The organism is Sphaerotilus sp. FB-3 (assembly GCF_023706025.1).
Classification (GTDB): Bacteria; Pseudomonadota; Gammaproteobacteria; order Burkholderiales; family Burkholderiaceae_C; genus Sphaerotilus; species Sphaerotilus sulfidivorans.
The window spans coordinates 64,009-291,904 of the sequence record NZ_BQWE01000016.1 but is presented as its reverse complement, the minus strand read 5'-3'; the positions used below and the strand labels follow the sequence as shown (position 1 = coordinate 291,904).

The following is a 227,896-nucleotide window of genomic DNA, read 5'->3' as shown; positions in this document are numbered from 1 at the left end:
AGGGGGCGCTGTCAGGGCACTGGTCCGTGTGGGTGTCGGGGAACTGGCGCCTGACGTTCACCTTCGTGGGCGAGGATGCCGAACTGGTCGATTACCAGGACTACCACTGACGCAAGGAACCGCCATGGCCCGCATGTTCAACCCGCCCCACCCCGGCCTGACGCTGCGCGATGACGTGATTCCCGCGCTCGGGCTGAACGTCACGCAGGCCGCGCAGCAGCTGGGCGTGAACCGCGTCACCCTGTCGCGGGTGCTGAACGGTCACGCGGCGATTTCGCCCGAGATGGCTTTCCGCATTGAGGCGTGGCTTGGCAAGGAGCGCGGCGGGGATGCGCGGCTGTGGCTGGCTGAACAGCTTGCCTATGACGCCTGGCAGGCAGAGCAACGCCTGAAGTGTGCACCGCTGAACGTGCAGCGCGCGCCGGCTGAGCTGACGGCCTGAGTTGCTGCCGCGGATAGGCCGGCCAGCCGCAAAGCGGGACGCCTTCACCCGCCTGCCGTGGCGCCCCGGTGAAGGGCGCCAAAAGGGACGCACTTGGACGACAAAACAACTCTGCGAATACTGGGGCACTACTCTCCAAGCGCTGCCGCAGACATGCGTAAGCACATGGGTGACCGCGCATTGCTGCAGGACGTGGCAGCAGCCCCCGACAAGCTTCTGATTGAACCGTGCGGCCCCGATCTGGAGCGAATCGATGCGGTGCCGCACTGGAAGCTGGCTCGGTGGTTCGTCGGGCTCGGGCAGGTTCGCGGCGTGACGCCTGAATGGGCGAGTAGCTACGCGGACCGAGTGCCTGGTGAAGCTGGCACCCGGCTGAACCGTGCGTTCAAGATCTACCGAGCCAGCAAGTTGCTGTGGCCGGGCGATTTGGTGCTGGTCGCCGAGTTCATTCGGTGCCTGCCTGAGCTGGGATTGACGATGCACAGCGGCTCTGCCGCCCGTGCTGAGGCTGTGGCGGCCCCTGCGGCACCAGAGGCGCCCGACAGCGCCAGCGCGCCGGCTGCTGGGCTTACTCGGGCTGTGGCGGTGCCCGCTGAGTCCGTGAGGGTGCGCACGCCGACCGTGCGGCAGGCCATCGCTCCATACGTCGCCAAGCTGATGAAGGAGCATCCCGAGTACACCGCAAATGCCCTGTATCGGCGCATGAGGCGCGACGCCGGGGAGGATGGTTCGCCATTCGCCAAGCTGGGGGGCGGCGAACTGTTCTGCGTCGAGGCGAGCAGGCCATGCGGCATTTCCACGGTGGCAAGCGCGCTGACCGAGTACCGCAAGTCCATCAGAAGGCCACACGCGCCACGGTAGAGGCGGTAGAGCGGCCGTAGAGCCGGTAGAACTGGTAGAGGTCGGAATCCCTTCCACCGCAGAAATGCATACGGAAGACGAGAAATGGACCTCGAAACCGCTGCCACTCCGACCGCGAAGAAGACCCTGGGCCGCCGCCCCCGCACCACGCCGCGCACCTTCACGCCGCTGGCGCTGGAAACCCGGACTCACGTCACGACCGCTGACGCTGCGCACCACCTGTGCCTGTCGGAACAGACCCTGCGTGCATGGGCCTGCTTCGAGAATGGCCGCATCCGGCCGTTGCGCATCCCTGGCCGTCTGGGTCTGCTGTGGTCCGTGGCTGAAATCAAAGGTCTGCTGGGGCTGGCATGACTGCCGCCGCAGTCCTGCGTCTCAAGAAGCTGACCGGCGCCGGAATCGTCCTGGCTGCGGCTCGGCACAACCGCCGAGCCATCGCCGCCGAGCTGGGCGCCGCCTCGCACATCAACCCGGCCCGGTGCTGTCTCAACGTGCGCATGGAAGGCCCGGAAACGCCCGAAGGCGTCGCCGAGCTGGCGCAGACCCTCATGGATGCTTCCGGGGTCGGCAAGCTGCGCCGCGACGCTGTGCGAGCTGTGGAGCTGGTGTTCTCGCTGCCGGCTGGCGGTGCAGGCGTTGACCCGGCCGCCTACTTCGCTGCCTGCGTGGCCTGGGCGCGCGAGCAGTTCGGGCCGGTGCTGTCTGCCGATGCTCACCACGACGAGACGACGCCGCACGCGCATGTGCTGTGCCTGCCTCTCAAGGCCGGGCGCATGGTCGGCTCTGACCTCGTGGGCGGCCCGGCGAGGCTGCGCACGCTGCAGACCGCCTTCCATGCCGCCGTTGCGCAAGGCTTCGGCCTGAAGCGTGGTGCCGCGCGCCTGTCCGGTCTGAGCCGCGAGAAGCTGGCCGCCGCCGTCCTGGCGCACATGAAGGCCGCAGCAGACCCGGCGCTGAAGTCGGCCGCATGGCCGGCCATTCGCGACGCCATTGAACGCGACCCGCGACCGTTCGCGGAATCCATAGGGTTCGATGCCAGCCGCACCAGCGAGGCCGCGAAGAGGCCGGCCCGGACGCTTGCCGGCATCATGACCAGCGTCGGCAAGGGGGCAAAGACCCGCGAGGCTGCAGAGCGCCGCGACCGGGCGCTGATGAGGTCAAAGCCTATAGGGTTCGAGGCCGGCGAGTGCCTGCCGGATGGCCCGGAAGGCGGACCGCGAACCCTAGGCTCTGTAGGGTTCGCTCTCGCCGCGGGGGTTCCTGACCGCTCCAACCGCCCGCATGAGGTCATCTCGAGCAGCAGCGCCAGCCCCACCGAAGCGCACGCATCCGGGGGGGTCTCGTGACTGCTGCCGACCTCGCGCAAGCCGTCGTGCATGAGCTGCAGCGCCGCGCCGACCCGGCGACCCGCTCGCCTTCCTGGCCGGGCGTCCTGGCCGCCATCAACACCGACCCGCGCCCGTTCGCTCGCGCTCTTGGCCTGCTGGCCGTGGCGCCGCGTGACCGTCGCATCGCTCACTGAATCGAGGAACCGACATGCCCACCAACGTGACCGCTGACACCCGCCAAGCCTTCGAGCGCCTGCGCAGCCTCTCCGCCGAACTCGATGGTCTTTCTGTCGACTGGCAATACTTCGCCCAGCTTGCCGAGCAGTCCGGGCCGGCACCTGACCGAGCCGGACAGATCGACGCACTGGCCGCCGTGCTGGTCGGCGCCGGACTGCAGCGAGCCGATACCCAGCGTGCGGTCGGCCTGCTGCTGGCGCTGCCGGCGGCAGAAGCTGCGATTGCCAGCGCCAGCCCGCAAGCCTTCGCCGCGCTGCTGCGCGACCTGGCGGCGGATGGCGATGTTGAGGGGCTGGCGCTGGCGCTCACCCTGTCGCCGCACGACGGGCATGCCTATATCGCCCGCCTGCGCGAGCTGGTCGCCGCTGCGGACCCCGCTCAGCCGGCCGACGTCACCGCAGCGCGTGCCGAGCTGGCCCGCATCCTCATGGACTGCCCGAAACCTGGCCGCGTCATCGGTCCGGTGACGGCGGAGGCCATCCTTGACGGCATCGAAGCATGGCGCCGCCTGACGACCGAGACGCCCGAGCAGCGTGCCATCCGCGAGGCGTTCGCCGAGGCCCGGCGCCTCGTGGACACGCTGGGCGAGGAAGACCCGCGCGCCTTCGCCGCCATCATCCGGGCTGTGGAGCTGCAAGACCCTGGGTGCTGCGCTCGGATGCTCGCGCAAGGCGGCGTCACGATGCCGGCCCCGACGCACTGCACGGCCGATGGCGCGCCGCTCTACAGCCTGGAAGCCGTCGCCGACGCGCTGGGCGCCGATGTGGCCGAGCTGGAAGCCATCGCCGAGGGCATGGATGCGGTCGGACTGGACATGCGCCGCACGGTGGCCGGCAGGCTGCACTGACACAGCACCAGCACAGTGGAGAGCATCCCAAACACATGTCAAAGAACTCACAGTGACGAAGATCACGAACGATCCGCCGACGGGTTGCCGCGCCCTGTGCACCGAGAATCGCAGATCTGCAAAACAACAGGTCAAGATTCATGACTCCCAGGGACTTCATCACCAAGTGGTCGGCAGGCGGGCCGGCCTTCAAGCTCAACGAGCGCCAAGGCGCGCAGGCGCACTTCATCGACTTGTGCCGGCTGCTCGGCGTCGAGGAACCCGGCGATGCGGACCGCTACTGCTTCGAGCGCGGCCTGACCAAGACGGGCGCGGCCAAACAGGGCTATGCGGATGTCTGGCTGCGCGGTCACTTCGCCTGGGAATACAAGGCGCCCGGCAAGGATCTTGGCGGCGCGCTGCAGCAGCTGATGATGTACGCGCTGCCCCTGGAGAATCCGCCCCTGCTGGTGGTCAGCGACCGACTGCGCATCGAGGTGCACACGCACTTCACCGGCACGCCCAGCGAGCGCCATGTCTTCCCGATCGAGGATCTGGCGCGCGATGAGGTTCGGGCGCGGCTCAAGCAGCTCTGGAGCGCACCGGAGCGCTTCAAGCCGGGCCGCACCAGCCGCGAGATCACGGAAGAGGCTGCGCAGGCCTTCGCCGGCACCGCCAAGCGCCTGCGCGATGCCGGGATCGAGCCGGCCAAGGTGAGCCACTTCCTGACGCAATGCCTGTTCTGCTTCTTCTCGGAGGATGTGGGGCTGTTGCCCTCGCGGCTGTTCGAGCGCCTGGTGGGCGTGCGCATCGCGCCGGACCGGCTTCGCACGCAGCTTCAGTCGCTGCTGGAAACCATGCGCGACGGCGGCCTGTTCGGCGTCGATGACATCCCGTGGTTCAACGGCGGGCTGTTCAAGGACGTGGAGGTGCCGCCCCTGTCCGTGGAGGATGTCGCCGCGCTGCAGAAGGCCAGCAGCCTGGACTGGAGCGCCATCGACCCGAGCATCTTCGGCACCCTGTTCGAGCGCGGTCTGGACCCCAGCAAGCGCAGCCAGCTCGGCGCCCACTACACCGACCCGGCCACGATCCTGCGGCTGGTCGATCCTGTCGTGAAGCAGCCCCTGCTGTCCGAATGGGGCACGGTGCACGACACCATCGCCGCCGCACTGGCGCGCAGCAAGAAGCACGGCGACAAGGCCTATCGTGATGCCCAGGCGGCCTTCGTCGGCTTCCTGGAGCGCCTGCGCACCTTCCGCGCCCTCGATCCGGCCTGCGGCAGCGGCAACTTCCTGTACCTGACGCTGAAGACGCTGAAGGACGTGGAGCATCAGGTGAACCTGGAGGCCGAAGCGCTGGGGCTGGAGCGCCAGCACGACGTGACCGGCCCTCACAACGTGCTCGGCGTCGAGATCAACGAGTACGCGGCCGAGCTGGCGCGGGTCACGGTCTGGATCGGCGAGCTGCAGTGGCGCATCCAACACGGCTACGCCTTCAACACCAGCCCGGTGCTGCAGACGCTCAACCACATCGAATGCCGGGACGCGCTGATCAACGCGGACGGCAGTGAGGCGACATGGCCGGCGGCCGAGGCCATCATCGGCAACCCGCCCTTCGTCGGCGACAAGAAGATGCGCGCCGAACTGGGCTCCGAGTACACCGAGCGCCTGCGCGAGCGCTACAAGGGCCGCGTGCCCGGCGGTGCCGATCTGGTCTGCTACTGGTTCGAGAAGGCCCGAGCGCTGATCGAGGCAGGCCAGCTGCAGCGCGCCGGCTTCGTGTCCACGAACTCGGTCCGCGGCGGCAAGAACCGCGAGGTGCTCGACCGCATCTGCGAGAGCACCCGCATCTTCGCCGCATGGGCGGATGAGGAATGGGTGAACAACGGAGCGGCCGTGCGGGTGTCGCTGACGGCCTTCGGGAACACCGAAGCGGGCGCGGTGCTGAACGGCCAGCCGGTTACGCACATTGCCCCCGACCTCACCGGCGGTCAGACCGATGACACCTGCGACATCACAGGCGCAACGCCGCTGCCCGAAAACGCCAACACGTCCTACGCCGGCATTCAGAAAACCGGCCCGTTCGACATCGAAGGAGACACGGCGCGGTCATGGCTGAAGCTGCCGAATCCGAACGGGTGCCCCAACAGCGACGTGGTGCGGCCGTGGTTCAACGGCATGGACGTGACCCGTCGCAATCGCGACATGTGGATCGCCGACTTCGGCACCGACATGTCCCATGACGATGCCAGCCTGTACGAACAACCCTTCGCCTACGTCACCGAGCACGTCAAGCCGACCCGTGTTGGCAAGCGCGAGGCACGCACCAACGAGCTGTACTGGCTGTTCCAGTGGTCACGCCCTGTCATGCGCAAGGCCATCTCGACATTGCCGCGCAGCATCGTGACACCCGAGGTGTCCAAGTTCCGCGTCTTTGCATGGCTGCCCGCGGCCGTGATCGCCGACAAGAACCTGACCGTGATCGCCCGCGCTGACGACACCACCTTCGGCGTGCTGCACAGCCGGTTCCATGAGCTGTGGTCGCTTCGGCTGGGCACTTCGCTTGAGGACCGCCCGCGGTACACGCCCACCAGCACGTTCGAGACCTTCCCGTTCCCCACCGGCCTGACGCCCGCCGCCACCGCGCACCAGCGCACCGAAACGCTGGCCGACGGCACGGTGATCCCGGCCGAACTGCCGGCCGAGGTCCGCGGCAAGGCCGAAGCCATCGCGCGCGCCGCCAAGCGACTCAACGACCTGCGCGAGCGCTGGCTGAACCCGCCGGAATGGTGCGACCGGGTGCCGGAGGTGACGCCGCTCGGCCTGGAGCGCTCGCCCTACCCGGATCGCATCGTCGCCAAGCCCGGCCACGAGAAGGAGCTGGCCAAGCGCACGCTCACCAACCTCTACAACGCCCCGCCGGCCTGGCTGAAGAAAGCGCACGCGGACCTGGATGCCGCCGTGGCGGCGGCCTACGGCTGGACGGACGGCGCCACGATGACCGATGACGACATCCTGCGCCGCCTGCTGGCGCTGAACCGGGAGCGGGCGCCGAAGGCGTGACAGCCCAAGCGCGTGCGTGCACGCCATAGACACGCCTCACCACTGTCAAAGCACAGAAATGCCGCATTGGAACTACAATCCGGCCGCCGCTGCACATCAGCGGTCCGGGTTTGGTCGCCCGGAGAAGTAGGCGCAGCAGCCGCGCCCGTCGCGGCTTTTTCACGTCTGTACGGCGTGAAGCTGCGGGCATGGCTCCGTCTATGGCGGGCCGTGTCGGGAGGGGGAAACCCCTGCCGGTACCTACTCCCGGTCGACCAACCCGGCACGGTCTGCCACCCTCTCTTGGTCGGGAGCGTGGCAGGTTCAAGACCTGTCGAGTAGGAGCCGTCATGGCTGACACCCTCATTGCGCCCGCATCGGGCCGCACCGTTCTGCACCTGCCTGCGCACATCGATTCCCGCCCCTTGCCCCCTGTCGCCGACTACTGCCGCGCCTTCGTGCTGCGCCGTGCCCGTGAGCGGGCAGAGCGCAATGCCACCCGCCGTGCGGTCCGCCGCGCCGAGCTGCGGGCCCAGGCCGCCGAGCACGTCGCCAGCCTGGCCACCACGTCACTGCCGTGACCCCCACCCGGCGCTGACCGGGCACACCCCACCGCCGACCGCCCGGCACCGACCGGGCACGCGAGCAGCGCCAGCCATCGGCGCCGCTCGCCCGCGCACGTCTGCACGTCATGCGCCGGGGGACTCTTCACGACTTGTCGCCCCCGGATGCGTCCCGGCTCGGCCTGCGCGTGTACCGCCCGGCCAGAGCGAGGACCACACCAGCCGGGGCGCAGAGGCTTCCAGCCGGGACGCGCGTGGAGGGGTGCCCAGACCCTGAACCCGGCCGCTCGCACGCCTGGAGCCGCGTGCAGACCCCGGATGCGACCGACTGACCGACCGATGGTCACGGCACCGCGAGGGGCACCCGCCCGAACCCAGCGCACCGCCGGGTAAGGGAAGAGGCCCGCCCCTTCGCTCCCTCCCTCTCTCCCTCAGGTCATCCGCCGAAGGCACGGGGACAAGTCTTCTTGCGTGGGACGACACCGGGGCCACCCACACCGGCGCCGGCAGCGTGCCACCTGCTGCACAGGGAAGGTGCAGGGAAGGTCCGGGGTAGGGTCGGCGACATCCAGCGAACAAGGATGCACCTCGACCACCGTGCCAGCGCCGACAGGTGCTTTCTTGCAGGGATGGAAGAAAGTCGAGCTGCCGCTCGTTCTGGCGAGCAGGTGCGGCGCAGACCAGTCCCGGTGCTTGAGCTGTCGCGCCGATGGTGCAATCTGCCCGCGCTGGCTGGCATCAAAGAAAACGCCTTACACCCGCCCTTACATGGAATCCAAAAACGCCAAGGGGTCAGCACGACACCGCGCTAACCCCTTGATTTCATTGGTAGGCCCCCGGGGAGTCGAACCCCGCACCAACGGATTATGAGTCCGCTGCTCTAACCAGGCATGAGCTAGAGGCCCGTGGGAGCGCGATTGTAGTGGCTGCGGCAGCGCTTTGCGGTTTCAGGCGGTGTGCATTACTTCTGGCTCAGCGCCTGCCCGACCATGCGCGCGGTGATGTCGACGATCTGGATCATGCGGTCGTAGGCCATGCGGGTCGGGCCGATGACGCCCAGCGTGCCCACCACCTGGCCGTCGACCTCGTAGGGCGCGGAGACCACCGACAGGTCCTCGATCGGGACCACGCCGCTCTCGCCGCCGATGTAGATGCGCACGCCCTCGGCGCGGCTGGAGCCGTCGAGCAGGCGCATGAGCTGCGTCTTCTGCTCGAACAGGTCGAACATCTTGCGCAGCGAGCCCAGATCGTTGCCGAAGTCGCTGACCTCGAGCAGGTTGCGCTCGCCGGAGACCACCACCTGCGCGGCCTCGTCGCTGGCGGCCTCGCTGCCGGCCTGCACCGCGGCCTGCATCAGCGTGGCGATCTCCACGCGCAGGCGGTCGACCTCGCCCTGCAGCCGCTCGCGCACCTCGTCGATCGTCAGGCCGGCGTAGTGCGCGTTGAGGTAGTTGGAGGCCTCGAGCAGCTGCGACGGGCTGTAGTCCTGCGCGGTGAACAGCACCCGGTTCTGCACGTCGCCGTCGGCTGCGACCAGGATCAGCAGCACCCGGCGCTCGGCCAGACGCAGGAACTCGATGTGGCGGAACACGCCGGCCTTGCGCGGCGCGGTCACCACGCCGACGAAGTGCGACAGGTTGGACAGCAGATGCGCCGCGCTGGCGATGACACGCTGGGGCTGGTCGGGCTGCAGCGGCGCGATCGCGGAATCCTCGAAGGAGAGCTGCGCCGGTCGCACCGTCAGCATGGTGTCGACGAAGACGCGGTAGCCGCGCGCGGTCGGGATGCGCCCGGCCGAGGTGTGCGGGCTGGCGATCAGGCCCAGCTCCTCCAGGTCGGCCATGACATTGCGGATCGTCGCCGGCGACAGCTCCAGCCCGGAGGTCTTCGACAGCGTGCGCGACCCCACCGGCTGGCCATCGGCGATGTAGCGCTCGACCAGCGTCTTCAGCAGCAGCTTCGAACGGTCATCCATCATGGTGAAACCGATTGTAGGGTGGAGGCGCGCGAGGAACGCCGACGTTCATGACGATGGGGGCGCGACGCGGACTGTCAAAGTGCTGTGGTGTAATTTGTGCCCATGATCAGCCGATTCCGTCATGCCGCGCTCATCGGCAAGTACCAGGCCCGGGGCATGCGGCCGCTGCTCGAGGAAATCGCCCACCTGCTGACCCGGCGCGGCCTGGAGGTCTCGGTCGAGATCGAGACCGCGCACAACACCGGCCTGGCCGGCTATCCGGCGCTGACGCCCGACGAACTCGGCCAGACCTGCGACATCGCCATCGTCGTCGGCGGCGACGGCACCATGCTGGGCATCGCGCGCACGCTGGCGCGCTACGGCGTGCCGATGGTCGGCGTCAACCAGGGCCGGCTGGGCTTCATCACCGACATTCCGGTGGCGCAGGTGCTGCACGCGCTCAAGGCCATCGTCGCCGGCGACTACGAGGAAGAGCACCGCGCGATGCTCGAAGGCGGCGTGCTGCGCGACGGCGAGTCGATCTACGAGGCGGTGGCGATGAACGACGTGGTGCTGCGCAGCGGCACCACCTCGATGGTCGAGCTGCGCGTGGAGGTCGACGACCAGTTCGTCGCCAACTTCCGCGCCGACGGCCTGATCATCTCCTCGCCGACCGGATCGACCGCCTATGCGCTGTCGGCCGGCGGCCCGATCCTGCACCCGGGCGTGGCCGGCTGGCTGATCGTGCCGATCGCGCCGCACATGCTCTCCAACCGCCCCATCGTCGTGCCCGACAACGGTCGCATCAGCATCGAGATCGTCTCGGCACGCGAGCCTTCCGTCAATTTCGACATGCAATCGCTGGCCAGCCTGCTCATCGGCGACCGCATCACCGTGCGGCGCTCCGACCACCGCGTGCGCTTCCTGCATCCGCGCGGATGGAACTACTACGCGACGCTGCGTCGCAAGCTGCACTGGAACGAGGGCGCACTGCCCGGCGACGGAGGCCAGTGATGCTGCGCCGGCTGTCCCTGAGCAACTTCGTCATCGTCAGCCGTCTCGACGTCGACTTCGGCCCCGGCTTCGCGGTGCTGACCGGAGAGACGGGCGCAGGCAAGTCCATCCTGATCGACGCGCTGCAGATCGTGCTGGGCGGCCGGGGCGACGCCGGCGTGGTCCGCGAGGGCGAGAGCCGCGCCGAGATCGCCGCCGAGTTCGAGCCGGTGCCGCCGGCGCTGGCCGCCTGGCTCGACGAGGCCGGACTGGCCGCGGCCGACGAGGCCGGTGCGGCGACGCTGCTGCTGCGCCGCACGATCGACGCGCAGGGCAAGAGCCGCGCGTGGATCAACGGCAGCGCCGCCACCGTCGCGCAGCTGCGCGAGACGGCCGAGCATCTGGTCGACATTCACGGCCAGCACGCCTGGCAGAGCCTGACCCGGCCGGCGGCGGTGCGCCAGTGGCTCGACGACCATGCCGAGGTCGACACCGGCCCGATGCTGCTGGCCTGGCAGCGCTGGCGCGAGCAGCTCGCACGGCTGGAGGCCGCCGAGCGCCTGGGCGCCGAGCGCGAACGCGAGCGCGAGCGCCTGGTCTGGCAGATCGGCGAGGTCGAGCGTCTGGCGCCGGGCGCGGACGAATGGCCCGAACTCAACGCCGAGCACCAGCGCCTGGCCCATGCGCAGGCCATCCTGGACGCGGTGCAGCTGTCGGTCGATGCAGTCCATGAGGGCGAAGCGGCGGCCAGCAGCCAGGCCGCACGCGCGCTCGAGGCGCTGGAGACGGTGGCCGGCTACGAGCCGGCGCTGGCCGAGGTCATCGAGGTGCTGGCCGGCGCGCAGGCGCAGCTGGCCGATGCCGCGCGCAGCCTGCAGGCGCTGCTGCGCCGCACCGAACTCGAGCCCGAGCGCCTGGCCGAGCTGGATGCGCGCCTGTCGGCCTGGATCGGGCTGGCGCGGCGCTTCCGCTGCCCGCCGCCGGATCTGGCCGCGCAGCTGGCGCAGTGGCAGGCCGAGCTGGCCGAGCTGGATGCCGCCACCGATCTCGAGACGCTGCAGCGCCAGGCCGAGGCCGCGCGGGCGGCCTTCATCGCGCAGGCGCGCCAGGTCTCGGCGCGCCGGCAGGCGGCCGCGCCCGGCCTGGCCGAGGCGGTGACCGCCGCGATGCAGCAGCTCGGCATGGCCGGCGGACGCTTCGCGATCGCGCTGGAGACGCTGGCCGAGCCGCAGGCGCATGGCCTGGAGTCGATCGAGTTCCTGGTCGCCGGCCACGCCGGCAGCACGCCGCGGCCGCTGGCCAAGGTCGCCTCCGGCGGCGAACTCTCGCGGCTGGCGCTGGCCATCGCCGTCACCACCGGCCGCAGCCGTCAGGCACGCGGCCTGGGCGCAGGCACGCTGATCTTCGACGAGATCGACTCCGGCGTCGGCGGCGCGGTCGGCGACACCGTCGGGCGGCTGATGCGCCAGCTCGGACAGGACTGCCAGGTGCTGGCGGTCACCCATCTGGCCCAGGTCGCCGCCTGCGCCGACACCCATCTGGTGGTCAGCAAGGCGGTCGGCGCGGACGGCCGCACCCGCAGCGAGATCCATCCGGTGGCCGGCGCGCAGCGCGTCGGCGAGATCGCCCGGATGATCGGCGGCCAGTCCGGCTCCGGCGCCGGACTGGCGCACGCCCAGGACATGCTGGCCGCGGCCTTGCTGCCGGCCGCAAAAGACACTGTTCCCTGACAACCCCAGCCCAGAGCCACAGGCCAGAGACATGACCGCAGCCGCACTCGATCCCGATCCCGATCCGCACAGCACGCCCGCCGCGCCCGCCGCCACCGCCGGCACGACACCGCAACCGGTGGTGCTCATCTCGGGCATCTCGGGCTCGGGCAAGTCGGTGGCGATCAATGCGCTGGAGGACGCCGGCTACTTCTGCGTCGACAACCTGCCCCCGGAGCTGCTGCCCGAGCTGATCCGGCTGGAGGGCCGCAACCCGCATCGCCGCCTGGCGATTGCCGCCGACGTGCGCACCGCCAGCTCGCTGCCCAAGCTGCTGCCGATGATCGACACGCTGCGCCGCGAAGGCACGCCGGTGCTGATGATCTTCCTGGACTCGCGCACCGAGACGCTGGTGCGGCGCTTCTCCGAGACGCGCCGTCGCCATCCGCTCTCCAGCGAGGACGACGGCCAGGGCGGCCAGTCGCGCTCGGCGCTGGGCGAGGCGATCGAGCGCGAGCGCGAGATGCTCAGCCCCCTGCGCGAGGCCAGCACCGTGATCGACACCAGCGACCTGCGCCCGACGCAGCTGCGCTCGTGGATCCGCCAGCTCGTCGGCGCGGCGCACTCGTCGCTGACGCTGGTGTTCGAGTCCTTCGCGTTCAAGCACGGCGTGCCGCGCGATGCCGACCTGGTGTTCGACCTGCGCGTGCTGCCCAATCCGCACTATGTGCGCGAGCTGCGGGCGCTCAACGGCCGCGATGCCGGCGTCATCGAGTTCCTGCAGGCCCAGCCCGAGGTGGCCGAGATGCTGGCGCAGATCGAGGGCTTCCTGGCCCGCTGGCTGCCGGCCTACGAGCAGGACCAGCGCAGCTACCTGACGGTGGCGATCGGCTGCACCGGCGGACAGCACCGCTCGGTCTATTCGGTCGAGCAGCTCGCGGCACGCTTTCGCGACCACATCCCGACGCTGGTGCGACACCGCGAGATCGAGGCGAAAGAAGCCGCCCAGCACTGACGCAGCAAGAAAGGCCCATCATGAGCAGCGGCGCCCGCCCCGGACACCCCCTCCTGTCGGAGGACACCGATCCGGCGCCGTCAGCGCCGGGCCTGTTCGCGGACCTGCGGCCGCAGCTGCCGCTGTTTCCGCTCGACACCGTGCTGTTTCCGGGCGGACTGCTGCCGCTGCGGGTGTTCGAGGTGCGCTACCTCGACCTGATCTCCGCCCGCCTGCGCAGCGGCGAGCCCTTCGGCGTGGTCGCGCTGATCCAGGGCGGCGAGGTGCGCCGCGACGGCGAGACGGTGCGCTTCGAGCCCGAGGGCTGCCTGGCCGAGGTGGTCGACTGCGACAGCGAGCAGACCGGCATCCTGCAGGTGCGCTGCCGCGGCACGCGCCGCTTCATGCTGGCCGGCCAGGCCCACCAGGGCAGCGACGGCCTGTGGCGCGCCGATGCGGTGCTGCAGGACGAGGACGCGCCGGCGCCACTTCCCCCTGAGCTGCAGCCCTGCGCCACCGCGCTCGGCCGCGCGATCGCGACGCTGGCGCAGCGCGGCCAGCATCCCTTCTTCATGCCACACCGGCTCGACGATGCCGGCTGGCTGGCCAACCGCTGGAGCGAGATCCTGCCGATCCCGCTGGCGACCCGCCACAAGCTGATGATGCTGCCGGACCCGCTGGCGCGGCTGCGCCTGGTCGACGGCTTCCTGCGCCGTCACGGCATCGTCGGCGGCTGAGTCGGCGGCTGAATCAGCCGGCGCAGCGGCGCGGGCAGTCCGATCGTCTCCAGCTCGTCATGGCGCCACCAGCGTCCGGGCGCCAGCTCCGGCAGCGGTGCCGGCGGCAGCGCCTGCCCCGGCTCGCAGGCCTGCAGCGCAGCGCCCAGCTCGATCCGGCACGGATGCAGCGTCCAGTCCAGATGCGTCAGCACATGCACGAAGGACGGCAGCGCCTGCGCCGGCCCCGCGCCGAGCCGGCCGACCGCTGCCTCAAGCGCGGCCGCGTCGTCGAACATCGGCGGCGTCCACAGCCCGGCCCAGATGCCGCTGTCGGGCCGCTGCTGCAGCCACACCGCCTGCGGCGTGCGCAGCCACAGGCACCAGCTCTCGCGCCGGCCGCGCTTGAGCTTGCGGGTGCGCACCGGGAAGTCCAGCTCCCGGCCCTGCGCGCGCGCCCGGCACGGGGCCTGCCACGGGCACAGCAGGCAGTCGGCGCGGCGCGGCATGCACAGCGTCGCGCCCAGATCCATCAGGCCCTGGGTGTAGGCGGGCATGTCGACCGCATCCTGCGGCAGCAGGCCGGTGGCGAGATCCCACAGCGCGCGCTCCTGCGCGGCCTGCGCCAGATCGCCCTCGAAGGCCAGCACGCGCGAGAGCACCCGGCGCACATTGCCGTCGAGAATCGCCACCCGCTCGCCGAAGCAGAAGGACGAGATGGCCGCCGCGGTCGAGCGGCCGATGCCCGGCAGCTCGGCCAGCGCGGCGGCGCTGCGCGGGAAGTCGCCGCCGTGGCGCTCGACCACCTGCTGCGCGCAGCGGTGCAGGTTGCGCGCGCGGCTGTAGTAGCCCAGCCCGCTCCACAGCGCCAGCACATCGTCCTGCGGCGCCGCGGCCAGCGCGCGCACATCGGGAAACCGCGCCAGGAAACGCGCGTAGTAGCCCAGCACCGTGCCGACCTGGGTCTGCTGCAGCATGATTTCCGACAGCCAGACGCGGTAGGGATCGCGGGTGTTCTGCCACGGCAGCGCATGGCGGCCGTGGCTGCGCTGCCAGTCCACCAGCAGGGAAGACAGCCGCTCAGGCATCGCCGGTCACCACGGCAGGCACGGGCGCCGCAGCCGGGGCCAGCGGCATCGGCCGCGACAGCGGGGAGAAGTCGCTGGGCAGCGCCAGCTCGTGGCGGGTGGCGGCGCGGCGCACCCGGTCGTCGAGCGCCTGCAGCCGCACCTCGGTGGTGGCCAGGCGCTGGTCCTGCGCCGACAGCTCGGCCAGCCGGGTGTCGAGCTGGTCGGCCGCCAGGCGGATGCGCTCGAGCGACTCGCGTCGGCGCTTGAAGGACTTGCGCCGCTCGCGCAGCTGCGCGTCGATCTGGCCCGACACCGTGCGGCTCCACAGCTCGATCTCGCCGGCCGCACCCTCGAAGACCGCACGCAGGCGCGACATCAGCATGCGGCGAAACTGCTCGAGGAAACGCGGCTGCGCCAGCCGCACCGCCTGCGTCAGGCCGAGGTACTGGATGTAGTTGCGCTCGATCAGCGCCAGATCGTCGCGGAAGCGCGCCAGCTCCGGCGCCGGCGGCAGCATCAGGCTGAAGCCGAACTCGGTGTTGAGCCGGTTGCAGGAGGCCGACAGCAGATCGCGCAGATCGCTGCCCTGCTGCTGCGCCGAATCGAGCACCCCGCGCAGCGCGGCGAACAGCTGGGTGTAGGAGCGCCGCGCGCCCAGCTTCAGGAAGGAGTCGCGGATCGAGCCGATCATCGCGTCGACCTGGCGGCGCAGCGCGTCGCCGGCCAGCGGCGCCATCGCGGCCTTGAGCGCGCGGGCATGCACCAGCCGCAGCGCCTGGATCTGGGCGGTGCACTGCTCGAACTCGTTCGTCTCGGCCGTCACCCGCTGCAGCATCAGCCGGACCTTGCCGCTGTTCTTGCCCCGCAGGCCGTCGAGCTCCTGGATCTGCTCGGCGAGCTGGCGGCGCAGGTCGAGCAGACCGCGCAGGATCTGCTCGCGGATCGCGTCGAGCGCCTCGAGCGTCATGCGCTCGAGCACCGTGCGGCGCTCGGGCAGCAGCTGCTGCGCCAGCGCCTGCTCCAGCGCCGGCAGCCGGCTGTCGGCCAGCGCCTGCGCATCGCCCGAGACCCGGCCGGCCAGCGCCTGGCGCGCCGACAGCGGAAAGACCCGCTCCGGCGCGATCTCCAGCGTGCGCGCCACCTGCTCGCACTGCAGGGCGATCTGCGCCTGGCTGTGCTCGGGCGGCGACAGCGGATCGATCAGCGCATCGATCTTGTTCAGCACCACATAGCGGGTCAGCGCCTGCGAGGCCAGATGGTCGCGCCAGATCTCGAGGTCGGAGCGGGTCACGCCGGTGTCCGCCCCCAGCACGAAGACCACCACATGCGCATTGGGCAGCAGCCCGACGGTGAGCTCGGGCTCGGCGCCGATCGCGTTCAGACCCGGCGTGTCGAGCACCACCAGACCGCGCTTGAGCAGCGGATGCGGCACATTGATCAGCGCATGGCGCCACAGCGGGATCTCGACCTGGCCGTCGGGCCGCAGCGGCGGGTTGTCGGCCGGCTGCTCGTCGTCCCAGAAGCCGAGCTGGCGGGCCTCGTCGAGGCTGGCCGCACGCACGCCGCGCACCGCGTCGAGCGCCTGCGCCAGCGCGGCCGGATCACCGGCATCGATCGGCACGCGGCGCCAGAGCTGCGGCTGCGCCCGCAGCTCGGTCAGCGAGGCGCCTTCCAGCCGGGTCTCGATCGGCAGCAGCGCCAGCCCCGGCGCATCCTCCGGCTCCCAGCCCAGCTCGACCGGGCACATCGTGGTGCGCCCCGGCGAGGCCGGCATGATGCGCCGGCCGGCATCGGCGAAGAAGATCGCGTTGATCAGCTCGGACTTGCCGCGCGAGAACTCGGCGACGAAGGCCACCACCAGCTTCTCGCCGGCCAGGCGCTGGCGCAGCGAGTCCAGCAGCGCCCCGGCGTTCTCGTCGAGCAGGCCCTGCTCGCCCAGGAAGCGCGCCAGATCGCGCACCCGCTCCTCCAGCGTCGCGCGCCACTGGCCCAGCGCATCGAGGCTGCGCACGAAGGGCTCGTGCACCGCTTCATGCACCGCTTCGTGCACCGGTTCGTCGGACAAAGGGGAGGCGGTCATGCCGCGGTCATGTTCGCTCATTGCGGTGCGCCTGGACGGACTGGAACAAGGGGTACCGCGCGAGGCGCGGACAGTCAGTCATGGTAGCTCAGGGAATTCGCGGATCCGGCATCCGGAACGCCAAGGGCGTCACGGCCTCACAGCGTCAGGCGCTGGCAGTGCGGACACAGATAGGTCGCGCGCTGGCCCTGCACGATGCGCTGCACCGGCGTGGCGCAGACCCGGCAGGGCTGGCCCTCGCGGCCGTAGACCTGCGCCTGCAGCTGGAAGGCGCCGCCCATGCCGTGCACGTCGCGGAAGTCGCGCAGCGTCGAGCCGCCGGCGGCCAGTGCACGCTGCAGCACGTCGCGGATGGTGCCGACCAGCCGCTCGCAGGCGGCACGGTCGAGCGTGCCGGCGCTCTGGCGCGGATCGATGCCGGCGGCGAACAGCGCCTCCGAGCAGTAGATGTTGCCCACGCCGACGACGATGTCGCCCGCCAGCAGCGCCTGCTTGATCGGCACGCGCCGCCCGCGCAGGCCCTGCTGCAGCACGCTGGCGCTGAAGGCCGGCAGCAGCGGCTCGACGCCGAGCCGCGCCAGCAGCGTGGCCGCCGGCGCCGCGTCGAGCGCGCTCGACCACACCACCGCGCCGAAGCGGCGTGGATCGGTCAGGCGCAGCAGGCCGCGGTCGGTCTCCATCTCGAAATGATCATGCGGCCCGGCCGGCGGCAGCGCGGATGCCGCCCCGAAGCGCAGCGAGCCCGACATGCCCAGATGCAGCAGCAGCCCGCCGCAGGCGCCCAGCGGCAGCCACAGGTACTTGCCGCGCCGCTGCATCGTGCCGACCGTCGCGCCCGCCAGCGCCAGCGGATCGGTGCCCAGCGGCCAGCGCAGAGGCTTGCCCAGACGGACCTCGCGCACCCGAGCGCCCGCGAGGCGATCGACCAGACCGAGACGGGTGACTTCGACTTCAGGCAATTCAGGCATGCGCGGAATTATCGAAGCGTCGCCGGGCCGGCAAACGCCGCGGCCTAGAATGGCCCTGAACATGGAGTCCGCCTCGATGCCCCTGCTGCCTGCGCCGCCCCTCGTCCTTCCGCCGACTCCGGCGCCCGCCAGCCGCGCGGGCCATCGCCTGCGTGCGTCGGCGGCGGCACTGCTGCTGGGCACGCTCGGCCTGACCGGACTGACCTTGCCGGCCCTCGCTCAGGACGCTGCGGCACCCGCAGCGGCAGCCCCCACCGCACCGGCCCCGGTGCGATCCGCGATGGACGGCGTGCTCTTCTACCAGCTGCTGGTCAGCGAGCTGGAACTGCGCGACGGCAACGCCCCGCTGGCCTACCAGGTCATGATGGAGGCGGCCCGGCGCAGCCGCGACGAGGCGCTGTTCCGCCGCGCGGTCGACATCGCGCTGGGCGCACGCGCCGGCGAACAGGCAGCCGCTGCGCTCAAGCAATGGCGCCAGACCCTGCCGCAGTCGCGCCAGGCGGCCGAGATCGAGACGCAGATGCTGGTCGCGCTGGGTCGCCAGACCGAGGCGCGCCGCGCGCTCGAGGCCTTCATCGAGCTGACGCCCGAGCCGGCGCGGCCGGCGGCGATCAGCAGCCTGCCCCGGCTGGTGCTCGGCGGCGAGCAGCCGCAGGCCACCGCCCGCATGCTCGAGGAGACGCTGGCACCGTGGCGCCAGCGCGCCGCCACCGCGGCCAGCGCGCTGAATGCCACCGCCGCCGGCTGGCTGACCGCCGGCGACCGCAGCCGCAGTCTCGAGTTCGTCACGAAGGCGGTGCAGCGTGATCCGGCCGATCCGGGCGCCGCGCTGCTGGCCGTCGAGCTGATGAAGGACCAGCCTCAGGCCGAGGCGCTGGTGCGCGCGCATCTGGCCTCGGCCGCACCCGCCGCCGGCGTGCGCGCTGCCTATGTGCGGCGCCTGTCGACCGACCAGCGCTACGGCGAGGCCCTGAGCGAATCCCGCCGACTGACCCGCGAGACGCCCGACGACGCCGGCGCCTGGCTGCTGCAGGGCGCGCTCGAGCTCGAGAGCGGCGAGCCGCGTGCCGCGCGCGACGCGCTGCTGCGCCATCTGCAGATCACCGAAGCCGCCACTCCGGCGGCTCCGGCCGATGCGGCCGATGCGGCCGAGGACAGCGACGACGATCTGCCCGACCCGATCGCCCAGGCGGCCCGGCGCAACCGCGTCCAGGAGCGTGCCCAGGCCCATCTGATGCTCGCCCAGGCCAGCGAGCAGCTGCGCGACTATGCCGGCGCCCAGGCCTGGCTGGAGCGCCTGGCCGATCAGGACTCGGTCACCGTGCTGACGCGACGCGCCTCGCTGCTGATGCGCCAGGGCCGCATCGCCGAGGCCCGCGCGCTGCTGCAGCGCCTGCCGCAGGGCAGCGCCGAAGAGCAGCGCGCCCGGGTGCTGACCGAGGCGCAGCTGCTGCGCGACGCGCGCCAGTGGCCGGCCGCCCACCAGCTGCTGGCCGAGGCCAGCCAGCGCTTTCCCGAGGACACCGAACTGCTCTACGAGCAGGCCCTGCTGGCCGAGAAGCTCGGTCGTCATGAGGAGATGGAGCAGCTGCTGCGCCGGGTCATGGTGCTCAAGCCGGACCAGCAGCATGCCTTCAACGCACTGGGCTACAGCCTGGCCGAGCGCAACCTGCGCCTGGCAGAGGCCCGCGAGCTGATCGGCCGGGCCCTGGAGATGGCGCCGGGCGATCCCTACATCACCGACAGCCTCGGCTGGGTCGAATTCCGCCTGGGTCGCCGGGAGGAAGCCGAACGCCTGCTGCGCGAGGCCTACCAGCGCCGCCCCGACACCGAGATCGGCGCCCATCTGGGCGAAGTGCTATGGGCGCTGGGGCGCCAGGAGGAAGCTCGCCGCATCTGGCGCGAATCGCTGGCCCGCGACGCCGACAACGAGGTGCTGCAGGAAACGCTGCGCCGGCTGAAGGTGCGGCCGTGAAGCGTCGTCATGCCGCCGCGCTGCTGATGCTGGCAGGCGCCGGACTGCTCGGCGGCTGCGCGACCACGCAGCCGCCCGCGCCCCTGCCCGACGAGGCCGGTCGAGCACGGGTCGGCCGGCTCGCCGTCCAGGTGGCTGGCGACAGCGCGCGCTCGTTCAGCGCCGGCTTCGAGCTCGAGGGTTCGGCCGTGCAGGGCCAGCTGACGCTGTTCAGCCCGATCGGCCTGCCGCTGGGCCGGGCTCAGTGGCGCCCGGGCGAGGTGCAGCTCGACAGCGGCGCACAGACCCAGCGCTTCGACCATCTCGACACGATGATGGAGGCGCTGGTCGGTGAAGCCCTGCCGCTGGCCGCGCTGTTCGACTGGCTCGAAGGCCGCCCCTGGCCGGACGAAGCCAGCAGGCCGCTGGCCGAGACCGACGGACCCGGCTTTCGACAGCTCGGCTGGAAGGTGAGCACCGGCCGGCTGGCCGACGGCCTGCTGGTGGCCGAGCGACGCCTGCCCGAGCCCGCGCTGACCGTGCGGATCCGCCTCGACACGCCATCCTGAGCGAATCGCCCGGTCCACCCCGCCTGCACATTCTTCCCTGCCCATCGCGCGCATGTCCCTGTCCGCCCTGTACGACCTGCCGGCCCCGGCCAAGCTCAATCTCTTCCTGCATGTCATCGGTCGACGCGCCGACGGCTATCACCTGCTGCAGTCGGTGTTCCGGCTGATCGACTGGTGCGACACCCTGCATCTGGAGCGGCGCTCGGATGGCGTCGTCAGCCGCGAGGATCTCGGCCCGGCCCTGCCCGAGGACGATCTGTGCACACGAGCGGCGCGCCTGCTGCAGCAGGCCACCGGCACCCGCGAGGGCGTGCACATCGCGATCGACAAGCAGGTGCCCTGGGGAGCCGGCCTGGGCGGCGGCAGCTCCGATGCGGCCACCGTGCTGCTCGGCCTGAACCGGCTGTGGAATCTGGGGCTGGACCGCCGCGCGCTGCTGGAACTGGGCGTGAAACTGGGGGCCGACGTGCCCTTCTTCATCGGCGGGCGCGACGCCTGGGTCGAGGGCATCGGCGAGATCCTGACGCCGATCGAGCTGCCGCCAGCCAGCTATCTGGTCCTCAAACCCCCGGTGGCGATTCCCACCGCCGCAATTTTTTCGAGCCCCCTCTTGCGCAGGGACACGAAACCCGCCAAAATGGCAGCCTTTCTCGCAAAGCCCGAGTTCGGGAAAAACGATCTGCAAGCCGGCGCCGAAGCGTACAGCAAGCAAGTAGTTGACGGACTAGAAATTCTGAAGCAGAATTTAGGGCTCAGCAGGATGAGCGGATCAGGAAGCGCAGTGTTTGCGCAGTATCCGGAAGTCCTGAGAGAATGCAGTGCGAAGCACGGCGAGCTGACAGAAAAGATTCTTCGGAGTTTGGCGACACCGAATAAATCCTGGATAGCAAGAACGTGCAGAAGTCTGGAAATGCATCCGATGCAGCATTGGGTGAAAGACTGAAAAGCACAGAGTTTTCGGGCGCGTCGACAGACGAGTCCAGTGTAGGGGAGTCGCCAAGTTGGTCAAGGCATCGGATTTTGATTCCGACATGCGAGGGTTCGAGTCCTTCCTCCCCTGCCAAACCATCCACATCAAGCGCCTGCCGGTCACACGGCGAGGCGCTTGTTTCTTGATGGCCTGAAAAGTCCGCGCCCTGCGGGCAGCACGCACATGCTCTCCGACACCCTTCTCTTCACTGGCAACGCCAACCCGGCCCTGGCCCGCGAGATCGCCGCCGATCTGGGCCTCGAACTCGGCAAGGCCGCCGTCGGCCACTTCTCCGACGGCGAAGTCACCGTCGAGATCCAGCAGAACGTCCGCGCCCGCGACGTCTTCATCGTCCAGCCGACCTGCGCGCCGACCAACGAGCATCTGATGGAGCTGCTGCTGATGGTCGATGCGCTCAAGCGCGCTTCGGCCCGTCGCATCACCGCGGTCATTCCCTACTACGGCTATGCCCGCCAGGATCGCCGTCCGCGCTCGACCCGCGTGCCGATCAGCGCCAAGGTCGTCGCCAACATGCTGGAAGCCGCAGGCGTCAACCGCGTGCTGACGATGGATCTGCACGCCGACCAGATCCAGGGCTTCTTCGACATCCCGGTCGACAACATCTACGCCTCGCCGATGCTGCTGAGCGACCTGAAGGGCAAGGACTACGAGAACCTCGTGGTCGTCTCGCCCGACGTCGGTGGCGTGGTGCGCGCGCGGGCCCTGGCCAAGCAGCTCGGCTGCGATCTGGCCATCATCGACAAGCGCCGCCCGAAGGCGAATGTCTCCGAAGTGATGCATGTCATCGGCGACATCGACAAGCGCAACTGCGTGATCATGGACGACATGATCGACACCGCCGGCACGCTGGTGAAGGCGGCCGAGGTCCTGAAGGACCGCGGCGCCCGCAGCGTCTACGCCTACTGCACGCACCCGATCCTGTCGGGTCCGGCGGTCGAGCGCATCGCCGGCTCCAAGCTGGATGAAGTGGTGATCACCAACACCATTCCGCTGCAGGGTCCGGCACGCGAGTGCAAGAAAATCCGCCAGCTGTCGGTGGCCTTCCTGTTTGCCGAGACGATCCGCCGCATCTCGGACGGCGCCTCGGTGACCGATCTTTTCGCGGAACAGAACAACAACTTCTGATCCGTCTCACCCGGGTGACCTGGTCGCGGGCACCCTTCCTTTTTCTGGAGAAATCACATGAAATTCGTCGCATTCTCGCGCGAAGTGCAGGGGACCGGAGCGAGCCGCCGCCTGCGCAATGCCGGCAAGGTTCCGGGCATCGTCTACGGCGTCAAGGAGCCGGCCCAGATCGAGCTGGACCACAACGCGCTGTACCACGCGCTGAAGAAGGAAGCCTTCCACTCGTCCGTGCTCGAGATGGAACTGGGCGGCGAGACCACCAAGGTCGTGCTGCGTGACCTGCAGATGCACCCGTACAAGCCGCTGGTGCTGCATGTCGACTTCCAGCGCGTCGACTCGACCACCCGCATCCACAAGCGCGTGCCGCTGCACTTCATCAACGAAGCCGAATCGCCGGCCGTCAAGCTCGAGAAGTGCACGATCAACCACGTCGTGGCCGAGCTGGACATCGAGTGCCTGGCCGAGCAGCTGCCGGAATTCCTGACGGTCGACCTGAAGGGCATGACCAAGGGCAAGTCGCTGCATGTCGACGATCTGGTGCTCGACCCGAGCATCAAGGTCCGCACGCACGGCCGCAAGAACCCGGTCATCGCCACCCCGGTGGAGATCGTCGAGGAAGTCATCGTCGTCGCTGCCGCTCCGGCCGCCGACAAGGGCAAGAAGGGCAAGGGCAAGAAGTAATTCCTGCCCGGCAACCTGCTGTTGCGCCGACACGAAGCCCCGCCCTGCGGGGCTTTTTTGCGTGGGAAGAAGAACATCATGATCCGACTGCTGGTCGGCCTGGGCAATCCGGGCCCCGAATACGAGGCGACCCGCCACAACGCGGGCTTCTGGTGGATCGACACCGTGGCACGGCGCCTGGGCGCGCATCTGAGCGCCGACAAGGCCTATCACGGTCTGGTCGCGCGGGTGAACCGTCCGACCGGCCCGATCTGGCTGATCGAGCCTCAGACCTACATGAACCTGTCGGGCAAGTCGGTGGCACCGCTCGCGCGCTTCTTCCGCATCGCGCCGGAGGAAATCCTGGTGGTGCACGACGAGCTCGACGTGCTGCCCGGCCAGATGAAGCTCAAGCAGGGCGGCAGCGCCGCCGGCCACAACGGCCTGAAGGACATCCAGGCCCAGCTCGGCTCGCCGGCCTTCTGGCGGCTGCGCCTCGGGATCGGGCATCCGGGCGACCGCGCCGAGGTCGCGGGCTATGTGCTGCGCAAGCCGCCGGCGTCGGAGCGCGAGCTGATCGAGGGCTGCATCGACCGCTCGATGGAGGCGCTCGACCTGTTGCTGGCCGGCGACATGCCCAAGGCCACCGCGCTGCTGCATGCCGGGCCGCAGCGCCCGAAGCCACCGCGCCCGCCCAGGCCGCCAGCGGCGCCGGCCGAAGGCGGCTGAACCGCCCTGCGCTGCAAAGTGCTCAGCGGATTCCGCCGACTTCGGCGGACTTCAGCTGATCGGGGTGCGGGGCAGCGCCTGCAGCTGCAGGCGCTCGTACTTGGCCTGCAGCTGCTCGCGCGTCTCGACATGCTCCGGATCGACCGGAATGCACTCGACCGGGCAGACCTGCACGCATTGCGGCTCGCCGAAGTGGCCGACGCACTCGGTGCAGCGTGCCGGGTCGATGACGTAGAACTCCTCGCCCATCGAGATGGCCTGGTTGGGGCACTCGGGCTCGCAGACGTCGCAGTTGATGCACTCGCTGGTGATGGTCAGCGCCATGATCTGGGTCTCCCGCGGTCCGCTCAGTCGCGCGGACCGGCGGCCACGCGCTGCTGCAGGCGCGCCAGCACCGACGGCGCGACGAACTTCGACACATCGCCGCCGAGCATCGCGATCTCGCGCACGAAGGTGCCGCTGACGAACTGGTACTGGTCGCTCGGCGTCAGGAACAGCGTCTCGACCTCGGGCATGAGCTGGCGGTTCATGCCGGCCATCTGGAACTCGTACTCGAAGTCGCTGACCGCGCGCAGGCCGCGCACCACCACCTTGCCGCCGTTCTCGACGACGAAGTTGCGCAGCAGGCCGCGGAAGGCGACCACCTCGACATTGCCGTAGGGCTGGGCCAGCTCCTGGGCGATCTCCAGGCGCTCCTCGAGCGTGAACATCGTGCGCTTGTGGTGGCCGGCGGCGACCGCCACGATCAGACGGCTGAACAGCCGGCTGGCGCGACGCATCAGGTCCTGGTGACCCAGGGTCATCGGGTCGAAGGTGCCGGGATAGATCGCGGTGAGTTGCTGGATCGCGGGGGTCAAGACGGGCTCCGGAGCGGACGCTTCAGGGGTGCAGTTTCAGAAGATGATAATGCACCATGCCGGCGCGGCCATGACGGTGCAGCGTCAGCCCCAGGGCCGCGCAGGCGGACTCGTCGAAGGGCCGATCGGCCTCCAGATAGATCCAGCCGCCCTCGCCCAGCAGCCGCAGCGCGGCCTGCAGCGCGCGATCGAACAGGTCGGCGCCGAAGGGCGGATCGAGCAGCACCAGATCGAAATGCCCGGCGGACGCCCCCGCCATCCAGGCCAGCGCGTCGGTGCGCCGCACCTCGACCATCGTCGCGCCGAGCCGCACGGCGGCCTGCTGCAGCTGCGCGGCCGCACGCGGCGCCTGCTCCAGCAGCACCACCTCGACCGCGCCGCGCGAGGCCGCCTCGAAGCCGAGCGCGCCGGTGCCGGCGAAGGCATCGAGCACCCGCCAGCCCGAGAGATCCTGGCCGAGCCAGTTGAACAGCGTCTCGCGCACCCGGTCGGGCGTCGGGCGCAGACCGGGCTCGGCCAGCACCGGCAGCCGGGTGCGCTTCCAGCGGCCGCCGATCAGACGGATCTCGCCAGGCGCGCCACTGTCGGCACGGGAAGCACGGGAATGCGGCGAGGCCGGCGCACGGCGGTCGGGATGATTTCTGGACACGGGCGGCATTCTAGTCAGGCGGGCTGCCTACAATCGGACCATCATCCTGCGGCCGTCTGCTGCCCGCCTCGCGCGGCGCCGGCACCGGCCCCGCCCGACTCCCTGCCGGCCCCTCAACCGGCCTCCGCCCGCATGTTCAGTTTCCTCCGTCGCAAGCTCTTCTCGTCGTCTCCGGCTCCGGAACCCGCACCGGAGCTTGCGCAGGACAGCCCGACCGCCGAGTCGCCCGCTGCCCTGCCCTCACCTGCACCGGCATCGGCCAATCTGCCGGCACCTGTCGCCGCGCCCGAGCCCGCACCGGCTCCGGCCGCACGCGGCTCCTGGCTGCAGAAGCTCAAGGCCGGGCTGCAGCGCACCGGCTCCAGCATCGCCCAGGTCTTCACCGGCACGAAGATCGACGACGCGCTCTACGAGGAACTCGAGGCCGCGCTGCTGATGGCCGACGCCGGCGTGGGCGCGACCGAATACCTGCTCGAGGAGCTGAAGAAGCGCGTCAAGGACACACGCTGCACCGATCCGGCCGGCGTGAAGGCGCTGCTGGCCGAGGTGCTGGCCGAGCTGCTCGCGCCGCTGGAAGGCTCGCTGCAGATCGGCGCGACCCAGCCTACCGTGATGATGGTCGCCGGCGTCAACGGCGCGGGCAAGACCACCAGCATCGGCAAGCTCACCCGCCATCTGGCCGAGCAGGACAGCCGGGTGCTGCTGGCCGCGGCCGACACCTTCCGCGCCGCCGCGCGCGAGCAGCTGGCGGTCTGGGCGGACCGCAACCGCGTCGAGATCGTCAGCCAGGAAGGCGGCGATCCGGCGGCGGTCTGCTTCGACGCGGTCTCGGCCGGCAAGGCGCGCGGCTGCGACGTGGTCATCGCCGACACCGCCGGCCGGCTGGCCACGCAGCTGCATCTGATGGACGAGCTGCGCAAGATCCGCCGCACGCTGGGGCGCGCGATGGAGGGCGCGCCGCACGAGGTGCTGCTGGTGGTCGACGGCAACACCGGCCAGAACGCCTTCACCCAGGTCAAGGCCTTCGACGAGGCGATCGGCCTGACCGGCCTGATCATCACCAAGCTCGACGGCACCGCCAAGGGCGGCGTGCTGGCGGCCATCGCGCTGTGGGTGCGCGAGCGCGTCGCGCAGGGCAAGCCGGCGGTGCCGGTCTACTTCATCGGCGTGGGCGAGAAGCTGGAGGATCTGCAGACCTTCAGCGCCCGCGAGTTCGCGCAGGCGCTGCTGAGCTGAGCCGGCAGGCCCGGCCGCCTCAGGCGGCCGGCTGCAGCGGTCCGTCGCGATCCGACATCAGCCGGTCGATCCAGGCCTGCAGATGGCTGGCGATCTCGACCGAGGCGCCGGAGCCGCTCACCGGCTCGACCGGTCCGGCCGGCTGCGTGATGCGGCCATCCAGCCCCAGCAGGGCCGACAAGGCGGCGGCCTCCAGCGGCGACTCGGATGCGGGGCCGTCCGGCATCGCACCCAGCAGCACGCCGCGCGACAGGTCGACCCCGGCCAGCGAGATGCCCAGCTGCGCGGCCGCATCGGCCAGCACATGGCCCTCCTCGACCAGCGTGGCGCTGGCACCGCACAGCAGGCCGAGCTGCTCGGTCAGCGAGCCGATCTCGCAGCACAGCAGCCGCGCCGCATCGATGCGCTCGCGCAGGCCGGCCGGGCGCGGTCCGCTGGAGGGCATCAGCAGCACCGGACCGTCGAGCGTGGCGTCCTGCGCCAGCAGCGCCTGGAGGGCCTCGCGGGTCGGCGCGTCGATCAGCCACAGCTGGCGCATCGAGCCGCCGGCGCCCAGCAGCGCATCGACCAGACGGCGCGCCGCCTCGGCCGGATGACCCAGCAGCGAGACCACCACCAGCATGAAGGACTCGCCTTCGACGCCGTTGACCGACCAGGTCGGTCCGAAATACATCGGCAGGCCGTTGCGCAGACAGGCCCCGGACGGCGCCGGCACCTCCGGCCACAGCCGCGCCAGCGCATCGGCCTCGAGCCGGTCGGGCACGCAGAACAGCCGGTCCGGCTGCAGGCCCTGACGGCGCAGCTGACCCATCGGGGCGGCCTCGCCCGGCACGAACAGCACGTCGGACGCCTGCTCGATCATCGTCGCGTTCCAGGCCTGCGGGCCGGTGGCGCGAATGCCCGCCTCCAGCCGCAGCAGCGGCAGGCCACGCTGGTGCGCGGCCAGGCAGCAGGCGGTCATCGCGTCGCTCGAACCCAGGCTCAGCACCGCCATCGGCTCGAATTCCTCGATGAACTGGCCCAGGCCCTCGACCATGCGCGACAGGCTCTGCTCGATGTCGCCCGGCACCCATTCGAGATCCAGGCCGACCTCGAGCGCGGGCAGCACCCGACCCATGCCCTGCCACGGCCAGACCAGCGGCAGCGGCCCCAGGCTGACCAGCACCATGCGCGGCGCACGTCCGATCTCGGCCATCGCCTCGGCCAGCGCGGCGAACTTCAGCGCGGCGCTGGTGCTGTCGGCCAGGCAGAGCATGACGTCGCGGCTGGCGCGGCGCGCCAGCAGGCCGTCGGCATGGCTGCGTGCGGCGCGGATCGCGGAGGTGAGCGCCTGCAGACGGGCTGCCGGCAGCGCCATGCGGGGCAGCGGCTCGCGCTCGAGCGAGTCGCGTGCGCGCTCGTCCAGCTCGATCGCGGCGGGTGCGGGCGCCTCGGCTGTCGGTGCAGGCTCGGGCATCGGCGCCGGACTCGGAGCCTGTGGCGCGATGAACTGCAGCACCGGTGCCGACGGGGGCGCCACCGGTTCGGCGACCGGGACGGGGGCCGGCGCAGGCACGGCCACCGCCGACGGAGCCGCCAGCGGCTCGACTGGCGCCAGGTCGCCCTCGCCGATCTCGCTGCGCAGCTCGGCGGCGGTGCGCTCGACCAGCTCGGCATCGAGGGTGTCGACGCCGTCGAGGAAGGCCGCCAGCAGCGAGCGGTTGGCCAGGCGGTTCAGGCGCCGCGGCACGCCGCCGGACCAGCGGAACAGGCTGTCGAAGGCGGAGTCGGCGAAGGCCGGACGGCGGCCGTCCCAGCCGACATGGCGCAGCCGGTGCTCGACATAGTCGCGCGCCTCCGCGAGCGTCAGCGGCCCGAGGTGGCAGGACGCGGTCACGCGCTGGCGCAGCTGCTCCATCGTCGGCGACTCGAGCAGGCGGCGCAGCTCCGGCTGGCCGACCAGGAAGCTCTGCAGCAGCGCATGGTTGCCGAGCTGGAAGTTCGACAGCATGCGCAGTTCCTCGACCGCGCGCGGGTCGAGGTTCTGCGCCTCGTCCACGATCAGCAGCGCATGGCGCCCCTGCGCCGCCAGCGCGGTCAGGAAGGCCTCCAGCGTCGCGATCAGGTGGGCCTTGGAGCTGCTGGCCTGCGACGGAATGCCGAAGGCGGTGATGATCGACTGCAGCAGCTCGCCCGACTCCAGCTGGGTGCTGACGATCTGCGCCGGCAGCACCTTCTGGCGGTCCAGCCCGTCGAGCAGCATGCGCACCAGCGTGGTCTTGCCCGCGCCGATCTCGCCGGTGATGACGACGAAGCCCTCGGCCTGCGCGACGCCGTACTGCAGGTAGGCCAGCGCGCGGCCGTGGCCGCGGCTGTTGAAGTAGAACGCCGGATCCGGGTTGAGCTGGAAGGGCGGGCCGCTGAAACCGAAGTGGGATTCGTACATCGTGGAGCTGGCCGTCGTCCGGCCGTCAGAAGCGGTGCAGCACGCCGGCCGACAGGCCGGTCTCGCTGGCGTCGTTGCCGACGAGGGAGGTCGAGCCGTTCTGGTGTCTCAGTGCGCCGGTGACCGTCGTGCGGGGTGACAGGGCATGAGAGAGACCGAGCCGGAGGATGGTTCCGCTGCGGGTACCCAGCGAGGCGTTCGCGCCGATGCCCTCCGCGCGCGCCCGGGTCAGCGTGACCGTGGCGGTGGTGTCCGGATCGAGACGCCGCCCCAGGCTGATCGTCATGCCGCGCTGGATGGAGTCGCTGGCCAGGCCGAGCACGCTGTTGGCATCCTCGGTGGCGCCGCGGTAGTCCTCGAGCTTCGTCTGGTAGATCCGCATCGTCACGGTGTGGCGCACGCCCACCAGCGCGAGCGTCACGTTCAGGCCCTGCTGGATCTGCACCGTGCGCGAGTACAGGTCGACCGGTCCGCCCAGCGAGCTGCTCAGGCCGCGCTTGGCGATCAGGTCCTGCACCGCCGCCTGGCGGGTGGCCTCGTCGAGAATGCGGGTCTGCAGCATCGCATCGATCATCGAGGCGACATCGCCGCCGGCCTGCAACGTGCCCAGCCGCGACGCGAAGGTCGACGCCTGGCGCGTCGCCGCCACCGACAGCGCCATGAAGGGCGAGCGGTGAGTCAGCGCGGCATTCCAGCCGGTGCCGAAGAAGCGCTTCTCGACCAGCGAGTCGAACACGGTGCGCTCCGAGGGTGCCCAGCGCAGCGCCACGCCACGCAGCGTCTCGCTGACCTGGTTGGTGCCGTAGTTGGCCGAATCCGTGCCGCCGGTCAGGCCGAGCGTCAGCACCGGATCGGGTGCATACAGCAGCGACAGCCGGCCGGTCGCCAGCACCAGACCGCTGCCGCCGTCGCGGTAGCGGGTGGCCTGGCGGTTGTATTCGGCCCGCATGCCCGCCGGAAGCGGGCGCTCGTCGAAGCGGACCGTGTCGGTGCGCACATGCGCATCGGCGTCCGCCCCTTGCGCGGCCGCCGTGCCGGTGCCGTTGCCCTGCGACCAGGTGTTGTCGCTGCGCGCGAGCAGCCGCGAGGTCGGCGACAGCTCCCGGTCGATGTAGGGGCTCAGGCGCTGGCGGGTGACGGTGTTGCTGCCGGTGTAGACGGTCGTGCCATCGCCGATCAGGTCGAAGGGCGTCGACGAGGTGGTGTCGGCCCCCAGCTCGGCATCGACGAAGAACAGCCGGTCGACCAGCCGGGTGTTGAGCGTGATCTGACCGCGGGGAAAGATGCGGTCGGTGCCGATCCGGCCGAGATAGGTGACCAGATCGGCCGCGAGGTTGCCGTTCAGGCGGTAGTCCGGACCGGTGCCCAGCAGCTGCAGCTGCGGCGTGACCGTCGTGACGATGCCGTAGGCACGGTCGCTCGACTGCAGCCCGACATTGTTGGTCGCGTTGACCACCGCCTTGACCGCCGGCGCGACGCGCCAGCCGCGCGCCGGCGCGGAGGCGGCCGCCGGCATCGGCGCCGCGCCCGGCCCGGCCAGGCCCTGCAGCGGATCGGGCGTGGTGATCTGGGTGGCCCGCGAGGCAGGAACCGCCCCAGCGCCCCCGGCGGCAGCAGCCGCCGCCGCATCGACCGGCTGGGCCTGCAGCGGCAGGGCCACGCCCAGCAGCGCGGTCGCCAGCAGCGCGACCGGCGCCGGTCGAAGGAGCTTCAGCCGCTCACGAGGCGTAGTAATAGCCATAAGCCTCGCCCGAGTTGCCGCTGGCGCGGTTCAGCACCGAAAGCACCACCGGGCATTGCTCGACCGCGGCATAGGCCTGGGTCACCTGCGCATGGGTGGTCTTGCCGGCCTCGACCACCATCACCACCTGGCCGACCCGCGAGGCCAGCACGCGCGACTCGGTGGTCGGGATCAGCGGCGGCGCATCGAAGACGATGATGCGATCCGGGAAGCGCGAGGCCAGCTCGTCGAGCAGCCGCTCCATCGCCGTGCTGGCCAGCAGCTCGGTCGACTGGGAGTTGGCGGTGCCGGCCGGCAGCAGGGTCAGCTTGGGCACATTGGTGCGCAGCATCACGTCGGCCAGATCGAGCGAGGGCGTCTTCAGCACATCCATCAGGCCGCGCGAAGGCTCGACGCCACAGCGCGCCAGCACCGAGGGGCGCAGCACGTCGGCATCGACCAGCAGCACCGACAGGTCGACCTCCATCGCGATGCTCATCGCGAGGTTGACCGCGAAGAAGGTCTTGCCTTCGCCCGGCATCGCGCTGACCACCTGGATCAGGTTGGCGCGCGAGATCTGCTGCGCCGACTCGCCGCGGGCGTTGGCCAGCAGCGGGCGCTTGATGATGCGCATCTGCTCGGCCAGCTGCGAGCGGGCCTGCGAGGGCACCAGGTAGCCTTCGCGCTCGAGCCGCTCCAGATCCAGGCGGACCTCGCGGGAGCGCCGGCCGGCGGTGGGCAGCATCTCGACCTGGGCACTGCGCACCGTCGGCAGCGTGGCGGCCGACACCGGTGCAGGTGCAGAGGCAGGCGCGGGGACCGGAGCCACCACAGCCGGTGCGACCGGAGCCGCCGGCGGCACCGCAGCCGCGGCAGGCGCCGGCTGCGCCGCCGCCGTGCCCGGGACATCGGGCACCGGCACGTCGTAGCCGGCACGCTTGAGTTCAGCGAGCCGCTTGGCGGCCTGCTCGATCGTGTTCATCTGGGGACTCCTCAGCTCGCGGTGCGTGTCGAGATCCAGGCCATCCAGCCGACATTGGCCAGCAGGAACAGGCCCATCACGCCGGCCAGCTTCATGCGGTCCTGGCGCTGCAGGTCACGATCGCGCGGATCCTCGATCTTGGTCAGGCTGCCGAGCACCGGCCGCTTGGTGAACTCGCGCAGCTCGCGCTCGCTCGAGAAGGTCGGATTGAGCAGCGTCATCGCATAGGCCACCGCCCCACCGGCCAGCAGGGCCAGCAGCATCACGCCAGCGGCCATCTGCAGCTTGCCGGGGAAGACCGGCGAGGGCAGGATGCGCGGCGGCTCGATCAGGCGGAAGTCGGCCATCGACGAGGTCTGGTCGATCTTCACACCCAGCGAGGCGGCCTCGCGGCGCTGCACCAGCTGATCGTAGTTGCGACGCATGATCTCGTAGTCGCGGTTGAGCTGGGCCAGCTCGGCCTCGGCCTGCGGCACCTGGTTGGCCTGCGAACGGATCTCCTCGAGGCGGGCGACCTGGGCCTCGAGCTGGCCGCGCAGCGACGCCACGCTGGCCTCGGCATCCGACAGGTTGTTGCGCAGGCGCTGGTAGACCGGGTTGGTCGCGGCGGCACGGCGCTTCGGATTCTCGGCCTGCAGGCGGGCCAGCTCGTCGCGGCGGCTCTGCTCGAGCTCGCCGATCATGCGGCGGGTGGTGCGCACATCCGGATGGTTGTCGGTGAAGCGACGCTCCATGTCGTCGAGCTGGCGCTTCAGGGTGCGGATGCGCTCGTCGAGGTCCGGCGTCAGCGAGACCGCCGAGGCTGCGCCCATCGGCAGCTGCGGCTCCTCGGACTCCAGATCGCGCCGGATCGCGTCGCGAGAGCGCTCGGCGGCGCTGAGCTGCACCTTCAGGCGGTTGACCTCGTCGGTCATCGACTGGATGCGGCCGAAGAAGTCCTGCGTCTGCGTGGCCGCGACGTTCATGTTCTTCAGCTTGAATTCCTTCAGCCGGTTCTCGGCCTCGGTCAGCTTGGATTCGTAGGAGGTGATCTGCTCGTCGATGAAGCGGCTGGCCTCGGCGGAGTCCTTGCGCTTGGAGTCGACGCCGCTCTCCATGAACAGCGCCACCAGCCCCTCGACCAGACGCCGGGCACGCTCGCCGTCGACATCGCGGTAGCTGATCGCGTAGAGGTTGTTGCCCCCGGTCTGGACCACCTTGATGGTCTTCATCAGGGTCTCGATCTGCGAGTCGACCTGCGAGGGATCGACCTTCTCGAGACCGATCGTGGGGTTGTTGACCAGACGCTCGACGTTCGGGCGCGAGATCAGCGTGCGGCCCAGCATGCGGACCTGCTGGTCGATGTCGGGCTGGAAGGCCAGACCGACCATCATCGGCCGCAGCACCGTCTGGGTGTCGACATAGATGCTGGCGCGGGCCTCGCGGCGCTCGGGCACCACCATGACCACCAGCGCGCCCAGGATGGCCACCAGCCATGCCACGGCCACGGCGGTCCAGCGGTGTCGCCAGACGCTCGCGGCCAGGATCGCAGCCTGTCGGGTGAAATCGTTCATACCGGCTGTCTACCTGTAATCGTCAGTTCTGACCGGTCCGGGCCCCCGCAGCAGGCGGGCGGCGCGACGGACACGGCCACGTGCTTGGCAGGCGTGCTCAGAACCAGCTCTGCGGCACGATGATGATGTCGCCGGGCTTCACATCGACGTTGGCCGAGATGTCGCCGCGCTTGAGCAGGTCCTTCAGGCGGATGCTGTACTGCTTGCCCCCCTCGGCGCCACGCACCAGCACCGCGGCATTGCCGTCGGCGAAATCGGTCAGTCCGCCGGACTGGATCATCACGTCGAGCAGGCTCATGTTCTGGCGGAAGGCGACGCTCTGCGGACGCGCGGCCTCGCCGACGATGCGGATCTGCTCGCTGTAGATGCCCTGGAAGGAGCCGACCACCACCGTGACCACCGGGTCGCGGATGACCTTGCTCAGCTCCTTCTCGATCTCGCGCGACAGGTCGTACGGGTTCTTGCCCGAGGCCTGCAGATCCTCGACCAGCGGCGTCGAGATGCGGCCGTCCGGGCGCACCGTGACCGTCGCCGACAGCTCGGGGTTGCGCCAGACGACGATGTTGAGCGTGTCCAGCGGACCGATCTTGTAGCGGTGATCCGGCGTCTCCGCCGACTTCGGCGCCGGCGGATGGCGACCGATGCTGCCGCAGCCCGACAGGGTGCCGACCGCCATCACCGACGCCAGCAGCAAGGCGGCCGCACGCGACAGACGGCTCGTTTCGATCCTCATGCGAAATCCTCTCTTGATCATTCCAGCACCCTGCGATCTCCGCGCGGCACGCAACCCGATCGTACCGCTGCAGCGCAAGAATTCCTTACAAGTTCATCATCATGAACAGCATTCATGACCCGCGCATTCACGCGCATCGGGCAGATCATGAAAATGATAAAAATGAACACGCCTTGAAGCACGAACAGCGCACGAAAGCATTCCGTGCGCTGTCCTCTGGTCTGGAGCTTCTGTCGTCCCGCAGGCCCTCAGGCCAGGCCCGGCGACTGTGGCATGCACGACATGCTCGATGTGCTCAGTGCGCCCCCTCGCGGAACAGCACCACGCTCACCGTCTCGATCAGCACCTGCAGATCCAGCAGCAGCGAGTTGTTCTTGACGTAGTACAGGTCGAACTGATGCTTCTTGCGGGCGTCCTCGAGCGAGGCGCCGTAGGCATAGCGGACCTGGGCCCAGCCGGTCAGGCCCGGCTTCACCGTGTGGCGCAGGTCGTAGTAGGGAATCTGCTCGCGCAGCTGGGCGACGAAGGACGGGCGCTCCGGACGCGGGCCCACCATGCTCATCTCGCCGCGCAGCACGCTGAAGAGCTGCGGCAGTTCGTCGATGCGGGTCTTACGGATGAAGGCGCCGACGCGGGTGATGCGCGAGTCGTTCTTGGAGGCCCAGCGAGCGACGCCATCCTTCTCGGCATCGGTGCGCATGCTGCGGAATTTGATGCACATGAAGCCCTTGCCGCCCAGGCCGACACGCTCCTGCCTGTAGAGGATCGGGCCAGGACTGTCGAGCTTGATCATCAGCGCGGTCATCAGCATGACCGGCGCGCCCAGGATCAGCAGCACCGAGGAGCTGACGATGTCGAACAGGCGCTTGGTCAGCTCGCGGGCATGGCCCTGGACGAAGCCGTCGCCATAGACCAGCCAGCTAGCCTTCAGGCTGTCGACCGGCACCTCGGCCTTGGTGCGCTCGTAGAAGTAGGCCAGATCCATGATCGGCACGCCGCCGATGCGGCACTCGAGCAGATCGTTCATCGGCACGCCGCCGCCGCGCTGCTCGCGCACCGCCACGATGATCTCGTTGATGCGGTGCTCGCGCACCAGATCGACCAGCTTCTGGCGGGCGTCGAACACATGGGCGGCACCACGCAGCGCGGCGCGGTCGGTCTGTTCGGTGGTCGGGTAGAAGCCGACCACGTCATAGCCGGCCCACTGGCCGCCGGCGCGCAGGTCGGTGCACACCTGACGGGCATCCGGGCCGGTGCCGACGATCAGCACGCGGCGGGTGCCCACGGCCTGGCGGACCACCCACGCCACGCCCCGGTAGAGCATCAGGCCGACCAGCAGGTACACCAGCGAATATCCGACCAGGCTGCCGGCATAACCGTCATAGCTGATGTATTTCAGCGTCAGGTAAGTGATGTAACCCCCGACGAGAAACGCAAAACCGATGCGCACGACCATCGGAACCAGACCGAGATTGCGGTGCCGATAGAGTCCGACGAAGGAATAGAGCAGCGCCATCACCAGCGCAAAGGAAAAGGCGACCAGCAGGATGGTCGGCGTGATGATCTGGGTCAGCGGACTGACGCCGGGCAGCGGACTGGCCAGCGTGGCCGCCGACAGCAGCGCGGCAATGAAGCACAGCAGACCGTCAGCGAACAGCTCGACGAAGTGCGTTCCCGACGATCGGTGCTGGAAAACTCGAAACATTCTGACAGCCCCCTTGGCAAAACACTGGCAATGCGTCTCGCGTCACTTGCGCAGGACTGGAGGCCATCATTGCTGACCCCCTGATTTTCGACCCTGACTCCCTGGCGCCTGATGCACGGGCACCCTCATTCCCCCAAGCAGGGGAGACTGGAGCACGATTGTGTGACGTATTGACGTGAGAGTGAAGACTTGTACCAACTGCGTCAACAGATGCGTACAAATCAGCATGTGTCTTCAGTTTGCAGGAATGCCCCGATATGGCAAAAGAAGTAATTCCGCAAGCCTTGCCCGATACATGTCGTCACGCAAAGATGTGATTTGCGCACTTCAGGCACCCCCTCGGCCGGAGGTCAGCACTTCAGCCCGACATGCAGGGCCACCACCCCGCCGGTCAGGTTGTGCACATCGACATGGCCGAAGCCGGCGGTCTTCATCATCGCCTTCAGCTCGGCCTGGCCGGGATGCATGCGGATCGACTCGGCCAGATAGCGGTAGCTCTCGGCGTCGCCGGCCACCATCTGGCCCAGCCTGGGCAGCACGCTGAAGGAGTACCAGTCATAGACCTTCTCGAGCGGCGCGGCCACCTTGGAGAACTCCAGCACCATCAGCTTGCCGCCCGGCTTGAGCACGCGGCACATCTCGGCCAGCGCCACATCCTTGTGCGTCATGTTGCGCAGGCCGAAGGCAACCGAGACGATGTCGAAGCGCGCCTCGGGAAAGGGCAGCTTCTCGGCATCGCACAGCACCGTCGGCAGGGACAGGCCCTCATCGACCAGGCGGTCGCGGCCACGGCTCAGCATCGCCTCGTTGATGTCGGTGTGCACCACGCAGCCGCTGCGGCCGACCTTGCGCGCAAAGGCGCGGCTCAGGTCGCCGGTGCCTCCGGCGATGTCGAGCACCTGGTGGCCTTCGCGGGCGCCCGACACCGCCAGGGTGTAGGCCTTCCAGAGCCGGTGCATGCCACCCGACATCAGGTCGTTCATCAGGTCGTAGCGGGCCGCGACCGAGTCGAACACGCCGCGCACCATGCGTGCCTTGTTCTGCTCGTCGACGGTCTTGAAGCCGAAGTGGGTATCGCTCATGGGCAGGAAAATGTCGGGGCGGAAATGGAGCAGCTTGCGTGCCCGGCCGGACGCACCGGAAACTCAGTGGCCATGGGAGGCGCAGGCACCGCCCGTGGGCGCACCGCTCTGCATCGGTGCATCGCGGTCGACGCCAGCAGCGTTCAGGCGATCGAGATAGTCCTGCCACAGCGCCTGCTGGCGCATGCCCAGATCGTGCAGCATCTCCCAGGTGTAGAGACCGCTGTCATGGCCGTCGCTGAAGACCGGCTGGATGGCGTAGTGGCCGACCAGCTGCAGGTCGACGATGCCGACCTCGCGCTTGCCGGTCTGCAGCACCTCCTGGCCGGGGCCATGGCCACGCACCTCGGCAGAGGGCGAATAGACGCGCAGCAGCTCGAAGGGCAGACGGAAGAGCTGGCCGTCATCGAAGCCGATCTCCAGCACGCGTGACTGCTGGTGAAGCGTCAGGGCGGTGGGCTGGGGGGCGGCGGTCGGGTGGGTCATCGGGGATTCGTCCGGAAGAAGCCGCGGAGAAGGCGGCGGATCCGGGCGATTATCCGCGACGACGGGCCTGTCCGGCCCACTGGCGTGCCAGCGCAGCCACGCCGCTCACCTTGTCCCATGACAAGGATCAGCGAGGCCTCAGACAAGCACCCGCTCGATGCCGCCGGCGTTGGCCCGCGCCACATAGTCCGGCATCCAGTTCTCGCCCAGGATCTGGCGCGCCATCTCGACGACGATGTAGTCGGCCTCGAGCAGGCCGTTCTGCAGATCGTCGCCATAGCGCGACAGGCCCTGCAGGCAGCTCGGGCAGGAGGTCAGGATCTTCAGATCGCCCTGGGTGCCCTGGGCACGCAGCGTCGACTCCGCCTTGCGGATCTCCTCTTCCTTGCGGAAGCGGATCTGCGTCGAGATGTCGGGCCGGGTCACGCCCAGCGTGCCCGACTCGCCGCAGCAGCGCTCGGACTTGACCACGCCGTCGCCCACCAGCGCCTTGACCGTCTTCATCGGATCCTGCAGCTTCATCGGCGTGTGGCAGGGATCGTGGTACATGAAGTTACCTTTACCCTGCAGCGTGATGCCTTTTTCCAACAGGTACTCGTGGATGTCGATGATGCGGCAGCCGGGGAAGATCTTGTCGAACTGGTAGCCCTGCAACTGGTCGTAGCAGGTGCCGCACGAGACCACCACCGTCTTGATGTCGAGGTAGTTCAGCGTGTTGGCGACCCGGTGGAACAGCACCCGGTTGTCGGTGATCATCTGCTCGGCCTTGTCGAACTGGCCGGAGCCGCGCTGCGGGTAGCCGCAGCACAGGTAGCCCGGCGGCAGCACCGTCTGCACGCCGGCATGCCAGAGCATCGCCTGCGTGGCCAGGCCGACCTGGCTGAACAGCCGCTCGGAGCCGCAGCCGGGGAAGTAGAACACCGCCTCGGTCTCGGCGGTGGTCGCCTTCGGGTCGCGGATGATCGGCACGTAGTCGCGATCCTCGATGTCGAGCAGCGCGCGTGCGGTCTTCTTCGGCAGGCCGCCGGGCATCTTCTTGTTGACGAAGTGGATGATCTGCTCCTTGATCGGAGCGGCACCCACCGTCGCCGGCGGCGCGCTGGTCTGCTTCTTCGAGGCCAGCTTGAGCACGTCATGCGCCAGGCGCTGCGCCTTCATGCCGACCCCCACCATCGCCGAACGGGCGATCTTGATGGTTTCCGGGTTCGTGGCGTTGAGCATCAGCATCGCGGCGGCGTTGCCCGGCCGGAAGCTCTTCTTGCCCATCTTGCGCAGCAGGTTGCGCATGTTCATCGTCACGTCGCCGAAGTCGATCTTGACCGGGCACGGCGTGAAGCACTTGTGGCAGACGGTGCAGTGGTCGGCGACGTCCTCGAACTCCTCCCAGTGCTTGAGGCTGACGCCGCGGCGGGTCTGCTCCTCGTACAGGAAGGCCTCGATCAGCAGCGAGGTGCCCAGGATCTTGTTGCGCGGGCTGTAGAGCAGGTTGGCGCGCGGCACATGCGTGGCGCACACCGGCTTGCACTTGCCGCAGCGCAGGCAGTCCTTGACCGACGCGGCGATGTCGCCGATGTCGCTCTGCTGCATGATCAGCGACTCATGCGTCATCAGGCCGAAGCTGGGCGTGTAGGCCTCGCTGAGGTCGGCGGCGCGGGTGTCGGCGCCCAGGTCGGTGACCCGGTCCTGCGAGCGCAGCAGCTTGCCCTTGTTGAAGCGGCCCTCCGGATCGACCTTCGCCTTGTAGGCGGCGAAGTTGGCCAGCTCGGCGTCGGTCAGGAACTCCAGCTTGGTGATGCCGATGCCGTGCTCGCCGGAGATCACGCCGTCGAGGCTGCGCGCCAGCACCATGATGCGTGCGACCGCCTCATGCGCCGTCTGCAGCATCTCGTAGTTGTCGGAGTTGACCGGGATGTTGGTGTGCACGTTGCCGTCGCCGGCGTGCATGTGCAGCGCCACCCAGACGCGCCCGCGCAGCACCTCCTTGTGGATCTTCCTGCAGGCCTCGATCAGCGGCGCGAAGGCCGCGCCGGCGAAGAGCTGCTGCTGGAAGACCTTCAGGATCTGCGTCTTCCACGACGCGCGCAGCGTGTTGTCCTGGATCTGCTCGAAGAAGCTGCGGCCGGTGTCGGGCTGCACCACATCGAGGCCGTCCCGCCACTGCTGCCACTGCGCGCGCAGCTCGCGCAGCAGCGCCAGTGCGCGCTGCACCCGGTCGCCCAGCAGCTCGGCGCTGGGGATCTCGCTGGCATCGTCGGTCTTGCCCAGCGGCAGGTTGCCGGCCAGGAAGAACTGCTCCAGCCGGTCGAGCAGCGCGATCTTGTTGCGCAGCGACAGCTCGATGTTGATGCGCTCGATGCCCAGCGTGTACTCGCCCATGCGCTCGAGCGGAATCACCACGTCCTCGTTGACCTTGAACGCGTTGGTGTGCTTCGAGATGGCGGCGGTGCGCTTGCGGTCGAGCCAGAACTTCTTGCGCGCATCGGCCGAGATGGCGATGAAGCCCTCGCCCGAGCGACCGTTGGCCAGGCGCACCACCTCGCTGGTGGCGCGCGCGACCGCATCCTCGTCGTCGCCGACGATGTCGCCGATCAGCACCATCTTCGGGGTGCCGCCGCGCTTGCTCTTGGTCGCGTAGCCGACCGCCTTCAGGTAGCGGTCGTCGAGATGCTCGAGGCCGGCCAGGATCGCGCCGCCCGGCTTCTTCATCTCGCCGAACATGAAGTCCTTGATCTCGACGATCGAGGGCACGCAGTCCTTCGGGTTGCCGAAGAACTCCAGGCAGACGGTGCGGGTGTGCGCCGGCATGCGGTGCACCACCCAGCGCGCCGAGGTGATCAGGCCGTCGCAGCCTTCCTTCTGGATGCCGGGCAGGCCGGCGAGGAACTTGTCGGTGACATCCTTGCCCAGGCCTTCCTTGCGGAAGATGCGGCCCGGGATGTCGAGCCGCTCGGTGCGCTCGAGCGTGCGGCCCGAGGCATCGAAGTACTTCAGCTCGAAGCTGGCGACCTCGACATCGTGGATCTTGCCGAGGTTGTGGTTCAGGCGGGTGACCTCCAGCCACTTGGCCTCGGGCGTGACCATGCGCCAGCTGGCCAGGTTGTCCAGCGCCGTGCCCCACAGCACCGCCTTCTTGCCGCCGGCGTTCATCGCGATGTTGCCGCCCACGCACGAGGCCTCGGCCGAGGTCGGATCGACCGCGAAGACATGGCCGCCGCGCTCGGCCGCATCGGCCACGCGCTGCGTGACCACGCCGGCGCCGGTCCAGATCGTCGGCACCTTGTGCGACAGGCCCGGCAGGTCGACGAACTCGACCTCGGTCATCTGCTCGAGCTTCTCGGTGTTGATCACCGCGCTCTTCCAGGTCAGCGGCACGGCGCCGCCGGTGTAGCCGGTGCCGCCCCCGCGCGGGATGATGGTCAGGCCCAGCTCGACGCAGCCGGCCACCAGCGCGGCCATCTCGGCCTCGGTGTCGGGCGTCAGCACGACGAAGGGGTACTCGACGCGCCAGTCGGTGGCGTCGGTGACATGGGCCACGCGGCTCAGGCCGTCGAACTTCAGGTTGTCGGCGCGGGTGTGGCGGCCCAGCACCTTCTTCGTGCGCTGGCGCAGGTCGTGCACCTGGCGGAAACGCTCGGCGAAACGCTCGACCGCGCCGCGCGCCATCGCCATCAGCTCGCCGACCAGCGCGTCGCGGCCTGGGTCGACGCCCGGCGTGCGGCGCTTCTCGACCTCGGCGAGGCGGTGGTGCAAGGCCTCGATGAGGTTCTCGCGCCGCTTCGGGTTGTCGATCAGGTCGTCTTCGAGATAGGGGTTGCGCTGCACCACCCAGATGTCGCCCAGCACCTCGTAGAGCATGCGCGCGGAGCGGCCGGTGCGACGCTCGCCGCGCAGCTGGTCGGCCAGCTCCCAGGCGCGCGGGCCCAGCAGGCGGATGATGATTTCCCGGTCCGAGAAGGAGGTGTAGTTGTACGGAATCTCGCGCAGGCGAGGTTCGGCATGGGCAGGATCGAGGTCCTGGCCGACGGACTGGAGCAGCGGATTGGGAGGGAGCGGTGCGTTCATGGGGCCGCGAAGGCAGCAGCGCGAGGCGCGCGCAGGACCGGCAATCCTACCGCAGCAGCTGTTTTGCCCGCCGCGGCACGTCCTTTCCCGTCCGCAGGCCCCGTGGCCGGCCTGCCACGAAAAGCTGTCTTGACCCCGACATCGCCGCGGCGCAATCTTGGAGGGGGCATCCGCCCGTCCACAGGTAGGCACGCACGAGGGGAGCACGATGAGCAGCCTGCATCACGACCTGACGCCCGACGACGAAGCCGAGCCCGCCACGCCGGCCCGACCCTGGCCCTATCCGCTGTGGTTCGCGCACCGGGGTGCGGGCCGGCACGCCCCGGAGAACACGCTGGCCGCGATGCGCCTGGGCGCCAGCCTGGGCTGGCGTGCCTTCGAGTGCGACGTGCGCCTCAGCGCCGACGGCCTGCCCTTCCTGCTGCACGACGACACGCTCGAGCGCACCACCGACGCGGCCGGCGCCGCCCTCGAGCTGGACTGGGCCGAGCTGTCGCTGCTGGATGCCGGCGGCTGGCACGGACGCATCTTCGCCGGCGAGCCGCTGCCGAGCCTCGACGGCATCGCCGCCTTCATCCTGCGCAACGGCCATGCGCTGAACATCGAGCTCAAGCCCGCGCCGGGTGACGAGGAGCGCACCGGCCGGCTGGTCGCGCAGGCGGTGCGACGCCTGTGGGGCGAGGCGGTCCATGACGAACAGGCCGTGTGGCCGCTGCTGAGTTCCTTCCGACCCGAGGCGCTGGCCGCAGCGCGCGAGGCCGCGCCGGAGCTGCCACGCGCACTGCTGGTCGAGACGCTGTGGCCCGACTGCATCGACATCGCCGAACGCCTGGGCTGCAGTGCGATGGTGCTCGAACAATCGGCGATCACGCCGGAGCTGATCGGACGCCTGCACCGCGACGGCCTGCGCGTGCTGGCCTACACCGTCAACGACCCCGGCCGCGCCGGCGAGCTGATCGAGCTGGGCATCGACGGCCTGATCAGCGACGAGGTCGACCGCTTCGTGCCGGCCGACTGAAGCGCGGCCCGCCTCGCCTGCCGGCCGGCTTTTCGCGCGCCGGCACGACGACTCAAGAGCCTGTCTGACGCCTCCGATATCGGCGAGGCGCACTCCACGTGCGCCTCCGTGATGTCGCGACCGTCGAAAGGCTCCCCATGCCCGCCTCCCAGCCCCCGTCCAGCTCCGCCGCCCCGTCGAGCGCCGTCCGCGACATGCCGCAGCTGAACATCCATTACGTGCCGAGCCGGCTGCCGGCCGGCATCGTCGTCGGGCTGTGGGGCGATGCGGTCATGCGCCAGGACGACGGCGGCGCCCGCACGCTGCAGCTCGGCGACGTGGTCACGAAAGGCGACGTGCTGCTGACGGCACAGAACGGCGTCGTCGAGATCAGTCTCGGCGGCACGGCCGTGGCCACCAATGCCCGTCCCGCGAAGGGCGACGGACTCGACCAGCTGATCGCCAGCCTGGACAACGGCGAGATCGACATCGCGCCCGGCGCCGGCCTGGGCGGCAGCGAGGGCAGCCTGCAACCCGGCGTGGTGGTCGACCGCATCATCGAGGTGGTCACGCCGCAGGAATACCAGTTCGCCTACGAACAGCCCGGCACCCTCGGCGAGATCGAGAACACCGAGATCAGCGCCGCCAGCGCAACGGACGAGCCCGACAGCGAAACGGGCATGCCGGCGGACGACCCCGTGGCCAGCAGCACGGTGTTCGTCGCTTTGGTTGGCCCTGCCTCCGGCTCGGTCACCGAAGGCGAGACGGCCAGGTTCACCGTCTCGCTGAGCCAGCCGGCCGCGACTGACGTCACCGTCCAGCTCACCTACTCCGGCACCGCCACCGACGGCTCGGACTACACCGCCGTCACCTCGGTCACGATTCCTGCGGGTCAGACCCGCACGACCTTCGACCTGAGCACGATCGACGATGCGCTGGCGGAAGGCTCGGAAACCATCACCGTCTCGGTCGGCGAGATCACCGGCGGCGGCTTCGAGGCGATTGCGGCGGATCCGGCCAAAGGCTCGGTCACCACCCTCGTTACCGATGATGTCGGCGGCCCGGGCGGTGGCACGCCGGGCGCCGAGGACACCTGCCTGGTCTCCATCACCGGCCCGGCCTCCGGCTCGGTCACCGAGGGCGAGACCGCCAAGTTCACCGTCTCGCTGAGCCAGCCGGCCGCGACTGACGTCACCATCAAGCTCACCTATTCCGGCACCGCCACGGACGGTTCGGACTACACCGCGGTCACCTCGGTCACCATTCCTGCGGGTCAGACCAGCACGACCTTCGACCTGAGCACGATTGACGACGCACTGGCCGAAGGCTCGGAAACCATCACCATCTCGGTCGGCGAGATTACCGGTGGTGGCTTCGAGGCCATCGCGGCAGATCCGGCCAAGGGTTCGGTCACCACCCTCGTTACCGATGATGTCGGTGGCCCGGGCGGCAGCACGCCGGGCAGCGAGGACACCTGCTTGGTCTCGATAACTGGCCCCGGTACCGTCGTCGAAGGTCAGACCGCGACCGGCTACACCGTCAGCCTGAGCCAGCCGGCCTCCACCGACGTCACCATCAAGCTCACCTACTCCGGTACCGCCACGGACGGTTCGGACTACACCGCCGTCACCTCGCTCACCATTCCGGCCGGACAGAGTTCGGTCGACTTCGACCTGAGCACGATCGACGATGCGCTGGCCGAGGGCTCGGAAACCATCACCATCTCGGTGGGCGAGATCACCGGCGGTGGCTTCGAGGCGATTGCGGCGGATCCGGCCAAGGGTTCGGTCACCACCCTCGTTACCGATGATGTCGGTGGCCCGGGCGGCAGCACGCCGGGCAGCGAGGACACCTGCCTGGTCTCCATCACCGGCCCGGCTTCCGGCTCGGTCACTGAGGGCGAGACCGCCAAGTTCACCGTCTCGCTGAGCCAGCCGGCCGCCACCGACGTCACCATCAAGCTCACCTACTCCGGCACCGCTACCGATGGCTCGGACTACACCGCGGTCACCTCGGTCACCATTCCTGCGGGTCAGACCAGCACGACCTTCGACCTGAGCACGATCGACGACGCGCTGGCCGAAGGCTCGGAAACGATCACCGTCTCGGTCGGCGAAATCACCGGCGGCGGCTTCGAGGCCATCGCGGCGGATCCGGCCAAGGGCTCTGTCACCACCCTCGTTACCGATGATGTCGGAGGTCCGGGCGGCGGCACGCCGGGCGCGGAGGACACCTGTCTGGTCTCGATCACCGGCCCGGCTTCCGGTTCGGTCACCGAGGGCGAGACCGCCAAGTTCACCGTCTCGCTGAGCCAGCCGGCCGCGACTGACGTCACCATCAAGCTCACCTACTCCGGCACCGCCACCGACGGCTCGGACTACACCGCCGTCACCTCGGTCACGATTCCGGCCGGACAGAGTTCGGTCGAATTTGATCTGAGCACGATCGACGATGCGCTGGCCGAGGGCTCGGAAACCATCACCATCTCGGTCGGCGAGATCACCGGCGGTGGCTTCGAGGCGATTGCGGCGGATCCGGACAAGGGCTCGGTCACCACCCTCGTTACCGATGATGTCGGCGGCCCGGGCGGTGGCACGCCGGGCGCGGAGGACACCTGCCTGGTCTCCATCACCGGCCCGGCCTCCGGCTCGGTCACCGAGGGCGAGACCGCCAAGTTCACCGTCTCGCTGAGCCAGCCGGCCGCCACTGACGTCACCATCAAGCTCACCTATTCCGGCACTGCCACCGACGGTTCGGACTACACCGCGGTCACTTCGGTCACCATCCCGGCCGGACAGAGTTCGGTCGACTTCGACCTGAGCACGATCGACGATGCGCTGGCCGAGGGCTCGGAAACCATCACCATCTCGGTCGGCGAGATCACCGGCGGTGGCTTCGAGGCGATTGCGGCGGATCCGGACAAGGGCTCGGTCACTACCCTCGTTACCGATGATGTCGGCGGCCCGGGCGGCGGCACGCCGGGCGCGGAGGACACCTGTCTGGTCTCGATCGCGGGGCCTGCGTCCGTCGTCGAAGGTCAGACCGCGACCGGCTACACCGTCAGCCTCAGCCAGCCGGCCGCCACCGACGTCACCGTCAAGCTCACCTACTCCGGCACCGCTACCGATGGCTCGGACTACACCGCGGTCACTTCGGTCACCATTCCTGCGGGTCAGACCAGCACGACCTTCGACCTGAGCACGATCGACGATGCGCTGGCCGAAGGCTCGGAAACGATCACCGTCTCGGTCGGCGAAATCACCGGCGGCGGCTTCGAGGCCATCGCGGCGGATCCGGCCAAAGGCTCGGTCACCACCCTCGTTACCGATGATGTCGGAGGCCCGGGCGGCGGCACGCCGGGCGGCGAGGACACCTGCCTGGTGTCGATCACCGGCCCGGCTTCCGGCGCGATCACCGAGGGCGAGACCGCAAAGTTCACCGTCTCGCTGAGCCAGCCTGCCGCCACCGACGTCACCGTCAAGCTCACCTACTCCGGCACCGCCACCGACGGCTCGGACTACACCGCCGTCACCTCAGTCACGATCCCTGCGGGTCAGAGCTCGGTCGACTTCGACCTGACGACGATCGACGACGCGCTGGCCGAGGGCTCGGAAACGATCACCGTCTCGGTCGGCGAGATCACCGGCGGCGGCTTCGAGGCGATTGCGGCGGATCCGGCCAAGGGCTCGGTCACCACCCTCGTTACCGATGATGTCGGGGGTCCGGGCGGTGGCACGCCGGGCGGCGAGGACACCTGTCTGGTCTCGATCACCGGTCCCGGCTCGGTCGTCGAAGGCGAGGTGGCGTCAGGCTATGTCGTCACGCTGAGCCAGCCGGTGGTCAAGGATGTCGTCGTCACGCTGAGCTATGCCGGCACGGCGACGGACGGCAGCGATTTTGTGCGGGTGGCCTCGATCACGGTTGCGGCGGGGCAGTCGCAGGCATCGTTCTCGATCTCGACGCTGGACGACGCGCTGGCCGAAGGCGCGGAGCAGTTCACTGTCAGCCTGGCCCGGGTGGAAGCCCCGGGTTTCGAGGCGACGGCCATCGATCCGGCCCGCAGCGCGGTCACGACGACGATCACCGATGACACCGGCCCCGGCGGCAGCACGCCCGGCGCCGAGGACACCTGCCTGGTGTCCCTCAGCGGTCCCGGCGAGGTGATCGAAGGCCAGACCGCCAGCGGCTATACCGTCAGCCTCAGCCAGCCCGCCCAGACCGACGTGACGGTGCGCCTGGTCTACACCGGCACCGCGACCGACGGCGCCGACTTCATTCGCGTGACCAGCGTGACGATCCCGGCCGGCCAGTCCGCAGCCCGCTTCGACCTGCAGACGCTCGACGACGCACTGGCCGAGGGCTCGGAAACCATCACCGTCACGCTCGGCACGATCTCGGGCGGCGGCTTCGAGGCGATTGCGGGCGATCCAGCCCGGGCCTCGGTCACCACGCAGCTTCGCGATGACGCCGGTCCGCACGGTCCGGGCATGCCGGGCGCCGAGGACACCTGTCTGGTCTCGATCGCAGGCCCGGGCACGGTCGTCGAGGGACAGACCGCCAGCGGCTACACCGTCAGCCTGAGCCAGCCGGCCGCCACCGACGTCACCGTCAAGCTCACCTACTCCGGCACCGCCACCGACGGCTCGGACTACACCGCCGTCACTTCGGTCACGATTCCGGCCGGGCAGAGTTCGGTCCAATTTGATCTGAGCACGATCGACGACGCGCTGGCCGAGGGCTCGGAAACCATCACTGTCTCGGTCGGAGACATCGACGGCGGCGGTTTCGAGGCCATCGTCGCCCATCCGCTCGAGCGCAGCGTGACGACGACGCTGCAGGACGATGCCGGCCCGCACGGCCCGGGCACGCCCGGTGCCGAGGACACCTGCCTGGTGTCGATCACCGGTCCCGGCACGGTCGCCGAGGGCGGCACCGCAGCCGGCTACACCGTGACCCTGTCGCAGCCGGCGGTCACCGATGTGGTGATCCGGCTGAACTACGGCGGCAGCGCCAGCGCCGGCAGCGACTATGCGCCGGTCCTGTCGGTGACGATCCCGGCCGGCAGCCGCAGCGCCAGCTTCGACCTGCCCACCCTCGCCGACGGGCGCGCCGAGGGCAGCGAGAGCATCGTCGTCACGCTGGGCAGCATTTCCGGCGGCGGCTTCGAGGTGCTGCGCGGCGACCCGGGCGCCTTCTCGGTCACCACCGTGATCGCCGACGCCAACAACGCACCGGTGCTGCAGGCCGATCAGGCCACCACCCGGGAGGACACCGCCGTCAGCGGCAACCTGCTCGCCAACGACCGCGACCCCGACGGCGACCCGCTCGCCGTCACCCACTTCACCTGGAACGACCAGAGCTTCACGGCCGGCAGCAGCGCGACGATCGCCGGCGTGGGCACGCTGACGGTCGGCAGCGACGGACGGTTCCTGTTCACTCCGGCCCAGGACTACGCCGGCGCGGTGCCGGTGGCCAGCTGCACCGTCAGCGACGGCCGGGGGCAGGTGAGCGTCTCGACGCTCACGCTGTCGATCACGCCGGTCAACGACGCCCCGACGCTGCGCGGCACCACGCTCACCCTCAGCGAGGAAGGTCTGGCCCAGGGCCGGCCGGAAAGCGGCGAAACCACCGCCACCCAGGCCGGCGGCCGGCTGCAGTTCAGCGATGTCGACAGCAGCGCCTTGAGCTTCACGCTGAGCGCGCCGACCGCACTGCTGTCGAGCGGCGGCGTGGCGCTGAGCTGGAGCGGCGACGGCAGCGCGGCACGGCCGCTGGTCGGCAGTGCCGCCGGCCAGGCGGTGATCTCGGCCACCATCGACGCCGAGGGCCGCTACAGCGTGACGCTGCATGCGCCGCTGGACCATCCGGTGCGCGGCCAGGAGGATGCGCTGACGCTGTCGCTGGGCGTGCAGGTCAGCGATGGCCAGAGCAGCAGCAGCGCCAGCATCGACGTGACGGTGCGCGACGACTCGCCCGTGCCGCTGTGCGTGGTGCGCTGCGCCGATCTCAGCCCGGTGCAGACCAATCTGCTGATCACGCTGGATGTGTCCGGCTCGATGAGCACCCGCGACGGCATCGGCGGCCAGACCCGACTGCAGAGCGCGATCGCCTCGATCGAGAAGCTGATCGACAGCTACGCCGACCGGGGCGACGTGATGGTGCGCCTGGTGACCTTCTCCAGCGAGGCCAGCGAGCGCGGGGCCAGCTGGATGACGGTCTCGCAGGCGCGCACGACGCTGGCGGGCCTGAAGGCGGGCGGCAACACCAACTACGACGCCGCGCTCGACAGCGCCCGCGACGCCTTCGACGATCCCGGTCGGCTGGCAGGCGGCGACAACATCGCCTACTTCTTCTCCGACGGCCGCCCGAACGTGCCCAGCGGCGATGTCGGCATCGATGCGGCGGAGCAGAAAGTCTGGGAGCGCTTCGTCGAGGCGAACGACATTCGCTCCTACGCGATCGGCCTGGGCAAGGATGTGCCGGCCGCGGCGCTGGCGCCGATCGCGCATGACGGCGAGGGCCAGGACACGATCGCGCCGCTGCTGGTCACCCGCTTCGACCAGCTCGACGCGGCGCTGGCGCAGACGGTGGCCGATCCGATCCAGGGCGAGCTGGTGGCCGGCGGCATCGACCGGGCCGCCGGTGCCGACGGCGGCCACCTGAGCGCGCTGGTCGTCGACGGCGTGCAGCACCGCTGGGATCCGTCCACCAGCGCCTCCGACACCGTGACGGTGCGCACCGCCAGCGGCGGCGAGTTCACCTTCAACATGGAGACCGGCCGCTACAGCTACCAGCCGCCCGCCGGCGCTTCACGCGACTACCAGGAAAAGATCGGCTTCGTGCTGACGGATGCCGACGGCGACAGCCGCAGCGGCTCGCTGACGCTGGGCATCGATGTCGACGGCAACGGGCGCTGCGACGTGCAGTGCGCGCCCGCCGCGAGCAGCCTGATCCCCGACGCCTCGGGCTGCCTGACCGGCAGCATCCTGAACTGGTCGCTGGCCGATCCGTGCGACAGCAGCAGCACCGGTGGCACCAGCGCAAGCGGCACCTCGTCAGGCACCGGCTCGCTGCACTGCGGCGACCTGCTGTCCTCGACGCTCGACCTGCTGGCGCAGTGGAGCAACAGCAGCAGCAGCAGCGGCAGCACCGGGAGCGGCTGCACCAGCGCACCGGCGCCGGCCTGCGCGCCCGCACCAGCCCCCGCGGACGGCTCGGGCGCCCTGTCGAGCGCCGAGCAGCTGCTGGCGCAGACGCTGATCCGTCAGGCCAGCGACACCAGCAGCCACTGCGGGCCCTGAGCCGACGATCAGCTGCGGTAGTCGGCGTTGATCGTCACATAGTCGTGCGACAGATCGCAGGTCCAGACGGTGGCCTGCGCGTCGCCGCGGTTCAGGCCGACGCGGATGGTGATCTCGGTCTGCTTCATGACGCGCTGGCCGTCTTCCTCACGGTACTCGGGACGGCGACCGCCCTGGTGGACCACATGCACGTCGTCGAGGTGCAGGTCGATCAGGGTCTGGTCGAGATCGTCGATGCCGGCGTAGCCCACCGCCGCCAGGATGCGGCCCAGGTTCGGGTCGCTGGCGAAGAAGGCGGTCTTGACCAGCGGCGAGTGCGCGATCGCGTAGGCGGCCTGCAGGCACTCGGCCTCGGTGCGGCCGCCCTCGATGGTGACGGCGATGAACTTGGTCGCGCCCTCGCCGTCGCGCACGATCGCCTGCGCGAGCTGCTGCGACACCGCCACCACCGCATCGCGCAGCGCCCGGCCTTCGGCCGAATCCAGCGCGGTGATCGTGTCATTGCCGGCCTGGTGGGTGGCGATCAGCACGAACGAGTCGTTGGTGGACGTGTCGCCGTCGATGGTGATGCGGTTGAAGCTGAGGTTGGCCGCCTCGGTCACCAGCGGCTGCAGCAGGGCCGGATCGATCGCCGCGTCGGTGGCAACGAAGCCCAGCATCGTCGCCATGTTCGGGCGGATCATGCCGGCGCCCTTGCTGATGCCGGTGACCGTCACGGTCCTGCCGCCGATCGTGACCTGGCGCGACGCGGCCTTGGGCAGCGTGTCGGTGGTCATGATCGCCTCGGCGGCGACCGCCCAGTGGTCGGCCCGGGCGTCGGCCAGCGCGGCCGGCAGGCCGGCCTGGATGCGGTCGCTCGGCAGCGTCTCCATGATCACGCCGGTCGAGAACGGCAGGATCTCCTCGGGCGCGATCTCCAGCGCCTTGGCCAGCGCCAGGCAGACCGAGCGCGCACGCACCAGACCGTCGTCGCCGGTGCCGGCGTTGGCGTTGCCGGTGTTGATGACGATGGCGCGCTTGGCCGGACCGGCGGCGAGGTGCTCGCGGCAGATCTGCACCGGCGCGGCGCAGAAGCGGTTCTTCGTGAACACGCCGGCGACGCTGGAGCCCGGAGCGAGCGTGATGACGGTCAGGTCACGCCGGTTGGCCTTGCGCACGCCGGCCATGGCGATGCCGAGCTGCACGCCGGCGACCGGGTGCAGATCCTGGGGATTCGGAGCAGAGAGGTTGACGGGCATGGCAGTCGGTCGGTGGGCAGATGAGGAGGAATTCAGGCCACGGCCGGATCGGAATCGGCACGGGCCGGGCGCGCGGGCATTGTAGGCAGCGGATCCGGCACCGGATCGCCGGCCAGGCGCGCCAGCAGATGGTGATCGCACAGCAGGCCGCGGCCGTCGCGCTCGACCTGGCGCATCAGGCCCTCGCGCAGCATGCCCAGGCTCTCGGCGAAGGCCAGCGAACGGGTGTTGCGCACATCGCACCAGACCTCGATGCGGGCCATGCCCTGGCGCCAGGCCCAGTCCATCAGCGTGAGCGCGGCCTCGCGCACCAGGCCCCGGCCGCGCTGGCGGCTGCAGCCGACAAAGCCGATCTGGCAGCGCGGCACGCCGAAGTCGACGCTGTGCAGGTCGACGCAGCCGACATAGGTGCTGGTGTCGTACTCGAAGGCCAGATAGCTCACGCCCTCGCCTTCGGTGAGGATCCACTCGCGGGTGCTCTCGCAGTGGCGGCGCGCGGCCTCCTCGTCCCAGCGCTGGTGGCCCCAGGCGATGTAGTCGAGCTCGGGCATCGAGCGGCGCACGCTGGCGTAGAGCGCCGGAGCATGGCGCGCATGGATCTTCTCGAGCCGCAGGCGGCGCCCCGGCAGGATCTCGGGACTGTGGCGAAAGGTGTCTGGGGTCATCGGCGACGGTCCTGCTGTCGAAAGGTGAAGCACGGGCAGGCGCGCGGTCCGGCAGAAAACGACAAGGGGCCCGCAGGCCCCTGTCTCTTTCATGCCGGTCAGGCCGACCTGCGGGGAATCAGGCGAGCTTGCCGTGGCACTGCTTGAAGCGCTTGCCGCTGCCGCAGGGACACGGATCGTTGCGGCCGACACGCTGCATCAGGTGCTCGGGCAGCGGCTGGGCCGGATCCTGCGACACGCTGCCATCCTCGTTCGGGTGGGTGTAGGTGACATTGCCGACCCGCTCCGCCACCGCCTCGATCGCATCGGCCGCACGGGCCGCCTCGTCCTGGGACTGGATGCGCACCGTCAGCAGCACGCGGCTGACATCCATTTTTACCACATCGAGCAGCTGGCTGAAGAGCTCGAAGGCCTCGCGCTTGTATTCCTGCTTCGGGTTCTTCTGCGCATAGCCGCGCAGGTGAATGCCCTGGCGCAGGTAGTCGAGCGCGGCCAGGTGCTCGCGCCAGTGGCTGTCGATCGACTGCAGCAGCACCATGCGACCGAAGTTGTTGAACTGCTCCTCGCCGACCTGCGCGATCTTGGCGGCATGGGACGCATCGGCGGCGGCGACCACCTTCTCGACGATGTCGGCATCGTCGAGCTCATGGCTGGCCTCGACCAGGGCCTTCAGGCCGATCTCGAGCTGCCACTCCTCGCGCAGCACCTTCTCGAGAGCGTCGATGTCCCACTGCTCCTCGACGCTCTCGGCCGGCACGAAGGTGCGCACCACGTCGGTCAGCGCGCCACGGCGCAGATGGGCGAGCTGCGCGGAGATCTCGGTCTGCTCGAGCAGCTCGTTGCGCTGCTGATAGATCACCTTGCGCTGGTCGTTGGCGACGTCGTCGTACTCGAGCAGCTGCTTGCGCATGTCGAAGTTGCGCGCCTCGACCTTGCGCTGCGCGCTCTCGATCGAGCGGCTGACGATGCCGGCCTCGATCGCCTCGCCCTCGGGCATCTTCAGGCGGTCCATGATCGCCTTGACCCGGTCGCCGGCGAAGATGCGCATCAGCGGATCCTCCAGCGACAGGTAGAAGCGCGAGGAGCCCGGATCGCCCTGGCGGCCGGCACGGCCGCGCAGCTGGTTGTCGATGCGGCGGCTCTCGTGACGCTCGGTGGCGACGATGCGCAGGCCGCCGAGCTTCTTGACCTGCTCGTGCAGCTCCTTCCACTCGACGCGCAGCTGGTCGACGCGGGCGGCCTTGTCGGCCTCCGACAGCGCCGGATCGGCCTCGACCTGCTGGATCAGCTTCTCGATGCTGCCGCCCAGCACGATGTCGGTGCCGCGACCGGCCATGTTGGTGGCGATGGTCACCATCTTCGGCCGGCCGGCCTGGGCGATGATGTCGGCCTCGCGGGCATGCTGCTTGGCGTTGAGCACCTGGTGCGGCAGCCCGGCCTTCTTCAGCAGCTCGGAGACCTGCTCGGAGTTCTCGATCGAGGTCGTGCCCACCAGCACCGGCTGGCCGCGCTCGAAGCAGTCGCGGATGTCGGCGACCACCGCATCGTACTTTTCCTTGTCGGTCTTGTAGACCAGGTCGAGCTCGTCCTTGCGGATCATCGCCCGGTTCGGCGGGATCACCACCGTCTCCAGACCGTAGATCTCCTGGAACTCGTAGGCCTCGGTGTCGGCGGTGCCGGTCATGCCGCCGAGCTTGGCGTACATGCGGAAGTAGTTCTGGAAGGTGATCGAGGCCAGCGTCTGGTTCTCGGCCTGGATCTTCACGCCTTCCTTGGCCTCGACCGCCTGGTGCAGACCGTCGGACCAGCGCCGTCCGCTCATCAGGCGGCCGGTGAACTCGTCGACGATGACCACCTCGCCGTTCTGCACGACATAGTGCTGGTCGCGGTTGAACAGGTGGTGCGCGCGCAGCGAGGCGTAGAGGTGATGCACCAGCGTGATGTTGGCCGCGTCGTAGAGCGAGGCGCCCGGCGCGAACAGCCCGGCCTCGGCCAGCAGCTGCTCGGCCTTCTCGTGGCCGGCCTCGGTCAGGAAGACCTGGTGCGTCTTCTCGTCGGCGGTGAAGTCGCCCGGCTCGATCACGCCCTCGCCGGTGCGCGGATCGGCCTCGCCGATCTGCTTCTTCAGGTGCGGCACGACCGCGTTGATGCGCAGGTACATGTCGGTGCGGTCGTCCGCCTGGCCCGAGATGATCAGCGGCGTGCGCGCCTCGTCGATCAGGATCGAGTCCACCTCGTCGACGATGGCGAAGTTCAGCCCCCGCTGCACGCGGTCGGCCGTCTCGTAGACCATGTTGTCGCGCAGGTAGTCGAAGCCGAACTCGTTGTTCGTGCCGTAGGTGATGTCGGCGGCGTAGGCGGCCTGCTTGGCCTCGCGCGGCATGTTGGGCAGGTTCACGCCCACCGTGAGGCCGAGGTAGTTGTAGAGCCGGCCCATGGTCTCGGCATCGCGCGAGGCCAGGTAGTCGTTGACGGTGACGACATGCACGCCCTTGCCCGACAGCGCGTTCAGGTAGACCGGCAGCGTCGCCATCAGCGTCTTGCCCTCGCCGGTGCGCATCTCGGCGACCTTGCCGTTGTGCAGCGTCATGCCGCCGATGAGCTGCACATCGAAGTGGCGCATCTTCATCAGCCGCTTGCCGCCTTCGCGCACCACCGCGAAGGCCTCGGGCAGCAGGTCGTCGAGCGAGGTGCCGGCGGCCACGCGCTGGCGGAACTCGGCGGTCTTGCCGCGCAGCTCGTCCTCGCTCAGCTTCTCGAACTGGGGCTCGAGCGCGTTGATCCGCTCGACCACACGCCGGTACTGCTTGAGCAGGCGGTCATTGCGGCTGCCGAAAATCTGGGTCAGGAGCTTGGGCAACATGAACGGAATCGTGCGCGACGTGCAGAGGACCCGCGGCGGTTCAGCCCTTGCCGCAGGATCCGGGAACAAGGTGGTTTGAGGTGCGGCCGGGTTAGAGCAGCGCGGCAGGCCAGGCCGGCACACCTGGTCAGGCGTGCCCTCGGACGGATTTCGAGTTTATCACCGGCCTTTTGCAACTCTGCCGGAGCCGGGCAGAGCCTCCCCGGGCCGGGGTGGCAGATCGGCGTCGAGCCGCTCGCCCAGCGCGAGGAAGCGCGCCGGATCCTGCTGCACGCCCTCGAGCAGCACCTCGAAATGCAGATGAGGCCCGGTCGAGCGGCCGGTGCTGCCCACGCGCGCCACCGTCTGGCCGCGGCGCACCAGCTCGCCCGGACGCACCAGGATCTCGCTGCTGTGCGCATAGCGGGTGACCAGACCCTGGCCGTGGTCGATCTTCAGCGCCAGGCCATAGGCGCCGTCATGCTGGGCCTCGATGACCCGACCGCCCGCGGCCGCGCGGATCGGCGTGCCGACCGGTGCAGCGAAGTCCAGCCCGGTGTGCAGCGCGGTGCGGCCGTTGAACGGATCGATGCGGAATCCGAAGCCCGAACCGATGGCGACCTCGACCGGCCGGATGCTGGGCACCAGCATCTGCTCGAGCCGGCGCGACAGCAGCCGGGACTCGGCCAGCACCAGCAGGTCGGACTGGCGATCGGCCTCGAGCTCGATCTGCTGCATCAGCTGCTCCAGCCGGGCGGCGCCGCCGCCGGACGGCGCCGGCACGAAGGGGCCGCCGCCCGGCCCGGAAGCAGCGGGGCTGGCCTGCGAGGTCGCGCGGCCCGCCTCGTCGAGCGCACGCAGCTCCTCGTTCTTCAGGCCGGCCAGTCCGGACACCCGCTCGCCGACCGCCTCGATCTTCAGCAGCTTGGCCTGCAGCTCGCCGAGCTGCAGCGCCATCGCCTCGACGTTCTCGCGCAGGTAGCGCTCGCGGTCGACCGCATCGCGGCCGATCACCGGGCCGACGATCTGGCTGACCACCGGCCAGCCTTCGCGCACCGCCTTCAGGAAGACGAAGTGATAGACGGTGCCCGACAGCAGCAGCAGCGCCAGCAGCAGCGCGCCCAGCATCAGCCACAATTGCAGCGGCCGCAGGTGCAGGGAGCGCGTGCGGGCCAGTCTGCCATGGGTGATCAGGATATCCATCGTCGCTTCGTTCCTCGTGCCGCGCCGGGCGCCTCAGTCTCGGTGCCGGACCCGCTGCCACTGCAGCGGGCGCTGAACCAGTGCGAGCCGCTGCAGCGGCTGCAGCAGCGGCTGGCCCAGTCGGGCGCGCGCATGGAAGCGGTGCGCCCGCTTCTGCCGGCCGCGCTGCTGCGCCATGTGCGCAGCGGCCCGTCCGATGACGAGGGCTGGACGATGCTGGCCGGCAACCCGGCCGTCGCCGCCAAGCTCAGGCAGCTGCAGCCCCGGCTGGAAGCGGCGCTGAAACAGAAGGGTTTCCAGCGTACCGGGATCCGGATCCGGGTTCAATCACCGACGAATCCGTGATCGGGCTCAGGCCTTGCCCTGGTTGGCGACCGCGGCGGCGGCCTTGGCGGCGGCCTCGGCATCGCCCAGGTAGTAGGACTTGATGGGCTTGAGGTCGGCGTCCAGCTCGTAGACCAGCGGAATGCCGTTGGGAATGTTCACGCCGACGATGTCATCGTCGCCGATGTTGTCCAGGTACTTGACCAGCGCGCGGATCGAATTGCCGTGCGCCGCCAGCACGATGCGCTGGCCGGAGCGGATGGCCGGGGCGATCGCCTCGTTCCAGAACGGCAGCACGCGCGCGACCGTGTCCTTCAGGCACTCGGTCAGCGGCACCTGCTCGGGCGCGAGCCGGGCGTAGCGCGGATCCTGGCGCTGGCCGCGCGGATCATCCGACGCCAGCGCCGGCGGCGGGGTGTCGTAGCTGCGGCGCCAGACCAGCACCTGCGCGTCGCCGTACTGCTTGGCCATGTCGGCCTTGTTCAGGCCCTGCAGGCCGCCGTAGTGGCGCTCGTTCAGGCGCCAGTCCTTGACGACCGGCAGCCAGTCGCGGTCCATCGTGTCCAGGCAGTGGTTCAGCGTGTGGATCGCGCGCTTGAGCACCGAGGTGTAGGCCACGTCGAACTCGTAGCCGGCCTCCTTGAGCAGGCGGCCGGCCTGGCGGGCCTGCTCGACGCCAGTGGCGGTCAGCTCGACATCGGTCCAGCCGGTGAAGCGGTTTTCCAGATTCCAGGTCGATTCGCCGTGGCGGATCAGCACAAGCTTGTACATGGCAGTCGGTCGTCGTCGGGTTGCAATCGGCGCGAATTCTATAATCCGCACCCTTGCCAACCCTTGCGCGCGGCCCCGTCCGACGCCGAACTTCCGTGAACTTCCTTCTCGACAACTGGATCTGGCTGCTGACCGCGATCGCCTCGGGCGCCGCGCTGATGCTGCCGAACCTCGGCAAGGGCGGTGGCGCCGATGCCGTCAACCCGAACGGCGCGGTGCAGCTGATCAACCGCGAGAAGGCGGTGGTGATCGACGTGTGCGAGCCGGCCGAGTTCGCGGCAGGACACATCGGCGGCGCGCGCAGCATTCCGCTGGGCCAGCTGGAAGGTGCCAAGGGCCTGCCGACCAACAAGACGCTGCCGCTGGTGCTGGTCTGCGCCTCGGGCATGCGGGCGCGCAAGGCCGCGGCGGTCGCACGCAAGCTCGGCCACGAGCGGGTGCATGTGCTCGAGGGCGGCCTGGCCGCCTGGCGCGAGGCCGGCCTGCCGGTCGAGAAGACCGCCTGAAACACGGCCCGGCCATCCGGGCCGACAATCAGGCCTCTCCGACCCGCAGCCTCACCGCACCACGCCATGAACCCCGTCAGGATGTACACCACCCAGGTCTGCCCCTACTGCATTCGCGCCAAGCAGCTGCTGCAGGCGCGCGGCGTGGCGCAGATCGAGGAGATCCGCATCGATCTCGATCCCGCGCAGCGCATGCAGATGATGGAGATCACCGGCCGGCGCACCGTGCCGCAGATCTTCATCGGCGACACCCATGTCGGCGGCTGCGACGACCTGATCGCGCTCGACCAGCGCGGGGGCCTGCTGCCGCTGCTCGGCAGCTGAACCCGAGCCCCTGAATCAGGGCCGCTGAACCCGGGCGTCGGACCTGAGGGTTCGGCGCCACACCGACCGTGCGCAAGACCGCACGGCAGGCGCACAATCGTGACTTGCGAACACTGGCGAATGTCACGATCCGCCCTCCTCCGGTGAGCTCATCCCACTCGCAGCAGCCCGGCTCCCGCCGCGACCTGGCGCTGCTGACCCTCGGCGCGCTTGGCGTCGTCTATGGCGACATCGGCACCAGCCCGCTCTATGCGCTGAAGGAAGTCTTCCACGCCGGCCATGTGCCGGTCACGCCCGACAACATCCTGGGCGTGCTGTCGCTGATCTTCTGGACGATGACGATCATCGTCTCGCTGAAGTACGTGCTGCTGATCCTGCGCGCGGACAACAACGGCGAAGGCGGCCTGATCGCGATGCTCGCGCTGGCCACCCATGCGGTGCGCGACCGCCCTCGCCTGCACGGCGTGCTGTTGATGCTGGGCATGTTCGGCACCGCGATCTTCTATGGCGACGGCGTCATCACGCCGGCCATCTCGGTGCTGTCGGCGATGGAGGGCCTCGAGGTCGCGGCGCCCAGCCTGCACCCCTTCATCCTGCCGCTGACCCTGCTGGTGCTGACCGGGCTGTTCGCGGTGCAGCGCTTCGGCACCGGCGGCATCGGCCGCGCCTTCGGGCCGATCACGCTGGTGTGGTTCGGCGTGCTGGTGGCGCTGGGCCTGCCGCATGTGATCGAGCACCCGGCGGTGCTGGTGGCGCTGGATCCGCGGCATGCGATCGGCTTCTTCGTCGGCCACCCGCTGGTGGCCTTCATCGGCCTCGGGGCCGTGGTGCTGTGCGTGACCGGCGGCGAGGCGCTCTATGCCGACATGGGCCACTTCGGCAAGCGGCCGATCCGCATCGCCTGGTACGGCGTGGTGATGCCGGCGCTGGTCGTCAACTACTTCGGCCAGGGCGCGATGCTGCTGCGCGATCCGGCGGCGATCGAGAACCCCTTCTTCATGATGGCGCCGGACTGGGCCGCGCTGCCGCTGGTCGGGCTGGCCACCGCGGCCACCGTGATCGCCTCGCAGGCGCTGATCACCGCCGCCTTCTCGGTCACCCGACAGGCGATCCAGCTCGGTCTGCTGCCGCGCATGCGCATCCTGCACACCTCGGTCAAGGACCTGGGCCAGATCTACATCCCTTTCGTGAACTGGGGGCTGTACCTGTTCATCGTGCTGGCGGTGGCGCTGTTCAAGTCGTCCACGAACCTGGCTTCGGCCTATGGCATCGCGGTGACGCTGGACATGACGATCACCACGGTGATGACCTTCTTCGTCATCCGCCACGGCTGGAAGTACCCGCTGCCGCTGTGCGTGGCGGCCACCGGCTTCTTCTTCGTCATCGACATCGCCTTCTTCGCCTCGAACATGCTCAAGCTGTTCGGCGGCGGCTGGTTCCCGCTGGTGATCGGCATCGGCATGTTCACGCTGATGCTGACCTGGCGCCAGGGCCGCGCGCTGATGAGCCACCGGCTGCGCGACGACGCGATCGAGCTGCGCACCTTCCTGGAGGCGATCTTCGTCAGCCCGCCGCTGCGGGTGCAGGGCACCGCGGTCTTCCTGTCGGCCGAGCCGGACATCACGCCCAATGCGCTGATGCACAACCTCAAGCACAACAAGGTGCTGCACGAGCACAACCTGTTCGTGACGGTGCGCCACCACGACATCCCGTGGATCGGCTTCGAGCGGCGCATCACGATGGAGCCGCTCGGCCATGACTGCTGGCAGGTGACGCTGAACTTCGGCTTCAAGAACGAGCCCGACGTGCCCGAGGCGCTCAAGCTGCTGCAGGGCCGCGGCGTGCCGCTCGACCCGATGGACACCAGCTATTTCCTGTCGCGCGACATCGTGATGCCCACGCTGGGCGAGGGCATGTCGCTGTGGCGCGAGAAGCTCTTCGCCAACATGCACCGCAACGCGGCGGCCGCGGCCGACTTCCTCAGCCTGCCGGCGAACCGGGTGGTCGAGCTGGGCTCGAAGGTCGAGATCTGAGCCCGAGCGCCGCGGGCAGCGCCAGCAGCAGCCCCGCGGCCAGCAGGCCGCACAGCAGCCCGGCGGCATGCGCCAGCGGCGCGATGCGGATGTCCCAGCCCGGCGGCTGCACCTGCAGCACCGCCCAGGGCTGCTCGCTCAGCACCTTCAGCACCAGCCCCAGACCGAGTGCGGCGCCCAGCCCGCGCTCGGCGCGCAGCCGCCCGGGCTGGACCAGCAGCGCCACCGCCGCCACCGCCGCGCCGGCATGCAGCACGCCGGAGAGTCCGCCATAGCGCAGCAGCGCCGGCTCGGCCAGCAGCGCCAGATGGGTCAGCGGCCAGGCCAGCGCCCAGGCCAGCGCCGCCTCGCGCGGCAGCCGCGCGACATGGCCCAGCAGCAGCAGCAGCAGCGCGCCGGCCAGATTGGCGCCCAGATGCATCAGGCTGAAATGCACCCAGGCGGCGCTCCAGCAGCGCCAGGGCTCGGCCCAGGCCAGCGCCGGCTGCCAGGTGAGCACCTGCCGCGCCAGCCCCGGCCCGGTGCCGACCAGCAGCGCCGGCAGCACCAGCAGCAGCCCGACCGCGCTCCAGAGCCGGTCACTCAGCCGAAGACCGCCCGCCACAGCGCCAGCCCCGCCTGACGGTGCGCGGCCAGCGCACCGAGTTCGGCGATCTCGGTCTGGGTGCTGGCCTCGTCCAGGCGCGCGCGGTGCTGGGCGCGGCGCAGCTCGCGGTAGGCATCGGCCGCCGCCAGGCCCACGCCGGCCGGCAGCAGCGCGGCCCGCTCGGCCCGCTGCAGCAGCGCGATGTTGCCGACATCGTCCTGCAGCTCGGGATGCGCGGCGCTGTGCGCCAGCACCAGCCACTGCACCGCGAACTCGATGTCCATCATGCCGCCGCGGCCGTGCTTCAGGTCGAAGCGGGTCGGTCGCACCGGATGGGCCTCGCGCACCCGCTCGCGCATGGTGGCGATCTCGCGGCGCAGCGCATCCTGGTCGCGCGGCGCGGTCAGCACCGCGCGGCGCACTTCCTCGAAGCGAGACGCCAGGCTGGCATCGCCCGCGCACCAGCGCGCCCGGGTGATGGCCTGATGCTCCCAGGTCCAGGCGGTGTTGCTGCCGCGTCCCTGCTGGTAGCGCGCGAAGGCCTCGATCGAGGTGACCAGCAGGCCGGAGTTGCCGTTCGGCCGCAGCGCGGTGTCGATCTCGTAGAGCGCGCCGGCGGCGGTGCGCAGCGACAGCCAGGTGATGACCTTGCGCGCGAAGGCCGCATAGACCTCGGGCGCGCGCTCGTCGTCGTCGTCGTAGAGAAAGACGATGTCGAGATCGCTGCCGTAGCCCAGCTCCTTGCCGCCGAGCTTGCCGTAGGCGATGACCGCGAAGCGCGGCTGCTCGCGGTGGCGCTGGCGCAGATGGCGCCAGGCCCAGGACAGCGTCAGGTCGAGCATCGCGTCGGCCAGCGCCGAGAGGTCGTCGGCGACCTGCTCGACGCTGATCTCGCTCTCGACATCGCGCACCAGCGTGCGGAAGGTCTCGGCATGGTGCGCGCGGCGCAGGGTGTCGAGCAGCTCGCCCTCGTCGGCCTCGCCGGAGCGCACCCAGGCCTGGTGGCGGGCCTCCAGATCGCGCGACAGCGCGCCCGGCTCGAAGCGCTCGCCCAGCAGCCGTGCATCGGCCAGCTCGTCGATGACGCCCGGATGCAGCATCAGGTAGCGCATCGGCCAGCGCGCCAGGCCCAGCAGACGCAGCAGCCGGCCCAGCACCTCGCCGCGCTCGGCCAGCAAGGCCAGATAGCTGTCGCGGCGCAGCAGCGGCTCGATCCAGTCGATGAAGCGCAGCAGCGCGGTGTCGCCGATGCCAGGCATGTCGCGGCTGAGGCGGCGCGCGCGCATCAGCAGCTTCGCCAGCCGCGCCCGGCCCTCGTCGCGCAGCAGCGCCACCCGGGGCGAATCGACCAGCAGCTTCAGCCGCGCCGCCAGCTCCGGCGACAGGCCGTCGAGCAGCACCGGGCTGTCGAGCGTCGGCGGCGGGCCGGAGCAGCCGCGGCAGGTGCCGCCGCTGCTGCCCGGCCGGGGCGGCGAACTGCGCCCCTCGTGCAGCAGCGCATCGAACTCGGTGGCCACCAGCTCGCGGTGCGCGCACAGCGCGTCGAGCAGATCGCAGGCCTCGGCGTTGCAGCTCAGCCGCATCGAGGCGGCAATCCAGCGCAGATCGACGTCGACCGTCGGCAACAGATGTGTCTGCTGGTCATCCAGATACTGGATGCGATGCTCGACCTGGCGCAGGAAGGTATAGGCCGCGGCCAGCCGGTCGGCGGTGTCCTGCGGGATCAGGCCGACCCCGGCCAGGCGCTGCAGCGCCTTCAGCGTCGGGCGGGTGCGGATCTCGGGGAACTGGCCGCCGCGCACCACCTGCAGCAGCTGCACGATGAACTCGATCTCGCGGATGCCGCCGCGCGAGAGCTTCACGTCGTTGGCGCGCTCGGGCCGGCCGGCGGCGCGGCGCATCGCCTCGTCGCGGATCTTCTGGTGCAGCTGGCGCAGGCTCTCGAAGACGCCGTAGTCCAGATAGCGGCGGTAGACGAAGGGCGTGACCACGTCGCGCAGCGCGCGCGCGCGCCCGGAGGTGACCGCCTCGCGCGGCGCCACCACCCGGCTCTTCAGCCAGGCGAAGCGCTCCCACTCGCGGCCCTGCACCAGGAAATACTCCTCCAGCATCGCCAGGCTGACCACCGGCGGGCCGGAGTTGCCGTTCGGGCGCAGCGCCAGGTCGACGCGGAAGACGAAGCCGTCGTCGGTCAGGTCGCCGATCAGCGCACGCAGCGTGCGCGCGACCTGCGAGAAGTACTCGTGCGCCGAGATGACGCCTGCACCGTCGGCCCGGCCGGCGGTGGCGCCGTCTTCCTCGTAGACATAGATCAGGTCGATGTCGGAGGAGACATTGAGCTCGCGGGCGCCCAGCTTGCCCATGCCGATGATCCAGAAGTCGATCGGCGCGCCGGTGGCGGTGCGCGGCGCGCCGTGGCGCTCGTCCTGCTCGGCGCGGGCGAAGGCCAGCGCGGCCTCCAGCGTCACCTCGGCCAGCTCGGTCATCGCGCGGGTGACGGTCTCGACCGAGGCCTGCTGCTCGACATCGAGCACCACCAGGCGCTCCATCACCAGCTGGCGCACGATGCGCAGCGCCGAGGCCAGCGGGCGGCCCTGCGCCAGCACCGTCTGCAGCGCGGCCTCCATCGTCTCGCGCACCGGCTCGCCCGGGGGCAGCCAGGCCAGGGAATCGCCGCGAACGCGGCGCACGCGCTGCACATAGCGGCTGTGGTCCGCGCGGGCCATGAGGGCCGGCGTCGGATCTTGCGCCTGCGGAAGGGTATCGATCGAATTCATTCGGGTCTGTGCTAGCTTCTCTGCTTCCATCCTGCCGGCGCCTGTGCTGCTCGCTGCGTTCATGTCTGCCCCTCCCCGATCGCCCGACGCGCTCGCCGATCCGATCCCGACTGCCGACACTTCCGGATCCGCCTCGACAGGCAGGATGCCTCGCCTGCTGCGCGGACTGGTCGGCACGGCAGCAGGCCTGGGCATCATCGTGCTTGCGGCATGGCTGACCTTGCAACGGGGGATTCTGCCGCGCGCCGACCTCTGGCGACCTCGACTGGCGCAATGGGCCTCGCAGACGATCGGCATGAAAGTGCAGATCACGCACATCAAGGTGCTGGGGGACCTCTGGGCGCCGACGCTGCGGCTCGACGGCGTGCAGCTGCTCGACCCGCAGGGCCGCGCCGCGCTGCAGCTGGGCCGCGCCGAGCTGCGCATCACGCCCGGCTCGCTGATTCCGCTGCCGCAGCGCGGCTGGGCGCCGCGCATGGACCGGATCGTGCTGCAGACGCTGGTGCTCGACATGCAGCGCGACGCGCAGGGCCGCATCCTGCTCGCCGGACTGCCGATCGCGCCGGCGGACGATCGGCGCGACGCGGACGACGGCAGCAGCGCGCTGGCCGACTGGCTCTTCAGCCAGCCCGACATCCGGCTGCAGGACGCGCGGCTGCGCTGGCAGGATGCGCTGCGCCCGCAGGCCGGGCTGCTGGAGCTGGGCGATGTCGACATCGAGCTGGGCAACCGCCTGGGCCGCCATGTCGCGCGGCTGCAGGCCACGCCCCCCGCAGGCTGGGGGGATCGCTTCACGCTGAGCGCCGATCTGGCCGGGCCGCTGCTGTCGGCCTCGCGCTGGCTGGCACCGGGCGACTGGCGGCGCTGGTCGGGCGAGATCCGCGCCGACTGGCCGCATGTGGACGTGGGCCGGCTGCGCCGCCACATCGACCTGCCCTTCGACCTGATGGAGGGACGCGGCCAGCTCGGCAGCCGGCTGACGGTGCAGGAAGGCGGCCTGGCGCAGGCCGGGCTGGACCTGCGCCTGGAGGCGGTGGCGCTGCGGCTGGCCCAGGCGCTGCCGCCGCTGACGCTGCACCGCATCGCCGGGCGGCTGGAGCTGGAGCGCGGCGAGGACGGCAGCCGCATCCGCGCCCGCGGCCTGTCCTTCGAGCTGCCGGCCGACGGCCAGGGCCGCGAGGCCGCGCACTGGCCCGACACCGATCTGACGCTGACGCTCGAGGGCCGGCCCGGCGCGTGGCAGGGCGGCACCTTCGCGGCCTCGCGGCTGGATCTGGCGCTGCTGGCGCGCTCGGCCGAGGCCATGCCGCTGGGCGGGCCGATGCGCCGCCTGCTGGCCGAGACCCGCCCGAGCGGCCGGGTGCACCAGCTGCGCTACGACTGGAGCGGCGAGGCCGAACTGCCGACACGCTGGCGCGCCCGCGGCCAGGCCGAGCAGCTCGGCCTGAGCGCCGAGCCGGCCACCGCGCAGCTCGAGCGCACCGCCACGCCCGGCCGCCCCGGCCTGCACGGCGCGCGGGTCGACTTCGAGGCCACCGAGCGCGGCGGCCGCGCCGGCGTGCGCATGGGCCGCGACGGCGCGCTCGAGTTTCCCGGCGTCTTCGAGGAGCCCCGGGTGCCGGTGCAGCGGCTGCAGGCCGAGGTGCGCTGGACGCTGCAGCGCAGCCAGCCGCAGGCCCGCCCGGCCATCTCGGTCGAGGTGCGCCAGGCGCGTTTCGCCACCGCCGACGGCCAGGGCGAGTTCTCCGGCCGCTGGAAGAGCGGCCCGCCCGGCGGCGAGCGCTTCGGCCGCGACGGCTGGCTGCCCGGCCATCTGGACATGGAGGCCCGGGTCGACACGCTGCGCGCCGAGCGGGTGCACCGCTACCTGCCGCTGGGCATCGGCGCCTCGACCCGGCATTACCTGGCCAACGCGCTGCGCGAGGGCCAGGCCCGCGAGGTGCGCTCGCGGGTGCGCGGCGCGGTGCTGGACTTTCCCTACACCGGCCGCGACGAGCCCGGGCAGTTCCTGATCGAGGGCCGCTTCGAGCAGGTCGGCTTCGATGCCGCGCCGGGCAGCCGCTGGCCGCTGTTCTCCGAGGTGTCGGGGCGGCTGCGCATCGACGGCAACCGGCTGACGCTGGAGGACACCCGCGGCCGGCTGGGCCAGACCGGCAGCGGCCGCTTCCAGCTCGAGGGCGTCGAGGGCGGCATCGCCGACTTCGTGCACGACCCGGTGCTGAAGCTCTCCGGCCAGGGCCGCGGCCCGGCCGCCGACATGCTGAGCTATCTGGTCGACAGCCCGATCGACGGCTGGCTGGACCATCTGTTCACCCCGGTGCGCGCCGAAGGCGAGAGCCGGCTGGCGCTGGATCTGGCCATTCCGGTGCTGGAGGCCGAACGCACCACCGTGCGCGGCCGGGTCGAGCTGCAGCAGGCGCGGCTGCGCATGCGGCCGGACACGCCGGAGCTGACCGGGCTGGACGGCCGGCTGGAGTTCAGCGAGCGCGATTTCAGGGTGCTCGAGGCCCGGGCGCAGGTGGCCGGCGGGCCGCTGCAGTTCGCGGGCCGGCTGGGCGATGACAGCCAGGTGCGGCTGAGCGGTCAGGGCCGTGCCAGCCTGGAGGGCCTGCGCGCGCTCGACGAGCCGGCGGTGCTGCGCTCGCTGCTGCAGCCCTTCGACGGCGAGGCCGACTACCGCATCGAGCTGGGCCTGGGCCGGCTGGGCACCCGGCTGGCGATCGACAGCGATCTGGTCGGGGTGCGCTCGCCGCTGCCGGCGCCGCTGGCCAAGCCGGCCGCGCAGGCGCTGCCGCTGCGGGTGAGGCTGGAGCCGGCGCCCGATGGCGCCGAGCTGCTGCGCGTCGAGGCCGGCAGCGTGGCCCGGCCGCTGCTGCAGGTCGGCTATCTGCGCGACGCCCAGGCCGACGGCAGTGGCGCGGTGCGACGCGGCCGCATCGCGCTGGGCGAGGCCACCGTCGAGGGCCAGGATCCCCGCGCCTGGCCGGCGCGCGGCGTCGATGCGCTGGTGGCGCTGCCGGCGCTGTCGCTCGACCGCTGGCAGCAGTGGCTGCATCACGAGGCCCCGGCCGACTGGCGCGCAGGCGCGGCAGCGCCGGCCGCCCCCGCACCGGCCGCCTCCAGCAACGCCACCAACGCCAGCAACGCCAGCAGCATCGATCCCGGCCCCCTGCCCGGCCGCATCCAGCTGCGCACCGAGCGGCTGACGCTGGGCGGGCGACGCTTCGACCGGGTCGAGGCCCAGCTGCAGCGCGACGCCACCCGCAGTGACCGCTGGCTGATGCGCCTGCAGGCCGATCAGCTCGACGGCGAGGCCGAATACACCGCCGCCGCACCCGCCCGCCAGCGCCCGGCCGCGCTGCGCGCGCGGCTGTCGCGGCTGATGCTGACGCCGCACACCGAAGCCGGCGCCGAGCCGGTGGCGCCCGCCTCGCCCGGCGCCGACGCCACCGGCACGACCGGCACCGCGCAGCGCCTGCCGCAGATCGACCTGCAGGCCGATGCGGTCGAGTTCGCCGGCAAGCCGCTGGGGCGGCTGGAGCTGCGCGCCGGCCCGCGCGCCAGCGGCGGCTGGCTGATCGACCGCCTGGCCCTGCTGCGGCCCGAGGCGCGTCTGGAGGCGGTCGGGCTGTGGCTGCCCGGCACCGCGCCGGTGGCCACCGGCGACCCGACCGGCCAGACCCGGCTGACCTTCCGCCTGGACCTGATCGACGGCGGCGCGCTGCTCGACGCGCTGGGCTGGCCGGGGCAGATGCAGGGCGGACGCGGCCACCTCGGCGGCCAGATCCAGTGGCCCGGCACGCCGACCGACTACGCCACCGCACGGCTCGGCGGCCATCTGCGGCTGGATCTGGACCAGGGGCGCTTTCCGCAGGCCGATCCGGGCGCCGGGCGGCTGCTGGGCGTGCTGAGCCTGCAGTCGCTGCCGCGGCGCTTCCTGCTCGACTTCCGCGACCTGTTCCAGAGCGGCTTCGGCTTCGACCGCATCGACGGCGACATCGCCATTCGCCAGGGCCAGGCCAGCACCCGCAACCTGCGCATCCGCGGACTGCAGGCGATGATCCTGACCGAGGGCAGCACCAGTCTGGCGCAGGAAACGCAGGATCTGCATGTCTGGGTGGTGCCCGACCTCAACGCCGGCGCGGCCTCGCTGGCCTATGCGGTGATCAATCCGGCCGTCGGCCTGGGCACGCTGCTGACGCAGATGGTGCTGCAGGGCCCGCTGGCCGACGCCGCCACCCGCGAGTTCCGCATCACCGGACGCTGGGACACGCCGGACGTGACCAGCGTCGACCGCAGCACCGGCGCGCGCCCGCGTCCCGACCAGGGCGCCGCGCCCCCGCCGTCGTCGTCGTCTTCGTCGTCCTCTTCTTCGCCGCAGGAGCCACGCACGCCATGAGCATGAAGATCGCCGCCGTCCAGATGGTCTCGGGCCCGCGCCCGGACGAGAACCTCGACCGCGCCGAGGCGCGGGTGGCCGAGGCCGCCGCGCAGGGCGCCGAGCTGGTGGCGCTGCCGGAATACTTCTGCCTGATGGGCCTGCGCGACCGCGACAAGCTGGCCATCGCCGAGCCCGATGGCGACGGGCCGATCCAGCGCCGGCTGGCGCAGATCGCGGCGCGCCACCGGGTCTGGCTGGTGGCGGGCTCGCTGCCGCTGGCGGTGCCGGGCGACGCCGATCACGCCACCAACACCACGCTGGTCTTCGACCCCGAGGGCCGGCGCGCCGGGCGCTACGACAAGATCCATCTGTTCCGCTTCGACGACGGCGAGCGCCGCCACGACGAGGCCGCGACGCTGCGCGCCGGCCACGCCCCGCTGGCGCTGGACATCACCGCCCGCGACGGCCGCGCGCACCGCACCGGCGTCACCCTCTGCTACGACCTGCGCTTCCCCGAGCTGTACCGCCAGCTCGCCAGCCCGCCGTGCAGCCTGATGGTCGTCACCGCCGCCTTCACCTGGCCCACCGGCCAGGCGCACTGGGAACTGCTGCTGCGCGCCCGCGCGGTGGAAAACCAGTGCTGGCTGCTGGCCAGCGCGCAGGGCGGCCAGCACGAGAACGGCCGCCGCACCTGGGGCCACTCGATGATCGTCGACCCCTGGGGCCAGATCGTCGCCGAACTCCCCGAGGGCGAAGGCATCGTCGTCGCCACGCTGGACGAGCAGCGCACCGCCGAGATTCGCACCCGGCTGCCGGCGCTGGAGCATCGGCGGCTCTGAGCTGCACGGTCCCCACGCCTGCCGGCTCCGTCGTCATCGACCCGGCCGGGGGCAATCCGCGCCAGGGCTGGCGGCGCTGGCGCATCAGCGGATCGAGAAATTCATCACGCCCCGCACGGATTCATGGATCCGCAGACGAACAATCCTGAAATCACTGCGCTGACTGCCATTACAAAGATGGCGTCAACGGCAAACCCTGCTGCAGGGTTTGGGATCGATTTTTACGTGGGAGAGAGCATGCCTCTTATTAAGCAAATTCGTGACGCGGTCGAATCCGGCGACCTGAAGCAACCATTCACCGTACAAGATCTCAAAATTTGGATTAAGAAAATGAATATAGTCAAGGAAGATGGCTCGGAATATGCCGAAGCGTCCATTAATTCCATACTTTCGAACTCAGACACAAAAAATGTGCCGACGACAAACAAGAATGTTAAGACAATGAATAGCATGACTAACAACGGAGGCAATCGTGCATACTGGTTTGAATAAAATTGGCATCTGGAAGTCTTTCTTTCAATTTGCCTTGCTTCCCATTTTGAGCATATTTCTTGCCTCTTGCGGCGTGATACAAGCCTCAAATATCGAAGAAATGGGAGACAGCGACAGGCATCATCTTTTGTCAAGAAAAACAAATAAAGAACTTTGCAATGCCTACAACAACGCATTTATAAAAATAAACACGGAGCGACAAATTGAAAAAATTCTTCGGGGAAGGAATGTTGCCAAATGCGAAGCATTGGCAAAAGTTCGTTTAATACCCCTTGATATTGCAAACAACAACACGGCAGAAAGCGCAAAATCTATACCGGTTGTTTCGACAAATGCCCAGCATCGCGAATCAACCCCAGTAGCACAAGCCCAACCCGTAATGCCGGCAATTGTTTTTGGCAACAAAGAGCAACTCGTCAGTGACATTGAAGCAATGCGAAATGAAGACCTAGCCAAGGGCAGCTTCGAATCGAATCAGGAATACTCCACCAGGAAGAATAAATATTTCGAGCAGTTCAAACAAGGAAAAGGGTATCGCATATCACTTGATATCAATAATCCTCAAAACAAGAAAGACAAACTCGTCTACTTTGAACCTGATCGCCAAGAGCTTATTGTTTCTATGCCAGCGATAAATCGAGACCTTATCTGGTTGGATGCGGAGGGAAAAAGCAATTTGAAATGGATACATCATTCGTTTATACAAGTCCACTCTACCGATCACAAATTAAGAACATACAAAGCAAGCAACAGGCTTGGGACTTCAATTGAAGTTATCGAAATGGCTATAACAAGATACGGACTTGCAGTACTCAGTCAAGCCACAAAGGACTATAGCAAAGACTTGCGTCAATCATTCGTTACACAAATCAGTAAGGGTGAAGCGAGAGAACTGCTTGAAAAAGGAAAAATAGTCTTGGAGGTTGCTTTTGATCCGCGTTACCCAATTAGTAAGGGCAACCCTTTTTTGCTCAAGCACTCCGATACAAAAAAACCAACATTTGATCAGCCAATTGATCTAGCCGATACTCGATATGCAATTCCGGTTAGGCTGTTAAAAATTCTCTTAATTAACAAGTCCGGTGACGAAGTATTTTCTGCAAGCGGTCAGCAGATTAATGTCACATCAATTACTGACTAGTACAACTGGCTTTGTTGCATAAAGCGGCATTCTTTCCAGAGCCCCACTCTGGCGCAACAATCGTGCGCCTTATGCTGAGCAAGGTTCTTTCTTTATATGGACTTTCTCAGCAAGGAAATTTTTTTCTGCAACAGAGCCCTGCACATTCCCCTTCATTGATATTCAGGGTGTTGCACTTCGGGTTTGAATCCGCCCTTCACCACCCTGTGGGCCTGGCTGACCGGTCAACCCGACCCGCTGGTGGTGGCCGCGTGGCAAATGGTCGCCTGGCCGCTGCTGGCCGGGGTGGCGCTGGTGACGATCGGGCCGGTGTTGCGACTTTTGCCTGAGCGGCTGCGGCTGTCGCGGCGCGGGGCGTGGATGGGCCTGGGGCCGGCGCGGAACGGCGCGGGCTGAACTTTTGCCATCTCAGGGTGCGCGCTGGGCAAGCGCGGCGCCCATGGCGCAGAATCCTCCGCACCGGGCTCAGTGCGAGGGAAGGACATGGCCCTTTCACGGCCCTCTCACGGGTCAGGCCGCATCGCCCCCCTTCCCCCTCTCCACCCATCCGACACAAAGCCGATGACGCTCTCCACCTGGCTTCTCTACGTCGCCGCGGTTCTCGTCCTGACGATGACGCCGGGGCCCAGCGTGCTCATGTGCATCTCGACCTCAGTTCAGCACGGACCACGCCGCGCACTGGTCGCGTCCCTTGGCAGCACCACGGCCATCGCCTGCCTCATGCTTCTTTCCATGCTCGGCCTTGGCACGGTCCTGGCCGCATCGGAGGCGCTCTTCTCCGCGTTGAAGTGGCTTGGCGCCGGCTATCTCGCCTACCTCGGAGTCGCGTCCCTGCGCTCGAAGGCATCGAGCCTGGCCGTTCCCGACGCGTCGCTTCCACAGGTCAGCGCTCGCACGCTCTATGCGCGTGGCGCGCTGGTCGGGGCCAGCAACCCCAAGGCGCTCCTGTTCTTTGGCGCGCTCTTCCCTCAGTTCATCGATCCCTCGGCGCCTCAGCTCGGCCAATTCCTGATTCTCGGAGTCACCTTCATCTTCTTCGAGCTGTTCTGGCTTTCCATCTACGCGCTCACCGCGGCGCGAGCCCGCCAATGGCTGCAGAAGCCGCGCCGGGCCACACTTTTCAACAGGATCACCGGCGTGGTCTTCCTGGTCGCGGCCGGGCTTCTGGCAAGCACCCGGCGCAATGCGGTCTAGCCTCAGCACAACCACGACCGGTCATTGAAGAAAGGGGCACACATGCTGGCAACCGCCGCAGACATTGTCGTTCTGCTCATCGCCATCCTTCACGTCTACATCCTCGTCCTGGAGATGTTCCTGTGGGACAAGCCGAAGGGCATGAAGACTTTCGGCCTGAAGCCTGACTTCGCGGCACAGACCAAAGTCCTGGCGGCCAATCAGGGGCTCTACAACGGCTTCCTCGCCGCGGGCCTGTTCTGGGGCCTCTACCAGGGCGAAGCGGGGTTTTCCGTCAAGGTCTTCTTCCTGGGCTGCATCCTGGTGGCCGGCCTGTACGGGGCGGCGACATCCAGCAGGAAGATCCTGTTCATTCAGGCCGTCCCGGCCACGGCGGGGCTGGTCCTGCTGCAGCTGGCAGGGCGGGTCGGCCCATGAGCAGCGCGTCTTCACCGACATTCGACGCATGCGTTCCCGTGTTGCTTCGCTATCTCGAAAGCCTCGAACGCATCGTTGCCGCCGTGGAGGCGCTGCCGCCGGCGCGGCATGTGCCCGCACTCCTGACCCGACTGGCGCCGGACATGCTTTCCATGCACGGTCAGGTGCAGACCGCCGCCTACTTTGCGCTGAGGACGGCATATCCTCTGGCAGGCCTCGCGGTTCCGCCCTACATGCCGGTGGAGCCAGACACCACGGCGCTGCGCGAGAACATCAGGCACACCCGCCGGCTTGTTGAAGCCCTGTCCCCAGCCCAGTTCCAGCATGCCCAGGCACGGCACATCCGCGAGAAAGCGGGCGACACGACCCTCGAGCTGCCGGCGCAGACCTTCCTGAGCGAGTTCGCCCTGCCCAACTTCTTCTTCCACCTGAGCATGGCCTATGCCATTGCCCGCAGTGTCGGATGCGCCATCGGCAAGGCCGACTACGACGGACTGCATGTCTACCGGAACCCGGCCTGATTCCCTGCTGCCAGGAGCCCCCCCATGAAACTCGGCTACACCATCGTCTACGTTCCCGATGTGGCGGCCTCGCTGGCCTTCTTCGAGACGGCCTTCGGCCTGTCGCGCCGCTTCCTGCACGAATCCGGCGACTACGGCGAACTGGACACCGGCGAGACGACGCTGGCCTTTGCCTCGCTCGCGCTGGGGCGCATGAACCTGCCGGCCGGCTTCGTGGCCGCCAGTGAATCCCCCGTGCCACTCGGCATGGAAATCGCGCTGGTCACGCCCGACGTGGCCGCAGTGCACGCCCGGGCCCTGGCTGCCGGCGCGGTGGAATTGCAGGCGCCTGACGCCAAGCCCTGGGGCCAGACCGTCTCGCATGTGCGCTGCCCGGCGGGCACGCTGGTCGAGATCTGCTCGCCGGTGCAGGCATGACAACCGAACCGAATCGAACTGCAGTGAATCCCCCGGAGCGACCCGCCATGCACAGCACCGTCCTGACCTTCTGGTTCGAGGAACTGCAGCCCGCACAGTGGTGGCGCGTCGACGCTGCGCTGGACGAGCGCATCCGCACGCAGTTCGGCGCGCTGCATCAGGCCGCCCACGCGGGCGAGCTGGCCGCGTGGCGCGATCAGCCGGACGGGCGGCTGGCCGAGATCATCGTGCTCGACCAGTTCTCCCGGAACATCCACCGCGGCACGCCGCTGGCCTTCGCCTGCGACCCGATGGCGCTGGCCCTGGCGCAGGAGGCGGTGCGCGCCGGCGCGGACCGGGCGCTGCCCGTCGAGCGCCGCGCCTTCCTGTACATGCCCTACATGCACAGCGAATCGGCCCGCATCCACCAGGACGCCGAGCGGCTGTTCCGCACGCAGGCGCCGCAGGCCAATCACCAGGCCGAACTGCAGCACAAGGCCATCATCGACCGCTTCGGCCGCTATCCGCACCGCAACGCCATTCTCGGCCGCACCTCCAGCGCGGAGGAACTGGCGTTCCTGCAGCAGCCGGGGTCGAGTTTCTAGGGGGCGCGGCCCCTGCCCCGTCAGGCCGCGCCCGGCCCCAGCCGGCTCCACACCCAGCGTCCGCTGCCGCGCAGCTTGCCCAGCAGCCAGTCGAGCGTCATCTGCACCGGCGGGCCCATGTCGGCGGGATCGAAGGCGCGGAAGACGGTGCGCGGGTGCAGCATCGACAGCAGTCCGCGCAGCAGCGGCTCGCGGCCCTGGCGGCGGCGCACGAGAAAGGCGCGCAGGTCGGCGCGGCCGTGGCGGTAGCGCAGCCCCGTGCGCCAGGGGGTTTCGGGCAGCGGCGGGCGGCCGCAGACCTCGCGGTGCACCCGTGCCGGCAGGTTCAGCCCGGCACGCGCCAGCAGCAGGCTCGCGCCGCTGGCGCGCGGGTTGATCTCCAGCAGCCACATCCGGCCGGTGCGCGGGTCGCGGCGGAAGTTCATCGACACCATGCCGCGCAGCTTCAGACGCTGCAGCATCGCGCGGGCCTCGGCCTCCAGCGCGGGCATCGCCACCGTTTCCAGATGGCAGGCGGGGCCGAAATCGGCCGGCCAGTTGCGCAGCGTGCGGGTGGTCGCCAGCGCCACCGGCGTGCCGCCACGCGCGATGCAGGCATGCACCGTCCACTGCTGGTCGACATCGCCGGGCACCCGGTCCTGGATCACCAGCTCCAGCCCGTGCGGCGCGAGCTGGCAGCACAGCCGCATCAGCGCCTGCGCATCCTCGACCTGCACCGCGCGGCAGCGCGACAGCGCCGGATCGATGCCCGGCCGGTGCCAGCAGCCGGCCCGCGCCGGCTTGACCACCACCGGATAGGCCAGCGTGCGGCCCAGCACCTCGACCTCCTCGAGCGTGCGCGGCGCATGCAGCGCCGGCACCGGCAGATCATGCTGGCGCGCCAGCTCGGCGAAGCGGCGCTGGTCCTGCAGCCGCGCGATCATGTCGGGCGAGGACGACAGCCACAGCGCGGTGCCGACCAGCTCGGCATGCAGCTCGGCCATCACCCGCAGGTCCGGATCGGCCGAGGCGAACACCGGCAGCGCCTGGCCGTGGCGCATGCGCAGCTCGCGCAGCACCTTCAGCAGCCGCTGCGGATGCTGCGTGAAGTCGCGCGCGCAGATGAACTCGATGCAGTGGCGCGAGTAGCCGGAGGGCGGAAACGGGTACTCGCCGACCACGATCACCGGCACGCCGTCACGCCCCAGCGCGCGCACCAGGTTCAGGTCGGCACCGGGCGCGCCCCTGCAGGCCAGCACGACGGCAGGCAGAGGAGCAGGCGAGGACGAGGAAGTCGGGCTGGACGAGATCATGGCCGGTCGCACGAGCTGGCGCTTGAAATGAAAGAAATACAGCGTGATCGTCGCCGTCGTGCGGTCCGGCGTCGCCCCCCTGAAACGGGGTCGGCGGCGATGCACCGGCGCGCGGCGGTGCATTTGCACGCACGGCGCGTGCCGGCCCGCCCCGGCTCAGCGCTGCCCGAACATCATGCGCCGCGCCAGCAGCGACTTCAGCGGCCCGGCCTGCTCCAGCGCCGCCAGCGCCGAGCCGCGCAGCGTGCCCAGCCCCGGCAGGTTCCAGGTGAAGCTGCGGGCGAGGAAATCGGTGGCGGCGATCATCGCCCAGCGGTCGGGCGCACGCTGCCACTCGACCCGGCGCAGCGCCTGGTCGACATCGTCGCTGGCGGCCAGACGGCGCACCAGCTCGTGCGCGTCGCGCAGGCCCAGGTTCAGGCCCTGGCCGGCGACCGGATGCAGCGTCTGCGCCGCGTTGCCGATGCGCACCGTGCGGCCGCGCACCAGCGTGCGCTCGGCATTGAGCCCGAGCGGGAAGCACTTCAGCGGCCCGATGCCCGCCAGCCGCCCGACCTCGCCCGGCAGCAGATGCGTCAGCACCGCCAGCCGCTGCGCATCGTTCAGCCCGGCGACCGGATCGTCGCCGCTGTCGACGCACCAGACCAGCGAGAAGCGCCGCCGCGTCGCCTGCCCCGGGCGCTCGATCAGGCCGGGCAGCGGCAGCAGCGCCACCGGCCCCTGCGGCGTGAAGCGCTCGTAGGCACAGCCGGGCTCGCCGCCCTCGACCTCGACGGTGCCGACCCAGGCGCTCTGGCGGTAGTCGCGGGTGACGGCGCGGCGCGCCTGCTCGGTGTAGACGCCGCCCTCGGCGATGACCGCCAGATGGTGCGTCTCGACCAGCCGGCCGCGCTCGCCGCAGGGATCCGCGCCCTCGCCGGGCAGCTCGGTGGCCAGATCGACCTCGACGCCGGCCGGCACGGTGCGCACGTCCAGCACCGGCCGGCCCCACGGCGCGGACAGGCGCTGCGGCTCGCGCGCGCAGGCCGCCAGCCAGGCCGCGCGCATCGGCGCGACCAGCCGGCCGTAGGGAATGACCGCGCCGAGCTGCTCGACGCGCTCGTCCTCGGCGCGGATGCGCAGCGCCGGCGCCGCGCCGCGCCCGAGCAGCTCCATCAGCCCGGGCTGCTGCTGCGAGACATGCACGCAGCGAATCGGCTCGGCCTGCTCGGCCATGGCGTCCCAGACGCCGAGCCGGCGCAGCTCGACCACGCTGCCCTGCGACAGCGCCAGCGTGCGCGGGTCGGCGGTCACGTCATGCGAGGCGGGCAGGCGGTCGTGCACGCAGATGCGCGCCTGCGGCAGGCGCCGCGCCGCATGCAGCGCCAGCGCCAGCCCGACCGGGCCGGCCCCGATCACGGCCAGATGCAGGGACGCAGGAGAGGCCGCGGGGGCGGACAAAGGCGAGCCGGTCGTCGAAGTGGTCATGGGTGCCGAGGCGTCTGAGGGTCTTCGGCCGGCCGCCGCCGCGGCGACTGGCGTGAAGCCTTCATTTTCCTCGCGATCCAGCGCGACGTCAGCACCAGGGCCGGGCGCGGATCGTCCAGGCTCAGCGTCTGGCAGACCAGCGGCCAGCGCAGCAGCGAGCGCAGGTAGTCGCTCCAGCGGGTCAGGCCCTCGGCACGGTACTGGCGCACCGCCCGCAGATCCTTCAGCCCGTTGACATACCAGCGCCCGGCGCGGACCGGCGGCGCCGGATCGGGCGCCGGCAGGCCCTGCGCATCGCGCCAGGCCAGCCACGGCAGGTTGACGCCGCAGCGGGTGGTCAGGATGCCCCACTGGCTGACACGCGGATTGATCTCCAGCAGCAGGAACTCGCCGGTGCGGCAGTCGCGCTTGAAGTTCATGTTGGCGATGCCGCGATAGCCGATGCGCGCCAGGATGTCGAGCGCCAGCGCCTCCAGCCGCGGCTCGTTCAGGCTCTCGACCAGGCAGCCGCTGCCGGCATGCGGCGGCCAGATGCGCCACTTGCGGCCGCTGAACACCGCCTGCGCCCGGCCATCGCGGCCGATGAAGGCATGCACATCGAAATGCTCCTCGTCCGGGCCCTCGATGAACTCCTGCACCAGCGAGGTCGCCCCCAGCGGCAGCAGCTGCGCACACAGCGCCATCAGCTCGTCGACATGGTCGACCCGCAGCGCCTTGGCCCGACGCACCGCCTCGGGCAGCCCCGGCGACTGGCACCAGGCCTGCGGCGTGGCCGGCTTGACGATGGCCGGAAAGCGCAGCCGCTCGGCCGCATCACGGACCTCGGCCAGCGAGGTCGGCGCAAAGGTGCGCGGCACCGGCAGCCGGTGCGCGGCAGCCAGGCGGTCGAACTCGGTCTTGTCCATCAGCCGGCGCACCAGGTCCGGATCGGGCAGGGTCGAGACGATGCAGTCCGACGCGCCCTGGGCCAGCAGCCGGGCCAGCACCTCGAGATCCGGATCGGCCGAGGCCAGCACCGGCAGCGGCCCGCCATGGCGCGCCGCCAGTCTGCGCAGCGCCTGCAGCAGCGCCTCGGGCTGCTCGGAGAACAGCGGCACCTGGACAAAGTCGCTGCAGTGACGCGACAGGCGTGCCGGCGGCTCGGCGTACTCCGCCACCAGGATGGCCGGCACCCCGGCCAGACCGAGCGAGCGCACCAGATTCATGTCGCCCTCGCTGGCCCCGATGCAGGACAGCACGACGCACGGACGCGGGCCGGCAGACGGCAGGAAAGAGGCGGAAGGAAAGGGGCGGGACATCCGGAGCTCCGTTCAGATGCTCCGGATTGTCCTTTGCAAAAGCGGCGGACCGGACTGGCTTCAGGTCGAGGTCGACGTGACCTGGGTCACGCTACCTGCAGATGTACGGCCAGGTACCGAGACAGGCTCAGAGGCTCCACGACTTTCGGACAGGCCCTCGGCTGCACCGGCATCGGTCGTCTCGGCCGCACGGCGGCGCGACTGGCGCAGCCGCTCGGCCGCCAGCATCGCCGCACCGGCGACCCGGTTGCCCGGCACCAGCAGCGCGCCCAGCTCGCGCCGGCCCGGCCAGAGCTTGCTGATGAAGGAGTCGGACGAGGCACCGCTCTCGAACATCGTCAGCTGCGGGCAGCGCTCGCGGCCCTGGCGGATGAACTCGATCTCGTTGAGCATGCCGGGGCCGAACTTGCGCAGCTCCGGATCCCAGCCCACCTTGAAGGCAAAGCCCATCGTGCCGGAGATGAAGTTGCAGGTCGAGGCGATCGCGCGGCCGTCGAGCCGCAGCTCGGTGAACAGCGCGCGGCCCTCGGCGTCGAAGCGCGCCACCATCTCGCGGAAGAAGGCCTCCTCGGCCGGCACCGCACGCACCGAGGTGCCCGACTCGCCCTTCCAGCCCTGATGCTCCAGATGCAGGAAGTTCTCCACCGCCGACGCCGGCAGCGGCTCGCCCTGGCCGAGGCAGTGCCAGCTCAGCTCGCCCATCTCGGCCAGCCGGCGCCGGCAGCGGTTGATCTCGTTGAGCTTCTTGCCGAGCAGCTCGCGCAGCATGTCCTCGCCGCAGCGGCTCATGTCGAGCATCGCGCGCTCCTGCGGGCCCAGACTCAGCATCGACAGGCCGCGCCGGTCGGTCTGGCGAGCCAGCGCGCGCGCCAGCGGGCCGTCGCAGTCGGTCTTCGGCAGCACCAGACCCTGCCAAGGCGACAGGCCGCCGATGGCGCGCATCAGCGCGGCAACCGCCGCGTCCAGCCGCTCGGCCTCGAGCAGCAGCCCGCCCAGGAAGCTGTGGCAGGACAGGTAGGCACTCAGATGCGGCCACGGAAAGCTGCGGCTGCCCGGACTGCGCCGGAACACGCCGACGCCGACCAGCTCGCGCGCCGCCCCGGTGCCGGCCTCGATCCAGGCAATCACCGGCCGCAGGCTGGCATCGAGATGCCGCAGCGCCGGCAGCACGAAGTGCGGCGACAGATAGACGTTCGGCTCGGCCGCACGCGACTCCAGCCCGGTCCAGGCCTGCAGCTCACGCGCGTCCAGCTCTTCAGGCCGGCGCCAGCGCACCTCGAGATGTTCTGCGCGCATGCTCGATCTGTCCTCCACAACCTGGGCCAGACCCGCTGCACGCGTGCGCTGTACCGATGATGCGCCCCCCTGAGGCGACTGATGATGACTGGCGCTGCTCTTGTCGATCGATCCCACGACTCCCCCCTCTGTACAGCTTCCGCCCCCGCAGGCATGGGGCTTGCCCATGCGCCTGGGCTGGCAGACGAGGGTTGTACTCCAGATCTGCGGGATCGGATGCACGTCCACCCCCCGCAAGTAAGTGTCTGTAACCAATGCGTTGCCGAAAGCTTAAGCCAGACTGAAGACGGTTGACAACTGTGGCAAATCCTCACGACTCGGCGAGGACTCGGCTCGCCAGTGGCCCGTGCTCAGATCGCCAGAGGATCCACATCGAGCGCCCAGCGCAGCACCCGGGCCTCGCCGGTGCGCGCAGCCGCCTGCTGCAAGACCGGCTGCCAGCGCGCCAGCAGCCGGTGCAGCGCCTGGCGTGACGAGGCCTCGAGCAGCATCTGCGCGCGCTCGACATCGGCGACCCGCTGGATGGGCGCGGGCACCGGCGGGAAGATCAGCACCTCGGCCGCCTCGGGCCAGTCCAGCGTCGCGGCCGACACCGTCTCGAGAAAGTCGCAGGCGGCCTGCTGGCTGCGGGCCTCGGCGCGCAGCAGGGCCTGGAAGGCGTAGGGCGGCATCGCCGCCGATTCGCGCTCGAGCAGCTGCGCGGCGGCGAAGGCCGGATAGTCATGCCGGCGCAGCGCCGCATAGAGCGGATGCGCCGCATGCCAGGTCTGCAGCCAGATCTCGCTGCGCCCGGCCAGCTCGGCGTCGCGCCCGGCGCGCCCGCCGGCCTGCATCAGCAGCGCGAACAGCCGCTCGGGCGCGCGGAAGTCGCTGGAGAACAGCGCCGCGTCGGCCTGCACCGCCGCCACCAGCGTCATGCGGCGGAAGTCGTGGCCCTTGGCGACCATCTGCGTGCCGACCAGCACATCGATCTCGCCGTCGTGCACCTGCGCGAGCTGGCTTTCCAGGCTGCCCTTGTGGCGGGTGGTGTCGGCGTCGATGCGGCCGATGCGCGCGCCGGGCAGCAGCTCGGCGATCTGCTCCTCGAGCCGCTCGGTGCCTCGGCCCATCGGCTGCAGGTCCGGGTCGCCGCAGCTCGGGCAGGCGAAGGGCACGCGCTCGGAGAAGCCGCAGTGGTGACAGCGCAGCGTGCGGTCGCTGCGGTGGAAGACCCGCCAGGCGCTGCAGTGTGCGCAGTCGCTCTTCCAGCCGCAGGAGGTGCAGTGCAGCACCGGCGCATAGCCGCGGCGGTTCAGCAGCACCAGGCTCTGCTCGCCGCGCTCCAGGCGCTCGCGCATGGCATCCACCAGGGGCGGCGCCAGCGGCTGGCTGTAGACCGCGCGCTTGCCGAACTGCGCGGCGATGCGCGCCAGGTCGACGGTGCGCACCCGCGGCAGCGCGCCGCCGCCGATGCGCGCAGGCATGTCCAGGCGGCGGTAGCGCCCCGCCCCGCCTTCGGCCGTCGGCAGCGCGTTGTGCCAGCTCTCCAGCGAGGGCGTGGCCGAGCCCAGCAGCACCGGCACCCCCTCGGATCGGCCGCGCCAGACCGCCAGGTCGCGGGCCGAGTAGCGCGCGCCCTCCTGCTGCTTGTAGGACGGATCGTGCTCCTCGTCGATCACGATCAGGCCCAGGCGCGGCAGCGAGGCAAAGATCGCCATCCGGGTGCCCAGCACCAGATCCGCGCGCCCCCGATGCGCTGCCAGCCAGCCCTGCAGCCGCTGCGCCGGTGTCAGGCCGCTGTGCAGCGACACCAGGCGCCGGCCGGGAAAGCGTGCGGCCAGGCGCGCCTCCAGCTGCGGCGTCAGGTTGATCTCCGGCACCAGCACCAGCACCTGGCCGCCGGCCTCGAGCACCCGCGCGGCCTCGCGCAGATAGACCTCGGTCTTGCCGCTGCCGGTGGCGCCGAACAGCAGCACCGGCCCGGGCGGCATCGCCGCGAGCTGCGCCAGCACCTCGCGCTGCTCGTCGGAGGGCTCGGGCAGCGGAGTGGCGGCGGCAGGATCGGCCGACGGGGACGATGCGGCCTTTGCGGCTTCCCGGTCGAGCTTGTCGCCACGGCGCAGCCGGCGCGCGAGCTGCGTGGCGTCCAGCTCGCGCAGGTCCGGCGGCAGCGCGCTCAGCGCCACCTCGCCGAGGCTGCGCTGGTAGTAGCCGGCCGCGAAGGCCGCCAGCCGGCGCCAGGCCTCGCCCAGCGGCGGCAGCGCGTCCAGCACCTGGGCGATCTCGCGCAGCGCGACCGCCGCGCCCTCGCCGTCCGGACGGGCCGCCTCGTCGCCCGGGCCCCAGACGATGCCGCAGACCTCGCGCCGGCCCAGCGGCACCCGCACCAGCGTGCCCGACGGCCAGGGCTCGGGCGCCAGATAGTCCAGCAGCGGATCGAGCGGGCTGTGGCGCGGCAGATCCACCAGCACCTTCAGCCGCACGCTCGTCCGGCCGGGCTGTGAATAATCCGTGACACTTTCCACTGAAGCTGTGGATAACTCTGTAGAGAAGTCCTGATGAGCTGCTTCAAGTCCTTGTCACGCAAGGACTTTCTACAGATTGCCTCAAAAACGGGCAGATGCGGCCGCGCGCATCGCGCGCGAGTGGCGGTGCACCGTCTCGACCAGCACGGTGACCGCCTCCGGCGGGGTGTGCTGGCTGATGCCATGGCCGAGGTTGAAGACATGGCCGGCATGCGGGCCGAAGCTCTCCAGCACCCGGATCGCCTCGCGCTCGATCGCCTCCGGGGTGCCGAACAGCACGTTCGGATCCAGGTTGCCCTGCAGCGCCACCTTGTGGCCGACCTGCTCGCGGGCGCGGCCGAGGTTGACCGTCCAGTCCAGGCCCACCGCGTCGGTGTCGCTGGCGGCGATCTCGTCCAGCCACAGGCCGCCGCCCTTGGTGAAGACGATGCGCGGGATCTGCACGCCGTCGTGCTCGCGCTTGAGCTGCGCCAGCACGCGCCGGGTGTAGGCCAGGCTGAATTCCTGGAAGGCGCCGTCGGCCAGCACGCCGCCCCAGCTGTCGAAGATCATCACCGCCTGCGCGCCGGCCTCGATCTGGGCGTTCAGGTAGGCAGCGACCGAATCGGCGTTGACCGCCAGGATGCGGTGCATCAGGTCCGGCCGGCGGTACATCAGCGACTTGACCAGACGGTAGTCGTCGCTGCCGCCACCCTCGACCATGTAGCAGGCCAGCGTCCACGGGCTTCCGGAGAAGCCGATCAGCGGCACGCGGCCACTCAATGCCCTGCGGATCGAACTCACCGCATCGAACACATATTGCAGCTTCGCCATGTCCGGAACCGCCAGGTCCGCGACCGCGGCCTCGTCACGGACCACCTTGGCGAACTTCGGCCCCTCGCCGAGCGCGAAGCTCAGGCCCAGGCCCATCGCGTCAGGCACGGTCAGGATGTCGGAGAACAGAATCGCCGCATCGAGCGGGTAGCGCTCCAGCGGCTGCAGCGTGACCTCGGTGGCGTAGTCGACATTCGTCGCCAGGCCCATGAAGCTGCCGGCCTGCGCGCGGGTGGCGCGGTACTCCGGCAGATAGCGTCCGGCCTGGCGCATCAGCCAGACGGGCGTGTGGTCGGTGGGCTGGCGGCGCAGCGCGCGCAGGAAGTTGTCGTTCAGGAGGGGGGCATGCATGGTGGCGGGATTGTAGAAGTGCGCCTGACATGCGCCTGCCGTCGGCCGTCATCCGGCCCTCAGCCGCTTGCGCTAGTCTTGGCAGGTCTTGATCTGTGTCGAAGTACGCAGCCTGACACAGTTTCACAGTCACGACACCTTCGGAGGGATCCCTGATGTTCCTGAGCCTCTTTTCATGGCCATCGCTGCGCCTGGGCGCCGCCCTGCTCCTGGCCGCCGTGCTGTCGGGCTGCGGCTACAACGACTTCCAGCGCCTGGACGAGCAGGTCAAGTCGAGCTGGGCCGAGGTGCTCAACCAGTACCAGCGCCGTGCCGACCTGGTGCCCAATCTGGTCGCCACCGTCAAGGGCGAGGCGAACTTCGAGCAGGAGACGCTGACCAAGGTGGTCGAGGCGCGCGCGAAGGCCACCTCGATCCAGGCCACGCCGGAGCTGATCAACGACCCCGCCGCGTTCAAGCGCTTCCAGGATGCGCAGGGCGAGCTCTCCGGCGCGCTGAGCCGCCTGCTGGTCGTCACCGAGAACTACCCGAACCTGAAGGCCAACCAGGGCTTCCAGGATCTGCGCGTGCAGCTCGAGGGCACCGAGAACCGCATCACCGTGGCGCGCAACCGCTACATCCAGGCAGTGCAGGACTACAACATCCTGGCGCGCAGCTTTCCCAGCAACCTGACCGCGATGATCTTCAGCTACGAAGTGAAGCCGAGCTTCACGGTGGCCAACGAGGCGCAGATCAGTGCGCCGCCGGCGGTGAGCTTCGACAAGCCGGCTCCGGCCGCGTCGCGCTGAGCCGGTCATGAGACTCGCACGCGGCTTCCTGCGCTGGCTGGCCGGATGCCTGCTGCTGCTGGCCCTGGGCGCACCGGCCCAGGGGCTGCAGCCGGTGCCGGCACTGTCGGACCGGGTGATCGACCAGGCCGGCGTGCTCGGCAGCAGTCGGGCCGCGCTGGTCGAGCAGCTCGCGCGCATCGAGCGCGAGACCGGCGCGCAGCTGGTGGTGCTGACGGTGGCCACGACCCAGCCCGAGGACATCACCGCCTATGCGCACCGGGTGGCCGACCAGTGGAAGATCGGCCGGCGCGAGATCGGCGACGGTCTGCTGATCGTCGTGGCGGTGCAGGACCGGCGCATGCGCATCGAGGTGGCCCGGACGCTGGAGGGCGCGGTGCCCGACGTGGTGGCCGGGCGCATCATTCGCGAGCGCATGGCGCCGGCCTTCCGCCAGGGCGACTATGCCGGCGGCATCGCGGCGGCGGTCAGCCAGATCGACGGCCTGATCCGCGGCGAGAAGCTGCCGCCGCCCGACACCCGGGGCGAGAGCGGCTCGCACGGCACCGAGGACGAGGGCATGATCTGGGTGCTCACCGGCGTCTTCGTGGTGCCGATCGTCGCCCGGGTGCTGGTCAGCCTGGCCGGCCGGCTGCTCGGGCCGCTGCTCAGCGGCGGGGCCTGCGCGCTGCTCGGCGCCTCGCTGGGCGGCGGCGCGATGATTCCGATCGTGGCGCTGGGCGTGCTGGGCTTCGGGGTGGCGGTGCTGATGGCGATCAGCTCGGCGATCATCCGGGTGACGGATGCCCGTGGCGGCGGCAGCTTCGGCGGCGGCTTCGGTGGGGGCAGCAGCGGCGGCGGGAGCTGGGGCAGCGGCGATTCTTCCTCGGGCGGCGGCTTCTCGTCGGGCGGCGGCGGCAGCTTCGGCGGAGGCGGCTCCTCGGGCGGCTGGTGAGCGCAGGCACAGGAACACCTCATGACCCACACCCCCCTGCGCATGCTGCGCCATCTCGCCACCGGCCGGCGCGCGGTGAAACGCGCGCTCGATGCGACCGCGCTGCAGCGGCTGCAGCAGGCCATCACCGCCAGCGAACAGGGCCATGACGGCCAGATCCGCCTGTGCGTCGAGGCGGCGCTGCCCTGGCGCTATCTGCGCGGGCGGGCCAGCCCGCGCGACCGGGCGCTGACGATGTTCGCCAAGCTGCGCGTCTGGGACACCGAGCGCAACAACGGCGTGCTGGTCTATCTGCTGCTGGCCGACCGGGCGATCGAGGTGGTGGCCGACCGGGCGCTGCACCGCCGGATCGCACCGGCCGACTGGCAGACGCTGGTCGAGGCGATGCGCGGCCCGCTGCACGAGGGCCGTCACGAGCAGGCGCTGCAGACCGCGGTGGCCACGCTCGACGGCTGGCTGCGCCAGCATTTTCCCGCCGACCCCAGCTCGGCCGGCACGCGCGACAACGAGCTGCCGGACCCGGTCGAACTCGGCTGAACCGGCCCGGGAGACGCCGCCAACAGCCCCAATGACAACGCCCGCGAGGCCTGGGCCTTCGCGGGCGTTGGGGTGTGTCGTGGTCGGTGCGCACCTGCGGCAAGCCGCAGGCAGTCACGCGGTCACGCAGTCACATCACTTGCGACGCAGCTTCTGGATCGCGGCGATCTGGGCGGCCATCAGCGCGAATTCGCTCTGGGCCTTGGCCAGATCGATGTCGCTCTTGGCGTTCTTCATCGCTTCCTCGGCCACGCGCTTGGCTTCCAGGGCCTTGGCCTCGTCGAGGTCATGACCGCGGATCGCGGTGTCGGCCAGCACGGTCACGCGGTCGGGCTGCACCTCGAGAATGCCGCCGGCCACGAACACGAATTCTTCCTGGCCGTTGTCGGCGCGCTCGATGCGCACCGCGCCCGGCTTGATGCGGGTGATCAGCGGCGTGTGACGGGGCAGGATGCCCAGCTCGCCGTTCTCGCCCGGCAGCGCGACGAACTTCGCCTCGCCCGAGAAGATCGACTGTTCAGCCGAGACGACGTCCACGTGGATCGTTGCCATGGTGTTCCTTCGTTGGTTTGAAGAGAGTCAGGAGACGGAGGTGGCGGCGCCGCCCGCAGCCACCCGCACGGGGCGGGCACGGACACGGGCAGCGGCCGTCAGCCGGCTCACTGCATCTTCTTCGCCTTCTCGAAGGCCTCGTCGATCGTGCCGACCATGTAGAAGGCCTGCTCCGGCAGGTGATCGCACTCGCCGGCGACGATCATCTTGAAGCCACGGATGGTTTCCTTCAGCGGCACGTACTTGCCCGGCGAGCCGGTGAACACTTCCGCGACGTGGAAGGGCTGCGACAGGAAGCGCTGGATCTTCCGGGCGCGAGCCACGGCCAGCTTGTCTTCCGGCGCCAGTTCGTCCATGCCCAGGATCGCGATGATGTCGCGCAGTTCCTTGTAGCGCTGCAGGATGCCCTGCACCGAACGGGTCGTCGTGTAGTGGTCTTCGCCGATGACGTTCGGGTCGATCTGGCGCGAGGTCGAGTCGAGCGGGTCGACGGCCGGGTAGATGCCCAGCGCGGCGATGTCACGCGACAGAACGACGGTGGCGTCCAGGTGACCGAAGGTGGTCGCCGGCGACGGGTCGGTCAGGTCATCCGCGGGAACGTAGACGGCCTGGATCGAGGTGATCGAGCCGACCTTGGTCGACGTGATCCGCTCCTGCAGACGGCCCATTTCCTCGGCCAGCGTCGGCTGGTAGCCCACCGCGGACGGCATGCGGCCCAGCAGCGCGGACACTTCGGTGCCGGCCAGGGTGTAGCGGTAGATGTTGTCCACGAAGAACAGCACGTCACGGCCTTCGTCACGGAAGGATTCCGCGATCGTCAGACCGGTCAGCGCCACGCGCAGACGGTTGCCCGGGGGCTCGTTCATCTGGCCGTAGACCATGGCGACCTTGGACTCGCCCAGGTTCTCCAGGTTCACGACGCCGGAATCGGCCATTTCATGATAGAAGTCGTTGCCCTCGCGGGTACGCTCGCCCACACCAGCGAACACCGACAGACCGCTGTGGGCCTTGGCGATGTTGTTGATGAGTTCCATCATGTTCACGGTCTTGCCGACGCCGGCGCCACCGAACAGACCCACCTTGCCGCCCTTGGCGAACGGGCAGATCAGGTCGATCACCTTGATGCCGGTTTCCAGCAGCTCCTGCGACGGGCTCAGCTCGTCGTAGGCCGGGGCCTTGCGGTGGATCGACGCCGACAGCTCGTTGCTGACCGGGCCGCGCTCGTCGATCGGGCTGCCCAGCACGTCCATGATGCGGCCCAGCGTGGCCGGGCCGACCGGCACGGTGATCGGAGCACCGGTGTTCTTCACCTCGATGCCGCGACGCAGACCGTCCGACGAGCCCAGCGCGATGGTGCGCACCACGCCGTCGCCCAGCTGCTGCTGCACTTCCAGCGTCAGCGCGCTGCCTTCGAGTTTCAGCGCGTCGTAGATCTTCGGCATCTGGTTGCGCGGGAACTCCACGTCCACCACGGCGCCGATGCACTGAACGATCTTGCCCACTGCTTGAGTAGTCGCCATTTTTCGTTCCTTCAATCTTGATTCGTTGCGTCTGTCGCCCGGACCCGCATCAGCCGCCCAGGGCCGCGGCGCCGCCGACGATTTCGGACAGTTCCTTGGTGATGCCAGCCTGACGGGTCTTGTTGTAGACCAGCTTCAGGTCGGCGATCAGCGTGCCCGCGTTGTCGGTGGCGGCCTTCATGGCCACCATGCGCGCCGACTGCTCGGACGCCATGTTCTCTGCCACGGCCTGGTAGACCAGGGCCTTGACGTAGCGCACCATCAGGTCATCGATGACCAGCTTGGCGTCCGGCTCGTACAGGTAGTCCCAGCCGTGGGCCTGCTTCTCGGCCTCGGACTGCGACAGACGATCCGTCGACAGCGGCAGGAGCTGCTCGACGCGGGGCTCCTGCTTCATCGTGTTGATGAAGTTGGTGTAGCAGAGATAGACCGCGTCGAGCTTGCCCTCGGCGTACTGGTCCAGCAGGATCTTGACCGGGCCGATCAGCTTCTCGAGGTGGGGCACGTCGCCGAGCTGGGTCGCCTGCGCGACCACCTTGGCACCGACCCGGTTCAGGAAACCGAGACCCTTGTTGCCGATCGCCACGGCCTGCACCTTGGTGCCGGCCGCCTCGAGCTCGCGCATCTTGTTGGTGACCACGCGCAGCACGTTGGTGTTCAGACCGCCGCACAGACCCTTGTCGGTCGAGACGACGATCAGGCCCACCTGACCCGTGCCACTGTTCTTCACCACGAACGGATGCTTGTACTCGGGCGTCGCCTGCGACAGGTTGGCCGTGATGATGCGGATCTTGTCCGCATACGGACGAGCCGCACGCATGCGATCCTGCGCCTTGCGCATCTTGGACGCGGCGACCATCTCCATGGCCTTGGTGATCTTCTTCGTGTTCTCGAAGCTCTTGATCTTGCCGCGAATTTCCTTGCCTGCCGCCATGACGCTGCTCCGGTTTAGGCGAAGGACTTCTTGAACGCGGTGATCGCGGCGTTCAGTGCCGCTTCCGCATCCTTGTCCATCGCCTTCTTGTCCTCGAGCGTCTTCAGCAGCGCGCCGTGGCTGGTCTTCAGGAACTGGTGCATGCCGGCTTCGAAGGCCAGGACCTTCTTGACCTCGATGTCATCCAGGAAGCCCTTGTTGACCGCATACAGCGTGGCCGCCATCAGGCTGATCGACTGCGGGGCGTACTGCGACTGCTTCAGCAGCTCGGTCACGCGGGCACCGCGGTCGAGCTGGCGCTTGGTCGCGGCATCCAGGTCGGACGCGAACTGCGCGAACGCAGCCAGTTCACGGTACTGCGCCAGATCGGTACGGATACCGCCGGACAGGCCCTTGATCAGCTTGGTCTGGGCAGCGCCACCGACGCGCGACACCGAGATACCGGCGTTGATCGCGGGACGGATGCCGGCGTTGAACAGGCTGGTTTCCAGGAAGATCTGACCGTCGGTGATCGAGATCACGTTGGTCGGAACGAAAGCGGACACGTCGCCGGCCTGCGTCTCGATGACCGGCAGAGCGGTCAGCGAACCCGTCTTGCCCTTGACTTCACCCTTGGTGAAGGCTTCGACATAGTCGGCGTTCACGCGAGCGGCACGCTCGAGCAGACGGCTATGGAGATAGAACACGTCGCCAGGGAAGGCTTCGCGGCCCGGCGGGCGGCGCAGCAGCAGCGAGACCTGGCGATAGGCAACGGCCTGCTTGGACAGGTCGTCATAGACGATCAGCGCGTCCTGACCGCGATCGCGGAAGTACTCGCCCATCGTGCAGCCGGTGTAGGCCGACAGGTACTGCATGGCGGCCGACTCGGAAGCCGACGCAGCCACGACGATGGTGTAGTCCAGAGCGCCGTTCTGTTCCAGCGCGCGCACCACGTTCTTGATCGACGAAGCCTTCTGGCCGATCGCGACGTAGACGCAGGTCATGTTCTGACCCTTCTGGTTGATGATCGCGTCGATCGCCACCGCGGTCTTGCCGGTCTGGCGGTCGCCGATGATCAGCTCGCGCTGGCCACGGCCGATCGGCACCATCGAGTCGATCGACTTCAGGCCGGTCTGGACCGGCTGGTCCACCGACTTCCGTGCGATCACGCCCGGCGCGACCTTCTCGACGACGTCGGTCATCTTCGCGTTGATCGGACCCTTGCCGTCGATCGGCTGGCCCAGCGCGTTGACGACACGGCCCATCAGCTCGGGGCCGACCGGCACTTCCAGAATGCGGCCGGTGCACTTGACCGTGTCGCCTTCGGAAATGGTCTCGTACTCGCCCAGGATCACGGCGCCGACGGAGTCACGCTCCAGGTTCAGCGCCAGACCCAGGACACCGCCCGGGAACTCGAGCATTTCGCCCTGCATCACGTCGCTCAGGCCGTGGACTCGGACGATACCGTCCGTCACCGAAACCACGGTGCCCTGATTGCGGATGTCGGCGGCGGCGCCAAGGCCGTCGATGCGGCTCTTGATCAGTTCAGAAATTTCTGCGGGATTCAATTGCATAGCTTGCTCCCAATCCAGCCGATCCGGCGCGCCGCCAGGGTATGCGCGGCACGCGGACCAGCCAGAGGATGGATTCGATTCAAGCGCTCAGCGCCACCTTCATGCGTTCGAGTCGGGCCTTGACGGAGGTGTCGAGCACCTCGTCGCCCACCACCACGCGGATGCCACCGATCAGCTCAGGCTCCAGCTCGACACGGGCCGACAGCTTGCGCGCGAAGCGCTTCTCCAGGCTTGCCACGACCTCGGCGAGCTGCTCGCCTTCGATCGGGTAGGGGCTGTAGATCACGGCATCGGACACGCCGGAGGCGGCGTTGACCAAGGCTTGGAACTGCTCGGCGATGGCGGGAAGCGCCACGAGGCGACCGTTCTCGATCACGGTGCGCAGGAAGTTCTGCACACCCGTCTCGAGCGGCATGCCGGCGACGCTGCTGATCAGGTCGAAGACCTGGTCGGCGGTCACCTTCGGGCTGTCGGCGAACTGGCGCAGCTGCTCGTCGGAAGCAACCGCGCTCAGCGCGGCGACCTGGCGGCTCCAGGCCGCCACGTCACCCTTCGAGGCGACCTGGAACAGGGCTTCGGCGTAGGGACGTGCGATGGTAGTGAGCTCGGCCATGTCACAGCTCCGTCTTCAGGCGGGTCAGCAGCTCGGCGTGCACGCCGGCGTTGACTTCGCGCTTGAGGATCTGCTCGGCGCCCTTGACGGCCAGTGCGGCGACCTGCGAGCGCAGGGCTTCGCGGGCCTGGATCGACTGCTGCTGGGCTTCGGCCTTGGCAGCGGCGACGATCTTTGCACCTTCGTCTTCGGCGCGGCGCTTGGCCTCGTCGACGATGGCCTGGGCGCGCTTCTCAGCGTCGGCCAGCAGCTTGGCGGTCTCGTTGCGCGATTGGACGAGCTGTTCCTCGACGCGCTTGTTGGCGCTCTGGAGTTCCAGCTTGGCCTTGTCGGCCGCAGCCAGACCGTCCGCGACCTTCTTGGCGCGGTCATCGAGCGCCTTCGTGATCGGCGGCCACACGAACTTCATCGTGAACCACCAGAGGATCGCGAAGACCACGATCTGCGCCAACAGTGTTGCGTTCAGATTCACGGCTTCGACCTTTCTCGTGTAAGTCGTTTAGGGGAACAGGGAACGACGAGAAAGACCGATTACTTCAGGACGAACGGGTTCGCGAAGGCGAACAGCATCGCGATACCGACGCCGATCAGGAAGGCCGCGTCGATCAGACCGGCCAGCAGGAACATCTTGGTCTGCAGCTCGTTCATCAGCTCCGGCTGGCGAGCCGAGGCTTCGAGGTACTTGCCACCCATCAGGGCGATACCGATACAAGCGCCGATCGCGCCCAGACCGATGATGATGCCGCAAGCCAGAGCGACGAGACCGAGGACGTTTTCCATGATTGCTCCTAAGAGAGGTTGTTGACGGACGGAAGGGAAAGGGAAACCGGGATGCGGGCGCGACTCCGGTCTCACCGGCCTTTTCAGGCCGGCGTGACTGTGACAGATTTCGCGCAGAAGATCGATGCCGATCGGCATCGATCCAGGTGCTTCAGGACCAGATCAGTGCTTGTCGTGCGCCTGGCCGACGTACACCAGAGTCAGCATCATGAAGATGAAGGCCTGCAGCGTGATGATCAGGATGTGGAAGATGGCCCAGGCCGCACCAGCGACGATCTGGCCGAACCACAGGGCGATGCCACCGAAGGAGCCGAAGCCCACCGCACCCATCAGCGCGATCAGCATGAACACCAGCTCGCCGGCGAACATGTTGCCGAACAGTCGCATGCCGTGCGAGATGGTCTTGGCCAGGAACTCGATGATCTGCAGCGTGAAGTTGATCGGGGCCAGCAGGATCGCGGCCGGGCCGTGTGCATGGAACGGCGCCGAGAACAGTTCGCCGACCCAGCCGCCCAGACCCTTGATCTTGATGCTGTAGTACAGGCAGGCCAGCAGCACGGTGACCGACATGCCCAGCGTCACCGACAGGTCGGCGGTCGGCACGACGCGCAGGTAGGCGTGGTGCGGATCGTGGCCCATCACACCGTAGACCCAGGCCCACAGACGCGGCAGCAGGTCCAGCGGCAGCAGATCCATCGCGTTCATCAGGAAGATCCAGACGAAGGCGGTCAGCGCCAGAGGAGCGACGACCTTGCGCGACTCCTCGTTGTGGATGATGCCCTTGGCCTGGGTGTCGACCATCTCGACCAGGAACTCGACTGCGGCCTGCATGCGGCCCGGCACGCCCGAGGTCACGCGGCGCGCCACGCTCCACAGCAGGAAGCATCCAACGACGCCCAGCAGGATCGAGAAGAACAGCGAGTCCAGCTTCAGGACCGGATCGGTCAGCGAGAAGTCGGCAATGCCGGTCTGGGCACGGTTGGTCAGGTGGACCAGGTGGTGGGAGATGTACTCCCCCGCGGTCGGAGCGTGTTGATCGGCAGCCATCGTCTTCTCTCGAACGGTTGTCTTTTGTGTCTTAAGACCGATTGGTTGTCACCCGACCCTGCCACAGCAGAGCCAGCCAGTTCATCTTCATGCACACGATCATCGTGACCAGCAGGGCCGGCCAGCTCAGATCAGGCACGACCAGGACCGCTGCGGCCAGCATGGCCACCGAGACCCCGATCTTCAGGAACTCCCAGAACATGAAATTGAACGCAGCAACGTTCGCCTTCACCTCCGGCAGCCGGTTCATCCGGGTCATGCCGCGCGCAAGAAGCGCCGTCGGCACCACCACGGTGGCCGCGCCGTAAAGCGCGGACCAGACCGCTCCCCGCCCCGTGATGACCAGCCAGCACAGCACCGTCATCACCAGACCTGCCGCGGCTTGCGCCGCCACCACCCGCCACGGAGAGAGCTGCGGGAGACGGCTTCGAAGGGCTTGCGCCTCTTCCTTCGTCAGGCTCTTGAATTCTTCCTGTCCATCCTCAGCTGATGCTTCATCGAGGTCGACCTGCGCCGGGAACGTCCCGGATGTGCTTGTCTTCACGCTGTTCATCGGCTGGTTTGGCAAAACCACCGAATTATACGTGGAAACCCCGACAGCTTCGACGTTTCAGCATCGTTTCAGCGCATCGTGCAGCGACCGCCCCTGAAGCGTGCACGCGATACAACACTGCGCCAGGCTCGTGCATTCATTCGCGGGTTGATCACACTTGACGGTCCAGGGTCGTGATGATGTGCAAGATCGATGACATTGCGCTTTCACCAGGACGCACCATCACGGTGCTTCAGCGTCTTGAATCCGCCGAATCCGCTCAGTCCAGAGCGAACTGCGCCGGCAGGCCCGGCACCTCGACCCGGAGCGCCAGCACGCAGCCGGCCAGCGGCTGAGCGGCCAGCTCCTCGGCCGGGCGGTTCTCGCGCGCGGTGGTGATGTAGAGGGTCTTCAGATCAGCCCCGCCGAAGCAGGGCATGGTCGGGCAGCGCACCGGCAGACGGATCTCGCGCAGCACCTCGCCGGCCGGCGACAGCCGCAGCACCCGCTGGCCCTCGAACATCGCCACCCAGTAGCAGCCCTCGGCATCGACCGCGGCGCCATCGGGGCGGCCGCCATAGCCGTCGAGCGGCTGGCCCGCCTGCTTGACGGGGAAGGACGCGAACACCCGCCGGCGCGACAGGCTGCCATCGTGGGCATCGACGTCGAAGGCGTGAACAGTGTGGGACTTGGTGTCCGACCAGTACATCGTGCGGCCGTCCGGACTCCAGCCCAGCCCGTTCGAGACGGTGATGCCGTCGGCCATGCGGCGGAGCTCGCCCTGCGACCAGCAGTAGAGCGCCGCCAGCGCCGGATCGCGCGGCTCGTAGATCGTGCCGACCCAGAAGCGGCCGAGCGCATCGCTCTTGCCATCGTTGAAGCGCTCCCGGGCGGGATCGTAGGGCGGCTCGGCCAAGCGGGTGCGCTCGCCGCTGGCCGGATCGAAATGCCACAGGCCGTCGCGCATCGCCAGCATCAGGCCACCGCCAAGCCGCGGCGCCAGGCTGGCCGGCTCGACGGGAAAGTCCCAGGCCGCGGTCGCGCCGCTGGCCGGATCGAGCCGGTGCACGCGCCGGCCAGGAATGTCGCACCAGTAGAGCACCTGCTCCTGCGGATGCCACATCGGCGATTCGCCGAGCAGGCAGGGGTCGCTGACGGCGCGGATCGGGGTGCGGGTGTCGTCCATCGGGCAGGTCTCCGGGGAAGCTCGAAAACCCGCGATCCTAGCGCCGTACCGCGATGTAACCCGACTGCGGCGCTGCAGGTCGGCAGATCGGCAGATCGGCAGACGGATCAGTAGCGGCTGCCGCCGCCGCTGCCGTCCAGCTCGGCACGCAGATAGTGCGCGCCGGGAATCGGGTTGTAGTAATAGGGCGGCACCTCGACGAAGCCCAGCGAGGCGTAGAGCTCGCGCGCGGCCTCCATGTCGTCCAGCGTATCGAGCAGCACCGAGGAGTAGCCTGCCAGGCGCGCCGCATCCAGCAGCGCCTCGGCCAGCTGACGGCCCAGCCCGAAGCGCCGGAACGCGCGGCGCACATACAGGCGCTTCATCTCGCAGGCGTTCGGGTAGTCGACATCGGTCAGCCGCCGCAAGGCACCGCAGCCCGCCACCTCGCCATCGATCAGCGCCAGCAGCAGCGTGCCGTCGGGCGCGGCATAGGGCGCCGGCAGCCCGGCCAGCTCCGCATCGAAATCCTGGAAGCACAGGTCGAACGACAGGCTGGCGGCGTAGTCACGGAAGATCTCGCGGGCGGCTTCGACCAGGGCCGGCGTGTCCGCGACGACAAGTCGTGTCTCGGGTTGGTCCATGGCGCCGCAGTCTAGCCGCCCTGCGCACCCACCCAGGCGGCCAGCGCCACCGCCGCCGCCACGATCGCCAGCGCCAGCGCGCGAGTGCGAAGATCGTCACGCGAGGCCGGCACCTCGGCGGGCAGCAGCTTGTCGCCACCGAGCATCGGGCGCACCAGGTCGGTGCCGCGCAGGCGGTAGAAGAGGATCGCCGCCAGGTGCAGGCCGATCATGCCCAGCAGCAGCCACTGGCCCCAGCTGCGGTGCCAGGAGGTGGCCTTCAGGGCCAGCTCGGAGTCGACCCAGGCGTACAGCGGCCCGGTGAAGGCGATCTCGTCGTCGCTGATGAGGCCGGTGCCCAGCTGCAGCGCCACCAGCGCCAGCAGCGCGAACACCGACAGCGCACCGGTCGGGCTGTGGCCGGCGTCGAGATGTTCGCCCGGCCGCGGCTGGCCGCGCAGATGGCGCATCAGCGCGCCCGGCCCGTGCACGAAGCTGGCAAAGCGCGACCAGTGCCCGCCCGCCAGCCCCCAGACCAGCCGGAAGGCCAGCAGCGCCAGCACCGCCAGCCCCAGCCGGGAATGCCAGACCATCGCATTGCCGCCGATCTTGGCCGAGACCACCGCGCCGGTCACCGCCAGCGCCAGCAGCCAGTGGAACAGCCGGGTCGGAAGATCCCAGATCCGCACCCGCACCAGCGTGGTCGACGGGGGGGAAGAAGTCGGATTCATCAAGTGTCCTGCATCATGAAGAGCCTCAGGGCGAAGGCTACACTGGCCCGGACCCCCGGGTCACGCCTGATTTCCATGTCCGACCGGAGAACCCTGCCGATGAAACGCCTCTGCCTCGCCCTGTGCACCGCCACCGGCCTGCTGGCCGCCCTGCCCGCCAGCGCCCAGTTCCAGAAGCCCGAGGACGCGATCAAGTACCGCAAGGCCAGCTTCACCGTGATGGCCGCCCACTTCGGCCGCATCGGCGCGATGGTCAACGGCAAGGCGCCGTTCGACGCCAAGGCCGCCGCCGAGAATGCCGCGCTGCTGGCTGCGCTGGCGCCGCTGCCCGGCACCGCCTTCGGCCCCGGCACCGACAAGGGCGAGACCCGCGCCGCCCCGGAGATCTGGACCGAGTCGGACAAGTTCAAGGCCGGCATGACCAAGATGACCGAGGAGGTCAACAAGCTCAACGCCGCAGCCAAGACCGGTGACCTGGCCCAGATCAAGGCCGCCTTCGGTGGCGCCGCGCAGACCTGCAAGAGCTGCCACGACAGCTACCGCAAGGATTGATGCGCGGACGGTGATGTCGCATCCGTCCTATCCGGCCGCCGCCGGGCGGGCCACGATGGGCGCATGCACTCCCCTGCCCTCGCTCCGCTGACCCGCCGCGTGCTGCTGGCCCTGGCCCTGGCCGGACTGCTGCTGACATGGCTGTACAACCTGCGCTACCTCGCCGGTGGGGGCAGCCTGATGCCCGGCCCCTTCTTCCAGGCCGCCTTCGCCAACGACCTGACGACGGCCATCACGCTCGATGTCTATCTGGCCGCTCTGGCGTTCAGCCTCGGCGTGGCGGCCGACCAGGGCGCCGGTCGCGCACGCTGGTGGGCCGTCGCAGCGACCTTCGGCATCGGACTGGCCGTGTCCCTGCCGGGCTATCTGTGGTGGCGCAGTCGGCCGACCGGACGCGACGCGTCGACACCCTGATTCACCGGCGTGCGTCACGCAGACGCATCAGCCGGTGCGAGGCCAGCGCCCAGCCCGGGCCGTCCGGCCGTGCAGAGGCCAGCAGAGCCCCCAGCGGCGCCCCGGCCAGCCGCCGCAGGTCGCGACCGAGGTGAGACTGGTCGCAATAGCCCGCCTCCAGCGCCAGCGCGGCCCCCGCACCGGAAAATCCACCCGGATAGTGCAGTGCCAGCGACAGCGCCGCGTTCAGCCGCACCAGCCGCTGGAAGGTGCGCGGCGTCATCCCGATCAGCGCCTGGCAGCGCCGCTCCAGCTGGCGCTGCCCCAGGCCGAGCCCGTCACCGGCCTGTGCGCCCAGGCGACCGACCTGCGTGCACAGCCGCTGCGCCTGTGCCAGATCGTCGCCTCGCGCCTGCCGCGCCAGCGCACGACGCACGCTGTCGGCCAGCGCCGACAGACGCCCGGCCGCGTCCGCGGCCTGGTCCAGCGCCTCTTCGGCCCGCGCAGCCTCGTCCGGTCCGGCCAGCGCTGCCCACGGCAGCACCGTGTCGACCCGCGCCGCGCCGGTCGCTCCCGTCACGCCCATCAGCACGGCCGCCGCCTCGGGTCGCAGCACCAGCCCGAGTGCCGTCAGGTCGCATGCATGTGCGTGCCGCGTCGGCACGGTGCTCGGCGCATGAAAGGTGATCGGCGGGCACAGCACCTCGGCGGCCTGCCCGGCCGGTCGCAGCAGCCGCGCCGTCAGCATCGCCTGCGGCATCGCCGGAAAGCGCGACGGCCCCTGGCCGGCGGCCAGTCGCACCACCACGGCCCCCTCGACCCAGGGTGCGAGATCCGGCGCGACCGCGAAGGCCTGGAGCATCGCGACGCCCGCCGGCTCAGAGCCGCAGCGTCCCGCTGACGCAGCCGACCACGTCGCCGGCGATCCACACGCCGGCGTTCTCGCCCGCCGCGATGCGCTCCACATGGACCCGCCCGTCGCGGCCGAGCGCGTGGCCCTGTCCGGCCACATAGCACGCTGGCAGCAGGCCCGCGCCGGTCAGCCACTGCGCCAGCCCGGCGTTCAGGCTGCCGGTGACCGGATCCTCCGGCACGCCCAGCTCCGGCACGAAGGCCCGCACCTCGACATCGACCTCGCCGCCGGCCGGCCAGGCGCCGACGACGCCGATCTTCAGCCCGGCCGCCGCCATCGTCGCGAAGTCGGGCTGCAGCGCGCGCACCGCCGCCGCATCCGCCAGCCGCACGCCGAGCCAGCCGGGGCCGTTGTCGATCCATTCCACCTGCAGCACCTCAGGCGCAGCCAGCCGCAGCGCGGCCAGCACCTGGGCGACGGTGGCCGCATCGCCGCGCCTGCCCCGTTCACGTCCACTCGGCGCACCCGCACCCGGCCCACGCCGCACTCCTGCACCACCTCGCCGGCGCGCTGCGGCACGCCGCCCGCGTCCAGCCAGGCCTGGGCGCTGCCCAGCGTCGGATGACCCGCGAAGGGCAGCTCGCCGCCGGGCGTGAAGATGCGCACCCGGTAGTCGGCGGCCGGGTCGGTCGGCGGCAGCAGGAAGGTGGTCTCGGAGAGATTCGTCCAGCGTGCACAGGCCGCCATCTGCGCGTCGCTCAGGCCCTCGGCGTCGATCACGACCGCCAGCGGATTGCCGAGCAGAGGCGTGGCGGTGAAGACATCGAGCACCGCATAGCGGCGCGGCAGGGCAGCAGCGTTCATGGTCAGGTCGTGGGGTCAGGGCGTCGGGGTCGGCGCGTCTTCGGTCAGGTGGCGGCGCAGCAGCGCGCCCAGCGTGGCCACCGCGGTGCGGATCTCGTCGGGCGTCAGCGTCACGAAGGACAGGCGCACGGTGCGCGCATCGGGCTGGCGGGCGTAGAAGGCCGCGCCGGGCACGAAGGCGATGCCCTGCTCCACCGCCTGCGGCAGCAGCGCCGTGGCGTCGCAGCCCTCGGGCAGGCGCACCCAGCAGAACATGCCGCCCGAGGGCGGCTGCCACTCGCTGCCGGCGGGCAGGTGCTCGCGCAGCGCCTCGCACAGCGCGTCGCGCTGGCGGCGGTACATCGCGCGGATCTGGGGCACATGGGTGTCGAGGAAGCCGTCGCGGATCACCTCGTGCACCACGCGCTGGTTGAAGCCCGGCGTGTGCAGGTCGGCGGCCTGCTTGGCCTGCAGCAGCTTCGGGTAGAGCGCACGCGGCGCCACCACGTAGCCCAGCCGCAGCCCCGGCGCCAGCACCTTCGAGAACGAGCCCAGATAGATCGTGCCCTCCGGCCAGCGCGCGGCCAGCGGACGCGGCGGCGCAGCGTCGAACCACAGGTCGCCGTAGGGGTTGTCCTCGACCAGCGGCACGCCGGCCTGCTTTGCCGCGGCCACCAGCGCCTCGCGGCGATCCTCGGGCATCAGCCGACCGCTCGGATTCTGGAAGTTCGGCAGCACGTACAGGAAGCGCGTGCCCGGCGCGTCATGCGTGAGCGCCGCCACCGCCTCGGGCAGCGGCCCGTCGGCATCGCTGGCGACGCTGGCGAAGACCGGCTCCATCGGCGCGAAGGCCTGCAGCGCGCCCAGGTAGGTCGGTGTTTCCACCGCCACCGGCGCGCCCGCATCGACCAGCACCTTGGCGACCAGGTCCAGGCCCTGCTGCGAGCCGGTGGTGATCAGCACCTGATCGGCGCCGACCGCCATGCCCTGCGCGGCCAGATGCGCCGCGACCCACTCGCGCAGGGGCGCGAAGCCCTCGCTGGCAGCGTACTGCAGCGCCTCGCGCGGGGTGTCGCGCAGCACGCGCTCGCAGGCGGCGCGCATCGCCTCGACCGGAAAGCTCTCCGGCGACGGCAGGCCGCCGGCCATCGACAGGATGCCGGGGCGGTCGGTGACCTTGAGGATCTCGCGCAGGATCGACGGATTCATGCGCTCGGCGCGACGCGCCAGGGTCCAGGGAGAAGAAAAAGATTCAAAAGATTCAGCAGCAGTCATGCACGGCCCTCCGGCTCGGATCGGTTCAGGGAAGACGGGACCGCCAGGACTCGGGGTGGCGTGCGCCCGACCGGCATTGTCCGTCCGATGCCCACGCAGGCCATCACCGCCAGCGCGAAGACCAGCGTGTCGGCCTGCAGCGGCTCGCCCAGCAGCGGCACGGCCGCCAGCAGCGCGAGAAAGGGCTGCAGCATCTGCACCTGGCTGACCCGCACCAGCCCGCCCAGCGCCAGGCCGCGGTACCAGGCGAAGAAGCCCAGCCACATCGAGAACACGGTGACATAGGCGAAGCCCGCCCAGGCCGCGGCCGACACCGCCCGCGGCTCGGGCGGCCACGACCACAGCGCGACGGGCAGCGTCAGCGGCAGGCTGATCACCAGCACCCAGCAGATCACCTGCTCGGGCGGCCGCGCCGCCGACAGCCGCGCGCCGGCCACATAGCCCGCCGCCCCGCACAGCATCGCCAGCAGCAGCCAGCCGTCGGCCGCGCTCACCCGGCCACCGCCCTTCAGGCCGACAAAGCCCAGCACCAGCGCTGCCCCGGCCAGCGCGCAGATCCAGAAGCCGCGCGAGGGCCGCTGGCGCAGGTGCCAGGCGCCGACCGCCGCGGTGCACAGCGGCAGCAGGCCGGTGATGACCGAGGCGTGCATCGACGGCACCTCGCGCAGCGCCATCGCCAGGCACAGCGGAAAGCCCAGCACCGTGCCGGCGGCCGACAGCAGCAGCGCGCCACGCTCGGCGCGGGTCGGCCAGGCGGCGCGGGTCAGCAGCAGGAAGATCAGGCTGAGCAGCGCGGCGCCGGCGGCGCGCCCGGCGGTGACGAACAGCGGCGGCAGCTGCGGCGCCTCCAGCGGTCCGACCGCGAGCCGGGTCATCGGCGTGGTCAGCGCGAACACCGCCACGCCCAGCAGGCCCAGCCAGAGGCCGCGGCGCTCGGCCGCCCGCTCGCGCTGCGGGGAAGAGATCGACGGGTTCGTGCTCATGATGCGCTGCAGTCTAGGCAACACAGCCAATACACTGACAGTACAGATCGCCCCACATCTCGACACACTGTATGGCCCGAACGACCGACACAGCGGTCCGCCTGCCGGCCGCGCTGCAGCTCAGCCGCGACGGCAGCCGCACGCTGTCCGAGCAGCTCGCCGCGCATTACGCCGCGCTGATCCGCCAGCGCCTGCTCGCACCGGGCAGCCGTCTGCCTTCGGTGCGCGAAGGCGCCCGCCGCCACGGCGTCAGCCCGCACACCCTGGTCGCCACCTATGACCAGCTGCTGGCGCAGGGCCTGGTCGAGGCGCAGCGCCAGCGCGGCTTCTTCGTGCGCGAGCGCACGACCCCTGCGCAGCGCGGCGAGGCCCCGGCCGCATCACCGCCCGACAGCCCGCGGGTGCCAGTCGACGCCAGCACGCTGATCCGCGGCATGCTCGGCAGCGGCGGCCGGCCCGGCCCGGGCCTGGGCACGCTGCCGCCCGCCTGGCTGGATGCGCCGATGCTGCAGGCCGCGCTGCGCCGGGTGCTGGCCAGCGGCCGCGAGGACGAGCTGGGCGTCGCCGCGCTGCACTACGGCGAGCCGGCGGGCGACCCGCGGCTGCGCGAGGCGCTGGCGCAGCGCCTGGCCGATGTCGGCGTGCGTGCCGCGCCGCGCCAGATCATGACCACGCTGGGCGCGACCCAGGCGCTCGATCTGGTCTCGCGCGCGCTGCTGGCGCCGGGCGACGCGGTGCTGGTCGACGAGCCCGGCTGGTCGGTCGAATACGCGCGGCTGACGCTGCTGGGCATGCGGCTGCTGCCGGTGCCGCGCGGGCCCGACGGGCCCGACCTGGCGGTGATGGAGGCGCTGGCGCGCGAGCACCGCCCGCGCCTGTACGTGACCGTCTCGGTGCTGCACAACCCGACCGGCGGCATGCTGTCGCTGGCCAGCGCGCACCAGCTGCTGCAGCTGGCGCAGGCGCACGACTTCCATGTCATCGAGGACGACACCTACGCGCACCTGGCGCCCGCGCACGCGCCGCGGCTGGCCGCGCTCGACGGGCTCAAGCGCTGCTTCCACATCAGCGGCTTCTCGAAGATCCTGGCCCCCGGCTGGCGGGTCGGCTTCGTCGCGGCGCCGCCCGACTGGATCGAGCGGCTGATCGACGTGAAGATGCTCGCCAGCCTGACCACGCCGGCGCTGCTGGAGCAGGCGGTGGCGGTCTGTCTGGAACAGGGCCTGCTGCGCCGCCATGCCGAGCGGGTGGTGGCGCGGCTCGACGCCGCGCGCGGGCGCAGCGTGCGGCTGGCGCAGGGCGCGGGCTGCGAGTTCGTCTGCCCGCCGCAAGGACTGTTCGGCTGGATCGAGACCGGCATCGACACCGAGGCGCTGGCGCAGCGCCTGCTCGACCGCGGCTGGAGCACCGCGCCCGGCAGCCTGTTCCACGCCCGCCGTCAGCCGGGCACGAAGATGCGCATCAACTTCGCCACCGCGCAGGACGCGGCGTTCTGGCGCGACTTCGAGGGCGAGCGCGAGGCGATGCGGCGCTGAGGCACGCCACCGCGCTGGGCGGCGTCAGGCCGCCTCGACCAGCGCCTTCTTCATCTTCTTCATCGCCGCGACCTCGATCTGGCGGATGCGCTCGGCGCTGACGCCGTATTCGGCCGCCAGCTCGTGCAGCGTCATGCCGCCGGAGCCGTCGTCGTTGACCTTGAGCCAGCGCTCCTCGACGATGCGGCGGCTGCGGGCGTCGAGCGCGTCGAGCGCGCGCAGCAGGCCCGGACCGGCCAGCTCGTCGCGGCGGCGGGCCTCGATCGCGCGGGTCGGCTCCTGGCGGTCGTCGGCCAGGTAGGCGATCGGCGCGAAGGACTCGTCATCGTCGTCGCCGCCCGGCTCGAGCGCGACGTCGCCACCGGCGAAGCGCGTCTCCATCTCGATCACGTCCTCGCGGCGCACGTTCAGCTCGGCGGCGACGCGGTCGATCTCGGCCTCGGTCAGGCCGGCGCGGTGGGTGGCGCCGTCGGCGGCCTCGCCCTTCATCTGGCGCTTCATCGAGCGCAGATTGAAGAACAGCTTGCGCTGCGCCTTGGTGGTGGCGACCTTGACCACGCGCCAGTTCTTCAGGATGTACTCGTGGATCTCGGCCTTGATCCAGTGCAGCGCGTAGCTGACCAGCCGCACGCCCTGGTCCGGGTCGAAGCGCTTGACCGCCTTCATCAGGCCGACGTTGCCTTCCTGGATCAGGTCGCCCTGCGGCAGGCCGTAGCCGAGATACTGCCGTGCCACCGAGACCACCAGGCGCAGGTGCGACAGCACCAGCCGGCCGGCGGCGTCCAGATCCTGCTGGTCGCGCAGGCGGCGCGCCAGACGGGTCTCCTCTTCGGCGCTGAGCATCGGCAGCCGGTTGACGGCGCTGATGTAGGCGTCGAGGTTGCCCAGCGAAGGCACCAGGGCCCAGGGATCACGGACAGCAAGAGCGGTGGAAGAGGACAGTTGCATGTTGGCCATAGACTGTTTCAGCCTCCTGGAGTTCCTTTGATCTTAGCACTCGCTCTCAAGGAGTGCTAAGGCCGGAAACGGCAGAAAAGGGTCAGACTCGTGACAATCGAGGGGTAGGAAAGAGGGAGAGAGAGGGCATGGAGCACGGGGCCGGACAGCAATGGCGCAGGCTGGTGGCGCTGGACACCGCGCTGCTGCGACGCCACCGTCGCTTCGCGCTGGCGGCGCTCGGCGCGCTGCTGGTGCCGGCGCTGTATGCGCTGATCTATCTGTCGAGCCTGTGGGATCCGAGCGCACGCACCAGCGCGCTGCGTGCCGGGCTGGTCAACAGCGACCGGGGGGCCTACCACCGTGGCGTCGAGGTCAGCATGGGCGAGCAGGTGCAGCAGGCGCTGCTGCGCCAGCATCTGTTCGACTGGCAGGTCTTCGACGACCGGGAGGCGGCGCGGCAGGCGGTGCGGCGTGGCGAGCTGAGCTTCGCGGTGCTGATCCCGGGCGACTTCAGCGAACAGGCCCTGCCCGGCCGGGAGGCCGGCGCAGCGCGGCTGACGCTCTACACCTCCGAGGGCAACAGCTACAGCGCCGCCGGCTTTGCCAAGCGCTTCGCGCCGGAGCTGGCGCATCGGGTCAACGAGTCGCTCAACGAGCAGCGCTGGGCGCTGGTGCTGGAGACGGCCGCCGGCTCGCGGCTCGACCTGGCGACGCTGCGCGAGCGCGTCGAGCAGATCCGCGACGGCAGCGGCCGGCTGGCCGAGGGCCTGCACCAGGCCGACCTGGGCGTGCGCGAGCTCGGACAGGGCCTGGCGAAGGCGCAGGACGCCAGCCAGCAGCTGCACCGCGGCGCCGGACAGCTCGCCGACGGCAGCAGCGCGCTGGCGACCGGCTGGCGGCCGCTGGCCGGCGCGCTGCGCACGCTCGACGCGCAGCGCCCGCCAGCCGCCGATCTGGAGGCGCTGCGCCAGGGCAGCCAGCGTCTGGTCCAGGGACAGGAGGAACTCGGCCGCGGCCTGGAGGCGCTGCAGGGCGGCAGCCGCACGCTGCGCCAGGGCGCGCTGATGCTGCAGCAGGCCAGCGAGCCGATCCCGCTGGTCGGCGACGAACTGGCCGAGGCGGCCGCGCATCTGGGCGACGGTGCCGCTCAGCTCGGCACCGGCCTGGGCCAGGCCCGCGAGGCCAGCCGGCAGCTGCAGGCCGGCAGCCAGCAGCTCGCCGCCGGTGTGCAGACGCTGACCGGCGGCGTGGCCCAGGCAGGCGGCGCACTGCACCAGATCGTCGCGGCGCTGCCCGAGGACGGCCGCATCGATGCGCTGGCCCAGGGCGCGCAGCAGCTCGGCGCCGGCACCCAGGCGCTGGGCGGCGGCCTGAAGCAGCTCCAGACGGGCCAGGACCGCCTGCAGCACGGCCTGATCGAACTCGACGACGGCAGCCGGCGGCTGCATGAGGCGCTGACGCTGCTGGTGCGCTCGCTGCCCGCCGATCTGCCGCTGCCCGAGGGCAGCGCACGCGGCCTGGCCGATTCGGTCGCGCCCCGGCTCGAGGTGGTCGCGCCGGTCGGCAGCGACGGCGCAGGCTTCGCGCCGAACTTCGTGCCGATGTCGCTGTGGATCGGCGCGGTGACCGCCGCGCTGATGTTCCATCTGCGCCGGCTGCCGCGCGAGGCGGCCGGTCTGGCCCGACCGCTGCAGGTGCTGGGCAAGCTGGCCTGGCCAGCGGCGATCGTGCTCGGCCAGGCGCTGGTGATGGTGGCGATGCTGACGCTGCTGCTCGACCTGAAGGTGCTGTACCTCGGCCCCTTCGTCGCGACGGTCATCACCGCCTCGCTGAGCTTCCTGGCGATCGTCTTCCTGCTGATCCGCTGGTTCGGCGACATCGGCAAGGCACTCGGCCTGCTGCTGCTGGTGATCCAGATGGCCGCGGCCGGCGCGGCGATGCCGATCGAGCTGGCCTCGCCCTTCTTCCAGGCGATCCACCCCTGGCTGCCGCTGACCTGGGTGGTCAAGGCCCTGCGCGCCAGCCTGTTCGGCGCCTATGACGGCCAGTGGCTGATGCACTGGGCGGTGGTGGCCGGCTGCGGCGGCACGGCGCTGCTCGGCGCGATGCTGGCCGGGCGCTGGCGGCTGGTCGACCGGCAGGACTACCAGCCCGGCATCGAGTTCGACTGAACGACGAGACCACGACAGGGCAGAACGGTCCGGGCCGGTCAGCCGCTGCCCAGCGCCGCCAGACCGGCCAGCGCGCACAGCGCCGCGACCTCGGGCACCCGCACCTGATAGCCGCGCACCGACAGCACGCCACGCGACTGGAAGCTGCGGATCAGCCGCGACAGCGTCTCCGGCGACATCGCCAGCTGCTGCGCGATGTCGCGCTTGCGCTCCTGCAGCCGCAGCTCGGCCGGGCCGCTGCGCACCGGGCAGCGCTGCAGCAGCCACTGCGCCAGCCGGGCCGGCGCGTCGTTGTGCAGCAGATTGCGCGAGGCCAGCGTCATCTGGCGGATCTGCATCGCCAGCGCCTGGCAGAGCAGACCGGCCAGCGCCGGCTGGACCGCCATCTGGCGCATCACCTCGTCGATCGGCAGCTCGGCGATGACCGCGTCGGACAGCGCCTGCGCCTCCATCGCGCAGGGCTGGCCGAGCCAGGCGGCGCTGACATCGATCCAGGCCGGGCCGTTGACGCTGCGCTCGGTGCGCAGGCTGCCGTCCGGCGCACGCGAGCCCATCACCACATCGCCCGACAGCAGCAGCACCAGGGCGCGCGCCGGCAGGCGGGTCTCGAGAATCATGTCGCCCGCCGCCACCGTGCGACGGCGGGCCATCGCCATCAGCGCGTCGATCTCGGTCTGGGCCAGCGCCGAGGCGGCCAGCACCCGACGCCACGGCGACGGATCGGCCGGGGACGGCGGCGGCGCGGCCAGGCGGCGGCGCGGACGGGGCAAGGGGGCGGCCGCAGGGGAAGTGGTCCCCTCGGCCCGGGCGGTGAACATCTCCATGGGCGGGCAGTCAGGCTGTGCGGACGCGGCGGGATCGCCGTTGCACTGTCACCCAAGTTCGCGCCGCCACTGTTGAGACAAGTCAAGCCGGACCGCGCAATACCCCCCGGCGGTTCAGGCCGCGGCAGCGATTCAGTCGAGCCCAAGCTCCTGGATCTTGCGGGTGATGGTGTTGCGGCCGATGCCGAGCTTGTGCGCGGCCTCGATGCGCCGCCCCTTGGTCAGCGACAGCGCGGCCAGGATCAGCCGGGCCTCGAACTGGCGGGTCAGCGTGTCCCAGACCTGCGGATGGCCCTGGTCGAGCAGCTCGCGGGCCTGCCGCTCCAGGCCGGCCAGCCAGGCATCCTGTCCGGGCAGCAGCACCGCCGCCGCCGGGCTGACCGCCTCGCGCGACTGCGCCGGCATCGCCAGGCCCGCCGGCAGCGCCGCCGCCCCGCCCGGCGGGCTGCTCTCGGCCGCCGCCGGCAGACCCGCCGCGCCCGCGGCCACCGCGGCTGCGGCATGGGCCTGCACCTCGGGCGGCAGATCCTTCGGATCGACCACCTGCGCCGGCGCCATCACCGTCAGCCAGTGGCAGAGGTTCTCGAGCTGGCGCACATTGCCGGGAAAGTCGAACAGCACGATCTGCTGCAGCGCGGCCTCCGAAATCCGCTTGGGCTCGACGCCCAGCTCCTTGGCGCTGCGCTGCAGGAAATGGCGCGCCAGCCCGGCGATGTCCTCGCGGCGCTCGCGCAGCGGCGGCAGGCGCAGCCGGATGACGTTCAGGCGGTGGAACAGATCCTCGCGGAAGCCGCCCTCGCGCACCCGCTCCTCCAGATGCTGGTGGGTGGCGGCGATCACGCGCACATTGCTCTTGAGCGGCTGGTGGCCGCCGACGCGGTAGAACTGGCCGTCCGACAGCACCCGCAGCAGCCGGGTCTGCAGGTCGAAGGGCATGTCGCCGATCTCGTCGAGGAAGAGCGTGCCGCCCTCGGCCTGCTCGAAGCGGCCGCGCCGGGTCGCCTGCGCGCCGGTGAAGGCGCCGCGCTCATGGCCGAACAGCTCCGACTCGAGCAGATCCTTCGGGATCGCCGCGGTGTTGATCGCCACGAACGGGCCGCCCGCGCGCGGGCTGTGCTTGTGCAGCGCCCGCGCCACCAGCTCCTTGCCCGAACCGGACTCGCCGGTGATCAGCACGGTGACATTGCTCTGGCTCAGGCGGCCGATGGCGCGGAACACGTCCTGCATCGCCGGCGCCTGGCCGAGCATCTCGGGCACCTCGGGCGCACCGCGGTCCTCGACGCTCTCCTCGCGCAGGCTTTCCTCGACCGCGCGGCGGATCAGCTCGACCGCCTTGGGCAGGTCGAAGGGCTTGGGCAGGTACTCGAAGGCGCCGCTCTGGAAGGCGGAGACCGCGCTGTCCAGATCGGAGTAGGCGGTCATGATGATGACCGGCAGGCCGGGATGGCGGGCCTTGACGCTGGCGAGCAGGTCGATGCCGGTGCCGCCCGGCATGCGGATGTCGCTGACCAGCACCTGCGGCGCGTCGTCCTCGAGGGCAAGCAGCACGTCGCGCGGATTGGTGAAGCTGCGCACCGGCAGCCCCTCGCGCGCGAGCGCCTTCTCCAGCACGAAGCGGATGGATTGGTCGTCGTCAACGATCCAGATGGGTTTCATGCGTCGTGGCCTGTCATGGCGTGAGATCCCGCCTCCCCGGCCACGTCTCGGGCCTCAGGGCAGCGGGATCTGGATCTTGAACAGCGTGCAGCCCGGCTCGCTCTCGCATTCGATCAGGCCGTGATGCTGCTGGACGAAGTCCTGTGCCAGCGTCAGGCCGAGCCCCGAGCCGCCGTCGCGGCCGGAAACCAGCGGAAAGAAGATGCGATCGCGGATCTCGGGCGGCACGCCGGGTCCGTTGTCCTCGATATGCAAGTCCAGTGCCAGCCGATAGCGCTGCCGGCCGATCGTGACCTGGCGCGCCGCACGGGTGCGCAGCACGATGCGCGCATCGCCGTTGGCGCGGCGCTCGGCCAGCGCCTGCGCGGCGTTGTGGGCGATGTTGAGCACCGCCTGGATCAGCTGCTCGCGGTCGCCGCGGAATTCGGGCAGCGAGGTGTCGTAGTCGCGCTGCACCACCAGCCCCTTCGGGAACTCGGCCAGGATCAGCGAGCGCACCCGCTCCAGCACCTCATGGATGTTGACGTCGGCCACCATGTGCGGGCGGCGATGCGGCGCCAGCAGCCGGTCGACCAGCGCCTGCAGCCGGTCGGCCTCGTGGATGATGACCTGGGTGTATTCATGCAGCGAGCGGTTGTCGAGCTCCATCTCCAGCAGCTGCGCCGAGCCGCGGATGCCGCCGAGCGGATTCTTGATCTCGTGGGCGAGATTGCGGATCAGCTCCTTGGTGATGCGGGCCTGGTCGAGCGCACGCGCCTCGCGGTCCTGCCGCGCCTGCTGCTCCAGCTCGACCAGCTCGAGCAGCACCTGCTCGCCATGATCGATCTGGGTCACGATCGCATGGACCGGCAGCGGCTCGCTGGAGGCCGCGCCGGGCGGACGCCCCAGCAGGGCCTCCAGCCGGGCGGTGCTGTACTCGTTGGCCACCACCGCATCGAAGGTGACCTTCAGCATCGCCGGATCGACGAACCAGCCGAAGGCGCTGCTGCCCTGCAGCGCGCGGCGCGGCAGGCCCAGCGTGCTCTCGAAGGCGGCGTTGACATGCTGGCAGCGCCCCTCGCGGTCGAGCACCGCGACCATGGTCGCCAGATGGTCGAAGGCCTCGAAGGACGAGGAGGTGCGGTTTCGGTTCCTGAAGAAGCTCACGGGTTGGGCAGCTTGCTGAGTTCACGCCGGATCGCGGCGACGTCGGCTTCCTTGCGGGCGATGGCCGCCTTCATCTCGGCCACCCGCTCCTGGTAGCGGGCGAAGTTGCGCTCGTCGCCGCGGCGCTCGGGTTCGCCGTTGTTGTAGTCCTTGCGCAGCACCGCCAGCGCGCTTTCCTCGCGCGCCAGCTCGGACTCGAGAATGCGCCGCGCATCGCTGTCGCGGGCGCGCTGCTGCGCGGGATCGACCCGCATTTCCGGCGCGCCGGCCGGCCGGGCCGGGCCCGAGGACGGCGCGCCGCCCGAGGCGGTCGCGGCCGGCGCGCTCACCCGGCCGGCCCCCTCGCCCGCTGCCGGCGCGGCACGGCGGGGCGCCGCGCCCTGCACCACGGTGACCGGCGCACCGTCGAGGGTGCGGCAGCCGCGCTCGGCCGCCTCCTTCGGAGTGATCTGGTCGGTGTAGAGGTTGCCGGGACAGCGGTAGACCGGCCGCTCCTGGGCCGCCGCGTTCGGCAGGAAGGTCAGCGCCGTCAGACCGGCCCATGTGAGCACGGCAAGCCGCGGGCGAAGGCAGGAAGCTCGGATCATGATCGGATCAGTATCGCGCAAAAGGAAAGGCGGCCCGGAGGCCGCCTTCGCGATGGGTGTCCGCCAGGACAGCGCTGCCGCCGGCTTGAGGCCGACGGCAGGCCCGCATCACAGCGCGTAGTACATGTCGAACTCGGCCGGATGGGTCGTCATGCGCATGCGCTGGACTTCCTGCATCTTCAGGTCGATGTACGCGTCGATGTAGCTGTCGGTGAACACGCCACCCTTGGTCAGGAACGCACGGTCCTTGTCCAGGGCTTCCAGAGCCTGCTCCAGCGACGAGCAGACGGTCGGGATCAGCGCGTCCTCTTCCGGCGGCAGGTGGTACAGATCCTTCGTGGCGGCTTCGCCCGGATGGATCTTGTTCTCGACGCCGTCCAGGCCGGCCATCAGCAGCGCGGCGAAGCCCAGGTACGGGTTCATCAGGGGATCCGGGAAGCGGGCTTCCACGCGACGGCCCTTCGGGTTCGCGACGAACGGGATGCGGATCGAGGCCGAGCGGTTCTTGGCCGAGTAGGCCAGCTTCACCGGGGCTTCGTAGCCCGGGACCAGACGCTTGTACGAGTTGGTGCCCGGGTTGGTGATCGCGTTCAGCGCGCGAGCGTGCTTGATGATGCCGCCGATGTAGTACAGCGCGAAGTCGCTCAGGCCGGCGTAGCCGTCACCGGCGAACAGGTTCTTGCCGTCCTTCCAGACCGACTGGTGCACGTGCATGCCCGAGCCGTTGTCGCCGACGATCGGCTTCGGCATGAAGGTCGCGGTCTTGCCGTAGGCGCCAGCCACGTTGTGGATGACGTACTTCTGCAGCTGGACCCAGTCGGCGCGCTCGATCAGCGTGCTGAACTTGGTGCCGATCTCCATCTGGCCGGCGTTGGCCACTTCGTGGTGGTGCACTTCGACCGGAATGCCCAGGCTTTCCAGGATCAGGCACATCTCCGAGCGCATGTCCTGGCCCGAATCGACCGGCGGCACCGGGAAGTAGCCACCCTTGACGGTCGGACGGAAGCCCTTGTTGCCGTGCTCGTAGTCCTTGCCGGTGTTCCAGGCGGCTTCTTCCGACTCGATCGAGACGAAGCAGCCCGACATGTCGACGTTCCAGCGGACGCTGTCGAACACGAAGAATTCCGGCTCCGGACCGAAGTAGGCGGTGTCGCCCAGGCCCGAGGCACGCATGTAGGCCTCGGCGCGCTTGGCCAGCGAGCGCGGGTCGCGCTCGTAGGCCTTGCCGTCGGCCGGATCGATGACGTCGCAGGTCAGGATCAGGGTCGGCTCTTCGAAGAACGGATCGATGTTCGCGGTGTTCGGATCCGGCATCAGCAGCATGTCCGACGCCTCGATGCCCTTCCAGCCGGCGATCGAGGAGCCGTCGAACGCGTGACCCGACGTGAACTTGTCTTCATCGAAGTGCGAAACCGGCACGGACACGTGCTGTTCCTTGCCACGGGTGTCGGTGAAACGGAAGTCGACGAACTTGACTTCGTTTTCCTTCACCATCTTCATCACGTCGGCGACGGTCTTGGCCATCAGGGGCTCCTAGCGAGATGGGGATATCTGTGAATGGATCGGGGTGTTGCAAGGTTCACGACCGGGCCGCGAACCGCATGGCAATGTAGCAGAAAGCATGCCTGAATCCGTATCCACAGGAACGGTCTTCATGTCGCTTCATGCCGCCTCAGACCGCCGGAATCGGCCCCGGATCAGGCAGATTCCGTGCATGCACCATATCTGTGCGCAAACAGTTTCACGCCATGATTCATTCTGGTGCATTCGAGCGCACCATTTCGGGGCCCGTGCGGGCACCGAAGCGGGCGAGCCCGTCCAGCAGGGCGGCGTAGGCCGCATCGAGGCGCTCGCCCCGGCCCTTGACGCCCAGCTCGATGTGACGGCCGTGCACCGGATGGTCGACGCTGGGCAGGCTGAAGACCTTGATGCCCTCGAAGCGGGCCTCGAGGTCGATCATCAGCGGCGTCAGGCTGGCCTCCATCGCGCCATAGACGATGAGCGAGCGCTCCTGCTGCACGCCCGCGCCATGCAGGTGCGCATAGCGGGTGTCGAGCAGCGCCTCGATCATCGGGTGCGCCATCACCGGAAAGCCTGGCACGAAATGCACGTCGCCGACCGAGAAGCCCGGAATGCGGTTGTACGGGTTCGGGATGAGGGTGGCGCCCTCGGGAAAGACGCCCATGTTGAGCCGGTGCAGCGTGTCCGGATGGTCGGGATCGTCGGTCCAGCCCTTCTCGGCGGCGAGCTGGCGCACCCGCTCCATGATCAGCTCGCGCGCCTCGGGGTGCAGCGCCAGCGGCCGGCCCAGCGCGGCCGCGGCGCACTGGCGGGTGTGGTCGTCGGGCGTGGCGCCGATGCCGCCGCAGGAGAACACCACATCGCCGCTGGCGAAGGCGGTGCGCAGGATGTCGGTGATGCGGCGCGGGTCGTCGCCGACATAGTGGCTCCAGGCCAGCGCGAGGCCGCGCGCCGAGAGCAGTTCGATCACCTTCGCGAGGTGCTTGTCCTGGCGCTTGCCCGAGAGGATCTCGTCGCCGACGATGATGAGGCCGAAGTTCATGGCAGCAGAGGCGGGTTCGGGAGGGAGGAGGAGGAAGAAGCAGAAGGGGACGCTGAAGACGGCAGCGCCGGTGCGCCCGGCATCGGCACGCCGTCGACCGGCTCGATCTCGACGCGCAGCGGCTGGAGCACCGGCGCGGCCTGGCGGCGGGCATCGAGCGCGGCCAGCATGTAGTGCGCGAACCAGAGCGCGGCGAAGACCTCGACCAGCGTGTAGAGCCAGACATAGACCGGCAGCAGCAGCGGCGCCATCGGCAGCGCCAGCACGCCGAAGGCCCAGATCAGCGACGGCGCCGCGCCCAGGTAGCCGCAGGTCACGCCGATGGCCAGCAGCGGCGCGCGGTGCTCGCGCAGCAGCGCGGCACGCTCGGCCGCGTCGGCATGCTCGGCCAGCACGTCGTGGGCCATGACGCGGTAGGTCAGCCAGCCCAGGATCAGCGGCGGCAGCAGCAGCGCCAGCGGCGGAATCAGCCACAGCGGCAGCGTCAGCACCAGCGCCGCCAGCGCCGCGCCGATCGAGCCCAGCGTCCAGCCCAGCGCGCGCCACCACGCCAGCGGGCCGCGCCGCTCGAGCGCCTCGAAGCGGCGCCGTCCCACAAGACCGATCAGGGTCGGCGCCATCAGCGCCGACACCAGCAGCAGCGCGGCGATGATCAGCACCGGCACCACCGCCACCAGCAGCAGCAGCGGCCCGATGACATGCCGCAGCACCCCGCCGGTCCAGCGGTCCAGCCAGGCGACCGCGTCGCCCAGCAGCGGCGCATCGACCACCAGCGCGGTCATCGCGGCGGCCGCGGGCTCCCAGAAGAACCAGGCCAGGGCCGTCGACACGGTGCCCAGCAGCAGCACCGGCAGCATCGACAGGAAGATCACGCGCGGCATGAAGCAGTAGCCGATCGCGCGCCAGAGGGCATCAAGGACTTTCGACATGGCGGTGAGCATAGCCAAGCCGGCGCGCACATGCTGAAGGTCAGTTTGACCAGAGCTCCATGGGTTACCAAACAGCCGTGCGCGATACACCGCTCAGCCAACACGACATGGTGATTCGTGACATCAGGCCGCAGCTATCGAACTGACGATCTGATCAGCTTGGTACTCAATAGGACGACTCTTGTTTTGGTTAGGATCCGACTGCCATTTTTTTCATTTATGGCACTTATCGACCAAGACAAGGAACGGCAATGAGCAAGGGAAGTAATAGCGGTGGTGGCCGCAGCAGTGGTAGCTCCAACTCTGGACAATCTCGTGGAAGTAGCCCTGCAGGCGGCACTGGTGGACGAGCCGGTGGCAATGCTGGTGGATGGCCCAGCAGCACCGGTAACCCGTCAGGAGGAGGCCGCAGCAATGCGCCTGCAGGTGGCAGCGGTAAGAAATAACCACACGCCGCTGTTTAAACAGTCAAAGGCAGACTGTCACCTCTGAACGTTTACCCCCGCCCGATCAGCCGCAGCAGCCCCAGCCGCTGCTGCGCCCAGAAGCCGCGGCCGTAGTCGCGTCCGCCCTCCTCGGGCAGCTGGTCGCGGATGCCGGTCGGGCCGACCGGGCTGCGGAAGTCGGCGGTGCCGAACAGGATGTCCCAGACCGGGAACAGCACCGCGAAGTTGCAGCCGCCCAGCGTGCCCCTGCCGGCCGCGGACTCATGGCCCAGACCGATGGCATGGTGCAGGCGGTGGAAGCGCGGGCTCACCAGCAGCCGCTCGCCGATCAGGCCGAAGGACAGGCGCAGATTGGCATGCGACAGGCTCTCGACCAGCTGGCCGAAGGCGACGATGGCGACGAACTGCGCCGGCGCGACCCCGATCAGGTGGCCGATCTGCACCAGCAGCGCGTCGCGGATCAGGTCGTCGAGCAGGTGGTTGCGGTTGTCGCTCCACATCGTCATCTGGCGCTGGCTGTGGTGCAGCGCATGCAGCGCCCACCAGGCGTCGAAGCGGTGCTGCGCGCGGTGCATCAGATAGTCGACGAGGTCGAGCAGCAGCAGATAGACCAGGAAGGCCGCCAGCGCGGTGTCGGTCACGCCCGGCCACCAGGGCGCGATCGCCTCGTCCAGATGCCAGCCGGAAAAGCCGTGCACCGCCAGCGCACCCCACAGCGCCTGCCACAGCGGATCGACCAGGAAGAACAGCCCGACGCGAAAGAGCCCGAGCCGGTGCAGCAGCGTGTAGGCGATGTCCGGGCGGATGGCGGCGCGGTCGCGCACCGGCTCGGCCGGGCGCAGGCGCTGCAGCGGCCCGATCAGCGCCAGCATCACCGCCAGCTGCAGCAGGCCCACCAGCAGCCAGCCGGTGGCGTTGTAGGCATCCTCCAGCAGGGCGCCCTGCCCGAGCGCGAACAGCAGCGGCTGCACCGCCGCCTCGAACAGCCACTGCTGGGCCTGGCCGAAGAGCTGGACAAGAGCATCGATCATGGTCGTGACGGAGAGGAAGTCGGGGCCGGACGGCGCGCCGCCTCGCCCAGTTCGGGATGTTCGGTCAGCGTGGCGAAGCAGTGGCCGCGCGCCTTCAGCCCGACGATCAGCGGCTCGAGCACCGCCGGCGCCCAGACCTCCTGGCGCGACCAGATGCCCAGGTGCGCCAGCAGGATGTCGCCCGGGCGGATGTCGCGCAGGGCCTGCTTCAGCAGCCGGTCGTTCGGATGGCGGTCGCTGGACAGCTCGTCGCCGAGAAAGCCTGCCGGGCTCCAGCCGACATGCGTCCAGCCGCAGCGCGAGGCCGCCGCCAGCAGCGCCGGCGAGGTCTTGCCGCCGGGCGCGCGGAACAGCGCGGCCATCGCCGGCCGGCCGGCGATCTCGGCCAGGCGTGCGGCCGGCCGGGCCAGCTCGGCGCAGTACTGGGCGGCGTTCATCGTCGAGCGCACGCCGGCCTGCGGGCCGGCGCTCGGGCGCACCTCGAAGCCGCCGTCGGCGCGGTCGGCGCGCCAGTAGACATGGTCGAAGGTGTGCGAGGCGAACAGATGGCCCTCGGCCACCCGCGCGCGCCACCACGGCGCCCACTGCGCGTCCAGGCTGCCGCCGTCGGTCTGCGTGCGCTCGTTGGCCAGGAAGAAGGTGACCTGGACCTGCTGGCGCCGCAGCACCTCGGCCACCAGCGGCGCCACGCCCATGTGCCCGGTGTCGAAGGTCAGGAACAGCGGACGGGCGCAGCCGGCTGCCGCCGGGCCGGTGGCCAGCAGCCCGGCCATCAGCAGGCCGACCGACAGCGCCGTGCGCCCCCGCGCCGCCCGCATCGTCACAGCCTCGGCGCGTGGTCGAGCGTCCAGACGCCGTGCGGCGACTTGCCCACGCTCACCTGGCGCACCACCTTCTTCTGCTCGGTGTCGATGACGGTGAGCTTGCCGGCCCAGCGCGAGGCCACGAAGATGAACCGGCGGTCCGGCGACAGGTCCATGCAGTCCGGGCCGCTCGGCGCTGGATAGGTGTCGACCACCGCCAGCGTCTGCAGATCGATGCGGCTGATGGTGTTGGCCACCCGGTTGCTGACCAGCACATGGCGGCGGTCGCCCCAGGCGCGGAAGGCGTGCGCGCCGGCGCCGGTCGGAATGCGCCGGATCAGCTTCGGCGGGCTGACGCTCACGTCGTAGGCCTCGACCACCGAGTCGCCGGTCAGGCCGACCAGCAGCGTGCGGTCATCGGGCGTCAGGTAGACATCGGCGGGCATCTTGCCGCTGGGAACGGTCCAGCGCGGCGTCTGCGTGGCCAGGTCGACCGCGATGAGCTGGTCGCTGTCCTGCAGGCTGGCGTAGACCACCGTGCTGCGGGTGTCGATCGCCAGATGGCTGGGCGTCTTGCCGGCGGGCACGCGCTTGACCAGCGTGATGTCGAAGCCGCCACCGGCCGGCCGGCCGACCCGGTACAGGTCGATGTGGTCCAGGCGGTTGGCCGCGGTCACGAACCACTGCATGTCGGGCGAGAAGCGCAGATGGTAGGGATCGACGATGCCGGTGAGCGTGCGCTGGATCTCGCCGCTGCGCGGATCGACCAGCGTGATCGAGTCGCCGACCGCATTGGCCACCAGCAGCGACTTCTCGTCGGGCGACAGGTAGAGGTGGTGCGGCTCCTTGCCGGTGGGCACGCGGCGCAGCTCGGTCATCGTCAGCGGGTCGATGACGCTGAGGGTGGCGTCGAGCGAGTTCAGCACGAAGATCGGCGTGCGCACCGAGAACGGCGCCGCGGCGGCGGAGGCCGTCGAAGCGGCTGGCGTGGCAGGCGCGGCGGACGCAGCCGCCGACGCGGCAGACGCTGTCGGCGCAGCCGAGGCAGGAGGAGGCGTCGACGGGCTGGCCGGAGACGCGGCGGTGGTCGGCCTGCAGGCCCCCAGCGACAGCGCCAGCAGGCTGGCCGAGGAGGAGCGAAGGCAGTCGCGGCGCGAGATCATGCGGCGGGGAGTGGGGTGAGGCGTTGTCGTTCGGTTCGGGGAGCGCGGCAGTTTAGCCCGCCGCTCCGCCGCGCCCTCCCCCCTCGCCTGCCCAGCGTCGCACCCCCGCTTGAGCGGGATCAGCAGATCGCCAGATCGGCAGATCGGCCGAGCCGCCTGCCGGTCCCGGCCGCTCAGGCCACGCCCTGGGCCTTGAACCATGCAAGGCAGCGCGCCCAGCCGTCGGCCGCCGGCCCGGCACGGAAGCTGGGGCGATAGTCGGCATGAAAGGCATGCGGCGCCTCGGGATAGACGACGAACTCCGAGCGCTGCGCGGCCGGGCTGCCAGCCGCCAGCGCCGCCTTCATGCGCTCGACCGTGTCGAGCGCGATGCCGGTGTCGGCCGCGCCGTACAGGCCCAGCACCGGCGCCTTGAGCTCGCCCGCCAGATCGACCGGATGGCGCGGCTGCAGCGCGCTGGCGTTGCCCACCAGCCGGCCGTACCAGGCCACGCCGGCCCGCACCTGCGGGCTGTGCGCGGCATACAGCCAGGTGATGCGGCCGCCCCAGCAGAAGCCGGTCAGGCCGAGCCGCGCCGTGTCGCCGCCGTTGCGGGCCGCCCAGGCCACCGTGGCATCGAGATCGCGCATCACCTGGGCGTCGGGCACCTTCGAGATCACCTCGGCCTGCAGCCGGGCGATCTCGCCGTAGCTGCCGGCGTCGCCCTGGCGCACGAACATCTCCGGCGCGATCGCCAGATAGCCCTGGCGGGCGAAGCGGCGCGCCACATCGGCGATGTGCTCGTGCACGCCGAAGATCTCGCTGATGACCAGCACGACCGGCAGCCGGGTTCCGCCCGCAGGCGCGGCGCGATAGGCCGGCATCGCGAAGCCGTCCACATCGATGCTGATCTCGCCGACCGTCAGGCCGTCGGCCGGGGTCTTCACCACCGTCTGCGCCATCACCGGCAGCACCGCCGCGGCAAAGCCGGTGCCCAGCGTGGTGCGCATGAAGCCGCGCCGGTCGGGCGCGGGCATCGGCCCGACCGTCACAAGGCTGTCGAAGTCCTGGCGCATATTGTCATCAAGGGGATTCACGGCCATGTCGGTCTCCTGGAGAGCGGGGTTGTCGGCAACCGCGCGAGCATCCGGGGACGCAAAAAAAACCGCAGTCACGGCCGGCTTGTCCCCGAGAAGACCATGGACAATTCACGCATGCCAGCCCAGTCAGCCTCTTCCTCCGTGCCGTCCTGGCGCGGCGTTCTCGCCTCGATCGACATCGGCTCGAACAGCTTCCGCCTCGAGATCGGCCAGACCACCCGCGGCCGCTACCGCCGCATCGACTATCTCAAGGAGACGGTGCGGCTCGGCGCCGGCCTGGATGCCGAGGGTCGCCTGAGCGAGGAGGCCGCGCAGCGCGGCCTGGTCTGCCTGCAGCGCTTCCGCGCCCGGCTGGCCGGCATTCCGGCGCGCCAGCTGCGCGCGGTGGCGACGCAGACGCTGCGCGAGGCCGCCAACCGCGACGCCTTCCTGGCCCGCGCGGCCGAGGCGCTCGGCCATCCGGTCGAGGTGATCTCCGGCCGCGAGGAAGCGCGGCTGATCTACAAGGGCGTGGCGCGGCTGCAGCCCTCATCGCACCCGCGGCTGGTGATCGACATCGGCGGGCGCTCGACCGAGCTGATCATCGGCGCGGGCAGCGTGCCGATGCAGGCCGAGTCCTTCGGCATCGGCAGCGTCAGCCTGTCGATGCGCTACTTCGGCGACGGCCTGTTCACCGAGGAGCGCTTCCGCGCCGCGCAGATCGCCGCCGGCGCCGAGTTCGAGGAGGCGCTGGAGACCTTCTCGCGCCGCCACTGGAGCGAGGCGCTGGGCTCGTCGGGCACGGCCGGCGCGGTCTCGCAGATCCTGGCCGCCGCTGGCATCAGCGACGGCGCGATCACGCCCGAGGGCCTGGCCTGGTGCATTCGCGCCTGCGTGCAGGCCGGCCGCGTCGACGCGCTGGAGCTGCCCGGCCTGAAGCCGGAACGCCGCGCGGTGCTGGGCGGCGGCCTGGCCATCCTGTCGGCGCTGGCGGCGCAGTTCGGCATCGAGGCGCTGCAGCCCGCACGCGGGGCGCTGCGCCAGGGCGTGATCTTCGATCTGGAGGAGCGCCTGGCCGCCGACCGCGATCCGGCCCACCATGATCTGCGCGACGACACGGTGGCCGAGCTGCAGCAGCGCTTTCGCGCCGACGCGATGCAGGCCCGCCGCGTGCAGGACACGGCCCAGCGCCTGCACCGCCAGGTCCAGCCGCGCGCCGAGCTGGACCTGCAGCGCGAGCTGGGCTGGGCGGCGGCGCTGCACGAGATCGGCATGATGGTCTCGCACCACGATCACCACCGCCACAGCGCCTACCTGATCGCGCATGTGGACGCGCCGGGCTTCTCGCAGACGCAGCAGCGCCGGCTGGCCGATCTGGTGCTGGGCCACCGCGGCGGGCTGCGCAAGATCGAGGCCGCGCTGGCCGAGCCCGACCTGGTCTGGCAGCTGCTCGCGCTGCGGCTGGCGGTGCTGCTGTGCCATGCACGCTGCGCACCCGACGAGCCGCTGCCGACGCTGGCGGCCGACGGCCGTGCGGTGCAGCTGCGCCTGCCTGCCGGCTGGGGCGAGCGCCACCCGCGCACGCTGCATCTGCTGGCGGCCGAGGCCGAGGCCTGGGCACGCGTCGGCGCGCTGCAGCTGCAGATGCCCCGAGCCTGAACGCGTCGATCTGGCCGGTCAGACAGGCGAAAATCCGTCACAGATCTGTCATGCCACCGGCCTAGCATCGCCGGATGCCCGACACGATGACCTCTTCTCGCGCTCCGGCGCTGATCAGCCGCGAGCGCTCGATCCTCGAATTCAACCGGCGCGTGCTGGCGCAGGCCCGGCGCAAGGATGTGCCGCTGCTCGAGCGGCTGCGCTACATCTGCATCGTCTCGTCGAACATGGACGAGTTCTTCGAGGTGCGCTTCGCCGACGCGCTGGAGGCCGCACGCCTGACCGACGAGCTCGACGACGACGAGGATCTGGCCCGGGCCGTCGTCGAGGCGCACGCGCTGATCGACGAGCAGTACCGCGTCTTCAACGAGGAAGTGATGCCGGCGCTGGCGGCCGAGCGCATCGTCATCGTCAACCACGCCGACCGCACCGAGGCGCAGCGCCAGTGGGTCTCGCAGTTCTTCCACCGCGAGGTGCAGCCGCTGCTGATGCCGCTCGGGCTGGACCCGGCGCATCCCTTCCCGCAGGTCGCCAACAAGTCGCTGAACTTCATCGCGCAGCTCGCCGGCGCCGACGCCTTCGGCCGCGAGAACTCGATCGCCATCATCAAGGTGCCGCGGGTGCTGCCGCGCATCATCCGGCTGCCCGACCGGCTCACCGACGGCCGCCAGGCCTTCGTGATGCTGACCAGCGTGATCCGCGCCCATCTGGCCGAACTCTTTCCCGGCCGCCAGGTGCTGGCCTTCTCGCAGTTCCGCGTGACCCGCGACTCCGACCTCGATGTCGACGAGGACGACGTCACCAACCTGCGCCAGGCGCTGCGCAGCGAGCTCACCACCCGCCACTACGGCCGCGAGATCCGCCTGGAGGTGGTCAACACCTGCCCGCCCGAGCTGGCGCAGTTCCTGCTGAACCAGTTCGACCTGCCACCGGCCGCGCTCTACCGGGTCAACGGCCCGGTCAACCTGGTGCGCATGAACACGCTGATCGACCTGGCGGTCGCGCCGAAGCTGCGCTTCGCGCCGCACGAGCCGACCTGGCCGGCCGCGCAGCTGCCGCGCAGCCGGCGCGTCATGGACTGCATGGCCGAGCGCGACATCCTGCTGCACCAGCCCTTCGAGTCCTTCGACCCGGTGGTGAAGTTCCTGCGCGAGGCGGTCGAGGACCCGAAGGTGCTGGCGATCAAGCAGACCATCTACCGCACCGGCACCGAGTCGGTGCTGATGGAACTGCTGATCGAGGCGGCGCGCCGCGGCAAGGAAGTGCTGGCGGTGGTCGAGCTGAAGGCGCGCTTCGACGAGGAGGCCAACATCAACTGGGCCGAGCGGCTCGAGCGCGTCGGCGTGCAGGTGGTCTACGGCATCGTCGGACTGAAGACGCACGCCAAGCTGCTGCTGGCCACCCGCAAGGAGGGCCGCCACATGGTGCGCTACGCCCATCTGTCGACCGGCAACTACAACTCCAAGACCGCGCGGCTCTACACCGACCTGGGCTTCCTGACGACCGACCCGGAGATCACCGCCGACGCCGATGCGGTCTTCCGCCATCTCGCCAGCCTCAATCCGCTCGACCACACGAAGCGGCTGCTGGTGGCGCCCTTCGACCTGCAGTCGACGCTGGTCGAGCTGATGCAGAAGGTGGCGGGCGCGGCGCGGGCGGGACGGCCGGCGCGCATCGTCGCCAAGTTCAACGCGCTGACCGATCCGGTGCTGATCGAGGCGCTGGTCGAGGCCGGCCAGGCCGGCGCCGAGATCGACCTGATCGTGCGCGGCGCCTGCATGCTGCCGCCGGGCGTGCCGGGCCTGAGCGAGAGGATCCGCGTGCGCTCGGTGGTCGGGCGCTTTCTCGAGCACACCCGGGTGCTGTATTTCCGCTGGGGCGAGAGCGAGCGCGACGAGGCGCTCTACCTCAGCAGCGCCGACTGGATGACGCGCAACATGCTGCGCCGCATCGAGATCGCCTGGCCGGTGCGCGATCCGGCACTGCGCCAGCGGGTCATCGACGAATGTCTGGTGCCCTATCTGCACGACGGACGCGACGCCTGGGTGCTCGAGTCCGACGGGCGCTACCGCCGCGCCGGCGAGGACGGCCTCAGCGCGCAGCAGGCGCTGGTGGCGCGGCACGGCTGAGCCCGCGGAACTAGAATCGGTGGCAGATCGAGACGAGAAGGCCACCGATGAACACCGATGACACCACCCTGCCCGCCGCCGACCGCGAGGTCGACGCACGCGGCCTGAACTGCCCGCTGCCGATCCTGAAGGCCAAGAAGGCGCTGGCCGACATGGACAGCGGCCAGGTGCTGAAGGTGCGTGCCACCGACCCCGGCTCGCTGCGCGACTTCCAGGCCTTCAGCCGCCAGACCGGCAACGCCCTGCTGGCCCAGCAGACGCTGGACGACGGCGAGATGGTGCATCTGCTGCGGCGGCGCTGAGCGCGCACGGCCGCAGCCACGACCGGGCCCGAGGGCCCGGCGATCCTCAGATCTCGAGATTGCGCAGATAGTCGCGGAAGCCCTTGCCCAGCTCGGGGTGGCGCAGCGCCAGCTCGACATTGGCCTCGAGGAAGCCGTCCTTGCTGCCGCAGTCGTAGCGGCGGCCGTCGTAGCGGTAGGCGAAGACCTTCTCGCGGCGCAGCAGCGCGGCGATGCCGTCGGTCAGCTGGATCTCGCCACCGACGCCGCGCGGCTGGGCGGCGATCTCGTGGAACACGCCTGGCGTCAGGATGTAGCGGCCGGCCACGCCCCAGCGCGACGGCGCGACTTCAGGCGCCGGCTTCTCGACGATGTTGCTGACATCCATCAGGTGATCGTTGACCAGCGTGCCGGCGACGATGCCGTAGCGCTTGGTGTGCTCGGCCGGCACTTCCTGCACCGCCAGGATGGAGGCGCGCCAGTCGTTGAACTGGTCGACCATCTGCTTGAGCACCGGCGGCTCGCCGATCATCAGGTCATCGGCCAGCAGCACCGCGAAGGGCTCGTTGCCGACCAGCCGCTGGCCGCACAGCACCGCATGGCCCAGGCCCAGCGCCTGCGCCTGGCGCACGTAGATGCACTCCATGTCCTTGGGCTTGATGCTGCGCACCACCTTCAGCAGCTCGTGCTTCTGCGCGTTCTCGAGCGAGACCTCCAGTTCGTAGGTCATGTCGAAATGGTCCTCGATCGCACGCTTGTGGCGGCCGGTGACGAAGATCATCTCGCGCACGCCCGCAGCGTAGGCCTCCTCCACCGCGTACTGGATCAGCGGCTTGTCGACGACCGGCATCATTTCCTTGGGCTGGGCCTTGGTGGCCGGCAGGAAACGGGTGCCGAGACCGGCGACCGGAAAGATGGCTTTCTTGACGAGTTGCATGGACAGGTCCCCCTGGAGCGAAGAAAAGAGAACGGATTGCCAAAGTTGTTGAATTGACCGGCAAAAGCACGGCTTCTCGATCAATTCTGGCATGAGATGGTGTCATCTCCACGCTCGATCAGGGGACCGTAATACATCGCGCTACTGATTAACATCGAAGCTTACGGATCCTTCACGTTTTGCCGCTTTTCATGGACCTGCTTGTTGCTGAACCGCTTGAGCCCGAGGTGCTGCGCTGGCTGGAGCAGCGTCATGAGGTGTTCCACGCGCCCCGTCTGGCGCAGGACGCACGGGTGCTGGCCGACCTGCTGCCGCAGGCCCGCGCGGCGATGCTGCCCGCCTCGGTGGCGATCGACCGGCGGCTGCTGGGTCGACTGCCGCGACTGCTGGCCATCGGCCGGGTGGTGGGCGGGCCAGAGCGCATCGACTTCCATGCCTGCGAGCGCGCCCGTGTCGAGGTGGTGCGCTGCGCGGATGCCGCCGCGCCGGCCGAGGCCGAGTTCCTGCTCGGCGCGCTGATGTCGCTGCTGCGGCCCGATCCGCGCGAGCCGGCGCCGGCCGGCGGGCGCGAGCTCGGCCACAGCACCGTCGGGCTGGTCGGCATGGGGGCCACCGCGCGCCGGCTGGCGCAGCTGCTGCAGGTGCTGGGCACCCGGGTGCTGGGCTACGACCCGGCCCTGCATGCCGGCAGCGCGCACTGGGCACGCTGGGGCGTGCAGCCGGTCGGGCTGCAGGAGCTGTTCGCGCGCAGCGATGCGGTCAGCGTGCAGCTCGACTTCTTCCCCCGCTACGCCGGCCTGCTGGGCGAGCGGGTGCTGGCCGGCTGCCGCCCCGGTCTGGTGCTGGCCAGCGTCTCGCCGCTGGACCTGTTCGAGCCCCGGGCGCTGGCCACGGTGCTGCGCAGCGGCCGCCTGACCGCCGCCTGGATGGACCAGGCCGGACCGGAGACCCGCAGCGAAGGCCACCCGCTGCATGGGGTGCGCGGCCTGGTGCTGACCCCCCGGCTGGCCGCCTACACCCGCGAGGCACGGCTGCGCAGTGCCTGGGGCGTGGCCCGCCGGCTCGACGAGATCCTGCGGATGAAGCCGGCCGGCGACCGGGTGGTCACGATGCCGGCCGAGCTCGGCGAGCTGGTGCTGCCGCCGATGGGCGGTGCGCTCAGCCCAGGCGCTGCAGCTGCGACTGCAGCTTCGCCAGCGTCTCGCTGAACGCGGCGATCCGCGCGCGTTCCTGCTCGACCACGGCCGCTGGCGCACGCGCCACGAAGCTCTCGTTGGCCAGCTTGGCCTGGGCCTTGGCGATCTCGCCGCTCAGGCGGGCGACCTCCTTGCCCAGACGCACGCGCTCGGCCTCGACATCGATCTCCACCTTCAGCGCCAGGCGCGCCGCGCCCTGCACCGCCACCGGCGCGAGCGCGCTGGCCTCGGCGAAGGCGGCCTCGTCGGTGATCACCTGCACCTCGGCCAGCTTGGCCAGCGCGCGGATCACCGGCGCGGCCGAGGCCACGAAGTCGGCGTCGCCGCAGGTCAGCAGCGGCACGCGCTCGGCCGGCGACAGGTTCATCTCGCTGCGCAGCGCACGCACCACGCCGACGATCTCCTTCAGGCGCGCGACCCAGGCGTCGGCGGCCGGATCGACCTTCTCGAGCACCGCCACCGGATAGGCCGCGGTCACGATCGAGTCGGCGGCATCCGCCGCCTTGCGGCCGGCCACCACCGCCACGCCGTTCCACAGCTCGGCGGTGATGAAAGGCGCCACCGGGTGCAGCAGGCGCAGCGTCGTCTCCAGCACGCGGATCAGCGTGCGGCGGGTGGCGCGCGCCGCGGCCTCGTCACCGGCGTCCTTGGCCACCTGCAGCTGCACCTTGGCGATCTCCAGGTACCAGTCGCAGTACTCGTCCCAGACGAACTGGTAGATCGCGTTGGCGACGTTGTCGAGGCGGTAGTCCTTGAAGCCCTGCGCGACCGCATGCTCGACGCGCTGCAGCTCGCCGGTGATCCAGCGGTCGGCCGGGCTGAAGCGCAGGTAGCTGCCGGTGGCGCACTCGGCCGCGCCGTGGTCCTTCAGGCCGCAGTCCTGCCCTTCCGTGTTCATCAGCACGAAGCGGGTGGCGTTCCAGAGCTTGTTGCAGAAGTTGCGGTAGCCCTCGCAGCGCTTGGAGTCGAAGTTGACCGAGCGGCCCAGCGTGGCCATCGCCGCGAAGGTGAAGCGCAGCGCGTCGGCGCCGTAGGCCGGGATGCCGTCGGGGAATTCCTTCTCGGTGGCCTTGCGCACCTTCGGGGCGGTCTCGGGCTTGCGCAGGCCGACGGTGCGCTTGTCCAGCAGCTCCGGCAGCGCGATGCCGTCGATCAGGTCGACCGGGTCGAGCACGTTGCCCTCCGACTTCGACATCTTCTTGCCCTGCGCGTCCAGCACCAGTCCGTGGATGTAGACATGCTTGAACGGCACCTTGCCGGTGAAGTGCTTCGTCATCATGATCATCCGGGCGACCCAGAAGAAGATGATGTCGTAGCCGGTCACCAGCACCGAGGACGGCAGGAACAGGTCCTGCTCGATCGTCTGCTCGGGCCAGCCGAGCGTCGAGAACGGCACCAGCGCCGACGAGTACCAGGTGTCGAGCACGTCCTCGTCGCGCTTGAGCTCACCGGTGTAGCCGGCGGCCGCAGCCTTCTCGCGGGCTTCCTCCTCGCTGCGGGCGACGAAGAGCTGGCCCTCCGAGCCGTACCACGCCGGGATCTGGTGGCCCCACCAGAGCTGGCGCGAGATGCACCAGTCCTGGATGTTCTTCATCCACTGGTTGTAGGTGTTGACCCAGTTCTCGGGCACGAACTTCACGTCGCCAGAGTCCACCGCCTCGATCGCTTCCTCGGCGATCGACTTGCCGTTCGCGCCGGCCTTGGTCATCGCGACGAACCACTGGTCGGTCAGCATCGGCTCGATCACCTGCCCCGTGCGGGCGCAGCGCGGCACCATCAGCTTGTGCGGCTTCACTTCCACCAGCAGGCCGTCGGCTTCCAGCGCAGCGACGATCTGCTTGCGCGCGACGAAGCGGTCCAGGCCGACGTACCCGGCCGGAATGTCGACAGCCTCGTGGGCGCTGACCTTCGCCTCCAGGTCGAAGATGGTCAGCATCGGCAGGCCGTGGCGCAGGCCGACCTGGTAGTCGTTGGTGTCATGCGCGGGCGTGACCTTGACGACGCCGGTGCCGAACTCCTTGTCGACATAGGCGTCGGCGATCACCGGCACCAGGCGGCCGGTGATCGGCAGGCGCACCTGCCTGCCGATCAGGTGCGTGTAGCGCTCGTCCTCCGGGTGGACCATCACCGCGGTGTCGCCCAGCATCGTCTCGGGGCGGGTCGTCGCCACCACCAGCGACTCGTCCGAGCCGTCGACCGGGTAGCGGATGTGCCAGAGGCTGCCGTTCTCCTCCTCGCTCTCGACCTCCAGGTCGGACACGGCGGACTTGAGGATCGGATCCCAGCTCACCAGCCGCTTGCCGCGGTAGATCAGGCCTTCCTCATGCAGGCGCACGAAGGTCTCGGTGACGACCTTCGAGAGCTTGTCGTCCATCGTGAAGTACTCGTGCGACCAGCTCACCGAGTCGCCCATGCGGCGCATCTGCTGCGTGATCGTGGCGCCGGACTGTGCCTTCCACTCCCAGACCTTGGCGACGAAGTTCTTGCGGCCCAGGTCGTGGCGGCTGATGCCCTGGCCCTGCAGCTGGCGCTCGACGACGATCTGCGTGGCGATGCCGGCGTGGTCGGTGCCGGACACCCACAGCGTGTTGTGGCCCGACATGCGGTGGTAGCGCGCCAGCGAGTCCATGATCGTCTGGTTGAACGCATGGCCCATGTGCAGCGTGCCGGTGACGTTGGGCGGCGGCAGCTGGATGCAGAACGACGGCTTGCTCGGATCGAGCGTCGGCGCGTAGACGCCGCTGGCCTCCCACTGCGGCGCCCAGCGGGCCTCGATGGGGGACGGTTCGAACGATTTGGACAGGGCGTTGAGGGCGTCGGTCATGGTGGGCACGGGTGATCGGGTCCGCTGGCCGCATGCGCACGGCGCTCGCGGTCAGGCGCGGACAAGGGCATGATTCTAAGAAGAGTGACTGGCGTCAGGCCGGCGTGAGCGGCCTCAGGCAGAATCGAACGACCGTTCTTTTTTCGGACCCCTCTGTCCGAGCCCTTTCATCCCCTCACCTTTCCCGGAGCACCCACATGAGCATCCAGACCGTCGGCATCATCGGCGCCGGCACCATGGGCAACGGCATCGCGCAGGTCTGCGCGCAGGCCGGTCTCGACGTCGTCATGGTCGACATCAGCGAGGCGGCGGTCCAGAAGGGCTTGGCCACGATCGCCGGCAGCTTCGACCGCCTGATCAAGAAGGACAAGCTCACCGCCGAGCAGAAGGCCGCCGCGCTGGCCCGCATCAAGCCCTCGACCAGCTACGACGACCTGAAGGCCGCGCAGCTGGTCATCGAGGCCGCCACCGAGAACGAGGCGCTGAAGATCAAGATCCTCGGCCAGCTCGACGCGCTGCTGGCGCCGGAGGTGATCGTCGCCACCAACACCAGCTCGATCTCGATCACCCAGCTGGCCGCCAAGACCCAGCGCGCCGACCGCTTCATCGGCATGCACTTCTTCAACCCGGTGCCGATGATGGCGCTGGTCGAGATCATCCGCGGCCTGCAGACCTCGGACGCCACCCACGCCGCGGTGCACGAGCTGTCCACCCGCCTGGGCAAGACGCCGATCACGGTGAAGAACGCGCCGGGCTTCGTCGTCAACCGCATCCTGGTGCCGATGATCAACGAGGCCTTCTTCGTGCTGGCCGAAGGCCTGGCCTCGCCAGAGGACATCGACGCCGGCATGAAGCTGGGCTGCAACCAGCCGATCGGCCCGCTGGCGCTGGCCGACATGATCGGCCTGGATGTCTGCCTGGCGGTGATGGATGTCTACATGCAGGAGTTCAACGACTCCAAGTACCGTCCCTGCCCGCTGCTGAAGGAATATGTGGCCGCCGGCTGGCTGGGCCGCAAGACCGGCCGCGGCGTCTACAGCTACTGAAGACCGGGGCGGCCGCATCGTGGCGCCGCCGGCTGTCGTGCTGCTCAATGCGCTGGCCGCGCAGGGACGGGCCGGCGAGCTGCGCCGCCCGGTGGCCGACTGGCTGGCGCGCCACGCCCCCGGCGTGCCGCTGCTGAGCGCCGCCAGCGTGACCGAGGCCCGGGCGCGGCTGAGCATCCTGGCGCCGCGCACCCGCATCGCGCTGATCGGCGGCGACGGCACGCTGCACGCGATGCTGCCGGCGCTGCTCAAGGGCGGTCTGCGGGTCGGCCTGGTGCCGGCAGGCCAGCACAACGAGGTGGCCTGCAGCCTGCACCTCGACCAGCTCGACTGGCGCCAGGCCCTGCTGCATGCGCTGCATGCACCGACCGCCGCAGTCGACATCGGCCTGATCGAGACCGACGCGGCGGTGCTGCATTTCGCCGGACTGGTGCGGATCGAGGCCGGTCAGCCGCTGTCGCTGTGGATCGACCAGCACCGCGTCGCGCTGCCGCAGCCAGTGCGGCGCCTGCGCCTGTGCAACGCCACCCCGCCGCCGGCCGATCGCGACGCCCCCGAGCGCATCGCCCCGGTGCTGATCGACGACGCGCGGCTGCACCTGCTCGACGAGCCGCAGCGCCCGCTCTGGCAGCGCCTGCTGCATCCCGCGGCGCGGCCGCCGGCCCGCCCCGCGCTGCGCCTGCGCATCGAGGCCGCACAGCCGATGTCCATCCTCATCGACGGCGAGCCGCAGCCCGCCACCCGCCAGATCCGCGCCGAGCTGCTGCCCGGCGCGCTGCAGATGACCGGCTCGCATGTGCCGACGCTCGACCCGCATCGCCTGTCCGACACCACCTGTTGACATCCGCCCCGCCCTAAAGGACGGGGATTCCGACGGGCACGACCGCTTGCGCGGCCGAGCCTTCGGCGGGTTCCTGCTTCATTGCGGCTGCGTGTCGTCCCCTCACGGGTCTGGCACGTCTGACCTCCGCTCCACAGGCTTCGGGCCTTGCGACCCAGACCGCGTGTCCCGCGGCCCGTATGTTCTTCGCGGCGTTCAGGTCCGCGTTTTCTTCATGTCCGCACGCTTCGCACTCGAAGCGGGCTTGTGTCGGCCGGTTCTCCCTGGCGGTGTGCCCGCAGGCGCTGCACCGCTGGCTCGTGTACGCCGGGTCCACCGGCACCACTGCACCACCTCGGGCCGCTGTCTTGTACTCCAGTTGTCGCCGAGCTTCGCCCCACGCCTGATCCAGGATCGAGCGGTTCAGCCCCGCCTTCTGCCGCACCCGCTTTCCCGGATCGGTGGCCGTGCCTTTCGCGCTGGCGCTCATCGCCGCCACCTTCAGATCCTCGATCGCGATCACCGGGTGCTCGTTCGCCCAGCGCGTCGTCAGCTTGTGCAACCAGTCCTTGCGCTGCGCCGCGATTCGGGCATGCACCCTGCCCAATCGGTCGATCGCCTTGCGCCGATTCTTCGATCCCTTCACCTTGCGCGAGACACTGCGCTGGACCCGCTTCAGGTACTTCTGCTGCCGCTTCAGCGCGTTCAGCGGCGCCACGCACTCACCGTCCGTCGTCGCCGCGAACAGTGCCACGCCGAAGTCGATCCCCAGTGTCGGCACCAGCCCCGCCGCCGGGATCACGTCCGGTTGCTCCACCTGGATCGACACGAACCAGCGGCCCCGCGCCTGCGTCAGCGTGTAGTTCCGAACCGATCCCTCGACCGCCTGCGACTGACGCATCCGCATCCAGCCCAGTTTCGGTGGCTTGATGCGCTGGTTCTCAGCGTCGAGCTTGCAGTCCGAAGCCTTCGGGAACCGCAGCCCCGCATCCTGGCCCCGACCCCGGAACCTCGGATAGCCGCCACTCCCCTCGAAGAAGCGCCGGTAGCTCGCCTCCAGCCGCTTGAGCGTCTGCTGCTGTGCCTGCACGGGTGGTTCGGCCAGCCACGCCGTGTCCGGGTCGTTGCGCCACACGGTCAGCCAGCGGCACATCGCAGCAAAGCCCGCGAACTTCTCGCCAGCGGCCCGCAGTCGCTGCTGCTCGCCGATGGCCCGGTTCCACACCCAGCGGCACGCGCCGGCGAACCGGCGCAGGGTGTGCGCGGTGCCGGGTGTGGGGCGCAACTGGAAGCGGAAGGCTCGAATGGGCATGATTGATACTGTACATAAAACCAGTCAGCCATACCACAGGAAACTCGACCCCTACGCCAATGGCTCGCTGCGCGAGCCTGCGCTCTGCCTCCCCGCCCTGAAGGACGGGGCTTCTCGCGCTTTCTGGTGACGCGAAGCGACGACCTCGGCGTGACAGGTTGCCGATCCCGGAGCGGCACACGAGAATCGCGGCCATGTCTGCTTCTGCCCTGGACGACCGCCGTCCCCTGCCCTCCCCCGAGCGCCTGCGCGCGCTGATCGACACGCTCGGCGACGGCCTGCTCGAGCGCGACACCGAGACCCGTCTGGCGCTGCTGGCCGCGCTGGCCGGCGAGCATGTGCTGCTGCTCGGCCCGCCCGGCACCGCCAAGAGCGAGCTGGCGCGCCGCCTGCACAGCGCCTTCGACGGCGCGCCCTACTTCGAGCGGCTGCTGACGCGCTTCTCCACCCCGGAGGAGCTGTTCGGGCCGCTGTCGCTGAAGGCGCTCGAGGAGGACCGCCACGAGCGGCTGACCACGGGCTTCCTGCCCGAGGCCGGCATCGCCTTTCTCGACGAGGTGTTCAAGGCCAACTCGGCGATCCTGAACGCGCTGCTGACGCTGCTCAACGAGCGCGAGTTCGACAACGGCAGCGGCCGGGTGCGCGTGCCGCTGCTGAGCGTCGTCGGCGCCAGCAACGAGGTGCCGGCCGACGAGGCGCTGCGGGCCTTCTTCGACCGTTTCCTGGTGCGCCTGCCGGTGGCCCCGGTCAGCGAGGAGCGCTTCGAGGCGCTGCTGCGGCTCGACGAGCGCGACAGCCAGGCCCGGTCGCTGCTGCAGCCCGCGCCCGAGCCCGGCCTGGAGGCGGCCGAGCGCGAGGCGGTGCGCCAGGCGGCGACCCGCGTCGCGCTGGGCGAGGAAGCGGTCGAGGCGCTGCACCGGCTGCGCCGCTGGCTGGCCGCGCAGCAGCCGGCGCAGGCGCTGTCGGACCGGCGCTGGCGCCAGCTCGTCGGCCTGCTGAAGGTGGCCGCCGCCACCGAAGGCCGCACGCAGGTCGACGCGCTCGACCTGTGGCTGGTGCCGCAGACCGCCGCGCCGCTGCCCGAGCTGGCGCCGGCGCTGCAGGACTGGTTCGCGCAGGAGATCGCCGGCGCGATGCCGCAGGACGCGCCGTGGCTGACGCGCGCGGTCGAGGCGCTGGAGCGCCAGCTCCAGCTCGAGCAGCGCGCCGAGGCCGAAGCCTCCGGCAGCGGCGAGGGCGATCTGGCCGGCAAGATGGCGCTGGCCCGCGCGATCGGCGGCGGACGCGACGCGGACGGCAGCGCCGGCACGATGCGCATGATGTCGCAGGCCCTCGACGCCGCCTCGCGCCGGCGCTGGAGCCCGGTGCATGTCGCGGCCCGGGTCGCGCAGGTCGACGAGACGATCGCCGCGGCCCGCCCGCACCACGAGGCCGCGCTGGCCGCGGCCGAAGCGCTGTCAGCCCGGCTCGAGGGCCGGCTGTGGATGCCGCCGGCCTGCGTGGCCGCGCTGCTGGGCGCGCATCTGCACACCGCGCTGGTGCTGCAGGCGCTGCTGGACCGGCTCGAGGCGGTGCGCGCAGGCTTCGCCGGCCTGCCGGTGCAGGCCCCGGCCGAAGGCGCCGAGGCCCCGCCGCCCGCACCGGTGCTGCTGGAAGACTGAGGCCACGCCCGGAACCTCGCCTGAAACCACGCTCAGGACCGCGCCGATGTGCCGCTCGCCCGACCTGCCGTGGAACCGTCTGGCCGAGCTGCCGCGCGAGCTGTGGCTGCCGGCCCTGGTGACCAGCGTCGGCCATGCCGAGGCGCGGCTGCGTGACACACGGCGCTGGCAGCAGGCGCTGGAGGCCGGCACGCTGCCACCGCCCGAGGCCGATCTGGGCGACGCCGCCGCGCTGACCCCGATGCGCGAGGCCGTCTCCGAGCTCGGCCTGCCCGGTCTGAGCCGGGGCCGCCCGGCGATGGCGCAGCAGGTGCTGCGCACGCTGCTGTGGCATCTGGACCGCATCGTCGATCACCAGCCCCGGCTGACGCGGGCCGAGGCCATCCAGGGCGCAGTGGCCGGCTTCCGGGCCGAGTGGCAGCTGGAAGGCAGCGGCTGGGACGAACGGCTGGTGCTGCTCGACAGCCTGGGCGACCCTTCGCGGCTGAGCTGGGACGCGCTGCGCGGCCATCTGCGCTCGCGCGCCTGGCGCGAGGCCCAGCAGGCCGCGGCCTGGCTGGAACGCCTGCCGCAGCTCGCCGCGCTGATCAGCCGCCTGGGCCGTGCCGAGCGCCAGGGCGGCACGCCGCCGCAGGAGGCCCCCGAGCCGCTGGCCGATGCGCGCGCGGCCCACGGCCTGCGGGCGGTCGAGACCCGCCTGCCCGATGCGCCCGGCGAACTCACCGGCCTGCAGCTCACCGGCCGCATCGACCGGATGCTGGCCTCCGAGGCGGTGATGCTGCGCCACCCGCTGCTGCGCCGCCTCTGGCGCGCCCGTCAGGCCGAATGCCGGCTGCTGGGCTGGCAGTCCGAGGCGGTGCTGACCGACTGGCGCCCGGACCCGGCCGCGCCGCCGCGCGCCGCCCTCTCGCCGCCGGATCCGGAGCCGCTCGGCCGCGGCCCCTTCATTCTCTGCCTGGACACCTCCGGCTCGATGCGCGGCGCGCCCGAGAACATCGCCCGCGCGATCGTCATCGCCGCGATGCGCGCGGCCCATGCGGAGCGGCGCGGCTGCGTGCTGATCGCCTTCGGCGGCCCCGGCGAGGTGATCGAGCGCGAACTCGACCTGAGCCCGGGCGGCCTGCAGGCGCTGATGGACCTGATGGGCCAGGCCTTCGACGGCGGCACCGATGTGCAGACGCCGATCGAGCGTGCGGTCGAGCGGGTGCACCAGGCGCGCTGGCGCCAGGCCGATCTGCTGATCGTCACCGACGGCGAATTCGGCTGCATGCCCGCCACGCTGGCACGGCTCGACCAGGCGCGCGAGCGATTCGGCCTGCGGGTGCAGGGCGTGCTGACCGGCGACCGCGAGACCCTGGGCCTGCTCGATGTCTGCGACGACATCCACTGGGTGCGCGACTGGCGCCGCTACACCGACGACCCCGCCGCGGTCACCGAGGCCTCGCCGGTGCACAGCCGCAGCCTGACCGCGCTGTATTTCCCCAATGCGCTGTCGGGTCGGGCCGCACGGCATCGCAAAGTACCCTGACGGGTATATAGAATCGCGGCCATGAACACCGCCGCCCCCTTCGCCAGCCAGACCACCGGCCGGCTGCGCATCGACACCTTCTTCGACGAGGCCACCTCGACCTTCTCGCATCTGGTGATCGACCTGGACAGCCGCCAGGCCGCGATCATCGACAGCGTGCTCGACTACGACCCGAAGTCCGGCCGCACCGGCACGCAGGGCGCCGAGCGCCTCGCCGCGCAGGTCGAGGCGCTCGGGCTGACGGTGCAGTGGCTGCTCGAGACCCATGTGCATGCCGACCACCTGTCGGCGGCACCGTGGCTGCAGGCGCGGCTGGGCGGCACGATCGCCATCGGCGCACAGATCACCACGGTGCAGAAGACCTTCGGCACGCTGTTCAATGCCGAGCCGGAGTTCGCCCGCGACGGACGCCAGTTCGGCCGGCTCTTCGCCGACGGCGACACCTTCGCGATCGGCGGCCTGCGTGCGACGGCGCTGCACACGCCCGGCCACACGCCGGCCTGCCTGACCTATGTGGTCGAGACGCCTGACGACCCGCAGGTCGCGCCGGCCGCCTTCGTCGGCGACACGCTGTTCATGCCCGACTACGGCACCGCGCGCTGCGACTTTCCCGGCGGCGACGCTGCGACGCTGTACCGCTCGATCCGGCGGGTGCTCGGCCTGCGCGGCGACACCCGGCTGTTCATGTGCCACGACTACCGCCCCGGCGGGCGCGCGCTGGCGCATGTCACGACGGTGGCCGAGCAGCGCGCCGCCAATGTGCATGTGCACGACGGCGTCGCCGAGGACGCCTTCGTGGCGATGCGCCGCGCGCGCGACGCGACGCTGGACATGCCGGTGCTGATGCTGCCCTCGGTGCAGGTCAACATGCGCGCCGGCCACCTGCCGCCGCCGGAATCCAACGGCGTGCGCTATCTGAAAATCCCGCTCGACCGGCTCTGACATGCCGCGGTGCGGAGGTGTCTGCTAGGCTGGCCGGCAGCACTCCCGAGGAAACCCCATGCCCCAGCTCTCCGACACCGGCCTTCAGGCCGTCGCCTCGATCGCCGCGCGCCACGGCTTCAGCACGGAGGCGGTGACCGTGATGCTGCAGGCGGTGCAGGCCGGCGGCGGCACGATGGCGCAGTTCAGCCATCCCGAGTTCGGCGGCTCCGGCCAGTGGATGAGCGGCGGCATGCTGATGCTCGGCGACATGTTCAACCACGGCCTGAAGGCGCGGGTCGACGGCCTGTGCCACGAGCTGGCCACGCTGGCGGCCACCCGCGGCGACCTGTGGCACAGCGCGCCGGTCTTCGGCGGCGGCAGCGCCTGGTGGCCGGCCGAACTCGGCCAGCCGGCCGCCAGTGGCGCGCAGAACCAGATGCGCTACGCCTGGTTCCCGCAGGCGCGCCGGCTGGCGCTCGACAGCGGCGGCGAGGTGTGGATCTACGACACGCTCGACCACCAGATCGGCGGCTTCTCGCAGCAGCAGGGCGGCAGCGGCGGCATCGCGATGAGCAGCCAGTTCGGCCCGGTCGACCTGGCGCGGCTGCCGGTGGTGATGCGCGGCGGCCTGCCGGTCGCCCCCGCCCCGGCGCCCGCGCCCGCCCCGGCCTTCGCCCCGATGACCCAGATGGCGCCGATGTCGCCGCCCGCGGCGATGCCGACCGCCTCCGCCGGCGGCGAAGACATCCTGGCGACGATCGAGAAGCTCGGCGCGCTGCTGCAGCGCGGCCTGCTGACCGAACAGGAATTCGCCGCGAAGAAGGCCGAACTGCTGGCGCGGCTCTGAAACCGCAATGATCCGGCGGGCAGCGGTCGCATCGCGGACGGATCTACAAGAATCGGTGCGCTGCGGGCAGAATGGGCCATGTCGCGCACCGTCATCACCACCCAAAGCTTCACCGACGCCGAGGCCGCGTTTGCGCATGCCAAGGCGATCTACGACTCCGGCATCGCGCACCTGCGCCAGTCGCTGAAGGAATTCGTCGGCGGCCGCGACGACTTCGGCGGTCGGGTGAGGGCCTGCTACCCGTTCGTGCGGGTGCGGGTCGACACCGTCGAGCGCGCCGACTCGCGGCTGGCCTACGGCTTCGTGTCCGGCCCCGGCGTCTACGAGACCACGCTGACCCGGCCGGACCTGTTCCGCTACTACTACCGCGAGCAGTTCAAGCTGCTGCTGCGCAACCACGGCGTGGCGCTGGAGGTGGGCCTGTCCAGCAAGCCGATCCCGGTGCATTTCAGCTTCGCCGAGAACGACCACATCGAAGGCACGATGAGCACGGAGCGGCGCTCGCGCCTGCGCGATCTCTTCGACCTGCCTGACCTGGCGGCGATGGACGACGGCATCGCCAACGGCACGCACGAGCCGCGCACCGGCCACGACGGCCAGATCCGCCATCCGCTGGCGCTGTTCACCGCGCCGCGGGTCGACTACTCGCTGCACCGGCTGCGCCACTACACCGGCACGCTGCCGGAGCATTTCCAGAATTACGTGCTCTTCACGAACTACCAGTTCTACATCGACGAGTTCGTGCGCCTGGGCCATGAGCTGATGGCCGACGACGCGGGCGAGTACACCGCCTTCGTCGAGCCCGGCAATGTGCTGACCCGCCGCGCCGGCCTGCCCGCCGAACCCGGCGACGAGCTGGGCGCGCCGCCGCCGCGCCTGCCGCAGATGCCGGCCTATCACCTCAAGCGCCACGGCCACAGCGGCATCACGATGGTCAACATCGGCGTCGGCCCGAGCAACGCCAAGACCATCACCGACCACATCGCGGTGCTGCGCCCGCATGCCTGGCTGATGCTCGGCCACTGCGCCGGCCTGCGCAACACCCAGCAGCTCGGCGACTATGTGCTGGCCCACGGCTATGTGCGCGAGGACCATGTGCTCGACGAGGAGCTGCCGCTGTGGGTGCCGATCCCGCCGCTGGCGGAAATCCAGGTCGCGCTGGAGAAGGCGGTGGCCGAGGTGACGCAGCTCTCCGGCTACGAGCTGAAGAAGATCATGCGCACCGGCACCGTCGCCTCCACCGACAACCGCAACTGGGAGCTGCTGCCGCATCCGGGTCCGGAGCGCCGCTTCAGCCAGAGCCGCGCGGTGGCACTGGACATGGAAAGCGCGACGATCGCCGCCAACGGGTTCCGTTTCCGGGTTCCATACGGTACCCTGCTCTGTGTTTCCGACAAGCCGCTCCACGGCGAAATCAAGCTCCCCGGCATGGCCAACCATTTCTACCGCGAGCGGGTCGACCAGCACCTGCGCATCGGCATCCGCGCGATCGAGATCCTGCGCCATCAGGGGCTCGACCATCTCCACAGCCGCAAGCTGCGCAGCTTCGACGAGGTGGCCTTCCAGTGAGGAACGGTGGAGAGGAGCGGTGACCTGAGGTGACGGGCCGGGTGCCAGGCGCCCGCCTGCGGCCACGGCAGCAGATCCATGGAACTCGATGTCCGAACGCTGATGGTCGCGTTCTCGGTGAACCTGTTCGCCGGCGCGATCGCCCTGCCGACCATCATGGGCTGGCGCCGCATCGGCATCGCGGCTCGCCATGCGGTGCTGGCCACCGGGCTGCAGGCCCTGGGCTGGTTCTGCCTGGTCATGTCGACGCTGGCGCGCAACGAATGGCCCGACCGGCTGCTGTCGACGCTGGCGATGGGTGCGATGTCGGCCAGCCTGGTCATGCTGTGGCGGGCGATCCGGCTGTGGACCGGCCACGGCCAGCCCGAAACGCGCAGCCTGGGCCTGATCGTGCTGTGGATGCTGACCGGCCTGATGACGCTGGGCTATGGCCTGGGTTTCAGCGACTATGCCTGGTGGGTCGGACTGGCCAACGGCGTGCTCGGACTGCAGATGCTGATGGTGGTTGGGGCGGCACTGAGCCCCTCGCCCGGCACACACCGCGGCTGGCGCGCGGTGATCGCCGCCAGCATGCTGCTGATGGCCACGCTCACCTTCTGGCGCGGCCTGCTGGGCGCCTTCTTCACCGAAAGCTATCCCTTCCTGACCGCGCCGCATCCGATCAACCAGCTCTCGGCGCTGGCCAGCAGCGTGGTGCTGCTGCTGAACTCGATGGCGCTGCTGATGGCCTACCGCGAGGAGGCCGAGCGGCAGCTGCGCGAGCAGGCGATCACCGACGGCCTGACCGGCCTGCTCAACCGCCGCGCCTGGACCGAACGCGCCGAGGCGCTGCTGGCCGATGCACGCCGCTATCAGCAGCCGCTCGGTCTGATGATGATCGACATCGACCACTTCAAGCGGGTCAACGACGACCACGGCCATGCCCGGGGCGACCAGGCGCTGCAGCTGGTGGCGCGCATGCTGCGCGAGCAGCTGCGCTCGGGCGATCTGGCCGGACGCTACGGCGGCGAGGAGTTCTGCGTGCTGCTGACCCACACCCGCGAGGGCCCGGCGCTGTCGCTCGACCAGCGCCTGCGCCAATGCCTCAGGCTGGAGTCGGAGCAGGCGCTGGGCTTCGTGCTGGAGTACAGCGCCGGCCTGGCCGCGCTTGGCGAGAACGACCGCACGCTCGACGACCTGCTGCGCCGCGCCGACGATGCGCTCTACGAAGCCAAGCGCGCAGGCCGCGCCCAGGTGGTGCTGGCCGCGCGCTGAGCCGGTGCTCGGCGCTCCGGCGGGCGACAAGCTTCTTTACCCGGGCTGCATCGGGAAGCCGGTGCCGACTTGATAGAAATCAGGGTCGACCCTCGGCCGCGCCGCGAGCATGAATCGACATGCCGCTGCAGCCCCAGTGATGATCCTGACCGAAGAACCCTTTTCCTCGCCTCGGGCGTTCAGCCAGCCGCGCCTGTGCCCTCAGACCGTGGCGCTGGCCGTGGCGCTGCTGCTGAGCGGCTGCAGCAGCCTGCCGCACCGCACGCCTGCCCCCGAGACCGCCGCCAGCGCCGCAGCCCGCACCGCAACCGATGTCGGCACGCCCGCCGCCGCGACGCTGCCCGTGCTGTCGCGCTGGTGGCAGCAGTTCGATGATCCGCAGCTCGGCGCGCTGGTCGAGGAGGCCTTGTCCGGCAATCTGGAGCTCGCCTCGGCACGGGCCCGGGTGATGCAGGCCCGCGCGCTGCGCGAGCAGGCCGCCGCCGCGCTGGCACCGCAGCTCGGCCTGGGCGCCAGCCTGACCCGCCAGCGCAGCAGCGGCAGCACGACCACCGTGCTGGCGCCGCTGCTGTCGGCCAGCTGGGAGCTCGATGCCAGCGGCCGGCTGGCCGCCACCGAGCGTGGCGCCGCCGCCGATCTGGCCGCGACCGAGGCCACGCTGCTGGCCAGCGCGCACAGCCTGGCCGGCGAGGTCGCGCTGGCGCAGGTGGCGCTGCGCGGCAACCAGGCCCGGCGGGCGCTGGTGCAGGCCAGCCTCGAGGCGCAGCAGCAGACGCTGCAGCTCACGCAGTGGCGGGCCCAGGCCGGCCTGGCCTCGACGCTGGATGTCGAGCAGGCCCGCGCCAGCCTCGAGCAGACCCGCGCGCAGCGGCCGGCCTGGGACACCGCGATCGCCCAGGGCGAGCATGCGCTGGCGGTGCTGCTCGGCCTGGAGCCGAAGGCGCTGCAGGCCCGGCTCGGCCGCGACGGCCGCCTGCCCGCGCCGGGCGAGGCCCTGGCCACGCTCGACCGCCAGCTCGAGGCCGGGGTGCCGGCCGAACTGCTGCGCCGCCGCCCTGATCTGGTCGCCGCCGAGGCCACGATCAGCGCCGAGCTGGCCCGGCTCGATGCCCGCCAGGCGGCGCGCCGACCGGACTTCGCGCTGTCGGGCACGCTGGGCTGGAGGGCGCTGACGCTGGCCGCGCTGGGCGGCAGCGGCGCGCTGGTGGCCACGCTGGCCGCCTCGGTCGACTGGCCGGTGCATGACGGCGGCCTGCTGGCCGCACAGGTCGAGGCGCAGCAGGCGGTGCTGGAACAGGCGCGGCTGAGCTGGCGCGCCGCCACGCTGACCGCCGCCCAGGATGCCGAGGACAGCCTGGCCGCGGCCGCCGGCAGCCGCGCGCAGGCCCGCGCGTTCGGGGAGGCGGTCACCGCCGCCACCCAGGCGCTGGCGCTGGCCCGCCAGCGCTACCAGGCCAGCCTGATCGACTTCACCACGCTGCTCGACGCGCAGCGCACGCTGCTGACGCTGCAGACCAGTCAGGTCGGCGCCGAGGTCGATCTGCGCCAGAACCTGATCCGCCTGTTCAAGGCCCTCGGCGGCGGGCTGTCCGCCGCCGATCTGGCGGCGCTGCCCGTGCGCGCCGCCGCCACCCGCTGACCTTCCCGCTTGCTGCCATGGCCTCCGCTGAACCGAACCGCTCCCGCGCCGATGATCCGGCCGCCGTCGCCGACCTGCTGGGCAGCGCGGCGCTGCCACGTCCGTGGTGGCGCCGCCGCAGCGTCTGGATCGGTGCGGCGCTGCTGCTGGCCGCCGGCGCCGGCCTGCTCGCCTGGCAGGGCAGCCAGCAGGCCCAGGCCGCGCCGCGCTTTCTCACCGAGCCGCTCGCCCGCGGCGACCTGACGATCACCGTGACCGCCAACGGCACGCTGCAGCCGACCCGCCAGGTCACCCTCGGCTCGGAACTCTCCGGCACGATCCGCAAGGTCCATGTCGATGTCAACGACGAGGTGCGCGCCGGCCAGGTGCTGATCGAGCTCGACACCACCCGGCTCGACGACCAGATCACCCGCTCGCGTGCGACGCTGGCCTCGGCCCAGGCCGCGGTGCGCCAGGCCGAGGCGACGCTGGCCGAGCAGCGCGCCGGCCTGACGCGGCTGGAGGAGGTGTCGCGGCTGTCGGGCGGTCAGGTGCCCTCGGGCACCGAGCTGGATGCCGCCCGCGCCGCGCTGGCCCGCGCCGAGGCCGCGCTGGGCAGCGCACGCGCCAGCGTCGCCGACGCCACCGCCGCGCTGCGCATGGACGAGACCAGCCGCGCCAAGGCCGAGATCCGCTCGCCGATCGACGGCGTGGTGCTCACCCGCTCGGCCGAGCCGGGCAATGCGGTGGCCGCCTCGCTGCAGGCGGTCACGCTGCTGACGCTGGCGCAGGACCTGCGGCAGATGAAGCTGCAGGTCAAGGTCGACGAGGCCGATGTCGGCCTGGTGCAGGCCGGCCAGCGCGCCAGCTTCAGCGTCAGCACCTGGCCGGCGCGGCGCTTTCCGGCCGAGATCGCCCGGGTGGCCTATGGCTCGACCACCACCGACAATGTCGTGACCTACACCACCGACCTGAAGGTCGACAACACGGACCTGAGCCTGCGCCCGGGCATGACCGCCACCGCCACCATCGCCGCCACCGAGCGGCGCGGCGTGCTGACGGTGCCCAACACCGCGCTGCGCTTCACGCCGACGACCGGCACGGCCGCCCCGGCGGCGACCGAGAGCGCTGGCCTGCTGTCGAAGCTGATGCCTCGTCCGCCCGGCGGCAACACCCCGAAGCGCAGCGGCGGCACGAAGACGGCCGAGGGCGGCCAGCGCCAGATCTGGATCCTGAAGGACGGCGCACCGCAGCCGCTCACCGTCACCACCGGCCTGAGCGACGGCCGCCGCACCGAGGTCAGCGGCGAAGGCCTGACCGAGGGCGCGCCGGTGATCACCGGCCAGGCCAGCGCCGCCGCCGGCAGCGCACCGGGCGGTGCCCGATGAGCGCCATGAGCGCCGGCCCCTCGCCGCTGATCCGGCTGCGCGGCATCGAGAAAATCTACGGCCAGGGCCAGGCCGCCTTTCATGCGCTGCGCGGCATCGACCTCGATGTCGACGAGGGCGACTTCATCGCGGTCATGGGCCCGAGCGGCTCGGGCAAGTCGACGGTGATGAACATCCTGGGCTGCCTGGACGTGCCCAGCGCCGGCCAGTATCTGTTCCGCGGCGTGCATGTCGAGCGCTTCGACCGCGACCAGCGCGCGCGGCTGCGCCGGCAGTATCTCGGCTTCGTCTTCCAGGGCTTCAACCTGCTGGCGCGCACCTCGGCGCAGGAGAATGTCGAGCTGCCGCTGCTCTACCGCGGCGAGCCGGCCGCCGCGCGCCAGAAGGCCGCACGCGAGGCGCTGGCCGCGGTCGGCCTGACCGGCTGGGAGCACCACACGCCGGCCGAGCTCTCGGGCGGCCAGCAGCAGCGGGTGGCCATCGCGCGCGCCATCGTCAGCCAGCCCACCGTGCTGCTGGCCGACGAGCCCACCGGCAACCTCGACACCGCACGCAGCCGCGAGATCATGGAACTGCTCACCGGCCTGAACCGCGAGCGCGGCATCACCGTGCTGATGGTCACCCACGAGCCGGACATGGCCGAATACGCGCGGCGCATCATCCGCTTCGTCGATGGCCGCATGGACAGCGATGTCCGCCAGACCGCACGCGCCGAGGTGCCGCGATGATCGGCAACACCCTGCTGCTGGCGATCCGCGAGATCCGCCGCAACCTGCTGCGCTCCTTCCTGACCATCCTGGGCATCGTCATCGGCGTCAGCGCCGTCATCACCATGGTCACGCTGGGCCGCGGCGCCACGCAGGCGGTGCAGGCGCAGATCGCCAGCCTGGGCACCAACCTGCTGCAGATCCGCCCGGGCCAGCGCATGGGACCGGGCGGCGGCGGCTCGGGCGCGCCCGCCTTCCGCGAGGTCGACCTGGACGCGATCTCCACCCAGATCGCCGGCGTGGCCGCAGTGGCGCCGGAGGCCCGCAGCAGCGTGACGGTGGTGGCCGGCGCGCGCAACTGGTCCACCAGCGTGACCGGCACCACCAACGCCTGGCTGCGCACCGGCAACTGGACGCTCTCGGCAGGCCGCGCCTTCGAGGACACCGAGCTGCGCGCCGGCAGCGCGGTCTGCCTGATCGGCGCGACGCTGCAGCGCGAGCTGTTCGCCGGCACCGATCCGCTGGGCCAGACCCTGCGCATCAAGCAGTTCTCCTGCTCGGTCGTCGGCGTGCTGGCCGCCAAGGGCCAGGCGGCGATGGGCATGGACCAGGACGACACGGTGGTGGTGCCGCTGCGCACGCTGCAGCGCCGCGTCACCGGCAGCCTGAACATCGGCACGCTGCTGGTCTCGCTCGAGGACGGCGCCGACAGCCGCGCGGTGCAGTCCAGCCTGCGCCAGCTGCTGCGCGAGCGGCGCAAGCTGGGCGCGAGCGACGACGACAACTTCAACATTCTCGACACGCAGCAGCTCGCCGAGACGATGTCCGGCACCACGCAGCTGATGACCTCGCTGCTCGGCGCGGTCGCGGCGGTGAGCCTGCTGGTGGGCGGCATCGGCATCATGAACATCATGCTGGTCAGCGTGACCGAGCGCACCCGCGAGATCGGCGTGCGCCTGGCCATCGGCGCGCTGGAGCACGAGGTGCTGCTGCAGTTCCTGATCGAGGCGGTGGTGCTCTCGAGCTTCGGCGGCCTGGTGGGCATCGCGCTGGCGACCGCCTCCTCGATCGGACTGTCCTCGCTCCTGGCCATGCCCTACGCCTTCCAGCCCGGCATCAACGGCCTGGCCTTCGTGTTCTCGGCCGCGATCGGCGTGGTGTTCGGCTATGTGCCGGCACGGCGCGCGGCACGGCTTGATCCGATCGAGGCGCTGCGGCACGAATGATCCAGCCGGTGCATCCGCACCGATCCTGTTCTCGAGTATTCGCCGCAGGCCGGCGCCATGCACCGGGAAACCCGCTTCCCGGTGCATGACGCCTGATGGCAGTGCAGTTTCCGATTTTCCATCGCACCACAAGATGACATGCCGATGAAAATCGAATCGATACTGCACCGAAGCAGGGATATTCATCGTTCCCGATGCACCAGATAATCCACCACAAATAAGGGTTGACCCGAGGCACCCGGCCCGAATAGATTGTCGACACCTGATGCACCCGGTTTTCCGGAATCCGGTTTATCCGACTTTCCATCCGACTTTTCTGGTTCCTTCGTCTCTTCTGGCGACCTCTTTCCTGCTGTCCTTGCGGCCTTCTTTCCGCTCGTTCCCATGTCCGCCGCGATCGTGGTCACCATCGCAGCGGACCCCCTCGATGTCCGGAGACGATCATGCGCAAGACCGCACCATCGGCCGACATGCCGTCGGTCCCCGTGCCGCCGGCGCCGGCCCCGATGCCGGGCAGCGGCGTGCCGCGCGAGCTGCTGATGCGCCACCCGCGCACCGGCGAGGAGCGCATCGCGCCGGTGGGCTATGCCTGGTCGGTGCTGCTGGCCGGTCCGTTCGTGCTGGCCCGATCCCGCAGCCGGCGTGAGCGGGTGCGGGTCGTTCAGGGCCACCGTCTTCACGCGCTCGGGTCCATGGTCCTGCCGCCCGCCCCGCGCATCCGGCAGAGAAGCGCCACCGCCATGCCGCTCATCGGCACGGGGCCAGGCTCAAGTCGGCGCCCGTGACGCCGACGCGGTTCATCGCCCCCGTCCCCCGCCCGGCTCCGAGCGCAGCCCCAGCTTCTGCCCGACCGTCAGCCGCTCGTCCGACAGCACGTCGAGAAAGTCCGACAGGCTCTTGGAGCGCACGATCATGTAGCCGGTCAGCAGCAGCGAGGCCAGCAGCGTGAGCCCGAGAATCAGCAGGCGCTCGGACCAGGGGCGATCGGCCTCGTCGAGCAGGTTCATGCCGAGAAAGCCGGTCGACAGCGTGCCGATCAGGCCGGCGATCGTCACCACCGTCAGCCGCACCACGGTGTTGGCCTGGCGCCGCAGGCTGTCGGTGTCGAGGTAGGTGTTCATCTCGCTGACGCGCTCGCGCACTTCCGGGTGCAGCGTGTCGAGCCCGAGGTGATCGGCGCACAGCCGGTGCAGCGCGCGGGTCTGGGCCTGCTCGGACAGGTCGTGAAACCAGTAGCGATGGGTGAAGCGCAGGAAGGTCTCGAAGTTGCCGCGCACCGCCCGCTTGAAGCGCTTGACCGAGCTGGCGTCATGGATCTGCAGCGCATCGAGCGCCACCACCAGCCGGTCGGAGAACATCAGCAGCGCCGCCTTCTGGAAGTGCGCGATCAGGAACATCAGGAAATGCTGATGGCGGAACTGCGCCAGCACGCCGCGCTCGCGGTCGACGAAGAAGCGCGAGTCCGCGCGCCCGACCACCACCAGCGCATGACCGCAGCACAGGTAGCGGGTGAAGGGTGCCGCGCCGCCGGGGCGCCAGAAGCGGTCGTAGCAGTGGCGGGCCTCGAAGTCGGCGACATGGCGCTCGGCGAAGGGCAGCTCGGCCTCGCCGTCGCTGCCCTGCCCGGCCACCAGCCCGAGGCGGATGAAGTCGGCGCGGCCCAGCGCGGCCGGATCGTCCAGCGCCAGCCAGGCCATCACCGGCATGCGGTGGTACTCGATCTGGCGCACCCGCAGCAGCGGGCCTGTGCCGTCGTCGGGCTCCTCGTCCTGCTCCGGGCGCAGCGGCTGCAGCAGCCAGCGCCAGTGCGCCGCCAGCCGCGGCGCGCGGTGCAGGCCGACGAAGTCCAGGAAGGCCTGGCGGTCGGATGCGTCCGACGCGCACAGCGTCTGGTCTCCGGCGCCGAGCCACTCGACCTCGCTGGCGCAGTGCAGCGGCTGACCCTCGCCGTCCCAGCCCGGCGGGTAGGCGCGGCCGAAGCGGTAGAGCAGCTCCTGCGCCACCGGCAGCGGCAGCTCGTCGGCATGGACCTCGACATGCAGCACCACCACGTCGACATCGTGGAAGAAATAGAGATCGACATGCTCGACCGCCAGCCGCAGCGCCGGCCGGTCCGGCGCCAGGCGCAGGCGCACCGCCTGCACGTCGTCGCGGCGCAGCACCCGCATCGACGAGCCGCCGCCGGTGCGCGCGCTGCCGGCGCGCGGCCCGTCGCCGTAGAGAAAGCGCTGCACATGCGGCAGGAAGGTCACGAACTCCTGGTAGTGGCGCTCGCTCGACGGGCCGTGGCGCATCTCGGCGGCCTCGCGCCACGGGCTGCCCGGGCGCTCGAGCACCGCGGCCCAGGGCTGCAGGCGCAGCCGCTCGTCCTGGCGCGGCAGCAGCTGCAGCGGCCACAGCAGGCGCTGTCGGAAGTGTCGGATCATCACGCTCATGGCCGGCATTGGACCCGGACACGCCGCCCGAGCCCATGCGGGTTGTCCACATCGACCGACCGGCACCGCGACGAGGGCTTCTTTCAGTTCCGGAACATCGCGATACTGGCCGGCATCATGCGCATCCTCTTCGTCCACCAGAACTTTCCCGGCCAGTACGTCCACCTCGCCCCGGCGCTGGCCCAGGCCGGCCACGAGGTGCGCGCGCTGATGCTCGAGCCCACCGCGCGGCCGCTGCCCGGCGTGACCTGCACCCGCTACAGGGTGACGCGCAGCAGCACGCCGCAGATCCATCCGTGGGTGGCGGAATACGAGACCAAGGTGCTGCGCGGCGAGGGCTGCGCGCGCGCCGCGCTGGCGCTGCGCGAGCAGCACGGCTTCATGCCCGACCTGATCTGCGTGCATCCCGGCTGGGGCGAGGCGCTGTTCCTGCGCGACATCTGGCCCGAGGCGCGCCAGCTGCACTTCGTCGAATGGTTCTACGGCTGGGAGGGCCACGACGTGACCTTCGACCCGGAGTTCCCGCCGCGCGGCATCGAGGCGCGGCTGCGGCTGCGCGCGAAGAACACCCACCTGCTGCAGAGCCTGGTCGAGATGGACGCCGGCGTGTCGCCGACCGCCTGGCAGCGCTCGACAGTGCCGCCGGCCTTCCAGCACAAGATCCGCACGCTGCACGACGGCGTCGACACCGACCTGATCCGCCCCGACCCCGAGGCGGTCTTCGAGCACGGCCCGCTGCGGCTGCGCCACGGCGACGAGGTGCTGAGCTTCATCAACCGCAACTTCGAGCCCAACCGCGGCTATCACGTCTTCATGCGCGCGCTGCCGGCGCTGCTGCGCGAGCGCCCGCAGGCGCAGGTGGTGATGGTCGGCGGCAGCGGCGTGTCCTACGGCGCCCGGCCGCAGGACGGCCGCAGCTGGCAGGACACGCTGCGCGATGAGATCGCGCCGCAGCTCGACCAGGCGATGCGCGCACGCGTCCACTTCGTCGGCCGGCTGCCGCATCCGCAGCTGATGAAGCTCTACCAGGTGACCCGCGCCCATGTCTACCTGACCTACCCCTTCGTGCTGTCGTGGTCGATGCTGGAGGCGATGTCGGCCGGCGCGCTGGTGATCGGCTCGCGCACCGCGCCGGTCGAGGAGGTGATCGAGCACGGCCGCAACGGCCTGCTGGTCGACTTCTTCGACCGCGAGGGCCTGGTGCGCACGATGGCCGACGCGCTGGCCGCGCCGCCCGGCACGCATGACGCGATCCGCAGCACCGCGCGCGAGACGGTCGTGCGCCGCTACGACCTGCGCCGGGTCTGCCTGCCGGGCCAGGTGGCGCTGGTCGAGGAGATCGGGCGCGGCCCGCGGGTCGCCTGATCGCTCAGCAGGGCCGGCAGGATCAGCCGGCCTCGTGCATCGCCTCGGCCAGGAAGTCGACCACCGCCCGGATGCGCGGCAGCCGGTCGCGCTCGGGCAGCATCACCGCCCAGACCGGCGCCCAGCCCGGATCGCGGAACGGCGCCAGCACCTCGACCAGTTCGCCGCGCGCCAGCAGCGGCGCCACCAGCAGCGTGCTGTGCCAGCCCAGGCCGAGGCCCGCGCGCACCATCTCGAGCCCGAGCCAGGTGGTGTTGGCGCTGAAGCGGCCGCTCACCGGCCAGGGCCGGCGCTCGCCCTCGATCAGGAAGGTCCAGCGGTTCAGATGCCCGGCGTTCAGGTGCGTGACGAGCGGAAAGCGCGCCAGATCGACCGGCGTCTGCGGCGTGCCCAGCCGCGCCAGCAGCGCCGGCGCCGCGCAGACGATGCGCCGGAAGCGCCCGACCCGGCGCGCCACCAGCCCCTCATGGCGCAGATGGTTGGTGCGCAGCGCGACATCGAAGCCTTCGGCCGCCAGATCGACGATGCGGTCGTCGGCATGCAGCTCGATGCGCAGGTCGGGATGGCGCGCCGCCAGCGCCGGCAGGGCCGGCACGACGAAGCACTGCGCCAGCGCCGGGCTGACCGCCAGCCGCACGACGCCGCTGGCACACTCGCGCCGCGCCGACAGCTCGTCGGCCAGATCGCCCAGCGCGGCCAGCACCTGGCGGGCGTGCTGCAGCAGCGTGCCGCCCTCCGGCGTCAGGCTCAGGCCATGGGTCGAGCGGCGCAGCAGCCGCACGCGGTAGATCGCCTCCAGCCGGTCGACCGCGCGAGACACCTGCGAGGCCACGCCGTCGCGCTCGCGCGCCACCGCCGAGAACGAGCCCAGCTCGGCCACGCGCACGAACAGCGCCAGATCGGCCGGCGCGGCATGGCCGGGCGCCTCGGGCGCCAGGGCATCAGGACGGGTTTTGCTCGGCATGCAAAGGCGCTGGGCACGGATGAGGCTGTCCCCGGACAGGCATGGAACCTAGTCTAGCGCCATGTTCAACGGGAGAATTTCATGCCCCTGCTGACCCTGAGCACCTGGCCGGCGCTGACGCAGCCCGAGCAGCGCCACGCCATCGCCCGCGAGCTGACCGGCCACACCGAGCGGCTGCTCGGCAAGAAGCGCGCACTGACCGCGGTCGCGGTGCTGGCCGAGCCGATCGGCTGGACGATCGGCGGCGAGCCGGTCGAGCCGCCCGGCTCCGCAGCCGAGGCCGGCCCGGCGCGCGCCACCTTCGCGCTGGAGATCCGCATCACCGCGGGCACCAGCACCGCACAGCAGAAGGCCGACTGGATCGCCGCAGCCTGGGACACATTGCGCCGCGCGCTGCCGGATGCGCTGGTCGAGGCCAGCTATGTCAGCGTGCTCGAGCTGCCGGCCGACGACTGGGGCTGGGGCGGCCGCACGCAGGCGGCGCGGCAGTCCCGCTGAGGGCCTCAGCCCGCAGCGAACACCGCGTCGAGGCGGTGCTGCCACGCGCGCTTCTGGTCGGCGTCGACGAAGCTGGCCTCGAAGCTGTTGAGCGCGAGCTGGTAGGCGTGGCGGGCGGTGAGCTGCGGCTGCGCATTGAAGAGCTCGACGAAGTTCTGGTTCATGTAGCCGCCGAAGTAGGCCGGATCGTCGGAGTTGACCATCGCGCACAGGCCGGCGTCGAGCAGCGCGCCGATGTTGTGCTGCGTCAGGTCGTCGAAGACGCACAGCTTGACGTTCGAGAGCGGACACACCGTCAGGGGCGTGCGCACGGCCGCCAGCCGCGCCACCAGCGCCGGGTCTTCGAGGCTGCGCACGCCGTGGTCGATGCGCTCGCTCTGCAGCAGGTCCAGCGCCTCGACGATGTAGGCCGGCGGGCCTTCCTCGCCGGCGTGGGCCACGATGTGCAGGCCCAGCTCGCGGCAGCGCGCGAAGACGCGCTCGAACTTGCTCGGCGGATGGCCCACCTCGCTGCTGTCCAGGCCGACGCCGATGAAGTGGTGCCGCCACGGCAGCGCCTCCTCCAGCGTCGCGAAGGCCTCCTCCTCGCTCAGGTGGCGCAGGAAGCACAGGATCAGCTTCGCGCTCACGCCCAGCTCGGCATGGGCGCGGTGCACCGCGTGGTTCAGGCCCTTGATGACCGTCTCGAAGGGCACGCCGCGCGCGGTGTGGGTCTGCGGGTCGAAGAAGATCTCGGCGTGCACGACATTGTCGGCGGCGGCCTTCTCGAGGTAGGCCCAGGCCATGTCGAAGAAGTCCTCCTCCTTCAGCAGCACGCTGGCGCCGGCGTAGTAGATGTCGAGAAAGCTCTGCAGGTCGGTGAAGGCGTAGGCGGCGCGCAGCGCCTCGACATCCGCATAGGGCAGCGTCACGCCGTTGCGCTGCGCGAGCCGGAAGATCAGCTCGGGCTCCAGCGAGCCCTCGATGTGGATGTGCAGCTCCGCCTTGGGCATCAGGCGCAGCAGCGCGGGCAGCCGCTCCGGCGCGATCGCGTCGAGGCGGGCGGGCGTCATTCCGGCAAGCAGGGCGGCGGTCATGATGAATGGAACTCCAGGGGTCTGAGGGAAGACCCCATTATCCGCAGCCGCGCCGGCGGCGGCACCATGGGCACCCGAGTGTGAATCGCTCACGGAAGAAGCCACGATGCCCCCGCCCTCCCGCCTGCTCGCGCCCGCGCTGCTGGGCCTGATGCTGATGCCGCCGGCCGGCGCCGCCGAAGCCGGCCCCCGCGCCGAGGCGCTGCACCTGCGCGCGCTGGCCGCCGGCTGCGCGCAGTGCCACGGCACCGACGGGCGCGCGGTCGAGGGCGGCGGCATGGCGGCGCTGGCCGGCCGCGACGCGGGCGAGCTGCGCGCGCTGCTGCGGGCCTTCCGTGCGGGCGAGCGGCCCGCCACCGTGATGCACCAGATCTCCCGCGGCTACAGCCCCGAGCAGCTCGACGCGCTGGCGCAGCATTTCGCCCGCCAGAGTCCGTGATGCGCCGCCGCCGCTGTCTCCAGGCCCTGATGGCCGCCGGCGTGACCGGCCTGAACGGCTGCGCCGCGCCGCACGGCTCGGCGCTGGCACGGGCGCGCGTGCTGGTCGTCGGCGGCGGCTATGCCGGCGCGACCGCGGCCCGGTACCTGCGGCTGCTGTCGGACCTGGCCGTCGACGTGACGCTGGTCGAGCCGAATCCGCATCTGGTGTCCTGCCCGGTGTCGAACCTGGTGATCGGCGGCCTGCGCACACTCGACGACATCACGCTGTCCTATGAGCGGCTGAGCTCGCGCCACGGCGTGCGGCGGGTGCAGGACCGTGTCGTGGCGATCGACCCGCAGCGCCGGACAGCGACGCTGGCCGGCGGCGAGCGGCTCGGCTACGACCGGCTGGTGCTGGCGCCGGGCGTCGATTTCCTGTGGGACCGCATCGAGGGCCTGAAGGCCGCGCATGACGAGGGCCGCGTGCTGCACGCCTGGAAGGCCGGCCCGGAGACACTGGCGCTGGCGCGGCAGATCGAGGCGATGCCCGACGGCGGCACCTGCGTCATCGCCATTCCCGAGGCGCCCTACCGCTGCCCGCCCGGGCCCTACGAGCGCGCCTGCCTGATCGCCGCCCGGCTGCGCCGCACCCACCCGCGCGCGAAGGTGCTGGTGCTCGACGCCAATCCGGACATCACCTCCAAGGCGGCGCTGTTCCGCCAGGCCTGGAAGGATCTGCACCCGGGCATGATCGAGTACCGGCCTCAGCACCGCGTCACCGGCGTCGACGCCCGCACGATGACGCTGCGCTTCGAGGTCCAGGAGGACCTGCGCGCCGACGTCATCAACCTGCTGCCGGACATGCGTGCCGGCGACCTGGCCGTGCACGCCGGCCTGGCCACCGCCAACGGGCGCTGGTGTCCGGTGGACTTCCGCGACTTCCGCTCGGTGCACGCGCCCGGCCTGCATGTGCTCGGCGACGCGCTGCAGATCGCGCCGGGCATGCCCAAGTCCGGCCACATGGCCAACGCGCAGGCCAAGGTCGCCGCCGCGGCCATCGTCGCGGAGCTGCTCGATCTCGAGGCCGATGCCCGGCCGATGCTGAACAACGTCTGCTACAGCCTGGTCGACACGGACCAGGCCATCCATGTCGCCAGCGTGCACGCCTGGCAGCCGGAGCAGCGCAGCTTCGTGCCGGTGCCCGGCGCCGGCGGCCTGTCGGCGCAGCGCTCCTCGCTCGAGGCCCGGCACGCCGAGGCCTGGGCGCGCAACATCTGGGCCGACATGCTGGGCTGAGGCCTCAGCCGATCAGCGTCTCGTCGCTGCGCTGCTCGCCGCGGCTGTCGGTCCAGGTGACGCTCAGCCGGCTGCCGGCCGGCGCGGCCGCCGCGCGCAGCACGAACTGCAGATAGGGATGGCGCGACACCGACGGCCCCCAGTGCGCCTGCAGCACCACCCGGCCGTCGAGCCGGGCGACGACCTCGCGGATGTGCCAGGCCGGCACCCGGCGGCCGGCCTCGTCGTGGCGTCGGCCATTCTCCATCTCGTGGCTCATCAGCACCCGCACGACGACGCGCTCGCCCTGGCGCAGCGCGCGGATGCGCATCGGCTGCGGCGAGGTCGGCAGCGGCTCAGCCACCGCAGCCTCCGAGCGTGACCTCGACCGTCTTGCGGGCGTACAGCACCCGGCCGTCGTGCATCAGCGCGACCGCCCAGACCGGCGAGGACTCGGCCATGCGGGTGCGGATGACCACATCGGGCTCCAGCGCCGGATCGACCTCGAACAGCGCGCACAGCGCCGCCGGATTGCGCTCGACCAGCAGCAGCAGCCGGTGCACGCCCTCGAGCCGAGTCGCGCAGCCCAGCGACACCGCCGCGCCGTTTTCGGCGATGTCGGGCGCGTTCAGACGGATGTCGGCGCTCTCGACCGGTGCGGCCAGGCCGAGCGCGGCCAGCGCGGCGTCGATGCCGATGGCGGCGAAGGCGGCCTCGTTCCAGGCGGCCTGCGCCGGCGCAGGCAGCAGCCCGAGACCGGCCAGCAGGCCGGCGACGGCCGCGCTGCGACCGAGCAGCTCGCGACGGACAGGACAGGTGGACATGCCCGCATGCTAGCTGCGCGCAGCGTCCCGCGGAAAGCCCTTTTCTTCGGACCGATTGATACCCTTATGGGTATTTTGCTACCATGCGTTCCATCATGGAGATCGCCGAGATGAGCACCCCTGCCGCCCCCGACCGTCGAGCCGTCCTGCCCTGGCTGGCCGGCGCGCTGCTGCTGGCCGCCACCTGGCCGGGCGCCCGGGCCCAGTCCGCCGCCGCGTCCGGCCTGACGGTGCCGACGCTGACGGTGCAGGCCAGCCACGACGCCGCCAGCCTCTCGCTCGACGGCACGCTCGAGCCGCAGCGCCAGGCGGTGCTCGCCGCGCAGGCCGCCGGCAGCGTGCGGGAGCTGACGGTGCGCGCCGGCGACCGGGTGCGCGCCGGACAGGTGATCGCGCGCATCGACGCACGCAGCGCCGAGGCCGGCGTCGCGCAGAGCGAGGCCGGCGTGGTGCAGGCCGACGCGAACCTGCGCAACGCCCGCACCCAGCTCGAGCGCACCCGCGAGCTGCGCGCGCAGGGCTACATCAGCCAGGCCGCGCTCGATGCGGCCGAGAACCAGTTCCGTGCCGCCGAGGCCGGGCTGGCGCAGGCACGCGCCGGACGCCGCCAGGCCGCGCTCGGCCAGGACTTCACCAGCATCGCTGCGCCCTTCGACGGCGTGGTGCTGGCCACCCACATCGACGCCGGCGACCTGGCCGCACCGGGCCGGCCTGTGCTTACCCTCTACGCGCCGGGCGCGCTGCGCGCCACCGTGCAGGTGCCGGCCTCGCAGGCGGCCCAGGCGCGTACGGCACGCCAGGTCGAGATCGAGCTGCCCGACGGCCGGCGCATCGCGCCGGTGCGTCGCACCGAGCTGCCTGGTGCCGATCCGGTCGCGCAGACCGTCGAGTGGCGGCTGGACCTGGCGCCCGGCGACGCCACCGACCTGCGCCCCGGCCGCACGGTGCGGGTGCACTTCACCGGCGCCGCGCTCGCGCCGACGGGCGCGCGCAGCGTGCCGACGGTGCCGGCGGCGGCGCTGCTGCGCCGCGGCGAGCTGACCGCCGTCTATGTCGTGCGCGAGAACGGCTTCGTGCTGCGCCAGGTGCGCGCCGGCACCAGCCACGGCGGCAGCACCGAGGTGCTCGCCGGACTGAAGACCGGCGAGCGCATTGCCGCCGACGCGGTGCGCGCCGGCCTGGCGGGAGCCCGTCCGTGAGCGGCCCGGGCGAGCGCGGCATCGCCGGCCGCATGGCGGCCCTCTTCCAGGCCAACGCGATCACGCCGCTGCTGGCGATCGTCGCGCTGCTGCTCGGCCTGTTCGCGGTGCTGGTGACACCGCGCGAGGAGGAGCCGCAGATCAATGTCACGATGGCCAATGTGCTGATCCCCTTCCCCGGGGCCAGCAGCGCCGACGTGCAGAACATGGTCGCGCGGCCGGCCGAGCAGGTGCTCTCGCAGATCGCCGGCATCGAGCACACCTACTCGGTCAGCCGTCCTGGCGTGGCGGTGCTGACGGTGCAGTTCCAGGTCGGCGTGCCGCGCACCGAGGCGCTGGTGCGCCTGTACGACGTGCTCAACGCCAACCAGGACTGGCTGCCGTCCGGCCTCGGCACGCTGGCGCCGATCGTGCGCCCCAAGGGCATCGACGACGTGCCGGTGCTCGGCGTGACGCTGTGGAGCCGCGACGAGGCCTCGGCGCTGGAGGTCGAGCGCGTCGCGCGCTCGATCGAGGTCGAGCTCAAGCGCGTGCCCGGCAGCCGCGAGGTGAAGACGATCGGCGGCCCGGGCCGTGTCGTGCAGGTCGGCCTCGACCCGAGCCGGCTGCGCGAGCGCGGCGTCGACCTGCTGCGGCTGCAGCAGACCCTGAAGGCCGCCAGCCTGGCGATGCCGGCCGGCACGGTGGTCGACCGCGAGGCGAGCCGCGCCCCGGACGGCGGCGCGCAGATGCTGTCGGTCGAGACCGGCGAATTCCTGCGCTCGGCCGACGAGGTCGGCGACCTGGTCGTCGGCGTGCATGCCGGCCGCCCGGTCTACCTGCGCGAGGTCGCGACGATCGAGGACGGCGCCGCGCAGCCGCGGCGCCATGTCTGGTTCACGCCGGCCGGCGCCGCCTCGGACGCCGGCAGCGTGCATCCGGCCGTGACGATCACCGTGACGAAGAAGCCCGGCCAGAACGCGGTCGACGTCGCGCAGGCCGCGCGCGCCCGCCTCGACGAGCTGCGCGGCACCGTGGTTCCGGCCGGCATCGAGATGACGGTCACCCGCGACTACGGCCGGACCGCCGCCGAGAAGGCCGACAAGCTGATCCAGAAGCTCGCGTTCGCGACCGGCTCGGTGATCCTGCTGGTCGGCTTCGCGCTCGGACGGCGCGAGGCGGTGATCGTCGGCGCGGCGGTGATCCTGACGCTGACGGCGACGCTGTTCGCGTCGTGGGCCTGGGGCTTCACGCTGAACCGGGTGTCGCTGTTCGCGCTGATCTTCTCGATCGGCATCCTGGTCGACGACGCGATCGTGGTGGTCGAGAACATCCACCGCCACCAGCAGCTCGAGCCGCACAGGCCGCTGCTGGAGATCATTCCGGCTGCGGTCGACGAGGTCGGCGGACCGACCATCCTGGCGACCTTCACGGTGATCGCGGCGCTGCTGCCGATGGCCTTCGTCTCCGGGCTGATGGGGCCGTACATGGGCCCGATCCCGATCAACTCGAGCCTCGGCATGGCGATCTCGCTGGCGATCGCGTTCTCGGTGACGCCGTGGCTGGCCGCCCGGCTGATGAAGTCGCACGCCCAGGGCCACGGCAGCGACGGCCACGCCGCGCCGACCGGGATGGCAGCGAAGCTGCCGGCGCTCTTCACGCGCATCCTGTCGCCCTTCCTGGAGAGCGCCGCGAAGCGCTGGCTGCTGCTGGCGGGCATTCTCGGCGCGCTGTTCCTGAGCGTCGGGCTGGCGGTGGTGCAGCTGGTCGTGCTGAAGATGCTGCCCTTCGACAACAAGTCGGAATACCAGGTCATCGTCGAGATGCCGGCCGGCAGCGCGCTGGAGGACACCGCGGCGACGCTGCACGACCTCGGCGCGTATCTGGCGAAGCAGCCCGAGGTGCAGAACCTGCAGGGCTACGCCGGCACCGCCAGCCCGATCACCTTCAACGGCCTGGTGCGGCAGTACGACCTGCGCGCCGACGCCGAGCAGGGCGACCTGCAGGTCAATCTGGTCGACAAGCAGCACCGCAGCGACAAGAGCCACGCCATCGCGCAGCGCCACCGCCCGGCCCTGGAGCGCATCGCCGCCGCGCACGGCGCGCGCATCCAGGTGGTCGAGGTGCCGCCGGGCCCGCCGGTGATGAGCCCGCTGGTCGCCGAGGTCTACGGCCCCGACGAGGCCGGCCGCCAGCAGCTCGCCGCGCGCATCGCCGCGGCCTTCCGTGCCACGCCCGACATCGTCGGCGTCGAGACCTCGCTGAAGGAGGACGCGCCGCGCGCCTTCCTTCGCGTGCAGCGCCAGCGTGCCGAGTCGCTCGGCATCCCGGTGGCCGCGGTGGCGCAGACGGTGCACGGCGCGCTCTCGGGCCTGGACGCCGCCTGGCTGCACGACGGCCAGAGCAAGTACCCGGTGCCGGTGCGGCTGCAGCTGCCGCGCGAGGCGCAGGTCGGGCTCGACGCGCTGCTGGCCCTGCCGCTGCGCGCCGCCAACGGCCAGCTCGTGCCGCTGTCGGAGCTGGTGCGCGTGGAAAAGGGCGTGATCGACAAGCCGCTGTTCACCAAGGATCTGCACGGCGTGAGCTACGTCTTCGGCGACATGGCCGGCCAGCTCGACTCGCCGCTGTACGGCCTGTTCGCGATCCGCTCGAAGCTGGGGGACGCCGCGCTGCCCGGCACCGGCGAGATCGCCGAGTTCTGGATCCGCCAGCCCGGCGACCCCTACCGCCAGTACGCGATCAAGTGGGACGGCGAGTGGCAGATCACCTTCGAGACCTTCCGCGACATGGGCGCGGCCTATGGCGTCGGCCTGATCCTGATCTACCTGCTGGTGGTCGCCCAGTTCCGCAACTACCTGACGCCGCTGATCATCATGGCGCCGATCCCGCTGACCGTCATCGGCGTGATGCCGGGCCACGCGCTGCTGGGCGCGCAGTTCACCGCCACCTCGATGATCGGGATGATCGCGCTGGCCGGCATCATCGTGCGCAACTCCATCCTGCTGGTGGACTTCATCGAGCTGCAGGTCGCGCAGGGCATGGCGTTCAAGGAAGCGGTGATGCAGTCCGCCGCCGTGCGCGCGCAGCCCATCGTGCTGACGGGGCTGGCGGCCACGATCGGCGCCTTCTTCATCCTCGACGACCCGATCTTCAACGGTCTGGCCATCGCGCTGATCTTCGGCATCCTGGTCTCGACGCTGCTGACGCTGGTCGTGATCCCGGTGCTGTACTACGCCGTCTACCGGCGGCACCACCCCGACTTCCTCCCTGCACCCACCGTTCCCCAAGGAGCCTGATATGACCGTCGACCGCCTGATCCGCATCTTCGCGGGCAGCTTCATCCTGATCTCGCTGGCGCTCGGCGTCGAGGGCAGCCCGCTGTTCGTCAGCCACTGGGCGCTGGCCTTCACCGCCTTCGTCGGCGCCAACCTGCTGCAGTTCGGCTTCACGAACTTCTGCCCGCTCGGGCTGATCCTGCGCAAGCTCGGCGTGCGCGATGACACGGGCAGCGGCGGTAGCTGCTGCCGCTGAGCGGTGGAACCGTTTCACGGGCCGCGAAGGAATCCACCACGATCTGTCACGGAGCAGGGACAATGCGCATCCCGAAACCCCCGGTCAATCCCTTCCAGGCTTGCAACATGGCCCAGCTCCAGGACGAATCCAGCCGCACCGACATCCTCAACCGGCTCAAGCGCGCAGAGGGCCAGCTGCGCGGCATCCAGCGCATGCTCGAGGCCGGCGAGCCCTGCCTCGACATCGCCAGCCAGATGGCCGCGGTGCGCAAGGCCCTCGACAGCGCCTATGTGCGCATGACGGTGTGCTTCATGCAGCAGGAAATGCGCGCCCAGCTCCACCTCAGCGAGGAGGACGCACCGAAGCTCGAGGCGATGCTCGGCGACGTGCAGACCCTGCTCGGCAAGGTGCGCTGAGCACCGGCCCGGCCTCGACCGGGCCCGAGGCCATCAGCCGCGCCACCAGCGGGTGCGGCACGCTGCGCTCGGCGCAGACCGCATGGAAAGGCTCGTCGACCCCGGCGCAGCCGCCGATGCGGCACACGCCATAGCGCGCCAGCAGATCCTCCTCGACCCACTCGGCCGCAGGAAACACGCCCAGGCCGCGGGCGCCGAAGGTCTTGAGCAGCGCGCTGTCCTCGAACTCGCCCGCGATCCGCGGGCGCACGCCCTCGCGCTCGAACCAGGGATCGAGCTGCTGGCGCATCGTCGCCGGCGGCAGCGGCAGCAGCACAGGCACCCGCGCCAGCGAGCGCGGGAAGTCGGCCTGCGCCGCCTCGAGCAGCGCAGGCGGCGCATACCAGGCCACCGGCGAGACGCCCAGCAGCCAGGTGCGCAGCCGCAGCCCCGGATGCGGCGCCGGCGCCCGGTCGACCAGCGCCAGGTCGAGCCGGTGCAGCGCCAGATCGGCCAGCAGATCCTCGACCGGCTGCTCGACCACCTTCAGGCGCAGATCCGGCTCGTCGAGCACCGGCTGCAGCAGCCGCCAGGTCACCAGCTTGGGCACGCCGCCGCCGACCCCCACCTGCAGCCGCCGCACCGGCTGGGTCGCGGCTCCGCGCACCCGCTCGGGCAGCTGCTCGCCGAGCTGGAAGATCAGGTCGGCCTGATGCATGGCGGCCTCGCCGGCCTCGGTCAGCGCGACGCCGCGCCCGGCCGGACGCAGCAGCGCATGGCCGAGCTCGCGCTCGAGTTCGCGCACCTGGGCGCTGACGGTCTGCACCGCCATGCCCAGCCGGGCCGCCGCCCGCGAAATGCCGCCCTCTCGGGCGACGACCCAGAAGTAGTAGAGATGCCGGTAGCTGAAGTCGAGGCTCATCGTCCGTCACGGATCCGGAAGGCCCCTCGGAAGTTCCCGCCAGCCAGACGCCATCACTCAGCCACAGACTGAACATCATTCAGTTTCATGCTGGTTTTACAGGAATGTCGATCGCCCTACGCTGAGTGACATCCCCCCGGAATCGCTCCGGCCTCACGACGGACCCCGACAGAAAGACCCCCATGCGCAGCTATCCCGCCAACAGCCCCGAGGCCGCCGCACGCATCGTCGCCCTGGCCCTGGTCGCCGACGGTCATGTCAGCCTGATCGAGATCGACACGCTGCAGCGCCAGGACATCGCCTGCCGTCTGGGCCTGAGCGCCGAAGCCTTCCGCGAGGTGCTGCACGGACTGTGCGAAGACCTGCTGGTGCAGTGCCCGATGGTCTGGAACGACACCGCCCGCATCGATCCGCGCCTGATCGGCGACCTGCTCGACGAGGTCGACGATCCCGGGCTGTGCACCGAGCTGATCCATCTGTGCCGCACGGTGGTCGAGGCCGACGCCCATGTCGCCGACGGCGAGGCGCTGATGCTGTCGACCGCCTTCGTGCACTGGCACCGCCGGCTGTCGTCGCCGACCGGTGCCAGCCGCCCGAGCACGCGGGCGGCCTGAGCGAGCGGATCGCTCAGCGGCTGCCGAGATCTTCCCAGCGCTCGAGCAGCGCCAGCAGCGCCTCGTCGATCGCGGCGAAGCGGGCGTGCGTCTCGGCGATCTTCTCGGGCGAGCGGGTGTAGAGCTCGGAGCCGTTGAGCAGTTCGCCCAGCGCCTTCTGCTCGTCCTCGAGCGCGGCGATGCGCACAGGCAGCTCGTCGAGCTCGCGCTGCTCCTTGTAGCTGAGCTTGCGCTTCGGGGCGACGGCCGGAGCCGGCGCGGCGGCTGCGCTCACCGGCGCGGCCGCGGGGGCCGGCGCCTCGGCCTTCGGCGCTGCCTTGGCGGCCTTGGCCGCCAGCGCGGCGGCGCGCTGCGACTGCGCCAGCCAGTCCTCGACGCTGCCCTCGTACTCGCGCCAGCGGCCGTCGCCCTCGCTGACGATGGTGCTGGTCACCACCGCGTCGAGGAAGCGCCGGTCGTGGCTGACCACGAAGACGGTGCCGGCATAGTCCTGCAGCAGCTCTTCGAGCAGCTCCAGCGTCTCGATGTCGAGGTCGTTGGTCGGTTCGTCGAGCACCAGCACATTGGCCGGCTTGGCGAACAGACGCGCCAGCAGCAGGCGGTTGCGCTCGCCCCCCGACAGCGTGCGCACCGGCGAGTTGGCGCGCGCCGGCGAGAACAGGAAGTCGCCCAGATAGCCCATGACATGCTTGCGCGTGCTGCCGATCTCGACCCACTCGCTGCCCGGGCTGATGGTGTCGGCCAGCGTGGCGTCGAGGTCGAGCGCGTCGCGCATCTGGTCGAAGTAGGCCACCTGCAGCTGCGTGCCCTGGCGCACCGTGCCGGCGTCCGGCGCGATCTCGCCCAGGATGAGCTTGAGCAGCGTGGTCTTGCCGGCGCCGTTCGGGCCGATCAGGCCGACCTTGTCGCCGCGCAGGATGGTGGCGGTGAAGTCGCGCACGATGGCGCGGGTGCCGTAGGACTTGGCCACGCCCTCGAGTTCGGCCACGATCTTGCCGCTGCGGCTGCCGGTGTCGAGCTCCAGGCGCACCTTGCCGACGACGTCGCGGCGCGCGGCGCGCTGCTCGCGCAGCGCCACCAGGCGGTTGATGCGGCTGACGCTGCGGGTGCGACGCGCCTCCACGCCCTTGCGGATCCAGACCTCCTCCTGCGCCAGCAGCTTGTCGAAGCGCGCATTGGCCAGCGCCTCGTCCTCGAGCTCGCGCGCCTTGGTCGCCTCGTAGGCGCTGAAGCTGCCGGGGTAGCTGCGCAGCTGGCCGCGGTCCAGTTCGAGGATGCGGGTCGAGACCGCGTCGAGGAAGGCGCGGTCGTGCGTGATCAGGATGACCGCGCCGGCGAAGCCCGCCAGCAGATCCTGCAGCCAGACGATCGCCTCCAGGTCGAGGTGGTTGGTCGGCTCGTCGAGCAGCAGCACATCGGGCGCGGCCGCCAGCGCCTGCGCCAGCGCCACGCGCTTCTTCAGCCCGCCGGAAAGCTCGTCGACCACCCGGTCGGCCGGCAGCTGCAGGCGCTCGAGCGTCTCGGTGACACGCTGCTCCCAGGTCCAGCCGTCCAGCGCCTCGATGCGGCTCTGCAGCGCATCCAGATCCTCGCCGGGCGCATGCGCCTCGTAGCGCTCGCGCAGCGCCTTGGCCTCGGCCACGCCGACGCTGACCGCCTCGAACACCGTCGCGCCCGGCGCGAACTGCGGCTCCTGCGCGACGTAATGGCGCCGCAGGCCCTGCTGGAGCTGCAGCAGCCCGTCGTCCGGGCGCTCCAGCCCGGCAAGGATCTTCAGCAGCGAGGACTTGCCGGTGCCGTTGCGGCCGATCAGGCCGAGGCGCTCGCCCGGCTCGAGCGACATCGCCGCGTGGTCGAGCAGCGCGACATGCCCGTAGGCGAGACAGGCGTCCTGGAGGGTGAGAAGGGCCATGGCAGGGTTCGGGAGGGTAATCGGACATTATCCCCGGCCGCGCCGGATCCGCCGATCCCGGCCCCTGCCAGGCGCCGGTTGTTACCGCACTGTCGCAGTGCATCGGTACACTGATCCACCCTCCGCCAGAAATCGTGACGCCGTTCACGATTCATCCGCCATCGAGCGGCCGGACCTTCTCTCTGCAGCCTCGGCCCATCCACCCGGAGACCTGATTTGAGCCGCATCGCCCTGTCCGACACCATGGCCCGGCTGCTGCCGGCCAGCGAGGATCTGAACGCGCTCGAGCCGACCGGCGCCGGCGCGGCGGCCGACTGGGGCCGCGAGATCGCGCTGTGGCCGATCGAGGCGCTGCGTGGCGCCGATCCGGTGCTGGGCCTGGCGGTGCTGATGATCATCGCGCTGCTGGCCGGCGAGGCGGTGCGCCGTGCCACCGGCCTGCCGCGTGCACTGGGCGCGATGCTGGTGGGCGCGCTGGCCAGCCCGCTGGCGCTGAGTCTGGTGGCCCGGGCCGAGCTGGATGCCTGGAAGCCGCTGATCGATCTGGCCGTCGGCCTGCTGGTGTTCGAGCTGGGCGCGCGCATCCGGCCGCGCTGGCTGCGCGACAACCCCTGGCTGACGCTCAAGAGCCTGGCCGAGGCGCTGCTGTCGGGTCTCGCGGTGGCCGGCGCGCTGATGCTGCTGGGCGTCGACCACCAGAGCGCGACGCTGGCCGGCGCAGTGGCGATGGCCGGCTCGCCGGTCATCACGATGGCGGTGCTGGGCGAGCTGCGCCCGCGCGGTCAGGTCACCGAGCGGCTGCTGGTGATGACCGCGGTCAACACCGTCTGCGCGGTGCTGGCGCTGAGCATCTGGCAGGTCGCTGTCACGCTGGATGCCGACGGCTTCGAATGGCAGCCGGCGCTGGCCGGCGTGCTGTACGCGCTGTGCGGCTCCTACCTGCTGGGCGCCTTCGCCGGGCTGCTGCTCGAACGGCTGAGCCGGCAGATCCGCGGCACCGGGCTGGCGACGCTGCAGCTCGCGCTGGTGGTGATCGCGGCGATGCTGGCAGCGCAGTTCACCGTCTCGCCGCTGCTGTCGCTGCTGGTGGCCGGCATGGTGGCGCGCGCGCGCATGGGCCACCGGCTGCAGGTCGAGCCGCAGCTCGGCAGCGGCGGGGCGGCGCTGACGCTGCTGCTGCTGCTCACGCTGGGCCTGCTGTCGACGCTCGACGGGCTGCTCGGGCTGTGGCCGCTGGTGGCGGCGATCATCGGCGCGCGGCTGCTGGCCAAGGTCGGCACGGTGCTGCTGCTGGCGCGTCCGAGCGGCCTGGGCTGGCGCCAGTCGCTCGGGCTGGGGCTGGCGCTGCAGCCGGCCTCGAGCCTGCCGCTGCTGCTGACCAGCGCGACGCTGGGCTGGCCGGCACACCTGCCCGCCCCGCCGGCCGAGCCGATGCAGGCGCTGCTGATCGCGCTGACGCTGCTGCAGCTCAGCGGCCCGGTATGGCTGCAGCTCGGCCTGCGGGGGGTCGCACGCGAGAGCGACGCCCGCCCCGACTGAATCCGCCCCCGCCCCGCCTTCCCCCGACAGGAAACCGTCCGCCATGCCGCTGCAGGACTTCGCCACCTCCGAGCCGCTGACGCTGGGCGTCGAGCTCGAGCTTCAGCTGATCTCCACCCACGACCAGAACCTGGTGCCGCAGGCCGAGGATCTGCTGCGCGAGACCGCACGCCACACCGGCGCCTGGGACATCAAGCCCGAGATCGCGCGCTCGATGATCGAGATCGGCACCTCCATCCAGCGCGAGCACGGCCCGCTGCTGGCCGAGCTGCGCGACATGCGCGACCAGCTGGTGCATGCCTCGCGCCGGCTCAACATCGGCATTGCCGGCGGCGGCACGCACGCCTACCAGCACTGGAGCGAGCAGCAGATCTATCCCGGCGAGCGCTTCAACTACCTCAGCGATCTCTACGGCTACCTGGCCAAGCAGTTCATCGTCTTCGGCCAGCATGTGCATGTCGGCTGCCCGAACGGCGACGATGCGCTGTGGCTGCTGCATGCGCTGTCGCGCTATGTGCCGCATTTCATCGCGCTGGCGGGCTCCTCGCCGTTCGTGCAGGGGCAGGACACCGGCTTCGACTCGGCGCGGCTGAATGCGGTCTTCGCCTTCCCGCTGTCGGGGCGCGCGCCCTTCGTGCGCAGCTGGGCGGAGTTCGGCACCTACTTCGACAAGATGACCGACACCGGCGTGGTCAAGTCGATGAAGGACTTCTACTGGGACATCCGCCCCAAGCCCGAGTACGGCACGATCGAGCTGCGGGTCTGCGACACGCCGCTGACGGTGGAGAAGGCCGCCGCGCTGGCCTGCTACCTGCAGGCGATCTGCCGCTACCTGATCCAGGAGCGCCCCTTCGAGCCGGCCGAGGACGACTATCTGGTCTACACCTACAACCGCTTCCAGGCCTGCCGCTTCGGGCTGGACGGCGAGGTGGTCAATCCGCAGACCAAGCAGCGCTCGCGGCTGCGCGACGACATCGTGCGCACGCTGGCCAAGGTCGATGCGCATGCGGTCGACCTGAAGTCCTGGGACGCCTGCCAGCAGATCCGCGACTCGCTCGGCGAGGGCAACGACGCCACCTGGCTGCGCCGGCTGCACCGCACCGGCATGCCGCTGTCGGAGGTGGTGGAAACGGCGGCGCGGCGCTGGAGCGGCGCCGTCTGAGCCGCAGCCTCAGGCGGTGGCCGTTCAGCCGGTGCGGCGCTGCCGTGCCCAGGCGACCGCCACCAGCCCGAGCCCCCACAGCGGCAGCAGACCCAGCCGCCCGGCCCACCAGGCAAACGGCGTCGTGCCCTCGCGGCCCTGGACCTGCGCCTCCAGCACGCCGCGCACATGCGGGGCCAGCCGGTGGGTGACATGGCCGCGGTGGTCGATCGCCACCGTCGCACCGGTGTTGGTGGCGCGCACCATCGGCCGCTGCAGCTCCAGCGTGCGCAGGCGCGAGATCTGCAGGTGCTGGTCGACCGCCACCGTCTCGCCGAACCAGCCGATGTTGCTGACATTGGCCAGCACCGTCGGCGCCTGCGCCGCGTCGACGAAGCGGGTGGCCAGCTCCTCGCCGAACAGATCCTCGTAGCAGATGTTCGGCCCGACCCGCTCGGTGCCGACCGCGAAGGACGGCGCGGCCAGCGGCCCGCGCGAGAAGTCGCCCAGCGGCATGCGCATCATGTCGACGAACCAGCGAAAGCCCCAGGGAATGAACTCGCCGAAGGGCACCAGGTGGTGCTTGTCGTAGCGGTAGAGCTCGGCGCCGGCCCGGCCGGGCCCGAAGCCGACGACCGAGTTGCTGTAGCCGCTGTCGGCATCGCCCAGCGGCACGCCGACCAGCGCCGAGGTGGTGCGACGCGAGAAGTGGGCCTCCAGGCCCGGCCACAGCCCCTGCGGCAGCTGCGCCGGCAGCAGCGGAATGGCTGTCTCGGGGGCCACCACCAGATCGGCGGTCGAGGCCAAGAGCGCCCGCACATGCCAGTCCAGCGTCTGCGGCAGCCGGCTGAAGTCGAACTTCTCGTCCTGCGGCACATTGCCCTGCAGCAGCGTGACCGACAGGCCGCCGGTGGCGCGGGTGAAGTCCGGCCCGCGCAGCGCCGGAGCGAGCGCCAGCGCCGCGGTCAGCCCCAGCGCCGCAGCACGCGCCGACTGGCGCGGCTGCAGCGCCAGCCGTGCCAGCACGAAGCCCAGCGCCGCGCCGGCCGCGCCCATGCCGTGCACGCCCAGCCACGGCGCCAGCAGCGCCAGCGGCCCGTCGACATGCGCGTAGCCCGCGGCGCCCCAGGGGAATCCGGTCAGCAGCTGCGCACGCGCCAGCTCGGCCAGCAGCCACAGCGCGCTCCACAGCAGCAGCTCGCGCCCGAAGCCGCCGCACCCGCGCCAGCGCGCGAACAGCGCCATCGCACCGGCCAGATAGAGCGACAGCGCCGCCGCCAGCGCCAGCACCGCGCCCGCCGCCAGCCAGGCCGGCAGGTGGCCGTAGCGATGCATGCTGATGAACAGCCACCAGAAGGTGCCGGCCAGCCAGGCCACGCCGGCCAGCGCGCCCAGCACGAAGGCGCGCCGCGGCGCGGCCTGCATCACCAGCGCCGCCAGCAGCGCCGCGCCCAGCACCTGCAGCACGCCGCGCGGCTCAGGCGCCAGCGACAGCGCCTGCAGGCCGCCGGCGCCGAGCGCCAGCAGGCCGCCGACCGGCGCCGGCACACGGGACAGACCGCGCTCAGCCACCGCTGGCGTCGTCGCCCGCAGGCACGCGCGACACCCGGAACCAGCGCACCGCGCCGCCCCGGGTCAGCATCACCGCAAAGCGCAGCGGGCCGACATCGACGCTCTCGCCGCGGCGCGGCACGCGGCCGTTGCTGTGCGCCACCAGCCCGCCGATGGTCTCGAACTCGTCCGCCGGCAGGTCGGTGGCGAAATGGGCGTTGACCGCCACCACCGCCGCATCGCCAGCCACTCGCGAGCTGCCGTCGGTCAGGGTGTAGATGCCGGACTCGCCCTCGCGCTTCTCGTCGTGCTCGTCCTCGATCTCGCCGACGATCTGCTCGAGCACATCCTCGATGGTGATCATGCCGGCCAGGCCGCCGAACTCGTCGATGACGATGGCCAGGTGGTTGCGGTTGGAGCGGAAGTCGCGCAGCAGCTCGTTGAGGCCCTTGGACTCGGGCACGAACAGCGCCGGGCGCAGCAGCATGCGCAGGTCGGGCGCATCGAGGCCGCGCGTGCGCAGCAGATCCTTGGCCAGCAGCACGCCGATGATGTTGTCGCGCGAGTCCTCGAAGACCGGAAAGCGCGAATGACCGGTGCCGGCCACCGCATCGAGCACCTCGTCGAACGGGGTGGCGATGTCGATCATGTCGATGCGGGGTGCGGCCACCATCGCGTCGCCGGCCGTCAGGTCGGCCATGCGGATCACGCCCTCGAGCATCGCGCGTGATTCGGGATCGATCAGCTCGCGTCGCTCCGCGTCGGCCAGCGTCTCCATCAGCTCGTCGCGCGAGTCGGGGCCGGGAGAAATGAACTCGATCACCCGCGCGAACAGGCTGCGGTGGTCCGCGGTGCTGCGGGAACTCGGCTGGGGTTCGGACACGGTGTGTGCCGGAAGTGAAGATGGGCGAAGAATACCGCAAGGATCCGCCAGGAACCGCGCGCCTGCGGGGCGATCCGGACGGAACGGGGGCGCAGCGGAGCCCGAGCGGGGCCGGAACTTGACAGCACAGGGGGCTTGACAGACAGTCGTCCATCCATTTTTCCCCTGACCTGCTGCCCGCCATGTCCAACGGCCTCATTCCCGCGACCATCCTGACCGGCTTTCTCGGCTCGGGCAAGACGACGCTGCTCAAGCGCGTGCTCTCCGAATCGCACGGCCAGCGCATCGCCGTCATCGAGAACGAGTTCGGCGAGGAGAACATCGACAACGACATCCTCGTGGCCGACACCGAGGAGCAGATCATCCAGATGAGCAACGGCTGCGTCTGCTGCACGATCCGCGAGGACCTGCGCGCGACGCTGGCCACGCTGGCCGAGAAGCGCCGCAAGGGCGAGCTGCACTTCGACCGCGTCGTCATCGAGACCACCGGCCTGGCCGATCCGGGCCCGGTCGCGCAGACCTTCTTCATGGACGACGAGGTCGCCGAGAGCTTCCTGCTCGACTCGATCCTGACGCTGGTCGACGCCAAGCACGGCGACGGCCAGCTCGACACCCGCCAGGAGGCGCGCCGCCAGGTGGGCTTCGCCGACCAGATCTTCCTGAGCAAGGCCGACCTGGTGGACGCCGCCACGCTGGATGCGCTGTCGCACCGCATCAAGCACATGAACCCGCGCGCACCGCAGCACCGCGTCGACTTCGGCGTCGTGCCGATCAAGGACGTGTTCGACCTGCGCGGCTTCAACCTCAACGCCAAGCTCGAGATCGATCCGGCCTTCCTGGACGCCGACGACCACGGCCACCACCATCATGGCCATGACCACGGTCACGAGCACGGCCCCGACTGCGGCCATGAGCACGCGCCCGGCGAGAGCTGCGACCATCCGCACCATCACCGCCACGACGACGACGTCAAGTCCTTCGTGTTCCGTTCGGACAAGCCCTTCAATCCGGCCCGGCTCGAGGACTTCCTCGGCTCGATCGTGCAGATCTACGGCCCGAAGATGCTGCGCTACAAGGGCGTGCTGAACATGAAGGGCACCGAGCGCAAGGTGATCTTCCAGGGCGTGCACCAGCTGATGGGCAGCGACCTGGGCCCGAAGTGGGCGCCGGGCGAGAAGCGCGAGAGCCGCATGGTCTTCATCGGCATCGACCTGCCGCGCGACGTCTTCCAGGCCGGCCTGAGCCAGTGCCTGGCCTGATCGGGCGCCGCCAGCACAGCGGAGGCCGGCCATGTCCCCCGTCCGGATGAAGCGGATGCGGCAGATGCGCCACGGGATGCGCCGCGCCCTGATGCCGATCAGCGTGGCGCAGGCCGAGATCGCTACAATCCGCGCGCCCGGAATCGGCACGATCGACCCGGTGGCCATCACGGCCTTCTCCACTGCCAGCCACCCGAGGCTCCCATGCCCCAGAACGACCTGAAGACCGACCCGAACCTCGCCAACGCCTGGAAGACCAAGGCCGGATGCGACCTGACGGATGCCGAGCTGCTGGCCATGCCCGACAGCGAGTACATGAGCGACCAGCAGCTCGAGTTCTTCCGCGCGCGCCTGCAGCGGCAGAAGGAGGACCTGCTGGCCAACGCCGGCGAGACCACCGAGCACCTGCGCGAGGACACCTCGATCGTGCCCGATCCGGCGGATCGCGCCACCATCGAGGAAGAGCACGCACTGGAGCTGCGCACCCGCGACCGCGAGCGCAAGCTGCTGAAGAAGATCTCCCAGTCGATCAGCCGCATCGATGCCGGTGACTACGGTTACTGTGACGAAACCGGCGAACCGATCGGCCTGGGCCGCCTGCTGGCGCGCCCGACCGCTACACTGTCGCTGGAAGCGCAGCAGCGCAGGGAACTGAAACAAAAGCTCTTCGGCGACTGACCGCAGACGATGTTCCGGGGAGACGGCCGGAGTCCGCGCGAAGCGCCGTCAGCAGCGCCATCAGGCAACACACATGGCTGACTCCAAGGACTCCCCGAAAAGCGGGTTCTTCCGCAAGGTGGTGCGCTTCGCGCTCAACCCGACCACCGACTGGGCAGATCTGAACGGCAGCGAATCCGACTCCCGTCAGGACGACTACGCCCGCTCGGAGCTCAAGGCGATGATCGAGCGCAAGCGCCGCAACGACTTCGTGCGCAAGCGCGAGTTCGATGCGCTGCGCCGCATCCGCCGCGAAGGCCTGACCGGCGACCGGCTGGCCGGCCTCGAGGGCCTGGAGGGCCTGTCCCACCTCGACGACTCCGAGGTGCGCAGCCACGACAGCTACGGCACCCGTCCCGACGGCGACGACGTCAAGGACAAGATCGACGCGATCGAGCGCCAGATGGTCGGCGAGAGCCTGACGCAGCGCCGCGGCGCCGCGGTCATGGGCCGGCCGGCGCCGCCGCGTGTGGAATCGCGCTTCGATGCCACCACCGCGCCGCAGGTCATGGCCACCAGCCCGCATCTGTCGGACGCCTTCAAGCCGACCGCGCCGATGCAGATGGAATCGGTGCTGATGCGCACCGACAGCGGCCCGAGCACCGCCAACCCGGGCCGCATCAGCGTGCATGGTCCGGGCGTGGAGGGTGGCGACCAGGTGCAGGTTTCCGAGCTGGCCCACGACCCCGATCTGGACGAGGCGGTCATCGCCTTCGCCAATGCCGACTTCGAGCTGTGCGAACGCTCGCTGCTGGCGCTGATCAGCCTGAGCGGGCCGCGGGCCCGGCATGCCGAGACCTGGCATGTGCTGTTCGACCACTACCGCGCCACCGGCAACCAGACCCGCTTCGATGCGGCTGCGCTCGACTACCAGGAGCGCTTCGGCATGTCGCCGCCGCAGTGGTTCTCGATCCCGCAGCTCGCCTCCGACGCGAAGCGCCAGGACACGCAGCATGCGTCCGGCAGCCCGGGCATGCCGGCCCAGATCGACGGCCATCTCGGCTGGGTCAGCCCGGAGCGGCTCGAGGTCGATGCCGTCGGCCATCTGCGTGCGCAGCTGCTGCAGATGCCGCTGCCCTGGGTGCTGGACTGGCGGCCGCTGCGGCGCGTCGAGCCGCAGGCGGCCGGCATGCTGCACCGGCTGCTGCATGAATGGTCGGACGAGCCGATCGAGATGCGCTGGATCGGCGCCGACCGCATGCTGGCGGTGCTGGCCGAGATGGCGCCCAACGGCATGCGCGATGCCGACCCGGCCTTCTGGCTGCTGCGCATGGAGGCGCTGCGTCTGGCGCACCGCACCAACGACTTCGACCAGGCCGCGATCGACTACTGCATGACCTACGAGGTCTCGCCGCCCTCCTGGATGCCGGCACGCTGCAGCGTGCGGCTGTCGGATGCCTCCGGGCAGGTGGTGGTCGAGACGCCGACCACCGGCATCGCCGATGTCGCCACCAGCTTCATGGAGTCGCAGTCGCCTGACGAGGGCATGCTGGAGGTGGCGCAGGTCGAGCTCAACGGCCAGCTGCTCGGCGACATCAGCCGGCTGCTGCTGTCGATGGACGAGCAGATCGGCAAGTCGAGCATCATCCACATCTCCTGCGCGCGGCTGATGCGCATCGACTTCATCGCCGCCGGCGACCTGCTGAACTGGGTCATCGGCCGGCGTGGCGAGGGCCGCCATGTGACCTTCGTCGATGCACACCGGCTGGTGGCGCTGTTCTGCGGCGCCATGGGCATCACCGAGCAGGCGCGCGTGGCCATCCGCCGCGACTGAAGCCCCACCTCGCCCCGCCTGCCGCCGCAGCCCTTGCAAGCGCTGCGTCGCGCCCCATCTGCCCCCTGCCTTGTCCACGCTCCCAGCGAGCCCACGCCCCATCATGTCCACCGAATCCTTTCACGGCACGACCATCGTCAGCGTGCGTCGCGGCAACACCGTGGCCATTGGCGGCGACGGCCAGGTCACGCTCGGCCACATCGTCGTCAAGTCCAGCGCGCGCAAGGTGCGCAAGCTCTACCGCGAACAGGTGCTGGCCGGATTTGCCGGCGCGACCGCCGACGCCTTCACGCTGTTCGAGCGCTTCGAGTCCAAGCTGGAAAAGCACCAGGGCCACCTGGTGCGCGCCGCCGTCGAGCTGACCCGCGACTGGCGCACCGACCGGGTGCTGCGCCGCCTCGAGGCCATGCTGGCGGTGGCCGACCGCAGCGCCTCGCTGATCATCACCGGCAACGGCGACGTGCTCGAGCCCGAGCACGGCATCGTGGCGATCGGCTCGGGCGGCGCCTATGCGCAGGCCGCTGCCCGCGCGCTGCTGCAGCACACCGAGATGGCGCCGGCCGAGGTGGTCAAGCGCTCGCTGGAGATCGCCGGCGACCTGTGCATCTACACCAACCAGTCCCATACCATCGAGACCCTGGAGTGAGCCCGAGCATGAGCAGCGCCATGACCCCGCAGGAAATCGTCTCCGAACTCGACCGCCACATCGTCGGCCAGCAGGGCGCCAAGCGCGCCGTGGCCATCGCGCTGCGCAACCGCTGGCGCCGCCAGCAGGTCGACGAGAAGCTGCGCCCCGAGATCACGCCGAAGAACATCCTGATGATCGGCCCGACCGGCGTCGGCAAGACCGAGATCGCCCGGCGCCTGGCGAAGCTGGCCGACGCGCCCTTCATCAAGGTCGAGGCCACCAAGTTCACCGAGGTCGGCTATGTCGGCAAGGATGTCGACACCATCATCCGCGATCTGGTGGAGAGCGCGGTCAAGCAGGAGCGCGAGCGCCAGGTGAAGCTGATGCGCCACCGCGCCGAGGACGCCGCCGAGGAGCGCATTCTCGACGTGCTGGTGCCGCCGCCGCGCCCGGCCAGCGCGCCCGGTCTGGGCGGCCTGGGCTTCGGCTTCGCCGAGCCTGCGGCGCCCGCGCCGGCGCCGGTCGACAGCACCGCACGCCAGACCTTCCGCAAGCGCCTGCGCGAAGGCTCGATGGAGGACAAGCAGATCGAGATCGAGGTCGCCGAGGCACGGCCCGCGGTCGAGATCATGGGCCCGGCCGGCATGGAGGACATGGCCGAGCAGTTGAAGGGCATGTTCTCGCAGCTCGGCCAGGGCAAGCGCAAGGCCCGCAAGCTGACCATCGCCGAGGCGCGCCGCCTGCTGATCGACGAGGAGGCGCAGCGCCTGGTCAACGAGGAGGAGATCGTCACCCGCGCGCTGCACAACACCGAGCAGAACGGCATCGTCTTCATCGACGAGATCGACAAGGTCGCCAGCCGGGGCGAAGGCAGCGGCGGCGCCGATGTCTCGCGCCAGGGCGTGCAGCGCGACCTGCTGCCGCTGGTCGAGGGCACCACCGTCAAGACCAAGCACGGCATGGTGCGCACCGACCACATCCTGTTCATCGCCTCCGGGGCCTTCCACCTGTCGCGCCCGAGCGACCTGATCCCGGAGCTGCAGGGCCGCTTCCCGATCCGCGTCGAGCTGGGCTCGCTGAGCGTCGACGACTTCGAGGCCATCCTGAGCAGCACGCACGCCAGCCTGCTCAAGCAGTACCAGGCGCTGCTGGCCACCGAGGGCGTGACGCTCGACTTCCTGCCGGGCGCGATCCGCCGCATCGCCGAGATCGCGCACGGCGTGAACGAGCGAACCGAGAACATCGGCGCGCGCCGGCTCTCGACCGTGATGGAGCGCCTGCTCGACGAGATCTCCTTCGACGCGCCGCGGCGCAGCGGCGAGACGGTGTCGATCGACGCCGCGCAGGTCGACGCGCGCCTGGGCGAACTGGCCGGCAACGAGGATCTGTCGCGTTACATCCTCTGACACCTGGCGTGGTACCACCCTGAACAGGGGGAGGGGTCACCCCGACCGGACCGGGGCGTGGCCGATATGATGAACCGGCCCCGCCCGGATTCCGCCCGGATGCGGGGCGATTTCATCATTTTCGACATGCCCTGCCCGATCGCCCCGGAACTCGAGACTGCCCTGGCGGCCGCCGACCTGCTCGGCCTGCCGGCGGTGGTGCTCGACCTGCGCGGGCAGGTGCTGGCGGGCGCCGGACTCACGCTCGATCCGGCCGGCATCGAGCCGCTGCTCGCGGCGCTGTCCGACCGGCGCCACGGACCGATCGAGCCCCTGCCGGCGGCGGCCGGACGCTGGCTGCAGCTGGACCTGTCCTGGCCAGCCGGCGCACAGGCCGGCCAGGCGCTGGCGCTGGTGCGCGAGGTCGGTGCGCCGCAGGCGGCCGAGCCGACCTTCCGCCGGGAGCGCGACCGGCTGTGCTGGCTGGCCGACAGCGCCCCGGTGCTGATGGCCTACTGCGAGAACGATGCGCTGCGCTGCAGCTATGCCAACCGGGCCTTCGTGCAGTCGCTGTGCCCGGCTGCATCCGAACGCGGCCCGATCGGCCAGCCACTGGCCGGCGCGGTCACCCCGGATCTGGCCGACTGGCTGCAGGCCGCCACCGCACAGCTCGAGCGCGATGGCGAGGCGGTCTGCACCGAGCAGTGGCTCACGCTGGCCGACGGCACCGTGATCTGGGCCGAGCTGACGCTGGCGCCGCATGTCGACGCACGCGGCCGCCGCCACGGCCTGTATCTGCTGGTCAGCGACCACAGCCGCCACCACCATGCCGAGCGTGCGCTGCTCGAGTCCGAGGAACGGCTCGCGCGCTTCATGCAGGCCGGCGTCGAGGGCATCGTCTTCCACCGCGACGGCCACATCGTCGATGCCAATCCGGCGCTGTGCACGCTGATCGGCCAGTCGCTGCACGAGCTGCTGGAGCGGCCGCTGCTGGGCCTGATCGCGCCGGAATTCCAGCCCCGGCTGGCGCGCCGGCTCGATGCGCAGGAGGACCTGTGCATCGAGACCAGCCTGATCGCGAAGGACGGCCGGCGCATTCCGGTCGAGCTGATCGAGCGCGGCACGCTGCAGCGCGGCACGCCGATGCGCATGACGGTGCTGCGCGACATCCGCGAGCGCCGCGACGTGCAGGACCAGCTGCACTACCTGGAGCATCACGATGCGCTGACCGGCCTGGCCAACCGCCACGCGCTGTTCAGCCAGCTCGAGCATCTGATGGTCGCCGCCCGGGCCTCCGACACCCGGCTGGCGCTGCTGTTCATCGACCTCGACCACTTCAAGCGGGTCAACGACTCGCTCGGCCATGCCGCGGGCGATGCGCTGCTCAAGACCCTGGCCAGCCGCCTGGGCGAGCGGGTGCGCAGCACCGACCGGGTGGCGCGCTTCGGCGGCGACGAGTTCATCGTGCTGCTGCCGGGCGTGCGCAGCCGCGAGGCGATCGCCCATGTGGCGCGCAAGCTGCTCGAGGCGCTGGCGCGTCCGGTGCGGATCGCCGGCTCGACGCAGGACATCTCGATCACGCCCTCGATCGGCATCGCGGTCTATCCGGACGACGGCGACACGCCCGATGTGCTGATCCAGCATGCCGATGCGGCGCTGCATGCGGCCAAGGCACGCGGCCGCGCCCACAGCGTCTTCTTCGAGCCGCGTCAGGTCAGCCTGGCGAGGGACAACCTGGTGCTGGAGGGCCAGCTCGGCCAGGCGATCGCGCAGGAGGAGTTCGCGCTGCTGTTCCAGCCGCAGGTCTGCGCCCGCGACGGCCGCTTTGTCGGCGTCGAAGCGCTGATCCGCTGGAATCATCCCGAGCGCGGCCTGCTGGTGCCCGACGCCTTCATCGCGCTGGCCGAGCAGCACCGGCTGATCGTGCCGATCGGCGCCTGGGTGCTGCGCGAGGCCGCCCGCCAGGCGCGCCTGTGGCATGAGGCCGGTCTGCCGCTGACGGTGGCGGTCAACCTGTCGACGCTGCAGTTCCAGGCCCCCGACTTCATCGCCTCGATCGAGCAGCTGCTGGCCGAGACCGCCCTGCCGCCCGGCTGGCTCGAGCTCGAGCTGACCGAGCGCATGCTGATGGACGATGTGCCCGGCGTGCTGGCACGGCTGGCGCAGCTGCGCCAGCTCGGCGTGAAGCTCTCGGTCGACGACTTCGGTACCGGCTACTCCTCGCTGAGCCATCTGAAGGAGCTGCCGATCGACAAGATGAAGATCGACCGCTCCTTCGTGCGGGAGCTGCCGCATCAGCGCGAATCGGCCGCGATCGCCGGCGCGATCATCGAGCTGGCGCGCGGCCTCGGGCTGACGGTCGTCGCCGAGGGGGTCGAGACCGAGGCGCAGCGCGAGTTCCTGCTGGCGCACGGCTGCGACCAGCTGCAGGGCATGGGCATCGGCGCACCGATGGACGCCGCTGCGCTGGCCAGCTGGCAGGCCGACCGCAGGGCCGCCGATCAGCCGCCCGGAAATTCCTGAGCCCCGAGGCGCAGCAGGCCCTCGAAGATCAGCGTGTCGACCAGCTCGAAGGGCAGGTCGGTCTCGGGCGCGAGCTTGACCGCGGCGCCGCCACCCATCAGCAGCATCGGCTCGGCACCGCAGCGGCGCAGCAGGTGGCGGTGCATGCGCTCGATCGCGCCGGCGATGCCGTAGGTGCCGCCGCTCATCAGCGCATCGCTGGTGTTGGTCGGGAACTCGCGCACCTCGCCGGTGGGCACCTTCAGTCCGGCGGTGCCCGACTCCAGCGCCTTGAGCATCAGCCCGAAGCCCGGCAGGATCAGCCCGCCCAGGAATCGGCCCTCGGCATCCATCGCGTCGATCGTCACCGCGGTGCCGACCATCACCACGAGCGCAGGCCGCGCCGGCCCCGAGGCCAGCACCCGCGCGCGCGCGCCGATCAGCGCCAGCCAGCGGTCCGAGCCCAGCCGGGCCGGATGCTCGTAGCCGTTGCTCACGCCGGCGTCCTGCGGCTGCGACACCACCCAGCGCGGCGTCAGATCCCACAGATCGAGCTGCTCCTCGGCGCGGCGGCGCACGCCCTGGCCGGCCACCGCGCTGCCCAGCATGCGCTGCGGCGCCGGCAGGCGGGCCCAGTCCTCCTCGGCGAGCCGGTCGATGGCCTCGAGAAAGACCGCCCCTTGCGCGATCAGGGCCGCCTCGGGCCGGGGCGCCTCGTACAGGCCCCACTTGAGACGCGTGTTGCCGATGTCGATGACCAGGAAACTCATGAGAACGCCACAGGACGACAGGGATCGTGAAGCCGGCCCCCTGACCGGACTCGGATTCGGATTCGAGTGCGGATCAGGACACCAGCAGCGACTCGACGCGCAGCAGCAGCTCGCGCGTCTCGCCCTGCGGCCGCACGCGCTGCAGTCGCGCCTGCACATCCGGCAGCAGGGCCCGCAATTCTGCGCGAGAGCGGGCCCGCCTGACCCTCAGCATCATCACTGCCCCCGACACCGGGGCATGGGCCCGCAGCAGCCCCAGCAGCACCTGGCGCGCCTGGGCGAAGCTGCCGTCCGTGGCATCGAGCCGGGCCAGCTCGGTGTCGCTGACCGCACTGCCCGGCCCGAGGGTGTCAGGCCCGTCGAGCGGCATCGGCGCGGTCGGCGGCGGCCCGATGACGATCAGGCCGAGCGCGAACAGCTCGTCGATGTAGCCGCGCGGCACGCCACAGCGCCGGCCCTGCTCGACCACCTCCTCGAGGGTGCGCTGTCCGTCGACCAGCAGCAGCAGCAGCCGGTGACGCTGCGACAGGCGCTGCTCGCGGGCCGCCATCTCGGCGTGGCCGGCCGCTGTCTTGCACGGAATGCCCAAGGATGCCTCCGACCGGTGTCGGCGCGATGCAGGTCATCGTCATTCCGCACACGGCATGAGCCGATTGTGCGCCCAGAACGGCCAGATCACGCCGCCGAAGCCCTGACATGCTGTTTCAGATTGGCACAAGAAAAAACCCGACGGGGTACCGTCGGGTCAGGTTCTCACAAGACGAATGCGTCACCCGCGTGACAAGCCGGGATCCCGGCCGTGTTGCGGAAACAACGCTTCAGGCCCGCATCGGACTCAGGCCGCGTCCTTCTCGACATGCGCCTGCTTGTGGTACAGGAACTCCAGCACCGCCTCGCGCGAGGCCAGATAGCCGGCATCGTGCGCCATCTCCAGGCGCGGGCGGAACTGCTCGCGGATCGGCGGCAGCGGCACCTGGTGGATCTCGCCGATGGTCGCCGCCGGGCCGTTGGTCAGCATCACGATGCGGTCCGACAGCAGCACCGCCTCGTCGACATCGTGGGTGACCATCATGACGGTCGAGCCGGTGGTGGCGACGATCTTCATCATCTCGTCCTGCAGCTTGGCGCGGGTCAGCGCGTCCAGCGCGCCGAAGGGCTCGTCCATCAGCAGCATCTTCGGCTCCATCGCCAGCGCCCGGGCGATGCCCACGCGCTGCTTCATGCCGCCGGAGATCTCGCCGGGACGCTTGTCCCTGGCATGGCTCAGGTTGACCAGATCCAGCGCCGCCAGCGAGCGCTCGCGCAGCCTGGCCTTGTTCTCGGTGGCGCCGAAGACCCGCTCGACCGCCAGGTAGACGTTCTCCATGCAGGTCAGCCACGGCAGCAGCGAGTGGTTCTGGAACACCACCGCACGCTCAGGGCCCGGACCCTTCAGCTCGCGGTCGTCGAGCAGCAGCACGCCCGAGGTCGGCGTGGTCAGGCCGGCGACCAGGTTCAGCAGCGTCGACTTGCCGCAGCCGGAGTGGCCGATCAGCGCGATGAACTCGCCGCGGGCCACCTCCAGGTTGATGTCGCGCAGCGCGATGAAGGTGCCCTTCTTCGTCGGGAAGGACATGCCGACGTTCTCGATGCGCAGGAAACGCTGGTTGCGGGTGTCCAGATTGGCTTGGCTCATGATGAGGGTCCCCGGAGAGTCGGAAGTCGGTGGATCAGGAGTAGTCGAAGCGGCGGGCAACGGCCACCAGCAGCGTCTCGAGCAGCAGGCCGACACCACCGATCACGAAGATCGCGATCAGGATGTGCGCGACATTCAGGTTGTTCCACTCGTCCCACAGCCAGAAGCCGATGCCCTGGCCGCCGGTCAGCATCTCGGCCGCGACGATCACCAGCCAGGCGGTGCCGACCGCCAGCCGCACGCCGGTCAGCATGTAGGGCAGCACCGCCGGGAACAGGATCTTGCGGATGATCGTCAGCTCCGACAGGTTCAGCACACGCGCGACGTTGAGGTAGTCCTGCGGCACCTGCCGCACCCCCACCGCGGTGTTGATGACCATCGGCCAGATCGAGCAGATGAAGATCGTCCAGATCGCGGCCGGGTTGGCGGCCTTGAACACCATCAGGCCGATCGGCAGCCAGGCCAGCGGCGACACCGGCCGCAGCAGGCTGATGATCGGGTCGAGCATCTGGTTGAAGAACGCGAAGCGACCGATCAGGAAGCCCAGCGGAATGCCCACCACCGCCGCCAGGCCGAAGCCCACCGCCACGCGCTGCAGCGACGACAGCACGTTCCAGCCGATGCCCTGGTCGTTCGGGCCGTTGACATAGAACGGGTCGGAGAACAGCTTGACCGCCGCGTCCCAGACCACCGCCGGGCCGGGCAGCTGCTTGTCGCCGCTGTGCGCCACCGCCTGCCACACCAGCAGGAAGAAGGCGAAGCCGAGCACCGGTGCGGCCATGCGGGTGAGCGTGCGCAGGCGCTGGGCACGGGCCATGGCCTCGGCCTGGGCCTTCATGCGGGCCTGGGTCTCGGCGTCGAGCACCGGGGCGGCCGGCGCGGCGGCCGAGGTCGCCGGAGCGGTCGACGCGGCGGGTGCGACAACGGACAGGGTGGCGGCATTCATGTCGGGAACCTCCTGGGACGGGGGACAGGTCGTCTCTTGTCGTCTCGGGTCGCGCTCAGGCGGCCCGGATCTTGAAGCCGGCGGCGTACTTCGCCGGATTCGTGCCATCCCAGACGACGCCGTCGATCATCTTGCTCGAACGCATGTCGCTCTTCGGGACGTTGATCTTCAGCTGCGAGGCGGCCTGCTTGTACAGATCGGTCCTGTTGATGGCCTTGGCCACCGCCAGGTAGTCGGGATCGGACTTCAGCAGGCCCCAGCGGCGGTGCTGGGTCAGGAACCACATGCCGTCCGACAGGTAGGGATAGTTGACCGCACCGTCGTTGAAGAACTTCATGTGGTTCGGATCGTCCCAGGTCTTGCCCATGCCGTTCTGGTAGCGGCCCAGGATGCGCTGGTTGATCGCGTCGACCGAGGTGTTGACGTAGGACTTCTCGGCGATGACCTCGGCCATCTTCATCTTGTTCTGCAGGCCGGTGTCGATCCAGCGGCCGGCCTCCAGGATGGCCATGATCATGGCGCGTGCGGTGTTCGGGTTCTTCTGGACGAACTCGGCCGTCGTGCCCAGCACCTTCTCGGGATGATCCTTCCAGATGTCCTGGGTGGTGGCGGCGGTCACGCCGATGCCGTCGATGATGGCGCGGTGGTTCCACGGCTCGCCGACGCAGAAGCCGTCCATGTTGCCCACCCGCATGTTGGCCACCATCTGCGGCGGCGGCACGGTGATGACCTTGCCGTCGGTCATCGGGTTGATGCCGTTGGAGGCCAGCCAGTAGTACAGCCACATCGCGTGGGTGCCGGTCGGGAAGGTCTGGGCGAAGGTGTATTCGCGCGGCTCGGCCTTCATCACCTTGGCCAGACCGGCGCCGTCGACCGCGCCCTTGTCGGCCAGCTTCTTCGACAGCGTGATGGCCTGGCCGTTGTGGTTCAGGGTCATCAGCACCGCCATGTCCTTCTTCGGGCCGCTCACGCCCAGGTGCACGCCGTAGACCAGACCGTAGAGCACATGCGCCGCATCCAGCTCGCCGTTGACCAGCTTGTCGCGCACCGCGGCCCAGGACGATTCCTTGGACGGAATGATCTTGATGCCGTACTTCTCGTCGAACTTCATGACCGACGCCATCACCACCGAGGCGCAGTCGGTCAGCGGGATGAAGCCGATGCGCACTTCCTTCTTCTCGGGCGCATCGGAGCCGGCGGCCCAGGCACCACCGGGCAGGGCGACCGCGCTGCCTGCAGCCGTCACGGCGGCGGCACGCTGGATGAAGTCGCGTCGGGACGGGTTGACAGGAATCGAGGGCGTCGTCATGGGAATCTCTCTCAAGGGGAAGAATCGGGGACGGCAAAAAAAAGCGGCGTCACGATCGTTGTCCGACACCCGGCTTGCGCCGGTCATCGGGACGATCGGACGCCGTTGTCCAAAAATGTCCCACCTAGTGAAGCCCCGTCGCCGAGGCCTCGCTGCATGTATTGCAGGGAGCGTGCCAACCCCTGAAAACCCGGGCACGGGCGATCCACAGGCGGTCTTTCGTGCCGGAATGATCACGACGGACCGGCCACGACATGCCAGCGACGGGTGCGGCGCACCATCGACAGGCATGCGCCGAACCGGGCGCACGCAGATGAAGCGCCGCGATTCAAGTCGATGCATCGCGCTGGCGCCCCGCGGCCGTGCGCTTCGCTGCAGATCGGTGCAGAAGCCGGTGCCAGGTCGTTCGGGATCGGTGCAACAAGGGTTCCCCCCAAATGACGTTTACGTAAACGTCAACCGAAAATCGCAGTCCGGATGTTCCTCGGAGCCCTCAGATGACCGATCTCGCCGCCGACCACAAGGCCCTGGCCAGCTACCGCCCGACGCACAAGGTCCGCTTCGTGACCGCGGCCAGCCTGTTCGACGGGCATGACGCCTCGATCAACATCATGCGACGCATCCTGCAGGGCATGGGTGCGGAGGTGATCCACCTGGGCCACAACCGCTCGGTCGATGAAGTGGTCACCGCCGCATTGCAGGAAGACGTGCAGGGCATCGCGGTCAGCTCCTACCAGGGCGGCCATGTCGAGTACTTCAAGTACATGGTCGAGCTGCTGCGCGCGCGCGGCGGTGCGCACATCCAGGTCTTCGGCGGCGGCGGCGGCGTGATCGTGCCGGCCGAGATCCGCGACCTGCACAGCCACGGCGTGCGCATCTTCAGCCCCGAGGACGGCCAGCGCATGGGTCTGGCCGGCATGATCGGCGAGATGATGATGCGCTGCGACCAGGACCTGTCCGGGCACGCGCCGACCGACCTGAGCGCGCTGCAAGGCCACACCGAGGCCGCGTGGCGCGCCCTCGCCCAGCTCATCACCGCGCTGGAGAACGGCCGGGCGGACGCCGGCGTGGTCGCCGCGGTGCATGAAGCGGCCAAGGCGAGCCGGACACCGGTGCTCGGCATCACCGGCACCGGTGGCGCCGGCAAGTCCAGCCTGACCGACGAGCTGATCCGCCGCCTGCGCCTGGACCAGGACGACACGCTGCGCATCGCCGTCATCTCGATCGATCCGTCGCGGCGCAAGAGCGGCGGTGCGCTGCTGGGCGACCGCATCCGCATGAACGCCACCGGTCCGTGGTCCCGGGGCGCGCGGGTCTACATGCGCAGCCTCGCCACCCGCGACACCGGCAGCGAGATCTCGGCGGCGCTGCCCGACGTGATCGCCGCCGCCAAGGCAGCCGGCTTCGATCTGGTCATCGTCGAGACCTCCGGCATCGGCCAGGGCGACGCGGCGATCGTGCCCTTCGTCGACGTGCCGATGTACGTGATGACGCCCGAGTTCGGCGCGGCCAGCCAGCTCGAGAAGATCGACATGCTCGACTTCGCCGAGTTCGTCGCGATCAACAAGTTCGACCGCAAGGGCGCGCTCGACGCGCTGCGCGATGTCGCCAAGCAGGTGCAGCGCAACCGCGAGGCCTTCACCGTGATGCCGGACCAGATGCCGGTGTTCGGCACCATGGCCAGCCGCTTCAACGACGACGGCGTGACCGCGCTCTATCAGGCGCTGAAGGTCCGCCTGGGCGCGCTGGGCCTGCCGCTGTCGGAAGGCCGCCTGCCGCCGGTGAACACCCGCCACAGCACGCACCAGACGCCGATCGTGCCGCCGGCGCGCACCCGCTATCTGGCCGAGATCGCCGACACGGTGCGCGGCTACAAGGCCCGTGTGCGCCAGCAGGCCACGCTGGCGCGCGAGATCCAGCAGCTGCGCGCCAGCGCCTTGATGTTCCGTCAGGCCAATCCGGACAAGAGCAGCGGCGTCGAGGCGCTGACCGAGCTGGCCGCGGAGCGCGAGGCCCGGCTCGACCCCGGCGCGAAGAAGCTGCTGGCGATGTGGCCCGAGATGCAGCGCGCCTACGCCGGCGACGAATACATCGTGAAGATCCGCGACAAGGAGATCCGCACCCATCTGATCCACACCACGCTGAGCGGCAACAAGATCCGCAAGGTCGCCCTGCCCGGCTTTGAATGCCACGGCGAGCTGCTGAAGTGGCTGATGCTGGAGAACGTGCCCGGATCGTTCCCCTTCACCGCCGGCGTCTTCGCGTTCAAGCGCGAGGGCGAGGATCCGACGCGCATGTTCGCCGGCGAGGGCGATGCCTTCCGCACCAACCGCCGCTTCAAGCTGGTCAGCGAGGGCATGCCGGCCAAGCGCCTGTCCACCGCGTTCGACTCGGTCACGCTCTACGGCGCCGACCCCGATCCGCGTCCGGACATCTACGGCAAGGTCGGCAACTCGGGCGTGAGCATCGCGACGCTCGACGACCTGAAGGTGCTGTATTCAGGCTTCGACCTCTGCAGTCCGACCACTTCGGTGAGCATGACGATCAACGGCCCGGCGCCGACGATCCTGGCGATGTTCATGAACGCCGCGATCGACCAGCAGCTCGACAAGTTCAAGGCCGACAACGGCCGCGAGCCGACCGACGACGAAGCCTCGAAGATCAAGGCGTGGGTGCTGGCCAATGTGCGCGGCACGGTGCAGGCCGACATCCTGAAGGAAGACCAGGGCCAGAACACCTGCATCTTCTCGACCGAGTTCAGCCTGAAGGTGATGGGCGACATCGCTCAGTACTTCGTGCACCACGACGTGCGCAACTTCTACTCGGTGTCGATCAGCGGGTACCACATCGCCGAAGCCGGCGCGAACCCGATCAGCCAGCTCGCCTTCACGCTGTCGAACGGCTTCACGTTCGTCGAGGCGTATCTGGCGCGCGGCATGCACATCGACGACTTCGCGCCCAACCTGTCGTTCTTCTTCTCGAACGGCATGGACCCGGAATACACCGTGCTCGGCCGCGTCGCCCGCCGCATCTGGGCCGTGGCGATGCGCGACAAGTACGGCGCCAACGACCGCAGCCAGAAGCTGAAGTACCACATCCAGACCTCGGGCCGCAGCCTGCACGCACAGGAGATCCAGTTCAACGACATCCGCACGACGCTGCAGGCGCTGATCGCGGTGTACGACAACTGCAACTCGCTGCACACCAACGCCTTCGACGAGGCGATCACGACGCCGACCGAGGAGTCGGTGCGCCGGGCGATGGCGATCCAGATGATCATCAACCGCGAGTGGGGCCTGGCTCGATGTGAGAACCCGAACCAGGGCGCGTTCATCATCGACGAGCTGACGGAGCTGGTGGAGGAAGCGGTGCTGGCCGAGTTCGAGAAGATCGCCGACCGCGGCGGCGTGCTCGGCGCGATGGAGACGGGCTACCAGCGCTCGAAGATCCAGGAAGAGTCGATGCACTACGAGATGCTCAAGCACACCGGCGAGTACCCGATCATCGGCGTCAACACCTTCCGCAACCCGAAGGGCGACGAGATCCCGGAAACGATCGAGCTGGCGCGCTCCACCGATGACGAGAAGGCGTCGCAGCTCGCGCGGCTGAACGATTTCCACACGCGCCATGCGGCGCAGGCGCCGGCGATGCTGAAGCGGCTTCAGCAGGCGGTGATCGACAACGCCAACGTGTTCGAGGTGCTGATGGACGCGGTGCGGGTGTGCTCGCTGGGGCAGATCACCAGTGCGCTGTTCGAGGTGGGGGGGCAGTATCGGCGCAGCATGTAAACGATTCGCCCGCCTCAATCAAGAGAGGCGGGCTTTTCACACATCTGTCAGATCAAAGATACTTCTGCAAAATGGCTTGCTTTCGGGCAGGAGCCGAGGCAATCACCGCCTGAGCCTCGGCGATTTGCTGTTCCAACTTGCGCACTTTGTCCACCAGTCGCTGTTGCTCGGGCAGCGGGGGCACGGGAACAGTTATGTTGCGCATCTTGGTTGCATTGATGTTGATTTGACCGGCAGATTTCACAGCCAAGCCCAGAGCTGTGCGACGGAATATTTCAGAACTCATCATTAGCACCAAGAACTCAGGAATCACCTTGGTTCTGTCAGGTGTCACACGCACCAAGTACGACGCGAAGCAGTAATCTCCGTCCAAGTCAAATAAGCCGACCTTTCCGACATGGTCGGCGCTGCCATTGGTGCGATTAAAGAGAATATCGCCCTTGTTAAGCTTGTACTTGGCAAATTCTTCAGCCGAGATGTCAGCGCACTTCATCTGGCCGCCATCCACCATGCGCCGTTGCGCGATTTCGTTCATCCGGAAGATCTTGTAGCCGAGGCCGGATTCGTTCATGGATTCATTGAGGCCGTACTGGACATCGAGCGCAACCCGTTCAACAGAAAATTTTGAGTGCCCGGCAATCAAGATCTCATTGACCAAGGATTCAATTTCCGATTGGCACTTCGCTGCGATCTGCTTGGCGCTCTCGACGCCCTTATCAACGACAGATATGCTCTGCACAATCTGCTGCTGAACCACCAGCGGCGGAACAGGAATGGCCAAGTCAGCATAGAAGGATTCAGGGACACGCCGATGACCACTGGCACCAGTCATGGCACTTGCAGCAGCTTCACGAATAATAGTTCTATTGAGATATGCAAAGGCAAAATCCGGCAACAATTCGGAAGCACGGGTTCTCACAACATGGAATTCAGAACTGCCAAAACCTATTTGATTGACTAATCCTCGTGCCAAAGCGCACTTGCCATTTTCCATGCAAGGCGTGATTTTAGCCAAAATGATGTCATCTTCCGAGAAGTAGGTATAGCTGCCCTTAATAACACTGGAGATTGGGCGCTCGTCCTGTCGGACGATCTCCCCTTCTTCACTCACAGCAGCCATCTCAATAAAGGATACGATCGTTTCATCACTCATATCCCGAACTTCGCGCTTGGATGGATTTAATATTGCCAAGTCTTTCAGGGGTTTTTTGGGCCACTGACTGGATAGTACCACTGTCTTGGTAGACGATAAATTGATCTGCTTCTCGAAAGTGGCTTTTGAAAAATCGAGCAAATCTATCAATCGACGCTGATTGGCAAATGCCAAAAGATTTGCTTCCGGCGGCCTTCCATCAGCCGAGAAGGCTTGCTCAATCAAAGAATTCAACTTAGCCGGATTGAACCGATCCGCCTCGTCATACAACCGCGTCAAGTGCCGGCCGGCAGCATCCTTCACCAGCCTGATGCCCTCATCCCCTTTGGCGGAACTCCACTCATAGCCCAGAAAAGCCTTCTGCGCCTTGCTGTCCGTCGGCGCCCGAATCACCAAAACCGGATGTTTCTGGTCACGGGCCATCACGAAGTGGTAAATCTTGTCGCGCTCGATACCCTGAACCAAAGCCAGATACCGCTTGTTCAACTCGGCTTCACGAGCAGCCTCGCTCAGTGCCTTGAAAGCCTTTTGCTTCGACAGCTTCTCCACCTCGGTGCTGTCGTTGAACTTCTTCAGATAGACCTCGAAATGGTCATGCTTCGCCCAGGCGCCGCCCGCCACTCCCTGCAGCAGCGTGCGGTAGTCAGCCGCCGGCACACCGATGTGGGCGGCGTAAGCATCGATCAAATGGGCATCAGCATAAACGGGCTGATTCTCATCGGCTACAAACCATTGGTCCACGCGGTCGCGGTAGTGCGCAGCCGTGTCCGGCGCAATGGGCTTGCGACGCAGGAATAGCGTGACTGTGTTGGTGCCGGTCTTGCCAAAGGTGCCACTGCCCAGCTCGGCAATCGCCACGATGTCAAAGTATTGCAGCAGGATTTCTCGCGCCCGCACATACGTGCCATTGGCGTTCGACAGCACCGATGACGGCAGAATAATGCCAGCCACCCCGCCCGGCTTGAGCAATTGCTTGGCCCGCTCCAGAAAGAACGTCTCGATGCTGTTGGCCGTGTCCAGCTTGTCTACCGTGGCGCTCAGCGTGTAACCATCGCGCTCGGCTTCGGGCAGCGTCTCCAGAAAACCCTTTACGCTGAAGGGCGGATTGGCCACCAGCAGATCAAACGTGCCGTCCTCGATTCCGGGATAAGCGGCGTGGTGCTTCACCAGCGCATCGCCATAACAGATATTGATGTCCTGCTGCCCGTACATGAACGCCGACACCTTGGCTACCTTGGAAAGACGATATTCCTTTTCAATACCGTAAATCGCTTGATGATATGGCTTCGGATCAGTCACGCCCTGCCTTGCCAGCAGCGGCTTGAACTGCAAGGCCAGCTCGTTGAGGAAATGTCCTGCCCCGCAGGCATAATCAATCGCCTTCGGAGGCTGACCACCCGGCTTGATCAAACCCTCCAGCGGCAGGCTCATCAAGATGAACCGGCAGATGGGGATCGGCGTGAAATACTGCCCCTCGCTCTGCTTGACGCCTTGATCAAGAAACCCCTCGAACATATCCCCCAGGAACTGGTTGTGACTACCAGGGTTGCTCAAGCGAATGTCTTGCCACATCTGCAGGATACGCAGCAGCACCTCGGCATTCTGATAAAACAACTTCTCGTTGTGAACATCAATGAACGAGAAATCGTTGTTGGTAAAAAACTTCTGCTGCACGAACAGATTCCACACCGCACGCTGGGTCGCATCGGGATTCTGCTTGATGAAGCGCAGCGCGTTATTCACGGCCTCCTGGTTGATGTAGGTGATGCTTTCACCCAAGAAGCGCGCCATGCCCGCTTGGTAAAGCTGCTGCAAACGATCCAGCAGTTCAAAGTGGGTGTCATACGCCACGCCCTTCCAGTAGAACTTCAGATCACCCGCATTCTCGGTCTCATCCACGAGCTTGCACAGGAAAAGATTCACCAGCTTATCAAAAGCATTTTCCCGACCAGAGACATTATGCTGGCGCAGGATGGTCGCAAATTCGTGGTACTTTCCCTTCTGGTCATCCGGGGAGATGGCCTGCAAGTCATTCAATGAATATTTTTCCTTGCCAATATGGTAGGGCTGAATATTGTCCTCGAACAAGCCCTTGGTCGTGTAATCCAGCTTATAGGTATCACGCCAGACAGCAAATCGCTCCCGAACATCAGCAGCATCACGGAAGCTCTTGAACAGTGGATTGTCGGCCAGATATCGCTCATTGTCACGGTGCGCAATGAGATGGCTGGTGTACTGGACTTCACCGCCCGTCAAATCCACCGTATACAGACACAAGAATTGTGTGCCGCTGATTTGCTGGGTGTAGCTGAAAAGCTGATCGCCATCCTGCAAGGTCTTGGTCCACGCACGTTTGAACTCGCTGCCAGCGGTCTTGCATTCGATGATGAGCAGGGGCTTGCCGAAGTTATCCTTGACCAGAATATCAGCACGCCCACCACTGGCACCTCGACCAAGTTGCCACTTGGGTTCTAGCTCGATATGCTGGGGTTGATAGCCTTTCTCCAGCAACCGATGTACGCACTCCAGCACCACGATGTTCTCAGCGGCAGAGAAATTGCAAGTCTGACGTTCGTTGATGACCAATCCCTGCGCCTCAGGGTAAATGATCTGCTGCGTATCCAGCCTCACCTCCAGAGGAACGCCACCGATGACCTTGGTGAAATTCTGGTTCTGTGCGGTGAATCCCAAGGCGGTCAGCAGGGCAGGCAGGTTTTCAAACGTGAGCATGGACGGGCAGGAGGTTGAGTCAGCGACGCATTGTCGCAGCAGCCTTGCCCCGACGCGCCGGCACATGCGGCCGCCAAGAAGCTCACGCCGCCCTCGGATGCTGCCGGGTCATGTCGCCCTGCCCCGCCAGCAAGCCGGCCACCGAGATGTCCTCGTCCAGCGCATCCCAGTGCAGCCCGTAGCGGCTGAGTTCCACCTGCTCACGCTGCTGCGGCGAGGCGCTCAGCAGCCGTGGAAACCACGCCAGCGGCACCGCGATCACCCGGCCATCGGTCAGATCGACCCACAGGCTGTTGTCGTCGAAACGCACCGACCTGGGCGAAGCAGTCATGAGAGGCGGAAGTTGCGATGGCGGAAGACGACCGGCATCGCGCCATCATGGGTCAGAGCCCCGCATCTTCTCGACAGCATGTGAGGCATGGCGGCGGCCCGCCCCCGCCGCCGCTCAGTTCAGGATCTTGCCCAGCCGCACCAGCTGCGTCTCGCCGCTGCTGTCGTTGACGCCATCGTTGTCGGTGACGAACAGCACCTCGCCGCTGGCCAGCACCGCCAGGCCCTCGATCTTCTCCAGCACCGGCCCCCGGGTGGCCCGCAGGTCGGGCATCAGGTCGCGCACCAGGGTCTTGCTCAGCGTGCCGCCATCGGTCGCGCCGGTCAGGTCGATGCGGTAGAGACGCTTGATGCGCGCATCCGGGCCGTTCTGGTTGTCGCGCTCGACCACCAGGAAGCGGTTGTTGCCCAGCGCAGTGATTTCCGACAGTCCCACCCAACCGCCGTTGGGCGAGGTCGCCGTGTCCAGCGGGTAGAAATGGAACTGCCAGGTCTTGGCGGCCAGGTCATACACCGCGATGCGCGGCATCGTCTCGCCCAGCCAGGCGCGCTGGATCGGCACGACCAGCTTGCCGTTCGACTCGGCCACGCCCTCGAAGCCGTAGCGGGCCTGCAGCGCATTGACCGCGTCCGGCAGGGCCACCACCTCCTGGATCACGCCGGCAGCCGACACCCGCAGCAGCAGGTTGGCCGAGGTGATGTTGCGGCCGGTCTCGTAGGCGGTCTTCGAGCCCGCGCCTTCCGAGGCGATCCAGAAACCGCCGGCACTCGCCAGCGAGATGCCCTCCGGATCCAGGTTCACGGTCTTGTCGGCGTTGATCATCGCCGCGACGTCGGTCTGGTCGAAAGCCTGGTTGTCCCGGGCGGCCGGCAGCGTGGCGCCGAAGGTCTTCAGCACATCGCTGGCATCGGTGATGCGCAGTTCGCTGCGGATGACGGCGGGCGTGACGCCGACATCGACCGTGAAGATGCGGTTGGCGCGGAAGAAGCTGTCGTCGACCGCGTACACCGTGCTGCCGCTGGGCGCCGCCACCATGCCGGACAGCGCGGACCACGGAATCGGCTTGCCGTCCGCGCGGTCGGCGGACTGGATCGTCGGATAGGCCGGTGCCGCCTTCTGATAGGCATAGATGTTGAGCGCCGCGCGGGCCGGCAAGCCGCGGTCGTCCACCTCGCTGGCCGACACCATCAGGCCGCGCGACGGGATCGTCACCAGGCCTTCCGGGCTGAGCGCGCCGGGCAGCGCCTGCTTGTAGACCGGCGCGGTCGGCTGGCTCATGTCGTAGACGGCCACCACGCTGGAGCGCTCGGACGCGACGAACAGGTAGTCCGTCGAGCCGAAGCGGCCGAAGGCGACGTTCTCGGGCTCGTTGCCCTTGGCGTCGTTGCGGCGGTCGTTGGTGTGGCCGATGCGGGCGAGGCGGTATTCTAGGTCCATGCCGACATCGAAGGCCACGCTGCCGTCGGTGTTGAACACGGTGAAGCCGCGGCTGCCGCCGTTGAGGTCGCCTTCGTTGGCGGTGGCGAAGCGGGTCTTCGACACCCAGGTCACGCCATCGGGCTCGCGCAGGCGGTCGGACTGGGTCTGGTTGAACTGGACGAGGTTCGGCCGCTCGTCGGTCAGGTCGACATCGGTCAGCGTCACGCTGCCGGCGGAGAAATGCCCGCTGACCTTGCCGGTGGCCAGATCGACCAGCGCGAGGTGGTTGTTCTCCTGCAGCGTGACGACCGCGATGTTGTCCTCGTTGATCGAGACGTACTCGGGTTCCGGGTCGGTGCCGTACAGCGCGGCCAGGCCGGTCAGCGCCACATCGCGCCGGGTCCAGGCCGCCGGGGCGCCGACCAGGTCGATGATGGCCAGTCGGCCGGCCGGCAGCTGCGGGATCGCGCCGCCGTTGACGCTCTCGTCGCGCTCGTTCTCGATCGCGATCGCGGCGTAGCGGCCATCCTTGCTGACCGCCACCGAATCCGGCTGGCCGCCCAGGTCCAGCTCGGCCACCGGGGTGCGGGTGGCGATGTGCACCACCACCAGCTTGCCGGTCGGTGCGGTGAACGACGCCGAGGTGTTCACCGCCACCAGCGCATGCGCGCCGACCACCGCCACCGAGGTCGGCTCGCCATCGAGCGTCAGCGCGCCCAGCCCGACCGGCGCCGCCGGGTCGGTGATGTCGACGAAGCCGATCTGCCGGCTCAGGCCGCTGGTGTAGATCAGCGTCATGCCGTCGCTGCTGGCGGCGACGATCTCGGCGTTGACGGGGGTCGCCGACTCGCAGGACGCGCCGACCTGCGCGCAGACCGCGAAGGTGGCGACCCGATTGAAGTGCATGCTCGCGTCCGGCACCGAGGCCGCGACGACGGGCGCCGTCGGCGCCGGATCGTCACTGCCGCCGCCACAGGCACTCAGTCCGACCATCATCATCGACGCGGCCAGGGCGATCGCCGTCTGGCGCAGGCGGGGAAAAGACATGTTCAGCTCCTCAGTGAAGCGGCCATGCTGGCGAGAACGGGTGACAGCGCCGTGAATTCCCGGTGACAGCACCGCCCGGGCAACCTGCCCGCCGGCACCGGCGAGCCGCGCGGGCCCGGTCGCCTCGGGCAAGATCGCGAACCTGCCTGCCGCCATGCCAGAGAACGCCGCTCCCTCCCCCGCGATCGCGCCCGACGCGCTGCAACCCGCGCTCGACCTGCAGCGCACGCTGCTGCGCCGCGGCGCGCTGCTGGTGGCGCTGCTGCTGCTCGGGCTGGGGCTGTGGTCGGGGCAGGCGCTGGGCCGGGCCGAGCGCGCGGCGCTGCCGGCCACCGCGCGGCTGGTCGCGCAGCTGCTGCATCAGGATCTGGCCCGGCAGCTCAGCGCCTTCGAGCGCGATCTGGAGCAGGTGCCGGTGCGGCTGGAAGTGCTGGCCGACCTGGAGCGGCGGCTGCCGCTGTGCGTGCGGCTGCGGGCGATCGACGAGCGGGAGATCGGCGCGCACTGCGGGCCGGACACGCCGGTCGCGGCCCCGGCGCGCTGGCTGGGGCGGCAGCTGGCGGCGCTGGAGAGCGCCGATCGGCCGGACCGGGTGCGGCTGCCGCTGCTGCTGCCGGCAGGCATCAAGGCCGGCACCATCGAGGTCGGCGTGCACTGGGATCAGGTCGGTCTGGCCTGGGCGCGGCCGGACTGGCGCTGAGCTGGCCGGTCGGCCGGGCGCTGCGGCCGACACGGCAGATCCTGGCCGCGCTGGCGCGGCTGGAGGCCGGCGAGCGCGAGGTGCGCCTGCCGGTGCCGCCGCTGCGCGAGCTGACACTGTGCTTCAACCGGCTGGCGCAGCGCTGGACCGAGCTGCTGGCGCGCCAGCAGCAGCTCGCCGGCCGGCTGCTGCACACCCGCGAGGAGGAGCGCCGCCACCTCGCCCGCGAGCTGCATGACGAGATGGCGCAAAGCCTGAGCGCGCTGCGCGCCGAGACCGCGGTGATCGGCGCGCTGGCCGCGCGCACCGGCACCCCGGCGCTGCAGCAGGCCGCCGGCCGCATCGCCACGCTGTGCGCGCAGCTGCAGGAGGCGCTGCAGGGCGTGCTGCAGGCGCTGCGTCCGACGATGCTCGACCGCTTCGGCCTCGGGGCGGCGCTGGAGGCGCTGGTCGCGCAGCCGCGCCGCCGCGAGGTCGACGGCGCCCTGCCCGCCTGCACGCTGCATCTGCCCGCCCGGGGGCTGGAGGCGCTGCCGGCCGACATGGCCGTCCATGTCTACCGCATCGTCCAGGAGGGACTGACCAACGCGGTGCGCCACGGCGAGGCCCGCACGGTTCAGGTGGAGATGCAGGTGGAGATGCAGGCGCAGATGCAGCTGGACAGGACCATCGACCCGCAGGCCGCGCTGGTGATCGACATCGCCGACGACGGCCGCGGCCCCGGCCCCAACGGGCCGGTGCCGGGCCACGGCCTGCTCGGTCTGCATGAGCGGGTGCAGGCGCTCGGCGGCACGCTGGCGCTGGATCGGCCCGAAGCCGGGGGCCTGCGGCTGCGCGTGCGGCTGCCGATCCGCCCCCCGGTTGCCACGGAGGACAGGACATGACGATCGAGGTGATGCTGGTCGACGACCATGCGGTGGTGCGCGAGGGCTACCGGCGGCTGCTGGAGCTGCACGAGGACCTGCAGGTGGTCGCCGAGGCGGCCGACGCCGAGAGCGCGCTGCAGCGGTGGCGCACGATGCAGCCACGCCCGGCGGTGCTGGTGATCGACCTGGCGCTGCCGGGCATGGGCGGGCTGGAGCTGATCGGCCGGCTGCGCCAGCGCGACCCCGAGGTGCGCTGCCTGGCCTTCAGCATGTACCGCGATGCGGTCTGGGTCACGCAGGCGCTGCGGGCCGGCGCCCTCGGCTATGTCACCAAGAGCAGCGATCCGGAGCAGCTGGTCCATGCGGTGCGCGAGGTGCACGCCGGGCGCCGGGTGCTCGGCAGCGACATCGCCGGCGAGGTCGCGCGCCACCTGATCGAGCATCCCGGCGCCACGCCGCATGGCCTGACCCCGCGCGAGTTCGAGGTGCTGCGCCTGCTGCTGGCCGGCTGCAGCCCGCGCCAGATCGCCGAGACGCTGTGCATGAGCGTCAAGACGGTCCACAACATTCACTACCAGATCAAGTCCAAGCTCGACACCCCGAGCGACTTCGAGCTGGCGCGGCTGGCCTGGCGTCAGGGCTGGGTGGACTGATCGGTGGCTGCGGCAGGCTCCGGGACGGGCTCCGGGGCGGGTTCGGCCTGGGCGGGCATCGGGACGGCGGCCTGCGGCTCGGCCTCCGGTGCAGGATTCGGGGCGGCATTCGGCACGATCTTGCCGCTGACCCAGCGCTGCAGCAGCGCAGGTGCACCCTCGTCCATCACCAGCTGCTCGCGCCGGCACAGGTTCAGCAGGTTGCCCACCAGCCGGTAGGACAGCGTGGGCAGATCGTCATGGCCCTGGCCGAACTCGTGCCCGCACAGCAGCAGGCCGCGCAGCACCCAGTTGACCGCCTCGCGGCTGACCTCGTGGCCCGCCTCGCGGCAGCGGTCGCGCACCCGCTTGCCGGTCTCGTTGAGCTGGAAGGGCTGGGCCGCGACATCGACCGCGATCATCTCCAGCAGCGCGCGGAAATCGCGCGGCGACAGCAGCGGCATGCCGATGGCGTCGTGCATCTGGCGCGCCAGCGCGAACAGCGACGGATCCGAGCCCCAGGCCGAGGCGGCCGGATGCGGGCGCACCGTCTGCGGCGCCGACAGCGGACGCGGCGGCACATGGCGCGCCGGGTCATAGAGATGGCCGCCCGAGGCGCTCCAGTCCAGGCGCAGCGGCGCCAGCGGCAGCGCCTCCAGGAAGCGCCGGAAGCTGCCCTGGCCGCCCCACTCCGGCGCCAGGCCGGGATGGCCGGCCATCAGCCGCGAGGCCAGCCGGGCGCAGGGCACCGGCTGGTCGGCACGCTCCACCTCGGCGCGCAGCCAGGCGGTCATCTGCTGCAGCGGCAGCTCCGTGGCCAGGTTGGCTGCGGTGGGGCCGGACGGTGCCGGCTCGGCCGCCTCCGGCACGGTGACGGTCGGCGCCGATGCGAGCGTCGATGCGGGCGTCGGTGCAGGCCCCGCAGCCTCGTCGACCTCGGCGCCGAAGCCCAGGCCCTCGCGGATGAAGCGGTCGGGCTCGATCAGCAGATCGGCCGAGGCGCGGTAGGCCGCCGACGGGAAGCCCACCGCCAGCACCGTGGTGCGGCGGTCCCAGCGGCGCAGCTTGCGCAGCACTGGCGTGAAGTCGGCGTCGGCCGAGAAGACGATGAACTCGTCGTAGTGCACCGGATGCTGCAGCAGCTCGACCATGTCGAGCACCATGTGGATGTCGGTGCTGGTCTTGCCCTCGCTGGTCATCGACGGGCAGTCGACGATCTCGAAGCCGGCATGGTTGAAGGACGGGCGGAAGCGCTGGTAGACCTGCGGATTGAGGTAGACGCGCCGCACCAGCAGCCGGCGCCGGGTGCGGGCCTCGGCCGCGTCGAGCCCCTCGGGCAGGCCCAGCCCGTCGGTCAGCCAGCCGATCCATTCCAGCGGATGGCGGCCGAAGCGCTCGGCCACCGCCGGATCCAGCTTGCGCAGGCCCGAATAGACATTGTCGAAATCAACGAAGAGGGCCGACTTCATGGTGTGGGGTCAGGATCGGAGGATCAGGAGCGGGGTCGCGAGGGGCGCAGTGTACGCAGCGCCCGCACTCGCCGGCCGCCCGGCTCCGCAGATCCGGTCAGCATCAGGCGGCGGGCGAGGATTTCAGCCGCAGCAGTGCCCGCACGAAGCCGTGATCGCTGCGCGTGCGATCGCGGCCCTCGTGCAGATGGTCGTTGAAGACCTCGACGCGGCGCACGTCGCCCAGCGCGAAGCGCGAGCTGCCGACCCACTCCTCGCTGACCCAGATCTGGTCGAGCAGCTCGGGCCAGCCCTGGAAGACATGCGAATAGGCCAGATCGCGGCGCAGCGCCGGCTCGGTCTGCACATCGAGCGCATGGAACAGCGCGACGTCGCGGGCCTGGCGGTCGTAGGCCACCGCCTGCGTCGCGGCGATCAGCTGGCTGGTGACCGAATGCGGGCCGTCGTTCATGTCGCCGAGCAGCACCAGCGGATCGCGGGTGCGGTGGATCAGCTCGATGACCCGCGCACGCAGCGCCGCCGACTCCGCCCCGCGCATGATCATCGAGCGCAGCGACGCCCGCGCGGCCACCCGCGGATCGTCGCGATCCTCGAGCGCGCGGCCCTCGGCGTCCTGCAGGAACTTCGGGCGCTTGGACTTCAGGTGCGCCACCAGCACATGCAGGCGCTGGCCGCGCTTCGTGCGCAGCGTGGCATGCAGCACCGGTCGCTCGAAGCGGGCATGCTCGCCGACCTCCGGCACGATGACCGACTCGCCCGGGCCGAATTCGGCCAGGCTGCGCACCGCCTCGACCTTCAGCCGCGTCACCAGACCGACGCGCGGCGTGCCCTGCGCACCGGTCTCGGCGCCCGGGGCCAGCGCCTGCATCGACTGCAGGCCGCTGCGCGCCACCGCCGCCTTCAGCGCCGCCTCGTCCCAGACCTCCTGCACGCCGGCGACATCGGCGTTGAGCCGGCGCAGCATCTGGCCGATCCAGTCGAGCTTGCGCTCGTGCTCGGCCCGGCCGTAGGGCTCCTGGTTCGGATAGAAGGCCCGCCCGGGCAGCGCGAGGTTGAGCAGGTTGCAGCTCGCCACCGTCAGGGGAATCCACTCGACGGGTGCGGCGACAGGCGATGAAGGCTGCGGGGTATCCATGACGCCGCAGTGTGACATTGCGCGGCGTCAGTTCGCTGTAGAGGAGGACAAGTACTGTGGCAACCCCGCACACCGATTTTTCCGGAGGAAGACAGCCATGGCACGTGAAGTCTTTGTCGTCAGCGCCGCGCGCACCGCGATCGGCACGTTCGGAGGCACGCTGAAGGACGTTCCTCTGGCCGATCTGGCCACCACCGCCGTCAAGGCGGCCCTCGCCCGCTCGGGCGCGCCGGCCGACGCCGTCGGTCACCTCGCGATGGGCACGGTCGTCACCACGGAGCCGCGCGACTGCTACCTGAGCCGCGTCGCCGCGGTCAACGCCGGTCTGCCCAAGGAGACCCCGGCCTTCAACGTCAACCGCCTGTGCGGTTCGGGCCTGCAGGCCATCATCTCGGCCTCGCAGGCCATCCTGCTGGGCGACTGCGAAGTGGCGATCGGCGCCGGTGCCGAGAACATGAGCCGCGGCGCCTACCTGATGCCCGGCGCGCGCTGGGGCACCCGCATGGGCGACGCGCAGCTGGTCGACCTGATGGTCGGCGCGCTGCACGATCCCTTCCACAAGATCCACATGGGCATCACCGCCGAGAACGTCGGCGAGCAGTTCGGCATCAGCCGCCAGCAGATGGACGAGGCCGCGGCCGAGAGCCACCGCCGCGCCGCCGCGGCCACCGCCGCAGGCTACTTCACCGAGCAGATCGTTCCGGTGGAGATCGCCAGCCGCAAGGGCACGATCAGCTTCGTGACCGACGAGCACATCAAGGCCGACACCACCGCCGAGAGCCTGGCCAAGATGCGCCCGGCCTTCAAGAAGGACGGCGCGGTCACCGCCGGCAACGCCTCGGGCATCAACGACGCCGCCGCCGCGGTGATGCTGGCCAGCGGCGAGGCGGTCAAGGGCCACGGCCTGCGTCCGCTGGCCCGCCTGGTCTCCTATGCCCACACCGGCGTCGAGCCCACCATCATGGGCATCGGCCCGGTCTCGGCCTCGCGCAAGGCGCTGGAGCGCGCCGGCCTGACGGTCGCCGACATGGACGTGATCGAGGCCAACGAGGCCTTCGCCGCCCAGGCCTGCGCGGTCAACAAGGAACTGGGCCTGGATCCGGCCAAGGTCAACCCGAACGGCTCGGGCATCTCGCTGGGCCACCCGATCGGCGCCACCGGCGCGATCATCACCACCAAGGCGGTCTACGAGCTGCAGCGCACCGGCGGCCGCTACGCGCTGGTGACGATGTGCATCGGCGGCGGCCAGGGCATCGCGGCGATCTTCGAGCGCTGCTGATCCGCCAGCGCCCTCTCTCTTTCATGCGTGCCTCGATTCAGAGGTCGTTCACAGGCCGGTCGGCGACGACCGGCCTTTTTTGCGCCTGCGTTAGCGTCAGCGTCAGATGGAGCGGCTGCCGGTGATCTGCTGGGCGCGCACCGCGGCGGCACGCAGGTCGGCGGCATACGAAGGCTGGGTGGCCTCGTAGCGGCCGGCCCACTCGATCAGCTCTTCGGCAGTGCGCGGCTCGCGCGGCTGCAGGCTGCTCTGGGCGGCCTTCATCGCGGCCTGCCACTGATCGACCAGCCAGCCGACCAGACGGACCAGCGGTGCCTGGGCGGCAGCAAAAGCCTGCGACTGAACGGGAACAAGGATCTGGGCCATCACGAACTCCTTAGGGAAAACCCTTGGTTGATGGCTGGAGTTTAGGGTAAACCCCAGGATCCTGATCAAGAGGAGCCGCAAAAGACCATCCTGTTGACTTGGTCTATGAAAATCCTTTTCGGTTACGAGGCAGGTACATCAATCCCGCATCAATCCCGATGCGCCACCCGTGCGGCGCGGCCGCTGCGCAGCACCGACCAGGCCAGCCAGATGCCGCCGATGCCGGCGATCAGGAACCCCAGCAGCCCGAAGGCCGGCAGCCCGAACAGCATCGGCCCGCCCCGCACGGTCATGACGATGGACGAGCCGACGATCAGCGCGGCCACCACCATCGCCACCGTCAGCCGGCTGACCGCGCGGTCGAGCTGGTCGACCACCCGTTCGAGATGGCGCACCTCGACATGCACCTGCACGCCGGTGCGCTTGGTCTGGCGCAGCATGCGCGCGACCTCGCGCGGCAGGCGCCCGAGCAGGCGCAGGCCGTGCACCGCCGAGGTCCAGCCCCGCTCGGCCAGCACCCGGGGCGAGTAGCGCGCCCGCACCGCCGCCTCCAGCAGCGGCTCGGCCTCGGTGGCCATGTGGAAGTCGGGCGCCAGCGAGCGCCCCAGCCCCTCCAGCGTGATGAAGGTCTTGACCAGCAGCGCCAGATCGGCCGGCAGCGCCAGCCGGTACTCGCGCAGGATGGTGGTGACATCGTTCATCATCCCGCCCAGGCTGAGCTTGGCCAGCGCGGTGCCGCGGTACTGGTCGACGAAGGCGACCACATCCTGCTGCAGCGCCTCCATGTCGGTGTGGCCGGCATCCTCGGTCCACTCCATCAGCACCTCGACCACCGCCTGGGGATCGCGCTGCACCAGGCCGAGCATCAGCGACAGCAGCTGGTCGCGGCGCGCATCGCTGAGCCGGCCCATCATGCCGAAATCGATGAAGGCCAGCCGGTTGCCCGGCAGGTAGAAGACATTGCCCGGATGCGGATCGGCGTGGAAGAAGCCGTCCTCGATGATCATCTTCAGCACCGCCTGCGCGCCGCGCTGCGCCAGCAGCATGCGGTCGAGCCCGGCGGCGTCCACCCGAGCCAGCTCATGGCCGGGAATGCCGTCGATGCGCTGCTGCACATTGACCCGCTCGCCGGTCCAGTCCCAGTAGACGGTCGGGATGACGATGTGCTCGCGCCCGGCGAAATGGGCGGCGACACGCTCGGCGTTGTGGCACTCGCTCTGCAGGTCCAGCTCGCGGCGCAGCGAGCGCCCGAGCTGGCGCACCAGGCCGGCCGGCTGGTAGGGGCGCAGGTCGGGCCACTCGTCCTCGGCCAGCTGCGCCAGGCGCTCGAGCAGGCGCAGATCGGCCTCGATGACCGGGCGGATGCCGGGCCGGCGCACCTTGACGATGACCTCGGTGCCGTCGTGCAGCTGCGCGCCGTGCACCTGCGCGATCGAGGCCGCCGCCAGCGGCTCGGCATCGAAGCGGGCGAAGACCTCCTCGGGCGGCGCGCCCAGGTCCTCGGCGAGCTGGGCGCGCACCACCTCGATCGGCACCGTCGGCGCCTGACTGTGCAGCTTTTCGAGTTCGGCGATCCAGGCCGGGCCGAACAGGTCGGCGCGGCCGGCCAGGATCTGGCCGAGCTTGACGAAGGTCGGCCCCAGATCCTCGAGCGCCATGCGCAGCTGCACCGGCGGATCCAGCCGCGCCAGGTCGGCGGCATGGTCCATGCGCAGCACATGGCCGGCGCGGGCCAGCCGATCGGCCCAGCCGAGCCGACGCACCAGATCGCCCAGGCCGTGGCGGATGAAGACCGCCGCGATCTCCTGCAGCCGGCCGAGATCGCGGGCTGCCGTCAGGGAGGGAAATGCCATGGGCGTGGCGATCAGCGGCCGCCGAGGCGCGACCAGAGGTAGGCGAACTCCAGCGCCTGCAGGTGCGCGCGCTGGGCATTGTCGGCCGCGCCGCCGTGGCCGCCCTCGATGTTCTCGTAGTACAGCACCGGCTGGCCGAGCGCCTCGAGCCGGGCGACCATGCGCCGCGCGTGGCCCGGATGCACCCGGTCGTCGCGGGTCGAGGTGGTGAAGAGCGCGCGCGGATAGCTCGTGCCCTCGCGCAGCGCCTGGTAGGGGCTGTAGCGCTCGATCCAGGCGCGCTGCTCGGGCTGGTCGGGATCGCCGTACTCGGCCATCCAGGACGCGCCCGCCAGCAGGCGGTGGTAGCGCAGCATGTCGAGCAGCGGCACCTGGCAGACCACCGCGCCGAACAGGTCCGGCCGGCGCGTCATCGCCGCGCCCACCAGCAGGCCGCCGTTGCTGCCGCCCATGATGCCCAGCCGCGCCGGCGAACTCAGGCCGCTGGCGACCAGATCCTCGGCCACCGCGATGAAGTCCTCGTGGCTGCGGGGCTTGTGCTCGCCGACCGCCGCCTGGTGCCAGGCCGGGCCGAACTCGCCACCGCCGCGGATGTTGGCCACCGCCAGCGCGCCGCCGCGCTCGTACCAGGCCAGACCGAAGCCGCCCGAGTACCAGGGCTGCATCGACACCTCGAAGCCGCCGTAGCCGTAGAGCAGCGTCGGCGTGCTGCCGTCCATCGGCGCGTCCTTCGGGCGCACGACGAAGTACGGCACGCGCGTGCCGTCGGCGCTGGTGGCGAAGCGCTGCTCGGCCACCAGCCCGGCGGCGTCGAAATAGCGCGGGCGCTGCTTGAGCACCTCGGGCGCATCGCGGCCGGCCTCGGCCAGCATCAGCGAGTCCGGCGTCAGGAAGTCGGCATAGGTGACCCAGTAGTGCTCGGCCAGCGGATCGTCGGGCAGATGCGGCTCATGCAGCGCGCCGATGCCCAGCGTGCCCGGACCCGGCAGCGCCACCGCGCGGCGCATCCAGCCGCCGGTGGCGGCATCGAAATGCAGCTCCTCGACCCGGTTGGCGACCTGGTCGAGCAGATTCAGCAGCACATGGCCGCGCGTCCAGGTGCTGCCGCCGAGCGAGCAGGTCGGCGTCGGCACGAACAGCGCGGTCCAGCGCAGCGCCTCGCAGCCCTGCGCCATCAGCGCGTCGGCCTCGGCCACCAGCAGCGAGCCGGCCGGATGGCGCGTGCCATCGGCCAGCACGAAGTCGCTGCGCAGCTCCATCACCGCCCAGCGCTCGTGAAAGCCCAGGCTGGCGTCGGCCGGCTTGGAGATCTCGCGGCGACTGCCGTCCGGCCCGACCAGCCACATCGCGGTGGTGTAGAAGTCGATCGAGCGGCCGTGCACGATGCGCTCGAAGCCGGGCGTGTCGTCGATGCTGACCCAGGCCGAGACGTCGCCGGCCTCGCCCTCGTGGATCGTCGGCGCGTCCGCCAGCGGCGTGCCCCGCTTCCAGGCCTTGATGACCCGCGGATAGCCCGAGTCGGTCATCGAGCCCGGCCCGAAGTCGGTGCCGACCGCCAGCGTGTCGGCGTCGATCCAGCTGGCGCTGCTCTTGGCCTCGGACAGCGTGAAGCCGCCTTCGCCGGCCGCGATGAAGCGGCGCTCGACCAGGTCGAACTCGCGCACCACGGTCGCATCGGCGCCGCCGCGCGACAGGTCGATCAGGCAGCGGCGCCAGACCGGGCGGCCCTCGGCGTCACGCGCCGGCGTGCAGACGTCCGCGCCGTGCCAGACCCAGTTCTCGCCTTCGGCCGCGGCCAGCGCGTCCAGGTCGAGCACCGTCTCCCAGACCGGCTCGGCCAGGCGGTAGCTCGCCAGCGTCGTGCGGCGCCACAGGCCGCGCGGATGCTCGGCGTCCTGCCAGAAGTTGTAGAAGTCGTGGCCGATGCGGCTGACGTAGGGAATGCGCTCGCGCGCGTCCATCAGCGCCTTCAGGCGCGGGCGGAACTCGGCGTAGTCGGCACGCGCGCCCAGCTCGCCCTCGGTGCGGGCGTTGTGCTCGCGCACCCAGGCCAGCGCGGCCTCGCCATGCACCTCTTCCAGCCAGAGGTCCGGGGCCTCGCCCTCGGGGCGGTCGACGGCGTTCATGCCGCACCTTCCGCGTACGGATCGGCAAAGCCCAGCGCGGCCATCACCTCGCGCTCGCGCTGCTCCATCGCCTCGGCCTCTTCCTCGCTGTCCTCGTGGTCGTAGCCCTGGGCGTGCAGCGTGCCGTGCACCAGCAGGTGCGCGTAGTGGGCCAGCAGTTCCTTGCCGTTGGCGGCGGCCTCGGCCTCGACCACCGGCGCGCACAGCACCAGGTCGGCCACCACCACCGGCTCGTCGGCATAGTCGAAGGTCAGCACATTGGTCGCGTAGTCCTTCTGGCGGTACTCGCGGTTGAGCGTCTGGCCCTCCTCGGCGCCGACGATGCGCACGGTGATCTCGCCGGGCAGCTCGAGCGCGGCGCGGATGAAGCGCGCGACCTTGTGGCGCGGCAGCAGCGCACGGTGGCGCGGATCGGCGAATTGCAGCGACAGGCTCAGTTCGGGGCGGGCAGCGGGCATGGAACGGGACTTTCTCGGGATCGGATCGAAGAGCGGATCGATGAGCGGATCGACAGGCGGCTCAGGCCTCGGGCCGCTCGCCCACCGGGCGCGGCCGCGCCGCATCGTAGGCCTCGACGATGCGCGCCACCAGCGGATGGCGCACCACGTCGGTGGCGGTGAAGCGGGTCATCGCGATGCCGCGCACCTGGCGCAGCACCTGCGCGGCGTCGACCAGGCCGCTCTTCTGGCCCTTGGGCAGATCGACCTGCGTGGTGTCGCCGGTGACCACCGCGCGGCTGCCGAAGCCGATGCGGGTCAGGAACATCTTCATCTGCTCCGGCGTGGTGTTCTGCGCCTCGTCGAGGATGACGAAGGCATGGTTGAGCGTGCGCCCGCGCATGAAGGCCAGCGGCGCGATCTCGATCTGGCCCTTCTCGAAGGCCTTGGCCACCCGCTCCATGCCCATCAGGTCGTAGAGCGCGTCGTAGAGCGGGCGCAGATACGGGTCGACCTTCTGCGCCAGATCGCCGGGCAGGAAGCCCAGGCGCTCGCCGGCTTCCACTGCCGGGCGGGTCAGGATGATGCGCTGCACGCTGCCGCGCTCGAGCGCATCGACCGCGCAGGCCACCGCCAGGAAGGTCTTGCCGGTGCCCGCCGGCCCCAGGCCGAAGGTGATGTCGTGGCCGAGGATGTTGCGCAGGTAGGCGACCTGGTTGCGGGTGCGCCCGGCCAGCTCGGCGCGGCGCGTCTTCAGCACGATCTCGGGCGCCTCGCCGGCCGGCTCGATCACCGTCTCGCCGGCCTGCACCACCCGCAGCGCCGGGCCCTCGTCATGCAGCGCCTGCACCAGCAGCAGCTGCAGCTCGGCCGGCTCGATCGGCGCGGTGGCACGCTCGTGCAGCTGCTGCAGCACCGCGACCGCACGCTCGGCGGCGCGGCGTGCGCCCTCGATGCGGAAGGACTCGTTGCGCCGGCGGATGCTGACATCGAAGGCCGCCTCGATCGTGCGCAGATGCTCGTCCAGCGCGCCGCAGACATGGGCGAGGCGCTGGTTGTCGTGGGGAATGAAGGCGTGGCGCAGGATCACGGGTCGAGTGTGAACTATGAGGCACGGGGCCGGAGCCACGATTGTCGCCGCGCGCCGGCATCCGGGGCGGTCCGGCAGAATCGGGCGCCCGCCCGCCACCTCTTCCGGATTTCACATTTCCGTGACCCCGCCTCCCGTTCCGGCCGCCGACGTCCCGACGATCCATGCCTCGCAGGCGACCGACACGCCGCCCGAGTCCGCCGCGCCAGGCTCCTTGCATGAGCCTGCGATGCCCGACGCGGGCGCCGTCCGGCCCTCGCTGCGCCAGCGCATCGAGCGCCTGAGCGGCGGCTCGCTGCTGGCGGCGCTGCACCCGGCGCGCTGGGGCCTGCTGGTGCTGGCGCTGATCGTCGGCGGCCTGTGGCTGGTCGAGCTCGGCAGCCGCGGCAGCCAGGACGACATGACCGTCATCCGCAGCGCGACGCTGATGGCGATGCCCACGCCGGAGCGGCCGCAGGCCGGCGCCCCCCGGCTGATCACCCTGCCGCACGCCTGGGATCATTCGCCGCGGCTGTCGGCGCCGCTGGGCTACCGGGTCCGCTTCGATCTGCCGACGCGCTCCCCGTCCGCCGCAGGCTCGGCCGGGCTGGCAGGCATGGCAGGCCTGTACATCGAGCGCCTGTGCGGCGCGCACGAGATCCGGCTCAACGGCTGGCGCCTGGCGGTGCGGGGGCGGCTCGACGCGCCGCGCCCCAACGAATGCCTCGACCCGGTGCTGGTGGCGCTGCCGCCGGCGATGCTGCGTCCGGCCGACAACCAGCTCGACATCATCCTGGCCGCGCAGGTGCGCTCGCAGGTGGCGGTCAGCGAGCATGCCGGCTACCTGTCGCCGGTGCGCATCGGCCCGATGCATCAGCTCGAGGGCATGCAGCGCCGCCTGCAGACCCTGCACACCGGCATCACCCAGGCGCTGGCGATGCTGGTCGGGGCGGTGGGCACCGCCGCGCTGCTGCTGGCCGCGCTCAGCCGCCTGCCCTATCTCGGCTACTTCGGCGCGGCGTGCCTGGGCTGGGCGATGCTGTGCGCGCTGCTGACCGGCGCCCACCTGCCGCTGTCGGTGCCCGCCTACGAATGGCTGACCGGCGCGCTGATGCCGCCGATCGCGGTGGCGGCGATCCTCTCGCTGATGCGCTACAGCGGCATCCAGGTGCGCTGGATCGAGCTGTCGGTGGCGCTGCAGAGCATCGTGGTGCCGCTGAGCCTGCTGATCGCCGCGCCCGACCGCATCAGCACCATCACCCAGCCGTGGATGGTGATCCTCTCGCTCGAGGTGCTGGTGGCGCTGGGCGTGTTCCTGCACCGGGCCTGGGCGCGCTCGCCGGCCGACTTCCGCGTCGTCGGCATCGCGCTGGGCATGACGCTGGTGGGCGCGGCCTTCGAGCGGATGATGGTGGCCGACGAGATCCTGCTGCCCGGCGTGCGTGCGATCAGCATCGGCGCGGTGGTGATGTTCGCCGGCATGGTGCTGCGCATGCTGCAGCAGATGCAGGCGGCGGTCGGTGCGGCCGAGGCCGGCCGGCTGGCCGCCGAGCGCCGGGTCGAGGAGATCACCAGCGACATGGAGCGCAACTACAGCCACATGGCCGAGATGCGCGTCGAGCAGGTCACCGCCAAGGAGCGCAAGCGCATCGCCGCCGACCTGCACGACGACCTCGGCGCCAAGCTGCTGACCATCGTGCACACCAGCGAGAGCGAGCGCATCGCCACGCTGGCGCGCGAGGCGCTCGAGGAGATGCGGCTGTCGGTGCGCGGCCTGACCGGCCGCGCGGTGCAGCTCGGCGACGCCATCGGCGACTGGCGCAGCGAGGTCATGATGCGCCTGAGCCAGGGCGGCGTGGAGCTCAACTGGAACACGCCCGACGACCTGCTGATGAGCGAGCGCGCGATGAGCGCACGCGCCTATGTGCAGACCACCCGCATCCTGCGCGAGGCGGTCAGCAATGTGCTCAAGCACAGCGGCGCGACCCACTGCGAGATCTCGATGCGCATGGACATCAACGACTTCGAGCTGACCATTTCCGACAACGGCAAGGGCATTCCGATGGAGCTCGACGGCAAGCTCGACCGCGGCCACGGCATGTCGACGATGAAGGGCCGCGCCAAGCAGCTCCAGGGCCAGTGCCTGGTGGAATCCGGCCCCGGCTACGGCACGACGATCCGGCTGACGCTGCCGCTGTGACCGGCGTGAATCACGTGAACCACGAAGTACCAATGCCCTGGCAACGCCAGTGATCTTTCACGAAATCCGGTCATTTTCGTAACCAGATCCGCCGTGGGGCTCCAGTCGGCCCGGCCGGGTCCACACTCGCATCCGGCCGAACGTTCCCGAGGAAAAGACGATGAAAACGATCCTGCTGCTCGAAGACCTTCCCGAAATCCGTGCCTGGCTGCGCGCCCTGGTGGTGCAGGTGTTTCCCGGCTCGACGGTGGTGGAATCCGCACGGGTGCATGACGCGCTGCAGCAGGTCGGCGCGCACCGCTTCGACCTGGCGATGATCGACCTGGGCCTGCCCGACGGCTCCGGCGTCAAGGTGGTGCAGGCGCTGCGCGAGGCCCAGCCCGATGCGCAGTCGGTGGTGGTCACCATCCACGACGACGACGATCACCTCTTCCCGGCCTTGCAGGCCGGCGCCTACGGCTACCTGCTCAAGGAGCAGCCGCGCGAGCAGCTGATGGAGCATCTGCAGCGCATCAGCCAGGGCGAGCCGCCGCTGTCGCCGTCGATCGCGCGCCGGATGATCTCCTATTTCTCGGCGCAGGCGAACCGTCCGGCGCTGCAGCCGCAGCAGACCCAGGACTCGCTGATGCCGAACGTGCAGCTCACCGAGCGCGAGCGCGAGGTGCTGCTGCGGGTGGCCAAGGGCTTCACGCTGCCGGAGATCGGCGTGCAGCTCGGCCTCTCCCGCCACACCATCGCCGACTATGTGAAGCAGATCTACCGCAAGCTCAACGTGAGCTCGCGCGCCGAGGCGGCACTGGAGGCGCAGCGCCTGGGCCTGTTCCGGCGCTGAGGCGCTCGCATAATCGCGTCCCATGATCGGACGACTCACCGGAACCCTGGCGGAGAAATCCCCGCCGCTCGTGCTCATGGATGTCGGCGGCGTCGGCTACGAGGTCGACGTGCCGATGAGCACCTTCTGCAGCCTGCCGCACCTGGGCGAGCGCGTCACGCTGCACACCCACATGGTGGTGCGCGAGGACGCGCAGCTGCTCTACGGCTTCCTGACGCTGGAGGAGCGCGAGACCTTCCGCCAGCTCATCCGCATCAGCGGCGTGGGCCCGCGCATCGCGCTGGCGGTGCTGTCGGGCATGAGCGCGCAGGAACTGGCGCAGGCAGTGAGCCAGCAGCAGCCCGGCCGCCTGGTCAAGGTGCCCGGCATCGGCAAGAAGACCGCCGAGCGCCTGCTGCTCGAACTCAAGGGCAAGCTCGCGCCCGACCTGGGCGTGCCGGCCGGCGCGGTCGTCACCAGCGACGCGCAGGCCGACATCGTGCAGGCGCTGGTCGCGCTGGGCTACAGCGACAAGGACGCGGCCGCGGCGATCAAGGCGCTGCCCGCCGACATCGGCGTCAGCGACGGCATTCGCGCGGCGCTGAAATCACTGGTGAAATAGACAGTCCTGCGTACGGTTTCCGGCCGGTCGTCGGCCGGCTTTGACGGACAATTCCGCGCATGGCCATCCAGACCGACGACTTCGCCGCCCCCCCGAAACGCATCGTCAGCGCCGCTGCCGGCACGCCCCAGGAAGAAGCCCTGGAACGCGCGCTGCGCCCGAAGCTGCTGGGCGAGTACATCGGCCAGACGCGGGCGCGCGAGCAGCTCGAGATCTTCATCGGCGCGGCCAGGAAGCGCCGCGAGGCGCTCGACCATGTGCTGCTGTTCGGCCCGCCGGGACTGGGCAAGACGACGCTGAGCCACATCGTCGCCGCCGAGCTGGGCGTGAACCTGCGCCAGACCAGCGGCCCGGTGCTCGAGAAGCCCAAGGACCTGGCCGCGATCCTGACCAGCCTCGAGAAGAACGACGTGCTCTTCATCGACGAGATCCACCGCCTGAGCCCGGTCGTCGAGGAGATCCTCTACCCGGCACTGGAGGACTACCAGATCGACATCATGATCGGCGAGGGCCCGGCGGCGCGCTCGATCAAGCTCGACCTGCAGCCGTTCACGCTGGTCGGTGCCACGACCCGCGCGGGCATGCTGACCAATCCCTTGCGCGACCGCTTCGGCATCATCGCGCGGCTGGAGTTCTACACGCCCGAAGAACTCTCGAGGATCGTCACCCGCTCGGCCGGGCTGCTGGGCGCGCCGATCGACGCCGAGGGCGCGATGGAGCTGGCGCGGCGCTCGCGCGGCACGCCGCGCATCGCCAACCGGCTGCTGCGCCGGGTGCGCGACTATGCCGAGGTCAAGGGCGACGGCCGCATCGTCAAGACGGTGGCCGACCGCGCGCTGACGATGCTCGATGTCGATCCGGTCGGCTTCGACCTGATGGACCGCAAGTTCCTGGAGGCGGTGGTGCACCGCTTCGACGGCGGTCCGGTCGGGCTCGAGAACGTCGCCGCCGCGATCGGCGAGGACGCCGGCACGATCGAGGACGTGATCGAGCCCTACCTGATCCAGCAGGGCTATCTGCAGCGCACCCCGCGCGGCCGGGTGGCGACGCTGGCGGCCTGGCGCCACCTGGGCGTGACGCCGCCGCAGCGCGCCGGCCTGGTCAGCGGCGGTCCCGACCTGTTCGGAGACGGCGCGTGACCGCGCTCAGGACAGGCTGTGCGCCGGCGTGAGGCTGCGGCCGCCATCGCTGCTTTCCTCGAGGGCGTCGCCTTCGAGGTGCTGGATGTCGCCCCAGCCGATCATGGTCAGCCGCTCGCCGGTGAACAGCAGGCGGTTGATGCTGGCGTTGCCGAGCTGCCAGGTGCGCGGCGCCTCGATGGGCATGCCGCAGGCGGCGCGGTACAGGCAGTCGAGCACGCCGCCGTGCGCCACCAGCACCACCGTCTCGCCGGGGTGAGCCGCCGCCAGGCGCTGGGCGGCATCGACCGAGCGCTGGTAGAAGACACGCAGCGACTCGGCGCCCTCGGGCTCGAAGTCGGGCTCACGCGACTTCCAGCGCCGGACCAGGTCCGGGTGGATCGCCTCGATCTCCGCGACGGTGCGGCCCTGGAACAGGCCGAAGCGCCGCTCGCGCAGGCCCTGGTCGTGAATGACCGGCAGGCCGGTGCGCAGCGAGATGGCCGCGGCGGTGTCGGCGGCACGGACCAGGTCGGAGGCGTAGATCGCCGCGATGTCCTCGCCGGCGAGCGCCTCGGCGACCCGCCCGGCCTGCCAGCGGCCGGTGTCGTTGAGCGGGATGTCGAGCTGGCCCTGGATGCGGGTGTCGACGTTCCAGGCGGTCTCGCCGTGACGGATCGCGAGAATGCGGGTGCCGTGGCCCATGCCGCGCCGTCCCGTCAGGCGCCTGCGCCGGCACCCAGGCGCCGGTTCAGGGTGTAGGAGCCGGTGATCGAGGCCTGGCCGAGCACATGGCCGGCGATCGCCTCGCGCACCTGCGCACCGGTGAAGGCACCCTCGACCGGGCAGCGTTCCAGGTCCAGCGCAAACAGCGTGAAGACATAGTGGTGCACCAGGCTGTCGTTGAACGGCGGGAAGGGGCCGTCGTAGCCGAAGTACGAACCCGACATGTCGGCGTTGCCGGCGAACCAGCCGGTGTAGTCGTTCAGGCCGTGGCGCGCGCCGTGCAGCGTCTCGGGGCCGGCCTTGCCGCGGGCGGTGAAGCCCTGGCTGAACTCGCCCTCGGCGATCTGGCCCAGCGTCGGCGGCAGGTCGACCATCACCCAGTGGAAGAAGTCGACGCGCGGCAGGTCAGCCGGCACCTCGCGGTCGGTCTGGTTGACGTCGTCGCCGCGGCTGGGCACGTCCGGATCGTGGCAGATCAGCGCCAGGCTCTTCGTGCCGGCCGGCAGATCGCTCCAGGCCAGATGCGGGCTGAGGTTGTCGGAGAAGGTGACGATGCTGGCCTCGTCGGGACGGCCGGCGGCGAGGCGGGCGGGAATGGCGGCGCCGTCGGTCAGGCTGTCGCTGCGCAGTTGCATGGGATCGGTCTCCGGGTGTCGTGCAGATGTCGTGCAGGGGCTGGAAATGCAGGCGATGCGGTGAGGCTCAGACGCCCCAGACGATGACCTCGTCGGCCTCGGCGCAGCGCCGCATCATGTCGATCAGCGGCCAGACGCGCTGGCGCAGGCTCACGCCCTTCGGGGCCGGCAGCGTGCGGCCCTCGGCGGCGGCCTCGGCCTCGGCGCGACGGCGCGCCTCCTCCTCGTCGCGCACGGCCGACTCCAGCTGGCCGATCAGATCGGGCATCTGCGCCGGCTGGAAGATGCCCTGCGGCGCCGGCTCGCGACCGATCAGGCGCATCAGCCGGTCGCCGACCTCGGAGGTCATGATCACGTCGCCGGAGGCCTTGGAGCGGAACTTGTAGAGCATGGTCGGGCTTTCTCGAACGGTTCGTCGTTGCCGGATCCGGTCGATTCTGCCCGAGACTCAGGCCGGCGGCGTGTCGGACGCGATGCCGAGCGCGGCGGCGATGCGCGCGCGCAGCAGCAGCGACAGCGCGCGGCGATCCAGGCCGGCCGACGCGATCGGCGCCAGGATGCCGATGCGCACCTCGATCGCGTCGGCCGAGGCGATGCGCCACAGACTCTGCAGCAGCGTGGTGTCGCCGATGTAGGCCGCCGCCGGGCTGACCGGGTGGCCGGGCTCGGAGAAGCGCAGCGCCAGCGGCTGCACCGGCACGCCCGCGGTGACCGCCGCCTGCAGCAGATTGGCGTGAAAGGGCAGCAGATGATGGCCGTCGGAGGTGGTGCCCTCGGGGAAGAAGGCCACCGTGTCGCCGGCGGCCAGCGCCTCGGCCGACTGGTGCACCACCCGCAGCGCGTCGCGCTTGCTCTCGCGCTCGATGAAGATCGTGCCGGCGGCCGCGATCAGCCAGCCCAGCACCGGCCAGGCCTTCACATCGGCCTTCGAGACGAAGCGCGCCTGCGGGCAGACCGCATGCACCGCGATGATGTCGAGCCAGGAGACATGGTTGGCGGCGATCAGGTGCGCGCCCGGCGCGAAGCGCCCGTCCGGCCGCAGCCGCAGGCCCAGCAGCGCCAGCAGCTTGGCCGACCACCACTGGATGCGGGCGCAGCGGTGCGCGACGCTGGCGCCGTCGAACTCCCGCCAGGCGACCCAGACGCCGTGCAGGATGTGCACCAGCACCCGGCCGAGGCGCCAGATCGCCCTGAGACTGCGCAGCACGCCGCGGCCCGGCCTCAGCGCAGCTCGTGCGCGATGGTGCCGGCGACCAGCGTCGCGCGCACCCGGCCCGGCAGCGCCATGCCGGTGTCGGCGAAGGCGAACGGGGTGTGCTTGCCCTGGCTGTGCAGCACATCGGGCGTGACCGGCCAGGTCTCGTCGGGATCGAAGACGCAGACATCGGCCACGCCGCCCTCGACCAGCCGGCCGGCGCTCGAGGCCAGCGAGCCCAGCGCATCGCCCAGAACCCGCACCGGATCCGAGGTGACGCGCGCCAGCGTCTGCGCCAGCGACAGCTCCTGGTCCTGGCCCCACTTCAGCGCCAGGCTGAGCAGCAGCTCCAGGCCGGTCGCGCCCGGCTCGGCCTCGCCGAAGGGCAGCGTCTTGGCATCGCCCTCGACCGGCGTGTGGTCGGAGACCAGCGCGTCGATCGTGCCGTCGGCCAGACCGGCCCGCAGCGCGTCGCGGTCGCGGCCCTGGCGCAACGGCGGCGTCAGGCGCATCGCCGGGTTGAAGTAGCCGATGTCGACATCGGTCAGGTGCAGCGAGTTGATGCTGACATCCGCGGTGACCGGCAGGCCCTCGGCCTTGGCCTGGCGCACCAGCTCGACGCCGGCGGCGCTCGACAGACGGCACAGGTGCACCCGCACGCCGGTGGCGCGCATCAGCTCGAAGAGGGTGTGCAGCGAGATGGTCTCGGAGGCCACCGGCACGCCCGACAGGCCCAGCCGGGTGGCGACCGCGCCGCTGGCGGCCACGCCCTTGCCCAGCCACGGATCGACCGGACGCAGCCACAGCGACAGGTTGTGCGAGGACGCATACATCATCGCGCGCTGCAGCACCAGGGTGTCCTTGATCGCCGATTCGGCCTGCGAGAAGCCGACGCAGCCGGCGGCCGTCAGCTCGGCCATCTCGGTCAGCGCCTCGCCCTTCAGACCGCGGGTCAGCGCGCCCAGCGGGAACAGCCGGCACAGCGAGAGCTTGCGGGCGCGGAACTTCAGCATCTCGACCAGGCCGGGCTCGTCGAGCGCCGGGTCGGTGTCGGGCGGGCAGACCAGGCTGGTCACGCCGCCGGCCGCCGCCGCGTTCAGCTCGCTCTCGAGCATGCCGCGCTCGCGCAGCCGCGCGGCCAGGTCGACCAGGCCGGGCGCGACGACGCAGCCGCGTGCGTCGAGGGTGCGGCTGGGCTGGAAGTCGGCTGGCACCGCGCCGATGGCGACGATGCGGCCGGCGGCGATCGCCACATCGGCGATCTCGTCGCGGCCCGAGGCCGGATCGACGACGCGGCCGTTCTGGATCAGGATCTTCATGCTTCGTTCCCCGCGATGATCGACATCACCGCCATGCGCACCGCAATGCCAAACGTCACCTGCGGCAGGATCACGCTGTGCTGGCCGTCGGCCACCACCGAATCGATCTCGACGCCGCGGTTGATCGGGCCCGGGTGCATCACGATGCAGTCGGGCGCGGCCAGCGCGAGCTTCTCCTCGGTCAGGCCGTAGCTCTTGAAATACTCGCCGGCGCTGGGCAGCATCGCGCCGCTCATGCGCTCGTTCTGCAGGCGCAGCATGATGATGACGTCGGCATCGCGGATGCCCTCGGCCATGTCGTGGTGGACCTGCACGCCCATCTCGGCCAGATTGCCCGGCACCAGCGTCTTCGGGCCCACCGCGCGAATCTCGGGCACGCCCAGCGTGGTCAGCGCATGGATGTCCGAGCGCGCCACGCGGCTGTGCACGATGTCGCCGACGATCGCCACCCGCAGCCTGGTGAAGTCCTTCTTGTAGTGGCGGATGGTGTACATGTCGAGCAGCCCCTGCGTGGGGTGCGCGTGGCGGCCGTCGCCGGCGTTGACCACATGGACATGCGGCGCGCAGTGCTGCGCGATCAGGTAGGGCGCGCCCGACTCGCTGTGGCGCACCACGAACATGTCGGCATGCATCGCCGACAGGTTGGCGATGGTGTCGAGCAGGCTCTCGCCCTTCGACGCGCTGGACTTGGCGATGTCGAGGTTGATCACGTCCGCCGACAGGCGCTTGGCGGCGATCTCGAAGGTGGTGCGGGTGCGGGTCGAGTTCTCGAAGAACAGGTTGAACACCGACTTGCCGCGCAGCAGCGGCACCTTCTTGACCTCGCGGTCGTTGACCGCCAGGAAGGTGCTGGCGGTGTCGAGAATGTGCGTGAGCACCGCCCGGGGCAGGCCCTCGATCGACAGCAGATGGATCAGCTCGCCGTGCTTGTTGAGCTGGGGATTGCGGCGCGAGAGCATCAGCGGGTCTCCTGGGTGTCGCGGACCGTGAAGCGGAAGCGGCCGGTCTCGTCGCGGTCGAGCGCGATCTGCTGGGTGGCCGGCAGCGCGATGCGCGCGGCGGCGAAGGCGGCCTGGATCGGCAGCTGGCGCCCGCCCCGGTCGACCAGCACGGCGAGCCGGACCGAGGACGGCCGGCCGAAGTCGAACAGCTCGTTGATGACCGCACGCGTCGTGCGGCCGGTGTAGAGCACGTCGTCGATCAGCACGATCGGGCGGCCGTCGACGCTGAACGGCAGGTTCGTCGCGTCGGTGGTCGAGCCCAGGCCGCGCGAGCTGAAGTCGTCGCGGTGCAGCGTGCTGGAGATGACGCCGTGCGGCAGGGCCAGGCCGAGATCGCGCTGCAGTCGCTCGGCCAGCCAGGCGCCGCCGGACCACACGCCGACCAGGACGGCGTCGGGCTCGAGCAGCCCGCGCACGCCGGTCAGCAGCTCGCCGTAGAGCGCCTCGGCATCGAGATGCAGACTCATGGGGTCAATCCTTCGGTGGGTTCGTTTCTTCGGGGTCTTGTTCTTGCAGCCGCGCCAGCGTGGCGGCCTGCGCGGCGCGGTCGAGCTCGTCGAAATGCTGGGTCAGCAGCAGGGCCGCGGCGGCGGCATCGGCATCGCGCGCACCGGCGGCCAGCACCTCGGTGGTGCTGTAGCGCTCGTCGACCTCGAACACCGGCAGGCCGAAGCGGCCCTGCAGCTGACGCGCGAAGCGCTGGGCACGGCGGGTGTTCTCGTGGTCGGCGCCGTCCGGGTGGCGCGGCACGCCGACGACCAGCGCATCGGGGCGCCATTCGCGGATCAGCGCCTCGATCGGCGCGAAGCGGGCCTGGCCCTCGGCGGCGATGGTCCTGAGCGGCGAGCCGCGGCCCAGCGTGCGGCTGCCGCTGGCCACCCCGGTCCGGCGCAGGCCGTAGTCGAAGGCCAGATAGGTCTCGGGCGGTCGCAGCGGGCTCATGCGTGACCCGCCTCCTGAGCCAGGAAGGCCGGGTCGATGCCCAGCAGCGACAGCGCGCGCTGGTAGCGCTGCTCGGCCGGCGTGTCGAAGATGATGGCCGGATCGGCATCGACGGTCAGCCAGCCGTTGCGCGACAGCTCGTCCTCGAGCTGGCCGGCGCCCCAGCCGGCATAGCCCAGCGTGATCAGCACCCGGCGCGGGCCGTTGCCGCCCGACAGCGCCTCGAGCACATCACGGCTGGTGGTCATCGCCAGGCCGCCGGGCACCAGCAGCGAGGAGGCGTAGGCCGCCGCATCGTCGGCCGGTCGGTCGTGCAGCACGAAGCCGCGCTCGGTCTGCACCGGGCCGCCGAAATGCACCGGCACGGCGGCCAGGTCCTCGCGGTCCAGCGCCATCTCGACGCGCTCGAACAGATTGGCGATCGTGATGTCGATCGGCTTGTTGATGACCAGTCCGAGCGCGCCGCGCTCGGTGTGCTCGCACAGGTAGACGACCGAGCCGGCGAAATGATCGTCGGCCATGCCGGGCATGGCGATCAGGAACTGGTTGGTGAGGTTGATGCTGCCAAGGCCGGACATGGCGCGGATTGTAGCGATCACGCACACTGCGCAGATGCCCACGCGACTGCCCCCCTCCCCCACGCTCGACCCGGTCGACCGGGCGCTGGTCTGGCTGCGCCGCGACCTGCGCGTCGACGACCATGCCGCGCTGCACCGCGCGCTGCGCCAGGCCCGCCAGGTCTGGTGCGTCTTCATTCTCGACACCACGATCCTGACCGGGCTGCCCCGGGCCGACCGCCGCGTCGAGTTCATCTGGCACGCGCTGCACGAGCTCGACCGGCGGCTGCGCGCGCTCGGCGGCGGCCTGATCGTGCGCCAGGGCGACCCGCGCGAGGAGATCCCGCGACTGGCTCGCGCGCTGCATGTGCAGGCCGTGCATGTCGCGCGCGACCACGAGCCCGCCGCGATCGCGCGCGACGCGAAGGTGCGCGGCGCGCTGGCCGACGCCGGCATCTCCTTCCTCAGCTGGAAGGACCAGGTGATCTTCGAGACCGACGAGGTGCTGACCGCCGCCGGCACGCCCTTCTCGGTCTTCACGCCCTACCGCAACGCCTGGCTGAAGAAGCTGGCCGAGGGCGGCGGCTTCTACCTGAAGGCCTATCCGGTCGAGCGCCACGCGCGCCATCTCGCCCCGGTGCCGACCGACTTCGACCTCGGCATCCCGACGCTGGAGGCGCTCGGCTTCGCGCCCACCGACATGGCCGCGCGGCTGCATCCGGGCGCCTCGGGCGGCGAGCACCTGCTGCTGGACTTTCTCGAGCGCATCGACCGCTACGACAGCAGCCGCGACTTCCCGGCCATCAAGGGCCCGAGCTACCTGAGCGTGCACCTGCGCTTCGGCACGGTGTCGATCCGCCAGCTCGCGCGGCTGGCGCACGAGCGGGTGACGGCCGGCTCGCGCGGCGCCGAGGTCTGGCTGTCGGAGCTGATCTGGCGCGACTTCTACTTCCAGATCCTGCACCACCATCCGCGTGTCGTCGGCCACTGCTTCAAGCCGGAGTACGACGCGATCCGCTGGGAGCACGGCAAGGCGGCCGATGCGCTGTTCGAGGCCTGGTGCGCCGGGCGGACCGGATACCCGATCGTCGACGCGGCGATGCGCCAGCTCGCGAAGACCGGCTACATGCACAACCGGCTGCGCATGATCGCCGCCAGCTTCCTGACCAAGCATCTGGGGATCGACTGGCGCCGCGGCGAGGCCTGGTTCGCGCTGCACCTGAACGACTTCGACCTGGCCGCCAACAACGGCGGCTGGCAGTGGGCGGCGTCCACCGGCTGCGATGCGCAGCCCTATTTCCGCATCTTCAACCCGATGACGCAGAGCCGGAAGTTCGATGCGGAGGGACGCTTCATCCGCCGCTATGTGCCGGAGCTGGCCGGGCTGGACGACGACGCGATCCACGCGCCCTGGCAGGCCCGGCCGATGGAGCGGCTGGCGGCGGGCGTGGAACTGGGCAGGACCTATCCGCAGCCGGTCGTCGACCATGACGAGGCGCGGGCACGCACGCTGGCGCGCTTCGAGGCGGTGAAGAAGGTCGCGGCGCGGCGCTGAGCCGCGGCGGCGCGGCCAGGCTCAGGCCAGACTCAGAACAGCTCGACCGAGCCGAACTTCATGTTGTCCTCGAGCTCGCCGGCCGCCACCAGCGCGAGCTGCGAACAGACCTGGTTGCGGCCGTGGGTCTTGCCGTAGTAGACCGCCTTGTCGGCCCGGTCGAAGCAGGCCTGCGGGGTGTCGCCGGCACGCACGTCGCTGAAGCCGATGCTGACCGTCGAGCGGCCGATGCCGATGAAGTAGTGGCTCTCCACCGCATGGCGGAAACGCTCGAAGGCGGCGCGGGCGCTGTCCTCGTCGGGCGCCGACAGCAGCACGACGAATTCCTCGCCGCCGAAGCGGTAGAGGCGGTCGTCATAGCGGAAGGTCGAGCGCATCAGCCGGGCCAGCACCGTCAGCGCCTCGTCGCCGACCAGATGACCGAAGCGATCGTTGATCTGCTTGAAATGGTCGATGTCGATGACACCGAGCCAGTAGCGCCGCGGGCCGTCCTGGCGGCGCTCGGGCACGGCCGTCGCGGTGGCGGCCACATCGTGCACCGAATAGAGCCGGTGCGCGTCGACCACCGTCGCCTGCAGGAAGGTGGAGTCGAAGCTCTTGCGGTTGAGCAGGCCGGTGAGCGTGTCGCGCTCGCTGTAGTCGAGCAGCGACATGTAGTTGCCATGCACCCGCAGCACGCAGGCCAGCAGCGTGCGCACCGAGTCGCTGACCGGCCGCGAGGAGCAGACCTCGAGCACGCCGGCGGTGTGCAGGTCGCCGGCCATCGGCAGCAGCAGCAGATGCCGTTCGCCCTGCACGGTCGTCGTCACCTCGGCCCGCTCGAAGCACTGCCAGTGCGAAGGCAGGCTGGAGAGCACCAGCGGATCGCGCTCGTCGTCGGGCAGCTGGTCGGCCACGATCGGCGGCTCGCGGCCGGCACGCTGGAGGCCGCACAGGATCCAGAAGCGCGGACCGTCGGCCTCGCCGATCAGGCGCCACAGCCGCACCTCCTGCACCCCGTCGGTGTCGGACAGCGCAGCCAGCAGGGCCGAGTCGATCATGACCCGCTCGCGGGTGCAGGTCATCTCGATCAGCAGATCCAGCGGTGCCGCGATGGACGGTGCACACCGGCTAGGTGGGTTCTGGGACATCTGGAAAACTCCGTCAGAGCGGGAGAGGTGCCGCTACATCGGCATGTCGACGGATCAGCCTTAGCAGTTCCTCCTCGCCATAGGGCTTGCCCAGATAGCCGTCGGCGCCCAGCTCGTGCGCAAGATCACGATGCTTCTGCGCAATCCGGGAGGTGATCATGATGACCGGCAGGTCCGCCAGGGCCGAATCGCCGCGGATGTTGCGCAGCAGGTCGAAGCCGTCCATGCGCGGCATCTCGATGTCGGACAGCACCACCGCCGGGCGCTCGCCGGCCAGCAGCTCCAGCGCCTCCATGCCGTCCTTGGCCAGCGCGACCCGCAGGCCCTCGCGCTCGAGCAGCCGCCGGGTGATGCGCCGCACCGTGAGCGAGTCGTCGACCACCAGCACCAGCGGCGCAGGCCGCACCGGCTCGAGCGGCGCGGTGCCGCGCGGCAGCGCCTCGGGCACCTGCATCAGCTGCTGCGCCTCGGCGCCGTAGACCGCCGCCAGCGTGACCGGGTTGTAGATCAGCGCGACCGCGCCGGAGGCCAGCAGCGTCATGCCGGCCAGCCCCGGCAGGCGCGAGAGCTGCGGCCCCAGGTTCTTGACCACCACTTCATGGCTGCCGAGCACCTCGTCGACCTGCAGCGCCACCCGCTGCTGCGCCGAGCGCACCACCACCAGCGGCAGGGTGCGTGCACCGGCCATCTCCAGGCTGTGTCCGCTGCCGCCCAGCAGCGCGCCGAGCCAGTAGAACGGCAGACGCAGGCCGCCGTACAGGTACTGGCCGTCATGCGCGGCCTGCTGCACCTGCTCGAGCGGCTGGCGCTGCACCAGCTCGACCAGATGGGACGGCACCGCGATCGAGCGGCTGCCCGCCCGCAGCAGCACCACCTGCGTGACCACCGTCGTCAGCGGCATGACCAGCCGGAAGCGCGTGCCGCGCCCGGCACGGCTGAGGATCTCGATGCGCCCGCCCAGCGCCTGCACCTCGGACTTGACCACATCCATGCCGACACCGCGCCCGGCCACCTCGGTCAGCACCTCGACCGTGGACAGCCCCGGCGCGAAGATCAGGTTCGCCAGCTCATGCTCGTCGAGCCGGGCGCCCTCGGCGATCAGGCCCATCTCGACCGCACGGCGGCGGATGCGCGGCAGATCCAGGCCGGCGCCATCGTCGCGGACCTCGACGCTGACCTCGTTGCCTTCCTGCTCGAGCGTGATGACGATGCTGCCGGTCGGATCCTTGCCGGCGCCCTGGCGCTGCTCGGGTGGCTCGATGCCGTGGGTGACGCAGTTGCGCAGCAGGTGTTCGAGCACCGCGTTCATGCGGTCGAGCACGCCGCGGTCGACCTCGATCGAGCCGCCGACGATGTCGAAGCGCACCTGGCGGCCGGTCTCCTTCGCCGCCAGCCGCACCACGCGGTACAGCCGCTCGGACAGGCTCTCGAACTCGACCATGCGGGTGCGCAGCAGATCGCCCTGCAGCTCGCGGGTCAGCCGGGCCTGCGCGGCCAGTTCGTCCTCGGCGGTCTGCAGCGTGCGCTGCAGCGCGCCGCGCACGGTGGCCACGTCGTTGACCGACTCGGCCATCATGCGGGTGAGTTCCTGCAGCCGGGTGTAGCGGTCGAGCTCGAGCGGATCGAACTCCTGCGCCGCCGCCCGCGCGGCCGCCTGGCGCGACTCGAGCTGGGTGTCGGCCTGCAGCGTCACGTCATGGAGCTGGCGGCCCAGGCGCTCGAGGTTGTCGGTGAGGTCGCCCAGCGAGCCGCGGATCTGCGCCAGCTCGGACTCCAGCCGCGAGCGGGTGATGCTGACCTCGCCGGCCAGATTGACCAGCCGGTCGAGCAGCGGCGCACGCACCCGCAGCGGCTGCGGGTTGACCGGCGCGCGCTCGGGCGGCTGCGGCATCGCCGGCATCGCGGCGGCAGCGGCCAGGTAGCGGCTCCAGTCGACGCCCTCGCCGGGCTGCGCCGGCGGCAGCGCGGGCGCGGACTCGGCGGGCGGCTGCGCAGCCACCGCGGCACCGGCCGGCACCACAGCCGTCCGGGGCGGATCGACCAGCGAGATCATCGCCGCTTCCGGCGGATGGTTGGGGCGGCTCGGCTCGACCGGCGGCAGCGGTGCCGGCCGGGTGGCCCAGGACACCGTCAGCGTCGAAGGCGCACCGGCCTGACGGGCGCACAGCGCCTCGAAGGCCGCCGACAGCGCATCGATCTGGCGCGACAGCCGCTGCAGGCCCGGCCCGTCTGGCGCCATGCCCAGCGCCTCGACCGCCGACTCCAGGCGGTGCGCCATCTCGCCCAGGCGCATCGCGCCGGCCAGCCGTGCGCTGCCCTTGAAGGTGTGCAGCGCCCGCATCAGCGCCGGCGCCGGCTCGCGCAGATCGGGGTCGCGCTGCCAGGCGGCGCCCTGCATCTCGATCAGCGGCAGCAGCTCCTGGGCCTCCTCGACGAAGATCGGGAACAGGTCGGCATCGACCTGATCGATCTGGTCGATGTCGGCCTCGAGCTCGGGATCGGGCTGGCGCGCGGATGACGGCGCCAGAACGGGCAGGGGCTGCGGCGCCGCCGCTGCCACGTCAGGCGCCATGTCGGCCGCCCCCACGGCCCTGTCACCGCTCAGACCGTCCGTCGGCGCAGGCAGGCGGCGCGGCACCTCGTCGAGCCAGGCCTGCAGCCGCTCCAGCACCGCCGGCGAGGCCGGCCGCAGGAAGCCGGCGGCGAACTGGTGCAGCAGCCGACGGATGTCGTCGCTGACGGTGACGAAGAGCTCGGCGTCCCCCGCCTCGAGCAGGGCATGGCGCTGCAGCGAGGGCACCTGCTGCAGCGCCTGCTCGAGCAGCCGGGCCAGCTGGGCCAGGTCGGTGAAGCCCACGGTGGCGGAGTTGCCGGCCAGCCGGTGCGCCAGCACCACCACCTCGGCGTCGAGCGCGCGCGGCAGCTCCATCGACCACAGCGTCAGCTCGGTGCCGAGCCGGCGCGAGACCTCGTCGGCCTCGTTCAGATAGATGTTGAACAGCGGGATCTGCAGCCGCAGCGGACCGATGACCTTGATCTGGTCGGCATCCGGATCGCGCTCGGGCTGGGCCGCGCGCAGCACCTCCGCGCCGACCTGGGCCCGGAATTCCTCGAGCTGGATCACCTCGGCCCCGGCCGGCGCGGCATCGGCATCGGCGTCCGGCATCTCGAGCGTCAGCGGCTCGAGTTCGGTGATCGGCGCGACCGGCTCGCGCACCAGATCGGACTCGGCCATCAGACCGCCCGCATGCGTGGTGGACGGAGACTGGGTGTCGGTCGGCGCCGGCATGTCCACCGGCTCGGCCTGCGCCACCACCTCGGCCGGCGCCGGATCGGGGGCCAGATCGAGATCCAGATCCAGGCCGGACGCGGGTGCGGGTGCGGGCAAGTCGGCCGACGCCGGGTACGGCTCGCCCAGATCCAGGTCGAGCAGCTCGACCGGCGGCGGCGCCGCGTGTGCGGTCTCGGGCAGCAGCAGCAGATCCATCGGCCGGGTGGCCTGCAGCGGCTCCATCAGCGGCGCGGTCTGGGTGCCGATCGGCACCTCCAGGTCGACCTCCAGGTCCACCGCCGGCTCGGCGCCGGGCAGGCCGACGGACCCATGCGCCGGCATCGGCAGCGGCCGGCTCTCGCCCGGCAGCACCACGCGCATCAGCTCGCCGGCCTGGCGCATCGCCTCGGCGGCGGCGATCAGCGGCTCGGGCAGGAAGATCTGCGCGTCGCCTCCGGCGATCGCCTCGGTCCAGGCCGACAGGTAGGCGATGGCGTCCCCGGTCAGCGTGCGCAGGTTCGGCGTGGCCGGCACCTGCGCGGCCAGCCAGTGGTTGTAGAGCTGCTCGCAGGACCAGGCGGCCTCGCCATAAGCGTTCAGGCCGACCATGCGCGCGCTGCCCTTCAGGGTATGGAAGGCGCGGCGCAGCCGGGTGATCAGCGTGAGACTGGACGGATCGGCCTCGAGCTGCCGCAGCGCGTCGGTCGCATCGGCGATCACCTCGCGCGACTCCTCGAGGAAGACGTCGCGCATCTCGTGATCGTCCTCCAGGCCGGTCGGCGCGAAGGCGGGCGGCTCGGCCAGCGGCGGCGGCGCCAGCGGACGCTCGGTCAGCGGCGGCCCCAGCGGGTCGAAGTCCAGCGGTGCGGTCGCGGTGGCGACGAAGTCCTGCACCGCCTGCACCGCCTGCGCCCGCCCGGCGCCATCGGCCTGCGTCAGCGCCTGGCGGGCCGCCTCGAGGCGATCGCTGAGCGCCGGCACCGCCGCCACCCTCGACTCGTCCTGCAGCGCCTGCAGCTGCGAGGAGATCTGGTCGAGCGGCAGCGTCGCCTCCCGCACCGCCTCGACCAGCGCCTCGGCGCGCTCGATCACGTCGACATCGACCGCCGAGCGCCCCATCAGCGGCGCCAGCACGCCCAGACGTTCGTCGAAGACGAACAGGGTGCGCGCCACCTGCGGCTGCACGCCCAGCATGTCGACCAGGAAGCCGAGCGCGCCCAGATTGGCCGCCAGACGCTGGAAGGCGCCCAGCGTGACCGAATCCTGCGGCCCGCGGTCGTCATGCAGCAGCTGCTCGACATCGGCGCGCATGCGCTGCAGCGTCGAGATGCCGGCATCGAGCCCCAGCACCGAGAGCACGCCGCGCATCGCGCCGAGCTGGCCCGGCACCGGCGCCAGCAGGCCGCTCTCGCGCGGGGAGCGGAAGAACTGGTCGATCTGGCGCTCGACCTCGAGCAGCGCGCCGCGCAGCTCCTGCACCACGCTGCCCAGGGTCTGGCGGTCGCTGACCCGGCGGTAGAGTTCCTCCATCCAGGGCTCGAGCGGCTGGGCGGGATGGCCGGACAGCACCCGGCCGATGCGCTCGGCCAGCCGGTGCGCGGGCGCGGCCACGCCGCCGTCGAAATCGCCCGCGTCGATCGCGGCCTCGAGATAGAGCAGGCTGGTCGCGACCTCCATGCCCAGCTCGGGCTGGGGCGCGCGGCCGCTGCGCAGCGTCGTCTCGGCGGCCTGGCTCAGGGCGCCGGCCAGCGCACGGCCGTCGGCGTAGAGCCGGCTGACCGAATCGCCCACCAGCGAGAAGGTCTCGCCCAGATGCAGCATGCGCTGCGCGTCGCCGGCCGCAGCCGCATCCCAGGCCTCCTTGGCGGCCTGCAGGCGACGGCGCGCCTGCAGCACCAGCGCCGGATCACGCCGGCCGTAGAGCGGCTCGTCATAGCTGACCAGCGGCTCGGGCACCAGATGCCAGGCGGCATGGACCGCACGCAGCCACGGCGCCGCCTGCGCCTCGGCCGGCCAGGCACGCGCGCAGTGGAACAGCAGATCCTGGGCCAGACGGTCGGACAGGTCCGGATCGCCCTTGACCCGGCCGCGCAGCTGCGCCATCACCCGCGAGGCGCTGCGCTTGACATACAGGTCGGGCGCCAGCAGCGCCAGCGCCCAGGCCTCGAAGAAGGCCGCGGCCAGCCGCCACAGCGCCTGCTCATGGCCTGCGCTGGCCGCGCCCAGCACCGCGCACTCGCGCGACAGCGCGGCCGCGGCGCCCGGATGGTTCTGGCGCATCAGCACCAGCAGCGCCTTCTCGAAGCGCGCCAGCTGCGTCGCGTCGGCCGGCTTCACCAGCGCCGCCGGCACCTCGACAGCGGCCGGCAGCGCATGCCACTGCCAGTCGCGCCGCCACAGATCGGCCGGATGAATGCGCTCGGCGCCGGTCAGCTCCAGCAGCGTGCGCCACTGCGCGAACAGCCCGACCGGCTGCACCGGCTGGCCGGCGAGCTTGCGCGCCAGGAAGTCGAGCAGCGCGAACAGCGCCTTCTCGACCGCCTCGACGCCGGCGCCGTCCAGGCGCTGCGGCCGCGCCACGAAGCGCTGCACCAGCTGCTCGGCCGAACGCATCACCAGCGCGGCCTCCGGCAGGTTGACCAGCTCGAGCGCGCCGGCGCCCTGATGGATCTGCTGGCGGGCCTGGCGCAGGATGGACGGATCGACATCGTCGAGGTCCGAGCGGTCGGCCTCGCCGACCTCGCGCAGGTAGCGGCGCAGCGACTTCTGGGCCGACTCCAGCGTGCGGCGCAGCTCGTCATGGACCCAGGCAAGTGCGCTGAGATCGTCGGTCGGGGCGGTGTCTCGGGGCGATGACATGGGAACTCGCTCAGCTGATCTTGAAGCGCGCCACCGACTGCCGCAGCTCCTCGGCAGTGCGCGAGAGCTGCCGGACCAGCTGCGCGGTGGACCGGGTGCCTTCGCCGGTCTGCTCGGTGACCGCGAAGATGTGCTGGATGTTCTGCGCGACGATGGTCGCCGACTCGGCCTCCAGGCGGGACTGTGCCGAGATGGCCTCGATCAGTTCGGCAAGCTGGCGCGAGACGCGGTCGATCTCGGTCAGCGCGGTGCCGGCGTTGTCGGAGAGCTTGGCGCCCTCGACCACGCCCTGGGTCGAGCGCTCCATCGCCACCACCGCATCGGCGGTGTCGGTCTGGATGGTCTTGACCAGCGCCGCGATCTGGCGGGTGGCATCGGCCGAGCGCTCGGCCAGGCGCTGCACCTCCTCGGCCACGACCGAGAAGCCGCGCCCCGCCTCGCCGGCCGACGCGGCCTGGATCGCGGCGTTGAGCGCCAGCACATTGGTCTGCTCGGTGATGTCGGAGATCAGCTCGGTGATCTCGCCGATCTCCTGCGAGGACTCGCCCAGGCGCTTGATGCGCTTGGAGGTCTCCTGGATCTGCTCGCGGATGGTGTTCATGCCGCCGATGGTGTCGAGCACCGCGGTCAGGCCCGAGGTCGCCGCCGACAGCGAGTGGCGCGCCACGTCGGCCGACTGCTGCGCCTGGCCCGAGACGCGCTGGATGCGCCCGGCCATCTGCAGCACCGCCTCGCCGGTCTCGCGGATCTCGCGCAGCTGCTCGTCGGACGCGGCCAGCAGCTCGGTGGAGGTGGCCTCGACCTGCTGCGTGGTGTCGGTCACCCGCGCGACCGTGCCTTGCACCTGCGAGACGAGCGAGCGCAGTTCCTCGACGGTGTAGTTGACCGAATCGGCGATCGCGCCGGTGATGTCCTCGGTCACGGTGGCCTGCTGCGTCAGGTCGCCTTCGGCCACGGTCTGCAATTCGTTCATCAGCCGCAGGATCGCCGCCTGGTTGGCGTCGTTGACGCGCTTGGCCTCGCGCTCCTGGCGCTCGGCCTCCAGGCGCTGGCTGTCCGACAGCAGCGCGCGGGTGCGCTGGTCATGGGTGAAGACCATCAGCAGGCCGACGCCACCGACCGCGCCCAGCAGCAGCGACACCGCCAGCAGCGCCACATTGAACCAGCCCAGCCCGCCGGCCGAGCCGATGCCGGTGCGCACCTGCTCCAGGCCGAGGCGCAGCACCTCGGCATCGGTGATGATCGCTGCCTGGGCCTCGCGGGCCGACACCAGGCCCTGCAGATTGCCCAGGATCGCGCCGGCCTGGACGCGCAGCTCGTCATGCGCCTTCAGCAGCGCCTCGAGCCGGGCGCGCAGCGCCGGGTCGCGGGTGGCGGTCAGGCGCAGGTCGGCATTGCCGTCGAGCAGGCCGCGGGCGATGTCGCGGAAGCTGTTGAGATCCTTGCCGAGCAGGAACAGCGCCTCCGGCGAGACGCCCTCGATCGTCAGCGCCTCGTTGGCGGACTTGCCGATGCGCTGGGTCAGCATCACCAGCCGGCCGGCGGCCGACACCTCGGCCGGCAGCGCATCCTGCTGCACCTTGGACGCGGCCACCGCCTCGGCGGTCTCCAGCAGCTCGCCGGACTGGCGGTTGATCGCCTTGAGCGCCTGCGAGACCTGGGTCAGCAGCTTTTCCTGCGCCAGCACGGTGGCGGCATGGCGCTCGGTCTTCTCGACCACCGCCAGCAGCGGCTCGATCTGGCCGCGCGCATGCAGCGGCAGCGCCTGCAGGCCGGTCTCGGGCCGGCCGCCATGCAGGCCGCGCACATCGGCCGACAGCACCGCGGCGGCATCGCGCACCTCGGCGAAGGCCTCGGGGCGGCCGGCCACCGCCTGCAGCACCGACTTGGCCAGCCGCTGCGACTGCATCAGCGCCTGGCCGGTCGCGCCGACCTGCGCGGCACTGCCGCCGGCCGAGCGCGCGGTCAGCACCGAGGCCAGCACCAGGCCGAGCACGCCCGCCGCCAGCACGCCGCCGAGCAGGCGCTGCTGGCGATCCGACGACCAGTGGCCGATCAGCGGCAGGCGCGCGCCCGATCCCGGCTGCGGCTGGCGCTCGAGGGCTTCGGCCACGCGACGCGGCCCGGCCACCGCCAGCACCGAGGGCGAGGCCTCGCTGATGATCGCGTCAGGCACCGACACGGTGGTGCCCAGCCCGCTGTCCTGGACGGTGTCGCGCAGATCGGCCTCGAGGCCCGAATACGGGCCGGAGAGCGAGGAATCCTCGTGCTGCGCGGCATCGCGGTCCTTGCGGCCGCGCCCCTTGAGCCTGTCCATGAAACTCATCCACGCCTCGTCTTTCCTGTGTCTTGTCGTCCGGCCGCCGGCAGCGGCGACCGGCGGGGTCATCGGGCGGCGACGATGCGCAGGAAACGCTCCTCGCGCGGCAGCATCGACAGCCGGATCTCCTGCCACAGCCGCCCGGCCCCGTCGCGCCAGCAGCCCCCGGCGAAGGCGGGCGCCGTCGCGTCGGCCGACGCCACCGCCTGCATCTGCTCAGGATGGCGCAGCCCGGCCAGCCGATCGACCAGCAGCGCCACATTGATGTCCAGGCTCGGGTTGAAGGCCACCACATGCGCCTGGTCGCGCACCGCGACGGGCACCCGCTCTCGCAGGCCCAGCACCCCGGCCAGATCGACCACGCCGGTCAGCGAGCCGCGCAGATTGGCCACGCCCAGGAACCAGGGTTCGGTGTGCGGCACCTCCAGCAGCGCGCCGGGCTGGAAGATCTCGCCGGCCTCGGCCAGCGGGAACAGCAGCGCCTGGCCGGCGCACTCGACCGCCAGCCAGCCCGACACATGCTCGATGCTGCGCACCTCCTGCAGCCGCTCGGCCAGGCGGCCCTGCAGGGCCCTGAGCGCTTCCTTGTTGGCCATCGTCGCGTCCCGTCCTGTGGTGGGCCGGCTCAGCCGAAGGCCCGGATCTTCTGGACGAGCTCGCCCGGATCGACCGGCTTGACCACATAGTCGCGCGCGCCCTGGCGCATGCCCCAGACCTTGTCGGTCTCCTGGCCCTTGCTGGTGCACATGATCACCGGCACGTCGGCATAGCGCGGATCGCGGGTGATGGTGCGGGTGAGCTGGAAGCCGTTCTGCCCGGGCATGACCACATCCATCAGGATCAGGTCGGGCTTTTCCTCGGCGATGCGGCGCAGCGCCTCGTCGCCGTTCTCGGCGGTGCGGACACGGTAGCCCTGGCGCACCAGCAGGTCCGACAGCACATGCAGCTCGGTGCGGGAATCGTCGACCAGCAGGATGCTGCGGATGGTCATCGGGTCAGCCCCGCTCACGCCTCGACCCGGCCATGCTGCTGCACGGCCTGCAGCAGCTGGTCCTTGGTGAAGGGCTTGGTCAGATAGTCCTCGGAGCCGACCATGCGGCCACGCGCCTTGTCGAACAGCCCGTCCTTGGACGACAGCATGATCACCGGCACGCTGGCGAACTGCGGATTGCGCTTGATGATCGCGCAGGTCTGGTAGCCGTCCAGGCGCGGCATCAGGATGTCGCAGAAGATCAGGTCGGGACGGTGGTCGCTGACCTTGGCCAGCGCGTCGAAGCCGTCCTCGGCCAGCACCACCTCGCAGCCGCCCTGCTTCAGGAAGATCTCGGCGCTGCGGCGAATGGTGTTGCTGTCGTCGATGACCAGCACCCGCATCGCGGTGCGCTCGCGTGCCGCATCGAGGGGCGTCGAATCAGGTTCCAGTTCCACGGCGACCTTTCCTCGGTTGAAGCCATCGTCAGCGTTGCAGGGCCAGGACCGGCCACCGCGGAACAGGCGCCGGTCCGCGGATCCTGCGGGGGTCAGATCTCGACCATCTCGAAGTCGTCCTTGCGGGCGTCGCACTCCGGGCAGGTCCAGTTCATCGGCACGTCCGCCCAGGCGGTTCCGGGCGCGATGCCGTGCTCGGGATCACCGGCGGCCTCGTCATAGATCCAGCCACAGATCAGGCACATCCAGGTTTTCGGGGAACTCACGGCAGAGGGTCAGCTTGTCACTACAATGGCTGAGGATTGTAGCCACTGGCCTTGCCCGAAAAGCAAGAACAGGCAGCAAGCTCCGCAACAATTCCCAGAAACCTCCCGCGCCCGAATACCCCCGGATGAACCCCATCGCAACCGATCCCGCCAGCGAAGACCCCCAGGACCTGCCGGCCCCGGCTTGCGTGATGAGCTTCAATGCCAGTGACGCCACCGGTGCCGGCGGCATCGCCGGCGACATCGCCACCATCGCCGCGATGGGCGCGCATGCGCTGCCGGTGGTCGCCACCATCGTGATGCGAGACACCGCCGAGGTCTTCGAGCAGGTCACGCTCGAGGCCGACGCGGTGACCGAACAGGCCCGCGGCGTGCTGGAAGACGTGACCCTCTCGGCCTGGAAGGTCGGCTTTCTCGGCAATGCCGAGACGGTCGGCGCCGTCGCCGAGGTGCTCTCCGACTATCCCGACGTGCCGCTGGTCACCTACCTGCCCACGCTGTCCTGGATGGACGACGAGGACGAGGCCCAGGCCTATCTCGACGCGCTGCGCGAGCTGGTGCTGCCGCAGACCGAGGTGCTGGTGGGCAACCAGAAGACGCTGACCGACTTCCTGCTGCCCGAGTGGGACGCCGAGCGCCCGCCCTCCGCACGCGAGCTGGCGGTGGCCGCCGGCGAGCATGGCGCCAGCTATGTGCTGGTGACCGGCGTGCAGCTGCCCAACAACCAGGTCGACAATGTGCTGGCCTCGCCGCAGGGCGCGATCACCGGCGAGAAGTTCGAGCGCTTCGACACCAGCTTCATCGGCGCCGGCGAGACGCTGTCGGCGGCGCTGGCCGCACTTCTGGCCACCGGCCAGGAACTGCACCTGGCGGTGTCGGAGGCGCTGGCCTTCCTCGACCAGTCGCTCGACGCGGGCTTCCGTCCGGGCATGGGCAATGTCGTGCCCGACCGCTTCTTCTGGGCGCTGCCGCCCGAGGACGAGGAAGGCGAGACCGGCGCCGAAGACCCGATGACGGCCGGCCTGGAGCCCGCGCCCGGCAAGCCGCGCAGCATCCACTGATCCTTCCTTCGGCCGATCGGGGTCCGCCCGGACCGGACGGACGCCCGCGGCCCCCACAAGACCGCCGGCTCCGACCGGCCCGCGACCGATGACCACCAACGACCAGCTGTTCGAGCGCGCCCGCCAGGTGATTCCCGGCGGCGTCAATTCTCCCGTGCGCGCCTTCCGCGCCGTCGGCGGCACGCCGCGTTTCATCCAGCGCGCCCAGGGCGCCTACATGTGGGACGCCGAGGGCACGAAGTACATCGACTACATCGGCTCCTGGGGCCCGATGATCCTCGGCCACGGCCACCCGGCGGTGCTGGAGGCGGTGCAGAAGGCCGCGGTCGAGGGCTTCAGCTTCGGCGCGCCCACCGAGCGCGAGGTCGAGCTGGCCGAGGAGATCATCCGCCATGTGCCGAGCATCGAGCAGGTGCGCCTGGTCAGCTCCGGCACCGAGGCCGGCATGAGCGCGATCCGCCTGGCGCGCGGCGCCACCGGCCGCTCGAAGATCATCAAGTTCGAGGGCTGCTACCACGGCCACGCCGACGCGCTGCTGGTCAAGGCCGGCTCGGGCCTGGCGACCTTCGGCCACCCGACCAGCGCCGGCGTGCCGGCCGAGGTGGTGCAGCACACGCTGGTGCTCGAGTACAACAACCTCGAGCAGATCGAGGAGGCCTTCAAGGCCCACGGGCCCGAGATCGCCTGCGTGATGATCGAGCCGATCGCCGGCAACATGAACTTCGTGCGCGCGGCCGTGCCTTTCGTGCGTCGCATCCGCGAGCTGTGCGACCAGCATGGCGCGCTGTTCATCTTCGACGAGGTGATGACCGGCTTCCGGGTCGCGCCGGGCTCGGCGCAGAGCCTGTACGCCGCGGCGATTCCGGGCTTCCGCCCGGACATCTCGGTGTTCGGCAAGGTCATCGGCGGCGGCATGCCGCTGGCGGCCTTCGCCAGCTCGCGGCGCATCATGGCGCACCTGGCGCCGCTGGGCGGCGTCTACCAGGCCGGCACGCTCAGCGGCAACCCGGTGGCCACCGCCTGCGGCCTGGCCACGCTGCGCGAGATCAGCCGCCCCGGCTTCTTCGACGCGCTGGGCGCCAAGACCCGCGCGCTGGTCGACGGCCTGAAGGGCGCGGCCGACGCCGCCGGCGTGCCCTTCAGCGTCGACAGCCAGGGCGGCATGTTCGGCTTCTTCCTGATGCCGGAGCTGCCGCAGAACTACACCACGGTGATGACCACCGACCAGCCGCGCTTCAACCGCTTCTTCCACGGCATGCTGGACCGCGGCATCTACCTGGCGCCTGCGCTGTATGAAGCCGGCTTCGTCAGCGCCGCGCACACCGACGCCGACATCGCCGCGACGGTGGCCGCCGCCGCCGAGGTCTTCCGCACCCTCTGATCCCCCAGTCTCCACGCACGATGAGCGACGACACCGCCCTGCCCCGCGCCTCGCAACCCACCGGCGCCTGCCTGTTCGACGGCCAGCCGGCCGTGCATCTGCGCTCGCCCGCCGGCGCGCAGGCGACCGTCCTGCTGCACGGCGCGCATGTCGTGTCGTGGATTCCGGCGCTCGGCGAGGAGCAGCTCTACCTCTCGCCCACCAGCGCGCTGGGCGGCACGGCCGCGGTGCGCGGCGGCGTGCCGGTGATCTTCCCGCAGTTCAACCAGCAGGGCCCGCTGCCCAAGCACGGCTTCGCGCGCAACCGCGCCTGGGCGCTGCAGGAGGCCACCGTGCGCGGCGAGCACGCCTTCGCGGTGCTGCGCCTGGATGCCGACGAGGCCACCCGCGCGATCTGGCCGCACGGCTTCGCGGTGGAGATGACGATCAGCGTCGACGCCCGTCGCCTCGAGATGGAGCTGGCCGTGATCAACACCGGCGACAGCACGATCGAGTTCCAGGCCGCGCTGCACACCTACCTGCGCTGCGGCGACGTGCGCCGCGCGCAGCTCGAGGGTCTGCAGAACGTCAACTACCAGGACGCCGTCATCGACCAGCCGCGCCAGCAGTGGGTCGACGTGGTCACCATCGCCCAGGAGCTCGACCGCATCTACTGGGAGGCGCCGCGCGAGCTGCTGCTGCGCGAGGCCGGCCGCAAGGTGCGCATCATCGCCAGCCAGTTCGAGGACACGGTGGTCTGGAACCCCGGCCCCGAGAAGTGCGCCAGCCTGCCCGACATGCCCGACGAGGACTGGCCGCTGATGCTCTGCGTCGAGGCCGCGCAGATCGGCAACCCGGTGCGCCTGAGCCCGGGCGAGGAATGGGCCGGCATGCAGACGCTGGTGGCCGAGGACTGAAGCGTCCGGACGCCGGGACGCGCCGCCGCCATGCGCCATGCCTGACATGCATGCCCGCCGCGTCCGGCTCCATCAGCTGGCGGCGCTGCAGCGCAACACGCCGTTCATCGTGCTCGGCAGCCTGCTGGTGGCGGCCGCGCAGACCGGCGTGCTGCTGGACGTCGTGCCGGCCCGCCGGCTGGACCCCTGGCTGGCGCTGCTGGGCCTGCACTCGGTGCTGCGCTTGGCGCTGTGGCGCCACACCGCGCGGCGCCGGGACTGGCCGAGCAGGGTCGACGCGCTGCTGCGGCGACACACCGCGCTCTCGCTGACCTCCGGCCTGCTGTGGGCGGGCGGCGCCCTGGCCTTCCTGCCGCACGGCCAGATCGAACACCGGCTGCTGGTGATCTTCATGCTGGCCGGCATGGTGTCGAGCTCGCTGCATTCGCAGACCATCCACCTGCCCGCCTTCATGGCCTTCTTCCTGCCCTGCGCGGTCGGTTCGGTGGGCGGCAGCCTGGCGCTGGGCGGCACGCTGTATCAGGCAGTGGCCTTCGCCGTGTTCGCCTATGTGCTGCTGACGATCCGCTTCGCGCGCACCCTCAACGGCAAGCTGGTCGAGTCGCTGCGGGCCCGCTTCGAGATCGCGGCCCTGGCCGAGCGCCTGCGCGAGCAGAAGGACGCCGCCGAGCAGGCCAACATGGCCAAGTCGCGCTTCCTGGCCGCGGCGAGCCACGATCTGCGCCAGCCGGTGCACAGCCTGTCGCTGCTGGTGGGCACGCTGCGGCAGGAGCCGCTGCCGGACACCGCCCGCCCGATCGTCGATCACATCGGCGAGGCGGTGCGCACGCTGGGCACGCTGTTCTCGTCGCTGCTGGACATCTCTCGGCTGGATGCCGGCGTGATGGAGGCCCGCCCCCGCGCGGTGGCCCTGCGCCCGCTGCTGGCGCGGCTGGCCGAGGAGGCCCGGCCGCTGGCCCAGGCCAAGGGGCTGACGCTGCACCTGCACGGCCCCGCGCTCGCGGTGCGGACCGATCCGGTGCTGCTGGAGCGCATCGTGCGCAACCTGCTGTCGAACGCCATCCGCTACACCGACCGAGGCCGCGTCGTGCTGGGCTGCCGCCGGCGCGGCGCGCACATCGAGGTGCAGGGGCTCTGTTGCACAAACCCACGAGCAGACCCCTGACCCCAACCCCAGACGGACTCATGCCACGGCACCCACCGGCACGGTCTGCGCCCGGCCGATCTGACCGAAGCGGTTGAGCAGGGCCACGCGCACATGCAGCTCCACCACCTGACGCTCGAAGGTGCGCGCCGTGACCCGCTCGCCCAGGCGCTTGAGGCAGTGCATCTTGGTCTCCACCAAGCTGCGTCGGTGATAGCCGCTCCACGTCTTCCAGATGCTTGTGCCCAGGCGCTGGCATGCCCGGACGGCCTCGTTTCGGGACTCGGATCCCGGACTGCAGCGGCGCCACAGGCGAGCGTTCTTGCGCGGTGCGATCACTGCCACCGCGCCGCGCTGCGCGATCGCATCCCGGCACGCCCTCGTGTCGTAGGCGCCGTCTGCGGTGACGCTGGCAATGGCCTCGTCCGGCGCGATCTGCGCCAGCAGCTCGGGCAGCATCGGCGCGTCGCCAATCGCATTGCTCGTGACCTCGACCGCACGGATCTCCAGCGTCTGCGCGTCGATGCCCAGATGCACCTTGCGCCACTCGCGGCGATACTCGGCCCCGTGCTTCCTGCGCTTCCACTCACCCTCGCCGAGGAACTTGACCCCCGTGCTGTCGACCAGCAGCTGCAGGGGCTCGGCGCTGGGACGGTAGGTGATCTGGGCCTGCAGCGTCTTCTGACGTCGGCACACCGTGCTGTAGTCCGGCACCGGCCAGTCCAGC

Annotated in this window: 195 protein-coding genes, 2 tRNA genes and 1 pseudogene (1 of these 198 cut by a window edge); 94 read left to right on the top strand and 104 right to left on the bottom strand. The window is 70.2% G+C overall.

Features of this window, described 5'->3' with window-relative positions; genetic code table 11:
- The 9 genes from NFT33_RS09540 to NFT33_RS09500 form a co-directional block, all read left to right on the top strand.
- Positions 1–110 carry the final stretch of a type II toxin-antitoxin system RelE/ParE family toxin gene (locus tag NFT33_RS09540; protein WP_251674865.1) on the top strand. 169 nt of this gene lie to the left of the window's left edge, so the window shows 110 of its 279 coding nt (coding positions 170–279); the start codon falls outside the window, past its left edge; the stop codon is at positions 108–110.
- 14 nt (positions 111–124) lie between these two features.
- Positions 125–442, top strand: coding sequence for a HigA family addiction module antitoxin (locus NFT33_RS09535; protein WP_251674863.1), 318 nt, complete (start codon positions 125–127; stop codon positions 440–442).
- Between the two features lie 153 nt (positions 443–595).
- Positions 596–1,303, top strand: a complete 708-nt coding sequence (locus NFT33_RS09530) for a hypothetical protein (protein WP_251674861.1) — start codon at positions 596–598, stop codon at positions 1,301–1,303.
- 84 nt (positions 1,304–1,387) lie between these two features.
- On the top strand, positions 1,388–1,657 hold the full coding sequence (locus NFT33_RS09525; protein ID WP_251674859.1) for a hypothetical protein: 270 nt from the start codon (positions 1,388–1,390) through the stop codon (positions 1,655–1,657).
- Complete coding sequence (locus NFT33_RS09520) at positions 1,654–2,649, top strand: plasmid recombination protein (protein WP_251674857.1); 996 nt, start codon at positions 1,654–1,656, stop codon at positions 2,647–2,649. The genes NFT33_RS09525 and NFT33_RS09520 overlap by 4 nt, the downstream gene beginning before the upstream one ends.
- The gene (locus NFT33_RS09515; RefSeq protein ID WP_251674855.1) at positions 2,646–2,825 is read left to right on the top strand and encodes a hypothetical protein; all 180 of its coding nucleotides are present in this window, start codon (positions 2,646–2,648) and stop codon (positions 2,823–2,825) included. Before NFT33_RS09520 ends, NFT33_RS09515 begins: the two co-directional genes overlap by 4 nt.
- A 14-nt stretch (positions 2,826–2,839) precedes the next feature.
- Complete coding sequence (locus NFT33_RS09510; RefSeq protein WP_251674853.1) at positions 2,840–3,715, top strand: hypothetical protein; 876 nt, start codon at positions 2,840–2,842, stop codon at positions 3,713–3,715.
- A gap of 140 nt (positions 3,716–3,855) precedes the next feature.
- Positions 3,856–6,756 (top strand): class I SAM-dependent DNA methyltransferase, encoded by a 2,901-nt coding sequence (locus tag NFT33_RS09505; protein ID WP_251674851.1) that lies wholly within the window; start codon positions 3,856–3,858, stop codon positions 6,754–6,756.
- Positions 6,757–7,085: 329 nt separating this feature from the next.
- On the top strand, positions 7,086–7,316 hold the full coding sequence (locus tag NFT33_RS09500; protein ID WP_251674850.1) for a hypothetical protein: 231 nt from the start codon (positions 7,086–7,088) through the stop codon (positions 7,314–7,316).
- Between the two features lie 808 nt (positions 7,317–8,124).
- Here NFT33_RS09500 and NFT33_RS09495 read toward each other — a convergent pair.
- A tRNA-Ile gene (locus tag NFT33_RS09495) sits at positions 8,125–8,203 on the bottom strand.
- 56 nt (positions 8,204–8,259) lie between these two features.
- Positions 8,260–9,276 carry a heat-inducible transcriptional repressor HrcA gene (gene hrcA / locus NFT33_RS09490; RefSeq protein WP_149502518.1) on the bottom strand — a complete coding sequence of 339 codons (1,017 nt, stop codon included), beginning with the start codon at positions 9,274–9,276 and terminating at the stop codon, positions 8,260–8,262.
- 102 nt (positions 9,277–9,378) lie between these two features.
- On the opposite strand from hrcA, the gene NFT33_RS09485 reads away from it, so the two are divergent.
- Genes NFT33_RS09485 through NFT33_RS09470 form a run of 4 tightly spaced genes read left to right on the top strand, consistent with a single transcriptional unit; the run spans position 9,379 to position 13,688 of the window.
- Entirely contained in the window at positions 9,379–10,269 is an 891-nt protein-coding gene (locus NFT33_RS09485; protein WP_251674848.1) for an NAD kinase, read from the top strand.
- Positions 10,269–11,978, top strand: a complete 1,710-nt coding sequence (gene recN, locus NFT33_RS09480) for a DNA repair protein RecN (protein ID WP_180693001.1) — start codon at positions 10,269–10,271, stop codon at positions 11,976–11,978. Before NFT33_RS09485 ends, recN begins: the two co-directional genes overlap by 1 nt.
- 31 nt (positions 11,979–12,009) lie before the next feature.
- A complete protein-coding gene (gene rapZ, locus NFT33_RS09475; protein ID WP_251674846.1) occupies positions 12,010–12,972 on the top strand; it encodes an RNase adapter RapZ in 963 nt (320 codons plus the stop codon).
- 20 nt (positions 12,973–12,992) lie between these two features.
- Positions 12,993–13,688, top strand: a complete 696-nt coding sequence (locus tag NFT33_RS09470) for an LON peptidase substrate-binding domain-containing protein (protein ID WP_251674844.1) — start codon at positions 12,993–12,995, stop codon at positions 13,686–13,688.
- Here NFT33_RS09470 and mutY read toward each other — a convergent pair.
- The 3 genes from mutY to mutM form a co-directional block, all read right to left on the bottom strand.
- Positions 13,667–14,755, bottom strand: coding sequence for an A/G-specific adenine glycosylase (gene mutY, locus NFT33_RS09465; protein ID WP_251674842.1), 1,089 nt, complete (start codon positions 14,753–14,755; stop codon positions 13,667–13,669). The genes NFT33_RS09470 and mutY overlap by 22 nt on opposite strands.
- The gene (locus NFT33_RS09460; protein ID WP_251674841.1) at positions 14,748–16,838 is read right to left on the bottom strand and encodes a dynamin family protein; all 2,091 of its coding nucleotides are present in this window, start codon (positions 16,836–16,838) and stop codon (positions 14,748–14,750) included. The genes mutY and NFT33_RS09460 overlap by 8 nt, the downstream gene beginning before the upstream one ends.
- Before the next feature lie 116 nt (positions 16,839–16,954).
- Positions 16,955–17,785, bottom strand: a complete 831-nt coding sequence (mutM, locus tag NFT33_RS09455) for a bifunctional DNA-formamidopyrimidine glycosylase/DNA-(apurinic or apyrimidinic site) lyase (RefSeq protein ID WP_251674839.1) — start codon at positions 17,783–17,785, stop codon at positions 16,955–16,957.
- A gap of 76 nt (positions 17,786–17,861) precedes the next feature.
- Between mutM and NFT33_RS09450 the strand changes: the two genes are divergently transcribed.
- The 7 genes from NFT33_RS09450 to pth all read left to right on the top strand — a co-directional run bounded on the left by NFT33_RS09450 (position 17,862) and on the right by pth (position 23,813).
- A complete protein-coding gene (locus NFT33_RS09450) occupies positions 17,862–19,760 on the top strand; it encodes a tetratricopeptide repeat protein (RefSeq protein WP_251674837.1) in 1,899 nt (632 codons plus the stop codon).
- A complete protein-coding gene (locus NFT33_RS09445; RefSeq protein WP_251674835.1) occupies positions 19,757–20,308 on the top strand; it encodes a lipoprotein insertase outer membrane protein LolB in 552 nt (183 codons plus the stop codon). Before NFT33_RS09450 ends, NFT33_RS09445 begins: the two co-directional genes overlap by 4 nt.
- A gap of 52 nt (positions 20,309–20,360) precedes the next feature.
- Entirely contained in the window at positions 20,361–21,251 is an 891-nt protein-coding gene (gene ispE, locus NFT33_RS09440; protein WP_251674833.1) for a 4-(cytidine 5'-diphospho)-2-C-methyl-D-erythritol kinase, read from the top strand.
- 43 nt (positions 21,252–21,294) lie between these two features.
- Positions 21,295–21,371 (top strand) — tRNA-Gln (locus tag NFT33_RS09435).
- A gap of 90 nt (positions 21,372–21,461) precedes the next feature.
- Positions 21,462–22,424: a ribose-phosphate pyrophosphokinase gene (locus tag NFT33_RS09430; protein ID WP_037485827.1), complete on the top strand. Its 963-nt coding sequence runs from the start codon at positions 21,462–21,464 to the stop codon at positions 22,422–22,424.
- A 57-nt stretch (positions 22,425–22,481) separates the two neighbouring features.
- Entirely contained in the window at positions 22,482–23,105 is a 624-nt protein-coding gene (locus tag NFT33_RS09425) for a 50S ribosomal protein L25/general stress protein Ctc (RefSeq protein WP_149502508.1), read from the top strand.
- A gap of 78 nt (positions 23,106–23,183) precedes the next feature.
- Positions 23,184–23,813 (top strand): aminoacyl-tRNA hydrolase, encoded by a 630-nt coding sequence (pth, locus tag NFT33_RS09420; protein WP_149502507.1) that lies wholly within the window; start codon positions 23,184–23,186, stop codon positions 23,811–23,813.
- Between the two features lie 51 nt (positions 23,814–23,864).
- Here pth and NFT33_RS09415 read toward each other — a convergent pair whose 3' ends face one another.
- The 3 genes from NFT33_RS09415 to rsmD are packed head-to-tail and all read right to left on the bottom strand — an operon-like array spanning position 23,865 to position 25,328.
- Positions 23,865–24,137, bottom strand: a complete 273-nt coding sequence (locus NFT33_RS09415; protein WP_220785983.1) for a YfhL family 4Fe-4S dicluster ferredoxin — start codon at positions 24,135–24,137, stop codon at positions 23,865–23,867.
- Positions 24,138–24,160: 23 nt separating this feature from the next.
- The gene (coaD, locus tag NFT33_RS09410) at positions 24,161–24,670 is read right to left on the bottom strand and encodes a pantetheine-phosphate adenylyltransferase (RefSeq protein WP_076458432.1); all 510 of its coding nucleotides are present in this window, start codon (positions 24,668–24,670) and stop codon (positions 24,161–24,163) included.
- A gap of 22 nt (positions 24,671–24,692) precedes the next feature.
- Entirely contained in the window at positions 24,693–25,328 is a 636-nt protein-coding gene (rsmD, locus tag NFT33_RS09405) for a 16S rRNA (guanine(966)-N(2))-methyltransferase RsmD (protein WP_376744143.1), read from the bottom strand.
- Between the two features lie 123 nt (positions 25,329–25,451).
- Here rsmD and ftsY point away from each other — a divergent pair, with 123 nt between their 5' ends.
- A complete protein-coding gene (ftsY, locus tag NFT33_RS09400) occupies positions 25,452–26,555 on the top strand; it encodes a signal recognition particle-docking protein FtsY (RefSeq protein WP_251674831.1) in 1,104 nt (367 codons plus the stop codon).
- A gap of 19 nt (positions 26,556–26,574) precedes the next feature.
- On the opposite strand, the gene NFT33_RS09395 is transcribed toward ftsY, so the two are convergent.
- The 9 genes from NFT33_RS09395 to NFT33_RS09355 form a co-directional block, all read right to left on the bottom strand.
- Positions 26,575–28,980 (bottom strand): XrtA/PEP-CTERM system-associated ATPase, encoded by a 2,406-nt coding sequence (locus NFT33_RS09395; protein WP_251674829.1) that lies wholly within the window; start codon positions 28,978–28,980, stop codon positions 26,575–26,577.
- A gap of 25 nt (positions 28,981–29,005) precedes the next feature.
- On the bottom strand, positions 29,006–30,721 hold the full coding sequence (locus NFT33_RS09390) for a TIGR03016 family PEP-CTERM system-associated outer membrane protein (protein WP_220785978.1): 1,716 nt from the start codon (positions 30,719–30,721) through the stop codon (positions 29,006–29,008).
- Positions 30,699–31,682 (bottom strand): XrtA-associated tyrosine autokinase, encoded by a 984-nt coding sequence (locus tag NFT33_RS09385; RefSeq protein ID WP_149502501.1) that lies wholly within the window; start codon positions 31,680–31,682, stop codon positions 30,699–30,701. Before NFT33_RS09385 ends, NFT33_RS09390 begins: the two co-directional genes overlap by 23 nt.
- A gap of 11 nt (positions 31,683–31,693) precedes the next feature.
- Positions 31,694–33,235, bottom strand: a complete 1,542-nt coding sequence (locus tag NFT33_RS09380; protein ID WP_251674826.1) for an XrtA system polysaccharide chain length determinant — start codon at positions 33,233–33,235, stop codon at positions 31,694–31,696.
- A 97-nt stretch (positions 33,236–33,332) separates the two neighbouring features.
- Positions 33,333–33,968: an XrtA/PEP-CTERM system exopolysaccharide export protein gene (locus NFT33_RS09375; protein WP_251674824.1), complete on the bottom strand. Its 636-nt coding sequence runs from the start codon at positions 33,966–33,968 to the stop codon at positions 33,333–33,335.
- A 295-nt stretch (positions 33,969–34,263) separates the two neighbouring features.
- Positions 34,264–35,673 carry a TIGR03013 family XrtA/PEP-CTERM system glycosyltransferase gene (locus tag NFT33_RS09370; RefSeq protein WP_220785976.1) on the bottom strand — a complete coding sequence of 470 codons (1,410 nt, stop codon included), beginning with the start codon at positions 35,671–35,673 and terminating at the stop codon, positions 34,264–34,266.
- A gap of 350 nt (positions 35,674–36,023) precedes the next feature.
- Positions 36,024–36,755 (bottom strand): bifunctional demethylmenaquinone methyltransferase/2-methoxy-6-polyprenyl-1,4-benzoquinol methylase UbiE, encoded by a 732-nt coding sequence (gene ubiE, locus NFT33_RS09365; protein WP_251674822.1) that lies wholly within the window; start codon positions 36,753–36,755, stop codon positions 36,024–36,026.
- Positions 36,756–36,818: 63 nt separating this feature from the next.
- A complete protein-coding gene (locus NFT33_RS09360) occupies positions 36,819–37,241 on the bottom strand; it encodes a gamma-butyrobetaine hydroxylase family protein (RefSeq protein ID WP_251674820.1) in 423 nt (140 codons plus the stop codon).
- 138 nt (positions 37,242–37,379) lie between these two features.
- Entirely contained in the window at positions 37,380–41,303 is a 3,924-nt protein-coding gene (locus NFT33_RS09355) for a DUF3683 domain-containing protein (protein ID WP_251674818.1), read from the bottom strand.
- Between the two features lie 208 nt (positions 41,304–41,511).
- Between NFT33_RS09355 and ugpQ the strand changes: the two genes are divergently transcribed.
- Complete coding sequence (gene ugpQ / locus NFT33_RS09350) at positions 41,512–42,321, top strand: glycerophosphodiester phosphodiesterase (protein ID WP_149502494.1); 810 nt, start codon at positions 41,512–41,514, stop codon at positions 42,319–42,321.
- Between the two features lie 137 nt (positions 42,322–42,458).
- Positions 42,459–49,601 (top strand): immunoglobulin-like domain-containing protein, encoded by a 7,143-nt coding sequence (locus NFT33_RS09345; RefSeq protein WP_251674816.1) that lies wholly within the window; start codon positions 42,459–42,461, stop codon positions 49,599–49,601.
- A gap of 8 nt (positions 49,602–49,609) precedes the next feature.
- On the opposite strand, the gene argJ is transcribed toward NFT33_RS09345, so the two are convergent.
- The 4 genes from argJ to NFT33_RS09325 all read right to left on the bottom strand — a co-directional run bounded on the left by argJ (position 49,610) and on the right by NFT33_RS09325 (position 55,549).
- Positions 49,610–50,839 (bottom strand): bifunctional glutamate N-acetyltransferase/amino-acid acetyltransferase ArgJ, encoded by a 1,230-nt coding sequence (gene argJ, locus NFT33_RS09340; protein ID WP_220787061.1) that lies wholly within the window; start codon positions 50,837–50,839, stop codon positions 49,610–49,612.
- Positions 50,840–50,871: 32 nt separating this feature from the next.
- The gene (locus NFT33_RS09335) at positions 50,872–51,504 is read right to left on the bottom strand and encodes a GNAT family N-acetyltransferase (RefSeq protein WP_220787060.1); all 633 of its coding nucleotides are present in this window, start codon (positions 51,502–51,504) and stop codon (positions 50,872–50,874) included.
- A 118-nt stretch (positions 51,505–51,622) separates the two neighbouring features.
- Positions 51,623–54,367: a preprotein translocase subunit SecA gene (gene secA / locus NFT33_RS09330; RefSeq protein ID WP_251674813.1), complete on the bottom strand. Its 2,745-nt coding sequence runs from the start codon at positions 54,365–54,367 to the stop codon at positions 51,623–51,625.
- Between the two features lie 159 nt (positions 54,368–54,526).
- Positions 54,527–55,549, bottom strand: coding sequence for a M23 family metallopeptidase (locus NFT33_RS09325; RefSeq protein ID WP_251674811.1), 1,023 nt, complete (start codon positions 55,547–55,549; stop codon positions 54,527–54,529).
- Here NFT33_RS09325 and NFT33_RS09320 point away from each other — a divergent pair.
- Positions 55,529–55,894, top strand: coding sequence for a hypothetical protein (locus NFT33_RS09320; RefSeq protein ID WP_241462048.1), 366 nt, complete (start codon positions 55,529–55,531; stop codon positions 55,892–55,894). The genes NFT33_RS09325 and NFT33_RS09320 overlap by 21 nt on opposite strands.
- Positions 55,895–55,900: 6 nt before the next feature.
- On the opposite strand, the gene gpmA is transcribed toward NFT33_RS09320, so the two are convergent.
- Positions 55,901–56,644, bottom strand: coding sequence for a 2,3-diphosphoglycerate-dependent phosphoglycerate mutase (gene gpmA / locus NFT33_RS09315; RefSeq protein WP_251674809.1), 744 nt, complete (start codon positions 56,642–56,644; stop codon positions 55,901–55,903).
- 95 nt (positions 56,645–56,739) lie between these two features.
- On the opposite strand from gpmA, the gene NFT33_RS09310 reads away from it, so the two are divergent.
- The 3 genes from NFT33_RS09310 (at position 56,740) to NFT33_RS09300 (ending at position 59,507) form a co-directional block, all read left to right on the top strand.
- Complete coding sequence (locus NFT33_RS09310; protein WP_149502487.1) at positions 56,740–57,150, top strand: rhodanese-like domain-containing protein; 411 nt, start codon at positions 56,740–56,742, stop codon at positions 57,148–57,150.
- 66 nt (positions 57,151–57,216) lie between these two features.
- Positions 57,217–57,474: a glutaredoxin 3 gene (gene grxC, locus NFT33_RS09305; protein WP_149502486.1), complete on the top strand. Its 258-nt coding sequence runs from the start codon at positions 57,217–57,219 to the stop codon at positions 57,472–57,474.
- 143 nt (positions 57,475–57,617) lie between these two features.
- Positions 57,618–59,507 (top strand): potassium transporter Kup, encoded by a 1,890-nt coding sequence (locus NFT33_RS09300; protein ID WP_251674807.1) that lies wholly within the window; start codon positions 57,618–57,620, stop codon positions 59,505–59,507.
- On the opposite strand, the gene rrtA is transcribed toward NFT33_RS09300, so the two are convergent.
- Both rrtA and glnE read right to left on the bottom strand, forming a co-directional pair.
- On the bottom strand, positions 59,455–60,111 hold the full coding sequence (gene rrtA / locus NFT33_RS09295) for a rhombosortase (RefSeq protein ID WP_220787054.1): 657 nt from the start codon (positions 60,109–60,111) through the stop codon (positions 59,455–59,457). The two genes, NFT33_RS09300 and rrtA, sit on opposite strands and share 53 nt — an antisense overlap.
- Positions 60,090–62,819 carry a bifunctional [glutamate--ammonia ligase]-adenylyl-L-tyrosine phosphorylase/[glutamate--ammonia-ligase] adenylyltransferase gene (gene glnE / locus NFT33_RS09290; RefSeq protein ID WP_251674805.1) on the bottom strand — a complete coding sequence of 910 codons (2,730 nt, stop codon included), beginning with the start codon at positions 62,817–62,819 and terminating at the stop codon, positions 60,090–60,092. The genes rrtA and glnE overlap by 22 nt, the downstream gene beginning before the upstream one ends.
- A 196-nt stretch (positions 62,820–63,015) precedes the next feature.
- Between glnE and NFT33_RS09285 the strand changes: the two genes are divergently transcribed.
- From NFT33_RS09285 to NFT33_RS09240, 10 genes are all read left to right on the top strand, one after another.
- Positions 63,016–67,269 carry a YhdP family protein gene (locus NFT33_RS09285; protein ID WP_251674803.1) on the top strand — a complete coding sequence of 1,418 codons (4,254 nt, stop codon included), beginning with the start codon at positions 63,016–63,018 and terminating at the stop codon, positions 67,267–67,269.
- Positions 67,270–67,271: 2 nt separating this feature from the next.
- Positions 67,272–68,090 carry a carbon-nitrogen hydrolase family protein gene (locus tag NFT33_RS09280; RefSeq protein ID WP_251674916.1) on the top strand — a complete coding sequence of 273 codons (819 nt, stop codon included), beginning with the start codon at positions 67,272–67,274 and terminating at the stop codon, positions 68,088–68,090.
- Positions 68,091–68,213: 123 nt separating this feature from the next.
- A complete protein-coding gene (locus NFT33_RS09275; protein WP_251674801.1) occupies positions 68,214–68,582 on the top strand; it encodes a hypothetical protein in 369 nt (122 codons plus the stop codon).
- Positions 68,563–69,723 carry a hypothetical protein gene (locus NFT33_RS09270; protein ID WP_251674799.1) on the top strand — a complete coding sequence of 387 codons (1,161 nt, stop codon included), beginning with the start codon at positions 68,563–68,565 and terminating at the stop codon, positions 69,721–69,723. The genes NFT33_RS09275 and NFT33_RS09270 overlap by 20 nt, the downstream gene beginning before the upstream one ends.
- Positions 69,724–69,906: 183 nt before the next feature.
- A complete protein-coding gene (locus NFT33_RS09265; protein ID WP_251674797.1) occupies positions 69,907–70,119 on the top strand; it encodes a hypothetical protein in 213 nt (70 codons plus the stop codon).
- Positions 70,120–70,284: 165 nt separating this feature from the next.
- A complete protein-coding gene (locus tag NFT33_RS09260; protein ID WP_251674794.1) occupies positions 70,285–70,917 on the top strand; it encodes a LysE family translocator in 633 nt (210 codons plus the stop codon).
- A 42-nt stretch (positions 70,918–70,959) separates the two neighbouring features.
- On the top strand, positions 70,960–71,334 hold the full coding sequence (locus NFT33_RS09255; RefSeq protein WP_251674792.1) for a DUF1304 domain-containing protein: 375 nt from the start codon (positions 70,960–70,962) through the stop codon (positions 71,332–71,334).
- Positions 71,331–71,855: a DUF1993 family protein gene (locus NFT33_RS09250; protein WP_251674790.1), complete on the top strand. Its 525-nt coding sequence runs from the start codon at positions 71,331–71,333 to the stop codon at positions 71,853–71,855. The genes NFT33_RS09255 and NFT33_RS09250 overlap by 4 nt, the downstream gene beginning before the upstream one ends.
- A 24-nt stretch (positions 71,856–71,879) precedes the next feature.
- On the top strand, positions 71,880–72,272 hold the full coding sequence (locus NFT33_RS09245; protein ID WP_251674788.1) for a VOC family protein: 393 nt from the start codon (positions 71,880–71,882) through the stop codon (positions 72,270–72,272).
- Positions 72,224–72,856, top strand: a complete 633-nt coding sequence (locus NFT33_RS09240; protein WP_376744146.1) for a DUF924 family protein — start codon at positions 72,224–72,226, stop codon at positions 72,854–72,856. The genes NFT33_RS09245 and NFT33_RS09240 overlap by 49 nt, the downstream gene beginning before the upstream one ends.
- 20 nt (positions 72,857–72,876) lie before the next feature.
- Here NFT33_RS09240 and NFT33_RS09235 read toward each other — a convergent pair whose 3' ends face one another.
- The 6 genes from NFT33_RS09235 to hemE all read right to left on the bottom strand — a co-directional run bounded on the left by NFT33_RS09235 (position 72,877) and on the right by hemE (position 81,877).
- Positions 72,877–74,094 (bottom strand): carboxylate--amine ligase, encoded by a 1,218-nt coding sequence (locus tag NFT33_RS09235; protein ID WP_251674784.1) that lies wholly within the window; start codon positions 74,092–74,094, stop codon positions 72,877–72,879.
- Between the two features lie 210 nt (positions 74,095–74,304).
- Positions 74,305–75,615, bottom strand: coding sequence for an FAD-dependent monooxygenase (locus NFT33_RS09230; protein WP_251674783.1), 1,311 nt, complete (start codon positions 75,613–75,615; stop codon positions 74,305–74,307).
- Positions 75,612–76,913 carry a carboxylate--amine ligase gene (locus tag NFT33_RS09225; protein ID WP_251674782.1) on the bottom strand — a complete coding sequence of 434 codons (1,302 nt, stop codon included), beginning with the start codon at positions 76,911–76,913 and terminating at the stop codon, positions 75,612–75,614. The genes NFT33_RS09230 and NFT33_RS09225 overlap by 4 nt, the downstream gene beginning before the upstream one ends.
- A 60-nt stretch (positions 76,914–76,973) precedes the next feature.
- On the bottom strand, positions 76,974–78,209 hold the full coding sequence (locus tag NFT33_RS09220) for a GNAT family N-acetyltransferase (RefSeq protein ID WP_251674781.1): 1,236 nt from the start codon (positions 78,207–78,209) through the stop codon (positions 76,974–76,976).
- Between the two features lie 350 nt (positions 78,210–78,559).
- A complete protein-coding gene (locus NFT33_RS09215) occupies positions 78,560–80,659 on the bottom strand; it encodes a primosomal protein N' (RefSeq protein WP_251674780.1) in 2,100 nt (699 codons plus the stop codon).
- 135 nt (positions 80,660–80,794) lie between these two features.
- Positions 80,795–81,877, bottom strand: a complete 1,083-nt coding sequence (hemE, locus tag NFT33_RS09210) for a uroporphyrinogen decarboxylase (RefSeq protein WP_251674779.1) — start codon at positions 81,875–81,877, stop codon at positions 80,795–80,797.
- A gap of 155 nt (positions 81,878–82,032) precedes the next feature.
- On the opposite strand from hemE, the gene NFT33_RS09205 reads away from it, so the two are divergent.
- From NFT33_RS09205 to NFT33_RS09195, 3 genes are read left to right on the top strand one after another with little or no spacing between them, the layout of a single operon-like run.
- A complete protein-coding gene (locus tag NFT33_RS09205) occupies positions 82,033–82,665 on the top strand; it encodes a LemA family protein (protein WP_251674777.1) in 633 nt (210 codons plus the stop codon).
- Positions 82,666–82,672: 7 nt separating this feature from the next.
- Positions 82,673–83,599, top strand: coding sequence for a TPM domain-containing protein (locus tag NFT33_RS09200; RefSeq protein ID WP_251674775.1), 927 nt, complete (start codon positions 82,673–82,675; stop codon positions 83,597–83,599).
- A 21-nt stretch (positions 83,600–83,620) separates the two neighbouring features.
- Positions 83,621–84,136, top strand: a complete 516-nt coding sequence (locus NFT33_RS09195) for a TPM domain-containing protein (protein WP_251674773.1) — start codon at positions 83,621–83,623, stop codon at positions 84,134–84,136.
- A 135-nt stretch (positions 84,137–84,271) separates the two neighbouring features.
- Here NFT33_RS09195 and NFT33_RS09190 read toward each other — a convergent pair whose 3' ends face one another.
- The 12 genes from NFT33_RS09190 to NFT33_RS09135 all read right to left on the bottom strand — a co-directional run bounded on the left by NFT33_RS09190 (position 84,272) and on the right by NFT33_RS09135 (position 94,186).
- The gene (locus NFT33_RS09190) at positions 84,272–84,688 is read right to left on the bottom strand and encodes a F0F1 ATP synthase subunit epsilon (RefSeq protein WP_251674771.1); all 417 of its coding nucleotides are present in this window, start codon (positions 84,686–84,688) and stop codon (positions 84,272–84,274) included.
- A gap of 107 nt (positions 84,689–84,795) precedes the next feature.
- Positions 84,796–86,208, bottom strand: a complete 1,413-nt coding sequence (gene atpD, locus NFT33_RS09185; RefSeq protein ID WP_251674769.1) for a F0F1 ATP synthase subunit beta — start codon at positions 86,206–86,208, stop codon at positions 84,796–84,798.
- Between the two features lie 49 nt (positions 86,209–86,257).
- The gene (gene atpG / locus NFT33_RS09180) at positions 86,258–87,142 is read right to left on the bottom strand and encodes a F0F1 ATP synthase subunit gamma (protein WP_251674768.1); all 885 of its coding nucleotides are present in this window, start codon (positions 87,140–87,142) and stop codon (positions 86,258–86,260) included.
- Positions 87,143–87,156: 14 nt separating this feature from the next.
- Positions 87,157–88,695, bottom strand: coding sequence for a F0F1 ATP synthase subunit alpha (gene atpA, locus NFT33_RS09175; RefSeq protein ID WP_220787035.1), 1,539 nt, complete (start codon positions 88,693–88,695; stop codon positions 87,157–87,159).
- Positions 88,696–88,774: 79 nt separating this feature from the next.
- Positions 88,775–89,308: a F0F1 ATP synthase subunit delta gene (locus NFT33_RS09170; protein ID WP_037483080.1), complete on the bottom strand. Its 534-nt coding sequence runs from the start codon at positions 89,306–89,308 to the stop codon at positions 88,775–88,777.
- Between the two features lies 1 nt (position 89,309).
- Positions 89,310–89,780, bottom strand: coding sequence for a F0F1 ATP synthase subunit B (locus tag NFT33_RS09165; protein ID WP_037483075.1), 471 nt, complete (start codon positions 89,778–89,780; stop codon positions 89,310–89,312).
- Between the two features lie 59 nt (positions 89,781–89,839).
- Positions 89,840–90,088: a F0F1 ATP synthase subunit C gene (gene atpE, locus NFT33_RS09160; protein WP_012348532.1), complete on the bottom strand. Its 249-nt coding sequence runs from the start codon at positions 90,086–90,088 to the stop codon at positions 89,840–89,842.
- Between the two features lie 162 nt (positions 90,089–90,250).
- A complete protein-coding gene (gene atpB, locus NFT33_RS09155; protein ID WP_251674766.1) occupies positions 90,251–91,135 on the bottom strand; it encodes a F0F1 ATP synthase subunit A in 885 nt (294 codons plus the stop codon).
- Between the two features lie 31 nt (positions 91,136–91,166).
- Positions 91,167–91,688: an ATP synthase subunit I gene (locus NFT33_RS09150; protein ID WP_149502462.1), complete on the bottom strand. Its 522-nt coding sequence runs from the start codon at positions 91,686–91,688 to the stop codon at positions 91,167–91,169.
- 259 nt (positions 91,689–91,947) lie between these two features.
- Positions 91,948–92,853: an SMP-30/gluconolactonase/LRE family protein gene (locus NFT33_RS09145; protein ID WP_220787032.1), complete on the bottom strand. Its 906-nt coding sequence runs from the start codon at positions 92,851–92,853 to the stop codon at positions 91,948–91,950.
- 107 nt (positions 92,854–92,960) lie between these two features.
- Entirely contained in the window at positions 92,961–93,476 is a 516-nt protein-coding gene (locus tag NFT33_RS09140) for a GNAT family N-acetyltransferase (RefSeq protein WP_220787031.1), read from the bottom strand.
- An 11-nt stretch (positions 93,477–93,487) separates the two neighbouring features.
- Positions 93,488–94,186, bottom strand: a complete 699-nt coding sequence (locus NFT33_RS09135; RefSeq protein WP_251674764.1) for a cytochrome b/b6 domain-containing protein — start codon at positions 94,184–94,186, stop codon at positions 93,488–93,490.
- A 99-nt stretch (positions 94,187–94,285) separates the two neighbouring features.
- Here NFT33_RS09135 and NFT33_RS09130 point away from each other — a divergent pair, with 99 nt between their 5' ends.
- Both NFT33_RS09130 and NFT33_RS09125 read left to right on the top strand, forming a co-directional pair.
- Positions 94,286–94,738: a c-type cytochrome gene (locus NFT33_RS09130; protein ID WP_251674762.1), complete on the top strand. Its 453-nt coding sequence runs from the start codon at positions 94,286–94,288 to the stop codon at positions 94,736–94,738.
- 63 nt (positions 94,739–94,801) lie between these two features.
- Positions 94,802–95,152, top strand: a complete 351-nt coding sequence (locus NFT33_RS09125; protein ID WP_251674760.1) for a DUF2834 domain-containing protein — start codon at positions 94,802–94,804, stop codon at positions 95,150–95,152.
- A gap of 1 nt (position 95,153) precedes the next feature.
- Here NFT33_RS09125 and NFT33_RS09120 read toward each other — a convergent pair whose 3' ends face one another.
- The 5 genes from NFT33_RS09120 to NFT33_RS09105 are packed head-to-tail and all read right to left on the bottom strand — an operon-like array spanning position 95,154 to position 99,085.
- Complete coding sequence (locus tag NFT33_RS09120; RefSeq protein ID WP_251674758.1) at positions 95,154–95,993, bottom strand: helix-turn-helix domain-containing protein; 840 nt, start codon at positions 95,991–95,993, stop codon at positions 95,154–95,156.
- A gap of 16 nt (positions 95,994–96,009) precedes the next feature.
- Complete coding sequence (locus tag NFT33_RS19390) at positions 96,010–96,420, bottom strand: PhzF family phenazine biosynthesis protein (RefSeq protein ID WP_446829212.1); 411 nt, start codon at positions 96,418–96,420, stop codon at positions 96,010–96,012.
- Entirely contained in the window at positions 96,303–96,848 is a 546-nt protein-coding gene (locus NFT33_RS09115) for a PhzF family phenazine biosynthesis protein (RefSeq protein ID WP_446829213.1), read from the bottom strand. Before NFT33_RS09115 ends, NFT33_RS19390 begins: the two co-directional genes overlap by 118 nt.
- A 15-nt stretch (positions 96,849–96,863) precedes the next feature.
- Complete coding sequence (locus tag NFT33_RS09110) at positions 96,864–98,102, bottom strand: aminotransferase-like domain-containing protein (RefSeq protein ID WP_251674756.1); 1,239 nt, start codon at positions 98,100–98,102, stop codon at positions 96,864–96,866.
- Complete coding sequence (locus NFT33_RS09105) at positions 98,099–99,085, bottom strand: DMT family transporter (protein WP_251674754.1); 987 nt, start codon at positions 99,083–99,085, stop codon at positions 98,099–98,101. The genes NFT33_RS09110 and NFT33_RS09105 overlap by 4 nt, the downstream gene beginning before the upstream one ends.
- A 71-nt stretch (positions 99,086–99,156) precedes the next feature.
- On the opposite strand from NFT33_RS09105, the gene NFT33_RS09100 reads away from it, so the two are divergent.
- Positions 99,157–100,620, top strand: coding sequence for an aminotransferase-like domain-containing protein (locus NFT33_RS09100; RefSeq protein ID WP_251674752.1), 1,464 nt, complete (start codon positions 99,157–99,159; stop codon positions 100,618–100,620).
- A 24-nt stretch (positions 100,621–100,644) separates the two neighbouring features.
- Here NFT33_RS09100 and rpoH read toward each other — a convergent pair whose 3' ends face one another.
- Positions 100,645–101,577, bottom strand: a complete 933-nt coding sequence (gene rpoH, locus NFT33_RS09095; protein ID WP_220787023.1) for an RNA polymerase sigma factor RpoH — start codon at positions 101,575–101,577, stop codon at positions 100,645–100,647.
- Between the two features lie 128 nt (positions 101,578–101,705).
- Here rpoH and NFT33_RS09090 point away from each other — a divergent pair, with 128 nt between their 5' ends.
- Positions 101,706–103,730, top strand: coding sequence for a YhgE/Pip domain-containing protein (locus tag NFT33_RS09090; RefSeq protein ID WP_251674750.1), 2,025 nt, complete (start codon positions 101,706–101,708; stop codon positions 103,728–103,730).
- 38 nt (positions 103,731–103,768) lie between these two features.
- On the opposite strand, the gene NFT33_RS09085 is transcribed toward NFT33_RS09090, so the two are convergent.
- From NFT33_RS09085 to NFT33_RS09055, 7 genes are all read right to left on the bottom strand, one after another.
- Positions 103,769–104,554 carry a Crp/Fnr family transcriptional regulator gene (locus NFT33_RS09085; RefSeq protein ID WP_251674747.1) on the bottom strand — a complete coding sequence of 262 codons (786 nt, stop codon included), beginning with the start codon at positions 104,552–104,554 and terminating at the stop codon, positions 103,769–103,771.
- A gap of 132 nt (positions 104,555–104,686) precedes the next feature.
- Positions 104,687–106,210 (bottom strand): nitrogen regulation protein NR(I), encoded by a 1,524-nt coding sequence (gene ntrC / locus NFT33_RS09080; protein WP_251674745.1) that lies wholly within the window; start codon positions 106,208–106,210, stop codon positions 104,687–104,689.
- Positions 106,211–106,264: 54 nt separating this feature from the next.
- Positions 106,265–107,356 (bottom strand): nitrogen regulation protein NR(II), encoded by a 1,092-nt coding sequence (gene glnL, locus NFT33_RS09075; RefSeq protein WP_259373328.1) that lies wholly within the window; start codon positions 107,354–107,356, stop codon positions 106,265–106,267.
- Entirely contained in the window at positions 107,353–107,907 is a 555-nt protein-coding gene (locus NFT33_RS09070; protein WP_251674743.1) for a hypothetical protein, read from the bottom strand. The genes glnL and NFT33_RS09070 overlap by 4 nt, the downstream gene beginning before the upstream one ends.
- Before the next feature lie 144 nt (positions 107,908–108,051).
- On the bottom strand, positions 108,052–109,467 hold the full coding sequence (gene glnA / locus NFT33_RS09065) for a type I glutamate--ammonia ligase (RefSeq protein WP_037477526.1): 1,416 nt from the start codon (positions 109,465–109,467) through the stop codon (positions 108,052–108,054).
- A gap of 229 nt (positions 109,468–109,696) precedes the next feature.
- Positions 109,697–110,506 (bottom strand): competence/damage-inducible protein A, encoded by an 810-nt coding sequence (locus tag NFT33_RS09060; RefSeq protein WP_251674741.1) that lies wholly within the window; start codon positions 110,504–110,506, stop codon positions 109,697–109,699.
- Positions 110,503–111,435 (bottom strand): EI24 domain-containing protein, encoded by a 933-nt coding sequence (locus tag NFT33_RS09055; protein ID WP_251674739.1) that lies wholly within the window; start codon positions 111,433–111,435, stop codon positions 110,503–110,505. The genes NFT33_RS09060 and NFT33_RS09055 overlap by 4 nt, the downstream gene beginning before the upstream one ends.
- A 315-nt stretch (positions 111,436–111,750) precedes the next feature.
- On the opposite strand from NFT33_RS09055, the gene NFT33_RS09050 reads away from it, so the two are divergent.
- Positions 111,751–111,927: a hypothetical protein gene (locus tag NFT33_RS09050; protein WP_251674738.1), complete on the top strand. Its 177-nt coding sequence runs from the start codon at positions 111,751–111,753 to the stop codon at positions 111,925–111,927.
- A 4-nt stretch (positions 111,928–111,931) separates the two neighbouring features.
- Here the strand turns inward: NFT33_RS09050 and NFT33_RS09045 are convergent, their stop codons facing one another.
- The 4 genes from NFT33_RS09045 to NFT33_RS09025 all read right to left on the bottom strand — a co-directional run bounded on the left by NFT33_RS09045 (position 111,932) and on the right by NFT33_RS09025 (position 115,960).
- Entirely contained in the window at positions 111,932–112,909 is a 978-nt protein-coding gene (locus NFT33_RS09045) for a sterol desaturase family protein (RefSeq protein WP_251674912.1), read from the bottom strand.
- Positions 112,909–113,730: a polysaccharide deacetylase family protein gene (locus NFT33_RS09040; RefSeq protein ID WP_376744145.1), complete on the bottom strand. Its 822-nt coding sequence runs from the start codon at positions 113,728–113,730 to the stop codon at positions 112,909–112,911. The genes NFT33_RS09045 and NFT33_RS09040 overlap by 1 nt, the downstream gene beginning before the upstream one ends.
- A gap of 2 nt (positions 113,731–113,732) precedes the next feature.
- Complete coding sequence (locus NFT33_RS09035; protein WP_376744142.1) at positions 113,733–114,878, bottom strand: YncE family protein; 1,146 nt, start codon at positions 114,876–114,878, stop codon at positions 113,733–113,735.
- A 173-nt stretch (positions 114,879–115,051) separates the two neighbouring features.
- On the bottom strand, positions 115,052–115,960 hold the full coding sequence (locus tag NFT33_RS09025; protein WP_149502447.1) for a dienelactone hydrolase family protein: 909 nt from the start codon (positions 115,958–115,960) through the stop codon (positions 115,052–115,054).
- 111 nt (positions 115,961–116,071) lie between these two features.
- Here NFT33_RS09025 and NFT33_RS09020 point away from each other — a divergent pair, with 111 nt between their 5' ends.
- From NFT33_RS09020 to NFT33_RS09010, 3 genes are all read left to right on the top strand, one after another.
- Positions 116,072–117,595: a Ppx/GppA phosphatase family protein gene (locus NFT33_RS09020; RefSeq protein ID WP_251674733.1), complete on the top strand. Its 1,524-nt coding sequence runs from the start codon at positions 116,072–116,074 to the stop codon at positions 117,593–117,595.
- Positions 117,596–117,681: 86 nt separating this feature from the next.
- Positions 117,682–119,724, top strand: a complete 2,043-nt coding sequence (ppk1, locus tag NFT33_RS09015; RefSeq protein ID WP_251674730.1) for a polyphosphate kinase 1 — start codon at positions 117,682–117,684, stop codon at positions 119,722–119,724.
- Positions 119,725–119,771: 47 nt separating this feature from the next.
- A complete protein-coding gene (locus NFT33_RS09010; protein WP_149502444.1) occupies positions 119,772–120,026 on the top strand; it encodes a sulfurtransferase TusA family protein in 255 nt (84 codons plus the stop codon).
- Between the two features lie 46 nt (positions 120,027–120,072).
- On the opposite strand, the gene galU is transcribed toward NFT33_RS09010, so the two are convergent.
- Positions 120,073–120,942, bottom strand: a complete 870-nt coding sequence (galU, locus tag NFT33_RS09005; RefSeq protein WP_251674729.1) for a UTP--glucose-1-phosphate uridylyltransferase GalU — start codon at positions 120,940–120,942, stop codon at positions 120,073–120,075.
- Positions 120,943–121,133: 191 nt separating this feature from the next.
- Between galU and NFT33_RS09000 the strand changes: the two genes are divergently transcribed.
- Positions 121,134–122,150 carry an NAD(P)-dependent oxidoreductase gene (locus NFT33_RS09000; RefSeq protein WP_149502443.1) on the top strand — a complete coding sequence of 339 codons (1,017 nt, stop codon included), beginning with the start codon at positions 121,134–121,136 and terminating at the stop codon, positions 122,148–122,150.
- On the opposite strand, the gene NFT33_RS08995 is transcribed toward NFT33_RS09000, so the two are convergent.
- The gene (locus NFT33_RS08995; RefSeq protein ID WP_251674726.1) at positions 122,101–124,962 is read right to left on the bottom strand and encodes a valine--tRNA ligase; all 2,862 of its coding nucleotides are present in this window, start codon (positions 124,960–124,962) and stop codon (positions 122,101–122,103) included. The genes NFT33_RS09000 and NFT33_RS08995 overlap by 50 nt on opposite strands.
- Before the next feature lie 197 nt (positions 124,963–125,159).
- On the opposite strand from NFT33_RS08995, the gene NFT33_RS08990 reads away from it, so the two are divergent.
- Together NFT33_RS08990 and NFT33_RS08985 are read left to right on the top strand one after the other, a co-directional pair.
- Positions 125,160–126,008, top strand: coding sequence for a 3-hydroxybutyryl-CoA dehydrogenase (locus NFT33_RS08990; RefSeq protein WP_251674724.1), 849 nt, complete (start codon positions 125,160–125,162; stop codon positions 126,006–126,008).
- A gap of 19 nt (positions 126,009–126,027) precedes the next feature.
- Complete coding sequence (locus NFT33_RS08985) at positions 126,028–126,849, top strand: diacylglycerol/lipid kinase family protein (RefSeq protein ID WP_251674722.1); 822 nt, start codon at positions 126,028–126,030, stop codon at positions 126,847–126,849.
- A 13-nt stretch (positions 126,850–126,862) separates the two neighbouring features.
- Here the strand turns inward: NFT33_RS08985 and NFT33_RS08980 are convergent, their stop codons facing one another.
- A complete protein-coding gene (locus NFT33_RS08980) occupies positions 126,863–128,140 on the bottom strand; it encodes an RNA-guided endonuclease InsQ/TnpB family protein (RefSeq protein ID WP_251674720.1) in 1,278 nt (425 codons plus the stop codon).
- Between the two features lie 194 nt (positions 128,141–128,334).
- Between NFT33_RS08980 and NFT33_RS08975 the strand changes: the two genes are divergently transcribed.
- The 10 genes from NFT33_RS08975 to NFT33_RS08930 all read left to right on the top strand — a co-directional run bounded on the left by NFT33_RS08975 (position 128,335) and on the right by NFT33_RS08930 (position 140,862).
- Positions 128,335–129,801 carry an AAA family ATPase gene (locus NFT33_RS08975; RefSeq protein ID WP_251674718.1) on the top strand — a complete coding sequence of 489 codons (1,467 nt, stop codon included), beginning with the start codon at positions 128,335–128,337 and terminating at the stop codon, positions 129,799–129,801.
- A 46-nt stretch (positions 129,802–129,847) separates the two neighbouring features.
- Positions 129,848–131,329: a VWA domain-containing protein gene (locus NFT33_RS08970; RefSeq protein WP_251674716.1), complete on the top strand. Its 1,482-nt coding sequence runs from the start codon at positions 129,848–129,850 to the stop codon at positions 131,327–131,329.
- A 21-nt stretch (positions 131,330–131,350) separates the two neighbouring features.
- Positions 131,351–132,271 (top strand): MBL fold metallo-hydrolase, encoded by a 921-nt coding sequence (locus NFT33_RS08965; RefSeq protein ID WP_251674714.1) that lies wholly within the window; start codon positions 131,351–131,353, stop codon positions 132,269–132,271.
- A 58-nt stretch (positions 132,272–132,329) separates the two neighbouring features.
- The gene (locus tag NFT33_RS08960; RefSeq protein WP_251674712.1) at positions 132,330–133,100 is read left to right on the top strand and encodes an SHOCT domain-containing protein; all 771 of its coding nucleotides are present in this window, start codon (positions 132,330–132,332) and stop codon (positions 133,098–133,100) included.
- Positions 133,101–133,178: 78 nt separating this feature from the next.
- Positions 133,179–134,669 (top strand): AMP nucleosidase, encoded by a 1,491-nt coding sequence (locus tag NFT33_RS08955; protein WP_251674710.1) that lies wholly within the window; start codon positions 133,179–133,181, stop codon positions 134,667–134,669.
- 78 nt (positions 134,670–134,747) lie between these two features.
- On the top strand, positions 134,748–135,923 hold the full coding sequence (locus tag NFT33_RS08950; protein ID WP_251674708.1) for a GGDEF domain-containing protein: 1,176 nt from the start codon (positions 134,748–134,750) through the stop codon (positions 135,921–135,923).
- Between the two features lie 139 nt (positions 135,924–136,062).
- Entirely contained in the window at positions 136,063–137,562 is a 1,500-nt protein-coding gene (locus tag NFT33_RS08945; protein ID WP_251674706.1) for an efflux transporter outer membrane subunit, read from the top strand.
- Between the two features lie 17 nt (positions 137,563–137,579).
- On the top strand, positions 137,580–138,929 hold the full coding sequence (locus NFT33_RS08940; RefSeq protein WP_251674704.1) for an efflux RND transporter periplasmic adaptor subunit: 1,350 nt from the start codon (positions 137,580–137,582) through the stop codon (positions 138,927–138,929).
- 5 nt (positions 138,930–138,934) lie between these two features.
- On the top strand, positions 138,935–139,657 hold the full coding sequence (locus tag NFT33_RS08935) for an ABC transporter ATP-binding protein (RefSeq protein WP_251674702.1): 723 nt from the start codon (positions 138,935–138,937) through the stop codon (positions 139,655–139,657).
- Entirely contained in the window at positions 139,654–140,862 is a 1,209-nt protein-coding gene (locus NFT33_RS08930; RefSeq protein WP_251674700.1) for an ABC transporter permease, read from the top strand. Before NFT33_RS08935 ends, NFT33_RS08930 begins: the two co-directional genes overlap by 4 nt.
- 182 nt (positions 140,863–141,044) lie before the next feature.
- Here the strand turns inward: NFT33_RS08930 and NFT33_RS08925 are convergent, their stop codons facing one another.
- Positions 141,045–141,272 (bottom strand): hypothetical protein, encoded by a 228-nt coding sequence (locus tag NFT33_RS08925; RefSeq protein ID WP_251674699.1) that lies wholly within the window; start codon positions 141,270–141,272, stop codon positions 141,045–141,047.
- Between the two features lie 60 nt (positions 141,273–141,332).
- Here NFT33_RS08925 and NFT33_RS08920 point away from each other — a divergent pair, with 60 nt between their 5' ends.
- Positions 141,333–141,647: a hypothetical protein gene (locus NFT33_RS08920; protein ID WP_251674697.1), complete on the top strand. Its 315-nt coding sequence runs from the start codon at positions 141,333–141,335 to the stop codon at positions 141,645–141,647.
- Between the two features lie 12 nt (positions 141,648–141,659).
- On the opposite strand, the gene NFT33_RS08915 is transcribed toward NFT33_RS08920, so the two are convergent.
- A complete protein-coding gene (locus tag NFT33_RS08915) occupies positions 141,660–143,297 on the bottom strand; it encodes a magnesium transporter CorA family protein (RefSeq protein WP_309296134.1) in 1,638 nt (545 codons plus the stop codon).
- Positions 143,298–143,339: 42 nt separating this feature from the next.
- Here NFT33_RS08915 and NFT33_RS08910 point away from each other — a divergent pair, with 42 nt between their 5' ends.
- On the top strand, positions 143,340–144,662 hold the full coding sequence (locus NFT33_RS08910; RefSeq protein ID WP_251674693.1) for a glycosyltransferase: 1,323 nt from the start codon (positions 143,340–143,342) through the stop codon (positions 144,660–144,662).
- Between the two features lie 22 nt (positions 144,663–144,684).
- On the opposite strand, the gene NFT33_RS08905 is transcribed toward NFT33_RS08910, so the two are convergent.
- Positions 144,685–145,626: a LysR family transcriptional regulator gene (locus tag NFT33_RS08905; RefSeq protein WP_251674691.1), complete on the bottom strand. Its 942-nt coding sequence runs from the start codon at positions 145,624–145,626 to the stop codon at positions 144,685–144,687.
- An 81-nt stretch (positions 145,627–145,707) separates the two neighbouring features.
- Between NFT33_RS08905 and NFT33_RS08900 the strand changes: the two genes are divergently transcribed.
- Positions 145,708–146,124 (top strand): tautomerase family protein, encoded by a 417-nt coding sequence (locus tag NFT33_RS08900; protein WP_251674689.1) that lies wholly within the window; start codon positions 145,708–145,710, stop codon positions 146,122–146,124.
- A 5-nt stretch (positions 146,125–146,129) separates the two neighbouring features.
- Here the strand turns inward: NFT33_RS08900 and NFT33_RS08895 are convergent, their stop codons facing one another.
- Positions 146,130–147,200, bottom strand: coding sequence for an adenosine deaminase (locus tag NFT33_RS08895; protein WP_376744141.1), 1,071 nt, complete (start codon positions 147,198–147,200; stop codon positions 146,130–146,132).
- Between the two features lie 106 nt (positions 147,201–147,306).
- Here NFT33_RS08895 and NFT33_RS08890 point away from each other — a divergent pair, with 106 nt between their 5' ends.
- Both NFT33_RS08890 and NFT33_RS08885 read left to right on the top strand, forming a co-directional pair.
- Positions 147,307–147,639, top strand: a complete 333-nt coding sequence (locus NFT33_RS08890; RefSeq protein ID WP_251674688.1) for a c-type cytochrome — start codon at positions 147,307–147,309, stop codon at positions 147,637–147,639.
- Entirely contained in the window at positions 147,639–148,916 is a 1,278-nt protein-coding gene (locus tag NFT33_RS08885; RefSeq protein WP_376744140.1) for an FCSD flavin-binding domain-containing protein, read from the top strand. Before NFT33_RS08890 ends, NFT33_RS08885 begins: the two co-directional genes overlap by 1 nt.
- Positions 148,917–148,920: 4 nt before the next feature.
- Here the strand turns inward: NFT33_RS08885 and soxZ are convergent, their stop codons facing one another.
- Both soxZ and soxY read right to left on the bottom strand, forming a co-directional pair.
- Complete coding sequence (soxZ, locus tag NFT33_RS08880; RefSeq protein ID WP_376744139.1) at positions 148,921–149,259, bottom strand: thiosulfate oxidation carrier complex protein SoxZ; 339 nt, start codon at positions 149,257–149,259, stop codon at positions 148,921–148,923.
- The gene (gene soxY / locus NFT33_RS08875) at positions 149,252–149,719 is read right to left on the bottom strand and encodes a thiosulfate oxidation carrier protein SoxY (protein WP_173805436.1); all 468 of its coding nucleotides are present in this window, start codon (positions 149,717–149,719) and stop codon (positions 149,252–149,254) included. Before soxY ends, soxZ begins: the two co-directional genes overlap by 8 nt.
- Before the next feature lie 110 nt (positions 149,720–149,829).
- On the opposite strand from soxY, the gene NFT33_RS08870 reads away from it, so the two are divergent.
- From NFT33_RS08870 to NFT33_RS08855, 4 genes are all read left to right on the top strand, one after another.
- The gene (locus tag NFT33_RS08870; protein WP_251674686.1) at positions 149,830–150,918 is read left to right on the top strand and encodes an efflux RND transporter periplasmic adaptor subunit; all 1,089 of its coding nucleotides are present in this window, start codon (positions 149,830–149,832) and stop codon (positions 150,916–150,918) included.
- A 32-nt stretch (positions 150,919–150,950) separates the two neighbouring features.
- Complete coding sequence (locus NFT33_RS08865; RefSeq protein ID WP_251674899.1) at positions 150,951–154,193, top strand: efflux RND transporter permease subunit; 3,243 nt, start codon at positions 150,951–150,953, stop codon at positions 154,191–154,193.
- 1 nt (position 154,194) lies between these two features.
- Positions 154,195–154,428, top strand: coding sequence for a YgaP family membrane protein (locus NFT33_RS08860; protein ID WP_220786766.1), 234 nt, complete (start codon positions 154,195–154,197; stop codon positions 154,426–154,428).
- Positions 154,429–154,535: 107 nt separating this feature from the next.
- Positions 154,536–154,826: a metal-sensing transcriptional repressor gene (locus tag NFT33_RS08855; protein WP_149502397.1), complete on the top strand. Its 291-nt coding sequence runs from the start codon at positions 154,536–154,538 to the stop codon at positions 154,824–154,826.
- On the opposite strand, the gene NFT33_RS08850 is transcribed toward NFT33_RS08855, so the two are convergent.
- The gene (locus NFT33_RS08850) at positions 154,753–155,727 is read right to left on the bottom strand and encodes a LysR family transcriptional regulator (protein ID WP_220786765.1); all 975 of its coding nucleotides are present in this window, start codon (positions 155,725–155,727) and stop codon (positions 154,753–154,755) included. The genes NFT33_RS08855 and NFT33_RS08850 overlap by 74 nt on opposite strands.
- Before the next feature lie 182 nt (positions 155,728–155,909).
- Here NFT33_RS08850 and NFT33_RS08845 point away from each other — a divergent pair, with 182 nt between their 5' ends.
- Positions 155,910–156,341, top strand: coding sequence for a TerB family tellurite resistance protein (locus NFT33_RS08845; protein WP_220786764.1), 432 nt, complete (start codon positions 155,910–155,912; stop codon positions 156,339–156,341).
- Positions 156,342–156,354: 13 nt separating this feature from the next.
- Here the strand turns inward: NFT33_RS08845 and NFT33_RS08840 are convergent, their stop codons facing one another.
- A complete protein-coding gene (locus tag NFT33_RS08840) occupies positions 156,355–158,253 on the bottom strand; it encodes an ATP-binding cassette domain-containing protein (protein ID WP_251674685.1) in 1,899 nt (632 codons plus the stop codon).
- 216 nt (positions 158,254–158,469) lie between these two features.
- Between NFT33_RS08840 and NFT33_RS08835 the strand changes: the two genes are divergently transcribed.
- Together NFT33_RS08835 and NFT33_RS08830 are read left to right on the top strand one after the other, a co-directional pair.
- Complete coding sequence (locus tag NFT33_RS08835; protein WP_251674682.1) at positions 158,470–159,792, top strand: cation:proton antiporter; 1,323 nt, start codon at positions 158,470–158,472, stop codon at positions 159,790–159,792.
- Between the two features lie 43 nt (positions 159,793–159,835).
- On the top strand, positions 159,836–160,954 hold the full coding sequence (locus tag NFT33_RS08830; protein WP_251674680.1) for a YbdK family carboxylate-amine ligase: 1,119 nt from the start codon (positions 159,836–159,838) through the stop codon (positions 160,952–160,954).
- Between the two features lie 24 nt (positions 160,955–160,978).
- Here the strand turns inward: NFT33_RS08830 and lnt are convergent, their stop codons facing one another.
- Together lnt and NFT33_RS08820 are read right to left on the bottom strand one after the other, a co-directional pair.
- Positions 160,979–162,505 (bottom strand): apolipoprotein N-acyltransferase, encoded by a 1,527-nt coding sequence (gene lnt / locus NFT33_RS08825; protein WP_251674678.1) that lies wholly within the window; start codon positions 162,503–162,505, stop codon positions 160,979–160,981.
- Positions 162,498–163,367: an HlyC/CorC family transporter gene (locus NFT33_RS08820; RefSeq protein WP_149502393.1), complete on the bottom strand. Its 870-nt coding sequence runs from the start codon at positions 163,365–163,367 to the stop codon at positions 162,498–162,500. The genes lnt and NFT33_RS08820 overlap by 8 nt, the downstream gene beginning before the upstream one ends.
- Before the next feature lie 182 nt (positions 163,368–163,549).
- On the opposite strand from NFT33_RS08820, the gene NFT33_RS08815 reads away from it, so the two are divergent.
- From NFT33_RS08815 to NFT33_RS08785, 7 genes and pseudogenes are all read left to right on the top strand, one after another.
- The gene (locus NFT33_RS08815; RefSeq protein WP_149502392.1) at positions 163,550–164,626 is read left to right on the top strand and encodes a CobW family GTP-binding protein; all 1,077 of its coding nucleotides are present in this window, start codon (positions 163,550–163,552) and stop codon (positions 164,624–164,626) included.
- A 31-nt stretch (positions 164,627–164,657) separates the two neighbouring features.
- Positions 164,658–164,849, top strand: coding sequence for a hypothetical protein (locus NFT33_RS08810; protein WP_149502391.1), 192 nt, complete (start codon positions 164,658–164,660; stop codon positions 164,847–164,849).
- Between the two features lie 5 nt (positions 164,850–164,854).
- Positions 164,855–165,304: pseudogene (gene dksA, locus NFT33_RS08805) on the top strand (RNA polymerase-binding protein DksA); the annotation flags it as partial.
- Positions 165,305–165,377: 73 nt separating this feature from the next.
- Positions 165,378–167,117 carry a hypothetical protein gene (locus tag NFT33_RS08800; RefSeq protein ID WP_251674675.1) on the top strand — a complete coding sequence of 580 codons (1,740 nt, stop codon included), beginning with the start codon at positions 165,378–165,380 and terminating at the stop codon, positions 167,115–167,117.
- A gap of 103 nt (positions 167,118–167,220) precedes the next feature.
- The gene (hslV, locus tag NFT33_RS08795; protein WP_149502388.1) at positions 167,221–167,763 is read left to right on the top strand and encodes an ATP-dependent protease subunit HslV; all 543 of its coding nucleotides are present in this window, start codon (positions 167,221–167,223) and stop codon (positions 167,761–167,763) included.
- A gap of 8 nt (positions 167,764–167,771) precedes the next feature.
- Positions 167,772–169,151 carry an ATP-dependent protease ATPase subunit HslU gene (hslU, locus tag NFT33_RS08790; protein WP_251674673.1) on the top strand — a complete coding sequence of 460 codons (1,380 nt, stop codon included), beginning with the start codon at positions 167,772–167,774 and terminating at the stop codon, positions 169,149–169,151.
- A gap of 126 nt (positions 169,152–169,277) precedes the next feature.
- Positions 169,278–171,653 carry a putative bifunctional diguanylate cyclase/phosphodiesterase gene (locus NFT33_RS08785; protein WP_251674671.1) on the top strand — a complete coding sequence of 792 codons (2,376 nt, stop codon included), beginning with the start codon at positions 169,278–169,280 and terminating at the stop codon, positions 171,651–171,653.
- Here NFT33_RS08785 and NFT33_RS08780 read toward each other — a convergent pair.
- The 5 genes from NFT33_RS08780 to NFT33_RS08760 form a co-directional block, all read right to left on the bottom strand.
- The gene (locus tag NFT33_RS08780; protein ID WP_251674669.1) at positions 171,632–172,402 is read right to left on the bottom strand and encodes a type III pantothenate kinase; all 771 of its coding nucleotides are present in this window, start codon (positions 172,400–172,402) and stop codon (positions 171,632–171,634) included. The two genes, NFT33_RS08785 and NFT33_RS08780, sit on opposite strands and share 22 nt — an antisense overlap.
- Positions 172,403–172,475: 73 nt before the next feature.
- Complete coding sequence (locus NFT33_RS08775) at positions 172,476–172,991, bottom strand: hypothetical protein (RefSeq protein ID WP_220786754.1); 516 nt, start codon at positions 172,989–172,991, stop codon at positions 172,476–172,478.
- A gap of 246 nt (positions 172,992–173,237) precedes the next feature.
- A complete protein-coding gene (locus tag NFT33_RS08770; protein WP_220786753.1) occupies positions 173,238–174,077 on the bottom strand; it encodes an ABC transporter ATP-binding protein in 840 nt (279 codons plus the stop codon).
- A 34-nt stretch (positions 174,078–174,111) separates the two neighbouring features.
- A complete protein-coding gene (gene ntrB / locus NFT33_RS08765) occupies positions 174,112–175,023 on the bottom strand; it encodes a nitrate ABC transporter permease (protein WP_251674667.1) in 912 nt (303 codons plus the stop codon).
- 55 nt (positions 175,024–175,078) lie between these two features.
- On the bottom strand, positions 175,079–176,332 hold the full coding sequence (locus tag NFT33_RS08760; protein WP_251674665.1) for a CmpA/NrtA family ABC transporter substrate-binding protein: 1,254 nt from the start codon (positions 176,330–176,332) through the stop codon (positions 175,079–175,081).
- Between the two features lie 497 nt (positions 176,333–176,829).
- Between NFT33_RS08760 and icmF the strand changes: the two genes are divergently transcribed.
- A complete protein-coding gene (icmF, locus tag NFT33_RS08755; protein ID WP_251674663.1) occupies positions 176,830–180,120 on the top strand; it encodes a fused isobutyryl-CoA mutase/GTPase IcmF in 3,291 nt (1,096 codons plus the stop codon).
- A 52-nt stretch (positions 180,121–180,172) separates the two neighbouring features.
- Here the strand turns inward: icmF and NFT33_RS08750 are convergent, their stop codons facing one another.
- The 3 genes from NFT33_RS08750 to NFT33_RS08740 all read right to left on the bottom strand — a co-directional run bounded on the left by NFT33_RS08750 (position 180,173) and on the right by NFT33_RS08740 (position 186,800).
- Positions 180,173–184,003 (bottom strand): N-6 DNA methylase, encoded by a 3,831-nt coding sequence (locus NFT33_RS08750; RefSeq protein WP_251674661.1) that lies wholly within the window; start codon positions 184,001–184,003, stop codon positions 180,173–180,175.
- An 82-nt stretch (positions 184,004–184,085) separates the two neighbouring features.
- Complete coding sequence (locus NFT33_RS08745) at positions 184,086–184,334, bottom strand: DUF2442 domain-containing protein (RefSeq protein WP_251674659.1); 249 nt, start codon at positions 184,332–184,334, stop codon at positions 184,086–184,088.
- A 114-nt stretch (positions 184,335–184,448) separates the two neighbouring features.
- On the bottom strand, positions 184,449–186,800 hold the full coding sequence (locus tag NFT33_RS08740; RefSeq protein WP_251674658.1) for an esterase-like activity of phytase family protein: 2,352 nt from the start codon (positions 186,798–186,800) through the stop codon (positions 184,449–184,451).
- Positions 186,801–186,954: 154 nt separating this feature from the next.
- On the opposite strand from NFT33_RS08740, the gene NFT33_RS08735 reads away from it, so the two are divergent.
- The 3 genes from NFT33_RS08735 to NFT33_RS08725 all read left to right on the top strand — a co-directional run bounded on the left by NFT33_RS08735 (position 186,955) and on the right by NFT33_RS08725 (position 189,019).
- Positions 186,955–187,500, top strand: coding sequence for a hypothetical protein (locus tag NFT33_RS08735; protein ID WP_251674656.1), 546 nt, complete (start codon positions 186,955–186,957; stop codon positions 187,498–187,500).
- Positions 187,501–187,580: 80 nt separating this feature from the next.
- Positions 187,581–188,384 carry a histidine kinase gene (locus NFT33_RS08730; protein ID WP_251674654.1) on the top strand — a complete coding sequence of 268 codons (804 nt, stop codon included), beginning with the start codon at positions 187,581–187,583 and terminating at the stop codon, positions 188,382–188,384.
- Positions 188,381–189,019: a response regulator transcription factor gene (locus tag NFT33_RS08725; RefSeq protein WP_251674652.1), complete on the top strand. Its 639-nt coding sequence runs from the start codon at positions 188,381–188,383 to the stop codon at positions 189,017–189,019. Before NFT33_RS08730 ends, NFT33_RS08725 begins: the two co-directional genes overlap by 4 nt.
- Here the strand turns inward: NFT33_RS08725 and NFT33_RS08720 are convergent.
- Together NFT33_RS08720 and NFT33_RS08715 are read right to left on the bottom strand one after the other, a co-directional pair.
- Positions 189,001–190,467, bottom strand: a complete 1,467-nt coding sequence (locus NFT33_RS08720) for an NYN domain-containing protein (RefSeq protein ID WP_251674650.1) — start codon at positions 190,465–190,467, stop codon at positions 189,001–189,003. The genes NFT33_RS08725 and NFT33_RS08720 overlap by 19 nt on opposite strands.
- 103 nt (positions 190,468–190,570) lie before the next feature.
- Positions 190,571–191,602: an endonuclease/exonuclease/phosphatase family protein gene (locus tag NFT33_RS08715; protein ID WP_251674648.1), complete on the bottom strand. Its 1,032-nt coding sequence runs from the start codon at positions 191,600–191,602 to the stop codon at positions 190,571–190,573.
- A 97-nt stretch (positions 191,603–191,699) separates the two neighbouring features.
- On the opposite strand from NFT33_RS08715, the gene NFT33_RS08710 reads away from it, so the two are divergent.
- The gene (locus NFT33_RS08710; protein WP_149502375.1) at positions 191,700–192,881 is read left to right on the top strand and encodes an acetyl-CoA C-acyltransferase family protein; all 1,182 of its coding nucleotides are present in this window, start codon (positions 191,700–191,702) and stop codon (positions 192,879–192,881) included.
- A gap of 102 nt (positions 192,882–192,983) precedes the next feature.
- On the opposite strand, the gene NFT33_RS08705 is transcribed toward NFT33_RS08710, so the two are convergent.
- From NFT33_RS08705 to NFT33_RS08685, 5 genes are all read right to left on the bottom strand, one after another.
- Entirely contained in the window at positions 192,984–193,247 is a 264-nt protein-coding gene (locus NFT33_RS08705) for a hypothetical protein (protein WP_251674646.1), read from the bottom strand.
- Positions 193,248–193,396: 149 nt separating this feature from the next.
- Positions 193,397–195,100, bottom strand: coding sequence for an ABC1 kinase family protein (locus NFT33_RS08700; protein WP_149502373.1), 1,704 nt, complete (start codon positions 195,098–195,100; stop codon positions 193,397–193,399).
- A gap of 11 nt (positions 195,101–195,111) precedes the next feature.
- Positions 195,112–197,226 carry a prolyl oligopeptidase family serine peptidase gene (locus NFT33_RS08695; RefSeq protein WP_251674644.1) on the bottom strand — a complete coding sequence of 705 codons (2,115 nt, stop codon included), beginning with the start codon at positions 197,224–197,226 and terminating at the stop codon, positions 195,112–195,114.
- Positions 197,223–197,684, bottom strand: coding sequence for an rRNA maturation RNase YbeY (ybeY, locus tag NFT33_RS08690; RefSeq protein WP_251674642.1), 462 nt, complete (start codon positions 197,682–197,684; stop codon positions 197,223–197,225). Before ybeY ends, NFT33_RS08695 begins: the two co-directional genes overlap by 4 nt.
- Before the next feature lie 61 nt (positions 197,685–197,745).
- Positions 197,746–198,753, bottom strand: coding sequence for a PhoH family protein (locus NFT33_RS08685; RefSeq protein ID WP_251674640.1), 1,008 nt, complete (start codon positions 198,751–198,753; stop codon positions 197,746–197,748).
- A gap of 121 nt (positions 198,754–198,874) precedes the next feature.
- Between NFT33_RS08685 and NFT33_RS08680 the strand changes: the two genes are divergently transcribed.
- The 4 genes from NFT33_RS08680 (at position 198,875) to ruvB (ending at position 203,504) form a co-directional block, all read left to right on the top strand.
- Positions 198,875–200,932: a sensor histidine kinase gene (locus NFT33_RS08680; protein ID WP_251674638.1), complete on the top strand. Its 2,058-nt coding sequence runs from the start codon at positions 198,875–198,877 to the stop codon at positions 200,930–200,932.
- Between the two features lie 160 nt (positions 200,933–201,092).
- Complete coding sequence (locus NFT33_RS08675) at positions 201,093–201,764, top strand: response regulator (protein WP_149502368.1); 672 nt, start codon at positions 201,093–201,095, stop codon at positions 201,762–201,764.
- 22 nt (positions 201,765–201,786) lie between these two features.
- A complete protein-coding gene (ruvA, locus tag NFT33_RS08670) occupies positions 201,787–202,365 on the top strand; it encodes a Holliday junction branch migration protein RuvA (RefSeq protein WP_220786740.1) in 579 nt (192 codons plus the stop codon).
- Between the two features lie 59 nt (positions 202,366–202,424).
- On the top strand, positions 202,425–203,504 hold the full coding sequence (gene ruvB, locus NFT33_RS08665; protein WP_220786739.1) for a Holliday junction branch migration DNA helicase RuvB: 1,080 nt from the start codon (positions 202,425–202,427) through the stop codon (positions 203,502–203,504).
- A gap of 6 nt (positions 203,505–203,510) precedes the next feature.
- Here the strand turns inward: ruvB and NFT33_RS08660 are convergent, their stop codons facing one another.
- The 9 genes from NFT33_RS08660 to NFT33_RS08620 form a co-directional block, all read right to left on the bottom strand.
- On the bottom strand, positions 203,511–204,188 hold the full coding sequence (locus tag NFT33_RS08660) for a histidine phosphatase family protein (protein WP_149502365.1): 678 nt from the start codon (positions 204,186–204,188) through the stop codon (positions 203,511–203,513).
- A 14-nt stretch (positions 204,189–204,202) separates the two neighbouring features.
- Positions 204,203–204,844 (bottom strand): YbhB/YbcL family Raf kinase inhibitor-like protein, encoded by a 642-nt coding sequence (locus NFT33_RS08655; RefSeq protein ID WP_251674636.1) that lies wholly within the window; start codon positions 204,842–204,844, stop codon positions 204,203–204,205.
- Between the two features lie 67 nt (positions 204,845–204,911).
- Positions 204,912–205,235, bottom strand: a complete 324-nt coding sequence (locus NFT33_RS08650; protein ID WP_220786737.1) for a DUF1840 domain-containing protein — start codon at positions 205,233–205,235, stop codon at positions 204,912–204,914.
- A 57-nt stretch (positions 205,236–205,292) separates the two neighbouring features.
- Positions 205,293–206,051: a lysophospholipid acyltransferase family protein gene (locus NFT33_RS08645; RefSeq protein WP_251674634.1), complete on the bottom strand. Its 759-nt coding sequence runs from the start codon at positions 206,049–206,051 to the stop codon at positions 205,293–205,295.
- 14 nt (positions 206,052–206,065) lie between these two features.
- Positions 206,066–207,358 (bottom strand): dihydroorotase, encoded by a 1,293-nt coding sequence (locus NFT33_RS08640; RefSeq protein ID WP_251674632.1) that lies wholly within the window; start codon positions 207,356–207,358, stop codon positions 206,066–206,068.
- A complete protein-coding gene (locus NFT33_RS08635; RefSeq protein ID WP_251674630.1) occupies positions 207,355–208,317 on the bottom strand; it encodes an aspartate carbamoyltransferase catalytic subunit in 963 nt (320 codons plus the stop codon). Before NFT33_RS08635 ends, NFT33_RS08640 begins: the two co-directional genes overlap by 4 nt.
- Entirely contained in the window at positions 208,317–208,826 is a 510-nt protein-coding gene (gene pyrR / locus NFT33_RS08630) for a bifunctional pyr operon transcriptional regulator/uracil phosphoribosyltransferase PyrR (RefSeq protein WP_251674628.1), read from the bottom strand. Before pyrR ends, NFT33_RS08635 begins: the two co-directional genes overlap by 1 nt.
- Before the next feature lie 4 nt (positions 208,827–208,830).
- Positions 208,831–209,301 carry a Holliday junction resolvase RuvX gene (gene ruvX, locus NFT33_RS08625; protein WP_251674626.1) on the bottom strand — a complete coding sequence of 157 codons (471 nt, stop codon included), beginning with the start codon at positions 209,299–209,301 and terminating at the stop codon, positions 208,831–208,833.
- On the bottom strand, positions 209,298–209,879 hold the full coding sequence (locus NFT33_RS08620) for a YqgE/AlgH family protein (RefSeq protein WP_037477396.1): 582 nt from the start codon (positions 209,877–209,879) through the stop codon (positions 209,298–209,300). The genes ruvX and NFT33_RS08620 overlap by 4 nt, the downstream gene beginning before the upstream one ends.
- 34 nt (positions 209,880–209,913) lie before the next feature.
- Between NFT33_RS08620 and NFT33_RS08615 the strand changes: the two genes are divergently transcribed.
- On the top strand, positions 209,914–211,413 hold the full coding sequence (locus tag NFT33_RS08615) for a cryptochrome/photolyase family protein (protein ID WP_251674624.1): 1,500 nt from the start codon (positions 209,914–209,916) through the stop codon (positions 211,411–211,413).
- Between the two features lie 32 nt (positions 211,414–211,445).
- Here the strand turns inward: NFT33_RS08615 and NFT33_RS08610 are convergent, their stop codons facing one another.
- The 7 genes from NFT33_RS08610 to NFT33_RS08580 all read right to left on the bottom strand — a co-directional run bounded on the left by NFT33_RS08610 (position 211,446) and on the right by NFT33_RS08580 (position 222,666).
- Positions 211,446–212,543, bottom strand: coding sequence for a GGDEF domain-containing protein (locus tag NFT33_RS08610; protein WP_149502356.1), 1,098 nt, complete (start codon positions 212,541–212,543; stop codon positions 211,446–211,448).
- A 13-nt stretch (positions 212,544–212,556) separates the two neighbouring features.
- Positions 212,557–218,673 carry a hybrid sensor histidine kinase/response regulator gene (locus NFT33_RS08605; protein WP_251674622.1) on the bottom strand — a complete coding sequence of 2,039 codons (6,117 nt, stop codon included), beginning with the start codon at positions 218,671–218,673 and terminating at the stop codon, positions 212,557–212,559.
- A 10-nt stretch (positions 218,674–218,683) separates the two neighbouring features.
- Positions 218,684–220,999 carry a methyl-accepting chemotaxis protein gene (locus NFT33_RS08600; protein WP_251674620.1) on the bottom strand — a complete coding sequence of 772 codons (2,316 nt, stop codon included), beginning with the start codon at positions 220,997–220,999 and terminating at the stop codon, positions 218,684–218,686.
- A 59-nt stretch (positions 221,000–221,058) separates the two neighbouring features.
- Complete coding sequence (locus NFT33_RS08595) at positions 221,059–221,589, bottom strand: chemotaxis protein CheW (RefSeq protein ID WP_149502353.1); 531 nt, start codon at positions 221,587–221,589, stop codon at positions 221,059–221,061.
- Between the two features lie 29 nt (positions 221,590–221,618).
- Entirely contained in the window at positions 221,619–221,984 is a 366-nt protein-coding gene (locus NFT33_RS08590) for a response regulator (protein WP_037480979.1), read from the bottom strand.
- Positions 221,985–221,998: 14 nt separating this feature from the next.
- On the bottom strand, positions 221,999–222,367 hold the full coding sequence (locus NFT33_RS08585) for a response regulator (RefSeq protein ID WP_149505108.1): 369 nt from the start codon (positions 222,365–222,367) through the stop codon (positions 221,999–222,001).
- Positions 222,368–222,513: 146 nt separating this feature from the next.
- Positions 222,514–222,666 carry a rubredoxin gene (locus NFT33_RS08580; protein WP_037480977.1) on the bottom strand — a complete coding sequence of 51 codons (153 nt, stop codon included), beginning with the start codon at positions 222,664–222,666 and terminating at the stop codon, positions 222,514–222,516.
- Between the two features lie 146 nt (positions 222,667–222,812).
- Here NFT33_RS08580 and thiD point away from each other — a divergent pair, with 146 nt between their 5' ends.
- From thiD to NFT33_RS08560, 4 genes are all read left to right on the top strand, one after another.
- Positions 222,813–223,748, top strand: a complete 936-nt coding sequence (gene thiD / locus NFT33_RS08575; RefSeq protein WP_251674618.1) for a bifunctional hydroxymethylpyrimidine kinase/phosphomethylpyrimidine kinase — start codon at positions 222,813–222,815, stop codon at positions 223,746–223,748.
- Between the two features lie 88 nt (positions 223,749–223,836).
- The gene (gene hemL, locus NFT33_RS08570) at positions 223,837–225,129 is read left to right on the top strand and encodes a glutamate-1-semialdehyde 2,1-aminomutase (RefSeq protein ID WP_251674616.1); all 1,293 of its coding nucleotides are present in this window, start codon (positions 223,837–223,839) and stop codon (positions 225,127–225,129) included.
- A gap of 20 nt (positions 225,130–225,149) precedes the next feature.
- The gene (locus NFT33_RS08565; protein ID WP_251674614.1) at positions 225,150–226,025 is read left to right on the top strand and encodes a D-hexose-6-phosphate mutarotase; all 876 of its coding nucleotides are present in this window, start codon (positions 225,150–225,152) and stop codon (positions 226,023–226,025) included.
- Between the two features lie 46 nt (positions 226,026–226,071).
- Positions 226,072–227,190 carry a sensor histidine kinase gene (locus tag NFT33_RS08560; protein ID WP_251674612.1) on the top strand — a complete coding sequence of 373 codons (1,119 nt, stop codon included), beginning with the start codon at positions 226,072–226,074 and terminating at the stop codon, positions 227,188–227,190.
- A gap of 18 nt (positions 227,191–227,208) precedes the next feature.
- On the opposite strand, the gene NFT33_RS08555 is transcribed toward NFT33_RS08560, so the two are convergent.
- Positions 227,209–227,896 (bottom strand): IS5 family transposase (locus tag NFT33_RS08555; protein ID WP_251674610.1); only part of this gene is annotated, 688 nt, incomplete at its 5' end.

What these genes read in the sequence shown, in the direction of transcription:
- NFT33_RS09535 (WP_251674863.1), top strand. Translation starts at nt 125, where the DNA reads ATGGCCCGCATGTTCAACCCGCCCCACCCCGGCCTGACGCTGCGCGAT.
- NFT33_RS09530 (WP_251674861.1), top strand. Translation starts at nt 596, where the DNA reads ATGCGTAAGCACATGGGTGACCGCGCATTGCTGCAGGACGTGGCAGCA.
- NFT33_RS09525 (WP_251674859.1), top strand. Translation starts at nt 1,388, where the DNA reads ATGGACCTCGAAACCGCTGCCACTCCGACCGCGAAGAAGACCCTGGGC.
- NFT33_RS09520 (WP_251674857.1), top strand. Translation starts at nt 1,654, where the DNA reads ATGACTGCCGCCGCAGTCCTGCGTCTCAAGAAGCTGACCGGCGCCGGA.
- NFT33_RS09510 (WP_251674853.1), top strand. Translation starts at nt 2,840, where the DNA reads ATGCCCACCAACGTGACCGCTGACACCCGCCAAGCCTTCGAGCGCCTG.
- NFT33_RS09505 (WP_251674851.1), top strand. Translation starts at nt 3,856, where the DNA reads ATGACTCCCAGGGACTTCATCACCAAGTGGTCGGCAGGCGGGCCGGCC.
- NFT33_RS09500 (WP_251674850.1), top strand. Translation starts at nt 7,086, where the DNA reads ATGGCTGACACCCTCATTGCGCCCGCATCGGGCCGCACCGTTCTGCAC.
- hrcA (WP_149502518.1), bottom strand. Translation starts at nt 9,276, where the DNA reads ATGATGGATGACCGTTCGAAGCTGCTGCTGAAGACGCTGGTCGAGCGC.
- NFT33_RS09485 (WP_251674848.1), top strand. Translation starts at nt 9,379, where the DNA reads ATGATCAGCCGATTCCGTCATGCCGCGCTCATCGGCAAGTACCAGGCC.
- recN (WP_180693001.1), top strand. Translation starts at nt 10,269, where the DNA reads ATGCTGCGCCGGCTGTCCCTGAGCAACTTCGTCATCGTCAGCCGTCTC.
- rapZ (WP_251674846.1), top strand. Translation starts at nt 12,010, where the DNA reads ATGACCGCAGCCGCACTCGATCCCGATCCCGATCCGCACAGCACGCCC.
- NFT33_RS09470 (WP_251674844.1), top strand. Translation starts at nt 12,993, where the DNA reads ATGAGCAGCGGCGCCCGCCCCGGACACCCCCTCCTGTCGGAGGACACC.
- mutY (WP_251674842.1), bottom strand. Translation starts at nt 14,755, where the DNA reads ATGCCTGAGCGGCTGTCTTCCCTGCTGGTGGACTGGCAGCGCAGCCAC.
- NFT33_RS09460 (WP_251674841.1), bottom strand. Translation starts at nt 16,838, where the DNA reads ATGAGCGAACATGACCGCGGCATGACCGCCTCCCCTTTGTCCGACGAA.
- mutM (WP_251674839.1), bottom strand. Translation starts at nt 17,785, where the DNA reads ATGCCTGAATTGCCTGAAGTCGAAGTCACCCGTCTCGGTCTGGTCGAT.
- NFT33_RS09450 (WP_251674837.1), top strand. Translation starts at nt 17,862, where the DNA reads ATGCCCCTGCTGCCTGCGCCGCCCCTCGTCCTTCCGCCGACTCCGGCG.
- ispE (WP_251674833.1), top strand. Translation starts at nt 20,361, where the DNA reads ATGTCCCTGTCCGCCCTGTACGACCTGCCGGCCCCGGCCAAGCTCAAT.
- NFT33_RS09430 (WP_037485827.1), top strand. Translation starts at nt 21,462, where the DNA reads ATGCTCTCCGACACCCTTCTCTTCACTGGCAACGCCAACCCGGCCCTG.
- NFT33_RS09425 (WP_149502508.1), top strand. Translation starts at nt 22,482, where the DNA reads ATGAAATTCGTCGCATTCTCGCGCGAAGTGCAGGGGACCGGAGCGAGC.
- pth (WP_149502507.1), top strand. Translation starts at nt 23,184, where the DNA reads ATGATCCGACTGCTGGTCGGCCTGGGCAATCCGGGCCCCGAATACGAG.
- NFT33_RS09415 (WP_220785983.1), bottom strand. Translation starts at nt 24,137, where the DNA reads ATGGCGCTGACCATCACCAGCGAGTGCATCAACTGCGACGTCTGCGAG.
- rsmD (WP_376744143.1), bottom strand. Translation starts at nt 25,328, where the DNA reads ATGCCGCCCGTGTCCAGAAATCATCCCGACCGCCGTGCGCCGGCCTCG.
- ftsY (WP_251674831.1), top strand. Translation starts at nt 25,452, where the DNA reads ATGTTCAGTTTCCTCCGTCGCAAGCTCTTCTCGTCGTCTCCGGCTCCG.
- NFT33_RS09395 (WP_251674829.1), bottom strand. Translation starts at nt 28,980, where the DNA reads ATGTACGAATCCCACTTCGGTTTCAGCGGCCCGCCCTTCCAGCTCAAC.
- NFT33_RS09390 (WP_220785978.1), bottom strand. Translation starts at nt 30,721, where the DNA reads ATGGCTATTACTACGCCTCGTGAGCGGCTGAAGCTCCTTCGACCGGCG.
- NFT33_RS09385 (WP_149502501.1), bottom strand. Translation starts at nt 31,682, where the DNA reads ATGAACACGATCGAGCAGGCCGCCAAGCGGCTCGCTGAACTCAAGCGT.
- NFT33_RS09380 (WP_251674826.1), bottom strand. Translation starts at nt 33,235, where the DNA reads ATGAACGATTTCACCCGACAGGCTGCGATCCTGGCCGCGAGCGTCTGG.
- NFT33_RS09375 (WP_251674824.1), bottom strand. Translation starts at nt 33,968, where the DNA reads ATGAGGATCGAAACGAGCCGTCTGTCGCGTGCGGCCGCCTTGCTGCTG.
- NFT33_RS09370 (WP_220785976.1), bottom strand. Translation starts at nt 35,673, where the DNA reads ATGTTTCGAGTTTTCCAGCACCGATCGTCGGGAACGCACTTCGTCGAG.
- ubiE (WP_251674822.1), bottom strand. Translation starts at nt 36,755, where the DNA reads ATGAGCGATACCCACTTCGGCTTCAAGACCGTCGACGAGCAGAACAAG.
- NFT33_RS09360 (WP_251674820.1), bottom strand. Translation starts at nt 37,241, where the DNA reads ATGACCCACCCGACCGCCGCCCCCCAGCCCACCGCCCTGACGCTTCAC.
- NFT33_RS09355 (WP_251674818.1), bottom strand. Translation starts at nt 41,303, where the DNA reads ATGAACGCACCGCTCCCTCCCAATCCGCTGCTCCAGTCCGTCGGCCAG.
- ugpQ (WP_149502494.1), top strand. Translation starts at nt 41,512, where the DNA reads ATGAGCAGCCTGCATCACGACCTGACGCCCGACGACGAAGCCGAGCCC.
- NFT33_RS09345 (WP_251674816.1), top strand. Translation starts at nt 42,459, where the DNA reads ATGCCCGCCTCCCAGCCCCCGTCCAGCTCCGCCGCCCCGTCGAGCGCC.
- argJ (WP_220787061.1), bottom strand. Translation starts at nt 50,839, where the DNA reads ATGCCCGTCAACCTCTCTGCTCCGAATCCCCAGGATCTGCACCCGGTC.
- NFT33_RS09335 (WP_220787060.1), bottom strand. Translation starts at nt 51,504, where the DNA reads ATGACCCCAGACACCTTTCGCCACAGTCCCGAGATCCTGCCGGGGCGC.
- secA (WP_251674813.1), bottom strand. Translation starts at nt 54,367, where the DNA reads ATGTTGCCCAAGCTCCTGACCCAGATTTTCGGCAGCCGCAATGACCGC.
- NFT33_RS09320 (WP_241462048.1), top strand. Translation starts at nt 55,529, where the DNA reads ATGGGTGATCAGGATATCCATCGTCGCTTCGTTCCTCGTGCCGCGCCG.
- NFT33_RS09325 (WP_251674811.1), bottom strand. Translation starts at nt 55,549, where the DNA reads ATGGATATCCTGATCACCCATGGCAGACTGGCCCGCACGCGCTCCCTG.
- gpmA (WP_251674809.1), bottom strand. Translation starts at nt 56,644, where the DNA reads ATGTACAAGCTTGTGCTGATCCGCCACGGCGAATCGACCTGGAATCTG.
- grxC (WP_149502486.1), top strand. Translation starts at nt 57,217, where the DNA reads ATGAACCCCGTCAGGATGTACACCACCCAGGTCTGCCCCTACTGCATT.
- glnE (WP_251674805.1), bottom strand. Translation starts at nt 62,819, where the DNA reads ATGGCCCGCGCGGACCACAGCCGCTATGTGCAGCGCGTGCGCCGCGTT.
- NFT33_RS09285 (WP_251674803.1), top strand. Translation starts at nt 63,016, where the DNA reads ATGCCTCGCCTGCTGCGCGGACTGGTCGGCACGGCAGCAGGCCTGGGC.
- NFT33_RS09280 (WP_251674916.1), top strand. Translation starts at nt 67,272, where the DNA reads ATGAAGATCGCCGCCGTCCAGATGGTCTCGGGCCCGCGCCCGGACGAG.
- NFT33_RS09275 (WP_251674801.1), top strand. Translation starts at nt 68,214, where the DNA reads ATGGATCCGCAGACGAACAATCCTGAAATCACTGCGCTGACTGCCATT.
- NFT33_RS09260 (WP_251674794.1), top strand. Translation starts at nt 70,285, where the DNA reads ATGACGCTCTCCACCTGGCTTCTCTACGTCGCCGCGGTTCTCGTCCTG.
- NFT33_RS09255 (WP_251674792.1), top strand. Translation starts at nt 70,960, where the DNA reads ATGCTGGCAACCGCCGCAGACATTGTCGTTCTGCTCATCGCCATCCTT.
- NFT33_RS09250 (WP_251674790.1), top strand. Translation starts at nt 71,331, where the DNA reads ATGAGCAGCGCGTCTTCACCGACATTCGACGCATGCGTTCCCGTGTTG.
- NFT33_RS09245 (WP_251674788.1), top strand. Translation starts at nt 71,880, where the DNA reads ATGAAACTCGGCTACACCATCGTCTACGTTCCCGATGTGGCGGCCTCG.
- NFT33_RS09230 (WP_251674783.1), bottom strand. Translation starts at nt 75,615, where the DNA reads ATGACCACTTCGACGACCGGCTCGCCTTTGTCCGCCCCCGCGGCCTCT.
- NFT33_RS09225 (WP_251674782.1), bottom strand. Translation starts at nt 76,913, where the DNA reads ATGTCCCGCCCCTTTCCTTCCGCCTCTTTCCTGCCGTCTGCCGGCCCG.
- NFT33_RS09220 (WP_251674781.1), bottom strand. Translation starts at nt 78,209, where the DNA reads ATGCGCGCAGAACATCTCGAGGTGCGCTGGCGCCGGCCTGAAGAGCTG.
- hemE (WP_251674779.1), bottom strand. Translation starts at nt 81,877, where the DNA reads ATGCATGCCCCCCTCCTGAACGACAACTTCCTGCGCGCGCTGCGCCGC.
- NFT33_RS09205 (WP_251674777.1), top strand. Translation starts at nt 82,033, where the DNA reads ATGTTCCTGAGCCTCTTTTCATGGCCATCGCTGCGCCTGGGCGCCGCC.
- NFT33_RS09200 (WP_251674775.1), top strand. Translation starts at nt 82,673, where the DNA reads ATGAGACTCGCACGCGGCTTCCTGCGCTGGCTGGCCGGATGCCTGCTG.
- NFT33_RS09195 (WP_251674773.1), top strand. Translation starts at nt 83,621, where the DNA reads ATGACCCACACCCCCCTGCGCATGCTGCGCCATCTCGCCACCGGCCGG.
- NFT33_RS09190 (WP_251674771.1), bottom strand. Translation starts at nt 84,688, where the DNA reads ATGGCAACGATCCACGTGGACGTCGTCTCGGCTGAACAGTCGATCTTC.
- atpD (WP_251674769.1), bottom strand. Translation starts at nt 86,208, where the DNA reads ATGGCGACTACTCAAGCAGTGGGCAAGATCGTTCAGTGCATCGGCGCC.
- atpG (WP_251674768.1), bottom strand. Translation starts at nt 87,142, where the DNA reads ATGGCGGCAGGCAAGGAAATTCGCGGCAAGATCAAGAGCTTCGAGAAC.
- atpA (WP_220787035.1), bottom strand. Translation starts at nt 88,695, where the DNA reads ATGCAATTGAATCCCGCAGAAATTTCTGAACTGATCAAGAGCCGCATC.
- NFT33_RS09170 (WP_037483080.1), bottom strand. Translation starts at nt 89,308, where the DNA reads ATGGCCGAGCTCACTACCATCGCACGTCCCTACGCCGAAGCCCTGTTC.
- atpE (WP_012348532.1), bottom strand. Translation starts at nt 90,088, where the DNA reads ATGGAAAACGTCCTCGGTCTCGTCGCTCTGGCTTGCGGCATCATCATC.
- atpB (WP_251674766.1), bottom strand. Translation starts at nt 91,135, where the DNA reads ATGGCTGCCGATCAACACGCTCCGACCGCGGGGGAGTACATCTCCCAC.
- NFT33_RS09150 (WP_149502462.1), bottom strand. Translation starts at nt 91,688, where the DNA reads ATGAACAGCGTGAAGACAAGCACATCCGGGACGTTCCCGGCGCAGGTC.
- NFT33_RS09145 (WP_220787032.1), bottom strand. Translation starts at nt 92,853, where the DNA reads ATGGACGACACCCGCACCCCGATCCGCGCCGTCAGCGACCCCTGCCTG.
- NFT33_RS09140 (WP_220787031.1), bottom strand. Translation starts at nt 93,476, where the DNA reads ATGGACCAACCCGAGACACGACTTGTCGTCGCGGACACGCCGGCCCTG.
- NFT33_RS09135 (WP_251674764.1), bottom strand. Translation starts at nt 94,186, where the DNA reads ATGAATCCGACTTCTTCCCCCCCGTCGACCACGCTGGTGCGGGTGCGG.
- NFT33_RS09130 (WP_251674762.1), top strand. Translation starts at nt 94,286, where the DNA reads ATGAAACGCCTCTGCCTCGCCCTGTGCACCGCCACCGGCCTGCTGGCC.
- NFT33_RS09125 (WP_251674760.1), top strand. Translation starts at nt 94,802, where the DNA reads ATGCACTCCCCTGCCCTCGCTCCGCTGACCCGCCGCGTGCTGCTGGCC.
- NFT33_RS09120 (WP_251674758.1), bottom strand. Translation starts at nt 95,993, where the DNA reads ATGCTCCAGGCCTTCGCGGTCGCGCCGGATCTCGCACCCTGGGTCGAG.
- NFT33_RS09115 (WP_446829213.1), bottom strand. Translation starts at nt 96,848, where the DNA reads ATGAACGCTGCTGCCCTGCCGCGCCGCTATGCGGTGCTCGATGTCTTC.
- NFT33_RS09110 (WP_251674756.1), bottom strand. Translation starts at nt 98,102, where the DNA reads ATGACTGCTGCTGAATCTTTTGAATCTTTTTCTTCTCCCTGGACCCTG.
- NFT33_RS09105 (WP_251674754.1), bottom strand. Translation starts at nt 99,085, where the DNA reads ATGAGCACGAACCCGTCGATCTCTTCCCCGCAGCGCGAGCGGGCGGCC.
- NFT33_RS09100 (WP_251674752.1), top strand. Translation starts at nt 99,157, where the DNA reads ATGGCCCGAACGACCGACACAGCGGTCCGCCTGCCGGCCGCGCTGCAG.
- rpoH (WP_220787023.1), bottom strand. Translation starts at nt 101,577, where the DNA reads ATGGCCAACATGCAACTGTCCTCTTCCACCGCTCTTGCTGTCCGTGAT.
- NFT33_RS09090 (WP_251674750.1), top strand. Translation starts at nt 101,706, where the DNA reads ATGGAGCACGGGGCCGGACAGCAATGGCGCAGGCTGGTGGCGCTGGAC.
- NFT33_RS09085 (WP_251674747.1), bottom strand. Translation starts at nt 104,554, where the DNA reads ATGGAGATGTTCACCGCCCGGGCCGAGGGGACCACTTCCCCTGCGGCC.
- ntrC (WP_251674745.1), bottom strand. Translation starts at nt 106,210, where the DNA reads ATGAAACCCATCTGGATCGTTGACGACGACCAATCCATCCGCTTCGTG.
- glnA (WP_037477526.1), bottom strand. Translation starts at nt 109,467, where the DNA reads ATGGCCAAGACCGTCGCCGACGTGATGAAGATGGTGAAGGAAAACGAA.
- NFT33_RS09060 (WP_251674741.1), bottom strand. Translation starts at nt 110,506, where the DNA reads ATGAACTTCGGCCTCATCATCGTCGGCGACGAGATCCTCTCGGGCAAG.
- NFT33_RS09055 (WP_251674739.1), bottom strand. Translation starts at nt 111,435, where the DNA reads ATGTCGAAAGTCCTTGATGCCCTCTGGCGCGCGATCGGCTACTGCTTC.
- NFT33_RS09040 (WP_376744145.1), bottom strand. Translation starts at nt 113,730, where the DNA reads ATGCGGGCGGCGCGGGGGCGCACGGCGCTGTCGGTCGGCCTGCTGATG.
- NFT33_RS09035 (WP_376744142.1), bottom strand. Translation starts at nt 114,878, where the DNA reads ATGATCTCGCGCCGCGACTGCCTTCGCTCCTCCTCGGCCAGCCTGCTG.
- NFT33_RS09025 (WP_149502447.1), bottom strand. Translation starts at nt 115,960, where the DNA reads ATGGCCGTGAATCCCCTTGATGACAATATGCGCCAGGACTTCGACAGC.
- NFT33_RS09020 (WP_251674733.1), top strand. Translation starts at nt 116,072, where the DNA reads ATGCCAGCCCAGTCAGCCTCTTCCTCCGTGCCGTCCTGGCGCGGCGTT.
- ppk1 (WP_251674730.1), top strand. Translation starts at nt 117,682, where the DNA reads ATGACCTCTTCTCGCGCTCCGGCGCTGATCAGCCGCGAGCGCTCGATC.
- NFT33_RS09010 (WP_149502444.1), top strand. Translation starts at nt 119,772, where the DNA reads ATGAACACCGATGACACCACCCTGCCCGCCGCCGACCGCGAGGTCGAC.
- galU (WP_251674729.1), bottom strand. Translation starts at nt 120,942, where the DNA reads ATGCAACTCGTCAAGAAAGCCATCTTTCCGGTCGCCGGTCTCGGCACC.
- NFT33_RS09000 (WP_149502443.1), top strand. Translation starts at nt 121,134, where the DNA reads ATGGACCTGCTTGTTGCTGAACCGCTTGAGCCCGAGGTGCTGCGCTGG.
- NFT33_RS08995 (WP_251674726.1), bottom strand. Translation starts at nt 124,962, where the DNA reads ATGACCGACGCCCTCAACGCCCTGTCCAAATCGTTCGAACCGTCCCCC.
- NFT33_RS08990 (WP_251674724.1), top strand. Translation starts at nt 125,160, where the DNA reads ATGAGCATCCAGACCGTCGGCATCATCGGCGCCGGCACCATGGGCAAC.
- NFT33_RS08980 (WP_251674720.1), bottom strand. Translation starts at nt 128,140, where the DNA reads ATGCCCATTCGAGCCTTCCGCTTCCAGTTGCGCCCCACACCCGGCACC.
- NFT33_RS08975 (WP_251674718.1), top strand. Translation starts at nt 128,335, where the DNA reads ATGTCTGCTTCTGCCCTGGACGACCGCCGTCCCCTGCCCTCCCCCGAG.
- NFT33_RS08970 (WP_251674716.1), top strand. Translation starts at nt 129,848, where the DNA reads ATGTGCCGCTCGCCCGACCTGCCGTGGAACCGTCTGGCCGAGCTGCCG.
- NFT33_RS08965 (WP_251674714.1), top strand. Translation starts at nt 131,351, where the DNA reads ATGAACACCGCCGCCCCCTTCGCCAGCCAGACCACCGGCCGGCTGCGC.
- NFT33_RS08960 (WP_251674712.1), top strand. Translation starts at nt 132,330, where the DNA reads ATGCCCCAGCTCTCCGACACCGGCCTTCAGGCCGTCGCCTCGATCGCC.
- NFT33_RS08955 (WP_251674710.1), top strand. Translation starts at nt 133,179, where the DNA reads ATGTCGCGCACCGTCATCACCACCCAAAGCTTCACCGACGCCGAGGCC.
- NFT33_RS08950 (WP_251674708.1), top strand. Translation starts at nt 134,748, where the DNA reads ATGGAACTCGATGTCCGAACGCTGATGGTCGCGTTCTCGGTGAACCTG.
- NFT33_RS08945 (WP_251674706.1), top strand. Translation starts at nt 136,063, where the DNA reads ATGATCCTGACCGAAGAACCCTTTTCCTCGCCTCGGGCGTTCAGCCAG.
- NFT33_RS08940 (WP_251674704.1), top strand. Translation starts at nt 137,580, where the DNA reads ATGGCCTCCGCTGAACCGAACCGCTCCCGCGCCGATGATCCGGCCGCC.
- NFT33_RS08935 (WP_251674702.1), top strand. Translation starts at nt 138,935, where the DNA reads ATGAGCGCCGGCCCCTCGCCGCTGATCCGGCTGCGCGGCATCGAGAAA.
- NFT33_RS08930 (WP_251674700.1), top strand. Translation starts at nt 139,654, where the DNA reads ATGATCGGCAACACCCTGCTGCTGGCGATCCGCGAGATCCGCCGCAAC.
- NFT33_RS08925 (WP_251674699.1), bottom strand. Translation starts at nt 141,272, where the DNA reads ATGGTGACCACGATCGCGGCGGACATGGGAACGAGCGGAAAGAAGGCC.
- NFT33_RS08920 (WP_251674697.1), top strand. Translation starts at nt 141,333, where the DNA reads ATGCCGTCGGTCCCCGTGCCGCCGGCGCCGGCCCCGATGCCGGGCAGC.
- NFT33_RS08915 (WP_309296134.1), bottom strand. Translation starts at nt 143,297, where the DNA reads ATGAGCGTGATGATCCGACACTTCCGACAGCGCCTGCTGTGGCCGCTG.
- NFT33_RS08905 (WP_251674691.1), bottom strand. Translation starts at nt 145,626, where the DNA reads ATGCCGAGCAAAACCCGTCCTGATGCCCTGGCGCCCGAGGCGCCCGGC.
- NFT33_RS08900 (WP_251674689.1), top strand. Translation starts at nt 145,708, where the DNA reads ATGCCCCTGCTGACCCTGAGCACCTGGCCGGCGCTGACGCAGCCCGAG.
- NFT33_RS08895 (WP_376744141.1), bottom strand. Translation starts at nt 147,200, where the DNA reads ATGACCGCCGCCCTGCTTGCCGGAATGACGCCCGCCCGCCTCGACGCG.
- NFT33_RS08890 (WP_251674688.1), top strand. Translation starts at nt 147,307, where the DNA reads ATGCCCCCGCCCTCCCGCCTGCTCGCGCCCGCGCTGCTGGGCCTGATG.
- NFT33_RS08885 (WP_376744140.1), top strand. Translation starts at nt 147,639, where the DNA reads ATGCGCCGCCGCCGCTGTCTCCAGGCCCTGATGGCCGCCGGCGTGACC.
- soxY (WP_173805436.1), bottom strand. Translation starts at nt 149,719, where the DNA reads ATGTCCACCTGTCCTGTCCGTCGCGAGCTGCTCGGTCGCAGCGCGGCC.
- NFT33_RS08870 (WP_251674686.1), top strand. Translation starts at nt 149,830, where the DNA reads ATGAGCACCCCTGCCGCCCCCGACCGTCGAGCCGTCCTGCCCTGGCTG.
- NFT33_RS08865 (WP_251674899.1), top strand. Translation starts at nt 150,951, where the DNA reads ATGGCGGCCCTCTTCCAGGCCAACGCGATCACGCCGCTGCTGGCGATC.
- NFT33_RS08860 (WP_220786766.1), top strand. Translation starts at nt 154,195, where the DNA reads ATGACCGTCGACCGCCTGATCCGCATCTTCGCGGGCAGCTTCATCCTG.
- NFT33_RS08855 (WP_149502397.1), top strand. Translation starts at nt 154,536, where the DNA reads ATGGCCCAGCTCCAGGACGAATCCAGCCGCACCGACATCCTCAACCGG.
- NFT33_RS08850 (WP_220786765.1), bottom strand. Translation starts at nt 155,727, where the DNA reads ATGAGCCTCGACTTCAGCTACCGGCATCTCTACTACTTCTGGGTCGTC.
- NFT33_RS08845 (WP_220786764.1), top strand. Translation starts at nt 155,910, where the DNA reads ATGCGCAGCTATCCCGCCAACAGCCCCGAGGCCGCCGCACGCATCGTC.
- NFT33_RS08840 (WP_251674685.1), bottom strand. Translation starts at nt 158,253, where the DNA reads ATGGCCCTTCTCACCCTCCAGGACGCCTGTCTCGCCTACGGGCATGTC.
- NFT33_RS08830 (WP_251674680.1), top strand. Translation starts at nt 159,836, where the DNA reads ATGCCGCTGCAGGACTTCGCCACCTCCGAGCCGCTGACGCTGGGCGTC.
- NFT33_RS08815 (WP_149502392.1), top strand. Translation starts at nt 163,550, where the DNA reads ATGTCCAACGGCCTCATTCCCGCGACCATCCTGACCGGCTTTCTCGGC.
- NFT33_RS08810 (WP_149502391.1), top strand. Translation starts at nt 164,658, where the DNA reads ATGTCCCCCGTCCGGATGAAGCGGATGCGGCAGATGCGCCACGGGATG.
- NFT33_RS08800 (WP_251674675.1), top strand. Translation starts at nt 165,378, where the DNA reads ATGGCTGACTCCAAGGACTCCCCGAAAAGCGGGTTCTTCCGCAAGGTG.
- hslV (WP_149502388.1), top strand. Translation starts at nt 167,221, where the DNA reads ATGTCCACCGAATCCTTTCACGGCACGACCATCGTCAGCGTGCGTCGC.
- hslU (WP_251674673.1), top strand. Translation starts at nt 167,772, where the DNA reads ATGAGCAGCGCCATGACCCCGCAGGAAATCGTCTCCGAACTCGACCGC.
- NFT33_RS08785 (WP_251674671.1), top strand. Translation starts at nt 169,278, where the DNA reads ATGCCCTGCCCGATCGCCCCGGAACTCGAGACTGCCCTGGCGGCCGCC.
- NFT33_RS08780 (WP_251674669.1), bottom strand. Translation starts at nt 172,402, where the DNA reads ATGAGTTTCCTGGTCATCGACATCGGCAACACGCGTCTCAAGTGGGGC.
- NFT33_RS08770 (WP_220786753.1), bottom strand. Translation starts at nt 174,077, where the DNA reads ATGAGCCAAGCCAATCTGGACACCCGCAACCAGCGTTTCCTGCGCATC.
- ntrB (WP_251674667.1), bottom strand. Translation starts at nt 175,023, where the DNA reads ATGAATGCCGCCACCCTGTCCGTTGTCGCACCCGCCGCGTCGACCGCT.
- NFT33_RS08760 (WP_251674665.1), bottom strand. Translation starts at nt 176,332, where the DNA reads ATGACGACGCCCTCGATTCCTGTCAACCCGTCCCGACGCGACTTCATC.
- icmF (WP_251674663.1), top strand. Translation starts at nt 176,830, where the DNA reads ATGACCGATCTCGCCGCCGACCACAAGGCCCTGGCCAGCTACCGCCCG.
- NFT33_RS08750 (WP_251674661.1), bottom strand. Translation starts at nt 184,003, where the DNA reads ATGCTCACGTTTGAAAACCTGCCTGCCCTGCTGACCGCCTTGGGATTC.
- NFT33_RS08745 (WP_251674659.1), bottom strand. Translation starts at nt 184,334, where the DNA reads ATGACTGCTTCGCCCAGGTCGGTGCGTTTCGACGACAACAGCCTGTGG.
- NFT33_RS08740 (WP_251674658.1), bottom strand. Translation starts at nt 186,800, where the DNA reads ATGTCTTTTCCCCGCCTGCGCCAGACGGCGATCGCCCTGGCCGCGTCG.
- NFT33_RS08735 (WP_251674656.1), top strand. Translation starts at nt 186,955, where the DNA reads ATGCCAGAGAACGCCGCTCCCTCCCCCGCGATCGCGCCCGACGCGCTG.
- NFT33_RS08725 (WP_251674652.1), top strand. Translation starts at nt 188,381, where the DNA reads ATGACGATCGAGGTGATGCTGGTCGACGACCATGCGGTGGTGCGCGAG.
- NFT33_RS08720 (WP_251674650.1), bottom strand. Translation starts at nt 190,467, where the DNA reads ATGAAGTCGGCCCTCTTCGTTGATTTCGACAATGTCTATTCGGGCCTG.
- NFT33_RS08715 (WP_251674648.1), bottom strand. Translation starts at nt 191,602, where the DNA reads ATGGATACCCCGCAGCCTTCATCGCCTGTCGCCGCACCCGTCGAGTGG.
- NFT33_RS08710 (WP_149502375.1), top strand. Translation starts at nt 191,700, where the DNA reads ATGGCACGTGAAGTCTTTGTCGTCAGCGCCGCGCGCACCGCGATCGGC.
- NFT33_RS08705 (WP_251674646.1), bottom strand. Translation starts at nt 193,247, where the DNA reads ATGGCCCAGATCCTTGTTCCCGTTCAGTCGCAGGCTTTTGCTGCCGCC.
- NFT33_RS08700 (WP_149502373.1), bottom strand. Translation starts at nt 195,100, where the DNA reads ATGGCATTTCCCTCCCTGACGGCAGCCCGCGATCTCGGCCGGCTGCAG.
- NFT33_RS08695 (WP_251674644.1), bottom strand. Translation starts at nt 197,226, where the DNA reads ATGAACGCCGTCGACCGCCCCGAGGGCGAGGCCCCGGACCTCTGGCTG.
- ybeY (WP_251674642.1), bottom strand. Translation starts at nt 197,684, where the DNA reads ATGCCCGCTGCCCGCCCCGAACTGAGCCTGTCGCTGCAATTCGCCGAT.
- NFT33_RS08675 (WP_149502368.1), top strand. Translation starts at nt 201,093, where the DNA reads ATGAAAACGATCCTGCTGCTCGAAGACCTTCCCGAAATCCGTGCCTGG.
- ruvA (WP_220786740.1), top strand. Translation starts at nt 201,787, where the DNA reads ATGATCGGACGACTCACCGGAACCCTGGCGGAGAAATCCCCGCCGCTC.
- ruvB (WP_220786739.1), top strand. Translation starts at nt 202,425, where the DNA reads ATGGCCATCCAGACCGACGACTTCGCCGCCCCCCCGAAACGCATCGTC.
- NFT33_RS08660 (WP_149502365.1), bottom strand. Translation starts at nt 204,188, where the DNA reads ATGGGCCACGGCACCCGCATTCTCGCGATCCGTCACGGCGAGACCGCC.
- NFT33_RS08655 (WP_251674636.1), bottom strand. Translation starts at nt 204,844, where the DNA reads ATGCAACTGCGCAGCGACAGCCTGACCGACGGCGCCGCCATTCCCGCC.
- NFT33_RS08650 (WP_220786737.1), bottom strand. Translation starts at nt 205,235, where the DNA reads ATGCTCTACAAGTTCCGCTCCAAGGCCTCCGGCGACGTGATCATGACC.
- NFT33_RS08640 (WP_251674632.1), bottom strand. Translation starts at nt 207,358, where the DNA reads ATGAAGATCCTGATCCAGAACGGCCGCGTCGTCGATCCGGCCTCGGGC.
- NFT33_RS08635 (WP_251674630.1), bottom strand. Translation starts at nt 208,317, where the DNA reads ATGCTCTCGCGCCGCAATCCCCAGCTCAACAAGCACGGCGAGCTGATC.
- pyrR (WP_251674628.1), bottom strand. Translation starts at nt 208,826, where the DNA reads ATGAGTCTGCATCTCGATGCCGAGGCGCTCTACGGCGAGCTGCTGACC.
- ruvX (WP_251674626.1), bottom strand. Translation starts at nt 209,301, where the DNA reads ATGAGCCCGCTGCGACCGCCCGAGACCTATCTGGCCTTCGACTACGGC.
- NFT33_RS08620 (WP_037477396.1), bottom strand. Translation starts at nt 209,879, where the DNA reads ATGTCCGGCCTTGGCAGCATCAACCTCACCAACCAGTTCCTGATCGCC.
- NFT33_RS08615 (WP_251674624.1), top strand. Translation starts at nt 209,914, where the DNA reads ATGCCCACGCGACTGCCCCCCTCCCCCACGCTCGACCCGGTCGACCGG.
- NFT33_RS08610 (WP_149502356.1), bottom strand. Translation starts at nt 212,543, where the DNA reads ATGTCCCAGAACCCACCTAGCCGGTGTGCACCGTCCATCGCGGCACCG.
- NFT33_RS08605 (WP_251674622.1), bottom strand. Translation starts at nt 218,673, where the DNA reads ATGTCATCGCCCCGAGACACCGCCCCGACCGACGATCTCAGCGCACTT.
- NFT33_RS08600 (WP_251674620.1), bottom strand. Translation starts at nt 220,999, where the DNA reads ATGAGTTTCATGGACAGGCTCAAGGGGCGCGGCCGCAAGGACCGCGAT.
- NFT33_RS08595 (WP_149502353.1), bottom strand. Translation starts at nt 221,589, where the DNA reads ATGGCCAACAAGGAAGCGCTCAGGGCCCTGCAGGGCCGCCTGGCCGAG.
- NFT33_RS08590 (WP_037480979.1), bottom strand. Translation starts at nt 221,984, where the DNA reads ATGACCATCCGCAGCATCCTGCTGGTCGACGATTCCCGCACCGAGCTG.
- NFT33_RS08585 (WP_149505108.1), bottom strand. Translation starts at nt 222,367, where the DNA reads ATGCGGGTGCTGGTCATCGACGACAGCAACACCATTCGCCGCAGCGCC.
- NFT33_RS08580 (WP_037480977.1), bottom strand. Translation starts at nt 222,666, where the DNA reads ATGTGCCTGATCTGTGGCTGGATCTATGACGAGGCCGCCGGTGATCCC.
- thiD (WP_251674618.1), top strand. Translation starts at nt 222,813, where the DNA reads ATGAACCCCATCGCAACCGATCCCGCCAGCGAAGACCCCCAGGACCTG.
- hemL (WP_251674616.1), top strand. Translation starts at nt 223,837, where the DNA reads ATGACCACCAACGACCAGCTGTTCGAGCGCGCCCGCCAGGTGATTCCC.
- NFT33_RS08565 (WP_251674614.1), top strand. Translation starts at nt 225,150, where the DNA reads ATGAGCGACGACACCGCCCTGCCCCGCGCCTCGCAACCCACCGGCGCC.
- NFT33_RS08560 (WP_251674612.1), top strand. Translation starts at nt 226,072, where the DNA reads ATGCATGCCCGCCGCGTCCGGCTCCATCAGCTGGCGGCGCTGCAGCGC.